The organism is Mesorhizobium sp. M2E.F.Ca.ET.219.01.1.1, assembly GCF_004016445.2.
Taxonomy (GTDB): Bacteria; Pseudomonadota; Alphaproteobacteria; order Rhizobiales; family Rhizobiaceae; genus Mesorhizobium.
In genome coordinates, this window is sequence record NZ_SADT02000002.1 from 286789 (window position 1) to 514694 (window position 227906).

Sequence of the window (227906 nt, forward strand, 5' to 3'; positions counted from 1 at the left end):
AAGCACTGGAAGTCGGTGCATTGCCGGCCATCGACATCGATGATCTGCAGATAGTCGCCCGCCTTGACGAAATAGGCTTCGGCGGTTGCCGATTTCACGCGCAGATCGAGCACCGGATCGGCGAGCGGATCGGCAAGCTGGCCTCTTGTCTTCAGCCGGATCGTGGCGCGGCGCACGATTACGGTCAGCGGCGTCGCCGTGTTGTGGCCGTCGACCAGCATCGGCCCGCCGGGCGCCGCTATCAGCAGCGCGCCGTCGCGCTGCACGGAAAAGCTCTGCTCGGTGCCGGCCGGCGTGGCGCCGCCGAACACGCGCACGCCTTTCGGTTGGTCGAGTTGCACCTTGCGGCGCTCGAGGCTGAGGCGCAGCGCCGAGAGGCTGTCGTCGCCCTCGGCGAGCAGCGCCTTGATGCCGGCCGCATTGCTGTTGGAACGCTCGCCGAAAATGCCGGGATCGGTGACGCCGGATTTGTCCCAGGCCAAAAGCTCGCAAGGCTGCCCGCCTTCGACATTGGTGACGCTGACGCTGTCGCCCGCCTCGACATTGATGAGCACCGCGCCATTGCCCTGCACGGTGTAGCGCTCCAGGCCCGGCGGCAGGCGGATCTCGCCAGGCCTCAGGATCAGGCTGGGCTTGGGCGGTCCGGACTGGAAGGCGGGGTAGGGCGACTGGCTCATCTCAAACCCTCCTCCGAGCGAGAAACAAGGTTGCCTGTGTGTAAAATTATTTTCGCTGAGAGAATAGCAGGGTGAGGGCGTTTGGCAAGGCTGCGGTGCCGTCATTGGTGCCGTCGCTCAGGCAGGTTCTTGCCGATCAACCTAATCCCGAACGTCGGCGCCGCCCCTCATCCGCCCTTCGGGCACCTTCTCCCCGTAAACGGGGCGAAGGACGCTGCCGCCTTCGATTTCGCCAATCACCAACGCTGCAGGTCGGAGTGCCGTCGTTGCGGCCAGCCCCTTCTCCCCGTCACTATACGGGGACAAGATGCCGGCAGGCAGATGAGGGGCAGCGCCGAGTTTCGCCGGTTGGACGCTAAAGATCCTCGGAATGGCCGATGGTCGCGCCATACTCGGCAGCGGAGTCTAGAATGGTATGCCAGAGGCTCTCGGCAAAAGTTGCGAACACCAAGAGATTGAACACAGCCTGGCCATTGCGATCATCACCGCGCCACAGCGTAACACTCGTGTGGTCCATCGACGTGGCAGCGGCCGCACCCACGCCGAACACATCGGGATGCAAATCGACCGACGACAGCTTGGCGAGCATCGCGCGGGCCTTGTCGCCGGAGATGCTGATCAGCGCCCGCGCATGGCTCTGGTCGGACAGCGAAGCCGAGCCGGCAAATACAGGCGCAAGAGCCGCCATTGTGTGCTTGCCACCCTTGGACAGCACAAGGAACTGGTCCGGTCCCGACCAGATCAGCGTCGCATCGGCCGTAGCGACAGTCTTGGGCGTTTCCGGCGCGGCAGCACCGAAGCGCGCCTGCGCGGCCTTCGCCGTCTCGCCGGCCTTGCCGCGCCGCGCCATCACCTGGATGAGGTCGAAATTGCGGATCTCGGTCAGCGCCACTCCGGCGTCACCCTGCACACCATAGGGGCCGGCGACCAGCGCGCGGTCGAGCGGGCTGCGGACGTCCCAGGAAAAATCAGCCACGCTGGCGCCCTCCATCCGGATCGTAGAAGACGGAATTGCAGAGCTCGACATCGTAGTCCTCTGAGCGCAGCGGGTCGTGCGCGCGCACGATCTCGCCGATCCGCTCGCGGCCGCGCTCGACGAGGCCGAGCCCGATCCACTGGTCGAGCACCGGCGAGAAGCAGACCGAGGTGACATAGCCTTGGTCGTTGTCGGGGCCGGGCGTCTCGCCCTTCGGAATGATGTGCGCGCCGGAGCGCAGGCGCCGTGCCTTGTCGGTCGGCTTGATGCCGACGACCACCTGCCGGTTCGGCGCGGTGAGCGCCTCGCGGCCCGCCATGACGCGGCCGATGAAATGCTTCTTGGTCGACATCATCTTGCCGAGGCCAAGATCGCCCGCAGTGGTGGTGCCGTTGAGCTCCGGTCCGGCGACATGGCCCTTTTCGATGCGCATCACGCCGAGCGCTTCGGTGCCGTAAGGCGTCACGCCGAATGGCTTGCCGGCGATCATCAGATTGCGTGCCATCGCCTCGCCGTAACGCGCCGGCACCGAAATCTCGAACGCCATCTCGCCGGAGAAGGAGATGCGGAACAGCCTTGCCTTCAGGCCGCCGCGCAGCTTGACCTCGCGCGCGCCCATGAACGGGAAGCCTTCGTTCGACAGGTCTTCGGACTCATCAACGATTTGTTGCAGCAGTTTCCGCGCACTCGGCCCGGCGATCGAGAACTGCGCCCACTGATCGGAAACCGACGTAAGCTGCACATCGAGCTCGGGGAACAGCACCTGCCGGCAGAACTCCAGATGCTGCATCACCAGCCCGGCCTTGGCCGTGGTGGTGGTGAGGAAATAATGGTCTTCGGCCAGACGCGAAGTCGTGCCGTCGTCATAGACGATGCCGTCCTCGCGCAGCATCAAGCCGTAGCGCGCCTTGCCGACGGCGAGGCTGGAGAAGGCGTTGATGTAGACGCGGTCGAGGAAGGCGCCGGCGTCGGGCCCGTGCACGTCGATCTTGCCGAGCGTCGAGACATCGCAGAAGCCGACGCCGCTGCGCACTGCCTTGACCTCGCGGGTCACCGATTCCAGCCAGTCCTTCTCTCCCGCGTGCGGATACCACTGCGCCCGCTTCCACAGGCCGGTGTCGACAAACACCGCGCCCTGTTCGGCGGCCCAATGATGCGACGGCGTCAGCCGTGTCGCATGGAAATTCTCGTCGCGGTGATGGCCGGCGAAAGCGCCGATGGCGACCGGCACATAGGGCGGCCGGTAGATCGTGGTGCCTGTCTCGGGGATCGACTTGCCGCTGACCGCCGCCATGATGGCGAGGCCGGCAACATTGGAGGTCTTGCCCTGGTCGGTCGCCATGCCGAGCGTCGTGTAGCGCTTCAGATGCTCGACCGATTGAAAACCCTCGCGCTGCGCCAATTCGACATCGGAAGCGGTGACGTCATGCTGCTGATCGACGAAGGCCTTGCCCTTGCCGGCGACATGCCAGAGCGGCGTCAGCGAAAACGCCTCGTCGTCGGCGACAGGCATGGAGCCGATATTGCCGCCGCGCCCGGCATCGCGTGCCGCGGCAGCGCCGGCTTCGAACCCTTCGCGCAGGCAGGCGCCGAGACCGAAAGCGCCGTTGGCGGCGCCCGCGGCGACCATGCCGGGCGGCGCGCCGTCCGGCACGAAGGCCGCGATGTCGTCGCGCCATTTCGGCCGGCCGCGATGGTAGGAGGTGAGCCCGACCGCCGGATTCCAGCCGCCGGAGACGGCAAGCCCGTCCGCCTCGACCTCGGCGCGCGCGCCGCCGGTCAGCGCGACGGAAATCTTGCGCACGCCGGTCTTGCCGCCATCGACAGCGGAGACCGAGCCGTGCAGCACCGGGAAGCCGCCCTTGCTGGCCAGCGAGCGATGCGCCGGCGAAACGTCCGGCCGGGCATCGATCACGGCCGCCACCTGCAGCCCTGCCGCGATCGCCGTTTCGGCCGTTCGCCAGCCATCCTCGTTGTTGGTGAAGAGCGCGATGCGTCTGGCCGGCGCAGCGGCGTAGCGGTTGATATAGCAGCGCATGGCCGATGCCATCATCACGCCCGGCGTGTCGTTGCCGGCAAAGACGATGGGACGCTCGATCGCGCCGGCGGCGACGACGCAGCGCTTGGCGACGATGCGCCACAGCCGCTGCCGCACCTGATGCTCCGGCGGCACCGGCACATGGTCGTTGACGCGCTCGATCGCGCCATAGGTGCCGCCGTCATAGACGCCGAACAAAGTCGTGCGCGTCATGATGCGTACATCCGGCAGCGCAGTCAGTTCGGCAACCGCGCGCGCAACCCATTCGGCGGCGGGCAGTCCGTCGATGGCGCCGCCATCGGCAAGCAGCCGCCCGCCCAGGACAAAGTCCTCCTCGCACAGGATGACGCGCGCGCCGCTACGGCCGGCGGCAAGGGCAGCCGCCAGACCAGCCGGCCCGGAACCCGCGATCACCACGTCGCAATGCGCCCAGGCCTTGTCATAGTGATCGGGATCGGAAACGCCTGCCGCGCGGCCGAGGCCGGCGGCGCGCCGAATCGCCGGCTCGTAGATCGCTTCCCAGAATTTCGCCGGCCACATGAAGGTCTTGTAGTAGAAGCCGGCGACGAAGATCGGCGCGAACAACTGGTTGACCGACATGACGTCGAAATTGAGCGACGGCCAGCGGTTCTGGCTGGCGGCTTCGAGGCCTTCATAGAGTTCGGCCGTGGTCGCCTTGGTGTTCGGCTCGCGCCGCGCGCCGCTGCGCAATTCGACCAGCGCGTTGGGCTCTTCCGAACCGGCGGTGAGGACGCCGCGCGGGCGGTGATATTTGAAGGAGCGGCCGACCAGCTTGACGCCGTTGGCAACCAGCGCGGAAGCCAGCGTGTCGCCCTGGAAGCCGAGCAGGGTCTTGCCGTCGAAGCGGAAGCTCAGCGACGTTGAGCGATCGATGACACCGCCGTTCGCCAGCCGGTGTGTTTGCGCGCCGGCGACCATCACGCACCAACCTTGGCGGCGCCGGCGCCCGCCGTCGGCTCGACGGCCGAAATCTCATGCGTCAGCGTGTTGCGCGTGACCTTCAGCCAGGCCCGGCAGCCGCCGCCATGGTACCAGTGCTCGCTCATCACGCCGGCGATGTTGTCGCGCAGATAGACGTAATCGTAGACGGCGTCCTCGCCGGCGTCGGCCGCGGGGCGCTGCGGCTTGGCGTCGCCGAGATAGGTGAACTCGCCGAGTTCGCGTTCGCCGCAGAAGGGACAGATTATACGCATGGCTGGGTCTTCAATGGAGGTTCGGTTGGGCGCCCTGGCCCTTCTCGTCGATCATGGCGCCGCGCTGGAAGCGGTCGAGGCGGAAGCGGGCAGCCTCCTTGTGCGACTCGTCGCGCGCCAGAAGATGAGCGAAGACGAGGCCTGAGCCCGGCGTTGCCTTGAAGCCGCCATAGCACCAGCCGGCATTGATATAGAGGCCGTCGACCGGGCTCTTGTCGATGATCGGCGTGCCGTCCATCGACATGTCCATGATGCCGCCCCACTGGCGCAGCAACCGCACGCGGCCGATCATCGGGATCAGCGCCATGCCACCTTCGCAGACATCCTCGACCACCGGCAGGTTGCCGCGCTGGGCATAGGAATTATAGCCGTCGATGTCGCCGCCGAAGACCAGCCCGCCCTTGTCCGACTGGCTCACATAGAAGTGCCCGGCGCCGAAGGTCATGACGCCGGGGATGAGCGGCTTGATCGCCTCGGAGACGAAGGCCTGCAGAACATGGCTCTCGATCGGCAGGCGCAAGCCGGCCATCGCCGCGACGCGCGAGGAAGAGCCGGCCACCGCCATGCCGACTTTACTGGCGCCTATCTTGCCGCGAGAGGTCTCGACGCCGGTCACCTTGCCGTTGGCGTCGCGCACGAAGCCGGTGACCTCGCAATTCTGGATGATGTCGACACCGAGCCCGCTCGCCGCATGCGCATAGCCCCAGACCACAGCGTCGTGGCGGGCCGTGCCGCCGCGGCGCTGCAGCAGCCCGCCCTGGATTGGAAAGCGCGCATTCTCGAAATTCAGGAATGGCAGCATTTTGCGCAGCGCCGCCTGGTCGAGCAGCTCGGCATCGATACCGTTGATGCGCATGGTGTTGCCGCGCCGGGCGAAGGCGTCGCGCTGCGCGTCGGAATGGTAGAGGTTGAGCACGCCGCGCTGGCTTACCATGGCGTTGTAGTTGAGGTCCTGCTCCATCCGCTCCCACAGCTTCATCGACAATTCGTAGAAGCGGGTATTGCCGGGCAGGCCGTAATTGGAGCGGATGATGGTGGTGTTGCGGCCGGCATTGCCGGAGCCGATCCAGCCTTTTTCGAGCACCGCGACGTTGCGGATGCCGAACTCGCTGGCGAGAAACCAGGCGGTGGCGAGCCCATGCCCGCCGCCGCCGATGATGATCACGTCGTAGCGATCCTTGGGTGCTGCGTCACGCCAGGTCGACTGCCAGTTCTTGTGGCCGGAGAGGGCGGCGCGAGCGAGCGAGAAGATCGAATATTTCATTGCGTCATTCCGAGGCCGCTCACCCGCAACGCTGGATGCTAGATATCCAGCGTGTGGTCGCGCTCCCACTGCGTGAAGTGCGAAGCATAGGAATTCCATTCCTGCTGCTTCAGCTTTAGATATGCCGACGAAAATTCCTCACCCAGCGCCGCCTTGAGCGATTTGTCGTTGTCGAATTCGCGCAGCGCGTCGAGCAGGTTGAGCGGCAGTTTCGGCGCGTCCGTGACGGTATGGCCGAACTGATACATGTCGATGTCGTAGCGCTTGCCGGGGTCGGCCTTGGAGCGGATGCCGTCGAGGCCGGCGGCGATGATGACGGCCTGCAGGAGGTAGGGGTTGGCGGCGCCGTCGGGCAGGCGCAGCTCGAAGCGCCCAGGTCCCGGCACGCGCACCATGTGGGTGCGGTTGTTGCCGGTCCAGGTCACCGTGTTCGGCGCCCAGGTCGCGCCGGATATAGTGCGCGGCGCGTTGATGCGCTTGTAGGAATTGACCGTCGGGTTGGTGATCGCGGCAAGCGCCGAGGCATGCTTCATGATGCCGCCGAGGAAGTTCCTGCCCTTGACGGAGAGGCCGAGCTCCTCCGAATTGTCGGCAAAGACATTGGTCTTGCCGGCCTCATCCCACACCGAGATATGCGCATGGCAGCCATTGCCGGTCAGGCCCTGGAAGGGCTTCGGCATGAACGTCGCGCGCAGGCCATGCTTTTCCGCGATCGACTTGACCATGAACTTGAAGAAGGAGTGCTTGTCGGCGGTCGCCAACGCGTGATCGAAGTTCCAGTTCATCTCGAACTGGCCGTTGGCGTCCTCGTGGTCGTTCTGGTATGGGCCCCAGCCAAGCGCCAGCATATGGTCGCAGATCTCGGCGATGACGTCGTAGCGGCGCATCACCGCCTGCTGGTCATAGCAGGGCTTTGAGGCTGTATCGTATTCGTCGGAGATCGCCTTGCCGTCGGGCGAGATCAGGAAGAACTCGGCCTCGACGCCGGTCTTGACATGCATGCCGTCGCGGGCGGCTTCATCGATCACCCGCTTCAGGGTGTTGCGCGGCGCCTGGTCGACGAGCTTGTCGTCCATCACGCAGGTGGCCGCCACCCAGGCGACCTCGGGCTTCCAGGGCAATTGGATGACCGAATCCGGATCCGGCACCGCCAGCATGTCCGGATGCGCCGGCGTGAGGTCGAGCCAGGTCGCGAAGCCGGCGAAGCCCGCGCCGTCCTTCTGCATGTCGGCGATCGCCTGCGCCGGCACCAGCTTGGCGCGTTGCCCGCTGAACAGGTCGGTGTAGGAGATCATGAAATATTTGACGCCGTTCTCCTTGGCGAATGCGGCGAGATCGTTCCCCATTATAGTTCCTCGCTTACGTGGTCTTGGAAGTTGTCCTAGAAGCCGTTCTTCCCGGGTATCCAGTTGGTGCCGGCCAAAGGCACGCCGGCCATAGCGGCGGCTTCGATCGAGAGCGCGACGAGATCCTCGGGCTCGAGATTGTGCAGGCTGTTCTTGCCGCAGGCGCGGGCAATCGTCTGCGCCTCCAGCGTCATCACCTTAAGATAATTCGCCAGCCGCCGTCCTGCCGCGATCGGGTCGACCCGCTTCATCAATTCGGGGTCCTGCGTGGTGATGCCGGCAGGGTCGCGGCCCTCGTGCCAGTCGTCATAGGCGCCGGCCGTGGTGCCCAGCGCATTGTACTCCGCCTCCCAGCGCGGATCATTGTCACCGAGCGCGACCAGCGCCGCCGTGCCGATCGACACCGCGTCGACGCCGAGCGCCAGCGCCTTGGCGACATCGGCGCCGTTGCGGATGCCGCCGGAGACGATGAGGTGCACCTTGCGGTGCATGCCGAGGTCCTGCAGCGCCTGCACCGCCGGCCTGATGCAGGCAAGCGTCGGCTGGCCGACATTCTCGATGAACACCTCCTGGGTAGCGGCCGTGCCGCCCTGCATGCCGTCGACCACGACGACGTCGGCGCCGGCCTTCACCGCGAGCGCGGTGTCATAATAGGGGCGGGCGCCGCCGACCTTGACGTAGATCGGCTTTTCCCAGTCGGTGATCTCGCGCAGCTCGAGGATCTTGATTTCGAGATCGTCGGGTCCTGTCCAGTCGGGATGGCGCGAGGCCGAGCGCTGGTCGATGCCCTTGGGCAGCGTGCGCATCTCGGCGACGCGGTCGGAGATCTTCTGTCCGAGCAGCATGCCGCCGCCGCCGGGCTTGGCGCCCTGGCCGACCACCACTTCGATGGCGTCGGCGCGGCGCAGGTCGCGCGGGTTCATGCCGTAGCGCGACGGCAGATACTGGTAGACCAGCGTCTTCGAATGGCCGCGCTCTTCCTCGGTCATGCCGCCGTCGCCGGTGGTGGTCGAGGTGCCGGAAAGTGTGGCGCCGCGCCCCAGGGCTTCCTTGGCCGGACCGGACAGCGAGCCGAAACTCATGCCGGCGATGGTGATCGGGATCTTCAGCTCGATCGGCTTCCTGGCGTGGCGTGAGCCGAGCACGACACTGGTGTCGCAGCGCTCGCGATAGCCCTCGAGCGGATAGCGCGAGATCGAGGCGCCGAGGAAAAGCAGGTCGTCGAAATGCGGCAGCTTGCGCTTGGCGCCGGCGCCGCGGATGTCATAGATGCCGGTCGCGGCCGCGCGGCGGATTTCGGAAAGCGTGTAGTCGTCGAAGGTCGCGGATTTGCGCGGCGTCGTCGGCGGGTTGCGGTAGGTCATCTTGCCTCAATACGCGTCGGCGTTATCGATGTTGAAATTGTAGAGTTTGCGGGCCGAGCCGTAGCGCTTGAACTCCGACGCCTTGACGCCGGTAACGCCGGCCTTGTCGAGCAGGCCCTGCACCAACTCCAAATGCTCCGGCCGCATCTCCTTGGCGATGCAGTCGGCGCCGAGGCTTTCGACCTTGCCGCGCACGAAGAGCCGCGCCTCGTAGATGGAATCGCCCAGCGCGTCGCCGGCATCGCCCAGCACCACGAGGTTGCCGGACTGCGCCATGAAGGCCGACATGTGGCCGATATTGCCGTGCACGACGATGTCGATGCCTTTCATCGAGATGCCGCAACGCGACGAGGCGTTGCCCTCGATGACCAGCAGGCCGCCGCGGCCGGTGGCGCCGGCATACTGGCTGGCGTCGCCCTTGATGACGATCGAGCCCGACATCATGTTCTCGCCGACGCCCGGGCCGGCCGAGCCATGCACGGTGATCGCGGCGCCGTCATTCATGCCGGCGCAGTAATAGCCGACGCTGCCGCGCACATCGATCGAGACCGGCTGGTCGACGCCGACGGCGACCGAATGGCTGCCCTTCGGATTGAGCACTTCCCAGGCGGTCTCGTTCGAGCCGGGCGTGAGCTTGTGCAGCGCCTGGTTCAATTCGCGCAGCGAATGCTGCGAGAGGTCGAAGACCCTCGCATGGCTCTGATCGCGCTCGGCTTTCGACATTGTGTTTGCCGGCATCGGCTCAGTGCTCCCAGAAGTAAACGGTTGCGGGCTCCGGCTCCCAGACCCGCGCATTGTCGATGCCGGGCAGCTTGGTGAGCGCGCGATATTCCGAGCCAAAGGCGACATACTGGTCGGTCTCGGCCATCACAGCCGGCTTGCAGGCGATCGGGTCGCGCACGACGCCGAAGCCGTTCTTGGTGCCGACCACGAAGGTGAAGAAGCCGTCGAGGTCGGAGAGCGTGCCCTCCAGCGCCTCGCCCAGATTCTTGCCATGCGCCATCCGGTTGGAGAGATAGGCGGCCGCCACCTCGGTGTCGTTCTCGGTCTCGAACTTCATGCCGTCGCGGATCAACTCGCGCCGCACATTGTTGTGGTTGGAGAGCGAGCCGTTATGCACCAGGCACTGATCGGCGCCGGTCGAGAAGGGATGCGCGCCCATCGTGGTGACCGCCGATTCCGTCGCCATGCGGGTGTGGCCGATGCCGTGCGTGCCGGTCATCGAGCGGACGTCGAAACGTTCGACGACGGCTTCCGGCAGGCCGACTTCCTTGTAGATCTCCACCGCCTCGCCCGCGCCCATGATGCGGATGTCGGGCCGCAGCGTCTGCAGCGCTTCGCGCGCGGCGTCGACCCTGTCCTGCGTGGTCCGGATGACGGCGTGGGTGGACTTGACCGCGACGCTCACCGGCGCGCCGATCGCCTTGGCGAGCTCGGCGTCGAGGCCGCGGAAATCGCGATCGGGCTTTGGCGACTGCACGGTGATCTTGGCCTCATTGCCGGTCGTGGCGCCATAGATGGCGATGCCGGCGCTGTCCGGTCCGCGGTCGCTGAGCGATACCAGCATCTCGGACAGCATCGCGCCGAGCTTCGGCTCCAGCGTCTTGTCCTTCAGGAAAAGTCCAACGATTCCGCACATGTCAGCCTCCGATGTTTCTGGCTCTCAAAATGATGTACCGAATGAGCTTGCTTAATTCAATGGTATGAAAGAAATTTTCCTGAGGTTATATGTTCGATGGCGCGTCGCCCTCGGCACTATCGCCGCCCGGACGCGCCTTGTGAACCCAAATCGCATGGCGGATGCGCGCGATCCTGTAGGCGTCGAGGATCGACAGCGCATAGATCAGGAAGCCGCCAGCATGCCGGCCGATGAAGCTGGCATCGGCCGGCGCCAGCTTGGTTGTTATCCAGCCAAGGATCACCATGAAGAACAGGAACTGCAGGCCGCGCGCCGGCACGCCGAGCATGACGTGGCCGCTTGCCGGCAAGACGGTCGCGGCGCCGAGCACGAGATAGGGATTCACGGGAGCAGGGGTGGCGGTTCCGTCGCTCATGCCGCCTGCCTTTCGCGCCGGTTGATGGCTTCGCGAAGGCCCGACGCCGCCTCGAGCAACCGTTCGATCAAGGCCGGATCGATCCCTGCGTCGCTGAACGCGGCCTGGCGGAACACGCCGTAGCGGGCACGCTCGGCCTCGGCGAGCAGCCAGACGATGCGCACGCCCTTTGGCGTGATCAGCAATTCCTTGGCGCGACCTTCGGCAAAAACCTCCGTATGCGCGGCGATCAGATCCTGCGGGAAGGCGACGCCCTTGCGGTCGGTGCGCAGCACAGCGTCGGCGGGAAAGCCGAGCACCTTCGGCAGCATGTGCGGCAGATGGTCGAAGTTGGAGAAGGTCGTCGCCGAATTCGGCCGCATCATCATGTCGAAAATGCCCGGCACCGCGACCGGCTCGGTTATCGAAACGCTGAGCCAGCGCGTCGGCAGCTTTCGCGTCGCCAGCGTGTCGACGATGGTGCGCATTTGGACTCGCTGGCCATTCCACGTGCCGGCCCAGGTGACGACGCCGGCCGTGCCGTCGGAAATGTCGGCGGCATCCGCAATGACGCTGCGAACATTTGCCAAATCGGCGGCCAAGGCCGCTTTCGCCCTGTCGCGGCTGGCGCGCGCGAGCCAGGCAATATGGGCGACGACGGCCAATGCCATCGCCCCGGTAACAAGTACTGAGGTCAGTTCAGACATTTCGACACGCCACGGCCCGCCGTCGACAGGCGGGCCTTCACTCCACTCAATAACCCTGCGGCTTCGGCCACGGCATCGAGAACTGATCGCCGCGCCGCACGAATTTGTAGCGGTAGAAGTGGAACCAGAGCGAGATCAGGAAATAGAACACCGTCATCGCGATCAGCTGCGAGCCGAAGCCGAGGAAGATGGCGAAGAACGTCACCATGCACAGGCAGAACAGCACGATCGCCGGCAGCGGGTGGAAGGGGTGCGTGTAGCCGCGGCGGATCGAGCCCAGCGGCCACTTCTTGCGGAACATCATGATGTTGATGCTCATGAAGGTGTATTGCAGCACGCCCGACAGGATCGAGAAGGTGATCGCCTGGTTGAGGTCGGCGATGAAGGCGAAGGCCAGCGCGATCGGCAGCAGGAACAGGATCGAGCGGTAGGGCGTGCGGTATTTCGGATGCACCGCCGAGAACCAGCTCGGCAGATAGCGGTCGCGGCCGAGTGAGAACCAGGCGCGCGCCGCGTCGTTGATGCAGCCATTGGCCGAGGCGAGCGCCGACAGCAACGTCGCGATGAACAGAAGATTTTCCAAGAGCGGGCTGCCGCTCAGCTTGCCGGCGTCCCACAGCGGATAATAGGTGATGCCGAGATACTCCCACGGCATCATCGAGGCGCAGACATACCAGGTCATCGCGGCGGCGATCAGAAGCGTGATCATGCCGGCCATCGTGCCGTAGGGCAGGGAGCGCGCCGGCGAGCGCACCTCCTCGGCCGCCTGCGTGGTGCCCTCGATGCCGAGATAATACCAGATGCCGAACTGGAAGGCGGCGATCACGCCGATCCAGCCGTAAGGCAGCGCGTTGCCGGGCGTGACCAGCTCGTTGAGTTTCAGCACCGCGCCTTGCGTCCATGGGCTGACCGAGAAGAACAGGATGACGATCGAGACATAGGCGATGGCAGTGATGACGAAGTTGACGTTCAGCGTCATCAGCACGCCGCGATAGTTGAGCCATGCCAGCACCACGATGGTGGCGGCGATGAAGGAATTGTGCGTCAATCCTTCGACGCCGGCCTTGGCGACGATCGTGTCGCCGAGCAGGATCGCGTCCGACACTTCGAGCATGGTGTAGGCGAAGACCAGGAACAGCGCGACGTTGAAGGCCATCAGCGGCCCGACGATGTGCTTGGCCTGCGCGTACTGGCCGCCTGCGGCGGCGACGGTGGACGTCACCTCCGAGTCGATCATGGCGACAGAGGTGTAGAGCAGTCCGACGATCCAGCAGACGATCAGCGCGGCAAGCGCGCCGCCTTTGTCGGCGGAGAAGTTCCAGCCGGTGAACTCGCCGACCAGCACGATGCCGACGCCGAGCGCCCAGACATGCGCCGGGCCGAGCACCCGAAGCAGCGAGACCCTGTCGCCGTGGATCGTCGTCGTTAGTCCCGTTTCAACCGCAGCCGTCATGTCAATCCCCGCTCAGATCCGGTGCTTTTCGGAAACGGCCTCAAGCTCGCCTTCGCGCGAGGAGGTCAGCATGTCCTCGGAATAGGTAGTGTCGACCTTGAACCAGTCGTAGAGCATCCACAGCGCCAGCACGGCCGAGATGCCCCAGCAAACATAAGACAGTCCCATCCACATGATGTTTTCCCCGGCCTCTTTGTCGTCGTCGAAGATCTATTTGTCGTCGAACTTCTCGTTGATGACCTCGCGATATTCCTTGTCGGAGGCCCGGAACAGGAAGACGAAATAGGCGATGAGCACGATCGCCATGATGATCAGCGTCGGCCAGTCGATGATGTAGTGGAAGTGGTTCTGGATCACGTCGTGCGCCGTCTCCGGCGTGTAGCCGAGCTTCTCCCAGATCGAGGCCATGGTCGCGTTCTGGCCGAGCGCGTCCCAGGTCTTGGCGTCGAGCGGGTCGATCGACTTCGCCGCCCCGGCAAGACCGAGCTTCAGCGGCAGCCAGAGCGCCACGAAGATAGCGACCACCACGACCGCGATGTCGAAGATCTGTCCAGCCTTGCTCTGCTGCGGCGGGGTATAGCGGGCCATGGTTTCTCCCCCTCAGGATTGACGGTTGCGGGCCGCGTCGGCGTTCTTGATGTCGAGCCCGTAGATGAAGTCCTTGTCCTCCTTGTAATGGTTGAGCATGGCAAGGATCGCGGCGGTGTTGAAGATCAGTACCGCCGCGGCCGCGACCGCCACCACGAGCTTGATCCCGCCGTCCGGGATATACGGCCATGTCATCAGGAGGACGAAGAGGATCGTTACCCACAGGCATACGATCAGGAGCACGGATCCACGCACGTCGGAGCGGTACAGCGCTTCGACGCGCTGCTGCAGGTCGGACATCGGTTTTCCCCTTCTGGCGACGTCCGGCCCCGAAATCGACCGGGCGTCCTCTCTTTCTAGAGAGTGAAATTTTTTTCATAAATTCCGACCGATCTTTGAAATTGTCAAGCCGGATTTACGCTCCGTAAAGCGTTTGTCCACGGGCAAGAAATTTGCCTGACAATGAAATTATTTGCTTCAAGGGGATTGCAGGGTCTCGCCGTTTGCGGTCAATATTCGGGCAAGCTCCGCCACCAAGCAGGAGCAGGGAACAGCAACCGCTTAAAGCGACCTAAAATTGCACGGAGGACGATCGGATGACGGCATCCTGGAGATTCTCGACCCTGGCGGATCGCCATCGCGCGCTCGGCTCGAAACTCGAGGACTGGAGCGGCATGGGCACCGCCTGGACCTACGACAAGGACGCCGACGAGGAATATATCGCGATCCGCACCAAGGCCGGGCTGATGGATGTCTCCGGCCTGAAGAAGGTGCACATCACCGGGCCGCACGCCTCGCATCTGATCGACCTCGCCACGACGCGCGACGTGGAAAAAATCTATCCCGGCAAGTCGGCCTATGCCTGCATGCTGAACGAGGCAGGTAAATTCACCGACGACTGCATCCTCTATCGCATCAGCCCCAACTCCTGGATGGTCGTGCACGGCTCCGGCACCGGCCATGAGGAGTTGCAGCGCGCTGCCATGGGGCGTGACGTGTCGCTGCGCTTCGACGACAATTTGCATGACCTGTCGCTGCAGGGCCCGACCGCTGTCGACTATCTCGCCAAGCATGTGCCGGGCATCCGCGACCTCAACTACTTCCATCATATGCACACGCAGCTCTTCGGCTTCCCGGTGATGATCTCGCGCACCGGCTACACCGGCGAGCGCGGCTACGAGATCTTTTGCCGCGGCCAGGACGCCGGAACGATCTGGGATCGGATTCTGGAGGAGGGCAAGAGCGCCGGCATCATCCCGTGCCGCTTCACCACGCTCGACATGCTGCGCGTCGAGAGCTACCTGCTGTTCTACCCCTACGACAATTCCCAGAAATATCCGTTCGAGAACGAAGGCCCCGGCGACACGCTGTGGGAGCTCGGCCTCGACTTCACCGTCAGCCCCGGCAAGACCGGCTTCCGCGGCGCCGAAGAACATTACCGGCTGAAGGGCAAGGAGCGCTTCAAGATCTATGGCGTGCTGCTCGACGGCAAGGAGCCGGCGGACGAAGGCGCGCCGGTCTACCGCGACGGCAAGAAGGTCGGCGTGGTGACCTGCGCGATGTATTCGCCGCTGGTCGAGAAATCGATGGGCATCGCCCGTCTCGACGTGGATTGCGCCGTCAAGGACACCAAGCTCGAGATCCGCAACAGGAGCGGCTCCATCAAGGCGACGGCGCAGCCCTTGCCGTTCGACGACCCGAAGAAGACCAAGCGCACCGCCAAGGGTTGAGGCAGCATCAACGGGGAGGGGATCTAGGGTACGAAGGACGAATGGCAGCCAAGACGATCATCAGCCGGCCCATTTACGGAACGCTCTCTCCGCAGCCGGGCAAGCATCATCTCTTCATCGCCGACGCCGAAGGCGCGCTGGCGATCATCGACATGGCCGGCAAGGCGCCGCCCGGCTTTTTCGAAGGCGCGGAAATCGTCTTCATTCCGGGTCCCGAGGGCAAGCATATCGCCGCGCTTGAGGCGCTGAAGCCGGCGCAACTCCACATCGCGCCGTCCTTCGCCAGCCTCTTGCCGCGGCTTAGGCAGACGCTGACCAACGCTCATATGGGCCTGCGGCTCTATCTTGCCGGTACCGAAGGGCTGATCGGCCAGGCCATGCAGGTAGCGCTCGAAGCCGGCATGGACCACACTTCCATGCAGACCGAGCATCGCGGCTCGCTGGCGCGCCGCATGCAATGCGTGCACTGCAAGGGCATCACCGAAAATGTGACTACGCAGCCGGCGCTCTGCGCGCATTGCGGCCTGCTGCTTCTGGTGCGCGATCACTATTCAAGGCGCCTCGCCGCCTTCCAGGGCGTGTGCATCAACGCCGAGGATCGCACGGAGAATCCTCCGATGGAGGAGGCCTTCCCATGAGCACTGGCACCACCAAGCTCGACGTCGTTGTCAGTGACGTCGTTCCGATCAACGATCTCGTCACGCGCTTCCATTTCCGCCGCCGCGACGGCGAGCTGCTGCCGACCTTTTCCGGCGGCGCTCATGTCGTGGTCGAGATGCGCGACGGCGACCGCACCAGGCTCAATCCCTATTCGCTGATGGGCTCGCCGCTCGACACGCGCGAATACACGATCTCGGTGCGCCGCGACGATGTCGGCCGCGGCGGCTCGCTGTTCATGCACCGGCAGGTCAAGCCCGGCCTGGAGATGGTGATCAGCTATCCGGTCAATTTGTTTTCGCTGGATCTCAGGGCGAAGAAGCACCTGATGCTGGCCGGCGGCATCGGCATCACGCCCTTCATGGCGCAGACCTCGCAGTTGGCGGGCGCCGGCGGCAATTTCGAATTGCACTACACCTGCCGCACCGCTTCGCTGGGCACCTATGCCGACGTCTTGCAGCAGCGCTACGGCAACCGCGTCAGGCTCTATCACGATGACCGCGAGGAGCGCATCGATCTCGACCGGCTCCTGTCCTCGCAGCCGCTCGGCACGCATCTCTATGTCTGCGGCCCGGCCGGCATGATCAACTGGGTGCGCGACCGCGCAGCTAGCCTCGGCTGGCCCTCGGAGACCGTGCATTTCGAGCATTTCGCGGCGCCCCAGCCCGGCGCGCCATTCGATGTGACCTTGGCCCTCAGCGACAAGACAATCCGCGTCGGCGAACAGCAGAGCCTGCTGGAAGCCATGGAAGCGGCCGGCGTCGACCCGCCTTATCTTTGCCGTGGCGGCGTCTGCGGCCAGTGCGAGACCAATGTGATCTCCTCTGACGGCAAGTTCATCCACAACGATCACTGGCTGAGCGAGGAAGACCACCGTTCCGGCTGCAAGATCATGCCTTGCGTCTCGCGCTTCGAGGGCAAGTCGCTGGTCCTGGAAAGATAGGAGGCGTCAATGGGCATCACCTTTCGCAAGGAAACGTTTCGCGACGACTACACCTTCAAGAACAGCCCGGAGCACATCAGGCGGTTTCCGTTCCCGTTCAACGAAGACGCCTACATGTACGCGGTCAACATCGAGCCGCATGTCGTCGGCCCGAAAGGCAGCGTGCTGGAAAACCTGATCGACGTCGACGAGCACTATGTCGCCGAGATGCAGGACCGCGCCTTGGTGCTGGCCGAGGATCCGCTGCGCTGCCAGTCGCTGCCGCATATGACGCTGGCGGGCTGGGATCTGCTTGAGCTTCTGATGGAGCAGCAGGCGCTCGGCTATCCCGAGCATTTCACGCTGGAGCGAAACGGCGACCGCTGGCGCTGGATCAACCGGCCGCTCGGCATCGACGACACCTTCACCTTCGGCGACACCTCGACGCTGCCCTACGGCCCGATGGAATACATCACCCGCCAGAGCCAGGGCGATTTTTGTATCCTCGACCAGCGCGACGGCAATCTGTGGATGGATGCCGGCATGGTCACCACCCAGGCCGACTGGTCGCTCGATTTCGACATCGGCATGAATTTCTTCGAGTGGCACGCGCCGGTTCCGCTGGCGCATGAGAAAGGAATTTTCACCCGCGCGCTGAAGTTTCTCACCAACATCCAGCAGGGCAAGCCGGCACGGCGCCTCAATTGGACGATGACCATCAATCCGCGCCTCGACACCAGCCCCGAGAATTATCACAAATGGGGCCCGGACCGCGCCACCGTCACGCCCGAAAATGTCGGCGACAAGGTGCATCTGCGCGTCGAACTGCAGAGCTTCTGGCGGCTGCCGCGCTCCAACGGCATCGTATTCCCGATCCGCTGCTACCTCATCAAGATGGACGAGCTGGTCACGCAGCCGAAATGGGCGCGCCGCCTGCACCGCGTCATCCGCGACCTTCCGGAAGAACTCGCGACTTACAAAGGCCTGATGCGGTATCGGCCGACGCTGGTGGAGTGGCTGTCCAAGCTGGATGACGGCAGCCCGACGTCACCGGGGTTTGGGCCGGATTGAAGACTTGGGTTCCTCGCCCCCGCAAAGCGGGGGAGAGGTGTCCGCGAAGCGGACGGAGAGGGGGCCTTCGTAGGGCGCTCCCCTCTCCGTCTCGGCTTCGCCGAGCCACCTCTCCCCACTATCGTGGGGCGAGGAACCAAGCGTGTCACCCAGCGCTGTTCTGCGGATAACAAATGATCGACAGATACCGCATCGGCAGTTGCGTCAGCTCTTCCGGCCCGTGCGGCGCGTCGGCGTCGAAGAACAGGCTGTCGCCCGGCTTCATCGGGTAGAGGTTGTTGCCGTGCCGGTACACGACCTCGCCTTCGAGCATGTAGAGGAACTCCATGCCCGCATGCTGGAAGGTCGGGAACACGTCCGAATTCTCGGTCAGCGTGATGAGATAGGGCTCGACGACGACGCCGCTGGTGTTGGCGCCGATATGTCCAAGCAGATTGTACTGGTGGCCGGCGCGCGTGCCGCGCCGCTCGACATCGACGCCTTCGCCGGCCTTGACGAAGACGGCGCTGTGTTCTTCCTCGAAGCGGCGGAAGAAGGCGGTCACCGGTACGCCCAGAGCCCGTGACAGCGCCTGCAGCGTCGTCAGCGACGGCGAGGTGATGCCGTTCTCGATCTTGGACAGCATGCCGAGCGAGATGTCGGTTGCCGCGGCGAGATCGGCGACGGTGATGCCGAGCTTCTTGCGGAACGCCCGCACCTCATGGCCGATCGCCACTTCGAGCACCTTCTCGCGTGTGTCGCGGATGGCATGCGGGTCCTGCGTCAGCGGGGTGCGGATCGTGCGCCCGTTCGGGCCAATGCCCTTCGACGATGGCTTGATCTTGACCGCCACGGGGCTCCGACCAAGTTTGGGATCGGAAGTCTTTTTCGTCATGTCGTCTCCCGTGAGAATCTGCTGATTATTTCACTCTAGGTGAACATATTCGTTGCCGATACAGGAGCGCAACGGGTGCGCCAAGCCCTTGTGGCGGATTAGGTCCGCTTTCTGCGGCACCTGTCCCCCGCGCTTCGCAGAAAGTTACCTCGGCCTCACGCAGTTTCGGCGCAAGGCCAGTTGACAGCACCGAAGGGCCAATTACTGTTACTCTCAGTGAAATTTGTTTCGCTGGGGAAATCAAAAAAGGAGGCCCGCAATGAAATCTCGTGTCGCCGTCATCGGAGCCGGACCGTCGGGCCTGGCCCAGTTGAGGGCCTTCAAGTCGGCCGCCGACAAGGGCGCCGAAATCCCGGAAATCGTGTGCTTCGAAAAACAGAGCGACTGGGGCGGGCTGTGGAACTACACCTGGCGCACCGGCCTCGACGAGCATGGCGACCCGGTGCACGGCTCCATGTACCGCTATCTGTGGTCGAACGGCCCTAAGGAATGCCTCGAATTCGCCGACTACACCTTCGAGGAGCATTTCGGCCGGCCGATCGCCTCCTATCCGCCGCGCGCCGTGCTGTGGGACTACATCAAGGGCCGGGTCGAGAAATCCGGAGTGCGCAAATGGGTGCGTTTCAACAGCCCGGTGCGCATGGTGACCTATTCCGACGAGACCAAGAAATTCACCGTCACCGCGCATGACCGCACCAACGACGTCACTTACTCGGAAGAGTTCGACAATGTCGTCGTCGCCTCAGGCCATTTCTCCGTGCCGAACGTGCCGTACTTCGAGGGCTTTTCCACCTTCAACGGCCGCATCCTGCACAGCCACGACTTCCGCGATGCGATGGAATTCAAGGGCAAGGACATCCTGATCATCGGCCGCTCCTATTCGGCCGAGGACATCGGTTCGCAATGCTACAAATACGGCGCCAAATCGATCACCTCCAGCTACCGTTCCAAGCCGATGGGTTTCAAATGGCCGGAGAACTGGAAAGAGGTGCCGCTGCTGCAAAAGGTCGTCGGCAAGACGGCGCATTTCAAGGACGGCACCACCAAGGATGTCGACGCCATCATCCTGTGCACCGGCTATCTGCATTCCTTCCCGTTCCTGACCGACGACCTCAAGCTCAAGACCGCCAACCGCATGTGGCCGCTCGATCTCTATGAGGGCGTCGTCTGGGAGAAGAATCCGAAACTGTTCTATATCGGCATGCAGGACCAGTTCTACACCTTCAACATGTTCGACGCGCAGGCCTGGTATGCGCGCGACGTCATCATGGGCCGCATCAAGCTGCCCTCGGCCGAGGCGATGGCCGAGCACAGCGCCAAGTGGCGGGCACGTGAGGAGACGCTGGAGGACGCCGAGCAGATGATCTGGTTCCAGGGCGACTACACCAAGGAGCTGATGGACCAGACCGATTATCCGGGCTTCGACGTCGAGGCGGTCAACCACACCTTCATGGAGTGGGAGCACCACAAGATGGAAAACATCATGACCTTCCGCGACAACGCGTACCGCTCGCTGATGACCGGCACCATGGCGCCGGTCCATCACACGCCGTGGCTGCAGGCGCTGGACGATTCGATGGAGAGCTATCTTGAGGTGAAGGGCGTCGCGGCGGAGTAGCGCGGCGCGCCTCCCCCCACATCCGTGAAATCAGCAAGGTGGGTGTCCCGCGGGACACCCCGCCAGTCTACCAGCACACGTAGCCGCCATCGACGATCAGGTCGAGGCCGGTCACGAAGCTTGACGCGCGGCTGGCCAGGAACACGGTCGGCCCGACCATTTCTTCCGGCGCCGCCATACGGCCCATCGGCGTGTCGCGCTTGAAGATCTTTATCTCCTCCGCGACCTCCCGCCGCTTGTTCATCGGCGTCAGCGTGTAGCCCGGGCTGACGACGTTGACGCGCAGGCCGCGGTCCGCCCACTCCATGGCGAGACTCTTCGACATGTGGATGACGGCGGCTTTCGAGGAATTGTAATGCGCCTGCGTCAGCCCGCGGTTGACGATGGTGCCGGACATCGAGGCGATGTTGATGATGGAGCCCGCGCGTCGAGGAAGCATGACGCGCGCTTCAGCCTGACAGGACAGAAACACGCCCGCGACATTGACCTCGTGGACCTTGCGCCATTTTTCCAGGGGCATGGTCTCGGCCGCTTCCGATCCGGCAATGCCGGCATTGTTGACGGCGACGGTCAACGCGCCGAGTTCGGCTTCGGCACGATCGATCGCCGTGGCCAGGTCAGTCTCGGACGTCACGCTGCCGGTCAGCGCCAACGCTTTGCGGCCAAGTGCCGTGATCCTGTGGGCGGTCTCTTCAAGTCCGCCTTTGGACGCATGGCCGAAACAGGCGACGTCGGCGCCGGCCTCGGCAAGCCCAATCGCGATCGCCTGACCAATGCCGCTGCCGGCGCCCGTCACCAGCGCCATGCCGCCGTCCAGTTTGAAAAGATCCATTGCGCCCTCCCTGATTGCCGGAAGGTATGCGCTGAATGACGCCTCGATCAAGCGGCCTAATGTGGCGGGGCTGGGGCTGAGATTCTCAGAAATATCCGTCCGACGCCGCCGTCGCTTCCTTGGGGATCTCCACGCCGTCGACCAGGATCTTGTCGACCAGCTCGTGGTGGAAGCAGACCAGCCCCTTGATGCGCTCGGCCTCATGCACCGGCTCGGGATAATACCAGACCAGGTTCTCGTGGCGCTTCTTCGGCGTCGTCACATGGTAGTAGTTGGAGATGCCCTTGTAAGGGCAGCGCGAGATGTAGCGGCTGGGCGCAAACATATCGAGGCGCGTGTCCGAGATCGGCAGGTAGTGCCGCACCGGATGTCCCGTCTCGAACAGGAACACGCCGCGTCGTGAATCGGCCACCTGCTCGCCGTCGAGGATCACCTGCACGCGGCGCGACGAGGGCAGGCAGTCGACGCGGCGGAACGGGTCGCGGGCATGGACGAAGATCTCCTCGTCCTCTTCATACCAATGGGTCATCTTCGGCCAGTAGAAGGAGATGTAGTCCTGGATCGGCGGGCAGCCCTTGACCGGATCGAGGTAGCGCCAGGCACCGTCCTCAACCAGCGTGATGCCGGTGTTGAGCGAATAATGCGTGGCGACGCCCTTGAACGGGTCTTCCGTCGTCGTGCGGCTCGGCAGCAGGAACTCCTCGCGCACGTCGCTCATCGGGAAGTAGTAGACCGGCAGGTGGTCGCTCTCCTGGAACACCAGCGCCTTGGTGGTGTCGGCCACGATCATCGGCCCGACCTGCACCCTTATCCGCTTGGGCGAGGGCATGGTGAAGGCGACATAGCCCGGCTCGAACTCATATTGCACGATGCTGTCGAGGATCGGGAAATGCGGCCCGCGGCCGCGCAGATGGGGCTTGCGAATGGTCGTCGTCCTTTTCTCGTCGTTTGCGGCCGGATTCTTTCGCGCAACCATGGTCATGACGCCACCGATACGCGATCGAGCAGCAGGCCGGCGGCGATCGGCGGCACGCCGCTGACAGTCTTGCGCACGGGCACCAGCAGGTCCGGGAAATAGCTGAAGATCACCGGCGTCTCGTCGAGCAGCAGCTTCTGGATGTCGGAAGCGGCCTTGCGCTGCGCATCGAGGTCGAGCGCCTTGAGGTAGCCGGTGACCAGCCCGTCATAGGTCGCGTTCTTGAAATGCGCCGCGTTCCACGGCCCGTCGCTGACCAGCGGGCTTTTCAGGAAGACGTTCGGCACGCTGCGATGCGCGTAATCGGTGATGCCGAGCGGGCTGTCCAGCCAATCCGACTGGCCGAACACCGCCTTGCCGTAATATTTGTCCTGATCCTCGATGTTGAGCGAGATGCGCGCCCCGATCTCCTTGGCGAAGTTCTGGAAAAGCTGCGCATAGCCGGGGATGTCGGAATAGCGCAGCGTCGTCAGCGTCATGTCGAAGCCGCCGCCAAGGCCGGCCGCTTCGATCAATTGCTTGGCCTTGGCGATGTCCTGCGTGCGCTGGGCAATCGATTTGTCGGTGACCGGGAAGGCGGGCGCGAACGGGCTGTCATTGCCGGTCGCCGCCATGCCGCGGCAGAGCCCGTCCACCAGTTGGGAACGGTCGATGCAGAGCGCCAGCGCCTGGCGCACGCGCTTGTCGGTGAAGGGCGCCATGTCGCAGCGCATGTGAAGCTGGCGATGCGCGGTGGACGCCACGCGCAGCACCTGGATGTCGGGGTTGCCCAGCACCACCTGGCTGACGTCGAGCGGGATAGCGTCGAGCACGTCGACCTCGCCCGCCTGCAGCGCGAGGATCCGTGGCTGCACATCGCCATAGAACTTGAATTCCAGCCGGTCGGGCAGCGCTTTCTCGCCCCAGTAATCGGCATTGCGCACGAAGGTCGCGCCGACCTTCGGCGTGTAGCTTTCGAGCCGGAACGGACCGGTGCCTTCGAAGGTCTTCTCGTAATCGCCCTTGTAGCTCGCCGGCAGGATGACGGCGTTGTAATTGTCGATCGACACCGAATAGGGGAAGCTGCCGTTCGGCGCGTCGAGATGGAATTCGACCGTGTGGTCGTCGACCTTGCGCGTACCGCCCTTCGACAGCAGGCCCTTGAACACCGAGAGAGCGTTGGACGGGCCGTTCGGATCCGCGAGGCGATCGAAGGTCGCCACCACGTCGTCGGCCTTGAAGTCCTCGCCATTGTGGAATTTCACGCCCTTGCGCAGCTTGAAGGTCCACACGCTGCCATCGGCATTGGGCGACCAGCTTTCGGCCAGCACCGGCTTCAGCGTCAGGTCGGGCTGTGTCACGCACAGGAATTCGGCCACCTGGAAGACCAGCTGATAGCTGCCGCTGTCATAGTAAGTGACCGGGTCGATGGCGCCGCCGGGCACGGCGATGCCGGCGCGCACCGTGCCGCCGGGCTTGCCCTCGGCGCGCGCTTGCGGAGCGCCCAGGCCAATCGCCGAAGCGATGCCGCCTAGGAAGGGCAGCGACAGGCCGAGCAAGCTGCCATGGCGCAGGAATTCGCGCCGGCCGATCCTGCCGGCGAGCAATTCGTCGATAGCGGAATTTTCGATTGCGCTGAGCTGCTTGCGAGCGGCGTCGATCGTCCTGAAATGCTTGGGCATGGCGGCATTCCTTGTTTTGTCGCGGGGGCTTTGGCATTTAGGCCATTGTTGACCGCGACCGGAAAGCGATATTTTTTGATCGAAGCCATCGGAGATTTCGATGGCGTTAGCTCAACGGCAGAGACCATGGATACCGAAAATCTGCGCAGTTTCCTGGAGGTCGCGGCGCATGGCAGCTTCACCGTCGCTGCCCATCGGCTGAACCTCGCCCAGTCGACCGTCAGCGCGCGCATTCGCGGCCTGGAGGAACAGCTGGGGCGAAAACTGTTCGTTCGCGACAGCGATGGCGTCACGCTGACGCCGGCCGGCCGGCAGTTCCTGCCGCATGCCTCGACGATCACCCGCACCTGGGAGCAGTCGCGCCAGGACATCGCCGTTCCCGATGGCTATGAGACGCTGCTCAGGCTGACCGCGCCCGCCTATCTCTGGGACAGCATCACCTCGCCCTGGATCGACTGGATGCGCGCGAAGCGGCCGAATGTGGCGCTGCGGCTGGAAGGCAGTTTCCCGGATCTGGCGATCGACCAGATCGCCGAAGGCCTGCTCGACATCTGCATCCTCTATCTGCCCAGGCCGCATCCGGGCATCGTCTATGAGACGTTGGCCGTCGACCAGGTGGTGCTCGTCCAGCATGCCGAGCAGCCCGGATCGTGGACCGACAACTACATCCTCATGGATTGGGGACTGGAGTTCCGCATCGAGCACGACCGCGCCTTTGCAGGCGTCGTGAAGCCCGCCATCTCGGCTGGGCTTGTGTTCATCGGCCTGCAACACGTCCTCTCGCGAAAGGCGGCCGCTTATTTGCCGCTCAGCGCGGTGAGCGCGCATATCGAGCGCGGCGAGCTGAAGCGCGTCGAAGATACGCCGGTGTTCCAGCGGCCGATCTACCTTGCCTATCCGGAGAACCCTGCCTCTTCCGATGCTCTCAACGTTGCCTTGACGGGCCTGCGCACGCTGGCCAGGAACCTGTCCAACGATCAGGCTTTCGCGGAGAGCGACCGCGCCTTCAGCATGGCGGGCGGGGCGGCGTTCTGATCACGCCGGCTCGACGGCTTTGGGCTTCTGCAGCCTTGCCAGTTCCGCGTAGGGAATGTGGCAGCGGATCGTGTGGCCCGGCTGGGCCTCGGCGAGTTCCGGCTCCTGCGTCTCGCAGATGGCGCCGATCTTGCGCGGGCATCTGGTGTGGAAGACGCAGCCCGTCGGCGGGTTGGCTGCGCTTGGGATTTCGCCGTCGAGGCGGATGCGCGAGCTCTCGGTGCGATCGAGCTTTGGAACCGCCGACAACAATGCTTCCGTATAGGGGTGATGCGGTCCGGAGAAGACTGCTTCCGATGGCCCGAACTCCATGATGCGGCCGAGATAGAGCACCGCGATCTTGTCGGAGAGATAGCGCACCACGCCGAGGTCGTGCGAGATGAAGATGTAGGAGACATCCTGCTTCGACTGCAGGTCGGCGAGCAGGTTGAGGATCGCCGCCTGAACAGAGACGTCGAGCGCCGAGGTCGGCTCGTCGCACACCACGATGCGCGGATCGCCGGCAAAGGCGCGCGCGATCGCCACGCGCTGCTTCAGCCCGCCCGAAAGCTGGCGCGGCTTGACCGCCAGATGCCGGTCTGTGAGCCGCACCGAACGGACGAGTTCTTCCAGTCGCGTGTCCAGCGTCTTGCCGGTGAGACCGCCCAGCCGCTTCAAGGCGCGGCTGAGGATATGCCGGATCGAATGCGAGCGGTTGAGCGCCGAGTCCGGATTCTGGAAGACGATCTGCACCGCCTTGACCTGGTCCTCCGAGCGGCTGGCAAGGCGTGGCGCCAGCTTCTTGCCTTCAAGCTCGATCGAACCGCCGTCGTCGGGCGGCACAAGGCCGAGCAGGAGCCTGGCGAAGGTCGTCTTGCCGCTGCCGGATTCGCCGACCAGCCCGAGCGTCTCGCCGGGCCTCAGGCTGACCGAGACATCCTTCACCGCCCTGAGCGGCCGGCCATGGCTGGCATAGGTCTTGTTCAGCCCTTCGACCTGCAGGACCGGCGGCGCTTGCCTCGGTGCGACGGCAGCGATCTCGGCGGGCGTAGCGCGCGGCAGCGACTGCGCCTTGTCGTGATAGTGACAGCGCGACAGCCGGCCGTCGCCGAGGTCGTAGAGCGGCGGCGGCTCGGCGCGGCAGCGTTCAGTGGCCAGCGCGCAGCGGTCGGCGAAGGCGCAGCCGACGATATCGGCGCCGATGCCGGGCAGGAAGCCGGGGATCGTGTCGAGCCGGCCCTGGTCCTTGCGCTGGCCGCCGCGCGGCAGGCAGCGCAGCAGCGCCACCGTGTAGGGATGGCGCGGATCGTTGAAGACTTGCCTGGTCGAGCCTTCCTCGACCAGCATGCCGGCATAGAGCACGCCGACGCGGTCGCACATGTTGGAGACGACGGCGAGGTTGTGGCTGATGAACAGGATCGAGGCCGACAGCTCGCGCCGCAACTGTCCGATCAGGTCGAGCACCTCGGCCTCGACGGTGGCGTCAAGGCCGGTCGTCGGCTCGTCGAGGATCAACATCGAGGGATCGTTGGCCAGCGCCATGGCGATCGCCACGCGCTGCTGCATGCCGCCGGAGAGCTGATGCGGATAGCGCTGCATGACACCAGCCGGATCGGAGATGCGCACGCGGTTCAGCATGGCGAGCGCCTTGTCTTCGGCCACCTGTCCGCTGATGCCGGCAAGCTCGAAAATCTCGGTCAGCTGGCGGCCGATGCGCAGCGACGGGTTGAGCGCCTTGCCGGGGTCCTGGTAGACCATCGACACGCTGTCCGCGCGGGCGCGTCTCAGCGCTTCGGCGTCGAGCTTCATCACATCCTTGCCGTCGAGCGCGATCGAGCCGCCGGTGATCGAGCCGTTGCGCGGCAGGTAGCGAACCACCGACAGCGCGACAGTGGATTTGCCGCAGCCGGATTCGCCGACCAGCCCGTAGGCCTCGCCGGCCTTGATGGTCAGGTTGACGTTGCGCAGCACCGCGCGGTCGCGGCGGCCGACGCGATAGGCGACCGAAAGATCCTTCAGTTCGAGCGCGTTGGCGGCTGGCTTGGGCTCAGTCATTGAACGCTCCATGCACGCCGTCGGCAACAAGGTTGACGCCGATCACCAGCGAGGCGATGGCCAAGGCATCGAACAGCACCGTCCACCAGAAGCCGCCGCCGATCATGCCGTAATTGGAGGAGATCGACAGGCCCCAGTCGGGTGAGGGCGGCTGGATGCCGAAGCCCATGAAGGAGAGCGTGGCCACCGCGAAAATGGCATAGCCCAGCCGCACCGTCGTCTCGACCAGGATCGGCGGGATGACGTTGGGCAGGATCTCGACGAACATCGTGTGCAGCGCGCCCTCGTGGCGCAGCTTTGCCGCGGCCACGTAGTCGAGCTCTCGCTCGGCCAGCACCGCAGAGCGCACCGTGCGCGCGATGATCGGCGCGAAGCTCAGGCCGATGACGACGATGACGGTGATCTTCGAGGTGCCGAGCGCAACGATGGCGAGCAGTGCGATGATGACCACCGGGATCGCCATGAAGGCTTCGAGCACGCGGCTGACGATGTCGTCGACGATGCCGCGGAAATAACCGATGACGAGGCCGAGCGCGGTGCCGGCGATGGTCGCCAGGATCGTGGCCAAAGGCGCCACCGTCAGGATGTCGCGCGAGCCGACGATGACGCGCGAGAAGACGTCGCGGCCGAGCTGGTCGGTGCCGAACCAGTGGTCGGCTGCCGGCGGTGTCAGCGAATTGATGATGTCGCTTTCCAGCGGATCGTAGGGCACGAAGTGCTGGCCGAACAGCGCGCAGACGACCCAGAACAACAGGATGAAAAGCCCGGTCAGGAAGGTGCCGGACCTGGAGAGCGAATGCAGCACCTCGCCCCAGGGGCTGCGCCGTGTGGCGTCGGGCGCGGAAGGTGCCGGCAGGCTGGCGGGCGTGTCTGTTGCGGTCATTGCTCTGCTCCCAGCCGGATGCGCGGATTGAGCACGGAATAGAGGAAATCTGCGACCAAGGTGGCCACCGCATAGACGATGCCGATGGTGAGGATCCCGGCTTCGAGCATCGGGAAATCCTTGCCTCGCGCGGCGGTGAAGATCAGCGAGCCGATGCCCTGGTAGCGGAACAGCGTCTCGATCACCACCAGGCCGCCGATGAGATAGCCGGTCTGGGTGGCGATCACCGTGATGGTCGGCAGCAGCGCGTTGCGCAGCACATGCCGCCAGATCACCGTTCGCCAGGGCAGGCCTTTCAGCACGGCGGTGCGCGTATAGTCGGAGTCGAGCGCCTCGATCATGCCGGAGCGCGCCATGCGCGCAATATAGCCGAACAGCACCAGAAACAGCGGCAGCGACGGCAGGATCAGGTAGTAGAGCTGGGTGAAGAAGCCGGCGCCTTTCGGCCAGGCGGCGGCGATCGGCAACCAGCGCAGCCACACCCCGAAGATCAGGATCAGGATGATGCCGGTGACGAATTCCGGCAGCACCGTCACCGACAGACCGCCGAGGCTGATGATGCGGTCGAGCGGCCGGTTGAGGTTCAGCGCCGCGATGACCCCGCCCAGGATGCCGATCGGCACCACAAGCACGAAGGCAACCAGCGCCAGTTTCATCGAATTGCCCAAGGCATCGATGACGAAGGGGGCGACCGGCGCGCGGAAAATATAGGACGTGCCCATGTCGCCATGGAGGAAGTTCCAGATCCAGGTGCCGTATTGGACGAGCAGTGGCCGGTCGACGCCGAGCGAGTGGTTGAGCGCATCGACGGCGCGCTGATCGGCGAACGGCCCCAATATGGCGCGCCCGACATTGCCCGGCAGCACCTGGCCGCCAAGGAAGACCATGACGCTGAGCAAAAACAGCGTGACGAGCGACAGAGCCAGGCGCCGGACTAGGAAGACGAGGATGGCGAATACTCCTATTGGAGCCGGCTCTCCGTGGAGAGCCGGCTGTCACGGAAAAGCTTATTCGCTCGTCAGGCCTTCGATGCCTTCTCGAGGAACAGCTGCGACATGGCGGTGGGCTGCACGCCGGTCACGCCTTTCGCCGTCGCCGTCAGGTAGTCGTAGAAATAGCCGAAGATCACAGGCGTTTCCTCGAGCAGCAGCTTCTGGATCTTGCCGGCGGTGGCCTTTTGCGCCTCGAGGTCGAGGGCCGCGATGTAGCTGGTCGCCAGCTGATCGTAGTCCTTGTTCTTGAAATGCGCGGCGTTCCAGGTGCCTTCGCTCTTCAGGGGGGCGGCGAGATAGACGTTCGGCACGCCGCGATGGCCGTAGTCGGTGATGCCCATCACGGAATCCAACCAGTTCGACTTGCCGAACACCGCATCGCCGTAATAGGCGCCCTGGTCGAGGATGTTGAGCTCGAGCTCGATGCCGATCTCCTTGACCCAGTTCTGGATGAGCTGGGCGTATTCCGGGATTTCCAGATAGCGCTCCGTGGTCAGCGTCATCTTGAAGCCCTGGGCGAGGCCGGCTGATTCCATCAGCTGCTTGGCCTGGGCGATATCCTGCTTGCGCTGCGGCACGCTGGTGTCGGTCGAGGGGTAGACGGCGGCAAACGGGCTGTCGTTGCCGAGCGCCGAGCGTCCCTTCATCAGGCCGGCGACGAGTTTCTCGCGGTCCAGGCAGAGCGCGATGGCGCGGCGCACGCGCGCGTCCTTCGTCGGGCCCTCGTCGCAGTGCATGTGCAGCTGCTGATGCGCGGATGATTTCAGGCTGATGATCTCGAAATTCGGATCGTTGAGGAGCGCAACGCCCGCCAGCACCGGCATCTGGTTGATGATGTCGATCTGGCCGCCCTGCAGCGCCAGGATCTGCGGCTGGATGTCGGTGAAGAAGGTGAACTCGGTGCGATCCGGCAGGGCCTTGTCGCCCCAATAGTCGTCGTTGCGCACGAAGGAGGCGCCGACCTTGGGCGTGTATTTTTCCAGCTTGAACGGACCGGTGCCGTCGAAGCTCTTCTCGTAGTCGCCCTTGTAGCTCGCCGGGATGATGACGGCGTTGTAGTTGTCCGACGACACCATGTAGGGGAAGTTGCCGTTCGCCGCGTCGAGATGGAATTCGACCGTGTAGTCGTCGACCTTCTTGGTGTTGCCCTTCTGCAGGATGCCGGTGAACACCGACAGCGCATTGGACGAGTTGGCCGGGTCGGCGAGCCGGTCGATGCTGGCCACCACGTCATCGGCCTTCATCTCGCCGCCCGAATGGAACTTGACGCCCTTGCGCAGCGTGAAGGTCCACACCGTGCCGTCGGCATTCGGCTTCCAGCTTTCCGCCAGCGCCGGCTTCAGCACCAGGTCCGGACCGTCGACGCAAAGGAACTCGGCCACTTGCTGCATGACGACAAGGCCGCCGGCATCGGCGATGGTGACGGGATCGATCGCCGCTGCCGGCACGCTGCTGCCAATGCGGATGGTGGCGCCGGGCGCGCCGGCGCGCGCGAGCGAGGGCGCCGCGCCGAAGCCGGCGGCCATGCCGATGCGGCCGAGCAGCGGCAGCGACAGGCCGAGCAGGCTGCCATGGCGCACGAATTCGCGGCGGCTGATGCGGCCGTCGATCAGGCCGTCAATGAGATGGTTTTCGAGTGGCGTGCGGCCGCGCCGCAGCAGATCGAGAATGCGATAATTCTTGCTCATGGGTCTGAGCCCTTTCCCCGTTGTTGTGGTTGGCGAGTGCCTTCAAATTGACCAGTGCCGTGGAGTTCTCCTGTTCCCGGCTCTCGTCAGTATCGGTCGACATACAGTAGCATGCGGTTCCGACCGGTCCATCCGCTGGTTGGGACGGAAAAGTCAGATTTTCTTGATGAATTGTCTGTCGGCCAGGCGACTTGAGGCCGCCCTTTTCTCGATAAGTCCTGCTAGCTTTTCGACATCCTCCTAATTCAGCGGCAGTCGGCGGTAGGTCCCAGGCTTTTCCGGGTCGTGATATTTGTTGCAGGGGCCATTTTCGACGAAATCGCGATGGCAGTCGGCAAGCCGTTCCTGCGACAGGCTGACCCCGAGGCCGTGGCCCTCGGGCACCCGCACGGTGTTGTTCTTCGGCGAAAACGGACCTTCCTCGATGATGTCCATCGGCTGCATGCGAAACAGCGACTGATTGGGCTCCCTGATCCAGCCGAGCGCGGCGCACAGATGCAGGTAGCAGGCGCTGCCGATGCCGGTGTCGCCGCTGTAGCACCAGTAATCGATGCCGGCATGCTCGCAGGCGCCGACAAAACGCAGCATGCGGTTGATGCCGCCATGCGCCGTCGGATTGCCGACGAAGGCGTCCGGCACCTTCAGCTCCATGGCGCGCGCGATGTCGATGTTGTGGGTCGAGAACGGGATCGAGGTGTGACGGCGCAATTCGCGCATCTCCTCGATCGTCGCCACCGGGTCCTCCCAATTGCGCACGCCGAGCTCTTCCAGCGGTCGCGCCAACTGCCTGGCGGTCGCCAGCGAATAGGCCTGGTTGGAATCGATGCGGATCATCGCGCCGTCGCCCAGCTTCTTGCGGATCAGCTCGACTATCTTCAGCGAGACCTTCGGATCCTGGGTCGAGAACTTGCCCTCGAAGAAGGTCGTGCCGTGGCGCTCGTGGAGTTCGACGCAATAGTCGGCGACTTCTTCCGCCGTCTTCTCGCCCTTCACCTTGGCGCCGTCGCCGCGCAGCGAGAAATAGTCGGTGAAGGGGATCTCCTTGCGCACCGCGCCACCGAGCAGTTGATAGAGCGGCTGCTTCCACGCCTTGCCGCGCAGGTCCCACAGTGCCATCTCGATGGCGCCGAAAGCCATGATGCGCGTGCGGTCGTTGATCGACTGCACGCCGCTCCAGAAGGGCAGGCAGGCTTCCTCGGCGCCGGCGATGTCGAAGGCGTCGCGGCCGGCGAGCCTCGGCGCCAGCACGTCGTTGATGACAGGGGCGGCACCCGGCGTCGGCGCCTCGCCGATGCCGACGAGCCCGTCCTCGGTCTCGACCTCGACGATGGTCGGCGAGAAGCCGTCGAGCTCGCCGAAGACCCAGACGTAAGGCGCTTCCAGCCGGTAGTTGATCGGGGTTGCCTTGAGGCGCCTGATCTTCATATCAGCCGATCTCGAAGAAGGGTTCGCCGAGCAGGCCGGGGTCCACGTCGATGCCGAGGCCGGGGCCGTCGGGAATGCCCATATGGCTGCCGCTTACCGGAGGTGCGTTGGTGGCCGTGCGCACCGTCACCCATTCGTGGAAGGCGATGGCATGCAGCCGGCGCTCCGCCGGCGTCGACAGCGACAGATGCGCCATGGCGGCGGTGTCGATCTCTGCGCCGCCCGTATCCTCGACCGTGATCATGAAGCCGAGATCGACGGCGACGTCGCGGATCAGCCGCGTCTGCGTCACACCGCCGAGCCGCGAGATCTTCAGTGTCAGGCCGTCGGCAGCACCTCGGCGGTGGATTTCCAGCATCTCGCCCAGCGAGGTGACGGACTCGTCCAACACCATCGGCTTGTCGAGCATGCGGCGCACCGACATGTTCTCATCCAGCGTCGTGCAGGGCTGCTCGAACGTGTAGTCGATGCCGCGCGTGGCATCGGCGAACTGGCGCGCCTGGTAGGGCGTCCAGCCAGCATTGGCGTCGCAGAAGATCACCGTGCCTTTCGGCACGGCGGCGGCAACCGTCGTCACCCGCTCGATGTCGTCATGCACATTGCCGCCGACCTTGACCTGCAGGCGGCGGCAGCCTTCGGCGATGATCCGCTTGGCCAAAGCCGCCATCTGGTCGAGCGTGCCGTGGGTGACGACCCGGTAGGTCTCCGCCATATCGCTTTCGCGGCCGCCGAGCATGGTCACCAATGGCACATCGGCCGCGCGGGCGGCGAGATCCCAGCACGCCATGTCGAGCGCGGACTTGATGTAGGGATGGCCCTTGAACACCGTGTCCATCAGCCGGCCGATGTGGGCCAGACCGCGCGGATCCTGGCCGATCAGATGCGGCGCGATTTCCGGCACGCCCGCGCGTGTTCCCGCCGGAAACGCGGCCGAGTAGAAATTGCCAAGCGGCGCCATCTCGCCCCAGCCGGTCAAGCCGCTGTCCGAGGTGATGGCGACGATCACCGCGTCGAAAGAGTCGGCGACGCGCCCCTTGGACATGCGGTAAGGCCCGTCCACGAAGGGCTGGACGACATAGTAGGCCTTGATGCTCTTGATCTTCACTTTGCTGTCCGTCTGTCAGTTCTTCGATGCGCGCTTTTCGAGGCCGCGCGCATAGGCAAGAAGCTCCTCGAAATCGAGGTCGATATGCTCGCGCGCATGGCGCTGGGCGGCGCGCATGTCGGCACCTTTGAGCAGCGCCACATAGGTTTCGTGCACGTCCTCGGCCGGCACCGGTTCGTTGCGTGCGCGCTGATGCAGGGCGAAATACATCTGCAGCCGGCTGGTCAGCCGCTGCCAGGTCTCCAGCAGCACCGAATTGTCGGCCCACTCGTAGATCAGCCCATGCAACTGAAGCGCGGTCTCGATCTGGCGCGTGGTGTCGAGCGCCCGCGTCGCCTGTTTCACCGCCTCGTGGCGGCGGTCCAACTCGTCGAAGAAGCGTGGGTCGCGCTGCGGCCAGGCAAGCTCGATGGCGAATTCATCGAGCACCTTGTTGAGCGAATAGGCATCGATGATGTCCTTGGCGGTGACGTCGATGACGAAAGTCCCGGCATAGGGAATGCTGGTCAGGATGCCTTCCTGCACCAGTTCGCGCATCGCCTCGCGCAGCGGCGCGCGGCTCACCCGCATCTGTTCCGAAATCCTGAGCTCGTTGAGCTTCTGCCCCGGTTCCAGCTGTCCGGTCAGGATGGCGCGCCTGAGCAGGGCGACGATCTCCGCCCTGCGCGTCGTATCCGCGATCGGACTGAAATCCAGCTTTGCCATAGGTCGACCCCCGGGAGGAATTTCTGCAAGACAAGCAGATTGTCGACAATCTAACAAGAGCTTATTTTTGACCGAGATCGGCAGATTGCGGAGACTGTTTCGAAATTCGCTCTGGCCAGTCATATGGTGGTGATTTCGAGAACCGGAGCGGAGCGGACATTTGGGTCCGTGAGCACCGGAAGCGCAGAAAGCGCCGCCAGATGGCCGCCGGAGTAGAATTTCCAAACAGTCTCAGGCGGCACGACCGTAGAAGCCGATCCGCTCCTCGTCGGTAAACATCACGCCCGGACGTTCATAGTAGGAGAACACCGCGATCATGCGCTCGCGATTGCCCTCGACCGTGGTGACGCGATGCGCGGTGTTCTTGCCGCGGAAGACGTTCAGCGTGCCGGCCTTGATGCGCAGGATTTTTGCTTCGGGGTCGCGCCCCTCGAGCAGCTTGGCGACACCGTCATAGTTCGGGTCGTCGTCCGAGCGCAGGTCGGTGCGGTATTCGAAATCGCCGCCGATCTCGGGCGCTTGCAGCAACAGCGTCGTGGTGAATTCCGAGCGGTCGAAATGCCAGTTGAGCGCTTCGCCGGCGCGGTAGCCCATGACATTGGCGCGGGCCAGCGGATCCTGCATGACATGCAATTGCGGCTTGTTCATCGTCGCCGCCAGGAACCGCACCAGCGGCGCGTATTCGTAGATCGAAAGGACGGTGCTGACCGGGATCTGGTCGGCGCAGACCGTATGGCTGATCGTCTCGACCTTGCGCAGTGCGGGGTGGTCCGGTGCGAGCTCCGGGATCGACGGCTTGAAGTAGATGTTGTGCATGCGCTTGTGGACATGCGAGCGCGTATCCATCACCGGCCGGATTTCGGCGACCGCCTTCTCGGCGATGCCGGGGCGCAGGAACCCTTCCAGGTTGAACATGCCGTTTGCCGCGAGCGCCGCCTTGGACTCGTCCACCAGGCGCTGCCACTCAAGGCTGCCCTCGCGGTTCAGCGGATAGCGGTCCAGGTCGAGAATGGTTTCGATCATTGCGTCCTCCAAAATCTGAGGACACTACACGCCAAGGAAAACTTTGCCGCAACGCGGAAAATTGTTAGGCTCGGCCAAGAAAAACTTTCGAGGATAGGCCGTGGAAAAGCTTCCGCCATTGAACGCGATGAGGGCTTTCGAGGTCGCGGCCCGTGCCGGTTCCTTCACGCTTGCCGCCACCGAACTCGGCGTGTCATCGGCCGCGGTCAGCCAGCAGATACGCAATCTGGAAGACTGGTTCGGCAAGCAGCTCTTTATGCGCAACGGCAACCGCATCGCGCTGACCGATGCCGGCCATGCCATCTATCCGCAGACGGCGCATGCACTGGGCGAGATCGCGGCTGTCGGCAGGCGCATGCTGGAAGGTGGCCTGCGCACGCGCCTTGTGGTCAGCGTGCCGTTCTCCCTGGCCGAGTTGTGGCTGGCGCCCAAGCTTGCCGTTCTGCTCGACGGCTTTCCGCGGATGGCGATCGATGTCCGCGTCGAGGACGATCCCGTCGACGTCGTGCGCCAGAACATCGATCTGCGCATCTCCTATGGCGATTATCACTATCCGGCGCTGAAGATGGTGCGGCTCGTTCACGACGAGGTGCTGCCGGTTGCGTCGCCCGGCTTCTGGCAGCGCCACGGGAACGGGTCGTCCGGCCTCGCCGATATGCATGAAAGCCATTTCATCCACACCAACTGGGGTCCCAACTACGCCTCGCATCCGAGCTGGGCGGACTGGTTCGCGGCCGCTGGGGGCGGCCGCGCGCCCGATCCATCGCATGGCCGCCGCGTCGGCCTCTCCAGCCTGGCGATCGGCGCGGCAAGGCTGGGGCTGGGGGTAGCTTTGGGACAGAAGGCGATGGCGAATGCGGATCTCGAGGCCGGCCGGTTGATCGCGCTGTCTTCCGTCTCCGTCCGCCTGGGTCAGCCCTATTGCGCCTTCATGCTGCCGGCCAAGGCGGAACGCGCCGACATTGCCGGCCTCGTCGAGTTGCTGGCGAGCAATCCCGGCAGGCCCCGCACGGAACCGGCATCGGGAGCCGTCTGACAACTCATAAAAAAACGGCGCCCTCGACGTGGGAGTCGAGGGCGCCGTCGGACCGGAAACTGATGGGGGTTATCAGCTGGCCGGTTTCGGTTGCGGCAAGGGAGAAACCGGCATTCCGGGTCCGATCTTCTGCAGATTGCCCGTGATCACCTGGTCGGTCTCTGAGATGCCGGAGGTCACGGAAATCAGGTCGCCATCGGTCGGCCCGAGCGACACCAGCTTCTGGTCGACTGTGTTGCCCTTGCCGATGACATAGAGGTACTTGCCGAGCTGGCTGGAGCCCAGCGCCACCTGCGGCACCATCAGCGTGTTGGGCTGCTCCTTCACATGCAGCCGCACCCGCACATATTGTCCCGGCAGCAGCGTGAACTTGGCGTTGCCGATCGTGGCGCGCGCCGTGATCGTGCCGGTCGAGTGGTCGATCGTGTTGTCGATGAAGGTCAGCTCCCCCTTCTGGCTCGGCACCGTATCGCCGGGCAACAGCACATCGACGGCGATCGGGCCGGCGGCCTTCGCCTGCTCGATCTGGACGAGGTCGGTCTCGCTCGGATTGAAGGTCACATAGATCGGGTCGAGCTGCACCAGCGTGTTGAGCACCGTGCCGGCGACGCTGACCAGCGTGCCGACCGAGGCCTGGTTGCGGCCGATGCGGCCCGGGAAGGGCGCTTTGATCTCGGCGTAACCGAGATTGAGCTCGGCCGTCCGCACCGCCGCCTGGTCGACGGCAAGGGCAGCCTGCGCCGAGCGCAGATTACTGGTGCGCTGGTCGAAGCTGTCCTTGTCGAGATAGCCGGCCTTGGCGAGGTCGGTGCCGCGGCCGAGATTGGACTTTGCATATTCGAGCGTCGCGGTATCGCGCTGCACCTGCGCCTTCGCCTGGTCGAGCGAGGCCTGATAGTCATCGGGCGCGATGCGGTAGAGCATGTCGCCCTGCTTCACGTCGCTGCCGTCGGCCGCGGTCTGCTCCTGCAGATAACCCGGCACGCGGGCCTGCAGCGTGATGCTGCGGATCGACTCCACCCGCGCGGCGTAGTCCAGATAGATCGGCAGCGTCTTCTTCACGACGTTCACCACCGGCACCGGCATGACGAAGGCCGCCGGCGCGGGCGCTGCGCCCGCCGTGCCGCCGCCGAGATAGCCCGGATTCAGCAGGTGGACGCTTGCCACCGAGATCGCGCCAAGCACAACGGCCGTTCCTAAAGCGATTTTCCATTTACGCATTTTGGTCTCCAATCCTATTCGGCCGCCTGCGAGCTATTCAGCCGCCTGGGCGAGCGGCTGAAGCGCCGGCTCCGCGGTCGGTTCGATTTCTTGCTGCTGAGGGGCGTCGTGGTGTCCCTTGGCTGGTTCCTTTTCGCCGCGCTCGCGCAGCTGTTCGATCACCGCGTAGAAGACTGGCACGAAGACCAGCGACAGGATGGTCGCCGCCACCATGCCGCCGAAGACGGTGGTGCCGATCGACTGCCGGCTGGCCGCACCCGCGCCCGTCGCGAACATCAGCGGCAGCACGCCGAGGATGAAGGCGAAGGCGGTCATCAGGATCGGCCGCAACCTGAGCCTCGCCGCTTCCATCGCCGCATCGACGATGGTCAGGCCTTCCTCGCGCCGTCGCCTTGCGAACTCGACGATCAGGATCGCGTTCTTGGCCGCCAGGCCGATCAGCATGACAAAGCCGATCTGCGAGTAGACGTCGATCTGCATGCCGCGCAGCAACAGCACGACGAAGGCGCCGAACAGAGCGAGCGGCACGGCGAGCAACACCATGAAGGGCATCGCCCAGCTTTCATACTGCGCCGCCAGGATCAGGAAGACGAACACGATCGCCAGCCCGAACACGACCGAGGCGATCGATCCGGCCTTGAGCTCCTGGAAGGTGATGCCGGTCCATTCGTAGCCGAAGTCGCGCGGCAGCACGTTCGCCGCCGCCCGCTCCATCGCCGCCACCGCCTGTCCGGACGAGAAGCCGGGGGCAGCACCGCCATTGATCAGGGCCGACGCATTGTTGTTGTAATGCGGCACGGTCTCCGGTCCGACGATCGGCACAAGCTTGCCCAACGTGTTCAGCGGCACCATGCCGCCCGACGCGTTGCGCACATAAAGCCTGGAGATGTCGGTCGCGTCGGCGCGCGCGTCCTTGTCCGCCTGGATGGTCACGCGGAAGGTGCGGCCGAACAGGTTGAAGTCGTTGACGTAGAGCGAGCCGAGATAGATCTGCAAGGTGTTGAAGACATCCGGCAGGTTGAGGCCGAGAAGCTTGGCCTTGTTGCGGTCGAGGTCGTAGTTGAACTGCGGCGTCGAGGTCGAGAAGGACGAGAACAGCTGCTGCGGGTTGAGCTCCGGCTGCTTGCGCGCCTCGGCGATCAACGCCTGCGTGACCTCGTTGAGCGCGGCGCTGCCGCGACCGGAGAGGTCCTCCACCTGGAACTCGAAGCCACCGGTGGTGCCGAGGCCCGGGATCGAGGGCGGGTCGAAGGACAGCGCGAACGCGTCCGGCATCTGCAGCAGCTTGCCACGCACCTGCTCGACCAGTTTCGACGCATTCTGGTCGGGACCGCGCTGGTCCCATGGCTTCAGAATGGCGAACTCCACCGCCGAATTGGACTGCGCGGCGCTGGTCAGGAAGTTGAGGCCGCTGATCGAGCCGACGATGTCGACGCCGGGCGTGTTCTGCAGGATGTCGCGCGCCTTCTGCGCCACCGCGTCGGTGCGCTCAAGCGAGGCGCCGTCCGGCAGCTGGATGACGACGAAGAAATAGCCCTGGTCCTCCACGGGGAGGAAGGTCGAAGGCAGTTTCTGCCAGACGAAATAGGTGGCGACGAGGCCGGCCGCGAACAGCCCAAGCATGATCCAGCGCAGCTTGATCAGGATGCGCACACCATGGGCATAGGCATGCGACAGCCAGTCGAAGCCGGCGTTGAACCAGCGGAACAGCACGAACTGCGTCTCGCCGCGATGGCGCAGGAACGCGGCGCTCAGGGCGGGCGACAGCGTCAGCGAGTTGAAGGCCGAGATGCCGACCGAGATCGCCACTGTCAGTGCGAACTGGTTGTAGAGCCGGCCGGAAACGCCGGGGATGAAGGCGACGGGGACGAACACCGCCATCAGCACCGCCGTGGTGGCGATGATCGGTCCCGTCACTTCGGCCATCGCCGCGCGCGTTGCGGCAAGCGGCTTGAGCCCGGCCTCCAGCTGTCGCTCGACATTCTCGACAACGACGATCGCGTCGTCGACGACGAGGCCGATCGCCAGCACCATGCCGAGCAGGGAGAGCATGTTGAGCGAGAAGCCCAGCATATACATGATCGCCAGCGTCGCGATCAGCGACACGGGGATGGCGATGGTCGGAATGATGGTCGTGCGCCAGCTCTGCAGGAAGATGAACACCACCGCCACGACCAGCACCAGCGCCTCGCCGAGCGTGATCAGCACGTCATGCATCGAGGCCGACACGAAGCGCGTCGTGTCGTAGTGCATGGCGTAGTGGACGCCCTTCGGGAAACGCTGCGACAGCTCCTGCATCTTGTCCTTGACCCGCTGCTGCAGGTCGAGAGCGTTGGAGCCGGGCATCTGGTAGACGGCGAGCACCACGGTCGGGTCCTTGCCGAAGAAGGCGGATGACGAATATTGCAGCGCGCCGAGCTCGATTCGCGCGACGTCGCGCAGCCTAACGAGCGAGCCGTTCTGCGAATTGGCGCGCACGACGATGTCGCCGAATTCCTTCGGGTCGCTCAGGCGGCCGACCGCGTTGACCTGCATCTCGAAGGCGGTGCCGGCGGGCGCCGGCGACTGGCCGATCTTGCCGGCCGCGACCTGCACGTTCTGTTCGGCGATGGCGTTCTGGACGTCGACGGCGGTGATGCCGAGATTGGCCAGTTTGTCCGGGTCGAGCCAGACGCGCATCGAATAGCGGCGCTCGCCGAAGATCTGCACGTCGCCGACGCCTGGCAGGCGCTTCAGCGGATCGACCACCTGCAGATAGGCGAGGTTGCTCAGCGCCACCGGATCGACCGAGCCGTCCGGCGAGGTGAGGTCGACGATCAGCACGAAATTGGGGTTCTGCTTCTTGATCGTCACACCGCCCTGATTGACGATTGCCGGCAGGGAGGATGCCGCTTGGCTGACGCGATTCTGCACATCGACCGCCGCCGTGCTCAGCGGGTAGCCGACGTCGAAGGTGATGGTGATGGTGGACGAGCCGTCATTCGAGCTCGTCGACGACATGTAGGTCATGCCTTGCACGCCGTTGATCTGCTGCTCCAGCGGCGTGGTGACCGTGTCGGCCACGACCTGCGCGCTGGCGCCCGGATAGTGGGCGCTGACCACGACCTGCGGCGGCGTGATGTCGGGGAACTGCGAGACCGGCAGAAGGAAATAAGCGATCGCGCCGGCGAGCACCATGATGATGGCGATCGCAGACGCAAAGATCGGACGGTGAACGAAGAAATTTACCATGATGCGGACGCCTCGCCGAAGGGTTTTGCGAAATGGCGCGTGCGCCGGGCCCGGCCGGAGCCGGAATCCGCCAGGAAGGATGGCAGGCCTTCCTCATCCGGCGCCTGTTCCGCCGCGCGCTGGCGCAGCATCCGCTCGAAGGCTTTGGGGTCGATCCCGTCCGCCTTCATCACCAGCCGGATCATCGGATCCCGGACGGCTTCGTCGATCGTCAGGTCTTTGCGCTTTTGCATAGGAGTGGCTCCTTGCCCGGTCCGTATCGGTTGATCACGGGCCGCTTTTTCTCTTTTTCACCGGCCGAAGCCGCATGACAGGCTGTTTTTTCGTCCTATCTCACTCTGGCAGGCTATCGGTGGGCCTTGTCGTTTGACGGGGAGTGATATAGGTGTTACCAGTAAGTAACATCTAAAAGTTACAGACCGGTAACACCCTAGTCAAGAGGTGGCGACGGTTTTTTTGGAAACGACGAAAGGAGAGCATGATGACTGACGGCGTTGCGGAGCGTTCCCGCCCCCGGGATCGGATCCTGGAGACGGCGCAGGACATGTTCCACAAGCACGGCATCAAGGGAGTTGGCGTCGACGCCATCACCGAGGCTGCCGGCACCAACAAGATGACGCTTTACCGTCACTTCGAATCCAAGGACGAGCTGGTGATCGAATGCCTGCGCGCCACGGCGGCGAAGGCTTCGAGGATATGGGACGAGTTCGAGGCCAGGCATCCCGGCGACAAGCTCGCCCAGTTGCATGCCTGGGTCCAGAAGGCTTCGGAATTGCTCAGCGTCGACAGTCGTGGCTGCGACATGGCCAATGCCGCCGTCGAGCTCACCGAGGCCGATCACCCGGCCAGGCGCGTCATCAAGGAGCTGAAGGAAGCCCAGCGCGAAAAGCTGGTTGCGCTTTGCCGCGATGCCGGCATCGGCCAGGCGGAACTGCTTGCTGACACGCTGTCGCTGCTGCTCGAAGGCGCCCGCGTCTCGATGCAGAGCGTCGGCGCCGAAGGTCCGAGCGCGCAATTCGTGCGCATGGCCGAGAGCCTGATCGCCTCGTTCCGGGCGCGCTGATCTCTTCGGATCGTCCTGATTCTGCTATGCTGTCCCGAAAACGGGCGCTAGACGATGGGTCAGGCAAGTTTTCCGGAGATGTATGAGCGCTGGCTCGTGGGGCCTCTGTTTCGCCCCTGGGCCGAAGTCACCTTCGAAGAGGTGAAGCTCTCTCCAGGCCATCGTGTGTTGGACGTCGCCTGCGGCACAGGAATAGTTGCCCGCGTTGCCAGGGAACAGCTCGGCGCCGCCGGATATGTCGTCGGCATCGACATCAACGCGGAAATGCTTGCCGTCGCGCGCACCGTGGCGCCAGACATAGATTGGCGCGTAGGCAATGCCGGTGCGCTGCCGCTCCGCGACGGAGAGCAGTTCGACGTGGTCGTCTGTCAGCAGGGGCTGCAGTTTTTTCCCGACAAGCCCGCCGCGGCGGCGCAGATGCGGCGGGCTTTGGCGCGGGGCGGCCGGCTGGCAGTTGCCACGTGGCGTCCCGATGAGGAAATCCCCTTCTTTCGCGATCTTCGCCGCGTCGCCGAGCGACTCCTCGGCCCAATCGTGGACCTGCGCCACAGCTTTGGGAATGCGGCGCTGATCGAGGCGCTGCTCCGCGACGCCGGCTTCCACGATGTGCGATCGAGGACAATATCGCGCAGGATACGCTTTGAGGACGGGGCACCCCTCCTGCGATTGAACACGATGGCGCTGGTCGGCATGAGTGCTGCCGGCAAGGCAATGGCCGATCACGAACGCAAGCGCGTCGTGGAGGACGTCGTGAGCGGGAGTGCGCCCGTGCTGCAGTCCTACGCCGATGGATCGGGAGTCGCTTTCGAACTCAGCTCCAATCTGGTGACGGCGAATGGTTAGAGCAATTCCAGGAAAATGTGAGCGGTTTTCCGTCCGGAGTTGCTTCAAATCAAAGAGATAGCGCGTACCTGGTCAGCATCAAGATGGACTGGCTTCGCTTCCGCCTTTGGCGCGCAAAGAAAAAGCCCGCTGCCGGGAGGAGGTGGCAGCGGGCTTGATTTCGAATACGGCACGGGAGGAGGTGTACCGCACTCAGCGTCGGCATCACATCTGGGAGGAGGAGACGGCCGACACCGAGATAGATACGGGGTGCCTAACGATTCGGCAATTGCGAAACGTGCATAGCTGCTGTGCAGAATTGCGGGATCAATTATCAGACAAATCCGCGAACTGGCCGTTCGGGACTGGTTGCAGGGCTACTGTACCGGCACGTTTTCCTTGAAGATCAGCCGCGGTTCGATGAATTTCTTCGTCAAATAGGGCGCCGATGAAACGATCGAGCCGAGCAGGCGGATCACCGACTGCTCGGCGATCAGCCGCGCATTCTGGTCGATGACGACATCGGCGAGATCGTCGACGAGATAGCGGCGTGTCTCCTTGGTCAGGTCGTGGCAGATGAAGACCGGCTTCCGGCGCGGCTTGGCCTCGAGCAGGGCCTTGGCGACGCCGGAGCGGCCGGCGCCGACGCAGTATATGCCGAGCAGGTCCGGTTCGTCGTGCAGCGCCTTGATCGTCGCGCGGTAACTGGCGTCCGGCTCGTCGTTGATCTCGACGGCGCTGGACACGGTGAGGCTGGGGAACTCTTCGCTCAGCACCGAGCGAAAACCCATCTCGCGCTCCTCATGGCCGCGATAGGAGCGTGAGCCGACCACCATCGCCAGATGCCCTGTACGGCCGCCGAGAAAGCGGCCCATCAGCAGCGCCGCCGTGCGGCCCGCAACGCGGTTGTCGATGCCGACATAGGCCGAGCGGGGCGCGGCCGGCACGTCTGAGACCAGCGTGACCAGCCTGATTCCGGCCTCGACCAGCTCGCGCAGGATGTTGCGTGTGCGCGGATGGTCGACGGCGATGACGCCGACGCCATTGGCCTTGAGCGACAGATTCTCCACCGCGCCCTGCAGCGCGCCGGGCGAAATGCCGGCAAGGTTGTGGATGCGGCAGGAGGCGACCAGGGGCAGGCGCGCCGCATAGTCTTCGATGTGGTGGGCAAGATCGGCCATGAAGGCGTTGGACCCGATCGGCAGGAAGAATTCGAGATGCGCCGGCTTCGACGGCAGCACGACCTGGTCGAGCGTCGGCAGATAGCCGAGCTGCTTGGCCGCTTCCATCACGCGCTGCCGGTTGGCCGCACTTGCGCCCGGGCGGTTGTTCAGCACCCGGTCGACGGTCGCGGTCGACAGGCCGCAGCTTCTGGCGATGTCGGCTACGGTGGCTTTCATGGGTCCAGTCATAGGATCGGATACGAGCCTGTGTCAGTCGAAATCAGCCATGCTGCTTTGGACCGTCGGCGATGGCGTCGCGGATTTCCTTGTCAGACATGCCAGTGATGACGCGCTCGACCTCGGCGACCGTCGTCTTCTTCGGATCGATGTCGTCGGCCACCACCTTGCCCCGCCGCATCACCACGATGCGGTCGACCACCTGGAAGACGTGATGGATGTTATGCGCGATGAAGATGCAGGAATGGCCGGAGTCGCGTGCGCTGCGCACGAAGCTCAGCACCCCTTGCGTCTCGGCGACGCCGAGATTGTTGGTCGGCTCGTCGAGGATGATGAGATCGCTGTCGAAATGCATGGCGCGCGCGATCGCGACCGCCTGCCGCTCGCCGCCCGACAGCGAGCCGATCGGCGTCGTCGGCGGGATGTTCTTGGTGATGCCGACTTGCCTGAGCAGATCGCGCGCCACCGCGTTCATCGCCTCCTGGTCCATGCGGTTCAGGAAGCGCGGCGGCTTGATCGGCTCGCGCCCGAGAAACAGGTTGCGCGCGATCGACAGCTGCGTGACGAGCGCCGAGTCCTGGTAGATCGTCTCGATGCCCTCAGCGATAGCGTCGCTGGTGCTGCGGAAATTGACCTTCTTGCCGCGCACGAAGATGTCGCCGCTGGTCAGCGGCACGGCGCCCGACAGCACCTTGATCAATGTCGACTTGCCGGCGCCGTTATCGCCGAGCAGGCCGACGATTTCCTTTTCATTGACGTGGAAATTGGCGTCCACCAGCGCCTGCACGCGCCCGTAGGACTTGCGGATACTCGTCATGCGGATCAGAGGCTCGGCCATCGTCTTAAGTCCCTGCCTGGTGCCGGCGTTCGAGCCACGAATGCAGCGCCATCATGCCGAGGATGATCGCGCCGATGAAGATGTTGTAGGCGAGCCCCGGGACGCCGATCAGCACGATGCCGTTGCGCATCACGCGCAGGATCAGGATGCCGAGCACGGTGCCGATGATGGTGCCGCGCCCGCCGGTCAGCGCCGTGCCGCCGATCACCACCATGGCGATGACCTCGAGCTCGTAGCCGGTGCCGCTGTTGGGGTTGGCCGCGGAGGTGCGCAGCGACGAGATCACGCCGGCCAGCGAGGCCATCAGCGCCGAGAGGATGAACAGGCCGACCTTGACGCGGTTGACGTTGACGCCGCGTGCGCGTGCCGCGTTGGGATTGCCGCCGGCGGCCTGGATCCAGTTGCCGGTGCGGCTCTGTGTCAGCACATAGCCGAGCACGATCGCAGCACCTATGAACCAGAACAACGAGGCATAGATGCGGAACGGCCCGACATAGAAATCGCCGACCAGGATGTTCGCCAGCCAGCTGCCTTCCGCGCTCCAGGTGCGCTGGGGGAAACCGTCGGTGACGAACAGCGCCGTGCCGCGCACGACCAAGAGCATGCCAAGCGTGACCAGGAAGGACGGGATCTTGAGCTGGGTGACGAACCAGCCATTCACCAGCCCGATCAGCGCGGCAACGATCAGCGCGATCAGCAGGCCCAACTCCAGTGAGGTGACGCCGCTGTTGAACAGCGTCCACATCAGCACCGGCGAGAAGCCGAACAGCGAGCCGACGGAAAGGTCGAATTCACCCGATGTCATCAGCAGCGTCATCGCCAGCGCGATCAGGCCGAGCTCGACGGTGAAGGCCAGGATGTTGGAGATGTTCTGCGGCGAGAGGAAGTCCGGATTGATAGCCCAGAACACGACCAACTCGACGACGAGCAGGACAAGGGGGCCGAATTCTGACCTGCCGATCAGGCGCTGGATGACGGAACGGTTTTCCACGAGATACCCGCGACATGATTGAAAACTGGCCGGATTACGTGCCGCGTATCGCGGCGGGCTCCGGCGGCGGTAGCATCCAGCGCCGCGCCTCAGGTGGAAAGCGCGGCGCTGGTCAATCGCGCGGGGACTTATTTGCCGGACAGGATCTTGTCGTAGACGCCGGCGGTGTCCTTCTCATAGAGCGCGCCGGTGATGACGTTGAAGCCCGGAGGAATGCCGCTGGCGGCCATGTTGGCCAGCGACAGCGCCACATAGCTGGTCGCCTGCGGGTCCTGCCACTGCGCGGCGTTGACATAGCCGTTCAGCACCTCCTGCGTGGTGTCGAGCGAGTTGCCCCAGCCGACGACCGGGATCTCGCCCGCCTTGACGCCGACCTGGTCGAACACCCGTTTGATCGAGCCGGTGACGAGGTCGCCGAGGCCGATGATCGCCTTCACCTTGCCCTTGTGAGCGGTGAGGTAGTCGGCCATGCGGCTGATCACCTCGGCCTGGTCGAGCGTGGCCTCGGTGATCTCATAGGTGATGCCGGCCGGCCCGAAGACGCTCTTGATGCCTTCCTCTTCCTGCACGCCATAGGTGGCGCCGGGAACCTCGACCGGCATCCAGACGAAGTCGCCTTTCTTCACCAGGCCCTTGTCGACCAGGTATTGCGCCCAATGCTTGCCGAAGGTGACGTTGTCGCCGCCGACATAGGCGTTGAAGTTCGCCTTCGGATCGGGCGTGTTGAAGTTGATGATCGGAATGTTGGCGGCGCGCGCTTCCTTGGCGAGCTCGATCAGGCTGCCCGGATCGGGGCTGGTGGTGACGATGCCGTCGGCCTTGGCCGAGATGGCGGCGCGGATCGCTTCCTGCTGCGAGGCAACATCGCCATTGTGGAACGACGTGTTGACCTTATTGCCGGTGTCGCTGGCCCATTGCTTGGCGCCGGCCAGGAAATAGGTCCAGACCGGGTCGGCCGGGCCGCCATGTGAAATCCAGTAGAACGTCTTGGCCTCAGCCATCGCCGGAATGGCGACGAGCGCGATCAAGCCAAGCACGAGCAGTCTTAGCCGCGAAAACATTCGATTTCCTCCCATGTTGAAACTCTCCTCCACATCAAGCGCGATGCGGCCTTGGACCGCACCTCCTGCCAGCGCCGAGCGGGACGTGTAGAGCATTCCCTTTTTCGGGCGATGGCAAGCCTCCATCGCCAATGGATGTTGGCACAGCTTCGCGCGCCATCAGCAATCCCATCAGATTGCATCAGCTGCGATGATTTTCGCGGGCAAGCGGCGCCATCGGCTCATCCGCCGCGCGGATTGACCTGCAGGCAATGCCCTATGGTGCGGCGTTAGATAAGGCCCGCTTTGGCCAGGTCGCGCATCAGGTGGCTGGCGCCGTAGGTCCAATGCGGACAATCCGGCGACAGGCGCACGCGGTTGGTGAGCGCGCCGAGCTTTTCCGACGAGATGGTGACGATGTCGCCGACCTTGTGGGTAAAACCCTTGCCCTTCTCGCCTCGGTCCTTCGACGGCACGAACATGGTGCCAAGATAGAGCGCCAGCCCGTCGGGATACTGGTGATGCGGCCCCATCGCCGCCTTGACCAGCTCTTCCGGCGAGCGGCTGATTTCCGCCATCGAGCTAGCGCCTTCCAGCGAGAAGCCGTCCTCGCCCTCGACGCTGAGCCGCACCGTGGCGCGCTTCACGTCGGCGATGGAAAACGTCTCGTCGAACAGCCGGATGAAAGGCCCGAGCGAGGCGGAAGCGTTGTTGTCCTTGGCCTTGCCGAGAAGCAGCGCCGAGCGTCCCTCGACATCGCGCAGATTGACATCGTTGCCGAGCGTGGCGCCGACGATGCGGCCCGAGCTGTCGGCGATCATGGCGATCTCGGGTTCCGGGTTGTTCCAGGTGGAGACGGGATGCAGCCCGACATCGGCGCCGAAGCCGACCGAGGCCATCGGCTGGCATTTGGTGAAGATCTCGGCGTCCGGGCCGATGCCCACTTCCAGATATTGCGACCAGGCGCCGCGCGAGATCAGCTTGGCCTTGATCTCCATCGCTTCCGGCGAACCGGGCTTGAGCTTCGACAAATCGTGGCCGATCAGTCCGGCGATATCGGCGCGAATGGCATCGGCCTTCTCCGCCGAGCCACGCGCTTGCTCCTCGATGACGCGCTCGAGCAGGCTGACGACGAAGGTGACGCCGGAGGCTTTGACCGCCTGCAGGTCGACGGGCGACAGCAAGATGGGTTTCTCCGCGTCACGCGTGGCCTCAAAACTGTTCGCCGCGATATCGGCGAGCGCGCCGATGGCCTTGCCCTTGGCCGAACGCAGATAGTCAGCCGGATCCTTCAGCTCGCAAAGGTCGCGCACCGTCGGCGCCGCGCTCGAGGTGATGTCGATGACCTCGCCGTTCCGCACCGTGACCACAAGCGGATGAGAAGCGGCGCTGGTCCTGGCGCGGCCGACGAAAAGTCCTTCGGCAGGCAGGCGGGTCGGATCGGTCATGGCATCATTCCTCTCGATTGTCGCGCGGCACTTTCCCCGGATTTAGCGCAAACGTCTATCCCGTCGATGCCAAGGTTTATGGGCCATGGCTGTGCTGTCACATAGCCAGGACTTGTCTGGCCTATCGAGCGCTCTTTCAAATTCATGAAACCGCCAATAGGATTTTCACGAGTTCCAGCGCCGAGGTGATCTTTGCCCGCAGCCTTCTCCGATCCGGTCTGGCGGAAACCCCAGACGGCGCCGGCGTTCCGGTCCGAACTGTCATCCGGCGGCACATTGGACGCGATCATCGTCGGCGGCGGCATCATGGGCCTGTCGACGGCCTTGCATGCGGCGCGCGCCGGTCTGTCGGTCCAGGTGCTGGACGCTGGCGCGATCGGGCAGGGCGCTTCCGGTCTCAATGGCGGTCAGGTCATTCCCGGCCTCAAATACGATCCGGAATGGCTGATTGAACATTTCGGCAAGGAGCGCGGTGAAGCCCTGGTCGAGTTCGCCGCCTCGACGGCCGATGCCGTGTTCGATGTGATCCGCAACGAGAAGCTGGCCGTGCCGTTCACGCGCGATGGCTGGATCCAGGCGGCGCACACCGAGACCGCCCTGAAGGCGGCCGCCAACCGCGATCGCCAATGGCGCTCGCGCGGCGCCGATGTCAGGCTGCTCGATCAGGCCGGGATCGCGGCGATGACTGGCGCCAGGGGCTATCTCGGCGGCTGGCTCGACCGCCGCGCCGGCGTCATCGATCCGCTGTCCTACACGCTCGAGCTGGCGCGCGTCGCCTCGGTTGCTGGCGCCAGGATCGCCGAGCAGCAGCGGGTGGTGAAGCTCGCCAAGGAGGCCGGCGTCTGGCGGGTTCGACAGAGAGCGGCATCGAATTGCAAGCGAAGTCGGTGGTGCTCGCCACCAATGCCTATACGGACGGCCTGTTGCCTGGCCTCGCGCAGACAATCGTGCCGCTCCATTCCTTCCAGATCGCCACCGCGCCGCTGCCGGCCGAGCTTGCCGCGAGCATCCTGCCCGGCGGGCAAGCGGTTTCCGATTCCCGTCGCATTCTTGTTTACTACCGCAAAAGCCCCGATGGCCGCATGGCGCTGCCCTCGAGCGCGGCCGACTGGGCGCATCTCGAACGCGCGCTCATCCGCCTCTATCCGGCGCTTGCCGGCATCGCCATCGAAAAGCGCTGGTTCGGCCGCGTCGCGCTGACGCCGGATCACCTGCCGCATCTGCATGAGCCGGAAAAGGGCCTGCTTGCAGTTGTGGGCTGTCAGGGCAGGGGCGTCGGCCTGATGAGCGCGCTAGGCAAACGTGTGGCGAGCTACCTTGCCGGCGGCGATACCAGGCAATTGCCGTTCCCGCTGTCGCCGATCCGGCCGATCCCGTTCCACGCCTTTCGCCAGGTCGGCGTTGCCGCCACCATCACCTGGTACCGGATGCTCGACACATTCGAACGTTGAGCCGAACGCGTGCAGCGCGCAAGCGATTCAGCTTGACAGTTTCATGAATATGAAAAATCATTAGGTGATTTCAGAATCCCGATGGGCAGTTCGATGTCGTCGACCATCGTTGCAACAAGGCCCTTGCCGGAAAACCGCATCTCGCCGGTGTTCCGCCTCGCCATGCTGCTGCCGGGAGGGCTGGTCACATTCTTCCTGATCCTCTTCGCGCTTGGGCTTGTGGTGCTCCTCGCCTTCAGGGGCAATGACGGCTCGCTGCTCGGCGTCGGCCTGACGGCGCAAAATTTCATTACCGTCGCCACCGACCCGCTCTACTGGACGGTCACGCTGCGCTCGCTGGTCATTGCCGGCCTGGTGACGCTCGCCACCGTCGTTACCGCCTATCCTGTCGCCTATTACCTCGCCTTCCATGCTGGCCGCCGCCGCAACCTTTTGCTTTTCCTGGTCACGCTGCCCTTCTGGACCAGCTACCTCTTGCGCGTCTTCGCCTGGAAGATCGTGCTTGCCTATAATGGCGTGCTGAACTCAGCCTTCATCGAAAGCGGCCTTTGGAAGGAACCGACGCTCGCCTTCCTCAACACACCGGCCGCCGTGGTGGTGACGCTCGCCCACGCCTACGCGCCCTTCGCCATCCTGCCGATCTATGTGGCGCTGGACACGATCCCGAAATCGCTGCTCGAAGCCGCCTCCGATCTCGGCGCGCGGCCCTTCACCAGCTTCCGCCGCGTCGTGCTGCCCAATTCCATGCCGGGCGTGCTGGCGGCCGCCCTCGTCGTCTTCGTGCCGACGGTCGGCGATTATGTCACGCCGGCCATGGTCGGCGGTCCGGCCAGCACCATGATCGGCACGCTGATCCAGTCGCAATTCGGCAAGGCCAATGACTGGCCGTTTGGTGCAGCGCTATCGGTCTGCGTCATGCTGGTCATTCTGTGCGTGGTGCTTCTCGCGCGCGGCGCCGACCGCAGGTTCGGCAGCCGCACATGAGCGCGCGGGCCAACACCAACACAGGCGGCGGCTGGCTCGGCCTTTACGTGCTTGCCTATCTCGTCTTCCTTTATTTGCCGGTGCTTTTGATCCCGCTGTTTTCCTTCAACAACTCCATCCAGGCGGCGTTTCCGCTGCAGGGTTTCACGCTGGATTGGTACCGCACGCTCTACGGCAATCCGGCGCTTTCCGGCGCCTTGGCCAACAGCCTGGTCATCGGCGTCATCGCGGCCTTCGGGGCGACGCTCTGCGGCATCACCGTTTCCTATATGGATCTCTATGGCCGTTCGCCGCTCGCCGCCACCATCGGTGCCATCGCCCGCCTGCCGATCCTGATCCCCGGCGTCATCGTCGGCATCTCGCTGCTGATCCTGGTCAACCTCATCGGTATCGGCCCGTCGCGCGTTTCCATCGTGCTCGGCCATATCCTCGTCGCGCTGCCGACGACCGTGGTGGTGATGCGCAGCCGCTTCGCCGCCATTCCGAAGACGATCCGCGAGGCCGCGCTCGACCTTGGCGCTTCCGACTGGACGACGTTCCGGCGTGTCATGCTGCCGCTGAGCGCGCCCGCCGTGCTGTCGGCCTTCATGCTTTCTTTCCTGATTTCCTTCGACGAGTTCATCGTCGTCTTCTTCCTAGCCGGCACCGAGCCGACGCTGCCGCTCTACATCTGGAGCCAGCTGCGCTTTCCACGCTCGCTGCCGACCGTGATGGCGCTGGGAACGGTGATCCTCACCCTATCCTTCATCATCGCCGGCACCGCCGAAATCCTGCGCCATCGCGGCCTCGGCGCCGCGCGCCGCAATCCAGCCTGAAGCACAACAAAGAAGAGGAGAACGAAAATGACTGTACACCTGAAATCGATAACCGGCCACAAGGCCCTGGCGGGTCTCGCGGCCCTCGCCATGGCGTTGTCGTCGACGGTCGCTTTTGCCGCCGACAAGCTGCAATATTTCACCTGGTCGGGCTATGAATTGCCCGACTTCAACAAGAGCTTCCTTGCCGCGCATCCGGACGGCGTCGAGGCGTCGATCTTCGGCGACGACGACGACGCCTTCACCAAGGTCAAGGCCGGCTTCCGTCCCGACATCGCCCATCCCTGCTACGACAAGGTGGCGCGCTGGAACAAGGAAGGCCTGCTGCAGCCGATCGACACCAAGCGCATCAAGAACTGGGACTCGATCTTCCCGGTGTTCAAGAACCTGCCCGACCTGCAGGCGGGCGACGGCAAGGTGTGGATGGTGCCGTGGGACTGGGGCAACACCTCGATCCTCTACCGCACCGATCTGGTGAAGAACCCGGAGGCGAGCTGGAATCTCCTGTGGGACAAGCAATATGCCGGCCGCATGGCGACCATCGACGCCGTGCACGACACGCCCATCGTCGCAGCGCTTCTGGCGGGCGTGAACCCCTTCGACATGACGACGGAGCAGATGGACAAGGTGGCGGCAAAACTGCGCGAGCAGCGGCCGCTATTATCGAGCTACACCACCGACATGACCTCAGTGGAGCAGGCGCTGGCGAGCGGCCAGTTGGTCGCCGCCATGACCTGGAACGCATCCGCCACTTCGCTCAAGAAACAGGGCGTGCCGGTCGAGTTCATGAAGCCGAAGGAAGGCATGCTCACCTGGGCCTGCGGTTTCGTCATGCTCAAGGACGCCAAGAACGTCGATCTCGCCTATGACTTCATCAACAGCCGGCTCGATGCCGACTCGGGCAAGTTCCTGATCCAGTCTTACGGCTATGGCAGCTCGCTCTCGACCGCTTTCGCCGGCGTGTCGAAGGACGAACTCGACAAGCTGCAGCTGCCAGCGGACCCGGAGGTGATGCTGAAGAGCACCATCTTCACCGGCCCGATGAAGCAGAATGACGATGTGGCCAAGATGTTCGAGAAAGTGAAGGCGGGCGGCTGAGCGCTCTTACCTTCTCCCCTTGTGGGGTGAGAAGCGGTCCGCGTCAGCGGACGAAAAGCCAATTGCTTGGCTTTTCGAGCTTCGAACGCCCTGAGCCTGCGAAGGGCCGGGCGGTGGATCGGCGCGCAGCGCCGAGACGGATGAGGGGTGTTGGACGGATCGCCGTCCTTGCCAAGCTGGAGTACCCCTCATCCGTCGCCTTCGGCGACACCTTCTCCCACAAGGGGAGAAGGGGGAGCCTGGCGGCGCTGCGCCGCGTCGGTGGAAAGACAACGAGGACCATTGCATGGACGTTCTTAACGAAGCGGCGACAAGGCCGAAGGACGATGCCGACATCCGCGTCGGCCGGCGCGTGCGGGCATTGCGCCTCGAGCGTAATCTCTCGCTTGCCGACCTGGCCGCCAAGGCCGGCATCTCCATCGGCGCGCTCAGCCAGATCGAGCGCGGCATGTCCTCGCTGCGCGTCAAGGTGATCTGGCCGCTGGCCGCCGCCCTCGACATCGAACCTTCGGCGCTGATCACGGACGGCAATGAGGCGGTGAACGACCTCTATTGCGTGCGCGCCGATAAGCGCCGCTCGATCCCGGTGAAATCCGAGGGCATCGCCAAGGCGCTGCTTTCCCCGCCGGCGGCGACGCTCACAGGCATGCTGGTCACGGTCGAGGCCGGTGGCGGCACGGCGGAAGCCTATGCCCATGCCGGCCACGAATTCGGCTTCGTCATGACCGGAGAGGTCGAACTGGTGGTGGATGCCACGACCTATGTGCTGAAAGCCGGCGACAGCTTCGCCTTCAAGAGCACGCTGCTGCATGCCTTCCGCAACCCCGGCGACGAGCGCTGCCAGATCCTCTGGGTCAACACGACAAAGCCGTCCGAGGTGCGCGATGGCGCCTGATGCGCTCGTAAGACTGCAGAAGGTTTCGAAGGTTTTCCCGGGTGGCGTGGTCGGCCTCGATGCCGTCGATCTCGATATCGCTCCGGGTGAGTTCCTGACACTGCTCGGCCCTTCCGGCTGCGGCAAGACGACGAGCTTGCGCGTCATCGCCGGCTTCGAGAGCCCGACCAGCGGCAATGTCCTTCTCGAAGGTCGCGACATCACGGGCTTGAGGCCCTTCGACCGTCCGGTCAACACCGTCTTCCAGGACTACGCGCTGTTCCCGCATATGGATGTCGCGGCCAATGTCGGCTTCGGCCTGTCGCTGCGGAAAATGTCCAGTGCCGAGCAGGCCAAACGGGTCCGCGACGCGCTCGACATGGTCGGCCTCGCCGACAAGCTGCGCGCCCGCGTCTCGGAACTCTCCGGCGGCCAGCGCCAGCGCGTCGCTTTGGCCCGCGCCATCGTCTGCGAGCCGCGCGTGCTGTTGCTCGACGAGCCGCTGTCGGCGCTCGACGCGCATCTGCGCGAGCAGATGCAGGTCGAATTGAAGCGGCTGCAATCGCGACTCGGCACCACTTTCGTGATGGTCACGCATGACCAGACCGAGGCGCTGTCGATCTCCGACCGCATCGTCGTCATGAACAAGGGCCGCATCGAGCAGATCGCCGCGCCGGCAACGCTCTACGATCGCCCCGCGACGCGCTTCGTGGCCTCCTTCATCGGCACGATGAACCTGTTGCAGTCGCGCTTCCTGGGCCGCGATGGCGAGCGGTTGCGCTTCGCCGTCGGCGAGCTGCCGCTGGAGGCAACCTCAGACAGTGGCGAGACGCCGACCGCCGGCGACACACGCACCATCGGCGTGCGCCCCGAAGATATTCTGGTTGCCAGCGAGGCTGCGGAAGGCACCGCGCCGGCCCGGGTCAGCGGCGTCGTCTTCCACGGCCGCACGCTGCGCCTGCATGCCGAGCTCGGGCAGGGGACCGCGATCGTCATAGACGCGCCGCGCCGCGCCGACGGCTCGCAGTTCGGCGTCGGCGACGTGGCGCATGTCAGCCTGCGCCGTGGCGCCAACTGCCCGATCCTTTCAAGCTAATGCGATCGGGCCTCACGAAGCCTTGGCGAAGAATCCCTGATAGTCGGACTTGGCCTGCAGCAGCCGCAGGATGTTCTCGCGTGAGGCGCGCACATGCGCGCGAGCGAGCTCGCCGGCCAGAGCGACGTCGCCGGCGCAGATCGCGTCGACGATGCCGGCATGCTCCTCGCGGGTGAGCTTCCATTCGCCCAGCCACAGAAGCTCCGCCCAGACATATTGCTGGCATTTGTCGAGGATGCCGCAGAGCATGCCGTAAAGCATCTCGTTGCCGCCGATTTCGGCGATCACTCGGTGCAGGTCGATGCCGACCTGCAGCTCCTCGAATTTCTCCCGCGTGCTGCGGTCCGGGATCGCCGCCAGCCGCTCGCATTCGGCAAGCATCTCGCGCAGTTTCGCCTTGTCGGCCGCGGTCGCGTTGGCTGCCGCCAGCTCGGTCGCGCGCCCGTCAAGCATTTCGCGGATTTCGAAGGCCTCGCGGAACATGGTGATGTTGAATTCGGCCACGACATAGCCTTGGCGCGGCCGCCCGATCACCAGGCCGTCCCGTTCGAGCCGATTGAAGGCCTCGCGCACAGGCGTGCGGCTCACTTTCAGGCGTTCGGCGATCTCGTTTTCCGTAACGCGACCGCCCGGCGGGATCTGGCCGGTGATGATCAACGCCTTCAGTTTCTCGAACACCGAGTCGCGCAGCGTGTTCTTTTTCTCCTTGCTCAAGCGTCCCGCCTCCAACGGTCAGTCATGGAATCGCAGTCTAGTGCCTTTTAGCGCCTGCTTGAACAGGCCCTTGTCGCGGCACGCGGCCGAACTGCGCTGCTTCTCCGCCGACAAAAATCCCGAAGCCCCATGTTGACATCAGCCTCCGGCGAATTACACTCAAAATTGTATACAAATTCGCATACCAAATCAACGATAACGGGAACACCGGTTGGAGAAGCGAAAATGACGAAGAGACTTTGCATTCATGGCCTGGCCATCGCCGGGCTGCTGGCATCGGCCACCGTTCCGGCGTCGGCCGCCGACACCATCACCGTGGCCTCATGGGGCGGCACATATCAGGAAGCGCAGACCAAGGCCTTCTTCGATCCAACGGCCAAGGAACTCGGCATCACCATCAAGCAGGACACCACCAACGGCCTCGATGACGTGCGCCTGCAGGTCACCGGCAATGCCGTCAAATGGGACATCACCGAGCTTGGCGCCGACGAATGCGCCCGCGGTTCCAAGGAAGGCCTGTTCGAGAAGCTCGACTACAACGTCATCGACAAGACCGGCATCAACCCCAAGCTCGTGCATGACGACTGGGTCGGCATTTCCTACACCTCCGTCGTGCTGATCTACCGCACCGACGTCTTCGGCGACAAAGGCCCGAAGACCTGGGCCGATTTCTGGGACGTGCAAAAATTCCCTGGACGCCGCGCTCTCTCCGGCAGCCAGGCGACGGAAACGCTGAGCGTCGCCGCTCTCGCCAAAGGCATTCCGATCGACAAGGTCTATCCGGTCGATATCGACGGCGCGCTGCAATCCGTCGACAAGGTCAAGGGCCATATCGATGCCTGGTGGACATCGGGCGCGCAGGCTATGCAGCTCGTCAAGGACGGCGAGGTCGACATGGCGAGCATCTGGAACGGCCGCGCCGGCACCCTGAAGAAGAGCGGCGCCCCGGTCAGCTTCTCCTTCGACCAGGGCGTGCTCACCGCCGACTGCATGGTCATCCCGAAGGGCTCGAAGAACAAGGACCTCGCCATGAAGGCGCTGGCCAAATTCGTCAGTCCTGACCTTCAGGCCAACCTGCCGCTCTATGTCGACAACGGCCCGGCCAACGAGAAGGCGTTCGAGACCGGCAAGATCCCGCCCGAGCGCATCAAGGACATCAACTCCTCGCCCGAGAACGTCAAGAAGCAGGTGCTGCAGGATCCCGCCTTCTGGCGCGACACCCTCGTCGAGGCGACGGAGAAATTCAACAACCTGATCCAGCAATGACGATCGTACTGGAGCGGCGTCCTCGCGGCGCCGCTCCGCATCGTTTCGCGAAAAATGATCCGGAGTTGAAGGAGATGCTCTTGTCTCTCGCGCAGTCCGCGCTGCCCATCGGCATAAGCGGTATCGAGAAGCGCTTCGGTGCTGTCTCCATCCTCAGCGATCTCAGCCTCGATGTCGCGGCGGGCGAATTCCTGACGCTGCTCGGGCCGTCCGGCTCGGGAAAGACAACGCTCTTGATGATCCTGGCCGGTTTTGTGCGGGCCAATGCGGGATCGATCAAGGTCGGCGGTGAGGAGATCATCACCATGCCGCCGCACAAGCGCAACATCGGCATGGTGTTCCAGAACTATGCGCTGTTCCCGCATATGAACGTCTTCCACAACATCGCCTTTCCGCTCAAGCAGCGCCGCGTGCCGGCCGCGGAAACGGCGGAACGCGTCGAGCGGGCATTGGACCTGGTGCAGTTGAAAGGCCTCGGCGAGCGGCGTGTCGACCAGCTCTCCGGCGGCCAGCGCCAGCGCGTGGCACTGGCCCGCGCCATCGTCTTCGAGCCGCGCATCGTCTTGATGGACGAGCCGCTGTCGGCGCTCGACAAAAGCCTGCGCGAGCACATGCAGATCGAATTACGCAACCTGCACCGAAGGCTCGGCATGACGACCGTCTACGTCACCCACGACCAGCGCGAGGCGATCACCATGTCGGACCGCATCGCCGTCATGAATGCCGGGCGCATCGAACAGATCGACCAGCCGGAAGTTCTTTACGCCAGGCCCCGGACCAAATTCGTTGCCGGTTTCATCGGCGAGTCCAACTTCGTTCCCGTCGAGAGCCGCAATGGCAGCGTCTGGTACGAGGACAGGAAGTTGCGGATGAACGATGCTGCACCATCCTCTGGCCGGCATCTGATGGTGGTGCGGCCGGAAAAGCTGCGCCTGGTGGCAGACGCCGACGAGACCGGCGGCGTCAATCTGCTGCCGGCGACCGTCGGCGACGTCATCTATCAGGGCGACAGCTTCGTCTGCTACGCGACGCTGAAGGATGGCCGGCAGGTGACGTTGCGCGACTATTGCCGCCCCGACGTCTTGGCGAAACTGCCGGCGCCGGGCGAGCCGATAACGCTCGGCATCGATGCCCAGGACGTCGTGCTGGTGGCAGACCAATGAGCCTTGCATCCGCCAGTCTCGATCATGCCTCCCACCGCGACGGGGTGATCAACGCCGATGCCTTGCGCGCCGACGCCCGACGGGAATCGCGCGGCATGTTCGCGCTGCTGTCGCCTGGGCTCTTCCTGGTCTTCGCCGTCATCATCGTGCCGATCGGCTGGCTGTTCTGGCTTTCCTTGTTCGATGAGAGCGGCCAGCTCAGCGCCGCCAATTACGCGCGTTTCTTCGACCAGGCGTCCTACATCAAGACCTTCGTCACCACCTTCAAGGTGGCCTTCACCGTCACCGGCGCCTGCGTGCTGCTCGGCTATCCGCTGGCCTATATGCTGTCGCAGCTGCCGCGCCGCGCCGCCTCCATCTGCCTGATCTTCGTCATCCTGCCGTTCTGGACCTCGGTGCTGGTGCGCACCTATGCCTGGCTGGTCATCCTGCAGCGCAAGGGGCTGGTCAACACGTGGCTGATGGATCTCGGCGTCATCTCCCAGCCGCTGCCGCTCGCCAACAATTTCGCCGGCGTGGTCATCGGCATGACCCACATCATGCTGCCCTTCCTGGTGCTGCCGCTCTACGCCTCGATGAAGACGATCGATGCCGATTGCCTGCGCGCCGGCATGAATCTCGGCGCGAGCCCCGCCGCCACCTTCCGGCAGATCTTCTTCCCGCTGTCGCTGCCGGGCCTGGCTTCGGGCTTGGTCATCGTCTTCGTGCTCTGCCTCGGCTTCTTCGTCACGCCGGCGCTGATGGGCGGCGGCAAGGTGATCATGTGGGCCATGCGCATGGAGCAGACCACCAGCCTTTATTCCAACTGGGGCGCGGGCGCGGCGCTTGGCGTCGTGCTGCTCGCCGTCACGCTGGCGCTGCTCGGCCTCTTCCACTGGCTGCTCGGCACCCGCGCCACCGGCGTCTGGAGTGAGCGATGAGCATGGAAAATGCCTTGCCGATCTCGCATGCGCAACGCCTCTGGCTCTACGCGCTGGGCGGCCTTGTCATGCTCTTCCTGATCGCCCCGTCGGTGATCATCGTCATCATGTCGTTCTCCGACTCGACGCTCTTAGAGTTCCCGCCGCGGGAATGGTCGCTGCGCTGGTATGAAAGCTATTTCGGCTCGCTCGAGTGGCGCGACGCCACTATAGTATCGGCCAAGGTGGCGGTGATGACGGCGATCGTAGCAACGCTGCTCGGCACCGCAGCCGCCTACGCCATCAACGCCCGCACGCTACGGCTGACCGGCGCCATCAACGCGCTGCTCACGGCGTCGCTAATCATCCCGGTCATCCTGATCGGCATCGGCACCTTCTTCCTCTATGCCCGCATCGGCCTCAACAACACGCTGACCGGACTCATCGTCGCGCATACCGTGCAGGCGCTGCCGCTGGTCGTGCTGACCGTGCTCTCGGGCTTGCGGTCCTATGATATGAACCAGGAGATGGTGGCGCGCAGCCTCGGCGCCGGCCGCTTCTCGGCCTTCTTCCAGGTGACGATGCCGCAGATACGCTTCTCGATCGTGTCGGGCGCGCTGTTTGCCTTCATCACCTCGTTCGACGAGGTGGTGGTGTCGCTGTTCATCTCCGGCGGCGAGACCACGACGCTGACGCGGCGCATGTTCAATGCGCTGCGCGACCAGATCGATCCGACGATCGCCGCCATTTCGACTTGCCTGATCGTGCTATCGATCGTCTTGTTGTCCGCTGCCCAGCTTTTCGGCCGCGGACGTTGATTCAAGGATACCTTAAACAGCATGCGTGACTTCCAGTTTCCCGGCCGCTCGCCGGTCCGCGCCACCGAGGCCATGGCCGCGACCTCGCATCCGCTCGCCACGCTTGCGGCCATCGACATGCTGCGCTCCGGCGGCAACGCCATGGATGCCGCGGTCTCCGCGGCCGCGGTGCAGGCCGTGGTCGAGCCGCAGTCGACCGGCATCGGCGGCGACTGCTTTGTGCTCTATTGCCCGAAGGGGCAGGGCGAGGTGATCGCCTTCAACGGCTCTGGTCGCGCACCCGCCGCCGCGACCGTCGACTGGTACAGAAACAAGGGATTCAGCGAACTGCCGCTGCATGGCCCGCACGCGGTCACCGTTCCAGGCGCCGTCGACGCCTGGTGCCGGCTGCTGGAAGACCACGGCCGCAAGGGCTTGGCCGACGCGCTCGCCCCGGCCATCCGTTACGCGGAAGAAGGCTATGTCGTGCACGACCGCGTCGCCTTCGACTGGCACGACCCCGAGACCGACCTGTCGGCGGACGAGGTTGCGACGCGCATCTTCCTGCCTGGCGGCAAGCCCCCCAAGGCGGGTGACATCCATCGCCAGCCGGAACTGGCGGAAACCTTGCGCATCATCGCCAGGAAAGGCCGCGCCGGCTTCTACGAAGGCGCGGTCGCGGACGATCTGGTCGGACGCCTTCGCGCGCTCGGCGGGCTGCACACGCTCGACGATTTCGCCGCCACCAGGGGCGATTACCGAACCCCGGTCAGCACCTCCTATCGCGGTCACGACATCCACCAGATGCCGCCGAACAACCAGGGCCTGACCGCGCTTCTGATGCTGAACGTGCTTTCGGGCTTCGACCTCGGCAAGCTCGATCCCGAGGGTGCCGAGCGTCTGCATCTGGAGATCGAGGCAGGGCGCCTCGCTTACCAGGATCGCGATGCGTTCTTCGCCGACCAGGATCACGTCGACGTGCCGGTCCAGGCGCTGCTTTCCAGCGCCTATGCCGACAGCTTGCGCGCCGCGATCGATCCCGAGCGCGCCATGACGCATCTGCCACGCCTCGATCTTCCGGGCAGCGATACGGTCTATATCAGCGTCGTCGACCGCGACCGCAACGCGGTGAGCTTCATCAACTCGACCTATTATTCCTTCGGCAGCGGCGTCGTCGGCCCGAAGACAGGCGTTGTGCTGCAGAACCGTGGTTCCAGTTTCCGCCTCGATCCGAAGCACCCGAATGCGATAGCCCCCGGCAAGCGGCCAATGCACACGATCATGCCCGGCATGATGACCAGGAACGGCCGCGCCGTGATGCCGTTCGGTGTGATGGGCGGCGGCTACCAGCCCTTCGGCCACGTGCATGTCGTGACCAACATGATCGACTTCGGCATGGACCCGCAGCAGGCGATTGACGCGGCGCGCGTCTTCTACAACCACGACGTCGTCGAGGCCGAGCGAAGCGTGCATCCCGATGCCGTCGAAGGCCTGCGCCAGCGTGGTCATCGTGTTGTGGAGCCCAATCACCCGTTGGGCGGCGGACAGGCGGTGCTCATCGATTGGGAAAAGGGCACGCTGACCGGCGCGTCCGATCCGCGCAAGGACGGGCTCGCGCTCGGATATTGAGCAACTGGACATCGGCCGATCGTTCGAAACATAGTCGAGAACCATGACTGGAACAGAAAAAATCGATCTCGCTTATCGCGTTGCCGCCGGCGCCGAAGATGCGCCGGCGATCCTGGCGCCCGACCGCGCAGCTCTTTCCCATGGCGGGCTGCGCCGGCTGATCCGCGATACCGTGGCGCGGCTCAATGCGCTGGGTATCGGCCGTGGCGATCGCGTCGCAATCGTCCTGCCGAATGGCCCGGAAATGGCGACGGCCTTCATCGCCGTGGCTGCGGCCGCCTCCACCGCTCCGCTCAATCCGGCCTACCGCGCCGACGAGCTCGATTTCTATCTGACCGATATCGGCGTCAAGGCGATCCTTGTCGGCAAGGACGAGCAGGGCCCTTCGGTCGAGGTTGCCAGACGCCTCGGCATCCCGGTGCTGCGCTTGGTCGTGCCCGAGAGCTCCCCGGCCGGTGTTTTCACGATCGAGGGCGAGCCGGTTGGATCACCGGTCTCGTCCGGCCTGGCCGAGGACGGCGACGTGGCGCTCCTTCTGCACACCTCCGGCACTACCTCGCGGCCGAAACTCGTGCCGCTGAGCCACGCCAATCTTGCCGCCTCGGCCAAGCATATAGGCGCCACGCTCGGCCTGACGCCGGCAGATCGCTGCCTCAACATCATGCCGTTGTTCCACATCCATGGCCTGATCGCGGCGGTGCTTTCCTCGCTCGCCGCCGGCGGCAGCGTCTTCTGCACGCCAGGCTTCAATGCGTTGCGTTTCTTCCAGTGGCTCTCCGAAGCCAAGCCCAGCTGGTATACAGCCGTGCCCACCATGCATCAGGCAATCCTGCCGCGCGCCGCTCGCAATCCCGAGCAACTGGCCGAGGCGAAATTGCGCTTCATCCGCTCGTCCTCGGCGTCATTGCCGGCGCAGGTCATGGCCGAGCTGGAGGCGACCTTCGGCTGTCCGGTGATCGAATCCTACGGCATGACCGAGGCCGCGCATCAGATGGCGTCCAATCGCCTGCCGCCCGGCCAGCGCAAGCCGGGCAGCGTCGGCGCGTCGGCCGGACCGGAAGTCGCCGTCATGGCGCCGGACGGGCGGTTGCTCAAAGCCGGCGAGATCGGCGAGATCGTCATTCGCGGCCCGAACGTCACCGCCGGCTATGAGAAGAACCCGGAGGCCAATGCCAGCGCCTTCGCCCATGGCTGGTTCCACACCGGCGACCAGGGCGTGCTCGACGAGGACAATTACCTGCGCGTCACCGGCCGGCTGAAGGAGATCATCAACCGCGGCGGCGAAAAGATCTCGCCGCTCGAGGTCGACGAGGTGCTGATGGATCATCCGGCGGTGGCGCAGGTCGTCACCTTCGCCATGCCGCATGACAAGCTCGGCGAAGAGGTGGCGTCCGCCGTCGTGCTGCGCGAAGGCCAGAGCGCCAGCGAGGCCGATATCCGTGGTTTTGCAGCGACGCGGCTCGCCGATTTCAAGGTGCCGCGCAGAGTCGTGATCCTGGACGAAATCCCGAAAGGCGCGACCGGCAAGCTGCAGCGCATCGGCCTCTCCGCGAAGCTCGGGCTCGGCTGATGCGCGTTACAGTCTTTGGCGCCGGCGCCATCGGTGGCTACCTCGCCGCCAAGCTGGCGATCGCCGGCTCGGTTGATCTGTCGATCGTGGCGCGGGGCGCGCATCTGGAGGCAATCAAGGCCGATGGGCTTCGCCTGGTCGAGGACGGCAACGAGACAGTCGCGCGGGTGAGGGCGGCTGCGCGCGCCGAGGACCTCGGCGTGCAGAACTATGTCGTGCTGGCGCTGAAGGCGCATTCGCTGGCGCCGGCCCTTGACCAGATAGCACCGCTGCTGGGCGAGGGGACAGCTGTCGTCACCATGCAGAACGGCGTGCCCTGGTGGTATTTCCACAAGGCGGGCGGCGCGCTCGAAGGCACCCGGCTCGATGCGGTCGATCCGGGCGGAGCGATCTGGGAGCGCATCGGGCCGGAGCGTGTGATCGGCTCCGTCGTCTATCCGGCCGTCGAGGTCGATGCGCCAGGCCTGATCCGCCATGTCGAAGGCACGCGCTTTTCGCTGGGCGAGCCTTCCGGCGAGAAGAGCGAGCGAGCCACCGCCTTGGCGCGCGAAATGGTCAAGGCCGGGCTGCAGGCGCCGGTGCGCGAGGACATCCGCTCGGAGATCTGGGTGAAGCTGTGGGGCAATCTCTCCTTCAATCCGATCTCGGCGCTGACCGGCAGCACGCTTGCGGCCATTGTCGCCGACGAAGCCACACGCGCCGTCGCCCGCGCCATGATGCTGGAAGCGCAGGCGATCGGCGAGCGTCTCGGCGTGCGCTTCCTCATCCCCGTCGATCGCCGTATCAAGGGCGCCGGCGATGTCGGCGAGCACAAGACCTCGATGCTGCAGGATCTCGAGCGCGGCCGCCCGATGGAGATCGACGCGCTGGTCACCTCGGTGCAGGAACTCGGCCGTCTGACCGGCCAGCCGACGCCGACCATCGACAGCGTGCTGGCGCTGGTGCGACGGCTGGCGATCGAGCGCGGGTGTTATTAGAGGAACGCCGGTCCTGAAGCTCCCTCACTCCGATAGCTCTAACTGCCACAATGAACAAAAACGGAACAAAAGGGTCTAGCTTGAATTGACTCCGCGAGGAACACTTTCCTATTTCGTAGGGCATGCCGGAGCCCAGCAGCAGATCCCGACGCGTCGTTCAGACACTGAGTCGAGCCCATGAAATCGGGCAGTTAATCCGCGTCCGGTGCATCAACTGCCACATTACCCATCACTACCTCCCCGGAGATCTCCTCAAGCTCATGGGGGACATTCCATTCTGGGACGTCGAGCGGCACATGCGGTGCGAGCGCTGCAAGCGGCGGGAGTTCGACGTGGACATTCTGCTGCCCAGCGCCGTCCAGGGCGTGAAGATACGCGTGAGGCGGCTCGTAGGGGTCCGTATGGTTCGGCGGGTGATCTGGCGAGACGAAAAAGATTGATAGACCATCTCCTCGCCGGGTCAGAGCCGGGTCAAAGTAATGACATTTGGTCACCCGCCGCATTCCCGGCATTTGGAAACTTGATCTGCGTGGCCGGCTTCTCGACAACCACCAAGGCGTCGTCGGGCGCTGTCCGCTGCATGTGCCGCGCTTCGGACCATGGGGCCGTGAGCCAGGTGTCCACCTCCTCGCGGGTGGTGAGGATCACCGGCATGGCCTTGTCGTGTATGGGCGCTATGAGGGCGTTCGGCTTGGTCGTAAGGAAGCCGTAAAGCTCGAAGTCTCCAGGCCCGTCCTTGACCCTGCGGACACCCTGCCAGCGCGTCCACATGCCAGCGAAGAAGAACAGGGGTCGGTCCCCGCTTCGCGCAAACCAGTAGTTCCGCTGTATGCCTGTCTCTGGGTCCTTGTCGTTGGGCGTGGGGCTCGGCTCCGCGAAGCTTGTGACGGGCACCACACAGCGGTTCTCCACGCCGACATATTGCTGCCAATGCCCATACTGCGGATTGCGGATGTTGGTGGTCCCGTAGTCCGCCTTGCCCTTCACCCGCTCTACCGGTGTAGGCATGCCCCAGAGCAGCTTGGCAAGCTCGCGTTGACCATCGGGGGCGTTACGGACCACTGCGCCGGGCATGTTGGGATAGACGTCTAGCGAGGGCTCAAGGTTGCCCATGATGTCCCGCATGGCGCGGGTCCACTCGCGAATGGCGTCCTGGCTGGTGGTGATGTTGTAGAGGTTGCACATGCCATAGGATGCCCCAGCGATCGCTCGCAATCCAGAAACAAAATATGACCGACGGACGCTGGCGAGAACTGGATCGTTAACCTCTCATGGCGCGGCATCGCCATCCTGACACGAATTGTCACCTGCGAAACGGCCCCGCAGTGGCAGGCGAACGATCGGTTCCTACTTGATGTCTGGTCCAACCCCTGGAGGGAATCATGAGCGCTGCCGACATTGCCAAGGATTTCACCGAACTGCTCAAACAGGGCGACAGCCACAGTGCCGCCGCGAAATACAATGCCGACGACATCGTCAGCTACGAGGCGATGGAAGGTCCGATGGCCGTCTGCAACGGCAAGGAGGCCGTCAAGCAGAAGAGCGAGTGGTGGGAAGCGAACCATGAGGTTCACGGTGGCTCGGTCGAGGGTCCCTATGTCAATGGCGACCAGTTCGCCTTGCGCTTCAGCTTCGACGTGACGCCCAAATCCACAGGCGAACGCGTCAAGATGGACGAGGTTGGCCTCTACACGGTCAAGAACGGCAAGATCAGCGAAGAGCGCTTCTACTACTGAGGCCGGATATTGCACGCGGCGGCCGGGCTCCGGCCGCTGCCCAGGCAAACCTCAAATCGTCTTCCCTTGGTCCGCAAGCTGGTCGGCTATTTTGCCCCAGCGGTCGAAAACCATAAAATGCGGGCCATTGCGAAACGCTGGCAAAGCGGGCAGGGCAGGCATAGGGTTTCGTCGGATTCGCAACCTCACCCGATAGAGGCCCGCCTTGACCATCACCATGTATGGCATCACCACCTGCGACACGATCAGGAAGGCGCGCGTCTGGCTGGAAAGCCACGGCGTGCCCTATCGTTTCCACGACTATCGGGCAGAGGGGATCGAAGCTGGCAAACTGAACGGCTGGGTCGGCAAGGTTGGTTGGGAAAAGCTGCTCAACAAGGGCAGCACGACTTTTCGCGAGCTGCCCGAGAAGGACAGGGAAGGACTCGACGAGAAGAAGGCGAAGAAGCTCATGCTCGCCAGGCCGACCATAATCAAGCGGCCGGTTCTGGAGGTGGGTGATCGGGTTTTGGTGGGGTTCAAGCCGGAGATTTATGCTGAGGCTGTCGGCGGAAAATAGGCTCGACTACTTAGGCCGCGTTCCTTCGCCCCCTCTCTGTCCTGCCGGACATCTCCCCCTCAAGGGGGGAGATTGGCAGCTTTGGCGACGGCGCTCGTCCGGCAACGTCTGCGAGTGGCAGCTTTGGCGAGGCGCTTGTCTTGCAACGTCGGCGATTGGCGAAAGCCGGCGTGATGGATGATCTCCCCCCTTGAGGGGGAGATGTCCGGCAGGACAGAGAGGGGGGCGAAGGAACGCGACGTCTCAATAACTATGCTTGGGCTCGCAAAAACTCCGCCAGCGCCACCGCATTGTTGTGCGCTTCGTCATGCGCGCTGTAGAGCAGCGTCACCTTGCCTTCGCGCAACAGGCCCCGCAGCTGCTCCACCGCGTCGCCATTCGAGTCAAGCTCCGCCCGATACCGCTTCCGAAACTCCGCCCAGCGCAGCGGCTCGTGCCCGAACCATTTGCGCAGATCGTCGCTCGGCGCGATCTCCTTCAGCCAGAGCGTTAGCGCGGCGTCCTTCTTGGCAATGCCGCGCGGCCAGATGCGGTCGACCAGCACTCGCTGGCCGTCGGCTTTCGCCGGCGGCTCATAGACACGCTTCACCGCAATGTCGAAGGCCATCACATCTCCACTGGCGAGGAGGTTATGCCCACTCGCCCTTGCGCATCACCGGCACGCGGCCGCCGTCCTTGGCGACACCGTCAATGTCGATCTTGTCGGAGCCGATCATCCAGTCGATGTGGATGAAGCTCTTGTTGCCGCCGCGCGCGGCGATCTCGTCCTGGCTGAGCGAGGCGCCGTTGACGAAGCACTTCGAATAGCACTGCCCGAGCGCGATATGGCAGGCGGCATTCTCGTCGAACAGCGTGTTGAAGAACAGCAGCCCGCTCTTCGAGATCGGCGAGGAATGCGGCACCAGCGCCACCTCGCCGAGGCGGCGCGCGCCCTCGTCGGTGTCGAGCACCTTCTTCAGCACGTCCTCGCCCTTCGAAGCCTTGGCCTCGACGATCCGGCCGCCTTCGAAGCGCACCGAGATCTCGTCGATCAGCGTGCCTTGGTAGGAGAGCGGCTTGGTCGAGGAGACGTGGCCCTCGACGCGCCTTGCATGGGGCGTGGTGAAGACTTCCTCGGTCGGGATGTTCGGATTGCAGATGACGCCGTTCTTCGCCGTCGAGGCGCCGCCCATCCATTCGTGACCATCCGCCAGGCCGACGGTGAGATCCGTGCCCGGTCCGGTGAAATGCAGCGCGTGGAAATGGTGCTCGTTCAGCCATTTCGTGCGTTCGGCCAAGGCGGCGTTGTGCGCCTTCCAGTTGCCGATCGGATCCTCGACGTCCACCCGGGAGGCCGAGAAGATCGCGTCCGCGAGCTTGGCCACCGCGACATCGTCGGTCTCGCCGGGAAACACCTGCTTTGCCCAGGCAAGCTCTGGGTAGGCCACGATGTTCCAGTTGATGTCGAAGCCGGTGATCTTCTCCAGCGCCGGCCGGTAGGCCATCGAGTTCGCCTTGTTGGCGCGCGCCACCTTGGCTGGATCCTGCGCGGAAAGCAGCGACGGATCATCGCCGCGCACCGCAAGCCGCGCCGCATTGTCGGAGAACGCCTTCGCCATGCCTTCATAGAGCCAGCCGGCGGCGCGGTCGAATCCGACATCGGCGCCGTAGCGGAAGCGCGCCAGTGTGATCTCGTCATCGTTGAAGATCGGCGTCACCAGCCCGGCGCCCGCCTTGTAGGCATGCTCGACGATGCGCCGCGTCAGCGGCAGCGCCGCGATCGAGGAGGTCAGCACCAGATCCTGTCCGGGCTGCAGCTGCAGCCCGACCTTGACGGCGACTTCCGCCAGCCTGTCGAGCTTCACCGGGTCGATGCTTGCCGAGACGCCGCGCGAATGTGTGGTCATGATCCTGCCTACCGTTATGTTGGGGTTCTCATCCTTACATAGACCGCTGCGGTTGGCCTTTCCACCGCGATCGACTGGGCCTGCTCTCAAGCATGACGGACCGCGTTATCGAAAAGTGCGCAGCTTTCATGCGGCGCTGTCGAGCGCCCGGAACTGCGCCATGGTCGCCTCGATCTCCTCGCGGATCCAGGCCTTGAAGTCGCGGACCTTGCGGCTTTCGCTCTTGGTGGTCGAGGTCACCAGCCAGTAGCCGAGCCCGCTCTCAGCCCTGATGCCGAAGGGCGCGACCAGTCTTCCGTCGGCCAGCGCGTCGGCGGTCAGCAACTGCCAGGCGAGCATCACGCCGTGGCCGGCGATCGCCGATTCCAGGCAAAGCATCGGATCGGTGAAGCGCGCGCCCTTCTGGAAGGTCACCGGCTCGACGCCGGCCGCCTCGAACCAGCTGTCCCAGCTGAACATCGCCCGCTCGTCGGTGATGGCGCAGGTCTGCGCCAGATCCTCGATCGAGTGCAGCCTGGCCGCGATCGATGGTGCGCAGACCGGAAACACTTCCTGGGCAAGCAGAAGCTCGGCGCGCCCGCCCGGCCATTCGCCGTCGCCAAGCCGGATGGCGATATCGATGTCGGAGCGGTCGAGATCGGCGATCCTGGCCGAGGCGTCGATGCGCAAAAGCACATTCGGATGCCGCGTGAAGTGTCGCGACAGCCGGGGCAGCAGCCATTTCGAGGCGAAGGCCGGCGCCACCGAGACGACCAGCGTGCACTCGTTGGCCTCGTCGGCCAGCGCCACGGCTTGCGCAAGTTCGCGGAAGCCGGCGCTCAGCCGTGCTGTGAAGGCGGCGCCGAACTCGGTCGGCACGAGCCCGCCCGGCGTGCGTTCGAACAGCGCCTGCCCCAGCTGCTTTTCGGTGCGCTTGACCTGCTGGCTGACGGCGCTGACCGAGACGTTCAGCTCCGCGGCTGCTGCCGCCAGCGATCCCAGCCGGGCGACGGTTTCCACGGCGCGCAGGCCGTTGAGATGGACGCGGTTCAGCATAGCCATTCAGTTTTTCTAAACTGCGCGGGCCGAAATCTCAATTGAAACACGGCGGCAAAAGCCAGAATTTGGCTGGACCAGCCTCAAGGCAGGAGCTTGTCCGATGAAGATTTTATCTTTGCTGAAAGGGTTTTCCGGCACCGAGGCGAGGCCGCGCGACGAGGAAGAAATCGCCCGCTGGGTCACCGATCCGCTGTCGCATCCCGTGCTCGACACCATGTCGGAGCGCGAGCTCGGCGACATGCCGTTCCGGCTGACCGCCGGCCGCACCGCATACGAAACGATGGGTGCGGCTGGCCGCTGAAGGTTGTTCGCCTATTCGGCGGCGCTGCCCCTCATCCGGCCGCTTCGCGGCCACCTTCTCCCCACGGGGGAGAAGAGGTGGCGCCGGCGCTGACAGGCTCCTCTCCCCGCCGGTGAGAGGTCAGCCGAGCGAAGCGGAGGCTGGGTGAGGGGGCGTCTACGTCCTGGCTGGCCCAACGCAAGCGCATTGTTTCGCGGGCGCACGCACTTATTGTGCGCCGCAATGAACGCCTCGCCATCTCCCTTGCGTCTCGCCTTTGCCGGCATGGTCGCGCTCGCCGTCGCCATGGGCATCGGCCGCTTCGTCTACACGCCGATCCTGCCCGGCATGATGGAGGCGTTGCATCTGACGCCGGCCGATGCCGGCTGGATCGCCTCCGCCAATTACCTTGGCTATCTCGTCGGTGCGCTGGCTGCCGCGGGCGGCTGGGCGCATGGCCGCGAGCGCATGCTGATGTTCGCCAGCCTCGCTGCCAGCGCCTTGCTTGCCGGTCTGATGGGTGTGAACGAGACGATGGCCGCCTTTCTCGTCATCCGTTTCCTCGCCGGCCTCGCCAGCGCTTTCGTCATGGTGTTCATGTCCTCGATCGTCTTCAGCCATCTCGCCGAAGCCGGCCGCGGCGATCTGCAGGCGCTGCATTTCGGCGGCGTCGGCCTGGGCATCGCGGCATCCTCGGCGCTGTTGGCGATCCTGGTCACCAAGCATGCCGACTGGAGCGCGGGCTGGCTCTGGTCGGGAGCGATCTCGCTGGCCGGCCTGCTTCTGGTCGCGCTGCTTGCCGGCTCCGCCAGGCCAGCCAATGGGGTTGCCGGCCGCGAGCCGGCGCTGCCCAGCGACAGGTCGTTGACCAAAATGATCGTCGCCTACGGGCTGTTCGGCTTCGGCTATGTGGTGACGGCGACGTTTCTGATCGCCATTGTCCGCCAAGGCGGCGGCAGCCGTGTCTTCGAGGCAAGCGTCTGGATGGTCGCCGGCCTCGCCGGCTTTCCGTCGACCTGGTTCTGGCAGAAGCTGGCCGGGCGGATCGGGCTCTATGCCGCCTATGCGGTCACCTGCCTGATCGAGGTGGTCGGCGTCACCGCCAGCGTCGTCGTCAAGGGCGCTGCCGGACCGCTGATCGCCGGCGTCCTGCTCGGCGGCACCTTCATCGCCATCACGGCGCTAGGCATACAGATTGGCAGGCAACTCGCGCCGCAGGCGCCGCGCCGTATCTTCGCATTGATGACGGCGGCCTTCGGTCTTGGCCAGATCGTCGGCCCGATCGCCGCTGGCCTGCTTGCCCAGGCGTCTGGCAATTATATCCTGGCTTCGATCATGGCGGCGGCGGCGCTGCTCGCCTCCGGGGTGATTGCCTGGGCGGCCGCGCCAAAATCGCCATGATTTGCGGCCTTGTTCGATGCCGGGCATCGGGCAGGGCATTTTCTTTCCCGCTAATGTGTGACCTTATGCCCGCCGAACAGCAACGCCGCTGATTTGCGGTCAGACCGAGGAAACCCGCCACAGTGTTCGTATCTTTCTTCCCGCAGCCGAAGCTTTTCTTCACCTCGGCCGCCCTCTGGAGCCTTGCGGCGATCCTGTTCTGGTTTTTCGGCGGCGAGCAACTGGGCGCCGTCTTCGGCCTGCCGCCGGCGGCGGCGGGCACGCCGCCCATCATCGGCATCGCGGTGCTGTGGTCGAAGCCGTTCCTGTGGTTCTACATCTACTTCGTCGCGTGCGTGGCGATCTTCTACGCCTTCTGGAGCTGGTACGCCCCGCACCCCTGGCAGAACTGGTCGATCCTGATGACCGCCGTCATCCTGTTCTTCATCTATTTCAACGTTCAGGTCTCGGTCGCGGTCAACAATTGGTATGGCCCGTTCTTCGACTACGTTCAGGGCTTGATGTCGGGCACAGGCAAATCGACTGACTCGGAATTTTACATAGGATTGGCCGATTTTTCCTGGCTGGCGCTGGTCGGTATGAACGTGCAGGTGGTCAATGCTTTCATCGTCAGCCACTGGATCTTCCGCTGGCGCACTGCGATGAACGATTACTTCATGGCCAACTGGGGACGGCTGCGCCACATCGAGGGCGCCTCGCAGCGTATCCAGGAAGACACGATGCGCTTCTCGCAGATCATGGAAGATCTCGGTTCGACCTTCGTCCAGTCGATCATGACTCTGATCGCCTTTCTGCCGGTCTTGATTCAGCTGCAGGCCCACATCACCGAATTGCCGATCGTCGGCGCGATCCCGCAGCCGCTGGTCGTTGCCGCCTTGGGCTGGTGTCTGTTCGGGACGATCTCCGTCATGGTGGCGGGTCTCAAGTTGCCCGGCCTGCAGTTCCGCAACCAGCGGGTCGAGGCAGCCTATCGCAAGGAGCTCGTCTACGGCGAAGATCACGCCGACCGGGCTCAGCCGGCGACGACGAGCCAATTATTCGCCAATGTCCGCCGCAATTATTTCAAGCTCTATTTCCACTACATCTATTTCAACGTCGTTCGTTACACCTACCTGCAGGCCGACAACATCTTCTCGTTGCTCATCCTTGGGCCCTCGCTGGTTGCGCATAAGATCACGTTCGGCGCCCTGAATCAGATATCGAACGCGTTCGGGAAGGTGACGAATTCGCTGCAATTCCTGCTGAATTCCTGGTCGACGATTGTCGAACTGCAGTCGGTGCACAAACGCTTGCGAGCCTTCGAAGCGACGCTGCAGGGCGAGCAATTACCGATTATCGATCAGCACTATCTGGAACGCGAGCAAGCTGGCATGCGTCCCGAAGATCAGCCGGTAAGCTAAGGCGCGGCCAGTCCATTCAGCCGCCCACGCTCGCTTGCGCCTGGCTGGCGCGCTGGCGTGCGACATAATCGCGGAAACTGATGCACTCGACTTGCGACATCACGCAGACCTCGCCGGCGAATCGCTCCAGCGCGTTCCAGTAGGCGCCGCCGTTCATCGGCGTGAAGTGGAAGCCGAGTTCCAGCGGCAGGCGCTTGCCGTCGTACTGGGCGTCGAAGGCGGCCCGGAATGGCTGATAGGCGCGCTCGGTGAACTCGCCCGCCATCGCCGGTTTCTCGGCGCCGTCTGAATGGCGGACATAGAGATTGTAGTCCATGGCGACCACCGGCTTCGCCTTCGGCCCCTCCGGGATCAGCGGCAGGGCGAAACGGGTTGTGCCGTTCCGGGTCGGCGGCAGCTCCGGGCCGTTCGAGACGCCGCTCGCGTCATATTGGAAGCCGGCCTCGGGCAGCGCTTCGTAAAGCGCCCTGTCGGTCGAAAGATAGGGCGCGCGGAAACCGGTCACGGCATGACGGGCGAAATCGCGCCAGTCGCCCGGTTCGGGGATGCCGTTGATCGCATAGGCATTCTCGAAAATGCGCCGGACGGAGGCGAATTCGGCCAGCCAGTCGGCCTTGCTCCAATCCTTGCCGTCGAAATGGCCGCAGGCATGGCTGCCGATGTCGTGGCCCTCGGCCGCGGCCAGCCGGACCTGCTCCAGCCGGTCCGCGACGTCCTGTTTCGAGGCGCCGAAGCCGACATTGGATTTGCCGGCGGCCTTGCCGGGGCCGGCATACTCCTGCCGCGTTTCCGGCGAGAGCAGAAAGACGCAGGACAGGAAATAAGTGAAATGCGCGCCGGTGCGCTTTGCCAGCGCCCGGCTTCGCTGCCATTGCGAGATCTCGCGGGCGGCGTCGAACGAGATCAGCACGACCTGCTTGGGGCTGGCCGGCGAAACGGCTGGCGGTTTCGGCGGATCGGCGAAGGCCGCATTGGCTGAGGCAAGCGAAGCAAGACTATATGCAAGGACGCGGTACGAACGAAGCATTGGCAACTTTCTGGCGGGCCCCCCCCTCCGGCTGTTCGGAAGCCGGCTATCGCGCAAATGTGGCGCGGATGCGTTCGGCAAGTCCTGTGGGTGCCCGGCATTCCCAGCCGATTTTCCGGCCCGCCCCCTTCCATGCCGACAAAATTTCGCTAAAACGCGGGCTCAACAAGAAGCGCCGCGAAGGTTTGTGGCCGCAATGGTTATTGATTGATGTCGGACGACAGTTTTATCCGCGAAGTGAACGAAGAGATTCGTCGCGAGCAGGCGCAGGCGCTGTGGGACCGTTTTGGCCCGGCCATTCTGGGCATCGCCATCCTGATCGTGCTGGGAACGGCGGCCGTCGTCGGCTACCGCTACTGGGACGAGACCCGCGCGAACCGCTCGGGCGACGCCTTCTCGGCGGCCCTCAAGCTCGCCAATGACGGCAAGAACGACGAGGCGATCGCCGCGCTCGACCAGCTGGAGAAGGACGGCTACGGCGCCTATCCGCTGCTCGCCCGCATGCGCGCGGCGACCGTCAAGGCCGACAAGGGCGACGTCGACGGCGCGGTCAAGGATTTCGACGACGTCGCGGCCGACAGCGCCATTCCTGCCGGCATCCGCGACATGGCGCGGCTGAGGGCAGCTCTGCTGCTCGTCGACCACGGCTCTTACGCCGATGTCTCCAGCCGGGTCGAGGCACTCACAGCCGACACCAATCCGCTGCGCCATTCGGCGCGCGAGGCGCTCGGCCTTGCCGCCTGGAAGGACGGCAAGTCGGCCGATGCGCTCAAACTGTTCGACCAGATCTCTTCGGATGACGGTGCCCCGCGCAATGTGCGCCAGCGGGCGCAGCTGATGTCCGAGCTGATCCGCGGGTCGGGCAACGCGTCGTGACCTCGGATGGGCTTCAAAGTCGCCATCATCGGCCGGCCTAACGTCGGCAAATCGACTCTTTTCAATCGGCTGGTCGGAAAGAAGCTGGCGCTTGTCGACGACACGCCGGGCGTCACGCGCGACCGCCGCGTCCACGCGGCGAAACTCTACGACCTGCATTTCGATGTCATCGACACTGCCGGTTTCGAGGATGCGGCCGCCTCGACGCTGCCCGGCCGCATGCGCCAGCAGACCGAGATCGCCATTCGCGAGGCCGACCTCATCTTCTTCACGGTCGACGCTAAATCCGGCCTGATGCCCGACGACCGCACCTTCGCCGACGTCGTGCGCAAATCCGGCAAGCCGGTGGTTCTCGTCGCCAACAAGGCCGAGGCGCGCGGCGCGCAAGGGGGAATGCTTGAGGCCTGGGAGCTCGGCCTCGGCGAACCGATTCCGGTCTCGGCCGAGCACGGCCAGGGCATGCCCGATCTGCGCGACGCGGTGGTCGAAGCACTTGGCGAAGAGCGTGTCTTCGGCGAGGACGACGAGGAAGACAGCGGCGAGATCGCCGCCAGCGAGGTGCTGATCGGCGAGGACATCGCCGACCCCGACGCCGAAGCACCCTATGACGACACCAAGCCGCTGCGCATCGCCGTCGTCGGCCGCCCGAACGCCGGCAAGTCGACGCTGATCAACGCGCTGATCGGCGAAGAGCGGCTGCTCACCGGTCCGGAAGCCGGCATCACCCGCGATTCGATCTCGGTCGACTGGGACTGGCGCGGCCGCCGCATCAAGCTCTTCGACACCGCCGGCATGCGGCGCAAGTCGAAGGTGCAGGAGAAGCTGGAAAAGCTCTCTGTGCAGGACGGCCTGCGCGCCATCCGCTTCGCCGAGATCGTCATCATCGTGCTCGACGCCACCATCCCCTTCGAGAAGCAGGACCTCCAGATCGCCGACCTCATCATCCGCGAGGGCAGGGCGCCGGTCATCGCCTTCAACAAATGGGACCTGATCGACAATCCGCAGGAGCTTTTGTCCGAGCTGCGCGAGAAGACCGAGCGGCTGCTGCCGCAAGTGCGCGGCATCCAGGCGGTGACGGTCTCGGCCGAGACCGGCCGCGGCCTCGACAAGCTGATGGAAAGCGTCATCAAGACGCATAAGGTCTGGAACAGCCGCGTCTCCACCGGCAAGCTCAACCGCTGGCTGGAAGGCATCCTTGCGCACCACCCGCCGCCCGCCGTCGCCGGCCGCCGGCTGAAGATCAAATATGTCACCCAGGCAAAAACCCGGCCGCCGGGTTTCGTCGTCTCCTGCTCGCGGCCGGACGCGATGCCGCAATCCTATGTCCGCTACCTGACCAACAGCCTGCGCGAGGCTTTCGACATGCCCGGCGTGCCGATCCGTATGGCGCTGCGCACCTCGGACAATCCGTTTGCTGGCAGGGCGAAGAAGCGGTGATCTGCGGGACGTGACGCCAACGCAGGTCCCTCGCCATCCGCGGGCGACCCGGTTGGGGATTGCGGCCACGCAGAGTGGGGTAAGCTGTGATCCTTCGCGCCCCCCTCTGTCCTGCCGGACATCTCCCCCACAAGGGGGGAGATCAGCAGCTTCAGCGCCTCGCTCCTCTTGCAACGTTGGCGATTGGCGAAGGCCGGCGCGACAGCCAATCTCCCCCCAAGTGGGGGAGATGTCCGGCAGGACAGAGGGGGGCGCTGTCCCGCCAGCGTTGCAAGGCTTTAAGCGACCTTTGGCAAGCTCTCCTTGGCTAGCGCTCCCTCCGGCAGCGTCTCCAGCGCCGCCTGCAAAAGAATCTCCGCCAGCCGCGCCGCCACCGGGTCGAGCTCGGCGTCCTTCTGGTGCAGATGCAGCGCCATCATCGGCAGGGCCGGAAGCCCCAGAACCCCCGGCGCGATCGCCCTGACATTGGCGGGCAGGCCGATATCGGTGCGGATCGTCAGGCCGAGGCCCGCCGCCACCGCCGCCCAGATGCCGCCGAGGCTGGGACTGGAGAAGGCCATGCGCCAGGGCATGCCGGCGCGGTCGAGCGTTTCGGTCGCGACCGTGCGCAACAGGCACGGCGCCTCGAACACCACCAGCGGCAGCGGCTCGCCATTGCGCGGACCGGCCTCGATCGGCTTGGCCGGACCAATCCAGCGCGCCTGCACGTCGGCGACATGCCGGCTGTAGGGCAGGGTGGTGCCGTCGTGCCAGGCGAGCGCGATGTCGAGATTGCCTGACAGGACACGCTCGGCCAGGTCGTGGCTGCGTCCTATCCGTGCCTCGATGCGGACCTTGGGATGCGCACGGGCGAAGCGGCCGAGCACCTCGGGCAGCACGGCCTCGCCGAAATCCTCCTGCAGGCCGAGCCGCACCCAGCCTTCCAGCTCGACGTCGCGGATGGCCGCAGCCGCCTCGTCATTGAGCTCGACCAGCCGCCGCGCATAGCTAAGCATCGTCTCGCCGGCCTCGGTCAGCGCCAGGCCGCGCCCCGCCTTGCGGAAGATCGGCGTATCCGCCTGATCTTCCAGCTTCTTCAATTGCGCGCTGACGGCCGACGTCGAGCGTCCCAGCCGCTCGGCCGCCTTGGCGAAGCTGCCCAGTTCCATGCCGGTGACGAAGGTTCTGAGGACATCGAGATCGAATGTGACACGGCGCATCGTATAATCCCGTTTTTCAGGATCGTTGATCAAAAACTTCCTGATTTTATGGATGAAGCTATGGCGCTACATCCCATCCGTCAAGCCGGGTAACCGGCGCCACGGGAATGAACTCATGTCCGCCATCGTCACCAGAAACGACTGCCAGCCACCCGCCGCCGATATTGCGGTCCGCCGCGCCTTCGGCCCCAATCATCGCTGGAAGGTGCTGGGCATCGGTGTCGCCGCCAATGCCGGCTTCTCCGCCACCTTCTCCGGCATTCCGGCAACCGCGGTGCTGATGCGCCAGGGCTATCATCTCGACAATGCCTCGCTCGGCCTGGCGCTCGGCCTCCTTGGTCTCGGCGTGGCGCTCAGCGAACTGCCCTGGGGCGTGCTCACCGACCGCTGGGGCGACCGCCGCGTGCTCCTGACCGGGCTCGGCGCAACGGCGGCATGGCTTCTCATCATGGCGCTGCTCGTCGTGCCGGCGAAAATGGCCGTTCCCGGCGTCACGCTGCTCTCGGCGAGCCTGCTTGTCGCCGGCCTGCTCGGAGGCAGCGTCAACGGCTCCAGCGGCCGCGCCATCATGGGTTGGTTCGGCGACGGCGAGCGCGGCTTCGCCATGAGCATAAGGCAGACGGCGGTGCCGCTGGGCGGCGGGCTTGGCGCGCTCGTCCTGCCTTCGCTGGCGCTGGCCTTGGGCTTCACCGCGGTCTTCGGCCTGCTTGCCGCCGTCTCCGCGCTCTCGGCCTGTTTTGCCTGGCGCTGGCTGCACGAGCCACCGGTGGAACACAGCGCTCACGCTGCCTCCGCGGCAAGCGGCCCGGCGCCTTTGCGCAACATCGAGGTCTGGCGCATTTCGAGCGCCATTGGGCTGCTTTGCTTCCCGCAGGTCGCGGTGCTGACCTTCGCCTCGGTCTTCCTGCACGACTTTGCCGGCATGGGCACCTTGGTGACCAGCGCCAGCCTCGCCGCCGTGCAGACCGGCGCCATGGTGATGCGCGTCTGGAGCGGCCGCTTCACCGACCACCACGGTAACCGCCGACCGTTCCTGAAAGTCTGCAGCGCGCTGAGCGCATTTGCCTTCCTGGTGCTGTGGCTGCTGGTGACCGGCGCCGCCGCAATCCCCGCGCTGCTGCCGCTGCTTCCATTGGCGGTCGTCATCGCCGGCATTTCCGTCTCGGCCTGGCACGGCGTTGCCTACACCGAGCTTGCCACGCTTGCCGGCGCCGGCCATGTCGGCACGGCGCTCAGCCTTGCCAACAGTTTTGTGTTCATCGGCTTCTGTCTGGTGCCGATCGCCATTCCGTGGATTCTGGTGCTCTTTGCCTGGCCCGGTGTGTGGCTGGCGGCCGCGATCTGCGCGGCGCTCGCCTGGCCGATCTTCCTGCGCCAGCCCTGATTCCTGGCGGCCTCTGCCGTGAAAACCGGAAGCCGGTTTGCCTCCAACATGAAAAGAACACGATCGATGTCGTTAACCCCGCATCAAGGTTAATGCATCATTTTGGCTCTCCGGGGTCAGTAGCGTTCTGGAGAGTTCCGTGCATCGACGCGTTTCATTGCGGCTTGCCGCCGCCGCCGTTGCGAAAAAACGTTCCTTCCTTTCTCCTTTGGTGCTCGGGCTCGGCATGTGGATCGGCTTTCCGTCGGTCGTCGCCTATCAGGATATGACCAGCCTGATCACCGGTCTGGAAACGCCCAGCGCCCGCTGGAATGCCTATATCGAGAAATCCGCCGCCGGCTCGGTGCATGCCGCCGAAATGCCGTTCATCGATTCCACCGCCACCGGCTCGATCTCCGGCTCCGGCGTCAATCTGCCAGGCGTGGGCACCGTCGCCTTCCGTGGCAAGGGCAACGCCACGGGCGCCACGCCCGATGAGGATCGTGTGGTGCGCGCCGACAAGAAAGGCCGCCTCGTTCAGGTCTCGCCCGTCGCGCCGCCCAAGAATTTCAGCGCCGGCTCGATTTTCGAGCGCACCTCCTCGCTGCTGCGTCCGAGCATGGACAGCGGCCTGAAGCTCACTTTCGCCAAGCCCGGTATCAAGGGCAAGGAAGTGCAGATCGCCCAGGCCTTCCATCTGCGCGAGGACAAGAGGCCGGATCCGGATCTGCCGGCTGCCCTTGTCGCTCTCGTCAACAATGACAAGCCGGACATCCTCGCCACGGCCTATGCCCAGTCGGCGCCCGACTACGCCAAGGCTTCGCCTTTCGAGGCGCTGCTGCAGGACGATCCGAACGACGGCCGCTTCATCCCGCCGATGGGCAAGGGCGACCATGCCTGGCTGCAGAACCCTCTGCCGGCGAGCGTCTTTTCCAAGCCCGAGCAGGCCTGCCTTGCCAACGGCATTTATTTCGAGGCGCGCAGCGAGCCCGTCCGCGGCCAGGCGGCGGTCGCCCAGGTGATCCTGAACCGCGTCCGCAACCCGGCCTATCCAAAGACGATCTGCGGCGTCGTCTACCAGAACGACGACTGGTTCAATCGCTGCCAGTTCTCCTTTGCCTGCGACGGCCGGAAGAAGACCATCACCGACCAGGCTTCCTATAAGACCGCCCAGGAGGTCGCCATGGCGGTGACCGCCGGCAAGATCTTCATTCCTGAGGTCGGCTCCTCGACGCATTACTACGCCAACTACGTCCATCCCGGCTGGGCGCGCGCCATGCAGCGCATGACCAGGATCGGCCTCCACATCTTCTACCGTACCTATGGCGGCGGCTGGAGCTGAGCCGTCGCGCGGCTTGAACTGGACCCGCCTAAACGACGCCTCCGGCAATGCTCCCGGCGGCCCGCCGCGCGTGCCGATCGGTGCGGCTTGTCGCCAGGATTCGCGCCGTCACCTCACGCGGGCGTGAAGGGCACGATGTCGCACCTCAATAAATCATTGTTTTAACAGCGAAAAATACATCGCATGGAAGTTCGGCCCGTGGCTTGACGGGCGCGGACCCTCTAACTATGTTGCCGGCGACTTTAGAAGCGGACGGACGGCAATCGTCTGCCCGGGCAGGGGGGTTGCGATGGCCAACAAAACCGGGCCAGACGGAACCGGAGAAACCGGCCGCGGCAGGCAGCCAGAAGCCACCATCCGCGACGACGAACTTGAGCGCCGCCGGCGCGATCTCGAAGCATCGCTCGCGACGAGACGCACGGACCGGCTCGAGGGGAAAGACGAAGCGAAAGCTGCGGCCGGTTACGGTCAGGCGCTGAAACTGTCCAGCGAGTTCATCGCCGGAGTGGTGGTTGGTGTCGGCTTGGGCTGGATCATCGATCGCCTGGCGGGAACCGCGCCTTGGGGTCTGATCGTGGGCCTGTTGCTTGGCTTTGGCGCCGGTATACTCAATGTCCTGCGTTCGGCGGGGCTTGCACCGGAGTTCGGTCAGGGCGGCAAGCCGCGCGAGCCGAAAGAATGAAGTGGGCGCCTCCGCGCGCTGAGGTGAACTTAAGAAGCCGGTTGTGGCTTTGACGGGGATTTAAAGTGGCTGCTGCTGACAAGGTCGATCCGATCCACCAGTTCCAGATCCATCCGATCATCCCGCTGCATATCGGCGGCTACGACGTTTCGTTCACCAACTCCTCTCTGTTCATGGTCATCACGATCGTGCTGGCGTCGGCCTTCCTCTATTGGAGCACGGCCAGCCGCGCCTTGATCCCGGGGCGCCTGCAGTCGGTCTCCGAAATGGCCTATGAATTCGTCGGCAACATGCTGCGCGATGCTGCCGGCAAGCAGGGCATGCAGTTCTTTCCGCTGGTGTTTTCGCTGTTCATGTTCGTGCTGGTCGCCAATCTGATCGGCTTGTTCCCCTATTTCTTTACCGTCACCAGCCACCTCATCGTCACCTTCACGCTGGCAATCCTGGTCATCGGCACCGTCGTCGTCTACGGCTTCGCCAAGCACGGCTTCGGCTTCCTCAAGCTGTTCGTGCCGCATGGCGTGCCGGGCTATCTGCTGCCGCTGGTGGTAGCGATCGAAGTCATTTCCTTCGTCTCGCGTCCTATCAGCCTCTCGGTTCGTCTTTTCGCCAACATGCTGGCCGGGCACATCACGCTGAAAGTGTTCTCTGGCTTTGTTGTCAGCCTCAGCGCGCTGGGCGCCGTCGGCATTGCCGGTTCGATCCTGCCTTTAGCCATGGCCGTCGCGCTGACCGCCCTTGAGCTGCTGGTCGCCTTCCTGCAGGCCTATGTCTTCGCGGTGCTGACCTGCATGTATCTGAACGACGCGCTGCACCCGAGCCACTGATCGATTTTCACCGGCGTCTTGGCGCCAGCATACCCAACGTACCAACTGCAACGAACAAGCAAACCACAGGAGTTTTGAAATGGACGCAACTGCAGCAGCTGCTATCGGCGCTGGTATCGCCTGCATCGGCATGGGCGGCGCGGGCATCGGCCTCGGCAACATCTTCGGCAGCTACCTCTCGGGCGCGCTCCGCAACCCGTCGGCTGCCGATGGCCAGTTCGGCCGCCTGATCTTCGGCTTTGCCGTGACCGAGGCTCTGGGCATCTTCTCGCTCCTCATCGCGCTGCTGCTGGTGTTCACCAAGTAAGAAGCGCGCTGACAAAAGGGGCCGCATGGTGCGGCCCCGTATGGACAGGGGAATGAGATGTTCGTGACATCTGCCTTTGCGCAAGAAACAGCGCCGGCCGCGGCCGAAGGCGATACGCATGCGGGCACCGCGGTGCCTACGCCGGAACATGAAGCGTTCCCGCCGTTCGACGCCAAGACCTTCCCCTCGCAGATCCTGTGGCTGGTCATCACCTTCGGGCTCTTCTACCTGTTCCTGAAGCGCGTTGTGATGCCGCGTCTTGGCGGCATCATAGATGTCCGCAACGACCGCATCACCCAGGACCTCGACCATGCCGCAAGGCTGAAGGGCGAGGCGGATGCCGCCGTTGCCGCCTATGAGCAGGAACTGGCGGAGGCCAAGGCCAACGCCAACAAGATCGGCCAGCAGGCAAGCGACGCCGCCAAGGCTGAAGCCGAAGGCACGCGCAAGAAGCTCGAAGCCGAGCTCGAGAAGAAGCTTGGCGAGGCCGAGGCGAGCATCGCCTCGATCAAGGCCAAGGCGATGAAGGAAGTCGGCACGATCGCCGAGGACACCACGTCGGCCATCGTCGAGGCGCTTGTCGGCGGCAAGGCCGACAAGTCCGAGATCGCGGCCGCGGTCAAATCCGCGAGCCGGTGAGGAGCGCATCATGACCGCTACGTCTCTTGCTACACTTTGGGCAACGATTGCCCTGATCATCTTCATCGGCGCCATCATCTATCTGAAGGTGCCGGGCATGCTCACCAAGTCGCTGGACGCCCGCGCGGCCAAGATCAGCAGCGAGCTTGAAGAGGCCCGCCGCCTGCGTGAGGAGGCCCAGCAGCTGCTCGGCCAGTACCAGCAGAAGCGCAAGGAAGCCGAGAAGGAGGCCGCCGACATCGTTGCCGCGGCCAAGCGCGAGGCTGAGTTGCTCGCCTCCGAGGCGCACAAGAAGACCGAGGACTATGTAGCCCGGCGCACCGCGCTTGCCGAGCAGAAGATCAGCCAGGCCGAGCGCGAGGCCGTCAGCGAAGTGCGCGCCAGCGCCGTCGACATCGCCGTCGAGGCCGCCCGCGCGCTGCTCGCCGCCAAGGTCGACGTGAAGGCCGGGGCGGATCTATTCAAGTCGGCGCTGGATGACGTGAAGGCCAAGTTGAACTGAGCTTATCGCTGTCACCAATCAGAAAGCCGCCTGGGCAACCCGGCGGCTTTTTTTGTTGTCGAAGGATCGCAGCAGTGCGTCGCAAGCCAAGCGGCTAACCTGGAGCGTTTCACCGTTTCACGGAAACGGTGAACCGCTCTATCCCTTTGTTTTTACGCAATTCCGGATGGAAAACCGCTCACACTTTTCCTGGAATTGATCTAACGCGTGCCGCCATTCCATCATGAATAGCCAGAGCCGCATGGCGGGCTACAGCGTGACGGAGAGTATGCTGCCGAGAGCGTTCATGACGAGCTCACGGCTATGCCGCACGTGCCGCAAGGCCGCATTCTCTGATGCCTTGGCATCCCCTGCCACGAGCGCGTCGATCAATTCCTCATGCTGTTGCCGTTGGAGCTCGTGGTCCAGCAGCAAGCGCTGCCGATCTTGGCTGGAGAACAATCCGATGTGAAGCAATCTCTGCATTTCATCGAGCAAGGACTCGATAACCCGAGCCATCCGCTCGTTTCCGGACGCCCGAGCGATCTCGACATGAAAGTCTCTGTTGTTCTTCAGGAATTGCAGATCGTCAGGCGTATCGTCCCGAAGGAATGGGCCGGCGCCCAGTGTACGAAGCGCCTTCTCATCGACACGCCCCGCGGCAGCGTATGCCGCGGCAGGTTCCAGCAGCATTCTAAGGTCGAAAACGTCGTTCGCAGTCCTGCCGCTGACCGGGGCAACGATGTAGCCGCGTCGGGGGATGGTGTTGACCAGCCCTTCCTGGCTAAGTCTCGACAAAGCTGAGCGTATAGGTGCAAGGCCGAGTCCGTAGTGGTTGGCCAATCCCGCTTCGGTGACTTCAGCTCCGGGCTTCAATCTGCACAGGATCACGTCGTTCTTGATAAGGTCGTAGGCCTCATCAGTCAGACGTCGCCGCGGCGGCAATGCGAAATTACCTTCTTCGTTCATCGTCCAACCGTGGCCAGTCGTAGCAGAGCGTACCGATCGAACACACTTGACACATTTGGTCGTTTCGCGCTACAAGAAATATCTGTGAAATGTTACAAAAATTTCAGTGTTGACCCTAGCTGCTCGATATGGTCGGAGCGATGGAAGACGTCCCGCTTGCCGGTTCGAAAAACGGCACGAATGATCGCAGTGTCGCGCCGATATCCGACGCCGATATCCTGTGCCGGCTCACCGCCACTGAGCTCACGAGCCTCTATCTGAAGCGAAAGGCCTCACCGGTTGAGGTCGTCCGATCCGTACTCGCCAGGGCGGCGAGCATCAATGAGCAGTTCAATGCCTTTGTCTTCCTGGACGATGAGGGAGCCATGGCCGCCGCCAAAGAATCCGAACGGAGATGGCTGAACGGCGCGGCGCTCGGTCCTCTCGACGGAATTCCAGCTACGATCAAGGATTTGATGACGGTCAAAGACTGGCCCACGCGCTTCGGCAGCACGGTTACAGCTGGCGAGTGTTCTCAAGCCGATGCTCCTTCTGTTGAAGCATTACGAGCGGTCGGCGCCGTGTTGATTGGAGCAACCACAACGCCAGAGTTCGGTTGGAAAGCTGTTACCGACAGCCCATTGTCTGGAGCGACGTCGAACCCGTGGGATCCGAAGTTGACATGCGGGGGATCGTCGGGAGGCGCATCTGTTGCCGCGCTCACCGGTTGCGGAAATCTGCATCTTGGCACAGACGGGGGCGGGTCGGTGCGAATACCTGCCGCTTTCACCGGGGTGGTCGGCCACAAGCCTAGTTTTGGCCGGGTGCCGTACTATCCGCCAAGCGCGTTCGGCACTCTCGGTCACATCGGGCCGATTGCTCGTACGGTCGAGGATGCTGCGCTGATGCTCGGCAGCATGACGGTCCGCGACCCACGGGACTGGAGCCAGCCTACAACGGAATTCGCATCCCCGGTGCTCGACCGGCGGAGGGAATGGCGGGGTTCGCGGATCGGCCTATGGTCAAAGCCGATCGTTGGCGAAGTCGATCCGGAAATCCTCGCCGCGGTGGTTCGGGTCGCCCACCTGCTGGAGGAGGCGGGTGCGGCGGTCGAACCGATCAGCCTGCCGGGTGGAGACGTATTGGCGACCTTCAACATCCTCTGGTTTGCCGGTGCGGCAAACAGGGTGTCCAAGATCGCCGACAAAGACCGACTGCAACTCGATCCGGGTTTGCTTCGTGCAGCGGAAATCGGCGGATGCTTCGCGGCGTCTGAGTATGCGCAAGCGCTATTGCACCGTTCGGTCTTCGGCGGCGAAATGGATCGGCTTCTCAAGACCTATGATTTCGTGATCTCGCCGACCGTGCCGGTCACAGCCTTTCCGCTTATGCACGATGTCCCGCCTGGATCTACTTACCAGGAATGGACCGAGTGGGCATGTTTCAATTTTCCCATAAACCTCAGCCAGCAGCCCGCATGTTCTGTGCCCATTGGCCTAACCACTGGCGGGCTTCCAATCGGATTTCAGATTGTCGGCGCAAGAGGAGCGGACGCGGACGTATTAGGCGCAGCCATGCAAGTGATGGAATTTGTGGGGAAGATAGACGGCTCTTCGTCATAAATGAGGGAGGAGAAAGATATGAATTCGAATACGATCACATGTATCGAAGATCTCCGGCAGCTTCACAGGAAGAGAGTTCCCAGGGCATTCTTCGACTACGCCGATCGCGGTTCGTATAGCGAGCAGACCTTGCGCGAGAATCGAACGGACTTCGAAAAGATCAAATTCCGGCAGCGTGTTCTGGTCGATGTATCCAGGAGGAACACGTCTACCGTGCTGCTGGGCGAGGCAATTTCAGTGCCGCTCGTTCTGGCGCCAGTCGGCTTGGGAGGGCTTCAATATGCCGACGGGGAAATTCACGCTTGTCGCGCTGCGCAGACGGCGGGCATTCCATACACGTTATCGATTATGTCGATCTGCTCGATGGAGGATGTCGCAGCCGCTGTCAAAAAACCCTTCTGGTTTCAACTGAGTTTGCTAAAGGACCGCGGCTTCGTCAGATCGCTCGTGGAACGCGCGATCGCCGTGAAATGCGACGCGATTGTCCTGACGGTGGACCTGCCGGTGCTGGCGCAACGACATGCCGACATCAAGAACGGCATGACGGTGCCGCCGAAGTGGACTTTCGGCAAGTTTGTCGACTTTGCGAGCAGGCCGGCATGGGTCGCCAGCGTGATGCGCGGCAAGAGGAAGACGTTCGGGAATCTCGTCGGACAATCCGGCAACCAAAAGATAGAATCGCTTGCCGCATGGATGAATGAGCAATTCGGCACGAGCCCGACGTTGAAAGACGTGGAGTGGGTTCGAAGCATATGGCCTGGAAAGTTGATCGTTAAGGGCATCGGCGACGCCAAGGATGCGCGTGACCTCGCGAAAATTGGGGTGCAAGGCCTGGTGGTTTCAAACCATGGCGGACGTCAACTTGACGGTGGCAGATCCACGATCTCGGTGCTGCCCGAAATTGCGGATGCGGTGGGCGCCGATTTGGAAGTTCTGGTAGATGGAGGGGTTCGCTCCGGCCAGGATGTGATGCGCGCGTTGGCTCTCGGGGCAAAGGCGTGCATGATCGGCAGGGCTTATGTTCACGGCCTGGGTGCCGCGGGCGAACAAGGAGTTGCCAAGGCCATCGATCTCATCCGCAAGGAATTCGACGTCACAATGGGCCTGACCGGAACCGTCCGGGTTGATGAAATAGATCGCCGAATACTCGCCTAGCTGTCTGCGTCGTACAACGAGCGGAGATCAGCAGTCGCCGTCACTCCAACCCGGCCAAGCTCTCTTCTTCCTCAACCGCTTCCGCCCCGCCCAGCCTGAACGGCGCGAACGAGGTCCGGTGCAGCCTTGCCACCGGGCCATGCGCCTCGATGGCGGTGCGGTGCCGGACTGTCGCATAGCCCATATGCACTTCGAAGCCGTAGTGTTCGTGATGGCCGCCGCAGCCGCACATCATGCGGTCGCGCATCACCTTGGCGACGATCGAGGCTGCGGCGATCGACTGCGAGCGCTGGTCGCCCTTGATCAGCGCCCGGCCTTCGCAGGCGAGGCCGGGCGGAACGTCGCGGCCGTCGGCCAGGGCGAGTTTCGGCTGCAGCGAGAGACCCGCGGCGGCGCGGCGCATCGCTTCGAGACTCGCTTTCAGGATGTTGCTGTTGTCGATGCCCTCGGCGCTGATCGAGGCCATCGAGACGCTGAGCGCCGAGCCGAGAATCTTGAGAAACAGCGCCTCTCGCTGCAAATGGGTCAGGCGCTTGGAATCGTCGAGGCCCTCAGGAATATTGGCGGGGTTGAGCACCACCGCCGCCGCCACCACCGGCCCGGCGAGCGGACCGCGGCCTGCCTCGTCCATGCCGGCGACCGGCCACAGCCCATCGGCCATCGCCTTCGTCTCGATCGAGAAGTCGGGCTTCTCGACCATTTCAAAGAGAAGCGGAGAATCGGAACGCGCGCGAGCCATGGTGCGGCGAGGTTCGCATCGGCTCCGATTCTCCGCAAGTCCCTCCGGGTCGGGTGGGGCGCCGGACCGGGAGGGCACCGTCTCACAGCCGGGGGACAGGGGCCGGACGGGATACTTCAAAAGGACTGCGCCTCCAGACGGAAAACGGCTTTGCCTGGAATTGCTTAGGGCCGGCCGTCAGGGCCGGCGCCGTCTTCAAAGCAGCATCAGCTGCTCGCCGGCGCCGGAGCCTGCGACGAATTGATCGATGCGAAGCTGTCGTCGTTCGGCATTGAGGCCGAGACGCTTGGCGGCGATCTCGAAGCGCCGGCCGATCTGCCAGGCATAGGGTCCGGCGCCTTTCATGCGCTTGCCCCATTCGGAATCATAATCCTTGCCGTCGCGCATCGAACGGATCAGCGACATCACATGCCGGTAGCGATCCGGATAATGCCGCAACAGCCAGTCCTTGAAGATTGGCGCCACTTCGAGCGGCAGGCGCAGGATGACGTAGCCTGCCTCGCGCGCCCCGGCGGCCCGCGCCGAATCGAGGATGCGCTCCATCTCCGGATCGTTGAGGCCGGGAATGATCGGCGCCACCATCACGGAGGCCGGGATGCCGGCGTCCGACAACTGCCTGATCGCCTCCAGCCGCTTCGTCGGGGTCGACGCGCGCGGCTCCATGGTTCTGGCCAGCATGCGGTCCATCGTCGTCACCGACAGCGCCACCTTGGCAAGGCCGCGCTCGGCCATGCGCGACAGGATGTCGATGTCGCGCGTCACCAGCGCCGACTTCGTCACGATGCCGACCGGGTGGCCACGCGCCTCCAGCACCTCGAGGATCTCGCGCATGATCCGGTACTGCTTCTCGATCGGCTGATAGGGATCGGTGTTGGTGCCGATGGCGATCGTGCGCGGCTGGTAACCCGGCTTCGACAATTCCCGGTCCAGCATGCGCGCCGCATCCGGCTTGGCGAACAGCTTCGATTCGAAATCCAGCCCCGGCGACAGACCCATGAAGGCATGCGTCGGCCGGGCGAAGCAGTAGACGCAGCCATGCTCGCAGCCGCGATAGGGATTGATCGAACGGTCGAAGGAAATATCCGGCGATTCGTTGCGGGTGATGATGGTGCGCGGCTTCTCGACCTGCACCTCGGTCTTGAAGGGCGGCAACTCTTCCAGCGAGTTCCACCCGTCGTCGAAGACATGCCGGCTGACCGGCTCGAAGCGGCCGGACGGGTTGATGCCGGCCGAGCGGCCGCGATTGCGGTCGGGCCGCACGCGCATGCCGCTCTGCTCGATCATCGCGTTTGCCATCTCGGCTCTGCCTGCTCCGAAAGCGGCAATGTCGGCGCGCACGATCTGTTCCATTTTCGCCCTCTCCCAGGGACTGTCGGCAGGCTGTCGAATCGCTCTGTTCATGAAACTATTCCTATTTTCTTGATGAGAACAAAGCAAGAACTTTTTCGGCTGGAAGCGTGAACTGGCGCAAGCCTCCGCTTTCCGCTATTCGGCTAGGCATGCTCAGCGTTCTCATTGAGACCCGGAACGACGAAGAGGGACTTGCCCGCACGCTCGCCTCGCTGGTCGGCGGCGCGGTCGAGGGCGTCGTGCGCGACGTCATCGTCTGCGATCAGGGCTCCACCGACCAGACGCACCGCGTTGCCGAGCATGCCGGCTGTCACTATGTGACCAGCGGCATCGGCGCCGGCATCGGCCAGGCCAAGGGCGACTGGCTGCTGCTTCTGGAACCCGGCGCCCGGCTCGCCGAAGGCTGGATCGACGAAGTCGTCGCCCACACGGCGAAGCAAACCATGCCGGCACGCTTTTCGCGTGCCCGCGCCGATCGCGCGCCTTTTCTGGCCCGCGTCTTTTCGGGCAACCGCGCGCTCGCCGAGGGTCTCGTCATCAGCAAGCGCCAGGCCTCCGCTCTGGCAAAGAGCGCGCGCGGTGCGGAGGCCCTGGCGCGCGGCCTGGCGACCAGGCGGTTGAACGCCGAAATCTGGGTCGCGCCGCCAAAGTGACGCCGGCATATCGGCTTGGATCGGTGGAGCGGTGAGGCGGGTTCACAGCCCCCGAACTTCCACCGGCATCCAGGCGCTGCGGCGCCTGGCCAGGCGTTGCTCCCGGTTCTCGGCATCGTAGCGGACCGGGATAGGCTTGCGGGAGAACAGCTCGCGATCGTCGAGCGCGTTGACGATAACGATCGCCCTGGCGTCTTCGCCTTCTCCGGCGACTGCCGCGACATAGACGCCGCACTCGCGGCAGACGAGATAGTCGGCTGTGCGCAGGCCGAAGCGATAGGTCTGCAGGCGTTCCCTGTCGGTGACCGAGATAGCCAGCCTGCCGTTCGGATCGGCGGCCGCGCGCGAGCCGTGCCGGGTGCAGAACGAGCACTGGCAGGCGCGGACTTCCAGTTCGGCCGGGTCGAGAGTGGTGGAGAAATTCAGGCGGATATTACCGCAATGGCAGCCGCCGCTGTGAACGCCCATGATGGATTGTCCCTTGTTCGCGCACACAAGGTACTTTGCCAGCGCCGGCTTCGAAATGGCGCCACAAAGCCGTCAGCGCCTTTCGGCCTGTAAAGTGGAGGCCGACCGGGTGCTTTGCCTATGCTTATGAGGCGGGCTCGCCGCCGCGCCTGAGATGCTCGTCCAGCCGCGGCATGATCTCGACGAAGTTGCAGGGCATGTGACGGTAGTCGAGCTGAGCCTTGATGATGCCGTCCCAGGCATCCTTGCAGGCGCCGGGTGAGCCCGGCAGCACGAAGACGAAGGTGGCGTTGACGACCCCGCCGGTCGCCCGGCTCTGGATCGTCGAGGTGCCGATCTTGTCGTAGGAGATGCGGTGGAAGACTTCCGAAAAGCCGTCCATGCGCTTTTCGAAGATCGGCTCCAGCGCTTCCGGTGTCACGTCGCGGCCGGTGAAGCCGGTGCCGCCGGTGGTGATGACGACATCGATCGTTTCGTCCTTCGACCAGCCGAGCACCTTGTCGCGGATCTTCTCGCGGTCGTCGGTCACGATGTCGCGCGCGGCAAGCACATGGCCGGCTTGCGTGATGCGGTCGGCCAGCGTCTGGCCGGATTTGTCGTCGGCGAGGCTGCGCGTGTCGGAGACGGTCAGCACCGCGATGCGCACCGGGATGAAAGGCCGGCTCTCGTCAAGCTTCGCCATCGCTCCCCTCCATGCTGCGGGTGGCGGCCACGAACCAGTCGGGGTGGCGCGCGCGGATCGCGATCGCCGCGCGCTTGGCGACGTTGCCGGTCTCGAACAGGCCAAAGCATGTGGCGCCGGAGCCCGACATGCGCGCGAAGGCGGCGTCAGCACGTTTGAGTGCGTTGAGCGCTTCGCCGATCGCTGGTTGGATCGATCGGGCAGGGGGCTCGAGATCGTTGCGGGTCGTCTCCAGCCAGTTGCGGATGGCGTGGAATTCGAGGCGCTTCGGCAGCGGCGGCAGCGGCGGCAGCGCCGCGTTGTCGCGGCTGGAGAGCGCCTTGAACACGTCCGGCGTCGAGACGGCAACGCCCGGATTGACCAGGACGAGGCCGAGCGCCGGGAACGCGGAGAGCGGCGACACCTCGTCGCCGATGCCGCGCGCGACCAGCGGCTTGCCCTTGAGGCACATCGGCAGGTCGGCGCCGAGCGAAAGCCCGATCCGGGCCAGCGAAGTGTCGTCGATATCGAGCTTCCAGATCCGCGCCAGGCCGTTGAGCGCGGCCGCCGCGTCGCTGGAGCCGCCGCCGACGCCCGAGGCGACCGGCAGGTTCTTTTCCAGCCTGATGGCGACGGGAGGCGTGCGCTGCGCGCCGACTTCCCGGCGCAGGGCATCGCGCGCCTTCACCACCAGATTGCCGTCGTCGAGCGGCAGGCCGGCGGCATATCGGCCGGATACGGAGAACTCGTCGTGCTCCGCCGGCTCGATCTCGAGCCGGTCGCCAAAGCGTGTGAAGACGGCAAGGCTGTCGATGAGATGATAGCCGTCGTCGCGCCGTCCGGTGACATGCAGCGCCAGGTTGATCTTGGCCGGCGCGAGCCACGTCCGGACCTCTGTGCCGGGCTCCAGGATGTCGGCTGCTGGCGAGATGGCTTCAGTCCTTGGCGAGACGATATTCGCCGGTCTTGGGATCCTTGACCAGCGTGCCCATCGTGCCGTTCGCCGCCTGTTTCTCGGTGCGCCGGATCTTGGCCGTCACGCGCTCGGCCTCGCGCACGAAAGCGCGGTAGCCGAAATAGGCGGCGGCACCGACAACAGCGAAGAAAACGATCTGCGGCATGTCCAAACTCCTCCCGCGTCCTCGCGGCAAGGCCGGCCGGATGGGCTCGGTCAAGCGATCATGCTATCCGCAATCATGGCTTTTTCAAAGCCCGAAGCGCGCCCACAGCGCGCGCTCTTCCGCCGCATCGAGGATGCCGCCGGCCGCGGCCTGCGCGATATCGGGCGCCGAGAAGCGCGAGCCGAACAGGCCGAAACGGCCAAACAGGCCGCGCGGCGCGGTGATCAGCTTGAGCTGCGTCTTGTCGCCGAAACGGGTCTTGAGCACGCTGCGCATGTCGCCCAGCGCATCGACAAGGCCGAGCTCGAGGCCTCGCTTGGCGGTCCAGAACAGGCCGGTGAACAGGTCCGGGTCGTCCTTCAGCTTGCTGCCGCGCCGCTCCTTGACGAGATCGATGAAAGTCTCGTGCACTTCAAGCTGGAGCGCCTTCAGCCGCTCGACGTCCTCCTTCTTCTCGGGCTTGAACGGATCGAGCACCGCCTTGTTCTGCCCGGCGGTGTGGACGCGCCGCTCGACGCCGATCTTCTTCATCAATTCGGGGAAGCCGAAGGAGGCCGAGACCACGCCGATCGAGCCGACGATCGAGGACGGGTCGGCGAAGATCTCGTCGCCGGCGACCGCGATCATGTAGCCGCCGGAAGCCGCCACATCCTCGACGAAGACCAGCACCTTCTTGTTCTTCTCCGCCGCCAGGTCGCGAATGCGCTTGAAGATCAGCCGCGACTGCACCGGCGAGCCGCCCGGCGAGTTGATCGAGATGGCGACCGCCGGCGCGTCGAAGCCGAACGCCTTTTCGATGAGGCCGGCCGTCGAGGCGAGCGACAGGCTCGGCCGGAACTGGCCGCCGCCGGCCATGATGGCGCCCTGCAGCCGGATGACCGGAATGGTGACGACTGTCGAGCGCCAGGATTTCGGCAGCAGGCGGTTGAAAAGGCGTTTCACGAACGGGTATCTCCGGACAAGATGCAAAGGAGCAGGGTAAGATCAGGCAAGTCGGTAATGTCTTTCGGGCGCGATGTCACCTTGCCTGCCATGTAGGCATTCGCCGCCTAACGGCAATGCCGCATCGCACGGCTGGGATCAATCGCCGAACAGCGATGCCAGGCCGTTGTTGATCATTTCCGTTCGCTCGCTCGGCGCGTTTCCGGATGGTCCGTGCAAGGCGAGTGGCGGGCGGATCGACAGTTTCCCGCGCGCGCCGAGCACCGCCCTGACGACGATGCGGATCGCCGCCGCGTCCGGACGCGGATGCACGCACAGCAATTCGGCATCGCCGAAGCGCCCCTCGATCGCAGCGAGGATGGCGACGAGCTGCTCGGGCCGGGCGATGACGGCCAGCCCGCCACGCGGCCTGGCGACGGCGGCGGCGCTCCTGATCCAGCGCTCGAACAGCCCGTCCTCGCCAACATGCGCCTGCCGGCGCAGCGCGTCGGGCGTCGAGCGGTCCTCGGCCGCGTTGAAAGGCGGGTTCATGATGACGAAGTCGAAGGAATTATTGGCGAGCCCGGCTTCAGCGCGCGTCCGGCCGGTCAGCGTCACGTCGGCCGTCAGCACGCAAGCGCGGTCGCCGAGATGCGCATTGCCGGGATGCGAAAGCGTGGCGGCGGCGAACCCGGCCATTTCGGCGGAGCGCTCGACGAGGACGGCCCGTGCCGCCGGGCAGCGCGACAGCACGGCAAGGGCGGCAGCGCCGGCGCCGGCGCCGAAATCGGCGAGCCGTCCGGAAAAGCCGGTCGGCAACGCGGCCGCCAGCATCATGGCGTCCGTGCCGGCGCGGTGGCCGCCCTGGCTAGGCTGCACCAGCCAGAAGCGGCCGCGATGGAAGGCATCGACCGTGTGCGCCGGCGTATCTGGGGCGGGGACGGTGGTGGTTGCCATTACTTCTGGCGGATCTCGTTTTCGATGCCGGCATCCTTGAGGATGCGGCGCGCCACGTCGGCCTTGTCGGCGTCGACCATGACACGCTTCTGCAAAAGGCCGATCGACCCTTCGAGCACGCTCATATTCTGGTCGGCGACGAAACAGGCGATGCCGGCGTCGCGCATCAGCGATTCGACAAAGGAGATCACGACGGCGTCGTTGGTGCGGACAAGCTCGATCATGGAACGAAAATCGCAGGTTGTGGCGTTCGTGTAAACGTGCGGGTGGACAAGAGCGTCGGCCAAGCCGCGCCAATTCGCCTCTTGCCGTGCCCGGTTGTACCGCCCTAGAGTCGACGCGGGATTAAGGGTACGCGTCAAATTGACGGGAGTTGTCGTGGTGGGTGTCGTTCTCAACATCGAAGGCAAGCGGGAACCCGCTTCCATCAAGGATCTGATCGATCTGACGGCCGCCGACATGGGACGCGTCAACGAGCTGATCCTGTCGAAGGCCGGCTCCGACGTCGAGATGATCCCGGAGATCGCCAACCACCTGATCTCTTCCGGCGGCAAGCGGCTCAGGCCCATGCTGACACTGGCCGCCGCGCAGATGTTCGGCTATTCGGGCGAAGGCCATGTCAAGCTCGCGACCGCGGTCGAGTTCATGCACACGGCGACGCTTTTGCATGACGACGTGGTCGACGAGAGCGCGCTGCGCCGCGGCAAGAAGACGGCGCGTATGATCTGGGGCAACCAGGCCAGCGTTCTGGTCGGCGATTTCCTGCTCGGCCAGGCGTTCCGCATGATGGTCGAGGTCGGTTCGCTGGAAGCGTTGGACATCCTGTCGGCCGCCGCCTCCATCATCGCCGAGGGCGAGGTGATGCAGCTTGCCGCCGCCAAGAACCTCGATACCACCGAGGACGAGCATTTCGCCGTCATCAAGGCCAAGACCGCGGCGCTGTTCTCGGCCGCGGCCGAGGTCGGGCCGGTGATCGCCCAGGCCTCGCGCACCGATCGCGCCGCGCTGCGCTCCTACGGCATGAATCTCGGCCTCGCCTTCCAGCTCATCGACGACGCGCTGGATTATGGCGGGTCGAGCAAGGATCTCGGCAAGAATGTCGGCGACGATTTCCGCGAGGGCAAGGTGACGCTGCCGGTGATCCTCGCCTACCGGCGCGGCACCAAGGCCGAGCGCAGCTTCTGGAAGCGCGCCATCGAGGAAAACGTTACCGACGATGCCGGGCTCGAAAAGGCGATCGGCCTGATGGCCCGCCATGGCGCCATCGCCGACACGATCGGTCGCGCGCGCCATTTCGGCGAGATCGCCCGCGATGCGCTGGCGCCGCTCGAAGCGACGCCGCAGAAGTCGGCGCTGATCGACGTCATCGATTTCTGCATCAGCCGCGTCAACTGAACCTGCTTGGCTCCCTGCGCCTGCCTGGCATCCGCCGGGCAGGGCGCCTGTGAATCCCGATCCGGCCGTCTCGACAAAGGGCGGCGCGGCAAATTATCTATAAAATATGGCCAGCACAGAAGACACGATCGCCGTCCGCATCAGCAAGGAGCTGGCGGCCCGCATCATTTCGGGCGCGATCGAGCCCGGATCGAGGCTGCGCCAGGACCATGTCGCCGAGGAGTTCAACACCAGCCATGTCCCGGTGCGCGAGGCTTTTCGCCGCCTTGAGGCGCAAGGGTTGGCGATCAGCGAGCCTAGGCGCGGCGTGCGCGTCGCCTCCTTCGATCTCAGCGAGGTCAGGGAAGTGGCCGAGATGCGCGCCGCGCTCGAAGTGCTGGCGTTGCGCCATGCCGCGCCGCATCTGACGGCGTCCATCCTCGACCAGGCCGAGGAAGCGACCAAGGCCGGCGACAAATCCCGTGACGTCCGCTCCTGGGAGGAGGCCAACCGCACCTTCCACCGGCTGATCCTGGCGCCCTGCAACATGCCGCGCCTGCTCTCCACCATCGACGACCTGCACGCGGCGAGCGCCCGGTTCCTCTTCGCGGCCTGGCGCTCGGAATGGGAAACCCGCACCGACCAGGACCACCGCGCGATCCTGAGCGCGCTGAGGCAAGGCAACACCGAATCGGCCGCCGCGACGCTCGGCCGCCACGTCCAATGGATCGGCCAGAAACCGGTCAAGACCGCCTCCGGCAGAACCCGCGACGCCTTCGCCATCGTGGGGTAGTGACGGGCGATTGGCAATTAGCCGAGGCCTCTCAACCTCGTCATTCCAGGGCGGAGCAAGGAGCGAAGCGACGCGCGCAGACCCTGGAATCCATGCCGTTACCTTCGCCGAAAAATAGAGGTGGTGCAGAACATAGCGCCGTTCTGCCGTCGTGACGCCCATAGGTTCCGGCATGGATCCTAGGGTCTTCGCTCCGCTTCGCTTCCGCTCCGCCCGTGGATGACGAACCTGCGGGCTTGCCATTGTCACGAAAATATGGATTCGATAATAGATCGAATAAAGAAATTATCTATAATTTCACACAAGCCAGGGAAGACACCGTGACCAACGCAGCCATTTCGACCCAAAAACCCTCCTTCAGCCCGCTCAAGCTGCACAGCCGTTCGCTCGCCTGGCAGATCGGCGCCGTCGTTCTTGGCTCGCTATTCCTGGCGCTGTCCTCCTACATCGAAGTGCCGATGGTGCCGGTTCCGGTGACCATGCAGACCTTCGCCGTCACGCTGGTCGGCGCGCTTTACGGCTGGCGCTTCGGCACGCTCACCATCGCCGCCTGGCTGGTTGAAGGCGCGGCAGGGTTTCCGGTGCTGGCCGGCGGAGCGGCCGGAATACAGCATTTCGTCGGCCCGACCGGCGGCTACCTCCTCGCCTTCCCGGTCGTCGGCGCCGTCGTCGGCTGGCTGGCCGAGCGCGGCTGGAACGGCAACCGCGTCCTGCTTGCCTTCGCCGCCATGCTCATCGGCAACCTGCTCTGCCTGGTTCTGGGCACAGCCTGGCTTGCGGTCATGATTGGCGCCGGGAAAGCCATCACCTTCGGCTTCCTGCCCTTCATCGTCGGCGGTCTGCTCAAGTCGGCGCTGGGCGCGGCGACGCTGAAGCTGGTTTCGGGCAATAGGCCGGCCGATTCCCGGTAGCAGCCGGGCGGATGATCGAACCCAGATGACTGTCAGGCTCCGCGCCCATCATCTGCTTTGCCTGCTGACCTATGTCGGCAAGGGCTACTCGCCGGCCTTCACCGCCAACTACAACGTGGTGGTGAAGCGCCTGGCCGGCGGCGAGGATATTTTGATCGTTTCCGGCCCGGACGACATCTGCGTCCCGCTGCTGAATGAGTCGGAGCCGCACTGCCTGGGCGAAAGCGCCGCCGGGCGGGACGCCGTCGCGGCGCAGGACGTCGCCGATCTCCTTGGCCGGCCGCTCCCGGCCGGCGCCAGGCTCGAGCTCAATACCTCGACGCTGGCGCGGATGCGCGAGGCCTTTTCATCCGGCCTGACGCGCAAGGCGTGCCCGGGCTGCGAGTGGTTCGAGCTGTGCGGCACGGTCGCGGCGGGCGGCTTTCGCGGAACACGCATTTAAGCGGATATGTCGAAATTCAGCCGCCGATCCCCATATTTTCGCTGACTGGCATCGTTTGTTAAGCGGGATGATTGGATTGTGATTCGCTTGCCGATTGAAGCCTGACCGCAAAAAGGCCATGCTTTGACCGGAAAAGTTCGAGTCTGTGGGGCGGTCCTCCAAGGGCGGGATCGCATCTGGCTGAAAGGGATACGATGCGGCAAGGACGTGCGCGCTGGCTGACGAGGCTGGCATTTTTGACCGGAGTGGCGCTTTGGGTGCTGCCGGTCCAGGCCAAGGAAGAAGCCAAACCGCTGCAGATCACGTCTTTCTCGGGCGCCTATCTTGCGGCCCATATCGCCGAAAGCGACAACGACCTCGACGACGCGATCGCCTATTACAAGCAGGCGCTGGCCTTTGCCCCCGACGACAAGGACCTGCAGCAGAGCCTGATGCTGGCGCTGGTCTCCCAGGGCCGTTTCGAGGAATCGCTGGTCTATGCCGACAAGCTGAAGGAAGTGCCCGATGTCGAGCGCTTCTCGCGCCTGGCGCTGGCGGTCGATTCCTTCCACAAGAAGGACTACACCAAGGCGCAGTACTGGCTGAAGCTGTCGCTCGAATCCGACCTCGACCGGTTGCTCTCCGGCGTCATGGACGGCTGGGCCAAGCAGGGTGCCGGCAATGCGTCCGAGGCCATGGATGCCATCGACAAGCTGCAAGGCCCCGATTGGTTCGGCCTGTTCAAGTCGTTCCACCGCGCGCTGATCGCCGATGCCGCCGGCCTGAACGACAAGGCCGATGCGATCTACGCCGCTACCTTGGCCGACACCGCGGCCGGCGGCTCCGCTCCCGAAACCTGGATGCGCAATGCCCAGGCCTATGCCTCCTTCCTCGCCCGCAAGGGCGACAAGTCGAAGGCTGAGGCGGTGTTGAACCAGGCCGAGGCCTTCGCCCCGGGCAAGCTCGAGATCACCACGCTGCGCGACCGCATCGCCAAGGGCGACAAGATCGAGCCGCTGGTCGCCGGCCCGGCCGACGGTGCGTCCGAAATCCTGCTCGACCTCGCCACCGCGCTCAATCGTGGTGGCGGCGAGCCTTTCGTGCGGCTCTATTTGCAATATGCGTTGGCGCTGAAGCCGGACAGCGACGCAGCGCTCGTGCAGCTTGCCGCCGTTGCCGAGCAACTGAAGGACGGCGAGGGCGCGGTCGCGCTCTACCGTCGCATTCCGGAATCCTCGCCGCTGAAAGAGCTTTCCGACCTGCAGATCGGCCTCAACCTTGCCGATCTCGACAAGCATGACGAGGCGATTTCCCATCTCAAGGCCTATCTCGACAAGCACCCGGACGACATGCGCGCATATCTGGCGCTTGGCGGCGTCTATGGCTCGAAGGAAGATTTCCGTTCGGCGGCCAATCTCTACGACAAGGCCGTCGAGCAGCTGAAGACGCCGACCGCCGCCAACTGGAACATCTTTTACCAGCGCGGCATCGCCTATGAGCGGCTGAAGGAATGGCCGAAGGCCGAACCCAATTTCCGCAAGGCGCTGGAGCTGCAGCCCGACCAGCCGCAGGTCATGAACTATCTCGGCTATTCCTGGGTCGACATGAACATGAACCTCAAGGAAGGCCTGGCGATGATCCAGAAGGCCGTGGATCTGCGGCCTAACGACGGCTACATCGTCGATTCGCTGGGTTGGGCCTATTTCCGCATGGGCCGCTTCGACGACGCCGTGCGCGAGATGGAGCGCGCCGTCTCGCTGAAGCCGGAAGATCCGGTCCTCAACGACCATCTGGGCGACGCCTACTGGCGCGTCGGCCGCAAGCTCGAGGCCACCTATCAGTGGACCCAGGCGCGCGACCTGAAGCCCGATCCGGATGTGCTCGCCACCCTGCAGCAGAAGCTGCTCAAGGGCCTTCCGCCGATCGAATCCAACACCGCGCAGGAAACCCCGAAGGTGAAGCCGGACCCGACGCCCGCGCCGAAGGGCTGAGTGTTGCGCTATTGATTTCTGGCGGGGCCCTTCGAGGCCCCGCGGCATTTCAGAACATCTTTCTATAGACGACGAATCCGGACTTCTCGCCGATGCGGTCGTAGAGCTGCATCGCCGTGTGGTTCGTCTCATGCGTTAGCCAGTAGACGCGGTTCGCGCCCGCTTGGCCAGCGCGCTCATAGACGCCTTCGATCAGCGCCCGACCGACGCCCTGGCCGCGCGCGGCCTGCGTGGTGAAGAGATCCTGCAAATAGCAGCTCGGCGCGATCGATGTCGTCGAGCGATGGTAGAGATAGTGGACGAGGCCGAGCAGGTTGCCCTCGCGCTCGGCCACCAGCGCATGCACCGGCTCATAGGCGTCGAAGAAACGCGACCAGGTCATCTGCGTGATCTCGCCGGCAAGCGCCGTCGGGCCGGAGCGCCCGTAAAACGCGTTGTAGCCGTCCCATAGCGGCAGCCACTGCTCGTAATCCTGCCTTGTGACGGGTCGAACGGCGAGTTGGCCGGACATGGCTGAACCTTGGTTGTTGTGAAGCTCGATAGAGCAAAGGATCAGGGCCGCGCGCCGGCAATGGGCCAGCCGGGCCCAAAGCGTTCAACCTCGCCGGATGTGGGGCGCCGCCTTGACGCTCGTCGGCTCGGCAACTAGGGAAGCGTCATCCTGCGCTTTCCGAGGCCGCCGTGACCATCGAGATCCCCGCTCATATGCATCCCAGCCGCTCCTTCCAGGGGCTGATCCTGACCTTGCACAATTACTGGGCAGACTATGGTTGCCTCATCCTGCAGCCTTACGACATGGAAGTCGGCGCCGGCACATTCCATCCGGCAACCACCTTGCGCGCGCTGGGTCCGCTGCGCTGGAACGCCGCCTACGTGCAGCCCTCGCGCCGGCCCAAGGACGGCCGCTATGGCGAGAACCCCAACCGCCTGCAGCATTATTACCAGTATCAGGTGATCCTGAAGCCCAATCCGCCGAACCTGCAGGAGCTCTATCTCGGCTCGCTGGAAGCGATCGGCGTCGATCCGCTGCTGCATGACATCCGCTTCGTCGAGGACGACTGGGAAAGCCCCACGCTTGGCGCCTGGGGGCTCGGCTGGGAGTGCTGGTGCGACGGCATGGAAGTCTCGCAGTTCACCTATTTCCAGCAGGTCTGCGGCATCGAATGCGCGCCGGTGGCGGGTGAACTGACCTACGGGCTGGAGCGGCTCGCCATGTATGTGCAGGGCGTCGACAATGTCTACGACCTGAACTTCAACGGCCGCGAGGGGGCCGAAAAGGTCACCTACGGCGATGTCTTCCTGCAGGCCGAGCAGGAATATTCGCGCCACAATTTCGAATTCGCCAACACCGCGATGCTGCTGAGGCACTTCGAGGACGCCGAGGCCGAGTGCAAGGCGCTGCTCGATGCCGGCACGCCGAAGCCGAGCGACAATCTGGCCATGCACCGCATGGTCTTCCCGGCCTACGACCAGTGCATCAAGGCAAGCCATGTCTTCAACCTGCTCGACGCGCGCGGCGTGATCTCGGTCACCGAGCGCCAGAGCTATATCCTGCGCGTGCGCAATCTGGCCAAGGGGTGCGGCGAGGCGTTCCTGAAGACGCGGGCGGGCGGGCTGGCGGCGGCTTAAGCTGCTGCGGTTTTCACGGTCTCGGCAGCGGCCGGCAACACGGTCTGCACCGTTGCGCCATCGATCGTGCGCATGGCCTGCCTCACACCCGGCATCGTGATCACGCCGTGCATCTGGGCGGCGAAGCAGGCGCTGAGCGCCAGGATCTGCAGGGTTCTCGATGCCGTCTTCATCGTCGTTCAGCCAATAGGTCTCTGCCTGAGCGTGTGTCGCTTCAGCGCTGCATTCGGTTCATGGGAAGGTCTGCTCCAAGGACGGGTGACTTCGCTGCGTCCCGACAGCGGGCTGAAAATTCCGCGAAATCGATTGAAAAAGGCGATCTGCTAGCGGGGTGACAGCGGGCGGCCGAGTTGCTATTTCCCGCCCATTCATTACGGCGCTGACGCGCCGGCCCTCCCCATCAAGGGGAGGGTGGGAGCCTAATCATGCCTGACCTGCTTTTAGAACTTCGCTCGGAAGAGATTCCCGCCCGCATGCAGCGCAAGGCTGCCAGCGACCTCAGGAAGATGCTGACAGACGGTCTGGTCGAGGCGGGTCTGACCTATGAGGCGGCCCGCGAATATTGGACGCCGCGGCGCCTTGCGCTCGACATCCGCGGCCTGACCGCGCGCTCGAAGGACATTCGTGAGGAGATCAAGGGTCCCTCGACCACGGCGCCCGAGCAGGCGGTGCAGGGCTTCCTGCGCAAGGCCGGCCTGTCATCGATCGCCGAGGCGCATGTCCATTCCGATCCGAAGAAAGGCGACTTCTACGTCGCCCATATCGCAAAGCCGGGCAGGGCGGCCGAAGAGATCATCGCCGAATTGGTGCCGGGCATCATCAAAAGCTTCCCCTGGCCGAAATCGATGCGCTGGGGGCCGGCCTCGGCGAAACCCGGCTCGCTGCGCTGGGTGCGGCCGCTCCAGTCCATCGTCTGCACCTTCGGCCCGGAGACCGAGGAGCCGGTCGTGGTCGATTTCGAGATCGACGGCATCGGCTCCGGCAACGTCACCTATGGCCACCGCTTCCATGCGCCAGGCCCCATCACCGTGCGCCGCTTCGACGACTATGTGGCGAAGCTCGAAGCGGCCAAGGTCGTGCTTGATGCCGACCGACGCAAGGAGATCATCCTGGCCGATGCCCGCAACATCGCCTTCGCCAACGGGCTCGATCTCGTCGAGGACGAGGGCTTGCTGGAGGAGGTTTCCGGCCTGGTCGAATGGCCGGTCGTGCTGATGGGCGAGTTCGAGCAGGATTTCCTCAGCATTCCGGCCGAGGTCATCCGCCTCACCATCCGCGCCAACCAGAAATGCTTCGTCACCCGGCCGCAAGGCGCGGGCGAGGATCTCTCGAACCGCTTCATCCTGGTCGCCAACATCGAGGCGACCGACGGCGGCAAGGAGATCGCCTACGGCAACGGCAAGGTGGTCAGGGCGCGCTTGTCCGACGCGCTCTATTTCTGGAAGACCGACCAGAGCGATCTGCCTGACCTCGACCAGCTCAAAGCGTCGGCGGAAAAGTTCGGCCTCGATTTGAAGAAGCCGCTCGACCAGCGCATGGCGCGGCTTGATCATCTCAATGTCACCTTCCATGCCAAGCTGGGCACGCAGGGGGAGCGCGTTGAGCGTATCAAGCGGCTGGCCGAGGAACTGGCGCCGGTCGTCGGCGCCGATAGGGTGCTCGTTGCCCGCGCGGCCGTGCTGGCCAAGGCGGACTTGCAGACCGAGGTGGTCGGCGAGTTTCCTGAATTGCAGGGCGCCATGGGTCGCAAATACGCGCTTCTGCAGGGCGAGGATGCATCCGTGGCCGCAGCCGCGGAGGAACACTATAAGCCGCAAGGCCCGTCCGACCGCGTGCCGACCGATCCGGTATCGGTAGCTGTTGCGCTTGCCGACAAGCTCGATACGTTGACCGGCTTCTGGGCGATCGATGAAAAGCCCACGGGCAGCAAGGACCCGTTCGCTTTGCGCCGAGCAGCACTCGGCGTCGTCAGGATCCTCATCGAGAACCGGATTCGTCTGGCGCTGACGTCCGTCTTCGCCAAGGCTTTTGCAAACTTCAAAGGCGGCGCGGATCAGTCGTTCGACCTCCTCGCCTTCTTCCACGATCGCCTGAAAGTCTATCTCCGCGACCAGGGGGCGCGGCACGATCTGATCGACGCCGTCATCACGCCGCAGTCCGACGACCTGCTGCAGATCGTGCGCCGCGTCGAGGCGCTGGGCTCCTTCCTCGATACCGAGGATGGCAAGGACCTGCTGGCCGGCACCAAGCGCGCGGCCAACATCCTGGCCGCAGAGGAGAAGAAGAAAACGCTCGTCGCGGAGACCGTTGAGCCGGCTCTGTTCCGCGAAGACGCGGAAAAGAAGCTCTATGCCGCGGTGAATCAGGCCGAGAAGGAAGCCGGCCAAGCGATTCAAAACGAAGATTTTTCCGCCGCCATGCTGGCGCTTAGCGTGTTGCGCGAACCGGTTGATTCATTCTTTGAGGGCGTTCTCGTGAATGATGAGGACCAGGCCGTGCGCGCCAACCGCCTGGCGCTGCTCGCCCGCATCCGCGCCGCCACCGACCAGGTCGCGGATTTTTCAAAAATCGTGGGCTGACGGCGCAGGAATCGCACCGTCGAGATCTACCCGCATCTGCTAGGATGCGGGTAGATCAGAACAATTCGGCGTCCGAAATTTAATCCGCCGGAGCCGGCTTACAGTCATACGGCGATTACCTCCGCGTGGGACAAAGATGCGTTCCCAAACCACGGAGGCATGCCATGAATTCCGTTGACGATATCGACCTGATTGAAGAGACCCCGGCCGCCGCCGAGGCCATCGGATCCGCTTCCGACGACATACTCGACCACGCCGCCGCCGCGGCGGTGGAAGCGGCCGACCTGTCTGAGGACGACGAGGACGAAGACGGCGACGAGGAAATCACTGCCTCAACCGACGATGAGTCGGATGATGAGGATGACGACGAAGACGAAGACGAAGAAGCCAAGGCCTCGGGCGACGAGGACGAAGACGACGCCGACGAGTCGGACGACGACGACAAGGAAGAAGCGGCCTGAGCCGCCTCCTGTCTGTGAAGAACGAAGGGGCGGCGCGTCGCGCACCGCCCCTTTTTCGTCAGGCTTGCCTCGTCAGTCTTCCAGGAAGATTGACGCCTCAATCTTCCACGATGCTGACCCGCACGCTGTCGGAATAGACATCCAACTCGATCAGCGGTTCGCCGTTGACGATGGCGCGCCTTGTGGCGCTGCTCATGGCGCCGCCGCGTTCCAGCATGCGCTGCAGGTCGACGCGCGAGCCGTCGCTGCGGAACCAGGGATCGCCCTGGTCGTCGCTGTCGCGCCGGTGGAATTTGTGCCAGTTGGCGCGGTCCTGTCTGACCATCTGCGCCGCGCTGCTCAGCGGATAGCCGTCGCTGGCGCGATGATCGCGATCGGAAATCCGCGCGACGTAAGAGCCGAGCATGTCGTCGGCCCGCGCCGAACCCGCGCCGAGTATCGTCGCCGCTACCAACCCGGCAACGGCCATCGCTTTCGAAACAGTCATGGAACCCCCTTTGAAATGCCAGTGCCATCGTGCCCGATCCCGATGACGGGAATCGGACAATGCCAAGCGCCTAGCACATCGAGGTGGTGTCCAGTGTGATTTACATCGCCTTGCCGACGCGCGGCAGCGGCTGGCCATTTGGCGGTTGCGCCTTTTGCTGCGCGCCGTCCGACGCATTGGCTGTCGCGGTCGGCTGGCTGCCGGCCTTGCTGTTGCCGTTGGCTGCCGACGCGGTGCCGTTCGCGGGCGTCGCCGGCGACGTGCCATTTGCCGGTGCGGCCGCGGTCGTGGTTGCCGGTGTTGCGGGCTTGGCCGACGCGGTCGCGGCGGGCGTCGCGAAGGCGCCGCCGACAATGCCGCCGCGGATGATCATCGGCGCCGACTGATGCCCGGACTTTTCGGGAATAGCCGCGACCTTTTCGTCGGTGACGGCGGGCATTGGGTCGCCGAACGCAATCACCGATGGCGCGGAGAGCGCCGACAGCTTGGCCGGATCGATCGCGTCCAGCCTGACCACCGAAGGCGTCGAGGTCGAGACGCCAAGCACGACGATCGACGACGCATGCGCCGCGCTGTTCATTGCCAGAAGGCCGATGCCGAACGCTCCGAGCAAACGCATTACAACAACTCCCCAGCCGGTAACCACCGGCCCGAACCTTAAGGCCGGCAGATTGAAGCCGGCTTGCGCGGAAACTTAACATTTTAGGGATTGATAAATCGCCAATGCCCGCCCTTGCCCGACGGAAGCCGTCGTATTACGGGACCGGCATGTTTGAGACTGGTGGCAAATTTGGCTGAGATATTGGCGGTTGGCGAGGCGCTTGAGCGGGCTTTGGCGTTGCTGCAAGCCGGCGACGTCGTCGCCATCCCGACCGAGACGGTTTACGGTCTGGCGGGCGATGCCACCAACGGCGTCGCCGTGGCGCGTATTTTCGAGGCCAAGGGCCGGCCGCGCTTCAACCCGCTGATCGCCCATGTCGCCGATCGCGCCATGGCAGACCGCATTGCTGTTTTCGATCCGCTATCTGCCAAGCTTGCGGAGGCCTTCTGGCCCGGTCCGCTGACGCTGGTCCTGCCGCACCGCGCCGACAGCGGCATCCATCCGTTGGTCACCGCCGGGCTGGACACGATCGCGCTGCGCATGCCGCGCGGGTTCGGCGGCGAGCTGATCGCGCGGCTTGGCCGGCCGCTCGCGGCTCCGAGCGCCAATTCCTCCGGCAGGATTTCCGGCACGACGGCGCAAGCGGTGGCCGCCGATCTCGGCGACAGGATCAAACTGGTCGTCGATGGCGGCGCGACGCCCGTCGGCCTGGAATCGACCATTCTCAAGGTCGAGGATGGCAAATTGCGGCTGCTAAGGCCAGGCGGCATCGGCGCCGAGGAGATCGAGGCGGTGGCCGGCGCGAAACTGATGCGCGGCGCTGCCGGCATCGAAGCGCCCGGCATGCTCGCCTCGCATTACGCGCCGGGCGCCGCGATGCGGCTCAATGTTCAACAGATCGTGAGGGGCGAGGCATTGCTTGCCTTCGGCCGCAGCCGCGCCGAGGGCTGGCAGGATGCGGCGGCTATACGCAATCTCTCCGAAGCCGGCGATCTGCGCGAGGCGGCCAGCAACCTCTTCGCCTTCATGCAGGCGCTGGACCGCAGCGGCGCCAGGATCATCGCTGTCGAGCCTATCCCGTTCGAGGGCCTGGGCGAGGCGATCAACGATCGGCTCGCGCGGGCCGCCGCACCGCGTGACAAGACCGGCTGAGCCTATCTCTTTGTTTTGATGCGATTCCGGGCGGAACCGCTTCGCACTTTTCCTGGAATTGCTCTAGGTTCTGACCCATGAACGATCAGCCCTTCGATCTCGACCCCGCCGTCATCGACCGCTTCGCGGCAATCGTCGGCGACAAATATGCGCTACGCGACCAGGCCGACATCGCCCCTTACATCACCGAACGACGCGGCCTCTGGCATGGCCGCACATCGCTGGTTCTGAGGCCAGGCAGCGTCGAGGAAGTGAGCCGCATCATGCGGCTCGCAACCGAGACCGGGACGCCGATCGTGCCGCAGAGCGGCAACACCGGCTTGGTCGGCGCCCAGGTGCCGGACAAATCCGGCCACGACATCGTGCTGTCGCTGTCGCGGCTGAACCGCATCCGCGAGATCGACGTCCTGTCGAACACGGTGACCGTCGAGGCAGGCGTCATCCTGCAGACGCTGCAGGAGGCTGCCGACGCCGCCGACCGGCTGTTTCCGCTGTCGCTCGCCGCGCAGGGCTCCTGCCAGATCGGCGGCAATCTCTCCTCCAATGCCGGCGGCACCGGCGTGCTTGCCTATGGCAATGCGCGTGAGCTCTGCCTCGGCGTCGAGGTGGTGCTGCCGACTGGCGAGGTGTTCGACGATTTGCGCAAATTGAAGAAGGACAACACCGGCTACGATCTGAAGAACCTCTTCGTCGGCGCCGAGGGCACGCTCGGCGTCATCACCGCCGCGGTCATGAAACTGTTCCCGAAACCGAAGGGCAGGGAGGTCGCCTTTGCCGGCCTGCCATCGTCCCCTAAGGACGCGCTTTCGCTGTTCACCTTGGCGATGGATAGGGCCGGCGCCTCGCTCACCGCTTTCGAATTGATCGCCAGAAGGCCTTATGATTTTACGTTGAAGCACGGGCAAGGCATCACCCGGCCGCTGGCCGACGACTGGCCCTGGTATGTGCTGATGCAGGTTTCGTCCGGACGCTCCGAAGAGGACGGCAAGGCGCTGATCGAGGAGATACTGTCAGCCGGCCTCGAGCAAGGCATAGTCGGTGACGCGGTGGTGTCGGCAAGCCTGGCCCAGGGCGACGCTTTCTGGAATTTCCGCGAGACGCTCCCTGAATGCCAGAAGCCCGAGGGCGCCTCGATCAAGCACGATATCTCCGTGCCGATCGCCTCGATCCCCGACTTCATCGAAAAGGCGGCCGGCGTGGTGGAAAGCGTCTGCCCCGGCGCGCGCGTGGTCTGCTTCGGCCACATGGGTGACGGCAATCTTCACTACAACATCTCGCGCCCCGTGGACTGGCAGGACGAGCCGTTCCTCGAGCTCTACCACCCGATGAACAAGGCCGTGCACGATGTCGTGCGCTCCTTCCACGGCTCGATCTCGGCCGAGCACGGCATCGGTCAGTTGAAGCGCGACGAGCTCGTCTCCACGGCGCCGCCGATGGCCATCGACCTGATGCGCCGCGTGAAGGCCGCCTTCGATCCGGCCGGCATCATGAACCCCGGTAAGGTTATCTGATCCTTCCCATATCTGGTGGGCGGTCGCATTCCGATAACCATCGGCTCCGATCAGCAAAATTTAACCGAACTTCTTAAGCGCGCCGGTAAGAAGCCAGCGCTAATGTTTCTTCCCATAACGAGGCCGGAAAAACCGGCCCTGAGAGAACCGGAAAACGGCCCTCAGGAGTAACAGGGAAGACATTCGATGAACACTGGATTGAAGCCAGTCTGGGCCGGGCGCAACATGCGCCTCGACCCGTTTCGCCTGCCGCAGATGGTGAGCTATGCCACCCGCGACGACTATGGCGATGTCACCTTCACCATCGACCAGCGCGGCGCCGTCATCCGCCGCATGCTGGAGATGAGCGGCGTGCCGGCGATCATCGCGCTGCCCGCCAAGGCGTTCCGCGGCGTCGCCGCCCGCGCCATGGAAGATCCGGACGGCAACGTCACGGTGACGCTCGAGCTCCTGCACAACGACCCGATGCTGTCGGTGCCGCTGCTGGTCGCCGACGATCTCGAGGATGTCGCCGCCGACTGGCGCGCCTGGGCTGACGCCTATCGCCTGCCGATGCTGCTGATCGAGGCCGACGGCATTGCCCGCACGCTGGAAGAATCGCTCGGCGCCGCCATCAAGGCGCGGACGCCGCAGGAGCGCCGCAAGGGCCGCGTCTCCACCACGCGCCGCCCGCGCTTCCTCGCCCGCCGCAAGGCCGGCAACCTGGGCCTGAGGCTCGTCATCGACGGCCAGGAGATTATCGCGAGGGAGTAGGCGTCGATGACAGCCTTCTTCTCCCCGTCACTATACGGGGAGAAGTGCCCGGCAGGGTGATGAGGGGCAGCGCCGACTTGGGCGTTTGGCCGCCTCATAACCCGATGACTCGCGACAGCGCTGCTGCGTATTTCATCTAACCTCCAAAGTCGGCGCCGCCCCTCATCCGGCTGCCGCCACCTTCTCCCCGTAGGACGGGGAGAAGGGAGAACTACACCAGCGGCTTCAACCATATCCACACTGACCCGCCGATCAGGCCGAGGAAGATCAGCCAACCGACCTGGTTGTTCGACTTGAACAGTTTCAGGCACTGATCCGGATTGTTGATGTCGAGCCGGATGATCTGGCGCGCCATATGCGCGCCGGCGGCGATCGGGCCGGCCAGCGCCACGATCGGCACCTGGGCCGAGGCGAAGGCGATGGCGAAGCAGATCAGCGCGCCGCCATAGAGCCCGGTGAGCCACATCTTGGTGTTGTCGCCGAACAGCCGCGCCGTCGAGCGCACGCCGACGATGGCGTCGTCTTCCTTGTCCTGATGCGCGTAGATCGTGTCGTAGCCGATCACCCACAGGATCGAGCCGATATAGAGCATGATGGCCGGGTCATCGAGGTCGCCGAACTCGACCGCCCAGCCCATCAGCGCGCCCCAGGAGAAGGCTAAGCCCAGCACGAATTGCGGCCAGTTGGTGATGCGCTTCATGAACGGATAGACGGCGACGATCGCCAGCGAGGCGATGCCGAGTGGAATGGCGAAGCTGTTGAACTGCAGCAGCACGGCGAGACCCACCAGCGCCTGGATGATGACGAAGATCCAGGCCTGGCGGCGGGTCACCTTGCCTGCCGGCAGCGGCCGCGAACGGGTGCGCTCGACCTGGTTGTCGATGTCCTCGTCGGCGAGGTCGTTATAGGTGCAGCCGGCGCCGCGCATGGCGACGGCGCCGATGAAGAACAAAAGCAGATACCAAGGCGCCGGAAGCAGCGTCAGCAACGGGTCGGTCGCGCGCGGATAGGCGCCCGCGGCGAGCGCCGCCGACCACCAGCAGGGCCACAAAAGCAGTTGCCAGCCGATCGGCCGGTCCCAGCGCGCCAGCTGCGCATAGGGCCACAGCCAGCGCGGCAGCACGCGGTAGACCCAATGTCCGCTCGGCGCATCGGCGACGCGGCCCTGGATCGCTTTCGACTGGACGGTTTCCATCACGCTGGAGTGGCAGCAGCAAGGGGCGCCGTCAAGCGGCCGCGTTGTCGCTCAAGTAGTGAAAACATCGTGACTGGCGAACCATGCCTTGGCGACCTCGATGAAGGCCACGGCCGCCTTCGACAGGCGCTGGCGCGTGTCATGGGTCAGGATGATGCGCTGCATCGGCAGCGCGTCGGAGAGTGGCTTGCAGACCAGCGGCAGTCCGTCATAGCTCCTATCGCCACGCGGCCTGGTGTAGCTGACCGCGATGCCGAAGCCGTTGGCCACCATCGACCGCTGCAGCTCGAACGAGCTCGTGGTCGCCCGGGCAATCGGCGACAGGCCGCGGCTGAGGAATAGGTCCAACATATGCTGCCAGCTATGCGGCTGGTCGGTGGTGATCAGCGGATAGAGCGCGAGCTCGGCCAGGCTGACGGCATGCTTGTCCGCCAGCACATGGCCGGCGGGCAGGAGCGCGTGCGGTCGCAATTCATGCAGGAGGATGCGCTTGAAATGCCCTGGCAGGCCAAGGTCGTAGGTAAGGCCGAGGTCGACGGCGCTGTCAGCCAGGCGCCGCCCCAGCGTCTCGAAGGTCTCGTCGCCGATGACGACGGTGACGGCCGGGCAGCGGTCTGCGAAGGCGCGCATCAGCGCCGGCGCGAAATAGGGCGCCAGGTCCTCGAAGCAGCCGAGCACCAGCTCGCCGCCGATATCGGCGTCGCGCGAACCGAGCGCCGCCAACTCGTCCGCCTCGCCCAGCACCTGCCTCGCCTTGGCGACGGCCCTGCGACCGAAGGAGGTCAGCGCGACGCCGCTGCCACGCTGACGCACGAACAGCTTCTGGCCGAGCGCGTCCTCGACATGGTCGATCGCCACCGAGATGGAAGGCTGCGACACGTTCAGCGCCTGGGCCGCCGCTGTCACGCTGCCATAGCGGGCCACGGCAACAAGATAGCGCAACTGCGTGAGGGTGAACTTCATAGGTAAAAGCTATAAGTGAGATGACAAGTTATTATTTTACGTGATGTGAGGCTCTTGCGATAGTCGGTCATCGAACAAGCAGGAGAGCACGATGGCCAGCCCGAAGATCGATGCCGCGACGATTGCCGACTACCAGCGCGACGGTGCCGTCTGCATCCGCGGCGCCTTCAAGGACTGGGTCGACGTCATCGCGGCTGGCATTGAACGCAATATGCAGGACCGCAGCGCCACGGCCTCCGACATCGCCGGCGGCAAGGGCAGCTTCTTCGACGATTACTGCAACTGGGAGCGCATCCCGGAATTCGTCAGGATCGTGCGGGAATCGCCGGCCGCTGAACTCGCCGCCGCCGTCATGCAGTCGCGCAGCGCCCAGTTCTTCCACGATCACGTCCTGGTCAAGGAGCCCGGCACGCAGAAGCCCACGCCCTGGCACCAGGACATTCCCTATTACTTCGTCGACGGCAGCCAGACGGTGAGCTTCTGGATCCCGATCGATCCGGTGAAGGAAGCGACGCTGCGGCTGATCGCCGGCTCGCACAAATGGGAAAAGATGGTGCTGCCGGTGCGCTGGCTGAACGACGCCAATTTCTATGCCGGCGAGGGCGACTACCGGCCGGTGCCCGATCCCGACAGCGACCCGTCGATGAAGGTGCTGGAATGGGAGATGGAGCCCGGCGACGCGATCCTGTTCGATTTCCGCACCGCGCATGGCGCGCGCGGCAATTTGACCTCGGCGAGGCGCCGGGCGCTGTCGCTGCGCTGGGTCGGCGACGACGCGCATTATGTCGAGCGCCCCGGCCGCACCTCGCCGCCCTATCCGGGCCACGACATGAAGCCCGGCCAGAAACTGCGCGAGGACTGGTTCCCGGTCATCTACCAGAGCTGAGTCGTTTTTTCAGACGAGGTGTGTTTCCCGCCACAGGGATTTTGACCGGTCGGCTATGTTTGCGCCACAAGCCTTGGAGACTGGCCGAACCGGTTCGGCCTCGTCATCCACGGGCGGAGCAAGGAGCGAAGCGACGAGCGCAGACCCGAGGATCCATGCCGTTACCTTCGCCAAGGCGTGCAACGGAGCAAAATTCTGCACCGCAGCGACGCTTCGAAGTCATGGCATGGATTCTATGGTCTGCGCCGCGTCGCTTCGCTCCTTGCTCCGCCATAGAATGACGAGGTTGGGGCGGCTTCGACAGTCCCCGGCGTTTGCGCTGCTTTCCCGTGCGCAATTGCCGCCAAAATGCCAAGACGCCTTGACCCGTCGCCCGCGGACCAATAGCGGGTTCCAAGCAGAGACGATCAGCAAGAGGTGGCCATGAATGTTCTTCTTCTCGGCTCGGGTGGCCGCGAACATGCGCTGGCCTGGAAGCTCTCCGCCTCGCCGCTGCTGACCAAGCTTTATGCCGCGCCCGGCAATCCGGGCATCGGCCGTGTCGCCGAACTGGTGAAGCTCGATGTCGCCGACCATTCCGCGGTCGCCGCCTTCTGCCAGGAAAAGAAGATCGACCTCGTCGTCGTCGGCCCGGAAGGGCCGCTGGTCGCCGGCATATCCGATGATCTGCGCGCCTGGGGCGTCCGCGTCTTCGGCCCCTCCAAGGCGGCGGCCCGGCTCGAGGGCTCGAAGGGCTTCACCAAGGATCTCTGCGCCAAGTTCAACATCCCCACCGCCGCCTATGGCCGCTTCGGCGATCTCGCTTCGGCCAAGGCCTATGTCGAGAAAGTCGGCGCGCCGATCGTCATCAAGGCCGACGGGCTCGCCGCCGGCAAGGGCGTCACCATCGCCATGACGCTGGACGAGGCGAACGCCGCGCTGGAGGCTTGTTTCGACGGCGCCTTCGGCGCGGCCGGCGCCGAGGTTGTGGTCGAGGAATATCTGACCGGCGAGGAGGCGAGCTTCTTTTGCCTGTGCGACGGCGCCACCGCGCTGCCCTTCGGCACCGCGCAGGACCACAAGCGCGTCGGCGACGGCGACACCGGGCCGAACACCGGCGGCATGGGCGCCTATTCGCCGGCCCCGGTGATGACGCCGGAAATGACCGAGCGCACCATGAGCGAGATCATCGAGCCGACCATGCGCGGCATGGCCGAACTCGGCGCGCCCTTCGCCGGCATCCTCTTCGCCGGCCTGATGATCACCGACCAGGGCCCGAAGCTGATCGAGTACAATACCCGCTTCGGCGATCCCGAATGCCAGGTGCTGATGATGCGGCTCAAGGACGACCTGCTCGTGCTGCTCAACTCCGCCGTCGACGGCCAGCTCGCGCATATGTCTATCCGCTGGAGCGACGCCGCGGCATTGACCGTGGTGATGGCGGCGCGCGGCTATCCCGGCACGCCGGAAAAGGGCTCCGTCATCCGCGGTCTCGACCAGGCGGAAGGCGAGGGCGTCCAGGTCTTCCATGCCGGCACCGCCATCAATGGCGGCGCGCTGGTCGCCAATGGCGGCCGCGTGCTCAACGTCACGGCAACCGGCAAGACCGTCGGCGAGGCGCAGGCCAAGGCCTATGCGGCGGTCGACCGTATCGACTGGCCGCAGGGCTTCTGCCGACGCGACATCGGCTGGCAGGCCGTGGCGCGCGAGAAGGCCGGCGGCTGACCCCCGGGGAAGAAAGGGGTACTCGTCGCTGCAGGTCCTTAGCGGTTTGGCGCGGGCATTTTTGCTAGCGATCCCTCAAAAGATACAAGTTGCCAAGGTAACCTGCGCCGACAGTGCCTGCGGCTACCGTGAACAAAAGCGCACCGGCAATCCAATAGATAGCTACTGCTAAACGGCGCTCCTGAAGCGATCCGCCTGCTCTGCGGATTGTTCGGCCGGCCAGCTTGAGAATTCCTACTGCAACGATAGCCGCGACCGCCAAAGGAAGGAGCGCCACGAGCATCTTCGCTGTTGGCGGATGATTGTATACGCCAATGATTGCTTCTCCGAACTGGAATAGAAAGACCGGTACGCCGGTGATTACGCCGCCAAGCGCAAAGTACATCGCCAAGCGCCAGGGCCAGTCTGCAAGCCATCGCTTTCCGTTCAGTTTTTGGACACGATAGTCGAGCGCCCCGAAAACTAGGCTGACAAGCACCCAGAAGGATCCGATCCACCAATTCATCCGGGTGTTCTATCGGCTTCCCGGTTAGCCTGAGATTAAGAGCTCGAAAATCTCGCAGTGGATAGTCAGGCAGCCTTGCTTCTCCCGCCCTTCCGGGCCCAGGCCGGCAGCCAGTCGCCATGCGCGGCGAGCAGGTCGTCGACCAGTGACCAGATCTGGTCGAGGTCGAGTTCGGCCGCGGTGTGCGGATCCATCATCGCTGCGTGGTAGATGTGCTCGCGGTTCTCGCTCATCAGTGCTCGCACCGTCAGTTCCTGCACGTTGATATTGGTGCGGATCAGCGCGGTCAGCTGCGGCGGCAGGTCCCCGATATAGGTCGGCTGGATTCCGGAAGCATCGACAAGGCACGGCACTTCCGCCGCGCAGTCGACGGGAAGCGAGGTGATGCAGCCATTGTTGCGGACATTGCCGTAGATCACCGACGGCTCGCCGGTCCACACCGAGTTCATGATCTCTGAGGCATATTCCCTCGACTGCGCCACCTCGATGCGGTCGGCCGAGCGATAGGCTTCCGCCTGGCCCTTCCAGCGCTCGATCTGCTCGATGCAGCGTTTTGGATATTCATCCAGCGGAATACCGTATTTCTCGATCAGGTCGGGACGGCCGTCCTTGATGAAATAGGGCGTGTATTCGGCGAAATGCTCCGAACTTTCGGTGACGAAATAGCCGAGCCGCGTCAGCATCTCGTAGCGCACCTTGTTCGGGCAGCGCGGATTCCAGCCCGGCTTCGGGGCACGGCCCTCGCGATAGGCGCGCACGAGATCGGGATAGAGGTCGCGATAGGAGCCGTCCGCCTGGCGATGCTCGAATTTGAGATAGAACGCCATATGGTTGATGCCGGCCGAGCGGTAGCGGATCTCCTCATAGGGAAGGTCGAGATCGTGCGCCAATTCCATCGCCGTGCCCTGCACCGAATGGCAGAGCCCGACCTGCTTGATCGTCGGGTATTTCTCGGCGATCGCCCAGGTGTTGATCGCCATCGGGTTGACATATTGCAGCATGATTGCCTCAGGGCAGACGGCGAGCATGTCCTCGCAGATCTTCCACAGATGCGGCACGGTTCTGAGGCCCCGCATGATGCCGCCGACGCCCAGCGTGTCAGCGATGGTCTGGCGCAGGCCGTATTTCTTCGGCACCTCGAAATCGGTGACGGTGCAGGGCTCGTAGCCGCCGATCTGGAAGGCGACGACGACGAAGTCGGCGCCTTTCAATGCCTTGCGTTGGTCCGAATAGGTCTCGGCATTCGCCTTGACGCCGAGCGTCGCGATCAGCTTGTTGACGACGACGGCGCTCTCTTCCAGGCGCTGCGGGTTGATGTCCATCAGCGCGATGGTCGCGCCCGACAGCGCGGGCCGCTGCAGCACGTCGCCGACGATGTTTTTCATGAACACCGTCGAGCCGGCGCCGATGAACGCGATCCTGGGATTTCTAGTCACTGTAAGCCTCCGGCAGTTTTCTACGCCACCTCGAAAGCGGCCCTGACGAGCCGTTCGGTGTAGGCGGTCTTGGGATTGGAAAGGACCTCGTCGACGGGTCCCTGTTCGACGATCCTGCCGTGCTGCATGACGATGACGCGGTGGCACAGCGCCCGCACCACCTTGAGGTCGTGCGAGATGAAGAGATAGCTCAAGCCCCGCTCGTCCTGCAGCTTGCGCAGCAGATCGATGATCTGCGCCTGGACGGAAAGGTCGAGCGCCGAAGTCGGTTCGTCGAGCAGGATGAATTCTGGTTCCAGCGCAATCGCCCGTGCGATCGCGATGCGCTGCCGCTGTCCGCCGGAGAACTCATGCGGGAAGCGGGACAGGATGTTGCCCGGCATTCCGGCGCTGGTGAGCGCCTCGCGCACCCGCTCGACCCGCTCGCGCCGTGTCGCGCCGAGCCTGTTGACGACCAGCCCTTCCTCGATGATCTGGCCGATCGTCATGCGCGGATTGAGCGAGGAGAACGGGTCCTGGAAAACGATCTGCATGCGCGAGCGCAGCGGCCGCATCTCTGCGCGCGAGAGCTTCTCAATCGGCTGGTCGTCGAAGCGGATTTCCCCGCGCTTGGCATCCTGCAATCTGAGCAGAGCCTGGCCGAAGGTCGTCTTGCCGGAGCCGGATTCGCCGACCAGCCCCAGCGTCTCGTGCCGGCAGAGTTTCAGGTCGAGATCGTCGACCGCGACCAGCTCGCGCCAGTCCGGTTTGAGGAAACTACCGTGGCGCAGCATGAAGCAGACACGCACGCCGTTCGCCTGGAGGATGGTGCCGCTGCCCTCCGGCAGCGGCTGCGGCCGGCCATGCGGTTCGGAAGCCAGCAGCCGCTGCGTGTAGGGATGCTGGGGATTGGCGAAGAGCCGCTCGGTGACGTTGTGCTCGCGCATCTCGCCATGCTGCATGACATAGACATAGTCGGAGAACTTGCGCACCACCGTGAGGTCGTGGGTGATCAGGATCACCGCCATCTTCAGCTCTTTCTGAAGATTGCGGATCAGGTTCAGGATCTGCGCCTGCACGGTGACGTCGAGCGCGGTGGTCGGCTCGTCGGCGATCAGTACGTCGGGGTCGTTGGCCAAAGCCATGGCGATCATGACGCGCTGGCGCTGGCCGCCGGAGAGCTGGTGCGGATACTGCTTGAGCCTTGCCTCCGGCTCGGGGATCTGGACATGCTTGAGGAGCTCCAGCGCTCGCGCCCAGGCCTCCCTGCGGCTCACCTTGCGATGCACCCGGATCGCTTCGACGATCTGGCTGCCGACCGTGTAGATCGGGTTGAGCGAGCTCATCGGCTCCTGGAAGATCATCGAGATGCGGTTGCCGCGCAGCTTGCGCCGGGCGGCCTCCGGGAATTTCAGGATATTCTGCCCGAGATAGTCCACGCTCGACCGTGGCGACACGGTCGCCCGCCGCGACAGCAACCCCATGACCGTGCGCGCGGTCACCGACTTGCCGGAACCGGATTCGCCGACGATGGCGATCGTCTCGCCGCGATAGAGCTGGAACGAGACGTCCTTCACCGCCTCGACGGTGCCGTGCTCCACCTTGAAGGCGACCTCGATGTTACGTGCATTGATGATCGGCTGTTCATGGCGCGCGGCGTGGTCGAGCCGGACGGCGGGTGCAAAGTCTTCTGCGAGCGCGATCGTCGTCATCCCGGCCACCTCAATACGGATCGACGGCATCGCGCAGGCCGTCGCCCAGCGCGTTGAAGGCAAAGACGGTGACCAGCACGAAGCCGACCGGCGAGAGGATCCACGGATAGGTGCCGATGACCGAATAGGTCGCCGTGTCCTGCAGCATCAGGCCCCAGGAGATCAGCGGCGGCTTCACGGCGAAGCCGAGGAAGCCGAGAAAGGCTTCGAGCAGCACGACGGTCGGGATGGCGATCGTCACCGCGACGATGACATGGCTCATCACATTGGGAAAAATGTGTTGCATGATGATGCGCCGGTCGGTGGCGCCCACCGCCATGGCGGCGCGCACATAGTCGATCCGCGCCAGCGCCAGCGTCTTGCCGCGCACCTCGCGCGACATCTGCGCCCAGCCGAGCGCCGACATGACGATGATGACGAAGCCGAGGAAGACGTTGGTCGGCGCGGTGACCGGGATCAGCGTCGTCAGCGCGAGATAAAGCGGCAGCTGCGGGAAGGCGAGCACCAGCTCGACGAAGCGCTGCATCCAGATGTCGAACTTGCCGCCGAAATAGCCGGAAACCATGCCGACGGTGGTGCCGATCAGCGTGATGATGAAGACCACCGTCAGCGCGATCATCAGCGAGACGCGCGAGCCGTGGATGGCGCGCGACAGCACGTCGCGGCCGAACTTGTCGGTGCCGAGGAAATGCACCGGCTGGCCGTCCATCGAGGCGAAGAAATGCCGGTCGGCCGGGATCAGCCCGAACAGCCTGTAGGGCGCGCCCTCGACGAGGAAGCCGAGCAGGCGCGGGTGGTCGTAGTCGGGACCGACGATCGGCTGGAAGGTGACGGGGTCGAGATCGGCCGAGTCGGCCAGCGCATAGATTCTCGGCCGGAAGGTGAAATTGCCGTCCTTGTCATGAAAGCTCGGCACCTGCGGTGGCGCGAAGGCCACGTCGGTCGCCTTCGGATCCGAGGGTGCGATGAAATCCGCGAACACCGCCATGACGAGCAGAAGCACGACCAGGATGAGCCCGGCCATGCCGGTCCAGGAGCGCTTCAGCCGGCGCCAGACCAGCGCGATATAGCTCTCATTGCCATGCGCCGGCTCGGCGATGGCCACGCCTTCGGCTGGCGGCGGCGGGGAGGGGTCGCGGGCCAGCATCTAGCGCTCCCCGAACTGGCGGATGCGCGGATCGAGCAGCACCAGCAGCATGTCGGCGATGATGTTGCCTACGATCAGCGTCGCCGACAGCACCATCATGAAGGTGGCGGTCACATAGACGTCGCCCACCGCCATCGAGCCGACGATGGCCGGGCCGACGGTCGGCAGCGCGAAGATGATCGCCGTCTCGATCTCGCCGGTGAGCATATAGGGCAGCACCACGCCCTGATACATCACCAGCGGATGCAGCGCGTTGGGCACAGCGTGCCGCATGACGACGGCACCGCCGGTCAGCCCCTTGGCCTTGGCCGTCTCGACATATTGCATGTTCAGCGTGTCGAGCAGGTTGCCGCGCATGACGCGCATGTTGTAGGCGAGGCCGCCGAAGGTCGCGATCGCCACAACCGGCCAGACATGCTTCACCAGGTCGACGAACTTCGCCCACGACCACGGCGCGCCGCCATATTGCGGCGAGAAGAACGAGCCGATCTCCGACACGTTGAACTGGAAGACCAGCAGATAGACGATGATCAGCGCCATCAGGAAGCGCGGCACCGTCATGCCGAGGAACGAGATCGCCGAAAGTGTCGAGTCTATCCAGCTATACTGCCTTGTCGCCGCCCATATGCCGAAGCTGATGCCGAGCACCGAGGCGAGCAGGTGGCAGACCAGCGCGAGCAGCAGCGTGCGCGGCAGGCGTTCACCCACCACGTCGGCCACCGGCTTGTTGTAGTAGAGGCTGTAGCCGAAATCGCCGCGCGTGATGATGCCGCCGATCCAGTTGAGATACTGGACGGGCAGCGGCTTATCGAGGCCATGCTCGACCCGGTAAGCCTGGGCCTGCGCGTCGGCTTCGGCATAGGAGGCGCCGCCCTGGTTGATCAGCTGCGATTTGATGTAGTCGGCATAGTCGCCCGGCGGCGCCTGGATGATGGCGAAGGTGACGAGGCTTAAGATTGCGAAAACCGGAATCGCCGAAGCGATGCGCATAAGCAGGAATCGCAGCATCGGATCGTCCGCCTTCTTGTCTGCCCGCCGCTCCCCTCGGGTGCGTTCGGAGATTTCGCTTGTCCGGCCGCACCGCGGCGCGGCCGGACGTCTCTCGGTCAGGGGAGGTAAGCTTAGTCCATCGGTCCCTTATCACCAGGCTTGCCGGGCAATTCCTTGGGGAACAACTCATACTTTGCCTGCTTGTCCGCCTTGACGAACACACGCTCGCGGATGATCGAGTCCTCGGCCCAGTTGAACATGAAGATCGGCGTGCCCTGCGGGATGTTGGAGAAGCGCTTGTTGATGATCAGCGCGCCCGGATATTCCGTCAGGCCGACATTGTAGACGTTCTCAGTCGAGATCTTCTGGAACTTTCGCATCAGCTCGGCGCGCTGGTCGTTGTCCTGTGTCGACACAAACTTGTTGACGATGTCGACGAGGTCCTTCTCGAAGGGCATCAGGTCGACCTGGCCGCTTTCCGGCGCGCGATGGTTCCAACTGGTCTTCGGCCCGACCGGCGCCAACTGCTCGGTGTTTTGAACCACGGAGGTGAGCTCGGTTTCGTTTCGCCGGATCAGCCAGTCGAAGCGGCCGGAATATTGCGTGGCATCGCGCTGCGTGCCGTTAAGCCCGTTGAGCACGACTCTGAGGCCGAGTTTCTCCATCTGCGCGACCACGCCTTCGGCAAGGCTCTTGTCGGTGGTGTAGTCGTTGTTGACCAGCATCACGATCTCGACGTCCTTGCCGCCGGCGGTGCCGGCCGGGAAGTTCACGATGCCGTCGCCGTCCGTATCCTTGAGACCGGCCTTGGCGAGCAATGCTTTCGCGCCTTCGAGATCGAACGGATAATAGACCGTCGACTTGCGGTCATAGAAGCTGGTGCCGGATGAGAAGCCGCCCGGATAGATGGCGGTGAACGGACCCTTGACCAGCGAGTCGCCCAGCGCCTTGCGGTCGAGCGCCATGGTGACCGCCTTGCGGAAATCCTCGTTGCGGTTCAGCTCGCGGATCGCCTGGCCGCGTTCGTCCGGGTTGCCCCAGCCATTGGCGGAGAAGTTCATACGCAGATTGTAGCCGATGAGGCGCGGGCCGAAGGCGAGGCGCGCCGGCGCGTTTTTGTCGGCCGCACGTTTCAGCGAGGCGACGAAATTCTCCGGCTGCTCGAGGTTGGAGAAGTCGCCCGATCCCGCCACCGCCTGGACATCGCGGTCGGCCCAGGTCGAGAGCTTGTACTGCAACTCGTTAAGATAGGGCAACTGGTTGCCCTTCTCGTCGACCTTCCAATAGTAGGGGTTGCGGCGCATGACGATAATGTCGTCCGGCCGGTATTCGACCGGCACCCAGGCGCCCATCACCGGCATGTTCATATATTCCGGCGGGAAGGCGTTCTTGAACTGGTCGTAGGTGTTCTTCGAATATTTCGGATGCTGCGGCTTGAGGATGTGCGACGGGCCGGGGCAGAAAGTGCCATAGGCCATGGCATAGAGATATTGCCGCGGGAATGCCTCCTTGAACGTCCACTCGACCGTGTAGTCGTCGATCTTCTTCAGCGTCGTGCCGACGCCGAAAGTTTCCGGGGTGGCGCCGTTGAGCGGCGAGACGTTCGGATCGACCACCTCGTCGTCCCAGTAGAACATCACGTCGTCGGCGTTGAAGGGCGCGCCGTCGGACCATTTGGCGCCTTCGATCAGATGCATGGTCAGCTTGTGGCCGTCGCTCGACCAGTCCCAGCTCTTGGCGAGGTTGGGCAGCGGCTCGGTATCCTTGGCCTCGACCTGGAACAGCGGCGCCGTGCGCGTCAGGCATTCGGAAAGCCCGATGTCGATGCCGCCCCAGCCTTGCGTCTGGCCGGCGCCGTAGTTCCAGCCTTCCGGCCGGCCGCCGATGACATGGCGCATCGTGTCGCCATAGACGCCGATGCCGTCCGGCATGTTCCCGGTCTTGAAGACCAGCGGCTCCTTCGGCAGCCTGTCCTTCACCGGCGGCAGCTTGCCGGTCTTGACGTATTTCTCCGTCACCCAGTCCGGCTCGTGATATTCGGGCAGCGCCTTGAACTCCAGGATGGAGTCGCGCGCCACATAATGGATCTTGCCTTCGGCCGGGAATGTCGCAGGCTGCGGCGGGATGGTCGGCTCGGAAGCGAAGGCGTTGAGTGCATGGACTGAAACGCCGAGCATCAGCCCGGCGGCAATGCCAGTTCTACGAAAAGTCCTCATAGTCTCCTCCCAGATGTTTGTGGACGTCTGCTGCCCGCCTCTTGTGAATTTCTTGCGGACCTTCCTCCTGCCGACCCGCCTGCTTGCCGACGATCTCAGCCGGCCTGTTTCAGCGCCGCCTTTTCGGCGCGCAATTCCTCGATCGAGCGCACGCTGCGGCGTGCGGCGCCCGCCCATTCGCGGGTCTTGACCTTGGATTTCGAAAGCCGCTCCTTTGCTGCCGGAACGGCGTGCGCATATTGCGGCAGCCATGCGGCTTCAGCGACCACCATCTCGTCCACCATTTGCCAGACCTCTTCCGGCGTCGACACGGCGCCGACCAGCGGATCGTGCAGCACGGCGAGTTTCAACAGGTCGATGTCGCCGGCGATCGCCGCATGCACCGACATGCGCTGCACGTTGATCGAGGCCATGCAGGTGGCCGCGCAGGCCTCCGGCAGCGTGATGCCAGCCGCCATGTTGATGCCGAAACGGTCGACGAAGCCGGGCGATTCGATAATCGCGTCCTGCGGCAGGTTGGTGATCACGCCGTTATTCTTGACGTTGAAGTGACCGCGATAGACGCGGTTCGTTTCCAGCGCCTCGAGGATATGGCTGGCATGCTCGTTGGAGCGTTTTGCCGGGTCGATCGGCTTCGACGCCGCTTCGAGGAATTGCGGATATTCGGTCTCGAACCAGTTGCGGGTCTCGGTCGAGTAGCGCAGGTAGCCGCCGGTCTCGCCATGAATCCAGTCGGACATGTCGATCCAGCGCGTGATCTCGTCGGGGCGCTTGCGGTACCAGGGGAGGTATTCGGACAGGTGGCCGTTGCTTTCGGTGGAGTAGACGCCGAAGCGCTTCAACACGTCGATCCTGAGCTTTTCCTGCTTCGAATAGACCGGGTGCGCCTCGAAGGCGGCGACCAGTTCGTCCTTGCCGATCGGCCGGCCGTTCAGCTTGAGCTCGATGAACCAGGTCTGGTGGTTGATGCCGGAGCAGACATAGTCGAGCTCCTTGGGCGACTTCGCGCCGAGCACCTGGGCGATCTGTTCGGCGCCGTGCTGCACGCCGTGGCAGAGGCCGACCGTGTCCACCTTGCCGTACTCGATCGCCGCCCAGGTGTTCATCGCCATCGGGTTGGCATAGTTGAGGAATTTCGCGCCGGTTGCGGCGACCTCGCGAATGTCTTTGCAGAAGTCCAGGATCACCGGAATGTTGCGCTGGCCGTAGAGGATGCCGCCGGCGCAGATCGTATCGCCGACGCATTGGTCGATGCCGTATTTGAGCGGAATGCGGATGTCGTCGGCATAGGCCTCCAGCCCACCGACGCGCACGCAGCTGATGATGTAGCGCGCGCCGTCCAGCGCCTCGCGGCGGTTCGTGGTCGCCGTAACTTTGGTCGGCAACTTGTTCGCCTCGACGATCCGGTCGAGGATCGCCTTGATCATGCCGAGATTGTGCTCGCTGAGGTCGGTCAGCGCGAATTCGATGTCCTGGAATTCAGGCACGCACAGAATGTCGGTGAACAGCTTCTTGGTGAATCCGACGCTGCCCGCGCCGATAATAGCGATTTTGAAGCTCATCACCTTCACCTCGATCCAACTGAATGCCAGGCAAGGAGCAGCAAAGGAGGATTTGAGCCACGCGCCATCGCGCATCAGCCACTCAAAGCCGGAAAATCCGGCTCTTTCTCCTCCCGCCCGCTCCTCGACCGCGGGTCTTTCGCGTTCTGAGAAGTTGGATTATGCCGTTATTGGCGGGCACCGCCAGAGAAGGATTATGCTTTCGAGGGTAATTTTGTGCTGCGTGACCTGATCGCCAATGGGGAGCTGATGCGGACGATTTCGCTGCCGCGCGGGCGCCAGCGGCTGCATGCCATGCCGACAAGCACCGGCTATGAGGTGCGCGAGGACGAAACCTACGACTGGGATGGAAGAAAGCGTGGCCAGACCCCGTTCACGGTGCTCCAGCATACAATCAGCGGCACCGGGCAGCTGCGCTACGAGAGCCGCAACTACCGCCTGCAGGCGAACGACACGCTGCTGGTCCTGGTGCCGCACAACCATCGCTACTGGCTGGCCAAGGGCGACCGCTGGGAATATTTCTGGATCTCGATGAATGGCGAGGAGGCGCTGCGCATCCACAAGTCGATCCTCAGCGTCTCCGGCCCGGTGTTCCGGCTGCAGCCGGCGACCGTCGATCACCTTGCCGATTGCAGCCTGCGGCTCATCAAGGGAGCGGCTTCGCCCGGCGCGGCGTCGGCGATCGCCTATGAGGCGGCGATGGCGCTCTACGACGACATCTTCGGCTCGCCCGCCTTCACGGAGAAGCAGAGCGCCATGCAGCCGGTCATCGACCACATCAACGCCAATCTCGACAAGCCGCTGCCGGTGGCGGAACTGGTGGAGATCAGCGGCCTCAGCCGCGCCCACTTCTCGCGCTGCTTCGCCGAGAGCGAAGGATTGCCGCCGGCGGAATTCGTGCTGCAGCAGCGCCTGCAGCGGGCGGCGAAGCTGCTCACCAAGGCCGATTTCCTGCCGGTCAAGGAGGTCGCGGTGCTGTGCGGGTTCGAGGACGCGAACTACTTCTCCAAGGTCTTTCGCCGCTGCTACGGCATCAACCCGACGCAGTTCCGCACCACCGGCATGTATGCCAGCCTCGGCAACCATCGCTGATGCTTGGGATTCAGTGCCGCCTGTGGTCGAGGGCGGTCGACGCGGTCTTGACCGGATCGGCGGCGGCAAAGGCCGCGTCGATCTGTTCGGGTGTGCGCTGCTCGGTCCGCTTCCAGGCGACATATTGCACGATGCCGAAGCTCGGCCGCCGCGGCACCGTCTTCACCACAGGCATGCGGAAGCCGTCGCGGAATTTCTCCCAGCGCGCGCCGAGCACCGCGACCAATTCCTCGACGGTCGGCGGCGTTGCCACATCGGCATAGGTGATGGTGACCTTGCCGGCGAGGGCTTTTTCGCGCGAGAGCGGCACCGGGATCGAGGCGAGATAGTCGGCCGGCACGTCGAGCAGTCCGCCAGAGGCCCATTGCCGGCGCAGATCATCGGCGCTCATCGGCGCAACGCTGACGTCGATGTCGTTGGGCGTGCCGGGCACGCGGTAGGGGCAGCGGAAACGGCCGCAATTCGCCTGCGCCGAGAATTGCCACAGCGCGTAGCCCTGCCAGTTGCCCATCGGGAAATGCACGTCGATGTCGGGCTTGTAGCGCGCATACCAGAGCGGCAGCCGCGACAGCAGGCGATACTGGTAACGGTTGTCGGCGATGTACTGGGCGGTCTTGCCGTTGACATAGAGCACCGGGAACCGGCCGACGCGGCGATGCACCTGGCGCACGAATTCCTCGGCGTCCTCCAGCGACATCCATTGCGTCGCATCGATGCCTTCGATGTCGAGGGCCATCAGCTCGTCCGGCGCCGGTTCGGCGAAATCGATGAAATTGTTGGCCTGCTCGACCGGGTTGCCGGGGCGGGCCAGGTGATACGCGCCCCATTTCAGGCCGAGCGCCTTGGCCACCACCTTGCGCGTCTGGAACAATTCGCGCGTCACCGCGTAGCGCTTCCACTGCGCCTTGCAGAGTTTGACGTCGGCCTCGGCGCCGAAGCAGAAATAGGGCGGCGGCAGCCCGTCGGACGCCTTGTTGATGAAGCCGGCGATGCGCTTGTCGGTGATAAGCTGCTGCCAGTCGATCGAATTGTATTCATAGGCGTCGATCACCAGCGGGCGGTCGGCATTCTTCCACGGCTCGGAGAAATCCGAGGCCTTTGCCGCCGTGCCCAGCACTATCGCCGCAGCGATCAGCGCCAGGCGGCGAAGAGGGCGCGCCGGCTTTTTCAATCAGGGTGTCCCCACTGACCAGGGAACGATCCTGAACCGCTATGGTTAAGGAAGTGCTTCACAACATCGGCTTGCTTCGGTCCGTTCCGGAACGTCAAAAAAGTATCGCTCGGGTGGACAAGCCGTGGTGGCAGGGGCTTCAATTGCCGCCTAAGCTTTCAATCGAGGCGGCCAGTTGGAAGAGACGGGCCCGCCTGACGAAGCGCAGCAACCGGTCACAAGACCGGACCCGCGCGGGGAGGAAAATGAACATGAATCCGGACCTGGAAGTCGTCCAGATCAGACAGGGAGAGTCGTTCAAGGCCTGGGCCCACGGCTATCCTTTCCGGACCGTGCGCTGGCACTTTCATCCCGAATACGAGCTGCATCTGGTCGTCGCCACCACCGGCCGCTATTTCGTTGGCGACTTCATCGGCGAGTTCGAGCCGGGCAATCTGGTGCTCACCGGGCCGAACCTGCCGCACAATTGGGTCAGCGACGTGCCGCCGGGCGAGACCGTGCCGCTGCGCGGCCGCGTCGTGCAGTTCTCCGAAGAATTCATCGCCAGCGCTTCAGCCGCCTTGCCCGAACTTGCCGCCTGCGCCGGCATCCTCGAGACCAGCCGCCGCGGCGCGCTGTTCTCGCCGGCGACGGCCGAGCTTGTGGCGCCTCTGCTGGCGGAACTGACCGAGGCGCAGGGCGTGCGTCGCCTGTCGCTGTTCATGGCCGTGCTCGATATATTGAACCGCGCCAGTGACGTCCGCACGCTGGCCAGCGCCGGCTATCTGCCCGACCCCTCCGGCTTCATGTCGGCAGGCATCAACCAGGCGCTCGCCTACATCAATTGCCACCTGACCGAGCCGTTCAGCGAAGGGACGCTGGCCGAGATCGCCGGGCGCAGCCCGAGCGCCTTCTCGCGCAGCTTCCGCCGCCACACCGGCATGGCGCTGGTGCAATATGTCAACCGGCTGCGCATCAACCTCGCCTGCCAGCTGTTGATGAGCGAGGCGCAGATGTCGATCACCGAGATCTGCTACGCCGCCGGCTACAACAACATCTCGAATTTCAACCGCCAGTTCTTGGCGCAGAAAGGCATGTCGCCTTCGCGCTTCAGGGCCTTGCTGGCTGAGAACATTAACGCGGAGATCGCCGCCTAACAGGGAGGAACCGGGAGGAGCCTAAAAGCATTCCGGTCCGAAGATCTTTCGTCCGGAATTGCATCGAACAAAGAAACACTCAGGGAAGGAAGACGCGGGGTGCAGCGCGCCCGGTGCTGGAGATCGTTTGTCCTGAAATCCAGCACTTCAGGAGGATGTTTGCGCGGCTTGCCGGGATCGGATCGATCCTCAGCCGCCGCCGATCATACTCCTTGCAACAGTTCGACATGCAGTCAAGGCCTGGCGCGTCGTCCACCGCGCAGGTCCTCGTGAAACCATTTCTCGAAACGGAGACATTCGAATGACCAGACATGCTTGGAAATCACGGTTTGCCTTAAAATCGACGATCGCGACCGTTTTCGCCGTCTCGCTGCTCGGCAGCACGGCGGCATTCGCCGACACGGTCACCGACGCCACGGTTGCCTTTCTGATGCCCGACCAGGCGTCGACCCGCTACGAGCAGCACGACTATCCGGGCTTCGTGGCCGAGATGAAGAAGCTCTGCCCCGGATGCAAGGTGATCTACCAGAACGCCGATGCGGATGCGGCGCGCCAGCAGCAGCAGTTCAATTCGGTAATCTCGCAAGGCGCCAAAGCGATCGTGCTCGATCCGGTCGATTCCACTGCCGCCGCCTCGCTGGTCAAGCTGGCCCAGAGCCAGGGCGTCAAGGTGATCGCTTACGACCGGCCCATTCCGACGGCGCCCGCCGATTTCTACGTGTCCTTCAACAATGAAGGCATCGGCAAGGCGATCGCGGATTCGCTGGTCGAGCATCTCAAGGCGCTCAAGGTCGACCCTGCCAATGGCGGCCTGCTGCAGATCAACGGCTCGCCGACCGACGCGGCCGCCGGTCTGATCAAGAAGGGCATCCACGAAGGCCTCGACAACAGCGGCTATCCGATTCTGGCCGAGTTCGACACGCCGGAATGGGCGCCGCCGAAGGCCCAGCAATGGGCGAGCGGCCAGATCACCCGCTTCGGCGCCAAGATCCTCGGCGTCGTCGCAGCCAATGACGGCACCGGCGGCGGCGCGATCGCTGCCTTCAAGGCGGCCGGCGTCGATCCGGTTCCGCCAGTGACCGGCAACGACGCGACCATCGCGGCGCTGCAACTGATCATCGCCGGCGACCAGTACAACACCATCTCCAAGCCGAGCGAGATCGTCGCGGCGGCCGCGGCCAACGTCGCCGTCAAGCTCTTGTCGGGCGAGACGCCGAAGGCCGAGATGACGCTCTATGACACGCCCTCGCAGCTCTTCACGCCGGCGGTGGTGACGCAGGAGAACCTCAAGGCCGAGATCATCGATAAGAAGATCAATACGGCCGCCGAGCTCTGCGTCGACCGCTATGCCGAAGGCTGCAAGAAGCTCGGCATCACCAACTGATCAAGTGGCATCCGGCCGCCCCGCGGCGGCCGGATGTCCAGGCAACAACTGTCAAGAAAGGCGGCGCATGAGCGAAAGTCCTGAAAGGTCGGCATCCGTCGGCGAGCTGGTGCTCAGCCTGCGCGGCATATCGAAGAATTTCGGCGCCGTCTCGGCGCTGACCGATATCGATTTCGACGTCCACGCCGGCGAGGTCGTTGCCTTGGTCGGCGACAACGGCGCCGGCAAGTCGACCCTGGTCAAGATCCTGGCCGGCGTGCATCAGCCGAGCTCGGGAACGATCAATTTCCGCGGCCGGCCGGTGACGCTGCCCGACCCGCGCGCAGCGCTGACGCTCGGCATCGCCACGGTGTTCCAGGACCTCGCGCTTTGCGAAAACCTCGATGTCGTCGCCAACATTTTCCTCGGCAACGAGATCAGCCCGCTGCGACTGGACGAGGTGGCGATGGAGATGCGCGCCTGGACGCTGCTCAACGAATTGTCGGCGCGCATTCCGAGCGTGCGCGAGGCGGTCGCCTCGCTGTCCGGCGGCCAGCGCCAGACGGTGGCGATCGCGCGCTCGCTGCTGCTCGAGCCGAAACTCATCCTGCTCGACGAGCCGACCGCCGCGCTCGGCGTCGCCCAGACGGCGGAAGTGCTCAACCTTATCGACCGCGTCCGCGCGCGCGGTCTCGGCGTCGTCATGATCAGCCACAACATGGAGGATGTCCGCGCCGTCGCCGACCGCATCGTCGTGCTGAGGCTCGGGCGCAACAACGGCGTCTTCGAGCCGGATGCCTCGAACCAGGATTTGGTGAGCGCCATCACCGGCGCGTCCAACAACGCGGTCTCGCGCCGCGCCGAGCGCCTGCGGGCGGAACGCGACCACAGCGCACAGGCGGGGGAGCAGCGCCCATGACGGAGCAAGGCAATTTGGCCCCACTGGCGCTTGACCGAGCCGACGCGCGCGTCAAGCATGAAGCCGGCATCGGCGGAGCGGTCCGCGCCTTCCTCGATCGGGTGCGCAGCGGCGATCTCGGCTCGCTGCCGGTCATCGTCGGCCTCGTGGTGATCTGGACGGTCTTCACCAGCCTCAACCCGGTGTTCGTTTCGAGCAGCAATCTGGTCAATCTCCTGTTCGATTGCTCGACCGTCGGCATCATTGCGCTCGGCATCGTCTGCGTGCTGATGGTCGGCGAGATCGACCTGTCCGTCGGCTCGATCAGCGGCTTCGCCTCGGCAATGGTCGGCACGCTGTGGGTCAACCAGGGCTGGCCGGTCGCGCTGGCGATCCTGGCCGCGCTGGCCTTCGGCGCCCTGATCGGCGCGCTCTATGCCTTGCTGTTCAACCGCCTCGGCATGCCGAGCTTCGTTTCAACGCTGGCCGGCCTGCTCGCTGTGCTGGGCATGCAGCTCTACATCCTCGGCTCCACCGGCTCGATCAACCTGCCCTACGGCTCCGCTTTGGTGGATTTCGGCCAGCTGATGGTGATGCCGAAATGGGTCTCGCACACGCTTGCCGCGATCCCGGGTTTGGCGATGCTGGTCAGCGGGCTTCGCACCTTCGCGCGCCGACGCGCGGCCAATCTGTCGACGCCGTCCGTGACCGGGCTCGTCCTGCGCGTCGCCGCCATAACGATCGGCCTCGAGCTGATCGTCGCCTACCTCAACCAGTCACGCGGTATCCCGTGGATGTTCGGTCTCTTCGTCGGCCTCGTCGTGGCGATGAACTATGCGCTGACCCGGACCAAATGGGGGCGCTCGATGACCGCCGTCGGCGGCAACCGCGAGGCGGCGCGGCGCGCCGGCATCAAGGTGCGCGCCATCTATCTCAGCGCCTTCGCGCTGTGCTCGCTGTTCGCCGCGCTGGGCGGCGTGCTTGCAGCCGCCAGGCTCGCTTCCGCCAGCCAGCAGGCCGGCACCGGCGACGTCAATTTGAACGCCATCGCGGCCGCGGTCATCGGCGGCACCAGCCTGTTCGGCGGCCGCGGCAGCGCCTATTCCGCGCTGCTCGGCATCATCGTCATCCAGTCGATCGCCAGCGGGCTGACGCTGCTCGATCTGTCCTCATCGCTTCGATACATGATCACCGGTGCCGTTCTGGCAATCGCCGTGATCGTCGACTCCCTCGCGCGCCGTTCCCGTGCCTCGCACGGCCGCGCCTGATCCGTTCAAACGAGAAGGGTACACATGGCTCAAGATCTTTCGGGAAAAGTCGCCGCGGTCACCGGCGCGGCATCGGGCATCGGCCTCGAATGCGCCAGGGCGATGCTTGCCGCCGGCGCCCGCGTCGTGCTGATCGACCGGGCCGAGGACCGGCTGAAGGAGGTCGTCGCCGAGCTCGGCGACGGCGCGATCCCGCTGGTGATCGACCTCACCACCCCCGCCAGCGTGGCGACCATGCTGCCCGGCATCCTCGACAAGGCTGGCCAGCTCGACATTTTCCACGCAAATGCCGGCTCCTATGTCGGCGGCGAGATCCTCAACGGTGATCCGGATGCCTGGGACCGCATGCTGAATCTCAACATCAACTCGGTATTCCGTTCGGTGCATGCGGTGCTGCCGCACATGGTCGGACGCAAGACTGGCGACATCATCGTCACCAGCTCGATCGCCGGGCTGGTGCCCGTCGTCTGGGAGCCGGTCTACACGGCCTCCAAGCACGCCATCCAGGCCTTCGTCCACACGCTGCGCCGGCAGGTCGCCAAGCACGGCCTGCGCGTCGGCGCTGTGGCGCCCGGCCCGGTGGTGACGGCGCTGATCAGCGATTGGCCGAAGCAGAAGCTCGAGGACGAGCTGGCGGCCGGCGGGCTGATGCAGCCTGTCGAGGTCGCGGAAGCCGTCCTGTTCATGCTGACGCGGCCGAGAAACATCACCATCCGGGATCTGGTGATCCTGCCGCAGAGCAACGACCTGTGATGAAGGAAGGGAGTAGGGCAGTAAGGCAGTAGGGCAGTAGGGCAGTATGTGAAGCACTATCGCCCTTGCGACCGACTGTTCACGACTGACAATCTCCTACTGCCCTACTGCCCTACTGCCCTACTGCCCTACTGCCCTACCTCTGAGGTTCCCCCATGCCTTCCCACTTCCTCGGCATCGATGTAGGCACCGGCAGCGCGCGCGCCGGCGTCTTTGACGAGCGCGGCGAGTTGCTCGCTTCAGCCAAGCGCGACATAGCGCTCTTCGTCGAGCCCGGCGAGATCGCCGAGCAGTCCAGTCGCGACATCTGGCAGGCGGTATGCGCCACCGTGCGCGAGGCGGTCGCGAAGGCGGGCGTCGATCCCCGGGAGATCGGCGGTATTGGCTTCGACGCGACCTGTTCCCTGGTGGTGGTCGGCGACGATGGCGAGCCGCTGCCCGTGGGCCGTTCCGGAGACAGCGATCGAAACATCATCGTCTGGATGGACCATCGCGCCCTCGACCAGACCAGGCGCATCAATGCCGGCCACCATTCCGTGCTAGACTATGTCGGGGGCGTCATCTCGCCTGAGATGGAAACGCCAAAGCTTTTGTGGCTGAAGGAGAACCTGCCCGCGACCTTCGCCAGTGCGAAGCATTTCTTGGACCTTGCCGATTACCTGACCTGGCGCGCCACCGGCAGCCTTGCCCGTTCGGTCTGCACGCTCGCCTGCAAATGGACCTATCTCGGCCATGAGCGGCGCTGGGACGACAGCTATTTTTATTCCGTCGGGCTCGGCGAGCTTGCGGATGAGGGATTTGCCCGCATCGGAACCGAAGCGGTCGACCCTGGCACCACGGTGGGTGGCGGCCTGACAGAAGCGGTCGCGGCCGAACTGGGGCTGGTCGCGGGCACGGTCGTCGCCGCCGGGCTGATCGACGCTCATGCCGGCGGTGTCGGCACCGTGGGTGCTGCCGGCGATGCCGGCACCATCACCTCGCGCATGGCCTATGTGCTGGGCACCTCGGCCTGCACCATGGCGAGCAGCCAAGGCCCGGCCTTCGTTCCGGGCGTATGGGGGCCCTATTACTCCGCCATGGTGCCTGGCTTATGGCTGAGCGAGGGCGGTCAGTCGGCGGCCGGCGCGGCCATCGATCTGCTGGTGCATTTCCACCCCGCCGCAGCCGAGGCTGCCACGCGCGCCGCGGGGGAAGGCAGATCGCTGGTCGATTGGCTGGCTGCGGCCGCCACGGCAAATTCGCCCGACCTTTCGGCCGCCGCCTCGCTTGCCGGAAGCATCCACGTCGTGCCAGAATTCCTCGGCAACCGTTCGCCCTTGGCCGACCCGGATGCGCGCGGCCTGATCGCCGGGCTCGGCACCGACCGCTCCATCGACAGCCTCGTCGGCCTCTACGTGGCCGGGCTTTGCGGCCTCGGCTACGGCGTCCGTCAGATCGTGGCGGCGATGGCGTCGTCGGGCCTTGGCGTCGACACCATCGTCATCAGCGGCGGCGCCGGGCAGTCGCCGCTGGTGCGCCAGCTCCTCGCCGACGCCGCCGGCCTGCCGGTCGCTGCCTCGCAATCGCCTGAACCGGTGCTGCTTGGCGCCGCGATGCTCGGAGCGGTGGCATCTGGCCGCTATCCCGATTTGTCGACAGCGATGCCTGCAATGTCACGGCTTGGCGAGGTTTTTACACCTGCGTCGGGCGACATCCGCGCTTGGCACGACAAGCGTTACGAAGCCTTCCTGGCGCTGCAGGCGGTAGGCCGCAGCATACGCTGAGGAATCGATCAGCGCCTAAACGGCGACGAAACCTCGAATGGACCGGGCGCCGGCTCCCGCTCCGCCCGTGGATGTCGACGTCAATGCAAAATCCGCGTGACAAAGTTTGACGTTTACGTAAAAAGAAGGTGCGAGGCCGACCCAAAGGTTGATGGCTTCGCTCCGGCTATGCGGTACGATTGGCTGGAACGCAGGAGGAGCAGACATGTATCGCGCACCGGTCGAGAATATCGCCTTCACGCTGAAGCACGTGGCGGGGCTGAAGCCGGCGCTGGATGCCGGCACCTTCGGCGATCTTGGCGAGGATATTGTCGACGCGATCCTGGCCGAAGCCGGCCGCTTCGCTAGCGAGGAGGTCGCTCCCCTCTACAAGATCGGCGACGAGCATGGCACGGTGCTGAAGGACGCGGCCGTCACCACGCCGCCCGGCTGGAAGGAGCTTTACCGGCGCTGGATCGAAGGCGGCTGGAATGCGCTGTCCGGGCCAGAGGAATTCGGCGGCCAGGGTCTGCCGACGATGCTCGGCGTCGCCGCACTCGAAATGTGGAACTCCGCCGCCATGGCTTTCGGCATTGGCCCGACTTTGACCATGGGTGCGGTCGAGGCGCTCGACAAGCACGCGTCGGCGGAACTCAAGGCCAAATATCTCGCAAAGCTCGTCTCCGGCGAGTGGATGGGTACGATGAACCTGACCGAGCCGCAGGCGGGCTCGGACCTCGCGGCTCTGCGCAGCCGCGCCGAGCCCGTCGGCGACGGCACCTACCGCATCTTCGGCCAGAAGATTTTCATCACCTATGGCGAGCATGATTTCACGGACAACATTGTGCATCTGGTGCTGGCGCGGTTGCCCGACGCGCCCGCCGGTACGCGCGGCATCTCGCTGTTTCTGGTGCCGAAGTTCTTCGTCAACGACGATGGCTCACTCGGCGCTCGCAACGACGTCTTCTGTTCCGGCCTAGAGCACAAGCTCGGTATCCATGCCTCGCCGACCTGCACCATGATCTATGGCGACGGTTTTCGGGGCGCGACGCCGGGCGCCATTGGCTGGCTGATCGGCGAGGAGAACAAGGGGCTGGCCTGCATGTTCACCATGATGAACAACGCCCGCTTGGCCGTCGGCATGCAGGGCGTGGCCGTCGCCGAGACCGCGACGCAGAAGGCGATCGCCTATGCCAATGAGCGCCGCCAGGGCAAGGCTTCCGCCTATTCGGGTTCCGGCATGGCGCCGATCGTGTATCACCCGGACGTGCAGCGCAATCTGCTGACCATGAAGGCGCTGACCCAGATCGCCCGCTCGATCAGCTATTCCTGCGCCCATGCGATCGACCGCGCGCGCGTCGGCGAGGGCGAGGCCGCGGCCAAATGGCACGACCGCGCCAGCCTGTTGACGCCGCTGGCGAAGGCCTTTTCGACCGATATCGGCGTCGAGGTCGCCTCGCTGGGCGTCCAGGTGCATGGCGGCATGGGCTTCATCGAGGAGACGGGCGCCGCCGCCCTTTATCGCGACGCCCGCATCGCGCCGATCTATGAAGGCACCAACGGCATCCAGGCGATCGATCTCGTCTCGAGAAAGCTGCCGCTCGGCGGCGGTGAGCACGTGCATTGCTACATCGGCGAGTTGAAAGCGGTGGCCGATGCCGTGCGCACCTCCAACATCGAAGGCTTCGGCCGCACCGCCGACAATCTCGACCGCGCGCTGGCCGATCTAGACGAGGCGACGCGCTTCCTGCAAAAACTGCTCGCCGACGGCAAGGCGGAAGCCGCGATGGCCGGCGCGACGCCCTATCTGCGCCTGATCTCGCTGGCCGCCGGCGGCGCCTATCTGGCGCAAGGCGGGCTGGCCGATCGCGGCCGCATCGCGCTTTGCCGCTTCTTCGCCGAAAATCTGCTCGGCGAGACGCGCGCCCTGAAGGAGCGCGTCACCGACGGCGCCGAAAGCCTCGCCGTCGCCGGCAAGGCTCTGATTTCTGCTTAAGCACCCCGATGCTCAAAGGACCAGCCGTGACAGATCATATCCTCGTCGAGCGCCAGGGCGCCGTGCAGATCATCCGCATCAACCGCCCAGACAAGAAGAACGCGCTGACGCGCGCCATGTACGCCAAAATGTCGGCGGCGCTCACCGAAGGCGATGCCGATCCGGCGGTCCGTGTGCATGTCTTCCTCGGCGTTCCAGGCGCCTTTTCCGCCGGCAACGACCTCGCCGATTTCCTGGTCATCGCCACCGGCGGCGAGGGCGGCGAGGAGGTGTGGGATTTCCTGATGGCGCTGGCCAGGGCGCAGAAGCCAATGGTGTCGGGCGTCGACGGCATCGCCGTCGGCATCGGCACCACGCTCAATCTGCATTGCGACCTGACCTTCGCCACGCCGCGCACGCTGTTCCGCACGCCCTTCGTCGATCTCGGCCTGGTGCCGGAGGCTGGCTCGAGCCTGATCGCGCCGCAACTTCTGGGACGGCAGGGCGCCTTCGCGCTACTGGGGCTCGGCGAGGGCTTTTCGGCCGAGCGCGCCAAGGCCACCGGCATGATCTATGAGGTGGTCGCCGAGGACACGCTGGAGAGCGCGGTGCTGGCCGCCGCCGACGGCATCGCCGCCAAGCCGCCGCAGGCGCTGAAGATCGCGCGCGACCTGATGCGCGAACCGCGCGAAGCGCTCATCGCCCGCATCAAGGTCGAAGCCGAGCATTTCCGCGAGCGCCTGACATCCGAAGAGGCCCGCGCCGCGCTGACCGCCTTCATGACGCGCAAGAAGAGCTGAACGCGTCGCCCACGCCCCTCAGGGATAAAGCCTGGTCTTGTCCCAGCCGCCGGCGGCATTGCGTGAAAACACGACACGGTCATGCAGGCGGAACGGCCGGTCGTGCCAGAACTCGATCGTCTGCGGCACGATACGGAAGCCCGACCAGTGTTTTGGCCGCGGGATCTCGCCGATCGCGTAGCGCGCCGTGTATTCGGCCACCGCCTTCTCCAGCGCGAAGCGGCTCTCCAGCGGCCGCGACTGTTTCGAGGCCCAGGCGCCGATGCGGCTGCCGCGCGGGCGCGTGGCGTAATAGGCGTCGGCCTCGGCGTCGCTGACGATCTCCACCGGCCCGCGCACGCGCACCTGGCGGCGCAGCGATTTCCAGTGGAAGCACATCGCCGCCTTCATGCTGCCAAGAATCTCGCGGCCCTTGGCGCTCTCGAAATTCGTGTAGAAGACAAACCCCTTTTCGTCGAACCCCTTGAGCAGCACCATCCGCACATCCGGCATGCCGTCGGCGTCGACGGTCGCCAGAGCGACGCCGTTGGGATCGTTGGGCTCGCTTTTGGTTGCGTCCTCCAGCCATGCGGCGAAGAGCCGGAACGGCTCCGCGGCTTCGGTGAAGTCACCTGTTGTTAACTCGGTTTCGTTCATAGTTTTCCAAATTTTTAACATTGCGGGAGGAGTTCGCCGATTGTCGCGTATCGCGCAAGCTTTTGACAGCGGGCAATGGAGCGTTATCGCTTCGGCCAGCGCCAAGGCTGCGCTGCTGACGTTGGCGCTTCCCCTTGCCGCCTGCGGCGCCGGCGGCTTCAGCTTGCAAAAGGCCGAGGTCGACCGCTCGATCATCACCTCCAGCGCGCAGTCCTCGCCAGCCGCCCCGGCAGTCTCCGACCAGGACTCAGACCAGACCACCATCGGCAACGCGGTTTCTTCCGCCGACATCAAGGAGCTTGGCGGCCAGACGGTGCCATGGGCTAATGCCGGCACCGGCTCGCGCGGCACGATCACAGAACTGGTCGAGCTGAAGGACGGCGGCCTGACCTGCCGCCGCTTCAGCGCCACGCGCGAGAGCTTCGACGGCGTCGCCCTTTACAAGGGCGAGCTGTGCCTCGCCGGCGCCGGCGGCTGGCGCATGCAGGAGTTCAAGGCGCTTTGATTTGGGCGCTTTGAGTTTCACGCGCTAATTGCCCTTGCGCCACTGGAATTTCTTCCTATGCGAGCGCATATAGGGGGCGACCACAAATCCAATCTCTAGCAGGCAGGAAGTATGCGCGACCCCTATGAGGTGCTGGGCGTTGCCAAGAACGCATCGGCCAAGGACATAAAATCGGCTTACCGCAAGCTCGCCAAGAAATATCATCCGGACCAGAATCCGAATGATCCCAAGGCGAAGGACCGTTTTGCCGCCGCCAACCAGGCTTACGAGATCGTCGGCGACGACAAGACGCGCGCCGCCTATGATCGCGGCGAGATCGACGCCGACGGCAAGCCGAAATTCCAGGGTTTCGAGGGTGCGGCCGGTGGCGACCCGTTCGCCGGGTTCCGCCGTCAACAGGGCCCGGGAGGCGCGCATTTCGAATTCCGCACCGGGCGCCCGGGCGGCGATCCGTTCGACGGCAACAGTGATATCTTCAGCCAGATCTTCGGCGATGCCTTTTCCGGCGCCCGCGGCGGCAGGGGCAGCGATCGTCGCCAGCCGGTGCAGGCGGCCGACCTCAACGTCACCATGGACATCAGCGTGGAGGAGGCCGCCACCGCCGATAAGGTGACGGCGATGTTCCCCGACGGCCGCAAGGTGGCGGTCAAGCTGCCCTCCTATGTCGAGGACGGCCAGACGATCCGCCTGAAAGGACAGGGCGAGCAGGGTCCGGGCCAGCCCGGCGACGCGCTGGTCAAGATCCATATCCGCCGCCACCCGCGCTACCGCATCGAGGGGCGCGACCTGCATGTCGATCTGCCCGTCGATCTGGCCGACGCCGTGCTCGGCGCCAAGGTGGCGGTCGAGACGCCGACCGGCAAGCTCGCGGTCAACGTGCCGGCATGGTCGAGCTCGGACAAGGTGCTGCGCCTCAAGGGCAGGGGCCTGCCGGAAAAAGCCGGCGGCCATGGCGATCTCTATGCCCATGTGCGGCTGATGCTGCCCGAAGGCGGCGATGCCGAGCTTGAGGCCCTGATGCGCCGCCAAAAAGGCTGATCGGCGGAATTTTGTTCCTGTTACAGTGTCTTTTGAGCGCTTGAAGGGGCTCTGTGCCTGTGCGATAGGGCTCTCCACAAAGCAGATATTCTTGCGGAGAGCTTGCACATGGCAGGTGGACAGGGCCTGATGGCCGGCAAGCGAGGCCTGATCCTAGGCGTCGCCAACAATCGGTCGATCGCTTTCGGCATCGCCAAGGCTTGTGTCGATCACGGCGCCGAAATCGCGCTGACCTATCAGGGCGAGGCCTTCAAGAAGCGCGTCGAGCCGCTCGCGGCAGAGCTCAACGCGCATGTCGCTGGACATTGCGACGTGACCGACCCGGAAAGCCTCGACGCGGTCTTTGCCGACATCGCCGAGCATTGGGGCAAGCTCGACTTCCTCGTCCATGCCATTGCCTTCTCCGACAAGGACGAGCTCACCGGCCGCTATGTCGAGACGACGCGCGACAATTTCCTGCGCACCATGGACATTTCGGTGTTTTCCTTCACCACCATCGCCAAGCGCGCCGAGCCGCTGATGACCGACGGCGGCTCGCTTTTGACGCTGACCTATTACGGCGCCGAGAAGGTGATGCCGCACTACAACGTCATGGGCGTCGCCAAGGCGGCGCTGGAAGCCAGCGTGCGCTATCTCGCCGTCGACCTCGGCGCCAAGAAGATCCGCGTCAACGCGATCTCGGCCGGGCCGATCAAGACGCTCGCTGCCTCCGGTATCGGCGATTTCCGCTACATCCTGAAGTGGAACGAGTATAATTCGCCGCTGAAGCAGACGGTGACGCAGGAAGAGGTCGGCGATTCCGGCGTCTATTTCCTGTCGGACCTGTCGCGCGGCGTGACCGGCGAGGTCCATCACGTCGATTCCGGCTACCACGTCGTCGGCATGAAGGCGGTCGACGCGCCGGATATCTCGACCGTCAAGGACTGATCCTTTCCGCCTATCCAGCGTCCAAGCAATTCCAGGAAAAGTGCGAAGCGGTTTTCCGTCCGGAATTGCTTGCAAAAGCAAATAGCGTCCGACCTCGGAAGACCTGATGTATCCGCTCGTCTACATCGCGCGCCACGGCCAGACCGAGTGGAATACCCAGCGTCGCCTGCAGGGTCAGGCCGACACCGACATCAATGAGCTTGGACGCCAGCAGGCGACTGCCAACGGACGGCGCCTGGCCGCGACGATCGGCAAAGGTGAGGATTTCGACTTTGTCACAAGTCCGATGCGGCGCACATGCGAAACCATGGAACTGATGCGCGCGGCAATGGGGCTCGACCCGCTCGCTTACCGGACGGAGCCGCGTCTGGTGGAATTGAGTTTCGGCGAATGGCAGGGTTTTACGTTTCGGGAGCTCGAGGCCCGGCATCCTGGATCCACGCATGGCCGCCGCGCCGCCAAATGGGATTTCCAGCCGCCCGGCGAGGGCGCGGAAAGCTACGAGATGCTGCTCGAACGGGTGAAGCCTTGGTTCGACGCGCTTGACCGGCAGACGGTGTGCGTCACCCATGGCGGCGTGATGCGCTGCCTTTTCCGCTTCGTCGAGGGCATATCCAAGAACGACGCGGCCGCCCTCGAGATCCCACAGGACCGCCTGCTCCGGCTGGAGGGCCGCAGCCTGGAGTGGCTGTAGTCCAGGTGCGGCCTGAAAGTCGTCATCCCTGGGCGTAGCGACGCGAAGCGGAGCGAAGACCCAAGGATCCATGTCGTGACCTCAGCCGAACACTAAAAACGGCGTAGAAAGGTCGTTCTGCACCGCTGCAAAGCTCTGACGTAACGGCATGGATTCCGGGGTCTGCGCGCGTCGCTGCGCTCCTTGCGTCGCCCTGGAATGACGAAGCTTTGGCGTCCCGGCCAGTTTCCAAACACCGACGGTGCGCGGTGGCCAGAACCTCGCGGCGCGGCGAATTCAGGTCAGGCCGAGCCGAAAATGGTGGGTTCCGAGAACCGGAGCGGAGCGCACTCTTCGTACGTGAACACCGGAAGCGCAGGAAGCCGCCATTTGCAGGCCGGCCTCACCTGAATTTAGTTCTGGTCGCTGTCGGGCAACTGCATATCCGTCACGACATTCTCGCCATTGCTCACGTCATAGGCGATGACGATGTCCATGCCCGGCTTCAGCGAGTCGACATCGGTTTCGGCGTTGAGCTTGTAGGCCTTTCCGTCGTCCAGCGTCAGCGTCAGCGTGTCCTTGTCGACCTTCTTGATCAGGCCTTCGGTCTGGCCGGCGAACGCGGCGGCGGTGGAAATCAGCAGCATGGTGCAGGCGGCGCCAATCAGGGTACGCATCGTCGTCCTCTTAGGTCATTGCGCCGGCTCGTCAGCGGCGGGTCCTCAACGGCGGATGGGAAGAGAGCAGAAACCAACCGAATGTGTCAAAACTAAATCCGCCACATCACAGTTTGATGCATCCGATCACCGTTTGACCACTGTGGAAAACGCCAATAGAAGGCAGCCGTAGCCGGTCTCGTCACCGGATAGGGCGTTTTTCATGTCGCACAACACATTCGGCCACCTTTTCCGCGTCACCACCTGGGGCGAAAGCCATGGCGCCGCGCTCGGCTGCGTTGTCGACGGCTGCCCGCCCGGCATCCGCTTCAGGCGCGAGGACATCCAGGCCGAGCTCGACCGCCGCCGCCCCGGACAGTCGCGCTTCGTCACCCAGCGCCGCGAGCCGGACGAGGTCAAGATCCTGTCCGGCTTCATCCTCGACGAGGACGGCGAGACGATGATCACCACCGGAACGCCGGTATCGATGCTGATCGAGAATGTCGACCAGCGTTCCAAGGATTATGGCGAGATCGCCCGCCAATACCGGCCAGGCCATGCCGACTATACCTATGACGTCAAATACGGCCTGCGCGATCATCGCGGCGGCGGCCGTTCGTCTGCACGCGAGACGGCGGCGCGGGTCGCGGCCGGCGCCCTGGCGCGCAGGGTTGTGCCCGGCATGACGGTGCGCGGCGCGCTGGTCTCGATGGGCGAAAAGTCCATCGATCGCGCCAACTGGAACTGGAATTTCGTCGGCGACGCCGAAAACCCGTTCTTCACCCCGGATCCGGCCTCGGTTCCGGTCTTCACCCAATATCTCGACGGCATCCGCAAGGCCGGCTCCTCGGTCGGCGCGGTGATCGAGATCGTCGCCGACGGCGTGCCGCCGGGTCTCGGCGCGCCGATCTACGCCAAGCTCGATCAGGATATTGCGTCCGGCCTGATGTCGATCAACGCCGTCAAGGGCGTCGAGATCGGCAACGGCTTCGAGGCGGCCCGCATCACCGGCGAACAGAACGCCGACGAGATGCGCATGGGCAATGACGGCAAGCCGGTGTTTTTGTCAAACAATGCCGGCGGCATATTGGGCGGCATCTCCACGGGACAGCCGATCGTCGCCCGCTTCGCCGTCAAGCCGACCTCGTCGATCCTGACGCCGCGCAAATCCATCGACAAGGATGGCAAGGATGTCGATGTGATGACCAAGGGCCGCCACGACCCGTGCGTCGGCATCCGCGCCGTGCCGATCGGCGAGGCCATGGTTGCCTGCGCGATCGCCGATCATTATCTGCGGCACAGAGGACAGACAGGGAAGGGAGTAGGGGAGTAAGGCAGTAGGGGAGTATGTTAACGCTTGCCCGGTGGCCAACTTTTTCCTTTTCCCTACTCCCTTACTGCCCTATTCCCCTACTCCCTTGCGAGCGAAGCGAGCGCCCATGCCTTACGACCAGAAGAAGATCGTCGAAGCGATCCGCGCCTTCGAGCGCGGCGAGATCGTTGTCGTTATGGACGATGACGGGCGCGAGAACGAGGGCGATCTGATCGTCGCCGCCGTGCATTGCACGCCGGAGAAGATGGCCTTCATCGTGCGCAACACCTCCGGCATCGTCTGCACGCCGATGCTGCGCGAGGATGCGAGACGGCTGAACCTCGCGCCGATGGTGGCGGACAATGACTCCGCCCACACCACCGCCTTCACCGTCAGCGTCGATTTCAAGCATGGCACCACGACAGGCATTTCCGCCGACGACCGCACGCTCACCGTGCGCAATCTCGCCAATGGCAATGTCGGCCCGTCGGATTTCGTGCGCCCCGGCCACATTTTCCCGCTGATCGCGCGCGAAGGCGGTGTCTTGATGCGCTCCGGTCATACCGAGGCCGCGGTCGATCTTTGCAAGCTTGCCGGCCTGCCGCCGGTCGGCGTCATCTCCGAGCTGGTCAATGACGACGGCACCGTCAAGCGCGGGCCGCAAGTGCAGGCTTTCGCCGAGGAGCATGGCCTGAAGCAGGTTTCGGTGGCCGACCTCATCGCCTACCGCCAGCGCAAGGAAACGCTGGTCCAGCGCGTCGCCTGTTCCGACATCGAAACGCCCGGCGGCAAGGCGCAAGCCTTCACCTACACGCTGCCATGGGATTCCATGCACCACCTGGCGGTGGTCTTCGGCGACATCCGCGACGGCGAGGAGGTGCCGGTGCGCCTGCATCCGGAGGATGTCGTGACCGACGTGTTCGGCACCAGCCACCGGCTCGACGGCATCATGAAGGCGATGGGCGAGCGCAGGCGCGGTGTTATCGTCTATCTGCGCGAAGGCTCGGTCGGCGTCGCCCACCAGGAGCGCAAGCGGCCGCTAAGCGGCGACCGCGAGGATCACGAAGAGGCCCGCCGCCGCGAGAACGAATGGCGCGAGATCGGCCTCGGCGCGCAGATCCTGAAGGATCTCGGCATCTCGTCGATCAACCTGATCGCTTCACGCGAGCGCCATTATGTCGGCCTCGAGGGCTTCGGCATCCACATCGCCAAGACCGAGATTATGTAGCTGGCTGACGCCTCCGCGACGTCGTCAACCATGGGCGGACCGACGCGATGGCCGAATACCGTCACTCCGCCGGCGCCACCGCTCGGCCTCTGTCCACATCGCAATCCGTCGCCAGCCGGCATTGCCCGGCTAGCACGGTCGCCAGCGCGATAGCACCCGCCGCCACGGAAACCCAGAACCCGTTCTGCGGACCGAAAGTGTCGACCATCCAGCCGGCGGCGAAGGAGCCCAGCGCCATGCCGATGCCGATGCCGGTCGTCACCCACGTGACGCCCTCGGTCAGCATGGCCGGCGGCACGTGGCGTTCGATCAGGCCGAAAGCGGTGATGAAGGTCGGCGAGATCGCGACGCCGCTGACGAAGACCGCTACCGCCAGCGTCGGCACCGTGTCGACGAAAAGCAGCGGCAGCGTGGTGAGCGCGATCACGGTGACCGCCACCGCCAATTGCCGCTGCAGCGGTGCCTTCAGGCTGAGCGCGCCGACGATGATGCCGAGCACGAAGGATCCCAGCGCATAGACGCCGATGACCAGGCTCGCCGCCTCGGGCTGGCCAAGCGCCTTGGTGATGGCGACCGTTGTCACTTCCGTGGTGGCGAAGGTCGCGCCGACGAAGATCAGCGCGAAGGTGATGATCTGCACCGGCCGCAGGCGGATCGCCGAACCGGTCGCGCCATGCTCGACCAGGCGGACAGGCGGCTCCGTCGAGCGCTGCAGCAGGAATGCAGCTGAGCCGAGCGCTAAAAGGAACGTGCTGACTACCATGCCGGCTTCGGGGAACAGCGCGGCGCTCAAGCCCACCGACAGCGAGGCGCCGGCGACATAAACCAGTTCGTCGGCCGCCGATTCGAAGGCGAAGGCGGTGTTCAACTCCGGCCGGTCGCGAAAAATCTCGGTCCAGCGCGCCCTGACCAGGGCAGGAACGCTGGGCACGGTGGCGGCAAGCAGCGCCGACCCGAACAAGGTCCAGGCCGGCCAGTGCTGATTGGCCGCCACGATCAACGTCGCGAAGGCAAGCACCGAGACAAGCGTCATGGGTGCCGCGATCGCCGTCTGGCCGCGCCGGTCCACCAGCCGCGACACCTGCGGCGAAAGGAAAGCATTGACCAGCGCGTAGGTGGCCGAGACCGCGCCGGCCAGCCAGTATTCGCCATGCGTCTGCGACAGCATCGCGACGATACCGATCGGCGCCATGGCGATCGGCAGGCGGGCGATGAAGGCGGCGGCGGCGAAGCCTTTCGTGCCGGGAGCCCGAAAGATGTCCGCATAGGGGTTTCGCATGATCCTGCTCCTCGACAAGGGTGTATACCACAACTACATACGTTGCGTATGAGTGTGAGATAGTTCATACGTTGCGTATGTCAATTGGCATACGAGGCGTATGCGAATAGGGCCAGGGCATGCACAGACCGCGCAGGGAGATGATCGCCGAGACGCGCGCCAAGCTGATCGCGGCCGCCCGCCATGCCTTCGGCACGATCGGCTATGCCGAGGCCTCGATGGACGATTTCACTGCCTCGGCCGGCCTGACGCGCGGCGCGCTCTACCATCATTTCGGCGACAAGAAGGGGCTGCTGCAGGCGGTGATCGCCGAGATCGACGGCGAGATGGCCTTGCGGGTGAACGAGGTGGCGTCGAAGGCGCCGACCCGCTGGCAGCATTTCGTCGACGAATGCACCACCTATATCGAGATGGCGCTGGAGCCGGAAATCCAGCGTATCATGTTCCGCGACGGCCCGGCTGTGCTCGGCGATCCGGCACAGTGGCCGAACGCCAACGCCTGCATCGCCTCGATGACCGGGCATCTGACCGCGTTGCAGGGGGAAGGGGTTGTCGTCGCCGATGTCGATCCCGAGACAGTTGCGCGGCTGATCAACGGCGCCAGCAGCCAGGCAGCGCAGCGCATCGCCAATTCTAAGGATCCCGAAGCCACCTCGAAGAAGGCGATTGCGGCCTTCAAGCAACTGCTCGAAGGCCTGCGCAAGAAGCCTTGAGGGCACGCTTGGGTAACCAAGCCACCACGTTGTGCACCGGTTTCGGGCCGGTGCAACCCTGCCGCGGTTGACAATAGCCGGGGCGAGCGCATCCTCCTGCGCCAACTCTTAGGGCGTGGAGAGTCGGGGCATGTGGGACTTCAGCATCGCCAGGTCGGTGTCCATCATGATGCGGACATGGCCGTTTATCGTCTTTCGCATGATCGTCTATTTCGGCATCACTGTCGCCTACATCATGGCGACCGGCACGGGTGCCAGCGTCGGCTACGGCGTCGGCCATATCTCGACCGATCCGGACGGCCCGATGTCCTTTGCGCTGTGGGGCGGCGTGGTCGGCTTCGGCGTCGTGTCGATCGCCGTCTACTGGATCCGCGAATACATCCTTTATGTGCTGAAAGCGGGTCACATCGCGGTCATGGTTCATCTGATCGACGGCCGCGATGTCCCCGACGGCCAGGGCCAGATCGCCTATGCCAAGGAAGTGGTCACCCAGCGCTTTGCCGAGGCCAACATCCTTTTCGTCGTCGACCAGCTGGTCAAGGGCGCCATCCGCGCCATCACAGGCCTGATCGGCGGCATCGCGGCCTTCCTGCCCATTCCCGGCCTGAGCGGTATTGTCAGCTTCATCAACACGGTCATCCGCCTGTCTCTGACCTATGTCGACGAGATCATCCTCGGCTACAACATCCGCATCAATTCGAACTCGCCCTTCGAAACGGCGCGGCAAGGCGTCGTGCTCTACGCGCAGAACGGCAAGCACATGGTCAAGAACGCCATCTGGCTGGCGGTGATCATGTGGGGCGTGTCCTTCGTTATCTTCCTGTTGATGCTGGCGCCCGCGGCCGCGATCCTGTGGGTCATGCCGGGACAGCTTGCCGGCTGGGCCTTCGTGCTGGCTATCGTCTTTGCCTGGGCCTTCAAGGCCGCCTTCATCGAGCCCTTCGCCATCGCATCGCTGATGCAGGTCTATTTCGAAACCATTGAAGGCCAGACGCCCAATCCCGAATGGGATCGCCGGCTGGCCGAGGCGTCGTCCAAATTCAGGGAACTGCGCGACAAGGCGCTGGGCTCCTTCGGCGGCGGCTCGCGCTGGGATACGCCCCGGGCCGCTTGATCAAGGCTTCGGAACGCCGCCGAGCTTTGCGATGGCTGATTTCAGCGGCGCCTCGCCTACGCCGCGAAACGTCTCGCTCATCACCAGCTCGGGCAGCGGCAGGCGCTTGCCCCAGCCATGCGCTTCGAGGTCCGGCTTCGGCGCGAATTCCGAGACGCGGCCGACGCACAGATAGGCGATTGGCGTGACATGCTCGGGGATCGACAGAAGCTGCTTCAGCGCCTCCGTCTCGATGATGCTCACCCAGCCGACGCCGACGCCCTCGGCGCGTGCCGCCAGCCAGAAATTCTGCACCGCGCAGACGGTGCTGTAGAGGTCCATCTCCGGATTGTGCCAGCGCCCGAGCGGCGAGTCCTTCGAGCGCCGCCGGTCGCAGGTGATGCAGAGGTTGAGCGCGCTTTCGCAGATGCCTTCGAGCTTCAGCTTGCGGTAGAGCGCCTGCCGCTCCGCCTCGATCGCCGGCAGCTCCTGCTCGCGCGCGGCGAGGAACAGGTCGCGCACTTGTCTGCGCCGCTCGGCATCGCGGATGACGATGAAGTTCCACGGCTGCATATAGCCGACCGACGGCGCATGATGCGCGGCGGTGAGAAGCCGCGCCAGCACACAGTCATCGAGATCGTCGGCCGTGAAATGGCTGCGCACGTCACGCCTGGTGAACATTGCCCGATAGACCGCGTCGCGCGCCAATTGGTCGAAGTCGTCGCCGCTCGCGGCGATCGCTGCTGCCGTCATCGCTTTTCCCTTTGCGACAAGCAGTCCCCCGCCTGACCAAGCGGAAGACCATGTCTGCCGGGCCGGTCTTCTGGCTCGGGATCGTCCCGCTCCGGCGCCTTCCCGTCTGACACAGTGGCGTTTGCCGGCGCGGTCCCCCTCACAGCGTTGGGCACGCCACGGAGTTCAACCGTGTTCCCGATTCTCCCGCGTCGCGGGCACCAGGCAGCGGAATGACCTTATCGCGAAGTTCGGCACCCGCCAATGGCGCGCACGACATGGGCTGGCGCAATTTCCCCAGCCATTCGGCTTTTCAAACATGGTCATTACGGCCGCGGGTGCCTAGATTAGGCGCCATGGCCACCCGTCTCTACACGCACCCGATCTTCCTCGAACACCTGACGCCGCCCGGCCATCCCGAGCGGCCCGACCGCCTGCGCGCCATCGAACGCGTGCTGGACGACGAGGCGTTCTCGGCGCTCGACCGCGTCAAGGCGCCGGAAGGCGACGAGAAAACCATCCTCTATGCGCATCCCGAGAACTTCGTCGAGCGCGTGCGCGCGGCGATCCCTCAGAGCGGCATCGTCTCGATCGATGCCGACACCAGCGCCAGCCCGAAAAGCTGGCAGGCCGCGGTGACGGCGATCGGCGCGGCCAACGCCGCCGTCGACGACGTCTTCGAGGGCCGCGCCTCAAATGTCTTCGTCGCCGCCCGTCCGCCCGGACATCACGCCGAAAAGACCACCGCGATGGGGTTCTGCCTGTTCAATACGGCGGCCATCGCCGCCCGCTACGCGCAGAAGAAGCACCAGGCCGAGCGCGTCGCCATCGTCGATTGGGACGTCCATCACGGCAACGGCACGCAGGACATCTTTTGGGACGACCCGTCGGTGCTCTATTGCTCGACGCATCAGATGCCGCTCTACCCAGGCACCGGGGCGAAGAGCGAGACCGGCGCCGGCAACATCGTCAACGCGCCGCTTGCGCCTCGGACCGGCAGCGACCTGTTCCGTGACGCTTTCCTGTCGCGCGTGCTGCCGTCCATTGATGCCTTCGCGCCGGATTTGATCATCATTTCCGCCGGCTTCGATGCGCACCACCGCGATCCGCTGGCCGAGATCAACCTGACCGAGGATGATTTCGACTGGGCGACCGGCCAATTGATGGAGCGCGCCGGCCGTCACAGCGGCAACAGGCTCGTCAGCCTGCTGGAAGGCGGCTACGATCTGCAGGGACTGGCATTTTCAGTCGCCGCCCATGTCGGGCGGCTGATGAAGGGATAGGGTATGGCAGTGGAAGGCAATGAGGACGTCAAGGCGATGAGCTTCGAGCAGGCGCTCGACGCGCTGGAGAAGATCGTCGACGATCTGGAGCGCGGCGACGTCCCGCTCGACCAGTCGATCAAGATCTATGAGCGCGGCGAGGCGCTGAAGGCACATTGCGACCGGCTCTTGAAGGCGGCCGAGGACAAGGTCGAGAAGATCAGGCTGTCGCGCGACGGCAAGCCGGTCGGAACGGAGCCGCTCGACGCGGAATAGTTTGGGCGGGCAGAGCAAGCAAGGTAAGGAGTTCAAGCCATGTGCCGCAACATCAAGACCCTGGCCAATTTCGAGCCGCCGGCGACCAATGACGAGGTGCATGACGCGGCGCTGCAATTCGTGCGCAAGCTGAGCGGCTCAACCAAGCCGTCCAAGCGCAACGAGCATGCTTTCCACCATGCCGTGGAGGCGATCGCCGCCATCGCGCGCGAATTGATCGATTCGCTCGAGACCAACCAGGAACCGCGCAACCGCGAGGAAGAGGCCGCCAAGGCGAAGGCCAGGTCGGCGCTGCGTTTCGCCTGAGGGAACATCATGAGCTTTTTTCCCGGAAACGACCCTGAACCCGGCGACGCCTTCGCCTGCGACCAGATCGAGCTGATGGTCATCCCCAACGCCAAGGACATCGGCGGCTTCGAGGTGCGCCGCGCCTTGCCGACGGCGAAACGCCGTCTGGTCGGGCCGTTCATCTTCTTCGACCGCATGGGCCCGGCGATCCTGCGCGCCGGCCATGCGCTCGACGTGCGTCCGCATCCGCATATCGGGCTTTCCACCGTCACCTATCTGTTCGACGGCAAGATCAGGCATCGCGACTCGCTCGGCACCGAGATGGTGATCGCGCCCGGCGACGTGAATTTGATGACCGCCGGGCGCGGCATCGTTCATTCCGAGCGCACGCCGGAGGAACTGCGCGGCGCGCCGATGTCGGTCTCCGGCCTGCAGACCTGGCTGGCGCTGCCGGACGGCAAGGAGGAGATTGCCCCGGTTTTCGCGAACACGTCGGTGGCCCGCTTGCCTGAGATCGATGCCGAAGGCGTCAGCGGCCGCGTCGTCATCGGCGAGTTCTCGGGTCTGCGCTCGCCGGTCGCGACCGCATCCGACACGCTTTACGCCGATCTGCGCCTGGCGGCGGACGCCAGCGTGAAGATCCCGGCCGATGCCGAGGAACGCGCCATCTACACGCTGGAAGGCGATGTCTCGATCGCCGGCGATGTTTTCCCCGCCGAGCGGCTCCTGGTGTTCAAGCCCGGCGAGGAGATCGTCGTCTCTTCCGAGCGCGGCGCGCATTTCATGCTGTTCGGCGGCGCTTCGCTGAGCTCCCAGCGCTACATCTGGTGGAATTTCGTCTCGTCCTCGAAGGAGCGCATCGAGCAGGCCAAGCAGGAATGGAAGACCGGCCGCTTCGATATCGTTCCTGGCGATGAGGAAGAGTTTATTCCGCTGCCCGAGAGCTAGGATCCTCTAGCCGCGCGTCACTGACGCGCATTTACATTCGCCCGGCGGCGGCCTATTCCGCGCATGATTATGGCGCAATTTGTTGGTAGCGCCTTGTTCGATCAATTGAGGCAGGACGCGCCCGAGTGAAGCCAGACACGCCGCTGCTCGACAAGGTCCGCATTCCCGCGGACCTGCGGAAGCTCGATGAGGGGGCACTGCCGCAGCTTGCCGCCGAACTGCGCGCCGAGCTCATCGACGCCGTCTCGCAGACCGGCGGCCACCTAGGCGCCGGCCTCGGCGTCGTCGAGCTGACGGTTGCCCTGCATTACGTCTTCAACACGCCTCAGGACCGGGTGATCTGGGACGTCGGCCACCAGGCCTACCCGCACAAGATCCTGACTGGCCGCCGCGACCGCATCCGCACGCTGCGCCAGGAAGGCGGTCTCTCCGGCTTCACCCGGCGCGCCGAGAGCGAATACGATCCGTTCGGTGCCGCGCACTCCTCGACCTCGATTTCCGCCGGCCTTGGCATGGCCATGGCGCGCGATCTGTCAGGCGGGCGCAACAATGTCATTTCCGTCATCGGCGACGGCTCGATGTCGGCCGGCATGGCCTTCGAGGCGCTGAACAATGCCGGCGCGCTGGATGCCCGCCTCATCGTCATCCTCAACGACAATGACATGTCGATCGCGCCGCCGACCGGCGCCATGAGCGCTTATCTGGCCAGGCTCGCCTCCGGCAAGGCCTATCTGGGCCTGCGCGATTTCGGCAAGAAGCTGACCTCCTATCTCGGCAAGCGCGCCGACCGCGCCATCACCCGCGCGGTCGAGCATGCGCGCGGCTACGTCACCGGCGGCACCTTGTTCGAGGAGCTCGGCTTCTATCACATCGGCCCGATCGACGGGCATAATCTCGAGCACCTGATCCCGGTGCTGAGGAATGTGCGCGACAACGGCAAGGGCCCGGTGCTGATCCATGTCGTGACCCAGAAGGGCAAGGGCTATGCGCCGGCCGAGGCCGCCGCCGACAAATACCACGGCGTCAACAAGTTCGACGTCATCACCGGCGCGCAGGCCAAGTCGCCGGCCAACGCGCCCGCCTACACCAAGGTCTTCGCCGAGAGCCTGATCCAGGAAGCGCGCCAGGACGAGCGTATCGTCGCCATCACCGCCGCCATGCCGAGCGGCACCGGCCTCGACCTGTTCGGCGAGGTGTTCCCGAAGCGGACCTTCGATGTCGGCATCGCCGAGCAGCATGCGGTCACCTTCGCCGCGGGGCTGGCCACCGAAGGCTACAAGCCGTTCGCCGCCATCTATTCGACCTTCCTGCAGCGTGCTTACGACCAGGTCGTCCATGATGTGGCGATCCAGAAGCTGCCGGTGCGTTTTCCCATCGATCGCGCCGGCTTCGTTGGCGCCGACGGCGCCACCCACTGCGGCGCCTTTGACACGACCTTTCTCGCGACGCTGCCGGGCTTCGTCGTCATGGCCGCGGCCGACGAGGCGGAGCTTCGCCATATGGTGTGCACGGCGGCGTCCTATGATGACGGTCCGATCGCCTTCCGCTATCCGCGCGGCAACGGCGTCGGCGTCGACATGCCGGAGCGCGGCTCGGTGCTCGAGATCGGCAAGGGCCGCATCCTCAAGGAAGGGACCAAGGTGGCGCTGCTTTCCTTCGGCACGCGGCTTCAGGATTGCCTCCTGGCCGCCGAGGAGCTCGGCGCCGCCGGCCTCTCCACCACCGTCGCCGACGCCCGCTTCGCCAAGCCGCTGGATGAGGATCTGGTCCGCCGGCTCGCCCGTTCGCATGAAGTGCTGGTGACCGTGGAGGAGGGCGCCATCGGCGGCTTCGCCAGCCAGGTCCTGCATTTCCTTGCCCATCAAGGCCTCTTGGAAAGCGGCCTCAAGGTGCGCCCGCTGGTCTTGCCGGACGTGTTCACCGACCACGCCAAGCCCGAAAAAATGTATGCCGATGCCGGCCTGGATTCTGCCGGCATCGTGCGCACGGTCTTCGCGACGCTCGGTCATGGCGTGCAGGCACAGCGCGCCTGAATCAGGACTTCAACACGCTGAATCGGTTTGCCGGCTTCCGGCCATAAGCTTTTGTTAACGCTCCCGTTTGGCGGTTCGCTTACCCTGTCTCTTGGCCGATTTTCAACGGCGCCCTGCTAAGACCTTGGTCCTGGGCAGGGGACTAAGAACCATGAAATCGTTTCTTTGCGGCGTGGGCTTGTTGGCGTCCATGATCGCACCGGTGGCAGCCGAAACGCGTTACGACCGCAATATCGAAAAGGCGGCGAGGGACATTGTCGCCGGCAAGATGGGCAACATCCGCGGCGGCTTCTCCTACAAGCAGAGGCCGCAGTTCGTTGTGCTGCCGGAAGTGACGATGCCGACGGAGCCGGCGCCAGTAGAGGCGCCGCGCAAGGAAGCCTCCGGCAACGATGGCTTGACGCCAGCCGTCGAACGTCGGGTCTCGCGAACCGTTTTCTAAAACCACATATCGCGCACGCAACGCCCGTCGCGCGGCAGGTCGTCAAACGTCTCGAGGCCGTCGAAATGGTCGATCGGCAGGTCGGCGACTTCCTCCGGCGGCGCCAGCCTGACATTGACGGCGATGCGCGTGCGACTGCTTTCGTCGGAGAGCATGCCGCGCCAGGCGAGCACGCAGGCGCAGGTCGGGCAGAACAGGATTTCCAGCGCGGGTTCGGCCACCTCGGCGCGCGTGTAGGACTTCAGCGGCCCGGCGAGCCGAATGCGTTCATCGGCATAATCATAAGCCCAGAGCGCGCCGTAGCGGCGGCAAAGCGTGCAATTGCAGGCGGTGATTCCACCCGGATCACCCTCCAGCGTCCAATGGGCCGCGCCGCAATGACAGGTCCCCTTCAGCATCGACACCTCCGATCGACAGCCCGCCGTGGCGGCATTCTGCAGCCTCTTGCGCGGTATTCAACCCATTGCGTTCGCGCCCGCCTTTCGCCAATGAAGGCCGATGAATTCCCCTTTGCCATCAAGCCAGCGCCAGCGGCTCGACGAATTGCTCGTCGGGCGCGGCCTGTTCGCCAGCCGATCTCGCGCCCGCGACGCGATCGAGCGCGGCACGGTCACGGTTGACGGCACCGTCGCGCGCAAGCCCGGCCAACCCGTCGCGGCGGATTGTGTCGTCGCCATCGACGATCCTGCCCAGGCCTATGTGTCGCGCGCGGCATTGAAGCTGATCGCCGGCCTCGACCGTTTCGGCCTCTATCCTGCCGGCAGCGAGGCGCTCGATGTCGGCGCCTCGACCGGCGGCTTCACCCAGGTGCTGCTCGAGCGCGGCGCGGCCCACGTCACGGCGATCGATGTCGGCCACGGCCAGATGCACCCCGACATTGCCGCTGATCCGCGCGTCACCGCAATCGAAGGGTTGAACGCCCGCGATCTGACGGCGGCCGATCTCGGCGGCCGCGTTCCGGATTTCCTGGTTTGCGACGTCTCCTTCATCTCGCTGAAGCTGGCGCTGCCGCCCGCGCTGGAATTGGCGGGCGAGGGCGCCAAGGCGATCCTTCTGGTCAAGCCGCAATTCGAGGCCGGGCGCGAGGCGATCGGCAGGGGAGGGTTGCTCAGGGAGCCTGAAGACGCTGAGCGCGTTGCTGTCGGCTTGCGCGACTGGCTCGCCGGCTTCCCCGGTTGGCGGGTCCTCGGGCTGCATCCGTCGCCGATCGAAGGCGGCGACGGCAACCGCGAGTTCCTGCTGGCCGCCATCAAGGACGCGGGACCATTGCGATGAGCACACGCTTCACCATAGCCAGGCTGGGCTCGCAGGGCGACGGCATCGCCAACGCCGAGGGCGGGGAGGTGTTCATTCCGTTCACGCTGCCCGGCGAGACGGTCACCGCCGCGCGCCAGAAGGACCGCGCCGCGCTGATGTCGGTGCTGGAAGCCTCGCCGCTCAGGACCGACCCGACCTGCCGCCATTTCACCGAATGCGGCGGTTGCGCGCTCCAGCATTACGAGGCCGAAGCTTACCGCCAATGGAAGCGCGAGAGGGTCGTGCAGGCGCTGAAGGCCAAGGGCATCGCTTGCGACATCGCCGCGCTGGTGCCTTGCGCGCCGCACAGCCGCCGTCGCGTCACTTTCAGCGCCAGGCGCACCGAGGCCGGCATTCTGCTCGGCTTCGTTCGCGCCTTGTCGTCGGAGATCATCCCGATCGAGGAATGCCCGATCTCACTTCCGGCGATCGTCTCGGCGCTCGACAGGTTGCGCGCCCTGGCTGGCTTGGTCTGCGCCACGTCGAAAGCCTTTCATATGACGGTGACCGTCACTGCTTCCGGCCTCGACATTGCCGTCCATGAGGCCGGCAAGCTTGGCGACCACCAGCGACGCATTGCCTCCAACTTCGTCATGGCCGAGGGCCTTGCGCGGCTTTCCGTCGACGGCGAGATCATTGTCGAGCCGAAGAAGCCGGTGGTGCAGTTCGGCCCGGTCGCCGTCGCCGTGCCGCCTGGCGCCTTCCTGCAGGCGACGGAAGCCGCCGAGCAGGCGATGGCCGGCCTCGTCGGCCAGCATCTGTCGCGAGCCAGGAAGGTCGCGGATCTGTTTGCCGGTTGTGGCAGCTTCGCCCTGCGGCTTGGCGCGAAGTCCGAGGTCCATGCCGTCGAAGGCGAAGCCGCGGCACTCGCCGCGCTCGACCGCGCTTACCGCTTCGCCACCGGCCTGAAGCGGGTGACCGCCGAACGCCGCGACCTGTTCCGCCGGCCGCTGACCTTCAAGGAGTTGAACGCCTTCGACGGCCTGGTCTTCGACCCGCCGCGCGCCGGCGCCGAGGAACAGTCGAAGCAGATCGCCCGTTCCGACGTGCCGCTGGTCGCAGCCGTCTCCTGCAATCCTGTGACGCTCGCGCGCGATCTGCGCATCCTTATCGACGGCGGCTATGCGTTGAAGAGTGTCACGCCGATCGATCAGTTCCTGTGGTCGTCGCATGTCGAGGCCGTGGCGCTTTTGGAGAGGCCGAAGCGGCGCCGATAGCCGAAGCAACTTCGATCACATTTTGTTGAAGTCGCCGCTTGCGCGCGGGCCGCCGGAGTCGCGCCGCAAAGCCGCCTCTTTGCGCCGATCTATTCGCAATCGCTGGGGGAAGAGGAAGGGCCCTGTCAGCGTTGGTTGCTTTATCCAGGGTGGCCTGAAATGCGCACGCTCCAGAAACTCCTCGCTTCGCTTGTCCTCATCATCCTCGCGGCCGGTTCGGCGACCGGCGCGTTGGCCCAGGGGGAAAAACGCCTCGCCTTCGTCATCGGCAATGCCGCCTATCCATCGGGCGAACTGGCAACGCCGGCCAACGATGCCGGACTGATCGCGCAGACCTTGCAGGCGGCCGGCGTCGACGTCGTCGGCGCCCGCGATGTCGACCAGGAATCGTTGCGCGGCGCCTATCGCGATTTCCTGGCCAAGGTTTCGGACGCCGGTCCCGACGCGGTCGTCTTCGTCTACCTGGCCGGCCATGGCGCGCAGTTCGAGGGCGAGAACTACTTCCTGCCGGTCGACGCCAAGATCGCCAATCCGGCCGACGTGCCGATCCAGGCGGTGCGGGTTTCCGACCTCACGAGGCCGCTCGCCGCCTTGCCGAACAAGGTCAACATCGTCGTGCTCGACGCGGCGCGGCCGAATGATTTTCCCGAGTCGGACCAGCCGCTGGCCGGCGGTCTCGCGTTGGTCGATCCCGACCCGAACATGCTGATCGCCTTCAACGCCGCGCCGGGCACGGCGGCTCCGGAAGGCAAAGGGCCGTACGGGGCCTACGCCCAGGCGCTCGCCGAGATGATGCGCGATGGCGGCCTTTCGCTCGAGGATGTGTTCGACCGCACCCGCCTGCGCGTCAACGAGGTCACGCAAGGCGCGCAGGTGCCGTGGGACGCCTCGAAAATCGACGCGCCCTTCGTTTTCTTCGACCGCGCGCCGGATGCGCCGCCACCGCAGGTTTCCGAAGCGGAATCCCAGGCCGACCGCACCAGGGAGATCCGCGATTTCGACGCCCATGACGCCTATGTCGCGGCCCTCGACCGCGACACGATGCGCGGCTACGAGGATTTCCTCGTCGCCTATCCGCACGATCCGATGGCCAAGCGCGTGCGCGCCATCATCGCGGCGCGGCGCGAGGCGATCACCTGGCGTCAGACCTGGATGCGCGACACGCCCGAGGCCTACTGGTCTTACCTCGAGCGCTATCCGCACGGGCCGCACGCCTGGGACGCGCGCCGCCGGCTCGAGCATTTCGACGCCGAGCTTGAGCCGCCGCCGAGCTTCTCCATCATCGTCTATGACGTGCCGCCGCCACCGCCGGAGGAAATCATCTATGTCGAGCGTCCGGTGCTCTATTTCGACGATCCAGATTTCGATTTCGATCCGCCGCCGCCGGTCGCGGTGATCTTCCTGCCGCCGCCGCCGCCGGAATTCATCGTGCTGCCGCCACCACGCCCGCCGGTCGAGGTTTTTGTTCTGCCGGTGCCGGTCTTCGTGCCGTTCCCAAGGTGGATCAACCCGCCGCATGACATCGTGCCCCCGCCGGACAACATCATCTTCAACAACATCCACAACACCACGATCATCAACAACACGGTGATCAACGAGAACAACCAGGCGGGGCAGGGCGGTGGCTTGACCACCGGCCAGAAGCTGACCGCCGGCGCGGCCGGGCTGGGCGCCGCCGCCTTGGCCACCAAGGTGGCGCTGCCGCCGCTGCTGCAGAAGAAGGCCGTGCTTCAGCAAGGCAAGCAGCCCGGCCTGGTGGCGCCCCTGGAAAAGCCCTTGTCGAAGAAACTTGCGACCGAGCATGCCTTGCCGGGAGCCAACGGCAAGACGCTGCCGCTGGTGAACGGCAAGCCGCTGCCCCTCGCCAAAGGCAAGACGGTTCCGCTCGCGAATGGCAAGACGGTTCCGCTCCCGAACGGCAAGCCGCTCCCGCTCGTCAACGGCAAGCCGGCAGCGGCGGACAGCCGCCTGAAAACGCTCGGCAAGCAGGGCGAAGTCGCCACCGGTCAGGGCACCGAGGTGCAGACCGGCAAGGGCAAATTCCGCAAGCTGCCTGCCGTCAACGGCGTGCCTGCCACAAATAAGCCGACGGTGCAGGACAAGCTTGGGAACAACAACCCGACGAGCCTGTCCGACCAGAATGGCGGCAAACCGAAGCGGCTCACGCGCAAGGACCTTGCCGGCGAGACCCTCGTTCCAAACGGGCAGGGCACAGTCTTCGGCAACGACAAGGGCAAGAAGTTACGCAAGCTGGGCGGTGAACCGGCCGGCGGCGAGGTCGATGTCCAGCGCAATTTCAAGGTCAACAAACCGAACGCGCAGGTGCTGTCCAAGCAGGAAAAGCCCGAATTCCATGCGCAGCCGAAGTTCCAGGTCCAGCCGCAGGAGAAGCGTCTGGTGCAGCAGCCCAAGCCGCAGCCGCAGCAGGGAAACAAGAAGCCGAGCTGCGGTCTTCCGGGCGAGCCGCCCTGCAAGCAATAGGCTTGCCGCAGGCGGGACGGCAGCTTTTCAATTGATGGGCCGGGCTTCCCGGCTCATCAATCCGCGGATCGGGCGGTCGTGGGGCCGCAGCGTGTCAATCCGCCGGAGACTGGCCGAGCATACGGTTAAGCAATGTCGGCTATGAACTCGGCGTCAGTCGTTTCGCCGTGCCGCCGCGCTGGTTGAGCGAAACCCAGATGTTCGGGTTCTGCTGCGACTGCCGCTTCAGGAAATAATAGCCGGTCGCGTTCCAGGGCCGGATTTCGTCGACCAGATTGTCCAGCACGAGATCGCCCTTGTCGGTCTTCACCGTCAGGATGGTATGGCCCTCGCCGCTCAGGTCGCGCACCACCGTCATCAACAGCGCCTGCCGGGGGAAGCCTGCCTCCTGGAGAAGCTTGCGCTTGTAGAGCGCGTAGATCTTGCAGTCGCCCTTGCCGTCCGTCGGATAGTCCCAGTGGTCCATCATCGTGCCCCAGTGGTCGTAGTTGCTCACGGGCTTGATGGAGCGGTTGGCCTTCTGGTTGACCCGCTGGAGGGTACGCATGTTCTGCGCGGTCAGCTTGACGCTCGCGGCAGGCAAAGCGTGCACCTTGCACTCCTTCGGCCGGCGATGACAGAAATCGAGCCAGCCATAAGGAACGCTGGTGCTTGCGCCGACCGTGGCGGAACTGGCGGCAGGTCGTGTCGACGTTAGCTTGAACAGCAACGACTGCGCCGCTGCAGGGCTGACACAGAACGATGAAACACCAATCAACGAAACAAGGCCAAACAGGAAGGAAGAGGTCGGGACGCAAGGGGATCGCTTCACTGCCAACACCACCGCAACGAGGAGACTGGCGACAGGCTAATGCGCAAACGCCGGCCCGGCCAATTAAACAATTAATAATGTCCTAACACGATTGTGTTCACTTCAAGGAGCGAGCAGGCGCCCACGGCCGGAAAGCGCAATGGTCAGCCTTTGCCGGACAGAATGCGCTCGACGAAGGCCGGCACGACCTCTGTGGCCGGTCCCTCGATCTGCTCGTCGAAACGCGAGGCCCAGCCGGCGCATTTCAGGTTGAGCTCGACCGTCAAGGCGCCGGCGGCACGCGCCTCCTCCACGAAACCCGCCGCTGGATAGACACTGCCGCTGGTGCCGATCGCCGCGAAGAGGTCGCAGCCGGTCAACGCATCACCGATCTCTTCCATGCGATAGGGCATCTCGCCGAACCAGACGACGTCCGGCCGCAATCCAGCACCACAGGCCGGGCACTGCGATTGGACAGTTATGTCGTCGACCCATGCGCTGCTTTCGCCACAGCCAAGGCAAAGCGCGCGCCCGAGTTCCCCATGCATGTGGATCAGACTGCGCGAGCCGGCGCGCTCATGCAGGTCATCGATGTTCTGCGTGACGACCAGCACCTTGCCCGGCAGCGCCTGTTCGAGCTTGGCCAGCGCCGCATGCGCGGCATTGGGCTTGACCGCGCCCACCTGGCGCCGCCGCATGTTGTAAAAATCCTGGACCTTCGCGGGGTCGCGGGCAAAGCCCTGCGGCGTGGCGACATCCTCGAGGTTGAATTTAGCCCAGACGCCGTCGGGATCGCGGAATGTCGCGACACCCGATTCCGCCGAAATGCCGGCGCCCGTCAGGATGACGATCTTGGAAATGGCCGAGGTCCCTGAATTGCGAACCCGCTGTTTTCGCGGGCGATGATACCGGAATGCTCCGGTGCCTCAAACCCTGGTGCCGCCCACCGTCATCTGGTTCATCCTGAGATGCGGTTGGCCGACGCCCACCGGCACGCCCTGTCCGGCCTTGCCGCACATGCCGATGCCGTTGTCGAGCTTCATGTCGTTGCCGATAATGCTGACGCGGTGCATGGCGTCCGGACCGTTGCCGATCAGCATCGCGCCCTTGATCGGCTGCGTCACCTTGCCGTTCTCGATCATGTAGGCCTCGGTGCAGCCGAACACGAATTTGCCCGATGTGATGTCGACCTGGCCGCCGCCGAAGGAGACGGCGTAGATGCCGTTCTTGACTGAGGCGATGATCTCTTCCGGCTCCATGTCGCCGGCGGTCATGTAGGTGTTGGTCATGCGCGGCATCGGTTGGTGGGCATAGCCCTCGCGCCTTCCGTTGCCGGTCGCCTTCATGCCCATCAGCCGGGCGTTCTGGCGGTCCTGCATATAGCCGACCAGCTTGCCGTCCTCGATCAGGACGTTGCGCGCCGAAGGCGTTCCTTCGTCATCGACGGTGAGGGAGCCGCGCCGCTCGGGGATGGTGCCGTCGTCGACCACCGTGACGCCCTTCGCCGCCACTTGTTGGCCCATCAGGCCGGCGAAGGCCGATGTCTTCTTGCGGTTGAAGTCGCCCTCGAGCCCGTGGCCGACCGCCTCGTGCAGCATCACGCCCGGCCAGCCGCTGGACAGCACGATGTCGAACGTTCCGGCGGGCGCTGGAACCGCCTCGAGATTGACCAGCGCTTGCCGCAGAGCCTCGCTTGCCGCATGCTTCCAGCTTTCCTCGCTGACGAACTCGCCGAAGCTCTTGCGCCCGCCCATCCCGTAGGAGCCGCTCTCCTGCCGGTCGCCGCTGCCGACCACGACCGATACGTTGATCCGGACCAGCGGGCGGATGTCGCGCACGATCTGGCCGTCCCCGCGCACGATCTCGACATGCTGCCAGGAGGCGGCAAGCGAGGCCGTCACCTGGCGCACGCGCGGGTCCTTCGCGCGCAGCCAGCCGTCGATCTCCTGCAACAGCTTGGCCTTGGCCTCGAAGGACGGCGAGGGGATGGGGTTCTCGTCGCCATAGAGATGGCGGTTGGTGCGGGCCGGCGCGCCGGCAAGCGTGCCGGAATAGCCGCCCTTGACCGCCGAGACGGCATCGGCCGCGCGCAGCAGCGAGGCTTCGGAAAGATCGCTCGAATGCGCATAGCCGGTGGCCTCGCCGGCTACGGCGCGCAGGCCGAACCCCTGGTCGGTGTTGAAATTGGCCGTCTTCAGCCGGCCATTGTCGAACATCAGCGCCTCGCTCTCGCTGTATTCGAGGAACAGCTCGCCATCGTCGGCGCCCTTGATGGTCTCGGTGACGATCTCCTTGACGCGATCGTCGGAAATATCGAATTGGCCGATCAGGCTGTTCATGGCAAATCCATTCGTGGGAACAAAATCGTGCAACGGATGTAGGCGCGAAGCTGCCGTCGCACAATCGCCAACGAGAATGAAGCCGGCGATTGCGACGCCGTCACTTGCCGTTGACGAAGTCCTTGATGTTGCCGGCCATCGCGTTCCAGTTGGAGAACTGCTCCTCCAGATTGGCCTTGGTGATGCCGCCGGCGAAGCTGACATCCATCTTGAAATTCGAGCCGCCGCCCGAATAGGCCTTCACCCAGCGGTACTTTGCGTTCCAGGCATTGGCCTGGTCGGCGGTCAGCGGATCGGTGTAGCCGGTCGAGAACTGCAGCGACCTGCAGTTCTCGTGGTCTTCGCAGCCATAGAAATAGATCACGTATTTGACGCCTTCGACGCGGCCGGAAATCATCGGGTCGCCATTGTCGTCCTTGTCCATCCTGGCCGAGCCGAAGCCCTTGGCGATACCGAGGACTGTCGCTGGGTCTGGCTGCTGGAGGACGTCGGCATCCTGCGCCCGTGCTGCCGAAACCGCGCCGGCCAACACCAGACCGGCAATGGAAATGGACAGCGACGCGCGCATAGAACCTCCTGGCCGCCAAACGCGCATTCGCCACCGACCTCGGCGTCGGAAGCGGCGCATGGGCAAGAAGATCAAGGTAGGGCGGCGAAGCCTTCCGCAAAGCCCTTGAGGTCGACGGGAATGCCGATGCCCTCTTCCGGGGTCTGGAAGACGATGAAGGTGGCCGAGGTGCCGCTCTTCAACGTGTCGAGCAGCGGCTTTTCGAGGATCACCTCGGCATAGCAGCCGTCCTGGAAGCAGCGCACGAAATAGGCGCGGCCGATATCTTTGCCGTCGACATTGAGACCGAGGCCGTTGGGCAGCAGAACGCCGAGCGGCGCCAGCACGCGCAGGATCTCGGCCTTGTTGTCGGCGGTGCGCAGCACCACGACCGAAAGCCCCATTTCAGGACGATCCTCGGCGACGACGTTCTGCATCATCACGCATTGCTCGGAGGTCGCTCCCGCCGGCGTATCGCAGATGATCGACCATGCGCCATGCGTCGACTTCACCGTGCCGCTGGGCGGCGTGGCGTTGTTCGGCGCGGCGGCGGCGCCAACGGCTATGCCGACGCCGAGCAAGGCGACGGCAAGAACGACCTTCGCCAAGGTTCTCGAAAGCCAGGAAGTCATGACGGCTCCATTGCGAATCACGGCACTTTAAGCTGCGCCCGGGCCAAGTAAAGGACGAGACCGTCGCCGGTGCGCCCCGATACCGGCAATTGCGTGCTTTTCCAAAGCAAATTCGCCCGAATTGGGGCCGTTGCGCATATAGCGTGGCGAGCGCCGAACACGGCCTTCGTGTTGCGCGCAAAAATGCCGCACGGTTTCCTCCGCTCCTTTCTTGCGGAGGGAAAAAGAGTATGGTTTGAACCACCCAGGGACAGACCGGGATTCCCAATCCCGGTATCGTCCGTTATTGGTGCGACAAGATCGCGGGAAGCGGGAGACGAGAGGGCGATGAGGAAATTCCTGGCAAGCGCTAAATTCTTGGCAGGTACGGCAGCTTCGGCCGTGCTCTTCTCCGGTGCCGCGGCCCGTGCCGACCAGCCGCGGGCGTGGGAGGTGTCCTTCCAGGAGCCAGCGACCGACATGATGCGGCAGATCGAGCGCTTCGGGAACTACACGATGTGGTTCATCGTCCCGATCACCGTTCTCGTGCTGGTGCTTCTGCTGGCTTGCATCGTCAGGTTCCGCGCCAGCGCCAATCCGGTGCCGTCAAAGACCAGCCACAACACGCTGATCGAGGTGATCTGGACGGTCGGGCCGGTGATCGTGCTCCTGCTCATCGCCATTCCCTCCTTCCAGCTGCTCACCGCGCAGTACACGCCGCCGGAAGAAGCCAAGCTCACCGTCAAGGCGACCGGCAACCAGTGGAACTGGGATTACGAGTATCAGGTCGACAAGACCTTCTCGTTCAACTCGGCGGTTCTGCAGGATGGCGACCGTGCCAAGGCCGGCAAGGAGGATCGCAACCTCTATCCGCGCCTGCTCGCCGTCGACAACGAGCTGGTCGTGCCGGTCAACACCACGACCCGGATGCTGATCACCGCGACCGACGTCATCCACTCCTTCGCGGTGCCGTCCTTCGGCATCAAGATGGACGCCGTTCCCGGCCGCACCAACGAGACCTGGTTCAAGGCGGAGAAGGAAGGCCTCTATTACGGCCAGTGCTCGCAGCTCTGCGGCAAGGACCACGCTTTCATGCCGATCGCGGTCCGCGTCGTTTCCGATGCGCAGTTCAAGACCTGGCTCGAGACGGCCAAGACCGACGTGCCTGCCGCCAACAAGGCGCTGATGGCCGAGATCGATGGTACCAACAAGGTAGCGGCCGCCGGCAACTGATGCCGCGGGTTAGCAAGATTTAGGGAACGGAGCGGAACATGGCAGAGGCTGCAGCTCACGATCACGACGACCACAGGCCGCATGGCTGGGTCCGCTGGGTCTACTCGACCAATCATAAGGACATCGGCACGCTCTACCTGATCTTCGCGATCATGGCCGGCATCATCGGCGGCGCGCTCTCGGTCGCCATCCGCATGGAGCTGCAGGAGCCGGGCATCCAGATCTTCAGCGGTCTGGCGCAGATGGTCTATGGCATGCAGGGCGACGCCGCCATCGACGGCGGCAAGAGCATGTACAACGCCTTCGGCGCCGCGCACGGCCTGATCATGATCTTCTTCATGGTCATGCCGGCCCTGATCGGCGGCTTTGCCAACTGGATGGTGCCGATCATGATCGGTGCGCCGGACATGGCTTTCCCGCGCATGAACAACATCTCCTTCTGGCTGCTGCCTCCGGCCTTCATCCTGCTGCTCTCCTCGATGTTCGTGCCGAGCGCCCCGGGTGCCTTCGGCGTCGGCGGCGGCTGGACGATCTACCCGCCGCTCTCGACGTCCGGTCAGCCCGGGCCCGCGATGGATCTGGCGATCCTGTCGATCCACATCGCCGGCGCGTCCTCGATCCTCGGCGCCATCAACTTCATCACCACCATCTTCAACATGCGCGCTCCCGGCATGACGCTGCACAAGATGCCGCTGTTTGCCTGGGCCGTGCTGATCACCGCCTTCCTGCTGCTCTTGTCGCTGCCGGTCCTGGCTGGCGGCATCACCATGCTGCTCACGGACCGCAACTTCGGCACCGCCTTCTTCGTGCCGGATCAGGGCGGTGACCCGCTGCTCTTCCAGCACCTGTTCTGGTTCTTCGGCCATCCCGAAGTGTACATCCTGATCCTGCCGGGCTTCGGCATCATCAGCCACATCGTCTCGACCTTCTCGAAGAAGCCTGTTTTCGGTTATCTCGGCATGGCCTACGCCATGGTCGCGATCGGCGCCGTCGGCTTCATCGTCTGGGCGCACCACATGTACACGACCGGCCTGTCGCTCGACACGCAGCGTTACTTCGTGTTCGCCACCATGGTCATCGCGGTGCCGACCGGCGTGAAGATCTTCTCCTGGATCGCAACCATGTGGGGCGGCTCGATCTCCTTCAAGCCGCCGATGCTGTGGGCGCTGGGCTTCATCTTCCTGTTCACCATCGGTGGCGTCACCGGCGTTCAGCTGGCCAATGCCGGCCTCGACCGCTCGCTGCATGACACCTATTTCGTGATCGCCCACTTCCACTACGTGCTGTCGCTGGGCGCGGTGTTCGCCATCTTCGCCGGCTGGTACTACTGGTTCCCGAAGATGACCGGCTACATGTACTCGCCGGTGATCGCCAACACCCACTTCTGGGTCACCTTCGTCGGCGTCAACCTGATCTTCTTCCCGCAGCACTTCCTCGGCCTCGCCGGCATGCCGCGCCGCACCGTCGACTATCCGGACGCGTTCGCCGGCTGGAACATGGTGTCGTCCTATGGCTCCTACATCGCGGCCGTCGGTGTCGCGATCTTCCTCTATGGCGTGTTCGAGGCCTTCCAGAAGAAGCGCGTCGCGGGCGCCAATCCGTGGGGCGAGGGTGCCACCACGCTCGAATGGCAGCTGCCTTCGCCGCCGCCGTTCCACCAGTGGGAACAGCTGCCGAAGATCAAGTAGGCGGCGCTACCGACGCATACGAGGGCGCCGGCTTGTCCGGCGGTCTTGGCCAACGGAATGATGGACTTTAAGTACGCATGGCCCTTGCCGGAAACAGATTGACGGAGGAAGCGGGCTTTCGCATGTCGGAAGCGACCGCGGGCGATTTCTTCGCCCTGTTGAAGCCGCGCGTCATGTCGCTGGTCGTCTTCACGGCCTTTGTCGGCCTTGTCGCGGCCCCGGTCACCATCAATCCGCTGCTGGCTATGATCGCCATCCTGGCTATCGCCATAGGCGCGGGCGCTTCCGGAGCGCTCAACATGTGGTACGACGCCGACATCGACGCCGTGATGACGAGGACCGCCGGTCGCCCGGTGCCGGCCGGCCGCGTCACGCCGGGTGAAGCGTTGACCTTCGGCCTGGTGCTGTCGGTGCTGTCGGTGATGACGCTCGGCGTGCTGGTCAACTGGCTGTCGGCATCGCTTCTTGCCTTCACCATCTTCTTCTACGCCGTCGTCTACACCATGTGGCTGAAGCGCTGGACGCCGCAGAACATCGTCATCGGCGGCGCTGCCGGCGCCATTCCGCCGGTGATCGGCTGGGCCGCCGTGACCGGCTCGGTCAGCCTGCAAAGCGTGATCCTGTTCCTGATCATCTTCCTGTGGACGCCGCCGCATTTCTGGGCGCTGGCGCTGTTCAAGTCCGACGACTACGCCCGCGCCGGCATCCCGATGATGCCGAACGTCGCCGGCCATGCCTCGACCCGCCGGCAGATCTTTGCCTATGCGCTGATCCTGGCGCCGGTCGGCGTTCTGCCCTGGGCGCTGGGATACACCACGGCCGGCTATGGCGTCGTCTCGGCCGTTCTCGGCGCGGGCTTCGTCTGGTATGCCTGGAAAGTGCTTGGCATGGCCGACGACGATCGCGCGATGAAGCCGGCCAAGGCGCTGTTCGGCTACTCGCTGCTTTACCTCTTCGCCATCTTCGCCGCCTATCTCGTCGACTGTGTGGTCGGGCGCGCCCTCATGATGGGAGGAGCATGACCGTGGCCGACAAGAAGCTCGAACTGGTCACGTTGACGGAACGCCAGCAGAAGGCGCGCCGCAACCGGTCCATCGCCATCGCTGTCGCGCTGGCGGCATTGGTCGTCATCTTCTACGCCGCCACCATCGTGCGCTTCGGCCACCAGGGCGCCAGCCTCACCGGCTCGGGCCTGTTGGGAGGCGGCTGATGGGGGGAGAGCTGAGCAAGTCCCGCAAGCTGAACAACGGCATCGTCGCCGCCGTCTGCCTTGCCTTTTTCACCGGCATGGTCGGCATGGCCTACGCTGCCGTGCCGCTCTACAAGATGTTCTGCCAGGTCACCGGCTATGGCGGCACCACGCAGCGTGCCGAGAAGCAATATGCCGGCCGCGTGCTCGACCGCGACATCACCATCCGTTTCGATGCCAATACCAACGGCATTCCGTGGCAGTTCGAGCCTGTGGCCCGCTCGGTGACGATCAAGATAGGCGAGACGACGCAGGCGCATTACAGCGCCACCAACAAGTTCGACCGCCCCATCACCGGCCGCGCTTCGTTCAACGTGCAGCCGGAAATGGCCGGCGCCTACTTCAACAAGGTGGAGTGCTTCTGCTTCACCGACACGACGCTGAAGCCTGGTGAGACACTGGACATGCCGGTCGTGTTCTATGTCGATCCAGACATCGTCAACGTGCCGGAACTCAAGGACTTGAAGACCATCACCCTGTCCTACACGATGTTCCCGGTCGAAAAGAAACAGCCGGTCGCCTCGTCGGCTCCGGCCGCTGGCAGCAGCACCAACAAAGTTCCAGATTCCGAAGCAAGCCTCGGGGGTTGATATGGCAGACGCGCACGCAAAACCACACCACGACTACCATCTCGTCAACCCGAGCCCCTGGCCATTCCTGGGTTCGGTCGGCGCACTGGTCACCGCCATCGGCGGCGTCTGCCTGATGCAGTATCTGAAGGGCGGCAACTTCCCGGTCTTCGGTCACAACATCGCCAATCCGTGGCTGTTCTTCATCGGCATGATCATCGTGCTCTACACGATGTTCGCCTGGTGGTCGGACACCATCAAGGAAGCGCATGAGGGCTACCACACGCGCGTCGTGTCGCTGCATCTGCGCTACGGCATGATCATGTTCATCGCCTCCGAGGTGATGTTCTTCGTCGCCTGGTTCTGGGCCTTCTTCGACGCCAGCCTGTTCCCCGGCGAGGCAAACCAGTATGCTCGCACCGCCTTCACCGGCGGCGTTTGGCCGCCGAAGGGCATGGAGGTCCTCGACCCCTTCCACCTGCCGCTCTACAACACCATCATCCTGCTGCTGTCGGGCACGACCGTGACCTGGGCGCATCACGCGCTGCTGCATGGCGACCGCAAGGGCCTGATCAACGGCCTTGTGCTGACCGTCGGTCTCGGCATGCTGTTCACCATGGTGCAGGCCTACGAGTACATGCACGCGCCCTTCGCGTTCAAGGAATCGATCTACGGCGCCACCTTCTTCATGGCGACCGGCTTCCACGGCTTCCACGTCATCATCGGCACCATCTTCTTGGCTGTCTGCCTGGTGCGCGCGATAAGGGGCGACTTCACGCCCAAGCAGCATTTCGGCTTCGAGGCGGCCGCCTGGTATTGGCACTTCGTCGACGTGGTCTGGCTGTTCCTGTTCAGCGCGGTCTATGTCTGGGCTTCGAACGGCGCGCTGATCGAAGGCCACTGATAAAAAGGCAATTCCGGGAAAAGCGTAGCGGCTTTTGCGGAATTTGCTTGGAGCAACGGGCGGCCGCGGCGACGTGGCCGCCTTATCTTTTCAAGCGAAAGGGTCTACGGTGCCGGCATGAGCGAAGACAAGGCGATCTGGCCGCCCATCGACCCGATCTCGGCGGGCCTGCATGGCCGCTGCCCGCGCTGCGGCGAAGGCAAGCTGTTCTCGGGTTTCCTCACCGTCGGCAAGCGCTGCTACAATTGCGGGCTCGACTATTCCTTCGCCGATGCCGGCGACGGGCCGGCGGTGTTCGTCATTCTGATCATCGGCTTCCTCGTCGTCGGCCTCGCGCTCTGGATGGAGGTGACGTTCAGCCCGCCGCTCTGGCTGCACTTCATCTTATGGATACCGCTGGCGCTGGTGCTCTGCCTGACGGCGCTGCGCCTGATCAAGGGCGTGCTGATCACCTTGCAGTACTCGAAGAAAGCCTCCGAGGGCAGGCTGGAATCCCACGAATGACCGAGGCGACCGGTTCGGCGGCCGGCCGTTCGCGGCCGCGCTCGGCGTTGCTCATCGGCCTCGGCCTTGTCCTGTTCGCCATCCTGATCGGGCTCGGCACCTGGCAGGTCCAGCGCCTGCACTGGAAGGAAGACCTGCTCGCGACCATCGACAAGCGGACTCATTCCGCGCCGTTGCCGCTGGCCGACGTCGAGAAGCTATTCGCGGCTTCCCACGATGTCGATTACACCCCGGTGACGGTGACAGGCACCTTCCTGCACCAGGGCGAGCGGCATTTCTTTTCGACCTGGGAAGGCGACAGCGGCTTCAATATCTACACGCCCCTCCTGCTCGAGGACGGCCGCTTCGTGCTCGTCAACCGCGGCTTCGTCCCCTACGATCTCAAGGATCCGGCCAGGCGCCAACAGGGCGAGATCGCCGGCAAGGTGACACTGACCGGGCTTGCCCGCAACCCGCTGCCGGGAAAACCGTCGATAATGCTTCCCGACAATGATGTCGCCAAGAACATCTTCTACTGGAAAGACCGCGACGTCATGGCCGCCACAGCCGGATTGCCGGCAGGCTTCGTGCTGGTGCCGTTCTTCATCGATGCCGACAAGACGCCGAATCCCGGCGGCTTGCCGGTCGGAGGCGTCACCATCATCGACCTGCCCAACAATCACCTGCAATATGCGGTCACCTGGTATGGCTTGGCTGCGGCTCTCGCCGCCGTGCTGATCCTGAGGCTGCGCCGCCCGGCAAAGGAAGCGTGAAGCCCGCGCTCTTGACAGGGCAGGGGTGCACGCCTCATTTCGCCTGAAGCAATTCCAGGAAAAGTGTGAGCGGTTTTCCGTCCGGAATTGCGTCAAAACAAAGAGATAGTTTCCGACTTAATCGGCCAGAATTCATGATTGAGAAAAAGCCTCCGCTGACGATCAGGCTCTGCCAGCCGCGCGGCTTCTGCGCCGGCGTCGACCGCGCCATCCAGATCGTCGTGCTGGCGCTGAAGAAATACGGCGCGCCGGTCTATGTCCGCCACGAGATCGTGCACAACCGCTACGTCGTCGAAGGGCTGCAGAGCCTCGGTGCCGTGTTCATCGAGGAACTCTCCGAGATCCCGCCGGAGCATCGCCAGTCGCCGGTGGTCTTTTCGGCTCATGGCGTGCCGAAATCGGTGCCGGCCGATGCCGAGGCGCGCAATCTCTTCTACCTCGACGCCACCTGCCCGCTCGTCTCCAAGGTGCACAAGCAGGCGATGCGCCACCAGCGGCTCGGCCGCCATGTGCTTCTGATCGGCCACGCCGGGCACCCGGAGGTGATCGGCACCATGGGCCAATTGCCGGAAGGCGCCGTGACCCTGATCGAGACCGAGGCCGACGCCGCGCGCTTCGTGCCGGTCGATGCGTCGGCGCTGGGCTTCGTCACCCAGACGACCTTGTCGGTCGAGGACACCGCCGGCATCATCCGGGCGCTCCAGGAGCGGTTTCCCGAACTGCACGCGGCTGCGGCCGAATCGATCTGCTACGCCACCACCAACCGCCAGGAAGCGGTCAAGGAGACGGCCGCCGGCGCCGATCTCTTCCTCATCGTCGGCGCGCCCAATTCGTCCAATTCGCGCCGCCTTGTCGAAGTGGCGGAGCGCGCGGGCGCCACCATGTCGCTTCTCGTGCAGCGCGCCGCCGAGATTCCGTGGGATGAGATCGCCGGGATCAGGACGCTCGGCCTGTCGGCCGGCGCCTCGGCGCCGGAGATCATCGTCGACGAGATCATCGACGCGTTCCGGCAGCGCTTCGACGTCACCATCGATCTGGCGATAACGGCCACCGAAACGGAGGATTTTCCGGTGATGCGGGTACTGCGCGATGTCGAACTGACGGCGGCCGACATGGCCTTCGTCAATGGAGCGGCGTGAAAGCGGATGGCCGTCTACACCGACGTCAACGAAGGCGAGTTGACCGCATTCCTCAAAGCCTATCCGGTGGGGGAATTGCTCTCCTACAAGGGCATCGCCGAGGGCACCGAGAATTCCAATTTCCTGGTTCACGCCTCGACCGGTTCCTACATCCTGACGCTCTACGAGAAGCGCGTCGACAAGGCCGACCTGCCGTTCTTCCTTGGCCTGATGGGCCATCTCGCCAGGAAGGGAATTTCCTGCCCGCTGCCGGTCACCGCGCATGACGGCACCGTCATCGGCACGCTCGCTGGCCGTCCGGCCGTCATCATCACCTTCCTCGAAGGCCTGTCGCTCAGGCGGCCGGCCGCCGCGCATTGCGCGGAAGTGGGCAAGGCGCTCGCCAGCCTCCATATCGCCGGCCAGGATTTTCAGATGAGAAGGCCGAACGCGCTGGCGATCGATGGCTGGCGCAAGCTATGGGCGGCCTCGCGCGACCGCGCCGACGAGGTGGAGCCGGGCCTGGCCGCGGAGGTCGATGCCGATTTAGCCGATTTCGAGCGCAACTGGCCGACCGACCTGCCGCAGGGCATCATTCACGCCGATCTGTTCCCGGACAATGTATTCTTTCTCGGCGAGAAGCTGTCCGGGCTGATCGACTTCTATTTCGCCTGCGACGATCTCTACGCCTACGACGTCGCCACCTGCCTCAACGCCTGGTGCTTCGAGAAGGATTTTTCCTTCAACCTGACCAAGGGGACGGCGCTGCTCGCCGGCTATCAGTCGGTGCGACCGCTTGGAAGCGACGAGAAGGCGGCTATGCCGATGCTGGCGCGCGGCTCGGCGCTGCGCTTCATGCTGACCCGGCTCTATGACTGGTTGACCATTCCGGATGGCGGGCTGGTGATGAAGCGTGACCCGACCGAATATATCCGCCGCATGCGCTTCCACCGCGCGATCAGGTCGCCATCCGAATACGGGCTGACATGAACAAAAAGATCGAGATCTTCACCGACGGCGCCTGCTCAGGCAATCCCGGGCCGGGGGGCTGGGGCGCCGTGCTGCGCTACAACGGCGTCACCAAGGAACTGTCCGGCGGCGAGGCCGAGACCACCAACAACCGCATGGAACTGCTCGCCGCCATCACGGCGCTCAATGCGCTGAAGGAGCCTTGCACGGTCGACCTCTACACCGACAGCAAATACGTCATGGACGGCATCTCCAAATGGATCCATGGTTGGAAGAAGAACGGCTGGAAGACCGGCGACAGGAAGCCGGTGAAGAATGGCGAGCTCTGGCAGGCACTCGACGAGGCCAACCGGCGCCACAAGGTCACCTGGAACTGGGTCAAGGGCCATGCCGGCCATCCGGAAAACGAACGCGCCGACGAACTGGCCCGGCAAGGCATGGCGCCATTCAAGCCGAAGCTTGCAAGGCCTGCGCCGGTCGTGGCCGCGCCACAGAAAGCCGCTCCAACCGGCAAACGCGCGCCCCGGCGCTCTACACAGAGCTACTGAGGATGCGCGCACCGTTGCCAGGTAGAGGCGAACTGAATCAAAAAGATTTGCGCCGGCTGCAGCGGCTCTGGGACGAGGGCAAGGCGAGCGGGAAACCAGAGCCTTTGGATTTTCACGTCCTCCGAAAGGAGGCTCGGAGGAAGTTGGCGGCAGCGGCGCGGAACGCCTGTTAGCTCGTGAGCGGGAGCCGCCTGTTTTAACGACCTATCGAATCAGCAGTGCCGTCGAGAACATGCCGAGCGCGAACACCGTGTGCGCCACGAGGTTGAGCGCGCGCACTTTCGTTGGATTGGGCAGTTTTGATGCCGCCCAGCCGGCGCCCATGCCCGGCGCCAGCAGGAACCAGCCAGCTCCGACGGTGACGATGCCGAGGATGAAGGCCGGCAGGAAGGTCGGCGCCGCCAGCCAGCCGGCGCCGACGAGCACCACCAGGATCACGCCGTAGACGATGCCGACGAGGTAGTGGAATGCCCAGCCAAGCGCTTTTTCATGCGCATAGGGCGCGGCCTTGCCGATATCGTCGTGGAAAACCCGCTGCGGGAGATGCCGGACCCAGCGTCCGACCATGCCCCAGTTGGGCAAGGGCTGGCCGATCGCCTTGTTGAGAATGACCGCCCAGATATCCATGAACACCGTGGCGCCGATGCCGATCGCCACCGCGCGCCAGGCGATGTCGAGCATCAGAGCTGCTCGATGATTTTCGCCGCGCCGCTCTCGTCAACGCCCGGCTTGGTTTCAACATTGAGCGCCACGACCTTGCCGTCGTCGACGATCATTGAGAAGCGCTTCGAGCGCAGGCCCATTCCGGCCGCGGAAAGATCGTTGTCGAGCCCGACCGACTTGGCGAAATCGCCGCTGCCGTCGGCGAGGTAGAGGATCTTGCCTTCGCCGCCGGTGAAGTGCGCCCAGGCGCCCATGACGTGGACGTCGTTGACCGAAACCACGGCGATGGTGTCGACGCCGCGCGCCAGGATCGCGTCATGGTTCTCCAGATAGCCGGGCAAATGGTTGTTGCTGCAGGTCGGCGTGAAGGCGCCGGGAACGCCGAAAAGCACCACCTTCTTGCCGGCGAAAATCTCGTCGCCGGTAACCTGCTTCACGCCGTCAGCGGTCATCATCTTGAAGGTCGATGCGGGCAGTTTTTCGCCAACCGAAATGGTCATGGGTTCCTCGCTTGCGAGATGGGGAAGATCGATGCCTTCGATATCGGACCGGACAGCTTCCCGCAACCGTTGCGCTAATGCTGGATCAAGGGAAAGGCAGCAACCCGTCGACCGAACCCTCGGCGCTGGTCAGCGTGTAATACAGCCCGCCATCGCTCGGCGTGGCCGATGGCCGGTCGAGGATCGGCACGGTGAAGACGAGCTTGCCGTCCTTCTCGCTGCGCACCGGCGCGCCGAACATGTAGTCGCGCTCGCCGGCGATGAAGAAGTCGACGGATTCCGGATCCCCGGGCGACTGCGCCTGGACGACAAGGGTCTCGTGGTCGCCGGGCAGCACGTTGATGCCGAAATCGGGCCGGGCCGGGGAGGGCAGCGTCGCAAGCGCGGTTTTGACCAATGCGGCGTCGGTCGCGTTGTCCGGATCGGACGCGGGATCGACGCTGAGCCGGGTCTGCACCGGAATGCAGATCGTCTCGCAGATGCCGAGGAAGACATGGGCGTCGATGGTCGCTGGTTGGCCGGGCGAGGACACCGTGAAGGTCACCGGCAGCGAAACGGGACGATCATAGCCGGCCCATTTTCCGTAGCCGTCGTCATGACGCTGCGGCGGCGGGAAAGACAATTGCGCGTCGGCGATGTTGGTGCTGCCGGATATGTCGAGCTGCGGGGGCACGCCGGCATCGCCCGGATCGCGCCAATAGGTCTTCCAGCCCGGCTTCAGCGCGATGTCGAGCACGCCGCGGATCTTGCCGGCCTCATCGGGCTTGCCGGTAGTCACCAGCCGGACCTTGCCGCCCTCCGAATTGTACCAGATCGAGGAAGAGGCCTCGGCCGGGAGGCTTGCAGCCCACCCCAAAACGACGCCGAGAACCAGTATCTTCATGTATCGCATGGCGGTGATTTGACCGTCCGTTCTTGGCCGCGCAATGGCCTCATCGCTCTCCCGGTATCATATTTGCGTGACATCGGGGACTGACACCATCTTTTCGGCGCAGCCGAAACGCGTTACGCTCAACCCATGGACTTGCTGCGCCACAAGAAGCCGGCCGCCGGACGCGGTTTCCTCGACGACCAGTTCCTGATTGCCATGCCTGGCATGAAGGACGACCGTTTCGCGCGCTCGGTCATCTATATCTGCGCCCATAGCGACGAGGGCGCGATGGGGCTGATCATCAACCAGACGCAGCAGATGCTGTTTCCGGATCTGCTGGTACAACTCGGCATCATGAACGAGCAGGAAGCGATCCGACTGCCGGCCCATACGCGCGATTTCGTCGTGCGCAATGGCGGGCCAGTGGACCGCAGCCGCGGTTTCGTGCTGCATTCCGGCGACTATCGCGTGGAATCCTCGCTCAACGTTTCCGACGATATCTGTCTGACCGCGACCGTCGACATCCTGCGCGCCATCTCCACCGGGCGCGGCCCCCGACATGCGCTGATGGCGCTCGGCTATTCCGGCTGGGGCGCCGGCCAGCTCGAGACTGAGATCGCCGAGAATGGCTGGCTCACCTGTCCGGCGACGCAGGAACTTCTGTTCGACGCCGATATCGAGCGCAAATACGATCGTATCCTGGCCTCGATCGGCATCGACCTCGCCCATCTGAGCGCCGCCGCCGGCCACGCGTGACGCTCGCGACTAGCGCGAACGCCCGCGACGTCGTCATCCTAGGGCGAAGCAGGAGCGTAGCTCCGTCGCGAAGACCCTAGGATCCATTCCGTTACATCGACCGTAGGTGCAGCGGCGCAGAATTCCGCACCGTTTTCAACGCCTTAGCGTCACGGCATGGATCCTAGGGTCTGCGCGCGTCGCTTCGCTCCTTGCTCCGCCCTAGGATGACGAACTGAGAGGGCGCCAGTCGCCGAAGCGGCCTCTAAGCCTGGGTCAGCGGATACTGCTCCCTTAGCGTCTTCAGCACCTGGTCGCCGGGCATCGGCGCGCCGAACATGAAGCTCTGGACATATTCGCAGCCCATCTGGCGCAGCTCTAGCGCATCGCTTTCGTCCGAGATGCCTTCGGCCACGACCGACAGCCCCAGCTCATGCGCCATGTTGACCATGGATTTGAGCAGCACGGCCCGCTTAGGCGTGGCGTCGTCGACAAAACTCTTGTCGATCTTGATCGTGTCGAAGGGGAAGCGCGTCAGATAGGAGAGCGAGGAATAGCCGGTGCCGAAATCGTCGAGCGACAGCCCGATGCCGAGCTGCTTCAGCTTGGTCAGCACATGCGCGGTCTGTTCCGGGTTGTCCATCACCAGGGATTCGGTGAGCTCGAGCCGGAAGCAGCGCGGCTTCAGATTGGCCCGTGCGATGACGGAGCGGACGTCGCTCACCAGATCGCGGCGGATGAGCTGGCGGCTCGACAGGTTGACCGACACCGACAGTGGCGCGTCGCCGATCTGCTTCTGCCAGCCCGCGAGGTCCTCGGCCGCCTGCTGCATGGCGAACAGGCCGAGCTGCACGATCAGCCCGCAATTCTCGGCCACCGGGATGAAGTCTCCCGGCGGGATCATGCCGCGGCGCGGGTGGTCCCACCGCAGCAGCGCCTCGAAGCCGGCGACGCTGCCGTCCTCCAGCCGCACGATCGGCTGGTAGGCAAGCGTGAACTCGCGCCGCTCGATGGCGCGGCGGAGGTCGGATTCGAACTGCAGGCGGTCAGTGCCGACGGTGCGGAAGGCAGGCCGGAACGGCTCGATGCGATCGCCGCCGAAGCGCTTGGCCTGGTGCATGGCAAGCTCGGCGTCCTTGACCATGTCCTCGGCGGAAGTCTGCGCCGTCGTCCAGGTGATCAGGCCGATCGAGGCGGTGAGCACGATCTCGCGCTTGGCGAAGGTGATCGGATTGTTGATCGCGTGCTTGATGGCATCTGCCATGGCCGCGATGCGGGCAGGGTCCTGCTCGGAAAGCAGCATCAGCGCGAACTGGTCGCCGGCAAAGCGCGACAGCGAATCCTTCGGCTTCAACAGCCGGTGCAGCCGGCGCGCGACGGTGAGCAGAATGGTGTCGCCGGCGGAAATGCCAAGGCCGTCATTGACCTGCTTGAAGCGGTCGATGTCGATGATGAAGACCGTCGGGCGCACCTTGTCCTCGGTGCGGGCGATCGAGATGATCGCCTCCAGCCGGTTCATGAACAATTCGCGGTTGGGCAGGCCGGTGAGGTTGTCGTGCACGGCGTCGTGCAGCAGCCTTTCCTCGGATTTCTTCTGCTCGGTGACGTCGACCATGGTGCCGACGCAGCGGATCACCTCGCCGTCGGAGCCTATCACCGGGCGGGCGCGCAGCGAGAACCAGTGATAGTGGCCGTCGGCGCCGCGCAGGCGGAAATTCTGCGCCACCTTGCCGCGGCGGTGCTCCAGCACCACGTCGAGCGTGGTGCGGAAGGTGTCGCGATCATCGGCATGCAGCACCGGCAGCCAGTTGCGGGCGGCACCGCCAAGGCTGTTTGGCGCAAGGCCGAGCTGCAGGCTGATATCCGGCTTGGTCACCACGCGGTCGCGCAGCACGTCCCAGTCCCAGACGATGTCGCCCGAACCCGCGACCGCAAGCGCCTGGCGCTCGAGGTCGGAGAACAGGCCCTGATGCGCCCCGCTGCCGGCAAAGGCATGCTGCATGACGGTGAAGCCGATGAGCAGGATGATCAGGATTAGCCCGCCGCCCAGCGCCGGCTGCGCGATGTCGTTGTCCAGCATGCCGGTGATCGCCATCCACGACCCGCATAGCCAGAGCAGCACCATCACCCAACTCGGCACCAGCATGATGGCCCGGTCATAGCCGCGAACGCCGAGGAAGATGATGAGGCCGAGGCCGGTGAGCGCGGTGGCGGCGAAGGAGATGCGGGCGATGCCGGCGGCGACCGCGGGATCGACGATGGCGACGCCCGCGATCAGAAGCAGGCCGAGGATCCAGACCAGCGCGCCGTAGCTGAAATGGCCATGCCACCGGTTGAGGTTGAGATAGGCGAACAGGAACACCACGAAGGTTCCGGCAAGCGCCACCTCCGTGCCGGCTCGCCATATCTGCTCGTTGCCGGGCGATATTTCGATGATCTTGTTGAGGAAGCCGAAGTCGACGCAGATATAGGCCAGCACCGCCCAGGCGAGCGCCGCGGTCGCCGGAAACATCGAGGTTCCCTTGACCACGAACAAGATCGTCAGGAACAGCGCCAGAAGGCCCGAGATGCCGATCACGATGCCGCGGAACAGCGTGTAGGAATTGACCGAGTCCTTGTAGGAATCCGGGTCCCAGAGATAGACCTGCGGCAGTTTCGGCGAGGCGAGCTCGGCGATGAAGGTCACCACCGTTCCGGGGTTCAGCGTCACGCGGAACACGTCGGCGTCGGGGCTTGTCTGCCGGTCGAGCGCGAAGCCCTCGCTGGGCGTGATCGCGGCGATGCGCGTCGAGCCGAGGTCGGGCCAGAAGATGCCGGAGTTCACCAGGCGGAAATGCGGCGCGACGATCAGCCGGTCGAGCTGCTGGTCGGTGGTGTTGGCCAGCGCGAAGACGGCCCAGTCGCCGCTCGAACGGGCGTCATTGGCCTCCACCTCAATGCGCCGCACGATGCCGTCGGGGCCTGGCGCGGTCGAGACCTGGAAGTTCTCGCCCTGGTTCCGGTAGATTTGCACGGCGCCGGAAAGGTCCAGCGCCTTGTCGTCGCGCGCGATCTTGATCGGCTCGACGGCGAAAGCCGGCATGGCCGCAAAAAACGTGACGACGACCGCCAGGATAAGGGCGAACAGCGACGCTAATCGCGAAAAATTCGTCACATTCAGCCCTTCGTTCCATCACCCGGCGGGTCGTCCGCGATCCGGGCGTAGAGGTAGTGATCCTGCCAGATGCCGTTGATCCTGAGATAGGATCGGAGAAGTCCTTCGCGCCGGAATCCGGCTTTTTCAAGCACGCGGATCGACCGGGCGTTTTCGGGAATACAGGCAGCCTCGATCCGGTGCAACCTCAGCGTATCGAAGGCGAAGCGCGACACCAGCTTGACCGCCTCGGTCATCAGGCCGCGGCTGCCGAAACGTTCGCCGATCCAGTAGCCGATATGGCCGCTCTGCGCGACACCGTGGCGGATGTTGCCGAGCGTGATGCCGCCGGCAAGCTTGCCGCTCGACTTTTCGAAGATGAAGAAGGCGATTGCCGTGCCCTGCGCGTAATCCTCGCGGTAGCGGCTGATGCGCAGCCGCCAGGCGGTGCGGTCGAGCTCGTCGGGCTGCCAGCGCGGCTCCCAGGGCTCGAGGAAGGCGCGGCTTTCGCCGCGCACAGTCGACCATTCGCGATAGTCGTTGGTCAGCGGCACGCGCAGCATGACCTTTTCGCCCTTCAGCGCCGGCAGGTCGCGGCGAAAGAAAGGGAGCGCGAACACGGCTCTGGAACGGAGGCTAGACGGCGAGCCGGCGGGCCGTCGTCTGCGGACCCGCAAGCGATTCGAGGATCGCCTCGTAGGGCGCAAGCGTGCCCACGGGGCCGACCGCGGTCAGCGTCGGCTTGGTCGAGAACAGCCGCGAGGAGAGATCGGTCAGCCGCTCGACGGTCAGCGCCGAAAGGCGCTCCATCAATTCCTCCTTGGCGATCGGCCGGCCAAACAGGAGCAACTGCCTGGCGATCTGAGATGCGCGGCTGGCCGGGCTTTCGGCCGACATGATGAGGCCGGCGCGATATTGCGCGCGCGCCCGGTCGAGCTCTTCCTGCTGGATGCTCTGGCCGGCCTTCTGCAATTCGTCGATGATCACCGGCACCAGCTTGGCGATGTCGCTCTGTCCGGTCGCTGCATGCACGCCGAAGATGCCGGTGTCGGAAAAACCCCAGTGGAAGGCATAGACCGAGTAGCAGAGGCCGCGCTTCTCGCGCACTTCCTGGAACAGCCTGGACGACATGCCGCCGCCCAGGATCATCGACAGCACCTGCGAGGCGTAGAAGTCGCGCACATGATAGGCGCGGCCCTCGAAGCCGAGCACGATCTGCGCATCCATCAGGTCGCGGTCCTCGCGGAAGTCACCGCCGACATATTGCGCGTATTGCGGGATATTGCCCGCCGCCTTGGCGCGGAAGCCGCCGAGTTTCTTCTCGACTTCGCGCACGAAATTGTCGTGCTTGATGTCGCCGGCCGCCACGAGGACCATGCGCTCGGCGTCGTATTGCCGCTCGATGAAGTCGTGCAACTGGCTGGAGGTGAAGGATTTGACCGTCTCCGGCGTGCCCAGGATCGAGCGGCCGATGGTCTGATGCCGGAAGGCGGTTTCGGTGAAGCGGTCGAAGACGATGTCGTCGGGCGTGTCGTGCGCGGCGCCGATCTCCTGCAGGATCACATGCTGCTCGCGCTCCAGCTCGTCGGGATCGAATTCGGATTCCTGCAGGATGTCGGCCAGGATATCGACCGCCAGCGGCACGTCGTCGGAAAGCACCCTGGCATAGTAGGAGGTCGTCTCGACGCTGGTGGCGGCGTTGATCTCGCCGCCGACATTCTCGATTTCCGAGGCGATCTCGAAGGCGCTGCGGCGCTTCGTGCCCTTGAACGCCATGTGCTCGAGCAGATGGGCCATGCCATGCTCTTCGTCGCGCTCGTTGCGGGCGCCGGACTTCACCCAGGCCCCTAGGGCAACCGATTCGATGCTTGGAAGGGTTTCGGTGGCGACTGTCAGGCCGTTCGACAGACGGCTTACCTCAACACCCATATGGCAAGTACTCCCTAACGCGCCGCCCGCGAGTGGCGGTTCACGTAATCTTCCACCATTTTCAAGTCGGATGGAAGTATCGTGTATTTTTCGTCGGCTGTCATCAAGCCGCCTAGCCATGCGGGCAGGGCAGGGGTGACGCCGGTCGCTGCCTCGACCGCGGCCGGGAATTTCGCCGGATGCGCGGTGCCGAGCACCAGCATGGGCACCGGACCGGAAGCGTGGGATGCGGCGACATGAACGGCGGCGGCCGTGTGCGGATCGAGCAGGTAGTTGCTTTTCTCGAGCGTCGCGCGGATGGTGGCCGCGACCTCGTCCACCGTGGCGCGGTCGGCGTCGAACTCGGCGCGGATGCGCTTAAGTTCGCCTTCCTCGATGGTGAAGGCGCCCGACTGCTTCAGCCCGTTCATGTAGCGGCGCACCGTTTCGGCGTCGCGGCCAGCCGCCTCGAACAGCAGCCGCTCGAAATTCGACGACACCTGGATGTCCATCGACGGCGAGGTTGTGGCGAACACGCCCCTGGTGCGGTATTCGCCGCTCGCCAATGTGCGCGCCAGGATGTCGTTGTCGTTGGTGGCGATGATCAGCCGCTCGATCGGCAGGCCCATGCGCTTGGCGGCATAACCGGCGAAGATGTCGCCGAAATTGCCGGTCGGCACGGTGAAGGAAACCGGCCGGTCCGGCGCGCCGAGCGACAGAGCGGACGAGAAATAATAGACGATCTGAGCCATGATGCGGGCCCAGTTGATCGAATTGACGCCCGACAGCGACACCCTGTCGCGGAAAGCGTGGTCGTTGAACATATCCTTCACCAGGCCCTGGCAGTCGTCAAAATTGCCTTCGACCGACAGCGCGTGGACGTTTGCCGCGCTCGACGTCGTCATCTGGCGCTGCTGCACCGGCGAGACCTTGCCGTGCGGGAAAAGGATGAAGATGTCGGTGCGGTCGCGGCCGGCGAAGGCGTCGATCGCAGCGCCCCCGGTGTCGCCGGAGGTGGCGCCGACGATCGTCGCGTGCTGTCCGCGTTCGGCGAGCACATGGTCCATCAGCCGCGCCAGCAACTGCATCGCCACGTCCTTGAAGGCCAGCGTCGGGCCGTGGAACAGCTCGAGGATGAAGGTATTCTTGCCGGTCTGCACCAGCGGGCAGACGGCCTCATGCCGGAACGTGGCGTAGGCCTCGCGCACCAGCCGCTCGAAGACGGGCGCCGCGATCTCGCCGCCGAGGAATGGCGTCAAGACGCGGATGGCAAGGTCGGGATAGGCAAGCCCGCGCATGGCGCGGATGTCGGCGACCGAAAACCGCGGCCATTCGCTGGGCACGTAAAGCCCGCCGTCGCGCGCCAAGCCGGCCAGCACAGCGTCTGAAAATCCAAGCGCGGGCGCATCGCCGCGGGTACTCACATATTGCATCGTCAATGGCCCATTGCTGCCGGTCGCGTCATCCACGGCAATTGGTTAATTTTCCGAGCCGGCTCAGTCGCATTTTTGCCGCGCCGTTGCTATACGTCACCGGCTTTGTGAGAGGGAAGTGCAGCTTCATGGCGTTTTATTCGGTCAACCGTCGCTTTGTCGCGGGTCTGGCGCTCACCGGCTTTATGCTTGCCGCCGCCGGCTGCCAATCGAGCGACAATGGCATATTGAACCTCGGCATCGGCAAGAAGCCCGATCCGACGGCTCCGATACCGCCGCCGGACCCCAAGATACTCGCCAGCCAGCTGCGCGCCTACTGCCCCAAGGTGACGCTGCGCGACGGCACTGCCTTCTTCAACACCTATGCCAAGGGCACGGCGGCGAAGCCCAAGAAAAAGAAGGCTGACGCCGCGGCCGATGCCGAAGCCGCGGCAGCCGCCGCGGCCGCGCAGACCGGACCCAACGGTCAGCCGGTCGATCCCGATCACGATCCGGCCAAGATCATCTACCAGGCCTCGATCTCCGATGTGACGCGCGACTGCACGCACGCCAACGGTCAGCTGTCGATGAAGATTGCCGTTGCCGGCAAGGTCGTGCCGGGTCCGCTGTTCGCGCCCGGCACCGTCACCATGCCGATCCGCATTGCGGTTCAGCATGGCAACGACGTGCTCTATTCGCAGCTCCATCAATACCAGGTGCAGGTCACCGATCCCTCGGCCGCAACCCAATTCGTCTTCACCGACGCCAATGTCGTGGTGCCGGAGCCGAGTGCGACCGATTACCAGGCCTATGCCGGCTATGACGAGAACACGCCGGCCGCCCCGGCGGACAAGTCGAAAGGCAAGAGGAAGAAGCGCGCTGCCACGACGAACTGATCGGTCCGCAAACGCGTAACGGATCTGGGAAGGCGCTTATGCGTCTTCCGACCACTCGGACAGCGCGGCGAGCGTGCCGTTCAGCTCCGCCCAGCGCCGGATGACCGTTTCGGCGCCGGCCTCGGTCAGCGCGTCGGCATGGCCCGGATAGCTGTGCCCGGCGCCGGTGAAGCCGATGACGCGCATGCCGGCCGCCCTGGCGCCGGCGATGCCGTGCACGGAATCCTCGATGACGAAGGTGTTCTTCGGGTTCGCGCGGAGCTTCTCTGCGGCGTAGAGGAAGACGTCCGGCGCCGGCTTGGTCTTCTTGCTGGGGATGTCCAGCCCCGAAAAGATACGGCCGGCGAAGAACGGCAGCAGCCGCACCTTCTCCAGCATGGATTGGACCCGCTCGGTGCTTGAGTTGGAGCAGACGGCGCGTGGCACGGTGACGGCCGCGACCGCCTCGCGGGCGCCGTCGATGATGCGCACGTCGCTGCGCAGCTTGCGGTCGACCAGTTCCTCGGCGCGGTCGATCAGCGAGGCCTGGAACGGAATGTGCGACTTCTCCTCGAGCCGCAGCATGATGTCCTTGAAGGTCAGTCCCGCATAGGTCTCGAAAATCTCCTCCGCCGAGATCTCGAATCCGGCCGATGTCAGAAGCTCGGCCTCAACGCGTGCGGCGACGATTTCGGAATCGACGAGCACGCCGTCGCAATCGAAGATGACAAGATCTGGCTGGGGCATGGCAATCCGGGTCGTTGGGGGAAAGGCCTGTCGGCTCAAGTGGCGCGGCATACACCAACGGGCCGGCCTGCGCAAACCGCGTGAGCCCGCGGCGGGCCTTCACCGAATGTTTACGCTGATCGGTAACCATAACAGCCAGTAAACCGTAACGCGTTTGTTTGGGTGATTTGATGTCCGCCGTGCGTCTTGTCGACGAGCTTTCCCACGCCCCTCTTCAGTCCGAATGGCTGGACACGATCCTGAAGGGCGATTGCGTCGCTGCGCTGGACCGGTTGCCGGAAAAGTCGGTCGACATCATCTTCGCCGACCCGCCCTACAATCTGCAGCTCGACGGCGACCTGCACCGGCCCGACCAGTCCAAGGTCGACGCCGTCGACGATGACTGGGACCAGTTCGAGAGCTTTGAAGCCTATGACGCCTTCACCCGCGCCTGGCTGCTTGCGGCGCGCCGCGTGCTGAAGCCCAGCGGCACCATCTGGGTTATTGGCTCCTACCACAACATTTTTCGCGTCGGCGCCCGCATGCAGGATCTCGGCTTCTGGATCCTCAACGACATCGTCTGGCGCAAGACCAACCCGATGCCGAATTTCCGCGGCCGCCGTTTCCAGAACGCGCATGAGACGATGATCTGGGCCTCGCGCGACCAGAAGGCCAAGGGCTACACCTTCAACTATGAAGCGCTGAAGGCCTCGAACGACGATCTGCAGATGCGTTCCGACTGGCTGTTCCCGATCTGCACAGGCGGCGAGCGCCTGAAGGACGAGAACGGCAACAAGCTGCATCCGACGCAGAAGCCGGAAGCGCTGCTTGCCCGTATCATGATGGCCTCGACCAAGCCCGGCGACGTCGTGCTCGATCCCTTCTTCGGTTCCGGCACCACCGGCGCCGTCGCCAAGCGCCTCGGCCGCCATTTCGTCGGCATCGAGCGCGAGCAGGCCTATATCGACGCCGCCAACGAGCGCATCGCGGCTGTCCGTCCCCTGGAAGACGCCGATCTCACCGTGCTTTCCGGCAAGCGCGCCGAGCCGCGCGTCGCCTTCATCAGCCTGATCGACAACGGCCTGGTGGCGCCCGGCGCCACGCTCTACGACGCCAAGAAGCGCTGGGCGGCGAAAGTGCGCGCCGACGGCACGCTGGCGATCGGCGACAGCGCCGGCTCGATCCACAAGATCGGCGCCGAGGTGCAGGGGCTGGACGCCTGCAACGGCTGGACCTTCTGGCACTATGAGCGCTCAGGCGGCCTCACCCCGATCGACGAGTTGCGCCGCATCGCCCGTCTCGGCATGGAACGGGCAGGGGCCTGAATCAACACTTCAACGGATCGCCGCAAGCGATTCAGTTCAGGCCCTAATTCCGAACTGCTCAAGGTCTGCTTTAAGCGTGCCGGCGTCGGTGAACAGCACCGCCTGCCAGCCGGCGGCCCTGGCGCCGTCGACATTCTTCTGGCTGTCGTCGATGAACAGCGATGCCGCTGGCTCGAGGCCGAACGAAGCGACGTGATGGTCGTAGATGGCGCGGTCCGGCTTGATCAGGCCGATGTCGCCGGAGACGGTGACGCCGCGCGGCTTTTCCAGGAACGGGAAACGGGCGCGGGCCTCGCGGAACGTGTCCGAGGCCCAGTTGGTGAGCAGCGTGACGTCGCGGCCGTCCTCGATCAGGCCTTCCAGCAGCGCGACGCTGTCTTCATAGGCGTGCGGCGCCATCTCGTGCCAGTGGCGGCGGAAGTTACGGATGTTCTCGGCATGGCCGGGATGCTCGGCGATCAGCAGCGCCTCCGCCTCTTCCCAGGTGCGGCCGCGGTCCTGCTCGAGATTCCAGGCGCTGGTGCAGACATTGTCGAAGAACCATTTCCGCTCCCCGGCATCGGGGATCAGGCGGCTGAACGGGATGTCGGGATCGTAGTGGACCAGCACCTTGCCGATGTCGAACACGATGTGGCGGATTTCGGTCATGCGGGCCTCTTTGCACTGTGCGACGGTTTCTTCGTCGCGCCCGGTATCGCTGCTTCGATTGCCTTTTTCATGACAGTCGGCAGCGCTTCCCCGGAAATTTCATGGGCCAGCGACCAGAAATACCCCGACGGTGCATCGCCTGTGACCAGGGCATGGAAGACATCGAGCTCCAGCGCGAAATGGGTGAAGACATGGCCTATCTGCCCGGCGCGCCGCCAGTCGGCCGGAAAGGGCGCGGCCTCGGCCGTCGTGGCACCGTCGACCCGCGCCGTCCAGCCCGTGGTCGGCACCTCGGTCATGCCGCCGAGCAAGCCCTTCTCGGGTCGCTTGCGCAGCAGGATGGCGCCGTCGGCGCGCTCGGCGACGAAGGCCGCACCCTTGCGCAACGGCTTGTCGTCCTTCGGCAGGCGGACCGGGAAGCGTTCCGGATCGCCGCTGAGGATGGCGCTGCAATCCGCGCGCACCGGGCAGAGCATGCAGCGCGGCCGCTTCGGCGTGCAGATCGTCGCGCCGAGATCCATCATCGCCTGGGCGAAATCGCCGGGCCGCGTTTGCGGCACCAGTTGCTCGACCAGCGCGCGGATTTCGGGCTTGGCTTCGCTTAGCGGGGTTTCGATCGAGTAGAGCCGGGTCATGACCCGTTCGACATTGCCGTCGACGACCGCCGCCGGCTGGTCGAAGGCGATCGCCGCGATCGCCGCCGCGGTGTAGGCGCCGATGCCGGGCAATTCGCGCAGGCCCGCCTCGGTGTCGGGAAAGCGGCCGCCTCGCCGCGCCACGAGATCGGCGCAGGCCTTCAGATTGCGCGCCCTGGAATAGTAGCCTAGCCCCGCCCAGGCCTTCATCACGTCTTCGGCGGGCGCCGCCGCCAGCGCCTCGACCGTCGGCCATTTCTCGACAAAATTGCGGAAATAAGCCTTCACCGCCTCGACCGTGGTCTGCTGCAGCATCACCTCGGACAGCCACACGCGATAAGGATCGGCCCTCACGCCGCGCGCAAACGCGCCTGGCGTCACGCGCCAGGGCAGGTCGCGATGATGCGCGTCGTACCAGGCAAGCAGGCGCGATGCGATATCCAAGGATCCAGCCGCGCTGGTATCCGATCCAGCTTTGCTGGTATCTGCGGATCCGATATCGCCGGGTGCGGCCTGTTGTGATGCCTTGCGGGTCTGGTCTAGCGGTGCCATTGATCGGATGAATTGGGGACTGGAGAACGCACATGGCAGGGAAAAGGGCCTTCGGCAATCCCGTTCCGGTGAGCGATCTCGCGACCGAGATACTCGATCCGGTGCTGAAGAAGCGCGCCGGCATCTCGATCGGGCTGGTGCAGTCCTGGGAGGAGATCGCCGGCCCGCGCCTGGCCACTCATTCCCGCCCGGAAAAAATCCAGTGGCCCCGCCGGCTGCACGAGGACGACCCGTTCGAGCCGGCGACGCTGATCATCGCCTGCGAGGGCATGGCGGCGCTGCACCTGCAGCACGAGGCCGGCGAGGTCATCAACCGCGTCAACGCCTTCCTGGGCTTCAACGCCATCGGCCGCATCAAGATCCTGCAGAAACCGGTGCTTTCGCAAAAGGCGCGGCCGAAGCCCGCGCCGCGCCCCTTGACCGAGGCCGAGAAGGCGAAACTTTCGCATCTGGTCGGCAAGATCGAGGATGACGGCCTGCGCGCTTCGCTGGAGCGGCTTGGCGCCACAATTTTGGGTGAAAGGAAGCCCAAAGGGTCGTAAGAAGCGTCACGAATGCGTCACCAATCTCGCGCATTCGTGATGCTCAAGATCAAGTTTCACGATTGGATTGGGGATCGCGATGCCTTAATTCGCGCCAACTCTCGCCTTTTCTAGCCCTTGCATTGCAAAATCCAACCGATATCAGGTGATTCGCATGAACCGTGCCCCGTTTGGCAAGACCTTGTCCCGCAGAAACCTTCTGACCGCGCTGGCCGCCGTTCCCGCGGTGGCGCTGCTCGCCGCGTGCAGCGACTCGGGCGAGGATGCCAAGGCCGCCGATGTGAAGCCTGCCGACCCGTCGACGCCTGCCAAGCCGGCCGCGACGCCGGCCGCCGTCCAGGTGCCGGAGGCACAGGGCACGGTCGATATGGCGGAACTGCTGAAGCCCGGCGCGCTGCCCGAAAAGCATCTCGGCAAGGACGACGCCAAGGTCACCATCGTCGAATACGCCTCAATGACCTGCCCGCATTGCGCGCATTTCGCAATGACCACCTTCCCGGAGTTGAAGACCAAGTATATCGACACCGGCAAGGTCCGTTACATCCTGCGCGAATTCCCGTTCGACCCGAGCGCCGAGGCCGGCTTCATGCTGGCGCGTTGCTCCAAGGACAACTACTTCGCCATGGTCGACGTGCTGTTCAAGCAGCAGCCGAGCTGGGTCGGCGTCAACAACACCAAGGAAGCGCTGCTGCAGATTTCCAAGCTGGCCGGTTTTACACAGGAGTCCTTTGAGTCCTGCTTGACGGACCAGAAACTTCTGGACGATGTGAGAGCAGTCCAGAAACGCGGAGCGGACGAGTTCAAGGTCGACTCGACGCCGACCTTCTTCATCAACGGAAAGACCTACAAAGGGGCGATGTCGATTGAGGAAATGTCGGCCATCATCGACCCTCTGCTCTGACATCCAGGCCGCGCCGAAGCGGTCCGGCTTTGGCGCCATGGTCTGTAGTGTAGGGCGGCGCGAATGAAATTTTCGCGCCTTCGCCTCCTCGGTTTCAAATCCTTCGTCGAGCCCGGCGAGTTCGTCATCGAACGCGGGCTGACCGGCATTGTCGGGCCGAACGGCTGCGGCAAGTCGAACCTCGTCGAAGCCTTGCGCTGGGTGATGGGCGAAAGCTCCTACAAGAACATGCGCGCGTCCGGCATGGACGACGTGATCTTCTCCGGCTCCGGCGCGCGTCCGGCGCGTAACACCGCCGAAGTCACGCTTTTCCTCGATAACACCGACCGCACCGCGCCCGCCGCCTTCAACGACGCTGACGAGTTGCAGGTGTCGCGCCGCATCGAGCGCGAGGCCGGCTCGCTCTACCGCATCAACGGCAAGGAAGCCCGCGCCAAGGACGTGCAGCTTCTGTTCGCCGACCAGTCGACAGGCGCCCGTTCGCCCTCCATGGTCGGCCAGGGCCGCATCGGCGAGCTGATCCAGGCAAAGCCGCAGGCCCGCCGCGCGCTGCTGGAAGAGGCGGCCGGCATTTCCGGCCTTCACACGCGCCGGCACGAGGCGGAGTTGAGGCTGAAGGCGGCCGAGCAGAACCTTGAGCGTCTGGACGATGTCGTCGGCGAGCTGGAAGGCCAGATTGAGAGCCTGAAGCGCCAGGCGCGTCAGGCCTCGCGCTTCAAGAACCTGTCGGCCGATATCCGCAAGGCCGAAGCGACCCTGCTGCATCTGCGCTGGACGCTGGCAAAGACCCAGGAAGGCGAGGCGCGCTCCGCGCTTGCCGTCGCCACCACGCTGGTCGGCGATCGCGCCGCGGCCCAGATGGCCGCCGCCAGGGAGCAGGGCATCGCTGCGCACCGGCTGCCCGACCTGCGCGACGCCGAGGCCGCGGCAGCAGCGGCCTTCCAGCGCCTGTCGATCGCCAAGACGCAGATCGAGGAGGAAGCCGGCCGCATCCGCGCCCGCCAGACCGAGCTCGAACGCCGGCTGCAGCAGCTCGACGCCGACATCGCCCGCGAGGAGCGGATGGTGCGCGACAATGCCGCTATCCTCGAGCGCCTGCGCGCCGAGGAGGCCGAACTCAACTCGGACAATGCAGGCGCCGCCGAACGCGAAGCGACCACACGCGCCGCTTTCGAGCAGGCGGGTGCTACTCTGTCGCAGAGCGAAGCGAAACTTGCCGCGCTGACCGCCGAACGCGCCGAGGCGGCGGCCTCGCGCCACCAGATCGAGCGCACGCTGCGCGAGACCGCCGAGCGCCGCGACCGCTTCGCCCGTCAGCTCGCCGAGGTCGACCGCGAGCTTTCCGACATCGTCGCGCGCATTTCCGGCCTGCCCGATCCGGCCGAGAAGCGGCTGCTGGTCGAGGACGCGCTGGCCCGGCTGGAAGAGAGCGAGGCCGGCGCGATCGCCGCCGAGCAGGCGGTCGCCGAGGCCCGGGCCACCGAGAGCGCCGCAAGGCCGCCGCTGCAGGATGCCAGGGCGGAACTGGCGCGCATCGAGACCGAAGCGCGCACGCTGGCGAAGATCCTCAACGCCACCAGCGGCGGGGATCTCTTCCCCTCGGTGCTTGAGCAGATCAGCGTCGAGCGCGGCTACGAGACGGCGCTTGGCGCAGCCCTTGGCGAGGACCTCGACGTGCCGCTTGACCGCAGCGCCCCGGTGCATTGGGGCGAAAGCGCGATGCAGCCGGGCGACGCGTCACTGCCCGAGGGCGTGAAGAGCCTGGCAAGCGTGGTGCATGCGCCGGCGCAGCTCGCCCGCCGACTGGCGCAGATCGGCATCGTCGACGCCGCCGACGGCCGCCGGCTCCAAGCGCTTCTGGCTCCCGGCCAGAGATTGGTCAGCCGCGATGGCGCGCTGTGGCGTTGGGACGGCCTGACCGCGAGCGCCGACGCGCCGACCGCCGCCGCGCTGCGGCTGGCGCAGAAGAACCGCCTGGCCGAGCTCGATGCCGAAGCCGTGCAGGCGACGCGCGTCGTGCGCGAGGCGGAGGAGGCGCTGGCGCGCGCCGAACAGGCGATGCGCCAGGCAAACGAGGCCGAGCGCAATGCGCGGCAGGCCGGCCGCGACGCCCAGCATGCGTTGGATGCCGCCCGCAATGCGCTGGCCGAGGCCGAGAAGGCCGGCGGCGAGCTGGTGAGCCGCCGCGTTGCCTTGGAAGACGCCCGCGCGCGCATCGTCGAAAGCTATGAGGAGACGCAGGCTGCCTTCCTCGAAGCCGAGGAGATGCTGAAGGACGCGCCCGATCTCGGCGATCTTCAGCTGCAGCTCGAACAGGCTTCGGCCAATGTCACGCGCGATCGCGCCACGCTTGCCGACGCGCGCGCCGTGCATGAGGGGCTGCGCCGCGAGGCCGAGGCGCGCATGCGCCGGCTCGACGCCATCGGCGCCGAGCGCAGGAACTGGGTGGAGCGTGCCGAAAACGCCTCGACGCAGATCGCCGCGCTTGGCGAGCGCAAGGCGGAGGCCGAAGCCGAGCGCGAGCGGCTGGCGGATGCGCCGGACGAGATCGACGCCAAGCGCCGCGCTTTGCTGACGCAGCTTTCCGAGGCGGAGGCGCTGCGCCAGACGGCGAACGACCGCCTGCAGGAGGCGGAAAACAAGCAGGCCGAGCTCGACAAGGCGGCCACCGCCGCGATCCAGTCGCTTGCCGAGGCGCGCGAGACACGCGTGCGCGCCGAGGAGCGGCTCACCGCGGCGGACGAGCGCCGCGCCGAGGTCGAGGCGCGCATCCAGGAAGCTCTGAACACGCCGCCGCATCTGGTCATCCAGCATACCGGGCTCAAAGCCGACGATCCGATGCCCGACATGGCCGAGATCGAGCGCCAGCTCGACCGGCTGAAGATCGAGCGCGAGCGGCTCGGCGCCGTCAATCTGCGCGCCGAGGAAGAGCAGAAGGAATTGTCGGAGCGGCTGGAGACCATCGTTTCCGAGCGCGAGGACATCATCGAGGCGATCAGGAAACTGCGCCAGGCGATCCAAAGCCTCAACCGCGAGGGCCGTGAACGGCTGCTCTCGGCCTTCGAGGTCGTCAACGGCCATTTCCAGCGGCTGTTCTCGCATCTGTTCGGCGGCGGCACGGCCGAGCTGCAATTGATCGAGTCGGAGGACCCGCTGGAAGCGGGGCTGGAAATCCTCGCCCGTCCGCCGGGCAAGAAGCCGCAGACCATGACGCTGCTCTCCGGCGGCGAGCAGGCGCTGACGGCGATGTCGCTGATCTTCGCCGTCTTCCTCACCAATCCGGCGCCGATCTGCGTGCTCGACGAAGTCGACGCACCGCTGGATGACCACAATGTCGAGCGTTTCTGCAACCTGATGGACGAGATGTCGAAGACCACCGAGACCCGCTTCGTCATCATCACCCACAATCCGATCACCATGGCGCGCATGGACCGGCTGTTCGGCGTCACTATGGCCGAGCAGGGCGTCAGCCAGCTTGTGTCGGTCGACCTGCAGGCCGCCGAAGCGATGCGCGAGGCGAGCTGAGCTGGATTTCTAGTGCCTGTTCGCTGGATCAACCCGGCGGCGTTCACGGCGCGTTGCAATCCGGCGACTACAGACGCTGCCGGTCGCCATAGACATTGCGATCGATAGCCTGTCAGTCCGGTTCCCGGACAAGCTCGCTGAAAGCATTAAAATCAAGAAAACGTGTCCTGTGCCGGCCGCGACTTATGCCGTGTGCCAGATGGCGTCACTGGTAGCGTCCGTCACCAGTAAGGGAGGTCCATCATGAGAAAAAAAGCGGTGCGATATTGGTTGGAATTTCAGATGATATGTGATTTCTGTTGAGCGCATAGTTTCTCAATTAGCTGCATCGGGAATTATTTGAATTTTCTCCATCTTGTCGATCCAAGAGAAATGTGGTCGTGATGTTCGAAGCCGATCAAGAAAAGAAATTCTACTATTCGAGCGCCAAGCTCATAAGGCCACTCGTCGTATTCGCTATGATGTTCGGAATAGGGATTCTCAGCCTCTTTGTTCAGCACCCACCGCCCCTACTTGTCCTTAGTACATGGATTTGCTTGATTGCCGGCGGTTTGCTGGGCACGATGACGTTGCGTCAGCTCCTGACGCGAGCACCTGCGCTGGTGCTTTCGCCGCAAGGTGTGAAAGTCCGCTACCTAAGCGACACCGTACCTTGGAGCGCGATAACGAAGCTTTCTGAAGTGTCCACCAAGAACGCCGTCATTCTGAGGCTGGCCGTCGACCCTGCCTACGCCCAGAGCGTGCCGCGGCCATGGTATACATTGCAGCGGGGCGGCAAGTTGTCTCTCGGCGTCGCGATCAGCCAGATCGACACTGCCGGCACGGATATTGCTCAACTTTGCCGTAGCTACATGGCGGCGCACCCAAAAGCGCTCGATACGATGGAGGAACAAGCTGGCCGCAGTCTGCCGTCGTCTGCCACGCAGCCATTTGCTTCGTATGGGCTTATCGTCCTGCTGGCGGTCATCTATTGCGCTGAACTGGCCTTTGCCGTCGACTCCAACCAGGGTGGATCGCCCTCGACGCAAACCCTGATCGCGCTTGGCGGCATGTTCGGATCTTCGATCTGGGCCGGCCAGTGGTGGCGACTGGTCACGGCCACATTGATGCACGCCAGCCTCGCGCATCTTCTCGGCAACAGCTTTGCGCTTTGGCGCGCAGGGGTTTTGTTGGAGGGGTTGGTCGGCCGCCTGTGGTTCCTGGCGCTTTTTGCGCTATGCGCGGTGGGCGGTGAAGTCGCTTCGCTCTTCGTGACCCCGGCCAACACTGTAGGTGTTGGCGCGTCAGGCGGCATAGTCGGGCTTTTTGCTACGGCAATCGTGTTCAGCTTTCATTTCCGCTCCAGCGCGGAGCGCACTCTCATGCAAACGCGCGCGCTTTCGATTCTCGTTCCGGCAGTGCTGCCGCTTTTTGCCGGCCCCGATAACGGCCTGAGGATCGACTATTCCGCCCATATCGGCGGCGCCGTCGTGGGCGCGGTGCTTGCCCTGGCGCTGATGTTATTTTGGTCTCGCGACCAGGGCCGCCCACGCTACACTCGCGCCGCAGGAGCTGTTGCCGGCATTTTCGCCTTGATAGCGGTTGGTGCGCTCGTCCCGATCACCCGAACCTATGCCGCCTATCAGGAAGAGAGCGGCTTTGCGGCGTTCTTCGATGGTCGCTACGCCGATGCCGTTCGGCTGTTCGGAGAGCAGAGCGAGCTACCGGATGTGCCGGTCGCTTATTACGATCTGTGGCGTATCATGGCGATGGCATATGCAAAGGACCCGAGGCTGCAAGCGCAAGCGCAGCAAGCGCAAGCCAAACTCGCGCCTGAGACCTGGCCCTATCCGATCTTCGACCTGTTTACCGGCAAGCTGTCTCCAGAAGCCTTGCAAATGAAGGCCGCCGGCAATGATCAACTGTGCGAGGCCACTTTTTACAGTGCCGAGGAAAATCTGATCGAAGGGCATATCGAAATCGCAAAGCCATTGTTGAAGAATGCGTTGTCGATATGCCCGAAGACGTTTTTCGAGTTTGGCGGCGCACAGTTGGAATTGAGACGGCTGCGCGAAGACAGCGCCGGCTCTTGAATCCACATTTATCGTGCGGCGCCTATTCGCTCGCTTTAGACCGACCTACTTCTCAGGCGCCGTCGCCGGCGCAGTATATCTGCGCCGCACGGCATCGATCACCAGCTTGCGGCTCTCCTCGGCCGACAATGTCTTATCCTTCTCCGCCTCTGCCGTCTCGCGGGCAAGCTCCTTATCCCGGATCTGCTGGCGGAACCATTTGGAATAATCGCCAGCGCGCAGGTGATATTCCCAGGTCTTGTCGTCGATGCCTTCCGCCATCTGCGCGAAGATGATGAGATTGTGGGCTCTGAGGTTCATCGTCTTCTTTGGTCCGGTGAAATAGAAGCTGCCCGCCTCGTCGAGCTCGCCTTCGGCATATTTGCGGCTGTGCCGCTTCAGCGACTGGCTGGGCTCGATGGCCTTGACCGTGAACGGCTTCTTGCCGTCATGCGGCCGCCAGAACAGCACGCGGTCGCCCTTGGGCAGAGGAATGTCCTTCGGCGCCTTCAGCCCGGTTTCCGTGCAAAAAGTCATGATCACGCCCTTTGCCTTAGGCCCGAGCGCGATCACCGCCGTCACCAGACGCAGGGCGTCGGTGGAAATCGCTTCGGGATGGACGGTGATCAGCACCGTGCCGGGCAGCTCGATCGAAAGCACGGATCGCGTATCCGCGCGCCGCTTGGGCATCAAATGATGCGCCTCATCGATGATCAGCCAATGCGGCCTTGCGGTCCGGTAGCGGACATTGCCGAGGCCAGGCAGCAGTTCGGCGAAGAAACCGGGACGCTCATCGACCTTCAGCGCCAGGCCATTGACCACGACATTGTTTTGCGGCTTCTCGAGCAGTTCCAGCAATTGCTCCTTGTTCGGCGCGGTCGAGCCATTGCCGAGCGGCACCGCGCCCTTCAGCCCGTCATAGTCGCCTTCGGGATCGAAGATGCAGAACTGCAGCCCCTTCTCGACCAACCGCTCGGTGAGCGCCGTGGCCAGGGTCGATTTGCCGATGCCCGAGCTGCCGGCAATCAGCACCGTCTCTGTCGGCGACAGGTAAATCTCCTTGCCGCGCGAATTCCCGAGCAGCACACCGCGCGAGCGCTTCCTGGCAATCAGGTGGTCGTGCTTGATCAGCTTGCGGATCAGTTCCTCGACGCCCTTGCCGCGCGCCTCCTTGGCGAGGAGGTCGGCGGTTTCCTTGACAGCGGGCAATGCGTTGGCCACCGCGACGCTGCAGCCCGAGGCCCTGAGGAAAGCGTGGTCGTTCTCGGCATCGCCGACGCCCACGACGTTATGCGGCGACAGCTTCAGGTCTTCGAGCGCCGCCGCCAGTCCGGTCGCCTTGTTGATGCCGGAAGGCAGGATCATCACCGCGCCCTTGTTGAAGATGATCTCCAGCTCGAGTCCAAGCTTCTTGATGACGTCGAGCACGGTGGCCTGGTGCGGCTCCCAGGTGGCGACGATCGAGCGGCCGACCGAGAGCGGCTTCACGCCGCGCTTCTTCAGCCTGTCGACCAGTTCAGCGGAAGGCGAGGGCGAGATCGCGCGCTCTTCCTCGCTCGCCGGCGTGTAGATGAGCGCGCCGTTCTCGGCCACGACCTTGTCGAACAGGGAAAGTTCGGGAAACACCTCCTTGAGATCGGGCAGCTCGCGCCCGGTGACCAGGATCAGCTTGCGTCCGGATTTCTTCAGCTTCTCCAGCGCCGAGATCGTGCTCGCGGTGACCAGCCCGTCATGCGCCAGCGTGCCGTCATAATCGGTGGCCAGAGCCATGAAATACATCGGTTGAGCCTCTCCGCTGGCTGTCGTGCCCGGTCCGTCTGGAATGAACAACGCCTGTCGGCGGAAAAGGTTTTAGTTGGCGCCCTGCGGAGTGCCTCGCCGCGCGGACAGGCGAAGATAGTCGGCGGCGCCATCCTGTCGGCTGCAATTCCGAGCCGCAATTGTGCGGAAATGCGCCAAATGTGACGGCGTCGTCACCGTGGCTCGAGTGTCAGCTGATGTGGTAAGGTTGATTGTCGGCGAGGAGGAGAGGTACAGAAACAATGACTGTGAGACGAACCAGAGCTTACGTCACATCCGGCTTGGTTCTAGCGGTGTGCATTGTAGTTCCTTGGCAGAACGCCACTGCCGCTCAAAATTGCGACTCAGCCGCGACACCCGGCGTCAATTGGCAGGACTGTGACAAAAAGCTTCTCATCCTTAAAGGACAGGACCTGAGCGGGGCGAACCTGATCAGCGTTGATTTCACTTCGACCGACCTCAGGAACAGCAATCTCCTTGCGGCAAATTTTGAGAAGGCAACGCTTGTGCGTGCTTCCCTAGCTGACTCGACCGCCAAAGGCGCCCGGTTCGACAAAATCGAGGCCTACAGGACCGACTTCAGCCATATGGACGCGCAGGGCGCCGTGTTTACGAGCGCCGAAGTGCAGCGCTCGAATTTCGAGGACGCCAATCTGACGAATGTTGATTTCACAAAGGCGGAATTGGGGCGAGCGCAGTTCCATGACGCCGACATCAGTGGCAGCCGCTTTTCGTTTGCCAATCTCGCGCGGGCGGACTTCCGAGGAGCGACGTTCACCAAGCCGATAGACTTTGACCGCGCCTTTCTCTTTCTGACCCGTATCGAGGGCCTAGATCTTTCCAAATCGGCGGGCCTGTCCCAATGGCAGCTCAACATGGCTTGCGGAGACGCCCGGACCGAGTTGCCTTCTGGCTTGACCAGGCCTGAAGGTTGGCCCTGTCAATTCCAGGAGGAATAGTTGTCGGCAAGCGAACCGCGGTAATGCTGCACCCGACAGGGTCCCAGGACATCTGCTTAGCGGAACTAGAGCAATTCCAAGAGCGGTTTTCCGTCCGCAATTTGCGTACAAACAAAGAGAAAGCGGTTCGCCGTTTCCGTGAACCGGTGAAACGCTCTAGAGACCAAGATGATGACGACATGCGTGATCCCCAGGCCTATGTCGAAACCTTGCCGGAACGGGTTGCGCAAGCCCCCGCCAGGCGAGTGCGGTCAAGGTAGCCCATGTCGTCCGCCTACATGGTCAAGGTCGAAAATGGCGGTGGCTGGGGCGCCAGGATTCGAACCTGGGAATGTCGGTACCAAAAACCGATGCCTTACCACTTGGCGACGCCCCAGCAGGCGGGGCATGCCCGCTTGCGCGCGGCCTTATAGGACGGGTCGGAGCAAAGCTCAATGCCGGAAGACCAACTAAAATCGGCAGCGACGCGGGCCGCGAATCCGGCCAGTTCACCCTATCGCCGGCAGTAGAGCGCAAGCCGCACGCCGCGCGGCGGCTTGGCAGTAGCGCCGGCAGGGCAGCGGTTCAGCTCAGGCTCTCGGGAAGCAGGCGATGCATCCCTGCCTACGCTTGGGCCACGCGCGCGCGGCAATCGTCCAGAACGGCAGCGAGCGTCTCTTCGAAAGAATATCGGGGGGCCCAGCCAAGCAGGGTCCTGGCGCGGGTCGCATCGCCGACGATGCAGGGCAGGTCACTTGGCCGCATCCGCAAGGGATCCTGCTCGGTGACGATCTTGACGCTGCTACGGGCCAGCAGCAGGTCGAGAATGTCGCCCATCCGCCAGGAAAGGCCGGATGCAACATTGAAGATTGTGTTCGGCGCAAGATCGCGGCTGCGCAGGACCGCGCGCGCATAGGCATCGGCGATGTCGCGCGCGTCCAGGAAATCGCGCCTTGCGTCGAGATTGCCGACGCGGATGACCGGCGCAGCCAGGCCTGCTTCGATGCGCGCAATCTGCATGGCGAAGGCCGGCACCGCGAATGCCCCGGTCTGGCCTGGTCCCGTATGGTTGAAGGGACGCATCCGAACGCATTTCAACCCCCGGTATGACAGCGCGCCGAGCGCGAGGTCGGCCGCGGCCTTGGTCGCGGCGTAATCGTCGATCGGGGCAAGCAGCGTGCTTTCGTCGAGCGGTTGCCCGGTCTTTGCGCTTTCGCCATAGACCAGACCCGATCCGACATGGATCAGCCAGGCCTCCGGCGCCTTGTCGAGGACGGCATTGGCCACGTTGAGCGCGCCGTCCACGTGGATGCGCCAGGTGTTCTGGGGATCCGCCTGAGCGGCGTCGAGGGCCGCGAGCGCCGCCAGGTGGACGACATGCGTTGGCCGGTGGCGGGCAATGGCGTCCTTGACGGCGGCCGGGTCCGTCACGTCCAGTTCGTCGACCTCGCCGAAAACGGGATGCGGACCGCCATATTTGGAGGTCGCGGCAATGGCAATGTCGTCGCCGCAAACGCTGCGCAGCGCATCGCAGACATAAGGGCCGACAAAACCGTTGGCACCGGTCAGGAAAACGCGCACGGGCGCTTCACGAGCCATGACGGACCGTCCGCATGCGGATGCGTGTCGGAACGCGGTGCATCAAGTCATCGGCCCGTAAAAGCAAGAGTTTCCTTTCAACGCCTTGCCGCCGCGTGGCGCGCGAGATCGGCGTCCACCATTTCGCGGATCATCTCTTCCAGGGAGATCGTCGCTTCCCATCCGAGCTTCGCCTTTGCCTTAGCCGGATTGCCGAGCAGGATTTCGACTTCCGCCGGCCTGAACAGGTCGGGGTCGATGACAAGATGGTCGTCCATCTCAAGTCCCACATGCTCGAAGGCGATGCGGCACATGTCGCGCACCGTCGTCGTCCGGCCGGTGGCGACCACATAATCGTCGGGCCGATCCTGCTGCAGCATCAGCCACATGGCGCGGACATAATCCCTGGAGTGGCCCCAGTCGCGCCTGGCGTCGATGTTGCCCAGGCGCAAATCCCTCGCCAGCCCCATCTTGATGCGCGCGACGGCGTCGGTGACTTTGCGTGTCACGAATTCGATGCCGCGAAGCGGCGATTCGTGATTGAACAGGATGCCGCTCGAAGCGTGCAGGCCGAAGCTCTCGCGATAATTGACGGTGATCCAGTGGCCGAAGGCCTTGGCCACCGCATAGGGCGAGCGGGGATGGAAAGGCGTGGTCTCCGACTGCATCGGCTCCTGGATAAGGCCGTACATCTCCGACGACGAAGCCTGGTAGAAACGCGCCCCGGGCATTTCAAGACGCAGCGCCTCCAGCACATTGGTGACGCCGATGCCGGTGACGTTGCTCGTCAGGATAGGCTGCTGCCAGGACGATTTGACGAAAGACTGCGCGGCAAGGTTGTAGACCTCGTCCGGCCTTACGTCGCGCATGGTTCGGGTCAGGCCCGACAGGTCCGTGATGTCGCCATCCACGATCCGCACGTCGTTGTCGATGCCCAGCCATTTCAGCCGCATCGTGTTGACGTCGGCTGTGCTCGACCGTCTCGCCAGGCCGTGGACCTCATAACCCTTCGAAAGCAGGAGCTCGGCCAGATAGGCGCCGTCCTGCCCGGTAATGCCGGTTATCAATGCTGTCTTTGTCATCAATCAATGGTCTTGGTGATCGAGCGAGATGCGGGGCGCAAGTCCCCATCGTTGCTGGATTAGGCGCTCCAAGCCTGCGGCAACCGCCGGCACCGCTGTCATTATACGGCCTGGGCCTTATCCGCCAGTGCGGCGTCGCGCGCCCGTTGCAGCGTCATAGCCACGATTTCGGTCGCCCTGTGATGGCTGGCGGCCTCGGCGTAGCAGCGAAATTCGGGAGCGTTGCCGGAAGGCCGCAGATGGATAATCTCGCCGCTGGTCATTCGCGCCCTGAGACCGTCGGTCTCGTCTATGTCCGCCACCATGCCGAAGGGCGCCAGGAACCGCTGCAACGCGTCGCGATCGGCAAGCTTGCGCATCAGGCCGCGCGATGTCTCGACCGGGAAGTTCTCGAGCCGCTCACTGGCGCAGACCGGAAGATTCCAGGTTTCACGCAGGCTGGAGAGCGTTTTGCCGGCCGATGCCATCGTGCCCAGCACGGCCAGGATCGGCAAGAATGAATCCCGCGTCGGCAGCGCCGACAATATTCCGCCGTTCACCAAGCAGTCGGATCCCAGCAGAACCCCGCCATTGGCTTCGAAGCCGACGACGATGCCGCCTGCCTGCCGCGCGGCGTTCATTCCCTCTATGACGAAAGGGGACCCGACCTTCGTTCTCCTGACGCTGAACCCGAAAGCCTCGGATATGCCGGAGTTGGAGGTGACCGGCGTCACCACGACATCGGCCTTGAGGAAGAGCGCCGTGGCCAGCCCGATCAGGTCACCGCGGAACAACTCGCCATTCTCATCAATGACAAGGGGGCGGTCGGCATCGGCATCGGCCGAGACCACCGCGTCGAATTTGAACTCGCGCACCCAGTCCTGCACCTTCGCCATCGTTTCCTGGCCGACGGCCTCGGTGTCGACAGGCACGAAAGTGTCTGATTTGCCGACGGGGATCACATCGGCGCCGAAGGATCGCAGGACCTCGACCAGCAGCTCCGCCGCAACCGTGCTGTGCTGGTAGACGCCGAGCCTCATTCCCGAAAGAGCGCCAGCGGGCAGAATTGCCTCGACACGATCTCGAAAGGCCGCGAGCGCCTGTTCATGGCCGGCCTGCCGGTCCCCATATGCCGGCGGCCATGGATATTGATCCGACAGCTCAGCGACAGAAAGGGTGATCGCGGCCTCGTCCGCCTTGTCGATCTCGCCCTTCGGTCCATAGAACTTGATGCCGTTGCGGTCGGCAGGGATATGTGAGCCGGTCACCATCAGCGCCGCGGCGTCGTGCCGGCGGGCATAGAATGCAAGCGCCGGTGTGGGGATCGGACCGCAATCGACCGGCTGGAAACCGGATGCGGCCAGCGCCGCCATGCAGTCCTGCGCGATTGCCGGGCTGCTGTCGCGCAAGTCCCGACCCACGAAGACCTTGCCTTGCTGATATCCAGTCGACCGCAAGCGCCGGGCGAAGCCCTCAGTGTAAAGTCCGCTTGGCCTTCCGACCAATTCGGAAGCCAGACCTCGAACGCCGCTTGACCCGAATTTCATCAGCCTGCTTTTGCTGTTGGAAGATCGCCGCTGTTTGTTGGAGTGAGCCGAGCCTGGCTGTCAACAGCAAAAAAACCTCGAAATCCGCGTCTTTTCTAATATCCCCACACCGCCAGTTCGTTGCCTGCCGGATCGGTGAAATGAAACCGCCTGCCGCCGGGGAAGGAAAAGATCGGCTTGACGATGGTCCCCCCGGCGCTCTCGACCGCGTCCAGCGTTTCCTCGAGGTTTTCGGAGTAGAGCACGGGCAGCGGTTTGGCCGGCGCTTCCCCAGCATCAGCCTGGAAACCGCCGTCGAGCCCTTCGGCGAAAGCGGAATAGGTCGGGCCGTAGTCGGTGAACGACCATGAAAAGGCGGCGCTGTAGAAGGATTTGACGCTGTCCAGCGTGCCGCCCGTTGCCGGCAGCTCGAGATAGTCGAGTTTTCCGTTGAGTTTCATCACGCTACTCCACTATGTTCCTGTTATGTTCTATAACGTGCCATAACCTCCGGCAAGTCTTTTTGACGCAGCTTTTGCTTAATCGATTGTAGTGCCTGCGAGCGCCGGCCGGTGCCTTGCCTTTCGCACTGCAGCATCCTATCGCTCGGGCAGGGGAAGGCGGGGAACCGGGCCACGGTCCGGAGGTTTCTATCTTCCACGAACTGGAGGGCAAGCATGACCAAGTGGGTTTACACCTTCGGCGACGGCGCCGCCGAAGGCCGTGCCGGCGACCGCAATCTTCTCGGTGGCAAGGGGGCCAATCTGGCCGAGATGTGCAGCCTCGGGCTGCCGGTGCCGCCGGGCTTCACCATCACCACGGAAGTCTGCAACGCCTATTATGCCAATGGCCGCACCTATCCGGCCGCGCTTGAAGAGAGCGTGCTGTCGGCGCTCGACCACATCGGCGCGCTCACCGGCCGCCGGTTCGGCGATCCGTCGAAGCTGCTTCTGGTCTCCGTGCGCTCCGGCGCCCGGGCGTCGATGCCCGGCATGATGGACACGGTGCTCAATCTCGGCCTCAACGACGAGACGGTCGAGGCCCTGGCCGCCGATTCCGGTGATGCCCGCTTCGCCTATGACAGCTACCGCCGCTTCATCCAGATGTATTCCGACGTGGTCATGGGCCTCGATCACGAAGTGTTCGAGGAAATCCTCGAGGACCAGAAGGCGAGCCTCGGCCACGAGCTCGACACCGAGCTGACGGCCGCGGAATGGCAGGGCGTCATTTCGCTCTACAAGGCCAAGGTCGAGGAAGAGCTCGGCAAGCCGTTCCCGCAGGATCCCCACGAGCAGCTCTGGGGGGCGATCGGCGCCGTGTTCTCGAGCTGGATGAACAGCCGCGCCATCACTTATCGCCGCCTGCACGACATCCCGGAGAGCTGGGGCACGGCGGTCAATGTCCAGGCCATGGTGTTCGGCAATATGGGCGACACCTCCGCGACCGGCGTCGCCTTCACCCGCAATCCCTCGACCGGTGACAGGCAGCTCTATGGCGAATTCCTGGTCAACGCCCAGGGCGAGGACGTGGTGGCCGGCATCCGCACGCCGCAGAACATCACCGAGGCGGCGCGCATCGCCGCCGGCTCCGACAAGCCGTCGCTGCAGAAGCTGATGCCCGACGCCTTCCAGGCCTTCGTCGACATCTCCGACCGGCTGGAAAAGCACTACCGCGACATGCAGGACCTCGAATTCACCATCGAGCGCGGCAAATTGTGGATGCTGCAGACCCGCTCCGGCAAGCGCACCGCCAAGGCGGCGCTGAAGATCGCCGTTGAGATGGCTCGGGATGGCCTGATCACCAAGGAGGAGGCGGTCGCTCGCATCGATCCGGCCTCGCTCGACCAGCTCCTGCACCCGACCATCGATCCGAAGGCGGCGCGCGACGTGATCGGCATGGGCCTGCCGGCCTCGCCCGGCGCGGCCACGGGCGAGATCGTCTTCTCGTCCGCCGACGCCGAGGATGCCAGGGCTCAGGGACGCAAGGCGATCCTGGTGCGCATCGAGACCAGCCCGGAGGACATCCACGGCATGCATGCCGCCGAAGGCATTCTCACCACGCGCGGCGGCATGACCAGCCACGCCGCGGTGGTGGCGCGCGGCATGGGCAAGCCCTGCGTGTCGGGCGCCGGTTCGCTGCGTGTCGACTACAAGGCCGGCACGCTGGTCTCGATGGGGCAGACCTTCCGCAAGGGCGACATCATCACCATCGATGGCGGCAACGGCCAGGTGCTCAAAGGGGCGGTCGCCATGCTGCAGCCGGAGCTGTCCGGCGATTTCGCCGCCATCATGGAATGGGCGGACGCGGCGCGCCGCATGAAGGTGCGCACCAATGCCGAGACGCCGCTCGACGCGCGCATGGCGCGCTCCTTCGGTGCAGAGGGCATCGGCCTTTGCCGCACCGAGCACATGTTCTTCGACGGCGCCCGCATCGTTGCCATGCGCGAGATGATCCTGGCCGACACCGAAAAGGACAGGCGCGCGGCGCTCGATAAGCTCCTGCCGATGCAGCGCTCGGACTTCCTCGAGCTGTTCGAGATCATGGCCGGCCTGCCGGTGACGATCCGCCTGCTCGACCCGCCGCTGCATGAATTCCTGCCCAAGACCGAGGCCGAGCTCGCCGAGGTCGCTTCGGCGATGAACGTCTCGGCCGACAAGCTGAGGCAGCGCACAGAGGCGCTGCACGAGTTCAACCCGATGCTCGGCCATCGCGGCTGCCGGCTTGCTGTCTCCTATCCGGAGATCGCCGAGATGCAGGCGCGCGCCATCTTCGAGGCAGCCGTCGAGGCCGGACGCAAGGCCGGCGCGCTGGTGGTGCCGGAAATCATGGTGCCGCTGGTGGGACTGGTGAAGGAGCTGGAATACGTCAAGGCGCGCATCGACGCGGTGGCGCAAAGCGTCATGCAGGAGACCGGCACCAAGATCGATTACCTCACCGGCACGATGATCGAATTGCCGCGCGCGGCGATCCGCGCCCATGTCATTGCCGAAGCGGCCGAATTCTTCTCCTTCGGCACCAACGACCTCACCCAGACGACCTTCGGCATCTCGCGCGACGACGCGGCGTCCTTCCTCGAAACCTACCGGCAAAAGGGCATCATCGAGCAGGATCCGTTCGTGTCGCTCGATGTCGATGGCGTCGGCGAGCTGGTGCGGATCGCCGCTGAAAAGGGCAAGGCGACCCGCCCCGGCATCAAGCTCGGTATCTGCGGCGAGCACGGCGGCGATCCGGCTTCGATCCGCTTCTGCGAGGACGTCGGGCTCGATTATGTGTCGTGCTCGCCTTACCGTGTGCCGATCGCCAGGCTGGCGGCCGCGCAGGCGGCCGTGGCGGCGGCGAAGGGTGCTGCAAAGCGCGCCTGAGGGCCATTCCGCGGAGCGGCAGCCCAAGGGACCTTACGGTTTTGTATGGAATGTCACACGAACGTGCGTGTGACTGCCCTGAATCTCGACACCGTTTCGAGGGAGTTTCCGACACCGAACTTTTTGGTGTCAGAAACCCATGTTGCAGATTGCTCCCACTGCTTTCCGGTCGATCCTTATCCTGCAGACCAAATTCATCGGCGACATCGTGCTTGCCTCGGCGCTGGCGAACAACCTGCAGCTCGCATATCCAGGCGTAAGCATCGCGTTTCTTTGTGAAACGCATTTGGCCGGCTTCCTGACGGCTCACGGCATTGCCGCCGAGGCCATCCCTCTCAGCCGTGCCAGGATGCGTGGCACGCCGTTCGAGCGCGGACGCGAGCTCTTCCGCGTGGTGCGGGAATTGCGGCGGCGTCGCTTCGATATGACCATCGACATCACCGACTCGAAAACCTCGCGCTTCATTTCCGGACTGGTCAATGCTCCGGTCCGGATCGGCTATTCTCCGACGCAGCGGCCTCTGCGCTGGCACGAACGCCAGCCCGCCAATATCAGGATGAAGCCCTTCGGATTTGGCAAAAAACACTTTCTCTACCGCTATCTGTCTCCGCTGGAGGCGCTCGGCGTCGACCTGCGCGTCAAGGCGCCGGCCATTCGACCGCTGCCTTTCGAGACGACCCGCGTCCTGGCTTTGCTGGCCCGGCATCGCATCCTCCCAAACGCCTTTGTCGCGGTTCATGCCGGAGCAAGTTTCGCCGGGCGCCGCTGGCAGCCGGAGCGCTTTGCCGAGGCAATCGACAGGATTGCCGGCGAGACAGGCTTGCGTGTGGTCCTGGTCGGCGGCCCGGACGAAAGCGAGGCGACCGACAGGATCCTGGCCGCGGCGAAGACGCCTGTCGTCAATCTGGTGGGCGCGCTGCGGCTGGAAACCCTGCTTGCGCTGCTCAAGGAGGCGCGGCTGTTTCTCGGCAACGAAAGCGGGCCGATGCATATGGCGGCCGCGGCCGGTACGCCGGTTGTCGGCCTGTTCGGCCTGACCAGTCCGGTCCGCTGGGCGCCGGTCGGCGTTCCGAGCATCTCGCTCAGACCATCCGTGCCCTGTGATTGCGTCGGCGGCGACCTGTGCCGCCGGACCGATCCGAGCAAGGCCTGCTGCGTCTGGCGCCTTGAGGTCGATCCGGTGGTCGACGCGGTGCTGGAGCTCCTGGCGCGCACCGAGATGGTCCTGGAAGCCGCGGTCTGATATCGGCGGGAGATCTGGTGTCGTCCGTCGGCTGCATTGCAAAGCAACGAAATAGAGGCTGACCACTTCCATGAAATCGTGAAGTGCTCAGCCGGGTGCGAGTCAACTCTGGTCCACGACCTTGTCGTCTTGTATATGAGGGCCACGTGAAACATGCGCGTGGCGGCCCCGGATGTCGACGTCTCAACCCAGTTCTGGTGGCCGGACACAGATATTGCAGGGCCCCTTCGCAGGCGTCCGCTCGATCCTGATTCTGCAAACGAAATACATCGGCGATCTTGTTCTTGCCTCGACGCTGGCGAAGAATCTGCGGATCGCCTATCCGGAGGCCAGAATTGTCTTCCTGTGCGAGGCTCGCTTCGCAGGCTTCCTGACTGCGCACGGGATCGCCGATGAGACCGTCGCTTTCAAGCGCTCGAGCGCGCGTGGCACGGTATTGCAGCGCGGCCTGGAACTCTACCAGGTGTTGCGAAAGCTGCGTCGGTTGGCCTGCGATATGACCATCGACCTGACCGATTCAAGGACGACGCACTTCGTCGCCATGGTCGTCAACGCCAGGATCCGGGTGGGCTATTTTCCGACCGAGCGGCGATTGCGCCGATTTGAGCGCCAATCCGCCAACGTCCGGGCCAAGCCCTTCGGCTATGGCGAGAGGCATTTTCTCTATCGTTATCTTTCCCCGCTCGAGGCGCTTGGGGTGGATCTGCGCGTGCGGTTTCCCTCGATCGAGCCGCTGCCGTCGGAAACGGCGCGGGTCCTGACGTTGCTGGACAGCTTCGGTCTTCGGCGCAAAGCCTTTCTGGTCGTGCATGCCGGAGCAAGCTTCGCGGGGCGCCGATGGCAGCCCGAACGCTTCGCCGCGGTCATCGACATGATTTCCAGCGAAACCGGTCTCTCCGTCGTCCTGGTCGGCGGTCCCGACGAAACCGAGGCGAACGACCAGATCATGGCCGCGGTCAAGACGCCGGTCATCAACCTCGTAGGAGCGCTATCGCTCGAAACGCTGATAGCGCTGCTCAAGGAGGCGCGGCTCTTCCTCGGCAACGAAAGCGGCCCGATGCATATGGCGGCCGCAGCCGGCACGCCGGTCGTCGGCCTATATGGCCTGACCAACCCGATCGCATGGGGGCCGGTCGGTGTGCCCAATATCGCACTGCGGCCATCCATGCCTTGCCAGTGCGTGGCCGCCGACATGTGCCACCGGACCAATCCAGGCAAGGCATTTTGCGTCTGGCGCCTGGAAGTGGATGCGGTCGCCGATGCCGTGCGCGAGCTTCTGGCGCGGACGGAGACGGCCCCGCAAACCGCGATGTAGGGCCAAGCAACTTTTCGCGACTGCCGCTGTTTGCGCTGTTTGCCGTCCCGATTTTCGCCTAGATGCCCGTCTTGTTGAGGCGAGTTTTGTTTGCGCGGCACGGCGACGGCCGAAAGCGCCGGTTTGGAATGGATGATGGGTATGCTTCGAAACACTCTTTGTGCGCTGGCGTTGTCGGTGTTCGGGACGTCGCCCGGCAATGCAGCCACGCTGGTCGAGCCGACACTGCATCTGAAGCCGCAAGCCGCGGAAGGGGGCGGGCGAGTCGCCCTCACGCTCGATGCTTGCGGGGGAAAGACCGACACCCGAATTCTTTCGGCACTTGTCGACAACCGCATACCGGCGACCATCTTCGTTACCGGCATCTGGCTCAAGCGCAATGCCGCGGCCGTCGAGATCATGCGAGCCCATCCTGATCTGTTCGAATTGGAAAACCATGGCGGCCGCCACATTCCGGCGGTCGATATGCCGCGCAAGATTTACGGCATAAGCAGCGCCGGCAGCCCCGACGCTGTGCAGGCCGAGGTTGAATCCGGCGCCGCAGCACTCGCCAGCGCGGGTGGGCCGGCGCCCAAATGGTTTCGCGGCGCCACGGCGGAATACAGCCCATCGGCGATCGCCATGATCCGCAAGCTGGGCTTCAAGATCGCCGGCTTCTCGGTCAATGGCGACGGCGGCTCACTGCTCGGCGCCAAGGAAACGGCACGCCGCATCGGCGCCGCCAAGGACGGCGATGTCATCATCGCCCACATCAACCAGCCGACGCATGCGGCCGGCGAGGGCGTGGTTCAGGGGCTGTTGGCCTTGAAGAAGAAAGGCATGACCTTCGTGCGCCTGGACGATGCCGACGGGGTAGGCAACGACGGCACCACCGAGTGATCGGTGGCCACCTCAGCCGGGCTCAGCTTCGACCGTCACTTTGCTCGTGTAGAACGCGCCGTGATTGCGGATCTCGGTCATCTCGTCGAACGGTTGCTCGTAAGCCCACATCGCGTTCGTGCCGGCTTCGCCGGCCGCCTGGACGCTCCAGTAGCTGGCATCGCCCTTGTACGGGCAATGCGTCGAGTGCTCGGTGCCGGCCAGCTTGCTGAAATCGATGTCGTCGAACGGGATGTAGAAGGCGGCCGGATAGGGCGGCTCCGAAAGCACCTTTGCCCGGGTCGACCGGGCGATGACGGTGTCGCCCGCGCGTACGGTAACGGTGCCGCTATAGGGTTCGATGGTGATCACCTTGTCCGGATTGCGCTGGAAGCCGGGGGCAGGATTGGCGAGCTTGTCCATGAATGGTCTCCTTGGGGAAGACTTAGATGTGTCGGCCAAGCGCGTCGCGCAAGCGCTCGCCACGCGCAACGTCATCACCATTCATTGAAGTCTGTTTCCAGCCGTCAGGCGGCTGTCTTGAAGGCGTCCATGAGGCCGGCATAGGCGGCGGCAATGCCGGCCACCGGATTGGTGCTTCTTGCCGCGGTTTCGACCTTGAGCGCGCCCCCGCTGGTCGGCAGCGTCAGCAGCAGGAACTGGCGGTTTCCCGCATCGCCGATGCAGGCGGCGGCGACATGCTCGCCGTTCTCGCCGTTTTCAACGCGCATCTTGAACAGCAGCGTTCCGCCGACAGCCTCCAGTGCCCCGCCGACGACTTCGGCAAACTCATCTTCGGAAACGGTTTTGATGTCCGGCGTCAGATCGTCCAGACTTTCGGCAAGCGTGCTTTCGAGGGTTTTTTCGTCGAGCTGCGCGTCCATGCGAACCACTCCATTCGCCAATCTCACCCAGCCCGTTAACGAAACTTAACGGCGAGGATGGCCGGATTATGGCGGTTTTCCCGGTTCTTCGATCCGTCCACTGGCTTCGACTTATGGCGGCTGGACAAACCGCCGGTTCCTTCCACAATGCGTGAAACAAACGACGCGAATGCGCAAAAGGGGAGGAATAGATGCTCGGATTGATGCAGGAATGGCCGCTGCTTTGCCATAAGCTGATCGACCACGCCGAACGCCAGCACGGCAGCCGGGAGGTCGTGTCGCGTTCGATCGAAGGTCCGATCGTGCGCACGACCTTCGCCGAAATCCATCACCGGTCGCTCAAGGTGGCACAGCGGCTGGAGCGTGACGGCTTCAGGCTTGGCGATCGCATCGCGACCCTTGCCTGGAACACGGCCCGCCATATCGAGGCCTGGTACGGCATCATGGGCATCGGCGCGATCTACCACACGCTCAACCCGAGGCTTTTTCCCGAGCAGATCGCCTGGATCATGAACAATGCCGGGAATAAGGCGATCTTCGTTGATCTCACCTTCGTGCCGATCCTGGAAAAGATCGCCGGCGCGGTCCGGTCGCTGCGGCGGGTGATCGTGCTGACCGACCGGGCGCATATGCCGCAAACCTCGCTGGCGAATGCCGTCGCCTACGAGGAATGGCTGGCCGAGGCCGACGGCGACTTCGCCTGGAAGACCTTCGACGAGAACACCGCCGCTGGCATGTGCTACACTTCGGGCACGACGGGCGACCCGAAGGGCGTGCTTTACAGCCACCGCTCCAATGTCCTTCACGCCATGATCGCCGCCATGCCCGACGCCATGGGCCTATCCAGTAGGGATGTGATCCTGCCTGTCGTGCCGATGTTCCACGCCAATGCCTGGGGGCTCGGCCAGAGCGGACCGATGATCGGCGCCAAGCTGGTGATGCCCGGCTGCAAGATGGACGGCGCTTCGATCTACGAACTGCTCGACACGGAAAAGGTGACGTTCAGCGCCGCCGTGCCGACCGTCTGGATGATGCTGCTGCAACATCTGGAGGAGACCGGCAAGAAGCTGCCTCATCTGAAGAAGGTGGTCATCGGCGGTTCGTCCTGCCCGCGCGCCATCACCGCCAAGTTCCAGGACAATTACGATGTCCAGGTGGTGCATGCCTGGGGCATGACGGAGATGTCGCCGCTCGGCACGCTCTGCACGCTGAAGCCGCAATATGAGACGCTGACCGGCGAGGCCCGGCTCGATGTCCAGGGCAAGCAGGGGTTTCCGCCCTTCGGCGTCGAGATGAAGGTGACCGACGACGACGGCAACGCGCTGCCCTGGGACAGCAAGACCTTCGGGCATCTCAAAGTGCGTGGCCCGGCGGTGGCCCGCGCCTATTATGGCGGCGCCGGCGCCGAGCAGTTCGATGCCGATGGCTGGTTCGACACCGGCGATGTCGCCCATATCGATGCCAGCGGCTACATGCAGATCACCGACCGAGCCAAGGACGTCATCAAGTCCGGCGGCGAATGGATATCGACCATCGACCTGGAGAATCTCGCCGTCAGCCACCCCGACGTGGCGGAGGCGGCGGCGATCGGCATCCCGCATTCCAAATGGGGTGAGCGGCCCTTGCTGGTCGTCGTGCGCAAGCCCGGCCGGGAGCCAAGCAAGGGCGATATCCTCACCTTCATGAGCGGCAAGGTGGCGAAGTGGTGGATGCCCGACGACGTCGCCTTCGTCGGCGAAATTCCGCACACCGCCACCGGCAAGATCCAGAAGACCAGCCTGCGCGACCAGTTCAAGGATTACCGCCTGCCGACGGATTGACGAAAATGTTCGATCTTTCGGCTTCAAGCCGGCGCCAAAAACCGGTAACTCTCGGCCCGGGCTGGGACGATACGGCAAAGAATGGCATCTATTCCTGAACGGCAGACGTCGAGGGCGGCCGGCTGGTCGCGGCGGATCGGGGCATTTTCCCTTGTCCTTTTGCTTACCGCCGTCGCCGGTTACCGGCTCGGATTTGTCGAGACGCCACCATTCCTGTGGGTTCTTGCGGTCGTCGCGCTGCTGGCGGCGCTCGCCCTGTTGCTGGCAGGTCTCGGCCTGTCGAGGGTCTGGAGTTTCGGCGATCGCGGCGGACGCGATCTCAGCGTCGGTGCGCTGCTGGCGGTTCTGGTGCTCGCACCCTATGGCGTCGCGGTCTACTGGGCGACGATCTATCCGCCGTTGCGCGACATCTCGACCGATCTCGACGACCCGCCGGTTCTGGATACAAGCGACCGGACGAGCGACATGAACGAGCTGTCGCCGCCGACCCCGGGCGAACAGAGCCTGCAGGCCGACGCCTATCCGCTGGTCAGCGGCCACAGCTACAATTTGCCTTTCGAAACCGTCGTCGACGCTGTCGAAACCGTGCTCGACCGCCGCGACTGGCAGCTGACGGCGCCTTATCCCGACATCAACGGGCAGAGCGAGGCGACGATCAATGCGCTGGCCAAGGGCTTCGTGCTGGGACTGCCGGCCGACGTCGCCATCCGCGTCACCGACGATGGCGAGCAGGTCATTGTCGACATGCGCTCGGCTTCGCGCTACGGCCGCTACGACCTCGGCGACAACGCCGCCCGCATCACGGATTTCCTCGGCGAACTCGACCAGGAAGTCGCCGGGCAGGTCGGCGCGGCGCCGGCCGAGTGATCAGCCGGCCGGACTGAAAATGCCGTCGATCGCCGGGTCGCCTTCGGTGGCGATAAGGCCGCGCGCGACCAGATCCTCGAGATGAGCGAGCACCGACAGCCCAGCGGCGCCGTGCAGCCGGGGGTCGGTGTCGCGATAGATCGCCGCGACCATCTCACTGATCGTCCGGTCGCCGGCGCGGATGCGTTCCAGGATCGCCCTTTCACGCATCTTGCGATGCGTCTTCAGGCCGCGCATGAACCTTTGCGGCGCGGTCACGGGTCCGCCATGGCCCGGCAGCAGCAAGCGATCCTCGCGCGCAAGAAGCTTGTCGAGGGAGCCCATGTAATCGGCCATGGCTCCGTCGGGCGGCGCGACGATCGAAGTCGACCAGGCCATGACATGGTCGGCCGAAAACAGGGTTCCTGCACCCTCGAGGGCAAAGACGGCGTGGTTGGCGGTGTGGCCGGGCGTCAGCACGGTGCGGATTGCCCAGCCGTCGCCCTCGGTCAGCGCATTGTCGGCCAGCGCGACATCGGGAACGAAGGCCAGGTCGGCGCTGGCGTCGAGCGGATTGACCTCGCCGATGCGCAAGGGCCGCGCCGGCCGGTGCGGGCCTTCGGCAAGCGTCGGCGCGCCGGTGCGCTCCTTCAGGCGCGCCGCGAGGGGCGAATGGTCGCGATGGGTGTGGCTGACGAAGATGTGGCTGACCGGCCGGCCAGCGATCGCCGTAAGCAGCGTTTCGAGATGTGCGTCATCTTCCGGACCAGGATCAATCACCGCCAGCGTGTCGCGGCCGACGAGATAGCTGTTGGTGCCGTGGAAGGTGAACGGGCTCGGATTTCCGGCGGTGATGCGCAGCACGTCCGGCGCAACCGTGACCGCCCGGCCATAGGTCGGGTCGAAGCTGGTATCGAACTCAAGCGCCATGCCGGATTCCTTTGCAATGCGGCAAAATGATTGCCGCCCGATACAGAAGCCAATATAGGAAAATCAATGCGTGTCGCCCAAAAGTGCGTAGCGGTTTTGGGAGAACGACATGCATCAAGACAAATTTTTGAAGCGCGTCGCCTGAATCCGTTCTGCGCGACGCGCTTTAAAGCCAGCAAATCAGCCACCCAATGAATCAGCCAGAATGAGGAAGACCATGGCAATTGCAACCACGATGCGTCCGCTCGTTTCTCTCACTCTGCCGGAGCGGGGCGCCGCGCGGCTCGCGACCCAGCTCTTCCTGGCGCTTGCCGGAACCCTGCTGCTCACGCTTTCGGCCAAGACCAAAGTGGTGCTCGGCCCGGTCGACATTTCGCTGCAGACGCTCGCCGTGCTGCTGATCGCCTCGGCCTTCGGCCTGCGCCTCGCCGTCGCGACGCTGCTTCTCTACCTCGCCGAAGGCGCGTTTGGCTTGCCGGTCTTCCAGGGCACGCCGGAAAAGGGCATCGGCATCGCCTATATGCTGGGCTCGACGGGAGGTTATCTCGCCGGCTTCGTGGTCATGGCGGCGATCGCCGGCTGGGCCGCGGATCGCGGCTGGGACCGCAGTCCGTTCAAGCTGTTCGGCGCCATGCTGACTGCCGAGGTCGTCATGATGGCCATGGGCTTTGCCTGGCTGGCAATGCTCATCGGGCCGGAAAAGTCCTGGCAGTTCGGCGTCCTGCCGTTCATTGCCGGCGACCTGATCAAGGTGGCTTTGGCGGCCAGCCTCGTGCCGGCGGTATGGACATTGCTCAAGCGCGGCTGATCGCGATCGACGAAAGAAGGGCCGGCGGGCGACAGGCGCCCGCCGGCCCTTTTTCATGGCGCGGTCGGATTTCGCTCGAAACCACCGCATGTCCGATGATAGAAATCGGTGAAGTAAGGTCGGCAAGCAGTCAAAGCCGAGATTGACAAGCCAGTGCCCAAAACCTAAGCACGGGCAACTTGGCATCGAGGCGGGGGCCGCGGTAGTTCAAGGAGAGCTTGTTGAAAGGAATTATCCTTGCGGGCGGCAGCGGAACACGTCTTTATCCGCTTACATTAGCTGTATCTAAGCAAATACTGCCGATCTACGACAAGCCGATGATATATTACCCGTTGAGCGTGCTGATGCTCGCCGGAATCCGCCAGATCCTGGTCATTTCAACTCCACGCGACTTGCCGGTCTTCCAGGCTTTGCTGGGCGACGGTTCCGAATTCGGCCTGGAGCTCTCCTATGCCGAGCAGCCGCAGCCCAACGGTCTCGCCGAAGCCTTCATCATCGGCCGCGACTTCATCGGCAAGGACAGCGTGTCGATGATTCTCGGCGACAACATCTATTTCGGCGGCGGCCTGTCGCAGCTCTGCCGCGAGGCGGCGACGCGCGACGGCGGCGCCTCCGTCTTCGCCTATTATGTCGACGATCCCGAGCGTTATGGCGTGGTCTCCTTCGACAAGGTCACCGGCAAGGCTCTGACGATCGAGGAGAAGCCGCAAAAGCCGAAGTCCAACTGGGCCGTGACCGGTCTTTATTTCTATGACAACAAAGTGGTCGACATTGCTTCGACCATCCGCCCTTCGGCGCGCGGCGAACTCGAGATCACGGCGGTCAACAATGTCTATCTCGAGCGTGGCGAGCTGCATGTCCACCGCCTCGGCCGCGGCTATGCCTGGCTGGATACCGGCACGCATGACAGCCTGCTCGAGGCATCGTCCTTCGTGCGCACCATCGAGCATCGCCAGGGCATCAAGATCTCATGCCCCGAGGAGATTGCGCTGGAGCAGCACTGGATCAGCGCCGACAAGGTTCTGGATCGCGCCGCGCGGCTCGGCAAGAACGAATATGCCGCCTATCTGCGCCGGCGGGTGGCCGATCTGATGGAGGAGCGGGGTGCTTGAGGTCAGGCCGCTCGGGCTCGACGGCGTGCTGGAGATCGTGCCGAAGCGGCATGGCGACGCGCGCGGCTTTTTCAGCGAGACCTGGAATGCCCAACGCTTCGCCGAGGCGGGCATCGATCTCGATTTCGTGCAGGACAATCATTCCTATTCCGCCGCGGCCGGCGTGCTGCGCGGGCTGCATTACCAGCTGCCGCCGCGCGCGCAAGCCAAGCTCCTGCGCGTCGTCAGGGGCAGCGTCTTCGATGTCGCGGTCGACATCCGCCGCGCCTCGCCGACTTTCGGCAAATGGGTGGGGCTGGAAGTGTCGGCGCAGAAGGGCAACCAGATCCTCGTGCCGAAGGGGTTCGCGCACGGCTTCGTCACGCTCGTGCCGGACACGGAGGTGATCTACAAGGTGACCGATACCTATTCGCCCGCACATGACCGGTCGATCCGTTTCGACGACCCGGCGATCGGCATTGAGTGGCCGGCGCTTGCCGGCGGATTCCAGCTTTCGGACAAGGACCAAAAGGCGCCAACGCTCGCCAAGGCGGAGGTGTTTGAGTCCGCGGAGGGGGTGGCATGAATTTCCTGGTCACCGGCGGCGCCGGTTTCATCGGCTCGGCCGTATGCCGGCACCTGTGCGCCAATCCGGCCTACCGCGTCACCAATCTCGACAAGCTCACCTATGCCGGCAACCTCGCGTCGCTGCGGCCGATCGAGAACGCGCATAATTACCGTTTCGAGCAGGCCGACATCTGCGACGAGCGCGCGGTTCTGGACATATTGCGCCGCGACGATATCGACATCGTCATGAACCTCGCCGCCGAAAGCCATGTCGACCGCTCGATCGACGGCCCCGGCGCCTTCATCGAGACCAACATCGTCGGCACCTACCGCATCCTCAATGCGGCGCTGGAATACTGGCGCGGGCTGCCGCAGGCTCGCCAGGGCCGTTTCCGCTTCCACCATATCTCGACCGACGAGGTCTTTGGCGATCTTCCTTTCGACGGCGGCATGTTCGTCGAGGAGACGCCTTATGCGCCGTCCTCGCCCTATTCGGCCTCGAAGGCGGCGTCCGACCATCTGGTGCGGGCCTGGCACGAGACCTACGGCCTGCCGGTGGTGCTTTCCAACTGCTCGAACAATTACGGCCCCTACCATTTCCCTGAAAAGCTGATCCCGCTGGTCATCCTCAACGCGCTCGACGAGAAGCCGCTGCCGGTCTACGGCGCCGGCGCCAATGTGCGCGACTGGCTGTTCGTCGAGGATCACGCGCGGGCCCTCGAGCTGGTGGCCACCAAGGGGCGGCCGGGCGAGAGCTACAATGTCGGCGGCAATTCCGAGCGCACCAATCTCACCGTTGTCGAGACGATCTGCGATCTGCTCGACGCCAGGCGCCCGCGCACAGGCGGCAAGCGCTATCGCGAGCTGATCACCTTCGTCAGCGACCGCCCCGGCCATGACCGCCGCTATGCGATCGACGCCTCCAAGATCGCGCGCGATCTTGGCTGGGCGCCACGGGAGAATTTCGACAGCGGCCTGGCAAGGACAGTCGACTGGTATCTCGACAACAAATGGTGGTGGGGGCCGATCCGCGAGCAGCGTTACGCCGGAGAGCGGCTGGGCCATGGTGCGGCGGCAAACAGCCAAAACAGTCCGGTCGCAAGCAACCCCACCGGTACAGTGGCCGGAAGCTGGAAGGTGCCGACGTGAGGCTTGCCGTCACCGGACGCGAAGGCCAGGTTGCCGCAAGCCTGGTCGAGGCGGCGCAGGATCGCGACGACGTGGAAGTCGTCGCCGTCGGCCGCCCGGCGCTCGACCTGGCGCGGCCCGACACGGTGTTCGCGGCGCTTGAAGCGGCAAGGCCGGACATCGTCGTTTCCGCCGCCGCCTACACCGCCGTCGATCAGGCCGAGGACGAGCAGGGCCTGGCCTTCGCGGTGAACGCCGTCGGCGCCGGCAAGGTGGCGGAAGCGGCGGCAAGGCTCGGCGTTCCGGTCATCCATCTGTCGACCGACTATGTCTTCGACGGCACCAAGGACGGCGCCTATGTCGAGACAGACGCCACCGCCCCGCTCGGCGTCTACGGCGGCTCCAAGCTCGCCGGCGAAGATGCGGTGGCCGCCGCCAACCCGCGCCACCTCATCCTGCGCACCGCCTGGGTCTACAGCCCCTTCGGCAGGAACTTCGTCAAGACGATGCTGCGGCTGGCCGCCGACCGCGACGAGATCGCCGTCGTCGCCGACCAGTGGGGCAATCCGACCTCGGCGCTCGACATCGCCGACGCGATCCTGCACGCGGCGGCGAGGCTGCGAGACGACAGGAATTTCGCGGCCTTCGGCGTCTATCACCTGGCGGGCGAGGGCGACACCAACTGGAGCGGCTTTGCCCGTCACATCCTGGATACAAGCAAGGCTTTGGGCGGGCCGCACGCGAGCGTGCGCGACATCGCCACGGCGGATTATCCGACCAGGGCCAGGCGCCCGGCCAACTCGCGGCTGTCGAGCGCGAGGTTTGCAAGTGCGTTCGGATGGCAGGCGCCGCATTGGCGGGATGCGGTGGGGAGGGTGGTGCGCCGGCTAGGAGGGGCATCAAGCCCAAAGAACGCTGCCGAGGCCTCGGGGGCTCTCTGAAGGAATTATGATGATCTCAGACACGTCAATGCTGTGGTTTCGCCTCGCACAGTTCGACATAAGACTTCGCTATCGGAACTCGACCTTCGGCCCCCTTTGGATCACCTTGAATACGGCGATATTCGCGGCGTCGGTCGGCTTCCTGTACGCGGTTCTGCTCAACCAGCCGATAAAAGAATATCTACATCATCTGGCGACGAGCATAGTTCTTTGGCAATTCCTGTCGGCAACTGTAGTTGAGGGTGCTGAGAGTGTGATCAACGCCAATGATCTTATTTTGAATACAAAAATGTCACCCGCGTCATGCGTATTTAGGTGTGTCACGAAGAATTTCATAATACTTCTCCACAATCTGATTGTTGTAGCGGTAACCATGGTTATAGCTTATCCGAACGTTGGGTTGAATTTTCCAATGTTTTTTATCGGTGTAGGATTTCTGATAATTCACGCGACTTGGATATCATTTATTGTTGCGGTTGTTTCGGCTAGGTTCAGGGATGTGCCGTTGATCACGGCGTCGGCTATGCAATTGCTGTTCATCTTGTCGCCGATCCTTTGGGCTTCAAAGGTCCTGCCTTCCGGATCATTGTTCTTGGTCCTGAATCCGGTCTCCTACATGATCGATGCAGCGCGCACGCCGGTCCTGAATGGCGGCACGGACTACACGAGCGTGCTGGTTTCCGCCGCAATAGCTTTGTTGGGAAGCCTCGCTGCACACGCGCTTTACCGCAGGACGCAGCATCGAATCCCCTACTGGCTCTGAACCTTGAAGCCAGCAGTCAAATTGGAGTCCAATGTCACAGCCTTCGATCCAACTCACTGACGTCTCCGTTCGAATCCCGATCTGGTCCGTCCCGGCCAATCGTTCGCTCAAGCAGGCAGCGCTCAGATTTACGACCGGCGGTCGGCTCTTGGCGGGTGACTCCGGTCGGTTCGAGGTGGCTGCACTCGACGGTGTTTCGCTTGACCTTCAGCCCGGCACGCGATTGGGCCTGTGTGGACACAATGGTGCCGGTAAGACGACGTTGCTGCGAGTTCTGGCCGGTATTCTGAAGCCCACGAGCGGGACTGCCGCGATAAAAGGAGATACGGCCGTTTTGATTAAGCCGTCGATGGGTTTGTCGCCTGAGCTTACTGGGCGAGAGTTTATTCGGCTTCAGAGTCTCATGGCTGGAATATCGCCAAAGGACGTAGAGCGGCAGATCGACTCGATCATCGATTTTTCGGAACTCGGGGACTTTATCGATCTCCCGGTCCGGACATACTCAGCGGGCATGCAAACGCGATTGTCATTTTCAGCTGTTACCGCCTACCCCACGGATATCGTGCTCTTGGACGAAGGATTGGGGACCGGTGACGAATCCTTTCAGAAAAAAGCACGCGAGCGAATGGACCACTGGCTCAACAATGCGGCAATCATTGTTTTGGCATCTCATTCCGACGCCTTGATTCGGTCAATGTGCCACACGGCGGTGTATCTCGAAAAAGGTCGAATCATGAGAGAGGAGATTTTCAGCTAATGCGTCGACGGCTAACAGCGGCGCTTGCCGGCACCGGATCTCGGTTGTTCGGGCACCAGGAGTTGAAGCAGTCCTATCACAAGGTCTTCGATCCGAATGTCCAACTCCAGAGCTACAAGAGTCGGCTTGCCTACCTTTGCCTCTCTGCGGCTCACCGCTTCGGACTCCTTGCCGATCTGCAGTCCTCCTATCTCGCGGGTCTCCCGCTGGTTCCTGCAATCGCGCCTCCGAACCACATTTATGACCGCGATTTCCTCAATCTACGACTGAACCGCGTCTACGATTTGCCGGACGTCGAAATTGATGAGCGTCGGCCGCAGACGATTAACGTTCTCGTTCCAGCTTTCGATTTTAAATCGCTCTCCGCAGGTTTTTTCGGCGTCTTCCAGATGGCGCTTTTCCTGCGCAAGACTGGCGTGAACGTTCGTCTTGTACTGTTTGATAATTTCTACTTCAACATTTCAGAATTTAGGGAGAAAATTCTGAAGTATCCCAGCATGGAAAAGATTTTTGATGAGTTGGAGGTCGAATATATCGGCGAGAGGCGGGCGCCGTTTCGTATCTCAAGATACGACTACGCTGTCGCAACCGTTTGGTATTCTGCCTATTTTGCAAATAAGATACGCTCGCTTACTGATAACGACAGATTTATATATTTGATACAAGATTATGAAACGTTGTTCTATCCTGCAAACAGCTTGCACGCGATTGCGGATAGAACCTATGAGATGGACTATCACGCGATTTTCTCAAGTGAAAGCCTGATGACATTTTTTGTTAAGAACGATATCGGTGGCATAAAGTCCCGCAATATGTCTTATACATTCTTTAACAACGCCTGTTCGGCTAACCTATTAGCAAAGGAAATATTCATTCAGCGTAATCGCTCGAAAGAAAAGAAGAAGATTGTCTTCTATTCTCGACCGGTCGTGGATCGGAATATGTTTGAACTGACGGCGTTGGCGCTGTCGACGGCATTCAGATCGGGAATATTCGACCCCGAAGAGTGGGATTGCGTTGGCATGGGCCTTGGCGAGGGGGTTGTAGAACTGCTTCCGGGCGTTCGTTCGGTTTCGCTGCCCAGAATGGATTTAAGCACCTACATCGAGGAGGTGGCTAGCTTTGACATCTGCCTTACCCTGATGGCTTCACCACACCCGAGCATGATTCCAATGGATTTGGCCGCGTCGGGCTGCGTTGTCGTGACGAACACGTTCAAGACAAAGACCGAGGACTATCTGCAAGGCCTGAGCCGAAATATAATCCCAGCGGCACCGGGGTTGGATGAGATCGTTGCGGCATTGGAGCTGGCAAAGCTCAAAAGCGAGAACCTGGAAGAGCGTTATCGATTCGCAAAGGCCATGAAATATCCCCGCAGCTGGGACCAGTCACTCGGTGCCAGACACCTTGATTTTTTCAAACGTCGCGTGAGCGTTCGGCAAACTAGAACCTAGGCGGCGAAAGAGGAACGGCTTAACGTCGATCTTTGTCGGGTAGGCGCTGCACTGCTAAGGCAGTGCGCAAACGTTAGAAACGATAAAATGGCTACATCACACAGGGCGATCAGGATCGAGACGCCCGGCGCCCAAAGAACCTTGATCGTGGTTGGTTGCGGGCGAGGTGGGACCAGCCTGGTTGCCGGTGCGGCTAGTATACTAGGTGTGCCGATGGGGGCGCCGGAAGATTCCATAAATCACGAGGATGTGGAAATTGTCAACTTGGCCCAAGGTCGGGATTTTGATGGCAACCTGATCGATTTTCCGCCAGATGCAATTTCGGAAAGACTGACGAGGCTGGTTCAGGCAAGAAATGAGACGCATGATCTCTGGGGTTGGAAGGATCCTTCCGCTGATCTGTATCTCGACACTATAGCGCATGTCTTGAGAAACCCATTCGTATTGTTTGTCAACCGTGACATGGCGGCGATTGCGAAGTCGGAACTTAACCAGATGCAGGGTTCGATTGAACAGGGCTATGAAATGGCCCTTCTTAGGTTTGGCAGGTATTGGGCGTTGCTGCAGCGGATGCAATGGCCAACGCTCCTCGTCAGCTATGAACGCGCGGCATTGGATCCCGAAGCGCTTCTGTGTGAGATCGCAGACTTTATAGGGCTCGAGCCTCCGACCAAAAAGCAACGTGATATGGTCAGGAAATTTGGCACTGAGCGAGGTTATCGGCAAATTGAACAGCAGCGGCGCTCCACGTAGACACGTTCTTTAGTGTGATCCGTGGCTTACATTTGGTAGCGTTGCTACGCTGTGGCGCTCAGTGAGCATTGGTCGTTGGCCATCTGTACTTGGTAGAGCCGTTTGCTAGGCCCTGATTGCCGACTCTGGTAATTGCGCTTCATTGAGTGCATGGCGCTTAAGACCGGAACTTGGATATTGGGGAGGTCCAGAGGGTGGTGCGGCTATACAATCTCGACGGGTTGCGCGGCTTTTCGGCAATGCTTGTAGTTTTCGGCCATCTCTTCAACCAACTGGGCGTACTTGGGGGTATTTTCGGAGATGGTGGCGCGCAGGTTGGCGTTCAAATATTCTTTGCGCTATCCGGATTTCTTATGGGATTTCTATATCTTAGATTTCACATTCGAAAATTGGCGGCGATCGATTTTCTCAGGCGGCGCACGGCCCGCGTCTTTCCGATGTATGTGGCTGTGGTGCTCGCGTCATACTTGTCATTGTCCTATGCCGGCCACCCCATATTTTACGCAGTGAATTCCTCAAACCTCGTGGAACATCTGCTGTTCGTCAAAGGCGTCAGTGTCCTGTGGACCGTCCCGGTCGAAGTTCACTTTTATTTGATATTTATATTCATCTGGCTGGTGTTCTCGGTGAACAGGGCCATTGGAATCATATCGTTGGCTGCGATGATCCCGGTGCTTTTGTTCATACCTGACCCTTTGGCGATTCGGCCCTCCCAACTGTCATTCTTCCTGATAGGGATCATGGCCTCGCTCGTTCCGCCTTTTCGTTCCAATACCGCTTTCGCACTAGCAGTTTGCGCGATTTTTGTCGCGATGCCAGCCGTCTCGAAGACGTTGGGCATCACCGTTTTCGAGTTCTGGCGATCGCCGCTGAACGTCGCGGCAACCGGTACCCTATTATACACCTCGATAAACGCCCCGCTGGCAAAACTGACGTTCGGCAGCCTGCCTGCACGTTACATCGGGCAGATTTCATTTTCGGTCTATCTGTTGCATTGGCCGATAATGGCCGCAATTACCACCCATACCGATGTCGACGACAACGGGCCGTTGTACGTCTTCACGGTTGTGGTTCTGACTTTGCTGATTTCCAGCCTAACTTACTTTTCCATAGAGGCGCCCGCCCGCCGCTGGATAACCGGAAGGAACGGATGGGTTCGAAACGATTTGGCCTCCGCAACTGCTGTTGCCGATTTGTGAATCTCAGGAGTCTTTAGTGCATCGCCTGGACCAACTCAGACGGAATCTCGACAAAGAAGCGATGGTCGGCGTTGAGATCGGTCCTTTTTTCAGCCCGGTTGCGCCAAAGGCAGAGGGGTGGAAAACGACCGTCATAGACTACAAAGATGGTGACGCCCTTCGCAAGGCTGCACGAAACCACCCCGAGCGGACCATTCGTAGCAAGGTCGGTGCAATCGAGGATGTCGATATCGTCTGGGATGGCCGGCCACTCGACAAGGTGGCGCTGAAAAGGAATCCCGGAGGATACGACTTTGTCATTGCCAGCCACGTTATCGAACACACTCCAGACATCCTGGGATTCCTGCAGCAGTGCTCGCGCCTTCTAAAGTCCGATGGGATCATCTCGCTCGCCGTTCCTGATATGCGGAAGTGCTTTGACCTACTGAAGTCGCCGACGAGCATTCGCGAGATCCTTACCGCTCATCGAGAGCGCCGTATCAGGCATACCCCCGAAGCACTGTTTGAAGCCCGTGCGTGGGCAACGACCCGAGACGCCAAAGGGGCATGGGTTGCTGGAAACCACTTGCCGATTGATTTTGCTGATTCATTTTCCAAGGCCCTGCGAAAATACAAAGCCGACGCCAGGCAGATCCATAAAGTTAGACCCTATGTTGATGCGCATACGTGGTTTTTTACGCCAGCGTCGTTTGAGCTTGCCATCATGGAACTGAATCAGATGGGGCTTCTTCCTCTCAAGATCGCCTGGCTGGAAGAAAACCAAGGTTCTGAATTCATTGTTCAAATGAGACACGCCGATCGCATTGATGCGATGTCGCCAGACAAATTCAACGCAGAAAGGATAAGACTGGCACTCAAGCACTATGCCGAGTTCGACAGCGAGGTCGGGCCAAGCTACCGGGAGATAACTCCGGCGCCCGAGCCAGAACGAGTGATTGTCGAAGTTCCGGTAGAAGTAAGGGTTGAAGTTCCTGTAGAAGTAAGAGTTGAAGTGCCGGTCGAGGTGTTTGTGCCGGTGGACCCTCCTCCAGAGCCGACTGTCGAACTAGCGAAGCGGTTGGCTTTTCGTATTCGCCGAAAGATGCTGTCGCTTGTGGGGCTGGCGTAAACAGAGATCGCCTGCAAGCCATCTTTCCGTGCTCGTTGTGTAGAGCGCTACATAGCGCTCAGGACAACAATGACTCACATAGTTCCCTCTCCCGCGACGAACATATGGCAACGTACCACGTTTCAATGGAGCCGAAGTCAAACCGGGCCAATGCAAGTTTCCAAGTTTAATGAAGGTGAAGTTCTCCAAAAAACCCCTAGCCCTCCCGCTCGCTCCGCGCTAAGGCGATAACCGGGTGACGTGGTTGGGGATTTGCAATCCAGAGTGGCGGCGGGCGATGTTTTGTCCTACGCCGTTCTGATAGCATGTGCTCACGCCTGGAGTTCAGTGCCACCCAATGACCGCATACGTAGAAGCCGTATCGGAACTCAGACCAAGGATGCGGCGCGCCATCATCATGATCCAGGACCTCGTCATGGTCCTGGTGGCGGTGGCTCTCAGCTTGATCCTATCGCAGTCGCGGCTTTCCTTTGCCGCCTTCTCCGCCGGCGGGCTGGCCTGTTGGGCGCTTATCGTGCTTACCGCCCATCTGTTGTTTCGCTCCTGCGGCCTCTACAACACCGTCTGGCGCTTTGCCTCCACGCCCGACTTCTTCAACATCCTCAAGGGCTGCGGCAGCCTCACGGTGGTCCTTTACCTGGCCTCGCTTGCCTTCCGCTTCTTCTTCCAGCCGGTCGCCGGCCTCAACGAACGCCAGTTCATCGTCTTCTTCCTGGTCTCCTTCACCATCATTTCGGCGCCTAGGCTTTACTATCGCTTTCTCCGCGACGGCGCGTCCTGGCGCATCCTGCGCCGCGCTCCGGGCGACGCACCGGTCAAGCAGGCGCTGTTCATCGGCCGGCTGAGCGAGGCGGACGTGATCGTCCGCTTCACCCGCACGGCCCAGCCGGCCGAGTATGCCATCGCCGGCATCATGGCGACCGAGATGGACGCGCCGCTCGGCACGCGGATCCAGGGCGTTCCGGTCGTGGCGCTCAGGCCGCGCCTGGTCGAGGTGCTGGAGGACTATGTCAAGGGCACGGAAAACCTCGACCTCCTGATCTTCGGCAAGGGGGTCGAGCGCGAGATCGAGGACTATGCCGAGCTGGTGCGTATCGCGCGCCACAGCGGCATCGCCGTGGTCCAGTTTTCCGGCCTGTCGGAACTGGGGCAGGGCGGCAGGCTGGTTCTCGATGCCGTGGAGATGGAAACCATCATGCGCCGTTCGGCGGTCGCCACCGACACCACGCGCATCGGCGCCTTCGTCGGCGGCAAACGGGTGATGGTCACCGGCGGCGCCGGCTCGATTGGCCGCGTGCTTGTCAAGCGCGCGCTGGAGCTTGGCGCCGAGGCGGTGCTGGTGGCCGACAATTCCGAATTCGGCATTTTCCAGCTCGATCAGCTGATCGACGACAAGGACCGCGACCGGCTGACCAGCCGCATCGTGGACGTCACCGACCGGCCTCACATGATGCGTCTCGTCAGCGAGTTCAAACCCTCGATCCTCTTTCATGCAGCGGCGCTGAAGCACGTGCCGCTGCTGGAAGAGAACTGGGAAGCGGCGATCGAGACGAATGTCTTCGGCACGCTCGCCTGCGCCGAGATCGCCGCCGAGTGCGGGGTGCCGCAGTTCCTGCTGATTTCCAGCGACAAGGCCGTCGACCCGACTTCCGTGCTCGGCGTCACCAAGCGCGCGGCCGAGCAGATCGTCTCCTCGTTGCATGAAACTCATGCCGCGCCATCGCCCTTGCATGCCGCGAACGGTCATCGGGCCGACGCCTCGAGCGTGCATCGTTCCGGCACCAAGTTCATTGCCGTGCGCTTCGGCAATGTCTTCGGCTCCAATGGCTCGGTGGCGACCATCTTCCAGGCGCAGATCGAGGCCGGCGGGCCGGTCACCATCACCGACCGGCGCATGACCCGCTATTTCATGACCGTGGCCGAGGCGGTCGATCTCGTCATCATGTCGGCCGCCGATGCCGAGCAGCGCCAGGGCAAGGACGACTACGCCATCTACATGCTCGACATGGGCAAGCCCGTGCCGATCCTCGAAGTTGCCGAGACCATGATCCGCATGGCCGGCAAAAGCCCCTACACAGACATTCCGATCCGCTTCACCGGCATCAGGCCCGGCGAGAAGCTGCATGAGACGCTGCATGGCGAGAATGAAGAGGTCGTCAAGCTCGACACTGCCAAGATCTTCGGCCTCAGGAGCGACGTCGTGCAATGGCAAAGGATCGAGGCCGCGCTGCCGGCGCTGGTGGCCGCGATGCACGATCGGGACAAGGCCGCGGCGCTTGCCGTCCTGGCCGGGTTCAACCAGGCCGAGGAAGACGTCGGCGCGCGCGGGCAGGCGGTGCCGAAAACGGCCGTTCAGATCGGTTAGACCAGTGCCGCCCGCCCGAAATCGGCAGTTGAAGCCTGTTCCAATGCCCCCGCGGGTTCAGAGACCGTGACCGCAAAAGATCAGCGTGTGGCCGTTCTCATGGGTACCAGGGATGGCGCGGCATTCATCGGCGAGCAATTGGAATCCCTTTTCGCGCAGTCCTGGCCTGCGGTCGATCTGTGGGTTTCCGACGATGGCTCGACGGACGCCACGGTCGCGATCGTCGAGGCTTGGCGATCCCGCTGGAACAAGGGCTCCCTTACGCTGGTGGATGGCCCGCGAAAGGGCTTCGCCGCCAATTTCCGCTCGATGATCATCGATCCGCGCATCGATGCCGATTACTATGCCTTTTGCGACCAGGACGATGTCTGGGAGCCGGATCGGCTGGAGAGCGCCATCCGCTGGATGGAGGGAGAGGATATCGACATGCCGCTCCTGTTCTGCTCGCGCACGGCAACCATTTCGCAGACCGGCATCCCAGCCGGCTATTCGCCGCTGTTTCGCCGCCCACCGTCTTTCCGCAACGCGCTGGTGCAATCCATCGCCGGCGGCAACACCATGCTTTTCAACCGCAAGGCGCGCGACCTCCTGGCGAAAGCATCGGCAAGGACCGACTTCGTCAGCCATGACTGGTGGGCCTATCTCATCGTCACCGCCGCCGGCGGCAAGGTCCGTTACGAGCCGCGGCCGCTGGTCCGGTACCGCCAGCACGAGGCAAACCTGGTCGGCGCCAACGTCTCGTGGAAGGCAAGGCTTTCACGGCTCGGACGGCTGTTTCAGGGCCAGTTCGCCACCTGGACCGACAGCAATCTCAGGGGCCTTGCCGTCAACCGCGACCTCATCGCGCGCGATGCTGCGCTTTGCCTGCGCCTGTTCATCAGGGCGCGCAGGGGCAGCACCTTCAGGCGCTTCAGCCTGCTCGGCAAAAGCGGCGTCTATCGGCAGACCCTCATGGGAACGCTGGGGCTCTACCTCGCTTTCCTTTCGCGCCGGATCTAAAACGTGACGGCAAAGCGCGCTTTTGATCTGGCTGTTGGGGCGGTGATGCTGGCGGCGACGTCGCCGATCGTGCTGGTCGCGATGCTGGCGATCCGGGCGACGTCGCCGGGCCCGGCCATCTTTTCGCAAATCCGCGTCGGGCGGGATGGCGCGCTCTTTTCCTGCCGCAAGCTGCGTACGATGCGTCGCGACACCCCCTCCTTGCCTACCCACCAGGCGCCGGCCAATTCGGTCACCGCGGTAGGCAAGGTGCTGCGCGTAACCAAGATCGATGAGTTGCCGCAGCTCTGGAACGTGCTCAAGGGCGAGATGAGCCTCGTGGGACCGCGTCCGTGCCTGCCGACGCAGACGGAACTGATCGAGCGGCGCAAGCAACTGGGCGTGCTCGCAGCACTTCCGGGCATAACCGGTTTGGCGCAGATCAAGGGGATCGACATGTCGGATCCGAGACGCTGCGCCGAGACCGACGCGGCCTACGTCCAGGCCGCCACTGTTCGCCTCGACCTCACGATATTGCTGGGCACGTTCTACCGCGCATAGGGCGTTTCGCGGAAACGGTAATCCTGGTCTGGCGCAATTCCGGGCGGAAACCGCCTGCGCTGGAACTGCCCTAACCGGCCTGCCGCGCCAGGTCCTCAAGCCGGCCGAGCGCGTCGGTCTCCGGCATCCAGCCTTCCGAGGCCAGCAGCGACGGATCGCAGATCTGCGTGGCCATCAAAGCCTGCCACGACGTCTGTCGGCCACTGAGCGTCGCCAGCAGCCGGAACGGCCAGGCCGGCATGGGGAGCAGTCGGGCTGGCCGGCCGTATCCGCGCCGGAATGCGGCGATGATTTCAGACAGCGCAACCGGCGAGGCATCGGCCAGGACATAGGTCGGGCGCGGCGGCGTCGGACGGGCCAGGAGATGCGTCACGGCGCCAGCCACCGCGTCATGCGAGACCAGCGAACGAACCGCGGTCAAAGCGGCTGCGGGCAGCGGCAGGCCGGTGGCGGCGAGACGCATCAGCCCGCGCAGATTAACCTTCATGCCTTCGCCATAGACCGGCGGCAGCCGCAGCGCCGTCGCGCCGACGTGTCCGGCGGTCGCAAAAGCCTCCAGCATTGCGTTCTCGCCTTCGCGCTTGGAGCGCCCGTAGGCGCATTGCGGGGCAGGGGGCGTGGCCTCGTCGATCATGCCGCTGAAATCGGCTCCCACGACGGCACGGATCGAGGAGAGGTAGATGAAGCGCCCTTCGGCGCGCTTGGCGGCCGCCTGGGCGAGCCGTCCTGTCAGTGTCGCGTTGACGGCCCGCAGGTCGGCCTCGCCGGCGCCGCGATCATTGTTGAGCGCCGCGCAGTGGACGACATGCGTCACATCCGGCATCAGCGCGAGAAAGGCTTCCTGTGGCGCATCGGCGCCGGGCAAGGCGACGGCATCATCCGCGCCCGCAAGGCGTTGCGGCAGGCGGGAGGCGATCCGCAAGTCAAACCCGGCCTCGCGCAACCGGCTGGCGATCCGTTGTCCAACGAACCCTGTCGCGCCGGTGACCAGGACCTTCATGGTTGCGGGCTGGCGTCCGGCGACATGGCGGGCGCGCTTTTCCCGATTGGCGCCACCGTCCGCCCGGACGCAAGGTAGGTTCCCGAAACCAGGAACACCATCAGCGTCGCGTCGAGGATATCGTGGCCGATGAGGATACCGGTCATTCCGGCGATGAGATAGGTGATGACCGCGACAAGGATCACCGTCGCGCCGAACCGCTCCAGCGGATCCGCGCTGAAACGCAGCGTCCTTGCCGCATTCCAAGCGGCAACGATGAAGATCGACGCCAGGGCCAGCGCTCCCAGCAGTCCGGCCTGGACCAGCGCCGTCAGGAAGCCATTGTGGAAATGACTGAGGGTCTCCTGCAAGCCGAACCGGTCCTGAAGCGCTTGATTCATCAGCGCCCGGCTGGCCGAGATACCATGGCCGAAAATCGGCATCTCGCGAAAAGCGTTGACGCCGATTTCCCACATCGCCACGCGCAGACCCAGCGCCGTCGAATGGTCGCCATTGGCGTTCAGCGCATCCCAATCGCTTACCAGGAAGTCAGTTCGATCCAGGATCACGCGATAGCCGATGGCGGCGATCACAACGGCGGCCACCAGGCCAATTGCCAGGAACCGCGCCACGCTGGCGCCGGCGAACCGGCGGCGATTGATGAGAAGGACGACGATGCCGGCAATCGGCACGGCCACCCAGATCATGCGCGAGCCCGAATAGATGATTGCCACGCTTCCGGCGGTCGCCGCCAGGGCCAGCAGCTTCCAGCGCGTCTCGATGCCCGACAGGGCGCCGGCGAGGCATAGCATGACGGCAAGGCAGGTGACGGTTGCGAAGACGATCGCGTTTCCGGCGCCGCCCTCGGCCCTTATGCCCAGCCAGTGATACTGGACGATGGCGATCGCCAATGCGCCGAAACAGGCCGCGGCGCTTGCCAGAATGGCGATGCGTGCCAGCGTGGTCTTCTCGGTGATGCTCCAGGTCGAGTAGGAGGTGGGGAAGAGCAGGAAGGTGATCAGCGGCAGGAAGAGCCGCAGATCTGCCGCCAGCGTGCCGTTGACGAGCGAAGCAAGCACCATGGTCGCGCAATAGGCATAGATCGCCATCGTCAAGGCGAGCATCGGCCGGTCGATGTTGAAGCGCCGCCGCTTCGCGGCCAGCAGCATTACCGACCACACACCGCCGGCATTGAAGGCGATGCTGACCAGCGAACCGAGCACCGGCGGCGAAAAAAAGCAGATGATCGAAAAATAGAAATTGATCTGTGCGGGCGAGAGGTGACGCCGGAGCGTTGTAAACGGGTTCAAATGCTTGCTTCGCAATTTCCAGGTTGCGCCCGGATCCGTGACGCCAGCCGATGGCCGGCTGGACCGACTCCGTTTGCCGCGCCTTGCCCGTTCCCCGAGCCCGTATAGCCGCTGGCGCCGTTCCGCGATAGGCCGGTTATGATGTTCCGACAGAAATCCTTGGTTCGTAACAGCTGACATCTTCGGAACTTACGGTCCTTTTCCCACTGCCGCTTCGAACGCCTTGGCAGGATTTTCCGCTTTCCCGGCCTCACTTGGAAAATTCGTTCCCTAATCATCGCGCGTCCGGCGCGTCCTGCATTGTTATGAACAGCGCCGATCTGTTAGAACGCCCGCACGAAACAGTTTGTCAGAAGTGAAATTTGCGCCCGGGCGGCATGGAATTGCGCCCGCAATGCAAGATTTCCGCCCGACGGCACGAGAGAACGCTCGACAGTCCATGAATATCGCGCTCACGCATCTGCAGCGGCTCGAGGCCGAGTCCATCCACATCTTCCGCGAGGTCGCGGCCTCTTTCTCCAAGCCGGTGATGCTCTATTCCGTCGGCAAGGATTCCTCAGTGCTGATACATCTGGCGATGAAGGCCTTCTATCCCGCCAAGCCGCCTTTTCCTTTCCTGCATGTCGACACCACCTGGAAGTTTCGCGAGATGATCGCGTTTCGCGACCAGATGGCGCAGAAGCTCGGCTTCGACCTGCTCGTCCATGTCAACGAAGACGGTGTTCGCGACGGCATCAACCCCTTCGACCATGGCTCCAACACCCACACCCATGTGATGAAGACGGTGGCGCTGCGCCAGGCGCTCGACAAATACGGCTTCGATGCCGCTTTCGGCGGCGCCCGCCGCGACGAGGAGAAGTCGCGCGCCAAGGAGCGCATCTTCTCCTTCCGCAACGCGCAGCATTCCTGGGACCCCAAGAACCAGCGGCCGGAAATGTGGAAGATCTTCAACACCCGCATCGCGCCGGGCGAATCGATCCGTGTCTTCCCGCTGTCGAACTGGACCGAGCTCGACATCTGGCAATACATCCTGCAGGAGAACATCCCGATCGTACCGCTGTATTTCGCCAAGGAGCGGCCGGTGGTGGAGCGCGACGGCATGCTGATCCTGAAGGATGATGACCGTATGCAGTTGCGCCCTGGCGAGACGATCGAGAACCGTCTGGTGCGCTTCCGAACATTGGGCTGCTATCCGCTGACCGGCGCCATCGAATCGGACGCCGATACGCTGGAGGCCATCGTCGGCGAGATGCTGACCGCCCGCACCTCCGAGCGCCAGGGCCGCCTCATCGACCGCGACGAGGCGGGCTCGATGGAAAAGAAGAAGCGCGAGGGTTATTTCTGATAATGCGCCACATCATGGCCAAAAGCCTCGCCCCGACCGATTCCATCCGCGACTACATGGCCGCGCAGGAGAAGAAGTCGCTACTGCGCTTCCTCACCTGCGGTTCCGTCGATGACGGCAAGTCCACGCTCATCGGCCGCCTGCTCTCCGACACCAAGCAGATCTTCGAGGACCAGCTTGCCGCGCTGGAGAAGGATTCGCGCAAGCACGGCACTACCGGCGACGACATCGACTTCGCGCTGCTGGTCGACGGGCTGGAAGCCGAGCGCGAGCAGGGCATCACCATCGACGTCGCCTACCGTTTCTTCGCCACGCCGAAGCGCAAGTTCATCGTCGCCGATACGCCTGGGCATGAGCAGTACACGCGCAACATGGCGACCGGCGCTTCGACCGCCGACCTCGCCATCGTGCTGATCGATGCGCGCCAGGGCGTGCTGCGCCAGACCCGGCGTCATTCGATCATCGCCTCGCTGCTCGGCATCCGTCACATCGTGCTGGCGGTCAACAAGATCGACCTTATCAACTTCGACAAGGCTGCGTTTGACCAGATCGTCGCCGATTATGGCGAGTTCGCAAAAGAGCTAGGCTTCGTCAGCGTCGTGCCGATCCCTATGTCGGCGCGTTTCGGCGACAACGTCACCAGCCGCTCGGAGCGCACGCCCTGGTATTCCGGCCCGTCGCTCATCGAGCATCTCGAAACCGTGTCGGTCGACGAGGCGGTGGTCGAACTGCCGTTCCGCTTCCCGGTTCAGTATGTGAACCGTCCGAACCTCGATTTTCGCGGCTTCGCCGGCACCATCGCCTCGGGCACCGTTTCGCAAGGCGAGGAGGTCGTCGTTGCCAAATCCGGCAAGGCCTCCCGGGTCAAGCGCATCGTCGCGCAGGGCGGCGATCTCGATCGGGCGGTCGCAGGCCAGGCGATCACGCTGGTCCTCGAGGATGAGGTCGAGGTGTCGCGCGGCAACATGCTGGTGTCGCCGGCAGCTAGACCGCAGGTCGCCGACCAGTTCGCCGCCAACATCGTCTGGTTCGACGAGCAGGCGCTGCTGCCCGGCCGTTCCTACATCCTGCGCACCGAGACCGACCAGGTCAGCGCCACGGTCACCGAGCTGAAATACCGCGTCAACGTCAACGATTTCGCGCATGAGGCGGCGAAGTCGCTCGACCTCAACGAGGTCGGCGTCTGCAATCTCTCGACGCGGGCGCCGATCGCCTTCGATCCCTTTGCCGAGAACCGCACCACCGGTGCCTTCATCCTGATCGACCGCATCACCAACGCCACCGTCGGCGCCGGCATGATCCTGCATTCGCTGCGCCGTGCCGAAAACATCCACTGGCAGTCGCTCGATGTCGGAAAGCGCGGCCGTTCCGACCTGAAGAACCAGCGCCCGGCGGTGTTCTGGTTCACCGGGCTCTCCGGTTCCGGCAAGTCGACCATCGCTAACCTCTTCGAGAAGAAGCTGTTCGCGTCCGGCCGCCACACCTACATCCTCGACGGCGACAATGTCCGCCACGGGCTGAACCGCGATCTCGGCTTCACCGACGCGGACCGCGTCGAAAACATCCGCCGCGTCGCCGAGGTGGCCAAGCTGATGGCCGATGCCGGGCTGATCGTCATCGTCTCCTTCATCTCGCCCTTTGCCGCGGAGCGGCGCGTGGCCCGCGAGCTGATGGCCGAGGGCGAGTTCGTCGAGGTGTTCGTCGACACCCCGTTCGAGGAATGCGCGCGCCGTGATCCGAAGGGGCTTTATGCGCGCGCCTTGAGCGGCGAGATCAAGAATTTCACCGGTGTCGATTCTCCCTATGAGGCGCCGGAGAATCCCGAAATCCACCTCAAGACGCTCGGCCGGAGCCCGCAGGAGATGGCGGAAGCCCTGGAGCAGTGGCTGACCGAGCGCGACATTGCCGAAGAGCAGTATGACAATGGCGGCGGTATCTGACGACGAGGCCATGCTGGGCGTTTTCGAGCGACTGGCGCTGGAAGCGGGGCGCGAGGTCATGCGCGTCTTCCACGAAGGCTGCGCCGTCGACAGCAAGGCCGACTCCTCGCCGGTGACGGAAGCCGATCGCGAAAGCGAGAAGATCATTCTCGCCGGCCTGCGAGCCGCCTATCCGGATATCCATTGCGTGGCCGAGGAAGAGGTGGCAGCCGGCATCGCCACGCCCGACCTCGAAGGCGCCTTCTTCCTGATCGATCCGCTCGACGGCACCAAGGAATTCGTCAACCGGCGCACC

General features: G+C 64.1%; 215 protein-coding genes, 1 tRNA gene, 1 pseudogene and 1 riboswitch (2 of these 218 only partly in view). Of the genes and pseudogenes, 120 read left to right on the top strand and 97 right to left on the bottom strand.

What is annotated here, in order from left to right; genetic code table 11:
* The 15 genes from EN862_RS11755 to EN862_RS11830 form a co-directional block, all read right to left on the bottom strand.
* A protein-coding gene (locus tag EN862_RS11755; RefSeq protein ID WP_127866954.1) for an aminomethyltransferase family protein crosses the window boundary here: on the bottom strand, positions 1–677 show its start. Its footprint begins 1693 nt before the window's first position; 677 of the gene's 2370 nt are visible here — the first part of the coding sequence; it begins with the start codon at positions 675–677; its stop codon lies beyond the left edge, outside the window.
* A 355-nt stretch (positions 678–1032) separates the two neighbouring features.
* Positions 1033–1653, bottom strand: a complete 621-nt coding sequence (locus EN862_RS11765; protein WP_127866956.1) for a sarcosine oxidase subunit gamma family protein — start codon at positions 1651–1653, stop codon at positions 1033–1035.
* Complete coding sequence (locus EN862_RS11770) at positions 1646–4630, bottom strand: sarcosine oxidase subunit alpha (RefSeq protein ID WP_127867276.1); 2985 nt, start codon at positions 4628–4630, stop codon at positions 1646–1648. Before EN862_RS11770 ends, EN862_RS11765 begins: the two co-directional genes overlap by 8 nt.
* A complete protein-coding gene (locus EN862_RS11775; RefSeq protein WP_127866957.1) occupies positions 4630–4905 on the bottom strand; it encodes a sarcosine oxidase subunit delta in 276 nt (91 codons plus the stop codon). The genes EN862_RS11770 and EN862_RS11775 overlap by 1 nt, the downstream gene beginning before the upstream one ends.
* Before the next feature lie 10 nt (positions 4906–4915).
* Positions 4916–6169 carry a sarcosine oxidase subunit beta family protein gene (locus tag EN862_RS11780; RefSeq protein WP_127866958.1) on the bottom strand — a complete coding sequence of 418 codons (1254 nt, stop codon included), beginning with the start codon at positions 6167–6169 and terminating at the stop codon, positions 4916–4918.
* A 38-nt stretch (positions 6170–6207) separates the two neighbouring features.
* A complete protein-coding gene (gene glnT, locus EN862_RS11785) occupies positions 6208–7515 on the bottom strand; it encodes a type III glutamate--ammonia ligase (protein WP_127866959.1) in 1308 nt (435 codons plus the stop codon).
* A gap of 35 nt (positions 7516–7550) precedes the next feature.
* Positions 7551–8879: an FMN-binding glutamate synthase family protein gene (locus EN862_RS11790; protein WP_127866960.1), complete on the bottom strand. Its 1329-nt coding sequence runs from the start codon at positions 8877–8879 to the stop codon at positions 7551–7553.
* Positions 8880–8885: 6 nt separating this feature from the next.
* Complete coding sequence (locus EN862_RS11795; RefSeq protein ID WP_189401723.1) at positions 8886–9617, bottom strand: GXGXG domain-containing protein; 732 nt, start codon at positions 9615–9617, stop codon at positions 8886–8888.
* Between the two features lie 4 nt (positions 9618–9621).
* Positions 9622–10518, bottom strand: coding sequence for a glutamine amidotransferase family protein (locus tag EN862_RS11800; RefSeq protein WP_127866961.1), 897 nt, complete (start codon positions 10516–10518; stop codon positions 9622–9624).
* An 85-nt stretch (positions 10519–10603) separates the two neighbouring features.
* On the bottom strand, positions 10604–10933 hold the full coding sequence (locus tag EN862_RS11805) for a hypothetical protein (RefSeq protein WP_127866962.1): 330 nt from the start codon (positions 10931–10933) through the stop codon (positions 10604–10606).
* Positions 10930–11619, bottom strand: coding sequence for a hypothetical protein (locus tag EN862_RS11810; RefSeq protein WP_189401725.1), 690 nt, complete (start codon positions 11617–11619; stop codon positions 10930–10932). The genes EN862_RS11805 and EN862_RS11810 overlap by 4 nt, the downstream gene beginning before the upstream one ends.
* A gap of 46 nt (positions 11620–11665) precedes the next feature.
* On the bottom strand, positions 11666–13072 hold the full coding sequence (locus EN862_RS11815) for an amino acid permease (RefSeq protein WP_127866963.1): 1407 nt from the start codon (positions 13070–13072) through the stop codon (positions 11666–11668).
* Between the two features lie 12 nt (positions 13073–13084).
* Positions 13085–13246: a hypothetical protein gene (locus EN862_RS11820; protein ID WP_112126006.1), complete on the bottom strand. Its 162-nt coding sequence runs from the start codon at positions 13244–13246 to the stop codon at positions 13085–13087.
* Positions 13247–13282: 36 nt separating this feature from the next.
* Complete coding sequence (locus tag EN862_RS11825) at positions 13283–13660, bottom strand: hypothetical protein (protein ID WP_095818837.1); 378 nt, start codon at positions 13658–13660, stop codon at positions 13283–13285.
* 12 nt (positions 13661–13672) lie between these two features.
* Positions 13673–13960, bottom strand: coding sequence for a hypothetical protein (locus tag EN862_RS11830; RefSeq protein ID WP_095818836.1), 288 nt, complete (start codon positions 13958–13960; stop codon positions 13673–13675).
* A 296-nt stretch (positions 13961–14256) separates the two neighbouring features.
* Between EN862_RS11830 and EN862_RS11835 the strand changes: the two genes are divergently transcribed.
* Genes EN862_RS11835 through EN862_RS11850 form a run of 4 tightly spaced genes read left to right on the top strand, consistent with a single transcriptional unit; the run spans position 14257 to position 18040 of the window.
* Positions 14257–15390 carry an aminomethyltransferase family protein gene (locus EN862_RS11835; RefSeq protein ID WP_127866964.1) on the top strand — a complete coding sequence of 378 codons (1134 nt, stop codon included), beginning with the start codon at positions 14257–14259 and terminating at the stop codon, positions 15388–15390.
* A gap of 41 nt (positions 15391–15431) precedes the next feature.
* On the top strand, positions 15432–16028 hold the full coding sequence (locus EN862_RS11840; protein ID WP_127866965.1) for a dimethylamine monooxygenase subunit DmmA family protein: 597 nt from the start codon (positions 15432–15434) through the stop codon (positions 16026–16028).
* Positions 16025–16990, top strand: coding sequence for a PDR/VanB family oxidoreductase (locus tag EN862_RS11845; RefSeq protein ID WP_127866966.1), 966 nt, complete (start codon positions 16025–16027; stop codon positions 16988–16990). The genes EN862_RS11840 and EN862_RS11845 overlap by 4 nt, the downstream gene beginning before the upstream one ends.
* A gap of 9 nt (positions 16991–16999) precedes the next feature.
* The gene (locus EN862_RS11850) at positions 17000–18040 is read left to right on the top strand and encodes a DUF3445 domain-containing protein (protein WP_127866967.1); all 1041 of its coding nucleotides are present in this window, start codon (positions 17000–17002) and stop codon (positions 18038–18040) included.
* 145 nt (positions 18041–18185) lie between these two features.
* Here the strand turns inward: EN862_RS11850 and EN862_RS11855 are convergent, their stop codons facing one another.
* A complete protein-coding gene (locus EN862_RS11855; RefSeq protein ID WP_127866968.1) occupies positions 18186–18914 on the bottom strand; it encodes an XRE family transcriptional regulator in 729 nt (242 codons plus the stop codon).
* A 259-nt stretch (positions 18915–19173) separates the two neighbouring features.
* Between EN862_RS11855 and EN862_RS11860 the strand changes: the two genes are divergently transcribed.
* Positions 19174–20532 carry an NAD(P)/FAD-dependent oxidoreductase gene (locus EN862_RS11860; protein WP_127866969.1) on the top strand — a complete coding sequence of 453 codons (1359 nt, stop codon included), beginning with the start codon at positions 19174–19176 and terminating at the stop codon, positions 20530–20532.
* A gap of 67 nt (positions 20533–20599) precedes the next feature.
* Here EN862_RS11860 and EN862_RS11865 read toward each other — a convergent pair whose 3' ends face one another.
* The 3 genes from EN862_RS11865 to EN862_RS11875 all read right to left on the bottom strand — a co-directional run bounded on the left by EN862_RS11865 (position 20600) and on the right by EN862_RS11875 (position 24001).
* The gene (locus EN862_RS11865; RefSeq protein ID WP_127866970.1) at positions 20600–21364 is read right to left on the bottom strand and encodes an SDR family oxidoreductase; all 765 of its coding nucleotides are present in this window, start codon (positions 21362–21364) and stop codon (positions 20600–20602) included.
* A gap of 85 nt (positions 21365–21449) precedes the next feature.
* Complete coding sequence (locus tag EN862_RS11870) at positions 21450–22340, bottom strand: DUF427 domain-containing protein (protein ID WP_127866971.1); 891 nt, start codon at positions 22338–22340, stop codon at positions 21450–21452.
* Between the two features lie 2 nt (positions 22341–22342).
* The gene (locus EN862_RS11875) at positions 22343–24001 is read right to left on the bottom strand and encodes an ABC transporter substrate-binding protein (protein ID WP_127866972.1); all 1659 of its coding nucleotides are present in this window, start codon (positions 23999–24001) and stop codon (positions 22343–22345) included.
* 126 nt (positions 24002–24127) lie between these two features.
* Here EN862_RS11875 and EN862_RS11880 point away from each other — a divergent pair, with 126 nt between their 5' ends.
* A complete protein-coding gene (locus tag EN862_RS11880) occupies positions 24128–25036 on the top strand; it encodes a LysR family transcriptional regulator (RefSeq protein WP_127866973.1) in 909 nt (302 codons plus the stop codon).
* On the opposite strand, the gene EN862_RS11885 is transcribed toward EN862_RS11880, so the two are convergent.
* The 8 genes from EN862_RS11885 to EN862_RS11920 all read right to left on the bottom strand — a co-directional run bounded on the left by EN862_RS11885 (position 25037) and on the right by EN862_RS11920 (position 34891).
* Complete coding sequence (locus EN862_RS11885; protein WP_127866974.1) at positions 25037–27070, bottom strand: ABC transporter ATP-binding protein; 2034 nt, start codon at positions 27068–27070, stop codon at positions 25037–25039.
* The gene (locus EN862_RS11890; protein WP_127866975.1) at positions 27063–27953 is read right to left on the bottom strand and encodes an ABC transporter permease; all 891 of its coding nucleotides are present in this window, start codon (positions 27951–27953) and stop codon (positions 27063–27065) included. Before EN862_RS11890 ends, EN862_RS11885 begins: the two co-directional genes overlap by 8 nt.
* Entirely contained in the window at positions 27950–28903 is a 954-nt protein-coding gene (locus tag EN862_RS11895) for an ABC transporter permease (RefSeq protein ID WP_095818823.1), read from the bottom strand. The genes EN862_RS11890 and EN862_RS11895 overlap by 4 nt, the downstream gene beginning before the upstream one ends.
* 68 nt (positions 28904–28971) lie before the next feature.
* A complete protein-coding gene (locus EN862_RS11900) occupies positions 28972–30633 on the bottom strand; it encodes an ABC transporter substrate-binding protein (protein WP_127866976.1) in 1662 nt (553 codons plus the stop codon).
* 240 nt (positions 30634–30873) lie between these two features.
* The gene (locus EN862_RS11905) at positions 30874–32058 is read right to left on the bottom strand and encodes a mandelate racemase/muconate lactonizing enzyme family protein (protein ID WP_127866977.1); all 1185 of its coding nucleotides are present in this window, start codon (positions 32056–32058) and stop codon (positions 30874–30876) included.
* A gap of 1 nt (position 32059) precedes the next feature.
* Positions 32060–33163, bottom strand: a complete 1104-nt coding sequence (locus EN862_RS11910; RefSeq protein WP_127866978.1) for a mandelate racemase/muconate lactonizing enzyme family protein — start codon at positions 33161–33163, stop codon at positions 32060–32062.
* Between the two features lie 15 nt (positions 33164–33178).
* Complete coding sequence (locus EN862_RS11915; RefSeq protein WP_127866979.1) at positions 33179–33868, bottom strand: GntR family transcriptional regulator; 690 nt, start codon at positions 33866–33868, stop codon at positions 33179–33181.
* A 231-nt stretch (positions 33869–34099) separates the two neighbouring features.
* Entirely contained in the window at positions 34100–34891 is a 792-nt protein-coding gene (locus EN862_RS11920) for a 2OG-Fe(II) oxygenase (RefSeq protein ID WP_245519560.1), read from the bottom strand.
* 100 nt (positions 34892–34991) lie between these two features.
* On the opposite strand from EN862_RS11920, the gene EN862_RS11925 reads away from it, so the two are divergent.
* Entirely contained in the window at positions 34992–35927 is a 936-nt protein-coding gene (locus EN862_RS11925) for a LysR substrate-binding domain-containing protein (protein ID WP_127866980.1), read from the top strand.
* A gap of 72 nt (positions 35928–35999) precedes the next feature.
* Here the strand turns inward: EN862_RS11925 and EN862_RS11930 are convergent, their stop codons facing one another.
* From EN862_RS11930 to EN862_RS11940, 3 genes are read right to left on the bottom strand one after another with little or no spacing between them, the layout of a single operon-like run.
* Positions 36000–37148, bottom strand: coding sequence for an efflux RND transporter periplasmic adaptor subunit (locus EN862_RS11930; RefSeq protein ID WP_127866981.1), 1149 nt, complete (start codon positions 37146–37148; stop codon positions 36000–36002).
* A gap of 33 nt (positions 37149–37181) precedes the next feature.
* Positions 37182–40379, bottom strand: a complete 3198-nt coding sequence (locus EN862_RS11935; protein ID WP_127866982.1) for a multidrug efflux RND transporter permease subunit — start codon at positions 40377–40379, stop codon at positions 37182–37184.
* Complete coding sequence (locus EN862_RS11940; RefSeq protein ID WP_127866983.1) at positions 40373–40612, bottom strand: hypothetical protein; 240 nt, start codon at positions 40610–40612, stop codon at positions 40373–40375. Before EN862_RS11940 ends, EN862_RS11935 begins: the two co-directional genes overlap by 7 nt.
* Positions 40613–40860: 248 nt before the next feature.
* On the opposite strand from EN862_RS11940, the gene EN862_RS11945 reads away from it, so the two are divergent.
* Positions 40861–41442, top strand: a complete 582-nt coding sequence (locus tag EN862_RS11945; protein ID WP_127230506.1) for a TetR/AcrR family transcriptional regulator — start codon at positions 40861–40863, stop codon at positions 41440–41442.
* 54 nt (positions 41443–41496) lie between these two features.
* Positions 41497–42285 (top strand): methyltransferase domain-containing protein, encoded by a 789-nt coding sequence (locus EN862_RS11950; RefSeq protein WP_127866984.1) that lies wholly within the window; start codon positions 41497–41499, stop codon positions 42283–42285.
* 356 nt (positions 42286–42641) lie between these two features.
* Here EN862_RS11950 and EN862_RS11960 read toward each other — a convergent pair whose 3' ends face one another.
* From EN862_RS11960 to EN862_RS11980, 5 genes are all read right to left on the bottom strand, one after another.
* Positions 42642–43664, bottom strand: a complete 1023-nt coding sequence (locus EN862_RS11960; protein WP_127866985.1) for a LacI family DNA-binding transcriptional regulator — start codon at positions 43662–43664, stop codon at positions 42642–42644.
* 43 nt (positions 43665–43707) lie between these two features.
* Positions 43708–44502, bottom strand: a complete 795-nt coding sequence (locus EN862_RS11965) for an ATP-binding cassette domain-containing protein (RefSeq protein WP_127866986.1) — start codon at positions 44500–44502, stop codon at positions 43708–43710.
* A gap of 4 nt (positions 44503–44506) precedes the next feature.
* A complete protein-coding gene (locus tag EN862_RS11970) occupies positions 44507–45493 on the bottom strand; it encodes an ABC transporter permease (RefSeq protein WP_127866987.1) in 987 nt (328 codons plus the stop codon).
* Between the two features lie 128 nt (positions 45494–45621).
* Positions 45622–46554, bottom strand: coding sequence for a substrate-binding domain-containing protein (locus tag EN862_RS11975; protein ID WP_127867280.1), 933 nt, complete (start codon positions 46552–46554; stop codon positions 45622–45624).
* A 269-nt stretch (positions 46555–46823) separates the two neighbouring features.
* Positions 46824–47981, bottom strand: coding sequence for a fumarylacetoacetate hydrolase family protein (locus EN862_RS11980; protein ID WP_127866988.1), 1158 nt, complete (start codon positions 47979–47981; stop codon positions 46824–46826).
* Between the two features lie 306 nt (positions 47982–48287).
* Here EN862_RS11980 and EN862_RS11985 point away from each other — a divergent pair.
* The 6 genes and pseudogenes from EN862_RS11985 to EN862_RS12010 all read left to right on the top strand — a co-directional run bounded on the left by EN862_RS11985 (position 48288) and on the right by EN862_RS12010 (position 54299).
* A pseudogene (locus EN862_RS11985) lies at positions 48288–49432 on the top strand (FAD-binding oxidoreductase).
* A gap of 93 nt (positions 49433–49525) precedes the next feature.
* Positions 49526–50416, top strand: a complete 891-nt coding sequence (locus tag EN862_RS11990; RefSeq protein ID WP_127866989.1) for an ABC transporter permease — start codon at positions 49526–49528, stop codon at positions 50414–50416.
* The gene (locus tag EN862_RS11995) at positions 50413–51231 is read left to right on the top strand and encodes an ABC transporter permease (RefSeq protein WP_127866990.1); all 819 of its coding nucleotides are present in this window, start codon (positions 50413–50415) and stop codon (positions 51229–51231) included. The genes EN862_RS11990 and EN862_RS11995 overlap by 4 nt, the downstream gene beginning before the upstream one ends.
* A 27-nt stretch (positions 51232–51258) precedes the next feature.
* The gene (locus tag EN862_RS12000) at positions 51259–52329 is read left to right on the top strand and encodes an ABC transporter substrate-binding protein (RefSeq protein WP_127866991.1); all 1071 of its coding nucleotides are present in this window, start codon (positions 51259–51261) and stop codon (positions 52327–52329) included.
* A 286-nt stretch (positions 52330–52615) separates the two neighbouring features.
* The gene (locus EN862_RS12005; RefSeq protein WP_127866992.1) at positions 52616–53224 is read left to right on the top strand and encodes a cupin domain-containing protein; all 609 of its coding nucleotides are present in this window, start codon (positions 52616–52618) and stop codon (positions 53222–53224) included.
* Positions 53214–54299, top strand: coding sequence for an ABC transporter ATP-binding protein (locus EN862_RS12010; protein ID WP_127866993.1), 1086 nt, complete (start codon positions 53214–53216; stop codon positions 54297–54299). The genes EN862_RS12005 and EN862_RS12010 overlap by 11 nt, the downstream gene beginning before the upstream one ends.
* A 12-nt stretch (positions 54300–54311) precedes the next feature.
* Here the strand turns inward: EN862_RS12010 and EN862_RS12015 are convergent, their stop codons facing one another.
* Entirely contained in the window at positions 54312–55013 is a 702-nt protein-coding gene (locus tag EN862_RS12015) for a GntR family transcriptional regulator (RefSeq protein WP_189401731.1), read from the bottom strand.
* A 225-nt stretch (positions 55014–55238) separates the two neighbouring features.
* Here EN862_RS12015 and EN862_RS12020 point away from each other — a divergent pair, with 225 nt between their 5' ends.
* From EN862_RS12020 to EN862_RS12050, 7 genes are all read left to right on the top strand, one after another.
* Complete coding sequence (locus EN862_RS12020; protein ID WP_127866995.1) at positions 55239–56279, top strand: ABC transporter substrate-binding protein; 1041 nt, start codon at positions 55239–55241, stop codon at positions 56277–56279.
* A gap of 80 nt (positions 56280–56359) precedes the next feature.
* The gene (locus EN862_RS12025; RefSeq protein WP_127866996.1) at positions 56360–57442 is read left to right on the top strand and encodes an ABC transporter ATP-binding protein; all 1083 of its coding nucleotides are present in this window, start codon (positions 56360–56362) and stop codon (positions 57440–57442) included.
* Positions 57439–58362, top strand: a complete 924-nt coding sequence (locus EN862_RS12030; RefSeq protein WP_127866997.1) for an ABC transporter permease — start codon at positions 57439–57441, stop codon at positions 58360–58362. Before EN862_RS12025 ends, EN862_RS12030 begins: the two co-directional genes overlap by 4 nt.
* Positions 58359–59159 carry an ABC transporter permease gene (locus tag EN862_RS12035; protein WP_127866998.1) on the top strand — a complete coding sequence of 267 codons (801 nt, stop codon included), beginning with the start codon at positions 58359–58361 and terminating at the stop codon, positions 59157–59159. Before EN862_RS12030 ends, EN862_RS12035 begins: the two co-directional genes overlap by 4 nt.
* Before the next feature lie 21 nt (positions 59160–59180).
* Positions 59181–60767 carry a gamma-glutamyltransferase gene (ggt, locus tag EN862_RS12040; RefSeq protein ID WP_127866999.1) on the top strand — a complete coding sequence of 529 codons (1587 nt, stop codon included), beginning with the start codon at positions 59181–59183 and terminating at the stop codon, positions 60765–60767.
* A 43-nt stretch (positions 60768–60810) separates the two neighbouring features.
* On the top strand, positions 60811–62337 hold the full coding sequence (locus EN862_RS12045; RefSeq protein ID WP_127867000.1) for an acyl--CoA ligase: 1527 nt from the start codon (positions 60811–60813) through the stop codon (positions 62335–62337).
* Positions 62337–63314: a 2-dehydropantoate 2-reductase gene (locus EN862_RS12050; RefSeq protein ID WP_127867001.1), complete on the top strand. Its 978-nt coding sequence runs from the start codon at positions 62337–62339 to the stop codon at positions 63312–63314. Before EN862_RS12045 ends, EN862_RS12050 begins: the two co-directional genes overlap by 1 nt.
* Positions 63315–63785: 471 nt before the next feature.
* On the opposite strand, the gene EN862_RS12060 is transcribed toward EN862_RS12050, so the two are convergent.
* Complete coding sequence (locus tag EN862_RS12060; protein WP_127867003.1) at positions 63786–64499, bottom strand: SOS response-associated peptidase; 714 nt, start codon at positions 64497–64499, stop codon at positions 63786–63788.
* A 197-nt stretch (positions 64500–64696) separates the two neighbouring features.
* Between EN862_RS12060 and EN862_RS12065 the strand changes: the two genes are divergently transcribed.
* Together EN862_RS12065 and EN862_RS12070 are read left to right on the top strand one after the other, a co-directional pair.
* Positions 64697–65050: a SnoaL-like domain-containing protein gene (locus EN862_RS12065; RefSeq protein ID WP_127867004.1), complete on the top strand. Its 354-nt coding sequence runs from the start codon at positions 64697–64699 to the stop codon at positions 65048–65050.
* A gap of 205 nt (positions 65051–65255) precedes the next feature.
* Entirely contained in the window at positions 65256–65609 is a 354-nt protein-coding gene (locus EN862_RS12070; RefSeq protein WP_127867005.1) for an ArsC family reductase, read from the top strand.
* A 250-nt stretch (positions 65610–65859) separates the two neighbouring features.
* Here EN862_RS12070 and EN862_RS12080 read toward each other — a convergent pair whose 3' ends face one another.
* The 3 genes from EN862_RS12080 to EN862_RS12090 form a co-directional block, all read right to left on the bottom strand.
* Positions 65860–66216: a DUF488 domain-containing protein gene (locus EN862_RS12080; protein ID WP_127867006.1), complete on the bottom strand. Its 357-nt coding sequence runs from the start codon at positions 66214–66216 to the stop codon at positions 65860–65862.
* Positions 66217–66238: 22 nt separating this feature from the next.
* Complete coding sequence (locus EN862_RS12085; protein WP_127867007.1) at positions 66239–67495, bottom strand: aminopeptidase; 1257 nt, start codon at positions 67493–67495, stop codon at positions 66239–66241.
* A 126-nt stretch (positions 67496–67621) separates the two neighbouring features.
* Positions 67622–68536, bottom strand: a complete 915-nt coding sequence (locus EN862_RS12090; protein ID WP_127867008.1) for a LysR substrate-binding domain-containing protein — start codon at positions 68534–68536, stop codon at positions 67622–67624.
* Between the two features lie 97 nt (positions 68537–68633).
* On the opposite strand from EN862_RS12090, the gene EN862_RS12095 reads away from it, so the two are divergent.
* From EN862_RS12095 to sbmA, 3 genes are all read left to right on the top strand, one after another.
* On the top strand, positions 68634–68834 hold the full coding sequence (locus EN862_RS12095) for a hypothetical protein (protein WP_127867009.1): 201 nt from the start codon (positions 68634–68636) through the stop codon (positions 68832–68834).
* Between the two features lie 222 nt (positions 68835–69056).
* On the top strand, positions 69057–70214 hold the full coding sequence (locus EN862_RS12100) for a YbfB/YjiJ family MFS transporter (RefSeq protein WP_245519561.1): 1158 nt from the start codon (positions 69057–69059) through the stop codon (positions 70212–70214).
* A 122-nt stretch (positions 70215–70336) separates the two neighbouring features.
* A complete protein-coding gene (gene sbmA, locus EN862_RS12105) occupies positions 70337–71614 on the top strand; it encodes a peptide antibiotic transporter SbmA (RefSeq protein ID WP_127867010.1) in 1278 nt (425 codons plus the stop codon).
* 16 nt (positions 71615–71630) lie between these two features.
* Here the strand turns inward: sbmA and EN862_RS12110 are convergent, their stop codons facing one another.
* Positions 71631–72641, bottom strand: a complete 1011-nt coding sequence (locus EN862_RS12110; protein WP_127867011.1) for a polysaccharide deacetylase family protein — start codon at positions 72639–72641, stop codon at positions 71631–71633.
* Positions 72642–72851: 210 nt separating this feature from the next.
* Here EN862_RS12110 and EN862_RS12115 point away from each other — a divergent pair, with 210 nt between their 5' ends.
* The gene (locus EN862_RS12115) at positions 72852–73517 is read left to right on the top strand and encodes a tetratricopeptide repeat protein (RefSeq protein WP_127867012.1); all 666 of its coding nucleotides are present in this window, start codon (positions 72852–72854) and stop codon (positions 73515–73517) included.
* Between the two features lie 6 nt (positions 73518–73523).
* Positions 73524–74954 carry a ribosome biogenesis GTPase Der gene (der, locus tag EN862_RS12120; RefSeq protein ID WP_127867013.1) on the top strand — a complete coding sequence of 477 codons (1431 nt, stop codon included), beginning with the start codon at positions 73524–73526 and terminating at the stop codon, positions 74952–74954.
* A gap of 278 nt (positions 74955–75232) precedes the next feature.
* On the opposite strand, the gene EN862_RS12130 is transcribed toward der, so the two are convergent.
* The gene (locus EN862_RS12130; RefSeq protein ID WP_127867014.1) at positions 75233–76153 is read right to left on the bottom strand and encodes a LysR substrate-binding domain-containing protein; all 921 of its coding nucleotides are present in this window, start codon (positions 76151–76153) and stop codon (positions 75233–75235) included.
* A 115-nt stretch (positions 76154–76268) separates the two neighbouring features.
* Between EN862_RS12130 and EN862_RS12135 the strand changes: the two genes are divergently transcribed.
* From EN862_RS12135 to EN862_RS12165, 7 genes are all read left to right on the top strand, one after another.
* Positions 76269–77537, top strand: coding sequence for an MFS transporter (locus EN862_RS12135; protein ID WP_127867015.1), 1269 nt, complete (start codon positions 76269–76271; stop codon positions 77535–77537).
* A gap of 139 nt (positions 77538–77676) precedes the next feature.
* Positions 77677–78858, top strand: coding sequence for a cell wall hydrolase (locus tag EN862_RS12140; RefSeq protein WP_127867016.1), 1182 nt, complete (start codon positions 77677–77679; stop codon positions 78856–78858).
* A gap of 289 nt (positions 78859–79147) precedes the next feature.
* Positions 79148–79540 (top strand): AtpZ/AtpI family protein, encoded by a 393-nt coding sequence (locus EN862_RS12145; RefSeq protein WP_042641414.1) that lies wholly within the window; start codon positions 79148–79150, stop codon positions 79538–79540.
* 65 nt (positions 79541–79605) lie between these two features.
* Positions 79606–80367, top strand: a complete 762-nt coding sequence (locus EN862_RS12150; protein ID WP_127867017.1) for a F0F1 ATP synthase subunit A — start codon at positions 79606–79608, stop codon at positions 80365–80367.
* A gap of 79 nt (positions 80368–80446) precedes the next feature.
* Positions 80447–80674 carry a F0F1 ATP synthase subunit C gene (locus EN862_RS12155; protein ID WP_095816382.1) on the top strand — a complete coding sequence of 76 codons (228 nt, stop codon included), beginning with the start codon at positions 80447–80449 and terminating at the stop codon, positions 80672–80674.
* A 57-nt stretch (positions 80675–80731) separates the two neighbouring features.
* The gene (locus EN862_RS12160; protein ID WP_127867018.1) at positions 80732–81313 is read left to right on the top strand and encodes a F0F1 ATP synthase subunit B; all 582 of its coding nucleotides are present in this window, start codon (positions 80732–80734) and stop codon (positions 81311–81313) included.
* A 10-nt stretch (positions 81314–81323) separates the two neighbouring features.
* Positions 81324–81815 (top strand): F0F1 ATP synthase subunit B, encoded by a 492-nt coding sequence (locus EN862_RS12165; RefSeq protein WP_127867019.1) that lies wholly within the window; start codon positions 81324–81326, stop codon positions 81813–81815.
* Positions 81816–82064: 249 nt separating this feature from the next.
* On the opposite strand, the gene EN862_RS12170 is transcribed toward EN862_RS12165, so the two are convergent.
* The gene (locus EN862_RS12170; protein WP_127867020.1) at positions 82065–82763 is read right to left on the bottom strand and encodes a GntR family transcriptional regulator; all 699 of its coding nucleotides are present in this window, start codon (positions 82761–82763) and stop codon (positions 82065–82067) included.
* A gap of 140 nt (positions 82764–82903) precedes the next feature.
* On the opposite strand from EN862_RS12170, the gene EN862_RS12175 reads away from it, so the two are divergent.
* Both EN862_RS12175 and EN862_RS12180 read left to right on the top strand, forming a co-directional pair.
* On the top strand, positions 82904–84364 hold the full coding sequence (locus EN862_RS12175) for an amidase (protein WP_127867021.1): 1461 nt from the start codon (positions 82904–82906) through the stop codon (positions 84362–84364).
* Between the two features lie 18 nt (positions 84365–84382).
* A complete protein-coding gene (locus tag EN862_RS12180) occupies positions 84383–85519 on the top strand; it encodes an alpha-hydroxy acid oxidase (RefSeq protein ID WP_127867022.1) in 1137 nt (378 codons plus the stop codon).
* Between the two features lie 40 nt (positions 85520–85559).
* Here EN862_RS12180 and EN862_RS12185 read toward each other — a convergent pair whose 3' ends face one another.
* Together EN862_RS12185 and EN862_RS12190 are read right to left on the bottom strand one after the other, a co-directional pair.
* On the bottom strand, positions 85560–86258 hold the full coding sequence (locus EN862_RS12185) for a ribonuclease HII (RefSeq protein WP_127867023.1): 699 nt from the start codon (positions 86256–86258) through the stop codon (positions 85560–85562).
* Positions 86259–86453: 195 nt separating this feature from the next.
* The gene (locus EN862_RS12190; RefSeq protein ID WP_127867024.1) at positions 86454–87608 is read right to left on the bottom strand and encodes a PA0069 family radical SAM protein; all 1155 of its coding nucleotides are present in this window, start codon (positions 87606–87608) and stop codon (positions 86454–86456) included.
* Between the two features lie 149 nt (positions 87609–87757).
* On the opposite strand from EN862_RS12190, the gene EN862_RS12195 reads away from it, so the two are divergent.
* Complete coding sequence (locus EN862_RS12195; protein WP_127867025.1) at positions 87758–88261, top strand: glycosyltransferase; 504 nt, start codon at positions 87758–87760, stop codon at positions 88259–88261.
* A 42-nt stretch (positions 88262–88303) separates the two neighbouring features.
* Here the strand turns inward: EN862_RS12195 and EN862_RS12200 are convergent, their stop codons facing one another.
* The 7 genes from EN862_RS12200 to EN862_RS12230 form a co-directional block, all read right to left on the bottom strand.
* Entirely contained in the window at positions 88304–88729 is a 426-nt protein-coding gene (locus tag EN862_RS12200; RefSeq protein ID WP_127867026.1) for an aldehyde-activating protein, read from the bottom strand.
* A 124-nt stretch (positions 88730–88853) separates the two neighbouring features.
* The gene (gene moaB, locus EN862_RS12205) at positions 88854–89411 is read right to left on the bottom strand and encodes a molybdenum cofactor biosynthesis protein B (protein WP_127867027.1); all 558 of its coding nucleotides are present in this window, start codon (positions 89409–89411) and stop codon (positions 88854–88856) included.
* A complete protein-coding gene (locus tag EN862_RS12210) occupies positions 89398–90300 on the bottom strand; it encodes a 4-(cytidine 5'-diphospho)-2-C-methyl-D-erythritol kinase (RefSeq protein WP_127867028.1) in 903 nt (300 codons plus the stop codon). The genes moaB and EN862_RS12210 overlap by 14 nt, the downstream gene beginning before the upstream one ends.
* Before the next feature lie 25 nt (positions 90301–90325).
* Complete coding sequence (locus tag EN862_RS12215; protein ID WP_095816374.1) at positions 90326–90511, bottom strand: hypothetical protein; 186 nt, start codon at positions 90509–90511, stop codon at positions 90326–90328.
* Positions 90512–90595: 84 nt separating this feature from the next.
* The gene (locus tag EN862_RS12220) at positions 90596–91453 is read right to left on the bottom strand and encodes a S49 family peptidase (protein ID WP_127867029.1); all 858 of its coding nucleotides are present in this window, start codon (positions 91451–91453) and stop codon (positions 90596–90598) included.
* A 138-nt stretch (positions 91454–91591) separates the two neighbouring features.
* Positions 91592–92389, bottom strand: a complete 798-nt coding sequence (locus tag EN862_RS12225; protein ID WP_127867030.1) for a methyltransferase — start codon at positions 92387–92389, stop codon at positions 91592–91594.
* Positions 92389–92613, bottom strand: a complete 225-nt coding sequence (locus EN862_RS12230) for a DUF2007 domain-containing protein (protein WP_040991013.1) — start codon at positions 92611–92613, stop codon at positions 92389–92391. The genes EN862_RS12225 and EN862_RS12230 overlap by 1 nt, the downstream gene beginning before the upstream one ends.
* A 157-nt stretch (positions 92614–92770) precedes the next feature.
* Between EN862_RS12230 and EN862_RS12235 the strand changes: the two genes are divergently transcribed.
* The 5 genes from EN862_RS12235 to EN862_RS12255 all read left to right on the top strand — a co-directional run bounded on the left by EN862_RS12235 (position 92771) and on the right by EN862_RS12255 (position 97879).
* Positions 92771–93784 (top strand): polyprenyl synthetase family protein, encoded by a 1014-nt coding sequence (locus EN862_RS12235; RefSeq protein ID WP_095816371.1) that lies wholly within the window; start codon positions 92771–92773, stop codon positions 93782–93784.
* Between the two features lie 106 nt (positions 93785–93890).
* Complete coding sequence (locus EN862_RS12240; RefSeq protein ID WP_127867031.1) at positions 93891–94556, top strand: GntR family transcriptional regulator; 666 nt, start codon at positions 93891–93893, stop codon at positions 94554–94556.
* Between the two features lie 320 nt (positions 94557–94876).
* Positions 94877–95467 (top strand): biotin transporter BioY, encoded by a 591-nt coding sequence (locus EN862_RS12245; protein WP_127867032.1) that lies wholly within the window; start codon positions 94877–94879, stop codon positions 95465–95467.
* Positions 95468–95492: 25 nt separating this feature from the next.
* Complete coding sequence (locus EN862_RS12250) at positions 95493–95909, top strand: DUF1284 domain-containing protein (RefSeq protein WP_127867033.1); 417 nt, start codon at positions 95493–95495, stop codon at positions 95907–95909.
* Between the two features lie 194 nt (positions 95910–96103).
* Entirely contained in the window at positions 96104–97879 is a 1776-nt protein-coding gene (locus EN862_RS12255; RefSeq protein ID WP_127867034.1) for a tetratricopeptide repeat protein, read from the top strand.
* Positions 97880–97928: 49 nt separating this feature from the next.
* Here the strand turns inward: EN862_RS12255 and EN862_RS12260 are convergent, their stop codons facing one another.
* Positions 97929–98390: a GNAT family N-acetyltransferase gene (locus EN862_RS12260; RefSeq protein WP_127867035.1), complete on the bottom strand. Its 462-nt coding sequence runs from the start codon at positions 98388–98390 to the stop codon at positions 97929–97931.
* Between the two features lie 194 nt (positions 98391–98584).
* On the opposite strand from EN862_RS12260, the gene EN862_RS12265 reads away from it, so the two are divergent.
* Positions 98585–99508: a glycine--tRNA ligase subunit alpha gene (locus tag EN862_RS12265; RefSeq protein ID WP_189401800.1), complete on the top strand. Its 924-nt coding sequence runs from the start codon at positions 98585–98587 to the stop codon at positions 99506–99508.
* Here the strand turns inward: EN862_RS12265 and EN862_RS36105 are convergent.
* Entirely contained in the window at positions 99505–99681 is a 177-nt protein-coding gene (locus EN862_RS36105) for a hypothetical protein (RefSeq protein ID WP_189401735.1), read from the bottom strand. The genes EN862_RS12265 and EN862_RS36105 overlap by 4 nt on opposite strands.
* Before the next feature lie 252 nt (positions 99682–99933).
* On the opposite strand from EN862_RS36105, the gene glyS reads away from it, so the two are divergent.
* Together glyS and EN862_RS36110 are read left to right on the top strand one after the other, a co-directional pair.
* Positions 99934–102087 carry a glycine--tRNA ligase subunit beta gene (gene glyS / locus EN862_RS12270; protein WP_127867037.1) on the top strand — a complete coding sequence of 718 codons (2154 nt, stop codon included), beginning with the start codon at positions 99934–99936 and terminating at the stop codon, positions 102085–102087.
* A 164-nt stretch (positions 102088–102251) separates the two neighbouring features.
* Positions 102252–102548: an ATPase gene (locus EN862_RS36110; RefSeq protein WP_189401737.1), complete on the top strand. Its 297-nt coding sequence runs from the start codon at positions 102252–102254 to the stop codon at positions 102546–102548.
* 97 nt (positions 102549–102645) lie between these two features.
* Here EN862_RS36110 and EN862_RS12280 read toward each other — a convergent pair whose 3' ends face one another.
* Together EN862_RS12280 and EN862_RS12285 are read right to left on the bottom strand one after the other, a co-directional pair.
* The gene (locus EN862_RS12280; protein WP_127867038.1) at positions 102646–103035 is read right to left on the bottom strand and encodes a hypothetical protein; all 390 of its coding nucleotides are present in this window, start codon (positions 103033–103035) and stop codon (positions 102646–102648) included.
* Positions 103036–103135: 100 nt separating this feature from the next.
* Positions 103136–103654 carry a hypothetical protein gene (locus EN862_RS12285; protein WP_189401739.1) on the bottom strand — a complete coding sequence of 173 codons (519 nt, stop codon included), beginning with the start codon at positions 103652–103654 and terminating at the stop codon, positions 103136–103138.
* A gap of 171 nt (positions 103655–103825) precedes the next feature.
* On the opposite strand from EN862_RS12285, the gene EN862_RS12290 reads away from it, so the two are divergent.
* The 3 genes from EN862_RS12290 to EN862_RS12300 all read left to right on the top strand — a co-directional run bounded on the left by EN862_RS12290 (position 103826) and on the right by EN862_RS12300 (position 107052).
* Positions 103826–104788: an L-threonylcarbamoyladenylate synthase gene (locus EN862_RS12290; RefSeq protein WP_127867039.1), complete on the top strand. Its 963-nt coding sequence runs from the start codon at positions 103826–103828 to the stop codon at positions 104786–104788.
* Between the two features lie 77 nt (positions 104789–104865).
* Positions 104866–106299 carry an FAD-binding oxidoreductase gene (locus EN862_RS12295; protein WP_127867040.1) on the top strand — a complete coding sequence of 478 codons (1434 nt, stop codon included), beginning with the start codon at positions 104866–104868 and terminating at the stop codon, positions 106297–106299.
* Between the two features lie 186 nt (positions 106300–106485).
* The gene (locus tag EN862_RS12300) at positions 106486–107052 is read left to right on the top strand and encodes a DUF6101 family protein (RefSeq protein WP_112125927.1); all 567 of its coding nucleotides are present in this window, start codon (positions 106486–106488) and stop codon (positions 107050–107052) included.
* A 211-nt stretch (positions 107053–107263) separates the two neighbouring features.
* On the opposite strand, the gene ubiA is transcribed toward EN862_RS12300, so the two are convergent.
* Both ubiA and EN862_RS12310 read right to left on the bottom strand, forming a co-directional pair.
* Positions 107264–108247, bottom strand: coding sequence for a 4-hydroxybenzoate octaprenyltransferase (ubiA, locus tag EN862_RS12305; RefSeq protein WP_127867282.1), 984 nt, complete (start codon positions 108245–108247; stop codon positions 107264–107266).
* A 51-nt stretch (positions 108248–108298) separates the two neighbouring features.
* The gene (locus EN862_RS12310) at positions 108299–109210 is read right to left on the bottom strand and encodes a LysR family transcriptional regulator (RefSeq protein WP_127867041.1); all 912 of its coding nucleotides are present in this window, start codon (positions 109208–109210) and stop codon (positions 108299–108301) included.
* A gap of 91 nt (positions 109211–109301) precedes the next feature.
* On the opposite strand from EN862_RS12310, the gene EN862_RS12315 reads away from it, so the two are divergent.
* On the top strand, positions 109302–110096 hold the full coding sequence (locus EN862_RS12315; RefSeq protein WP_127867042.1) for a phytanoyl-CoA dioxygenase family protein: 795 nt from the start codon (positions 109302–109304) through the stop codon (positions 110094–110096).
* 423 nt (positions 110097–110519) lie between these two features.
* Positions 110520–111800: a phosphoribosylamine--glycine ligase gene (purD, locus tag EN862_RS12320; protein ID WP_127867043.1), complete on the top strand. Its 1281-nt coding sequence runs from the start codon at positions 110520–110522 to the stop codon at positions 111798–111800.
* A 64-nt stretch (positions 111801–111864) separates the two neighbouring features.
* Here the strand turns inward: purD and EN862_RS12325 are convergent, their stop codons facing one another.
* From EN862_RS12325 to EN862_RS12355, 7 genes are all read right to left on the bottom strand, one after another.
* A complete protein-coding gene (locus tag EN862_RS12325; protein ID WP_127867044.1) occupies positions 111865–112305 on the bottom strand; it encodes a hypothetical protein in 441 nt (146 codons plus the stop codon).
* Positions 112306–112370: 65 nt separating this feature from the next.
* Entirely contained in the window at positions 112371–113741 is a 1371-nt protein-coding gene (locus EN862_RS12330; protein ID WP_127867045.1) for an alpha-glucosidase/alpha-galactosidase, read from the bottom strand.
* Positions 113742–113761: 20 nt separating this feature from the next.
* Positions 113762–115432 (bottom strand): ABC transporter ATP-binding protein, encoded by a 1671-nt coding sequence (locus EN862_RS12335; protein ID WP_127867046.1) that lies wholly within the window; start codon positions 115430–115432, stop codon positions 113762–113764.
* A 10-nt stretch (positions 115433–115442) separates the two neighbouring features.
* Positions 115443–116579 (bottom strand): ABC transporter permease, encoded by a 1137-nt coding sequence (locus EN862_RS12340; RefSeq protein WP_127867047.1) that lies wholly within the window; start codon positions 116577–116579, stop codon positions 115443–115445.
* Complete coding sequence (locus EN862_RS12345) at positions 116580–117587, bottom strand: ABC transporter permease (RefSeq protein ID WP_127867048.1); 1008 nt, start codon at positions 117585–117587, stop codon at positions 116580–116582.
* Positions 117588–117700: 113 nt separating this feature from the next.
* A complete protein-coding gene (locus tag EN862_RS12350) occupies positions 117701–119785 on the bottom strand; it encodes an ABC transporter substrate-binding protein (protein WP_127867049.1) in 2085 nt (694 codons plus the stop codon).
* A 95-nt stretch (positions 119786–119880) separates the two neighbouring features.
* The gene (locus tag EN862_RS12355; RefSeq protein WP_127867050.1) at positions 119881–121347 is read right to left on the bottom strand and encodes an alpha-glucosidase/alpha-galactosidase; all 1467 of its coding nucleotides are present in this window, start codon (positions 121345–121347) and stop codon (positions 119881–119883) included.
* A 249-nt stretch (positions 121348–121596) separates the two neighbouring features.
* On the opposite strand from EN862_RS12355, the gene EN862_RS12360 reads away from it, so the two are divergent.
* Complete coding sequence (locus EN862_RS12360) at positions 121597–122439, top strand: AraC family transcriptional regulator (protein WP_127867283.1); 843 nt, start codon at positions 121597–121599, stop codon at positions 122437–122439.
* A 10-nt stretch (positions 122440–122449) separates the two neighbouring features.
* On the opposite strand, the gene EN862_RS12365 is transcribed toward EN862_RS12360, so the two are convergent.
* On the bottom strand, positions 122450–123610 hold the full coding sequence (locus tag EN862_RS12365) for a glycoside hydrolase family 25 protein (RefSeq protein ID WP_127867051.1): 1161 nt from the start codon (positions 123608–123610) through the stop codon (positions 122450–122452).
* A 251-nt stretch (positions 123611–123861) separates the two neighbouring features.
* Here EN862_RS12365 and EN862_RS12370 point away from each other — a divergent pair, with 251 nt between their 5' ends.
* The 8 genes from EN862_RS12370 to EN862_RS12405 all read left to right on the top strand — a co-directional run bounded on the left by EN862_RS12370 (position 123862) and on the right by EN862_RS12405 (position 133545).
* On the top strand, positions 123862–124746 hold the full coding sequence (locus tag EN862_RS12370; RefSeq protein ID WP_127867284.1) for an AraC family transcriptional regulator: 885 nt from the start codon (positions 123862–123864) through the stop codon (positions 124744–124746).
* A 301-nt stretch (positions 124747–125047) separates the two neighbouring features.
* On the top strand, positions 125048–126130 hold the full coding sequence (locus tag EN862_RS12375) for a sugar ABC transporter substrate-binding protein (protein ID WP_127867052.1): 1083 nt from the start codon (positions 125048–125050) through the stop codon (positions 126128–126130).
* A gap of 67 nt (positions 126131–126197) precedes the next feature.
* Complete coding sequence (locus tag EN862_RS12380) at positions 126198–127028, top strand: ATP-binding cassette domain-containing protein (RefSeq protein ID WP_127867053.1); 831 nt, start codon at positions 126198–126200, stop codon at positions 127026–127028.
* A complete protein-coding gene (locus EN862_RS12385; RefSeq protein ID WP_127867054.1) occupies positions 127025–128275 on the top strand; it encodes a sugar ABC transporter permease in 1251 nt (416 codons plus the stop codon). The genes EN862_RS12380 and EN862_RS12385 overlap by 4 nt, the downstream gene beginning before the upstream one ends.
* 24 nt (positions 128276–128299) lie before the next feature.
* Positions 128300–129028 carry an SDR family oxidoreductase gene (locus EN862_RS12390; RefSeq protein ID WP_127867055.1) on the top strand — a complete coding sequence of 243 codons (729 nt, stop codon included), beginning with the start codon at positions 128300–128302 and terminating at the stop codon, positions 129026–129028.
* A gap of 155 nt (positions 129029–129183) precedes the next feature.
* A complete protein-coding gene (locus tag EN862_RS12395; protein WP_127867056.1) occupies positions 129184–130791 on the top strand; it encodes an FGGY-family carbohydrate kinase in 1608 nt (535 codons plus the stop codon).
* 205 nt (positions 130792–130996) lie between these two features.
* Positions 130997–132766 (top strand): acyl-CoA dehydrogenase family protein, encoded by a 1770-nt coding sequence (locus EN862_RS12400; RefSeq protein WP_127867057.1) that lies wholly within the window; start codon positions 130997–130999, stop codon positions 132764–132766.
* 26 nt (positions 132767–132792) lie between these two features.
* Complete coding sequence (locus EN862_RS12405; RefSeq protein WP_127867058.1) at positions 132793–133545, top strand: crotonase/enoyl-CoA hydratase family protein; 753 nt, start codon at positions 132793–132795, stop codon at positions 133543–133545.
* A gap of 18 nt (positions 133546–133563) precedes the next feature.
* Here EN862_RS12405 and pdxH read toward each other — a convergent pair whose 3' ends face one another.
* A complete protein-coding gene (gene pdxH / locus EN862_RS12410) occupies positions 133564–134181 on the bottom strand; it encodes a pyridoxamine 5'-phosphate oxidase (protein ID WP_127867059.1) in 618 nt (205 codons plus the stop codon).
* Between the two features lie 40 nt (positions 134182–134221).
* Between pdxH and EN862_RS12415 the strand changes: the two genes are divergently transcribed.
* The 4 genes from EN862_RS12415 to EN862_RS12430 all read left to right on the top strand — a co-directional run bounded on the left by EN862_RS12415 (position 134222) and on the right by EN862_RS12430 (position 137345).
* A complete protein-coding gene (locus EN862_RS12415) occupies positions 134222–134686 on the top strand; it encodes an RT0821/Lpp0805 family surface protein (protein ID WP_127867060.1) in 465 nt (154 codons plus the stop codon).
* 111 nt (positions 134687–134797) lie between these two features.
* Complete coding sequence (locus EN862_RS12420; protein WP_127867061.1) at positions 134798–135724, top strand: J domain-containing protein; 927 nt, start codon at positions 134798–134800, stop codon at positions 135722–135724.
* A gap of 108 nt (positions 135725–135832) precedes the next feature.
* Positions 135833–136651, top strand: a complete 819-nt coding sequence (fabI, locus tag EN862_RS12425) for an enoyl-ACP reductase FabI (protein WP_126078577.1) — start codon at positions 135833–135835, stop codon at positions 136649–136651.
* Positions 136652–136757: 106 nt separating this feature from the next.
* A complete protein-coding gene (locus EN862_RS12430) occupies positions 136758–137345 on the top strand; it encodes a histidine phosphatase family protein (RefSeq protein WP_127867062.1) in 588 nt (195 codons plus the stop codon).
* A 392-nt stretch (positions 137346–137737) separates the two neighbouring features.
* Here EN862_RS12430 and EN862_RS12435 read toward each other — a convergent pair whose 3' ends face one another.
* Positions 137738–138001 (bottom strand): DUF1344 domain-containing protein, encoded by a 264-nt coding sequence (locus EN862_RS12435; RefSeq protein ID WP_127867063.1) that lies wholly within the window; start codon positions 137999–138001, stop codon positions 137738–137740.
* 202 nt (positions 138002–138203) lie between these two features.
* Here EN862_RS12435 and aroC point away from each other — a divergent pair, with 202 nt between their 5' ends.
* Positions 138204–139313 carry a chorismate synthase gene (aroC, locus tag EN862_RS12440; RefSeq protein WP_127867064.1) on the top strand — a complete coding sequence of 370 codons (1110 nt, stop codon included), beginning with the start codon at positions 138204–138206 and terminating at the stop codon, positions 139311–139313.
* A 106-nt stretch (positions 139314–139419) separates the two neighbouring features.
* Positions 139420–140520: a 3,4-dihydroxy-2-butanone-4-phosphate synthase gene (ribB, locus tag EN862_RS12445; protein ID WP_127867065.1), complete on the top strand. Its 1101-nt coding sequence runs from the start codon at positions 139420–139422 to the stop codon at positions 140518–140520.
* A gap of 61 nt (positions 140521–140581) precedes the next feature.
* Here ribB and EN862_RS12450 read toward each other — a convergent pair whose 3' ends face one another.
* Positions 140582–141799 (bottom strand): MFS transporter, encoded by a 1218-nt coding sequence (locus tag EN862_RS12450; RefSeq protein ID WP_127867066.1) that lies wholly within the window; start codon positions 141797–141799, stop codon positions 140582–140584.
* Positions 141800–141918: 119 nt separating this feature from the next.
* Between EN862_RS12450 and EN862_RS12455 the strand changes: the two genes are divergently transcribed.
* Entirely contained in the window at positions 141919–142512 is a 594-nt protein-coding gene (locus EN862_RS12455) for a TetR/AcrR family transcriptional regulator (RefSeq protein WP_127867067.1), read from the top strand.
* Positions 142513–142642: 130 nt separating this feature from the next.
* Positions 142643–143626, top strand: coding sequence for a hypothetical protein (locus EN862_RS12460; RefSeq protein ID WP_127867068.1), 984 nt, complete (start codon positions 142643–142645; stop codon positions 143624–143626).
* Here EN862_RS12460 and bluB read toward each other — a convergent pair whose 3' ends face one another.
* The gene (gene bluB / locus EN862_RS12465; RefSeq protein WP_127867069.1) at positions 143627–144358 is read right to left on the bottom strand and encodes a 5,6-dimethylbenzimidazole synthase; all 732 of its coding nucleotides are present in this window, start codon (positions 144356–144358) and stop codon (positions 143627–143629) included. It lies immediately after the preceding gene.
* Between the two features lie 42 nt (positions 144359–144400).
* Positions 144401–144578: riboswitch (cobalamin riboswitch) on the bottom strand.
* A 115-nt stretch (positions 144579–144693) separates the two neighbouring features.
* On the opposite strand from bluB, the gene EN862_RS12470 reads away from it, so the two are divergent.
* The 6 genes from EN862_RS12470 (at position 144694) to EN862_RS12495 (ending at position 149586) form a co-directional block, all read left to right on the top strand.
* Positions 144694–145620 carry a histone deacetylase family protein gene (locus EN862_RS12470; protein WP_127867070.1) on the top strand — a complete coding sequence of 309 codons (927 nt, stop codon included), beginning with the start codon at positions 144694–144696 and terminating at the stop codon, positions 145618–145620.
* A 3-nt stretch (positions 145621–145623) separates the two neighbouring features.
* Complete coding sequence (locus EN862_RS12475) at positions 145624–145875, top strand: exodeoxyribonuclease VII small subunit (protein ID WP_027164646.1); 252 nt, start codon at positions 145624–145626, stop codon at positions 145873–145875.
* Positions 145876–145914: 39 nt separating this feature from the next.
* A complete protein-coding gene (locus tag EN862_RS12480; RefSeq protein WP_127282518.1) occupies positions 145915–146181 on the top strand; it encodes a DUF2277 domain-containing protein in 267 nt (88 codons plus the stop codon).
* Positions 146182–146190: 9 nt separating this feature from the next.
* Positions 146191–147111, top strand: coding sequence for a pirin family protein (locus EN862_RS12485; protein ID WP_127867071.1), 921 nt, complete (start codon positions 146191–146193; stop codon positions 147109–147111).
* Between the two features lie 125 nt (positions 147112–147236).
* Positions 147237–149144: a 1-deoxy-D-xylulose-5-phosphate synthase gene (dxs, locus tag EN862_RS12490; protein WP_127867072.1), complete on the top strand. Its 1908-nt coding sequence runs from the start codon at positions 147237–147239 to the stop codon at positions 149142–149144.
* 151 nt (positions 149145–149295) lie between these two features.
* A complete protein-coding gene (locus tag EN862_RS12495; protein ID WP_127867073.1) occupies positions 149296–149586 on the top strand; it encodes a hypothetical protein in 291 nt (96 codons plus the stop codon).
* On the opposite strand, the gene EN862_RS12500 is transcribed toward EN862_RS12495, so the two are convergent.
* Positions 149583–149984, bottom strand: coding sequence for a GFA family protein (locus EN862_RS12500; protein ID WP_127867074.1), 402 nt, complete (start codon positions 149982–149984; stop codon positions 149583–149585). The genes EN862_RS12495 and EN862_RS12500 overlap by 4 nt on opposite strands.
* Before the next feature lie 100 nt (positions 149985–150084).
* Here EN862_RS12500 and EN862_RS12505 point away from each other — a divergent pair, with 100 nt between their 5' ends.
* The 3 genes from EN862_RS12505 to EN862_RS12515 all read left to right on the top strand — a co-directional run bounded on the left by EN862_RS12505 (position 150085) and on the right by EN862_RS12515 (position 154580).
* Positions 150085–150861: a TlyA family RNA methyltransferase gene (locus EN862_RS12505; RefSeq protein ID WP_127867075.1), complete on the top strand. Its 777-nt coding sequence runs from the start codon at positions 150085–150087 to the stop codon at positions 150859–150861.
* Positions 150858–152099 carry a class I SAM-dependent RNA methyltransferase gene (locus tag EN862_RS12510; protein ID WP_127867076.1) on the top strand — a complete coding sequence of 414 codons (1242 nt, stop codon included), beginning with the start codon at positions 150858–150860 and terminating at the stop codon, positions 152097–152099. Before EN862_RS12505 ends, EN862_RS12510 begins: the two co-directional genes overlap by 4 nt.
* A gap of 159 nt (positions 152100–152258) precedes the next feature.
* The gene (locus EN862_RS12515) at positions 152259–154580 is read left to right on the top strand and encodes a caspase domain-containing protein (protein WP_127867077.1); all 2322 of its coding nucleotides are present in this window, start codon (positions 152259–152261) and stop codon (positions 154578–154580) included.
* Between the two features lie 139 nt (positions 154581–154719).
* Here the strand turns inward: EN862_RS12515 and EN862_RS12520 are convergent, their stop codons facing one another.
* The 5 genes from EN862_RS12520 to EN862_RS12540 form a co-directional block, all read right to left on the bottom strand.
* On the bottom strand, positions 154720–155403 hold the full coding sequence (locus EN862_RS12520) for a transglutaminase-like cysteine peptidase (protein ID WP_348632073.1): 684 nt from the start codon (positions 155401–155403) through the stop codon (positions 154720–154722).
* Positions 155404–155534: 131 nt separating this feature from the next.
* Positions 155535–156230, bottom strand: a complete 696-nt coding sequence (locus tag EN862_RS12525; protein ID WP_127867078.1) for an NAD-dependent deacylase — start codon at positions 156228–156230, stop codon at positions 155535–155537.
* Positions 156231–156296: 66 nt separating this feature from the next.
* A complete protein-coding gene (tldD, locus tag EN862_RS12530; RefSeq protein WP_127867079.1) occupies positions 156297–157709 on the bottom strand; it encodes a metalloprotease TldD in 1413 nt (470 codons plus the stop codon).
* A 100-nt stretch (positions 157710–157809) separates the two neighbouring features.
* Complete coding sequence (locus tag EN862_RS12535; RefSeq protein ID WP_189401748.1) at positions 157810–158277, bottom strand: YbjN domain-containing protein; 468 nt, start codon at positions 158275–158277, stop codon at positions 157810–157812.
* Between the two features lie 71 nt (positions 158278–158348).
* Complete coding sequence (locus EN862_RS12540) at positions 158349–158888, bottom strand: invasion associated locus B family protein (protein ID WP_095816318.1); 540 nt, start codon at positions 158886–158888, stop codon at positions 158349–158351.
* Positions 158889–159215: 327 nt separating this feature from the next.
* Between EN862_RS12540 and coxB the strand changes: the two genes are divergently transcribed.
* From coxB to rnhA, 11 genes are all read left to right on the top strand, one after another.
* A complete protein-coding gene (coxB, locus tag EN862_RS12545; protein WP_127867081.1) occupies positions 159216–160100 on the top strand; it encodes a cytochrome c oxidase subunit II in 885 nt (294 codons plus the stop codon).
* A 38-nt stretch (positions 160101–160138) separates the two neighbouring features.
* A complete protein-coding gene (gene ctaD, locus EN862_RS12550) occupies positions 160139–161788 on the top strand; it encodes a cytochrome c oxidase subunit I (protein ID WP_127867082.1) in 1650 nt (549 codons plus the stop codon).
* A 77-nt stretch (positions 161789–161865) separates the two neighbouring features.
* Entirely contained in the window at positions 161866–162810 is a 945-nt protein-coding gene (locus EN862_RS12555) for a heme o synthase (protein WP_127867083.1), read from the top strand.
* Positions 162807–162998 carry a hypothetical protein gene (locus EN862_RS12560; RefSeq protein ID WP_112125881.1) on the top strand — a complete coding sequence of 64 codons (192 nt, stop codon included), beginning with the start codon at positions 162807–162809 and terminating at the stop codon, positions 162996–162998. The genes EN862_RS12555 and EN862_RS12560 overlap by 4 nt, the downstream gene beginning before the upstream one ends.
* On the top strand, positions 162998–163627 hold the full coding sequence (locus EN862_RS12565) for a cytochrome c oxidase assembly protein (protein WP_127867084.1): 630 nt from the start codon (positions 162998–163000) through the stop codon (positions 163625–163627). Before EN862_RS12560 ends, EN862_RS12565 begins: the two co-directional genes overlap by 1 nt.
* A 1-nt stretch (position 163628) precedes the next feature.
* Positions 163629–164510 (top strand): cytochrome c oxidase subunit 3, encoded by an 882-nt coding sequence (locus EN862_RS12570; RefSeq protein ID WP_127867085.1) that lies wholly within the window; start codon positions 163629–163631, stop codon positions 164508–164510.
* Between the two features lie 117 nt (positions 164511–164627).
* The gene (locus EN862_RS12575; protein ID WP_112125877.1) at positions 164628–165014 is read left to right on the top strand and encodes a DUF983 domain-containing protein; all 387 of its coding nucleotides are present in this window, start codon (positions 164628–164630) and stop codon (positions 165012–165014) included.
* A complete protein-coding gene (locus tag EN862_RS12580) occupies positions 165011–165766 on the top strand; it encodes an SURF1 family protein (protein WP_189401751.1) in 756 nt (251 codons plus the stop codon). The genes EN862_RS12575 and EN862_RS12580 overlap by 4 nt, the downstream gene beginning before the upstream one ends.
* Positions 165767–165900: 134 nt before the next feature.
* Positions 165901–166905, top strand: coding sequence for a 4-hydroxy-3-methylbut-2-enyl diphosphate reductase (gene ispH / locus EN862_RS12585; protein WP_042641772.1), 1005 nt, complete (start codon positions 165901–165903; stop codon positions 166903–166905).
* Between the two features lie 6 nt (positions 166906–166911).
* Positions 166912–167874 (top strand): homoserine kinase, encoded by a 963-nt coding sequence (locus EN862_RS12590; protein WP_127867086.1) that lies wholly within the window; start codon positions 166912–166914, stop codon positions 167872–167874.
* On the top strand, positions 167871–168401 hold the full coding sequence (gene rnhA / locus EN862_RS12595; protein ID WP_127867087.1) for a ribonuclease HI: 531 nt from the start codon (positions 167871–167873) through the stop codon (positions 168399–168401). Before EN862_RS12590 ends, rnhA begins: the two co-directional genes overlap by 4 nt.
* Positions 168402–168605: 204 nt before the next feature.
* Here the strand turns inward: rnhA and EN862_RS12600 are convergent, their stop codons facing one another.
* The 3 genes from EN862_RS12600 to EN862_RS12610 all read right to left on the bottom strand — a co-directional run bounded on the left by EN862_RS12600 (position 168606) and on the right by EN862_RS12610 (position 170456).
* Entirely contained in the window at positions 168606–169082 is a 477-nt protein-coding gene (locus EN862_RS12600; RefSeq protein ID WP_127867088.1) for a DUF2938 domain-containing protein, read from the bottom strand.
* On the bottom strand, positions 169082–169564 hold the full coding sequence (locus EN862_RS12605; RefSeq protein ID WP_127867089.1) for a peroxiredoxin: 483 nt from the start codon (positions 169562–169564) through the stop codon (positions 169082–169084). Before EN862_RS12605 ends, EN862_RS12600 begins: the two co-directional genes overlap by 1 nt.
* 85 nt (positions 169565–169649) lie before the next feature.
* Entirely contained in the window at positions 169650–170456 is an 807-nt protein-coding gene (locus EN862_RS12610) for a protein-disulfide reductase DsbD domain-containing protein (RefSeq protein ID WP_127867090.1), read from the bottom strand.
* Positions 170457–170582: 126 nt separating this feature from the next.
* On the opposite strand from EN862_RS12610, the gene EN862_RS12615 reads away from it, so the two are divergent.
* Complete coding sequence (locus EN862_RS12615) at positions 170583–171191, top strand: YqgE/AlgH family protein (RefSeq protein ID WP_127867091.1); 609 nt, start codon at positions 170583–170585, stop codon at positions 171189–171191.
* A gap of 244 nt (positions 171192–171435) precedes the next feature.
* Here the strand turns inward: EN862_RS12615 and EN862_RS12620 are convergent, their stop codons facing one another.
* The 4 genes from EN862_RS12620 to thrC are packed head-to-tail and all read right to left on the bottom strand — an operon-like array spanning position 171436 to position 177644.
* Positions 171436–174324: an EAL domain-containing protein gene (locus EN862_RS12620; protein ID WP_127867092.1), complete on the bottom strand. Its 2889-nt coding sequence runs from the start codon at positions 174322–174324 to the stop codon at positions 171436–171438.
* Positions 174325–174326: 2 nt separating this feature from the next.
* A complete protein-coding gene (locus EN862_RS12625) occupies positions 174327–174923 on the bottom strand; it encodes a GNAT family protein (RefSeq protein WP_127867093.1) in 597 nt (198 codons plus the stop codon).
* 16 nt (positions 174924–174939) lie between these two features.
* On the bottom strand, positions 174940–176232 hold the full coding sequence (locus EN862_RS12630) for a pitrilysin family protein (protein ID WP_127867094.1): 1293 nt from the start codon (positions 176230–176232) through the stop codon (positions 174940–174942).
* A 14-nt stretch (positions 176233–176246) separates the two neighbouring features.
* Positions 176247–177644 (bottom strand): threonine synthase, encoded by a 1398-nt coding sequence (gene thrC, locus EN862_RS12635; RefSeq protein ID WP_127867095.1) that lies wholly within the window; start codon positions 177642–177644, stop codon positions 176247–176249.
* A gap of 128 nt (positions 177645–177772) precedes the next feature.
* Between thrC and EN862_RS12640 the strand changes: the two genes are divergently transcribed.
* Positions 177773–178519, top strand: a complete 747-nt coding sequence (locus tag EN862_RS12640; protein ID WP_127867096.1) for a hypothetical protein — start codon at positions 177773–177775, stop codon at positions 178517–178519.
* A gap of 36 nt (positions 178520–178555) precedes the next feature.
* On the opposite strand, the gene EN862_RS12645 is transcribed toward EN862_RS12640, so the two are convergent.
* Positions 178556–179245, bottom strand: coding sequence for an HAD family phosphatase (locus EN862_RS12645; protein ID WP_127867097.1), 690 nt, complete (start codon positions 179243–179245; stop codon positions 178556–178558).
* 170 nt (positions 179246–179415) lie between these two features.
* Between EN862_RS12645 and EN862_RS12650 the strand changes: the two genes are divergently transcribed.
* Positions 179416–180549, top strand: a complete 1134-nt coding sequence (locus EN862_RS12650; protein WP_127867098.1) for a site-specific DNA-methyltransferase — start codon at positions 179416–179418, stop codon at positions 180547–180549.
* Positions 180550–180585: 36 nt separating this feature from the next.
* On the opposite strand, the gene EN862_RS12655 is transcribed toward EN862_RS12650, so the two are convergent.
* Together EN862_RS12655 and mutY are read right to left on the bottom strand one after the other, a co-directional pair.
* Positions 180586–181197 (bottom strand): HAD family phosphatase, encoded by a 612-nt coding sequence (locus EN862_RS12655; RefSeq protein WP_127867099.1) that lies wholly within the window; start codon positions 181195–181197, stop codon positions 180586–180588.
* Positions 181194–182384, bottom strand: a complete 1191-nt coding sequence (gene mutY / locus EN862_RS12660) for an A/G-specific adenine glycosylase (protein ID WP_127867100.1) — start codon at positions 182382–182384, stop codon at positions 181194–181196. Before mutY ends, EN862_RS12655 begins: the two co-directional genes overlap by 4 nt.
* A gap of 32 nt (positions 182385–182416) precedes the next feature.
* Here mutY and EN862_RS12665 point away from each other — a divergent pair, with 32 nt between their 5' ends.
* The 4 genes from EN862_RS12665 (at position 182417) to EN862_RS12680 (ending at position 189424) form a co-directional block, all read left to right on the top strand.
* Complete coding sequence (locus EN862_RS12665; protein ID WP_127867101.1) at positions 182417–182926, top strand: DUF721 domain-containing protein; 510 nt, start codon at positions 182417–182419, stop codon at positions 182924–182926.
* A 154-nt stretch (positions 182927–183080) separates the two neighbouring features.
* Positions 183081–183827 carry a DsbA family protein gene (locus EN862_RS12670; RefSeq protein WP_127867102.1) on the top strand — a complete coding sequence of 249 codons (747 nt, stop codon included), beginning with the start codon at positions 183081–183083 and terminating at the stop codon, positions 183825–183827.
* 63 nt (positions 183828–183890) lie between these two features.
* On the top strand, positions 183891–187352 hold the full coding sequence (gene smc / locus EN862_RS12675) for a chromosome segregation protein SMC (protein WP_127867103.1): 3462 nt from the start codon (positions 183891–183893) through the stop codon (positions 187350–187352).
* Between the two features lie 383 nt (positions 187353–187735).
* Positions 187736–189424, top strand: coding sequence for a rhomboid family intramembrane serine protease (locus EN862_RS12680; protein ID WP_127867104.1), 1689 nt, complete (start codon positions 187736–187738; stop codon positions 189422–189424).
* A gap of 45 nt (positions 189425–189469) precedes the next feature.
* Here EN862_RS12680 and EN862_RS12685 read toward each other — a convergent pair whose 3' ends face one another.
* Positions 189470–191182, bottom strand: coding sequence for an HAD family hydrolase (locus tag EN862_RS12685; protein ID WP_127867105.1), 1713 nt, complete (start codon positions 191180–191182; stop codon positions 189470–189472).
* 263 nt (positions 191183–191445) lie between these two features.
* Between EN862_RS12685 and EN862_RS12690 the strand changes: the two genes are divergently transcribed.
* Entirely contained in the window at positions 191446–192162 is a 717-nt protein-coding gene (locus EN862_RS12690; RefSeq protein ID WP_127867106.1) for a pentapeptide repeat-containing protein, read from the top strand.
* 301 nt (positions 192163–192463) lie between these two features.
* Here the strand turns inward: EN862_RS12690 and EN862_RS12695 are convergent.
* The 5 genes from EN862_RS12695 to EN862_RS12715 form a co-directional block, all read right to left on the bottom strand.
* Positions 192464–192538 (bottom strand) — tRNA-Gln (locus EN862_RS12695).
* Positions 192539–192765: 227 nt separating this feature from the next.
* On the bottom strand, positions 192766–193740 hold the full coding sequence (locus EN862_RS12700; protein WP_127867107.1) for a GDP-mannose 4,6-dehydratase: 975 nt from the start codon (positions 193738–193740) through the stop codon (positions 192766–192768).
* Between the two features lie 77 nt (positions 193741–193817).
* A complete protein-coding gene (gene gmd / locus EN862_RS12705) occupies positions 193818–194801 on the bottom strand; it encodes a GDP-mannose 4,6-dehydratase (RefSeq protein ID WP_127867108.1) in 984 nt (327 codons plus the stop codon).
* 101 nt (positions 194802–194902) lie between these two features.
* Positions 194903–196327 (bottom strand): phosphomannomutase, encoded by a 1425-nt coding sequence (locus tag EN862_RS12710; RefSeq protein ID WP_127867109.1) that lies wholly within the window; start codon positions 196325–196327, stop codon positions 194903–194905.
* 95 nt (positions 196328–196422) lie between these two features.
* A complete protein-coding gene (locus tag EN862_RS12715; protein ID WP_112125853.1) occupies positions 196423–196767 on the bottom strand; it encodes a VOC family protein in 345 nt (114 codons plus the stop codon).
* Between the two features lie 216 nt (positions 196768–196983).
* On the opposite strand from EN862_RS12715, the gene ppdK reads away from it, so the two are divergent.
* The 4 genes from ppdK (at position 196984) to EN862_RS12735 (ending at position 203105) form a co-directional block, all read left to right on the top strand.
* Positions 196984–199668 (top strand): pyruvate, phosphate dikinase, encoded by a 2685-nt coding sequence (ppdK, locus tag EN862_RS12720; RefSeq protein WP_127867110.1) that lies wholly within the window; start codon positions 196984–196986, stop codon positions 199666–199668.
* A 139-nt stretch (positions 199669–199807) separates the two neighbouring features.
* Positions 199808–200911: a glycosyltransferase family 9 protein gene (locus tag EN862_RS12725; RefSeq protein WP_127867111.1), complete on the top strand. Its 1104-nt coding sequence runs from the start codon at positions 199808–199810 to the stop codon at positions 200909–200911.
* Positions 200912–201125: 214 nt separating this feature from the next.
* Positions 201126–202226, top strand: a complete 1101-nt coding sequence (locus EN862_RS12730) for a glycosyltransferase family 9 protein (protein ID WP_245519562.1) — start codon at positions 201126–201128, stop codon at positions 202224–202226.
* A gap of 135 nt (positions 202227–202361) precedes the next feature.
* Positions 202362–203105, top strand: coding sequence for a polysaccharide deacetylase family protein (locus tag EN862_RS12735; protein ID WP_127867288.1), 744 nt, complete (start codon positions 202362–202364; stop codon positions 203103–203105).
* A 12-nt stretch (positions 203106–203117) separates the two neighbouring features.
* Here EN862_RS12735 and EN862_RS12740 read toward each other — a convergent pair whose 3' ends face one another.
* Both EN862_RS12740 and EN862_RS12745 read right to left on the bottom strand, forming a co-directional pair.
* Positions 203118–203507, bottom strand: a complete 390-nt coding sequence (locus EN862_RS12740) for a DUF427 domain-containing protein (protein WP_127867112.1) — start codon at positions 203505–203507, stop codon at positions 203118–203120.
* 104 nt (positions 203508–203611) lie between these two features.
* Positions 203612–203968: a hypothetical protein gene (locus EN862_RS12745; RefSeq protein WP_095816282.1), complete on the bottom strand. Its 357-nt coding sequence runs from the start codon at positions 203966–203968 to the stop codon at positions 203612–203614.
* Between the two features lie 191 nt (positions 203969–204159).
* On the opposite strand from EN862_RS12745, the gene EN862_RS12750 reads away from it, so the two are divergent.
* Both EN862_RS12750 and EN862_RS12755 read left to right on the top strand, forming a co-directional pair.
* Positions 204160–205788 carry a fatty-acid--CoA ligase gene (locus tag EN862_RS12750; protein ID WP_127867113.1) on the top strand — a complete coding sequence of 543 codons (1629 nt, stop codon included), beginning with the start codon at positions 204160–204162 and terminating at the stop codon, positions 205786–205788.
* A gap of 81 nt (positions 205789–205869) precedes the next feature.
* Positions 205870–206655, top strand: coding sequence for a DUF1499 domain-containing protein (locus tag EN862_RS12755; RefSeq protein ID WP_127867114.1), 786 nt, complete (start codon positions 205870–205872; stop codon positions 206653–206655).
* Here EN862_RS12755 and EN862_RS12760 read toward each other — a convergent pair whose 3' ends face one another.
* Positions 206656–207564, bottom strand: coding sequence for an MBL fold metallo-hydrolase (locus EN862_RS12760; RefSeq protein ID WP_127867115.1), 909 nt, complete (start codon positions 207562–207564; stop codon positions 206656–206658).
* Between the two features lie 217 nt (positions 207565–207781).
* Between EN862_RS12760 and EN862_RS12765 the strand changes: the two genes are divergently transcribed.
* The 14 genes from EN862_RS12765 to EN862_RS12830 all read left to right on the top strand — a co-directional run bounded on the left by EN862_RS12765 (position 207782) and on the right by EN862_RS12830 (position 222037).
* A complete protein-coding gene (locus tag EN862_RS12765) occupies positions 207782–208372 on the top strand; it encodes a biotin transporter BioY (protein WP_127867116.1) in 591 nt (196 codons plus the stop codon).
* Between the two features lie 221 nt (positions 208373–208593).
* A complete protein-coding gene (gene rfbA, locus EN862_RS12770) occupies positions 208594–209484 on the top strand; it encodes a glucose-1-phosphate thymidylyltransferase RfbA (RefSeq protein WP_127867117.1) in 891 nt (296 codons plus the stop codon).
* Positions 209477–210049 (top strand): dTDP-4-dehydrorhamnose 3,5-epimerase, encoded by a 573-nt coding sequence (gene rfbC, locus EN862_RS12775; RefSeq protein ID WP_127867118.1) that lies wholly within the window; start codon positions 209477–209479, stop codon positions 210047–210049. Before rfbA ends, rfbC begins: the two co-directional genes overlap by 8 nt.
* On the top strand, positions 210046–211179 hold the full coding sequence (rfbB, locus tag EN862_RS12780) for a dTDP-glucose 4,6-dehydratase (RefSeq protein WP_189401758.1): 1134 nt from the start codon (positions 210046–210048) through the stop codon (positions 211177–211179). The genes rfbC and rfbB overlap by 4 nt, the downstream gene beginning before the upstream one ends.
* Positions 211176–212099 carry a dTDP-4-dehydrorhamnose reductase gene (rfbD, locus tag EN862_RS12785; RefSeq protein ID WP_127867119.1) on the top strand — a complete coding sequence of 308 codons (924 nt, stop codon included), beginning with the start codon at positions 211176–211178 and terminating at the stop codon, positions 212097–212099. Before rfbB ends, rfbD begins: the two co-directional genes overlap by 4 nt.
* A gap of 10 nt (positions 212100–212109) precedes the next feature.
* The gene (locus EN862_RS12790) at positions 212110–212862 is read left to right on the top strand and encodes an ABC transporter permease (RefSeq protein ID WP_210235661.1); all 753 of its coding nucleotides are present in this window, start codon (positions 212110–212112) and stop codon (positions 212860–212862) included.
* A gap of 31 nt (positions 212863–212893) precedes the next feature.
* Positions 212894–213619 carry an ATP-binding cassette domain-containing protein gene (locus tag EN862_RS12795; protein WP_127867121.1) on the top strand — a complete coding sequence of 242 codons (726 nt, stop codon included), beginning with the start codon at positions 212894–212896 and terminating at the stop codon, positions 213617–213619.
* Positions 213619–215073, top strand: coding sequence for a hypothetical protein (locus EN862_RS12800; RefSeq protein ID WP_127867122.1), 1455 nt, complete (start codon positions 213619–213621; stop codon positions 215071–215073). The genes EN862_RS12795 and EN862_RS12800 overlap by 1 nt, the downstream gene beginning before the upstream one ends.
* 87 nt (positions 215074–215160) lie before the next feature.
* Entirely contained in the window at positions 215161–215826 is a 666-nt protein-coding gene (locus tag EN862_RS12805) for a hypothetical protein (RefSeq protein ID WP_127867123.1), read from the top strand.
* 170 nt (positions 215827–215996) lie between these two features.
* Positions 215997–217025 (top strand): acyltransferase, encoded by a 1029-nt coding sequence (locus EN862_RS12810; protein WP_128192802.1) that lies wholly within the window; start codon positions 215997–215999, stop codon positions 217023–217025.
* 16 nt (positions 217026–217041) lie between these two features.
* Positions 217042–218133, top strand: coding sequence for a class I SAM-dependent methyltransferase (locus EN862_RS12815; RefSeq protein WP_127867125.1), 1092 nt, complete (start codon positions 217042–217044; stop codon positions 218131–218133).
* Positions 218134–218470: 337 nt separating this feature from the next.
* Entirely contained in the window at positions 218471–220498 is a 2028-nt protein-coding gene (locus EN862_RS12820; protein WP_189401761.1) for a nucleoside-diphosphate sugar epimerase/dehydratase, read from the top strand.
* Between the two features lie 87 nt (positions 220499–220585).
* Positions 220586–221497 carry a glycosyltransferase family 2 protein gene (locus EN862_RS12825; protein ID WP_281035855.1) on the top strand — a complete coding sequence of 304 codons (912 nt, stop codon included), beginning with the start codon at positions 220586–220588 and terminating at the stop codon, positions 221495–221497.
* 3 nt (positions 221498–221500) lie between these two features.
* Positions 221501–222037, top strand: coding sequence for a sugar transferase (locus tag EN862_RS12830; protein ID WP_281035846.1), 537 nt, complete (start codon positions 221501–221503; stop codon positions 222035–222037).
* A 70-nt stretch (positions 222038–222107) separates the two neighbouring features.
* On the opposite strand, the gene EN862_RS12835 is transcribed toward EN862_RS12830, so the two are convergent.
* Both EN862_RS12835 and EN862_RS12840 read right to left on the bottom strand, forming a co-directional pair.
* Complete coding sequence (locus EN862_RS12835) at positions 222108–223037, bottom strand: NAD-dependent epimerase/dehydratase family protein (protein ID WP_127867127.1); 930 nt, start codon at positions 223035–223037, stop codon at positions 222108–222110.
* Positions 223034–224326, bottom strand: a complete 1293-nt coding sequence (locus EN862_RS12840; protein WP_127867128.1) for an O-antigen ligase family protein — start codon at positions 224324–224326, stop codon at positions 223034–223036. The genes EN862_RS12835 and EN862_RS12840 overlap by 4 nt, the downstream gene beginning before the upstream one ends.
* A gap of 439 nt (positions 224327–224765) precedes the next feature.
* Between EN862_RS12840 and cysD the strand changes: the two genes are divergently transcribed.
* The 3 genes in view from cysD to cysQ are tightly spaced (at most 10 nt apart) and all read left to right on the top strand, a layout consistent with a single transcriptional unit that may run on beyond the window.
* Positions 224766–225671 carry a sulfate adenylyltransferase subunit CysD gene (gene cysD, locus EN862_RS12845; protein WP_245519564.1) on the top strand — a complete coding sequence of 302 codons (906 nt, stop codon included), beginning with the start codon at positions 224766–224768 and terminating at the stop codon, positions 225669–225671.
* Between the two features lie 2 nt (positions 225672–225673).
* The gene (cysN, locus tag EN862_RS12850) at positions 225674–227611 is read left to right on the top strand and encodes a sulfate adenylyltransferase subunit CysN (RefSeq protein ID WP_127867130.1); all 1938 of its coding nucleotides are present in this window, start codon (positions 225674–225676) and stop codon (positions 227609–227611) included.
* A 10-nt stretch (positions 227612–227621) separates the two neighbouring features.
* Positions 227622–227906, top strand: partial view of a 3'(2'),5'-bisphosphate nucleotidase CysQ gene (gene cysQ, locus EN862_RS12855; RefSeq protein ID WP_189401803.1) — the start only. It continues 498 nt past the right edge of the window; 285 of the gene's 783 nt are visible here — the first part of the coding sequence; it begins with the start codon at positions 227622–227624; its stop codon lies beyond the right edge, outside the window.

Bases quoted from the DNA above. Each gene is read 5' to 3' on its own strand.
- EN862_RS12115 (WP_127867012.1), top strand. From the start codon at position 72,852: ATGTCGGACGACAGTTTTATCCGCGAAGTGAACGAAGAGATTCGTCGC.
- EN862_RS12670 (WP_127867102.1), top strand. From the start codon at position 183,081: ATGAACCGTGCCCCGTTTGGCAAGACCTTGTCCCGCAGAAACCTTCTG.
- EN862_RS12030 (WP_127866997.1), top strand. From the start codon at position 57,439: ATGAGCCTTGCATCCGCCAGTCTCGATCATGCCTCCCACCGCGACGGG.
- EN862_RS12470 (WP_127867070.1), top strand. From the start codon at position 144,694: ATGGCCACCCGTCTCTACACGCACCCGATCTTCCTCGAACACCTGACG.
- EN862_RS12790 (WP_210235661.1), top strand. From the start codon at position 212,110: ATGATCTCAGACACGTCAATGCTGTGGTTTCGCCTCGCACAGTTCGAC.
- EN862_RS12640 (WP_127867096.1), top strand. From the start codon at position 177,773: ATGGCGTTTTATTCGGTCAACCGTCGCTTTGTCGCGGGTCTGGCGCTC.
- EN862_RS12250 (WP_127867033.1), top strand. From the start codon at position 95,493: ATGACTGTCAGGCTCCGCGCCCATCATCTGCTTTGCCTGCTGACCTAT.
- EN862_RS11825 (WP_095818837.1), bottom strand. From the start codon at position 13,660: ATGGCCCGCTATACCCCGCCGCAGCAGAGCAAGGCTGGACAGATCTTC.
- EN862_RS12650 (WP_127867098.1), top strand. From the start codon at position 179,416: ATGTCCGCCGTGCGTCTTGTCGACGAGCTTTCCCACGCCCCTCTTCAG.
- EN862_RS12715 (WP_112125853.1), bottom strand. From the start codon at position 196,767: ATGAAACTCAACGGAAAACTCGACTATCTCGAGCTGCCGGCAACGGGC.
- fabI (WP_126078577.1), top strand. From the start codon at position 135,833: ATGGCAGGTGGACAGGGCCTGATGGCCGGCAAGCGAGGCCTGATCCTA.
- gmd (WP_127867108.1), bottom strand. From the start codon at position 194,801: ATGACAAAGACAGCATTGATAACCGGCATTACCGGGCAGGACGGCGCC.
- EN862_RS12630 (WP_127867094.1), bottom strand. From the start codon at position 176,232: ATGGGTGTTGAGGTAAGCCGTCTGTCGAACGGCCTGACAGTCGCCACC.
- EN862_RS12255 (WP_127867034.1), top strand. From the start codon at position 96,104: ATGCGGCAAGGACGTGCGCGCTGGCTGACGAGGCTGGCATTTTTGACC.
- EN862_RS12385 (WP_127867054.1), top strand. From the start codon at position 127,025: ATGACGGAGCAAGGCAATTTGGCCCCACTGGCGCTTGACCGAGCCGAC.
- EN862_RS12645 (WP_127867097.1), bottom strand. From the start codon at position 179,245: ATGCCCCAGCCAGATCTTGTCATCTTCGATTGCGACGGCGTGCTCGTC.
- ribB (WP_127867065.1), top strand. From the start codon at position 139,420: ATGCCTTACGACCAGAAGAAGATCGTCGAAGCGATCCGCGCCTTCGAG.
- EN862_RS12090 (WP_127867008.1), bottom strand. From the start codon at position 68,536: ATGGCTATGCTGAACCGCGTCCATCTCAACGGCCTGCGCGCCGTGGAA.
- EN862_RS12110 (WP_127867011.1), bottom strand. From the start codon at position 72,641: ATGCTTCGTTCGTACCGCGTCCTTGCATATAGTCTTGCTTCGCTTGCC.
- EN862_RS12460 (WP_127867068.1), top strand. From the start codon at position 142,643: ATGTGGGACTTCAGCATCGCCAGGTCGGTGTCCATCATGATGCGGACA.
- EN862_RS11790 (WP_127866960.1), bottom strand. From the start codon at position 8,879: ATGACCTACCGCAACCCGCCGACGACGCCGCGCAAATCCGCGACCTTC.
- EN862_RS12485 (WP_127867071.1), top strand. From the start codon at position 146,191: ATGAGCTTTTTTCCCGGAAACGACCCTGAACCCGGCGACGCCTTCGCC.
- EN862_RS11865 (WP_127866970.1), bottom strand. From the start codon at position 21,364: ATGGATCTTTTCAAACTGGACGGCGGCATGGCGCTGGTGACGGGCGCC.
- EN862_RS12740 (WP_127867112.1), bottom strand. From the start codon at position 203,507: ATGGACAAGCTCGCCAATCCTGCCCCCGGCTTCCAGCGCAATCCGGAC.
- EN862_RS12575 (WP_112125877.1), top strand. From the start codon at position 164,628: ATGAGCGAAGACAAGGCGATCTGGCCGCCCATCGACCCGATCTCGGCG.
- EN862_RS12360 (WP_127867283.1), top strand. From the start codon at position 121,597: ATGCGGACGATTTCGCTGCCGCGCGGGCGCCAGCGGCTGCATGCCATG.
- cysD (WP_245519564.1), top strand. From the start codon at position 224,766: ATGAATATCGCGCTCACGCATCTGCAGCGGCTCGAGGCCGAGTCCATC.
- EN862_RS12565 (WP_127867084.1), top strand. From the start codon at position 162,998: ATGGGGGGAGAGCTGAGCAAGTCCCGCAAGCTGAACAACGGCATCGTC.
- EN862_RS11850 (WP_127866967.1), top strand. From the start codon at position 17,000: ATGGGCATCACCTTTCGCAAGGAAACGTTTCGCGACGACTACACCTTC.
- EN862_RS12430 (WP_127867062.1), top strand. From the start codon at position 136,758: ATGTATCCGCTCGTCTACATCGCGCGCCACGGCCAGACCGAGTGGAAT.
- EN862_RS12400 (WP_127867057.1), top strand. From the start codon at position 130,997: ATGTATCGCGCACCGGTCGAGAATATCGCCTTCACGCTGAAGCACGTG.
- purD (WP_127867043.1), top strand. From the start codon at position 110,520: ATGAATGTTCTTCTTCTCGGCTCGGGTGGCCGCGAACATGCGCTGGCC.
- EN862_RS12605 (WP_127867089.1), bottom strand. From the start codon at position 169,564: ATGACCATTTCGGTTGGCGAAAAACTGCCCGCATCGACCTTCAAGATG.
- EN862_RS12310 (WP_127867041.1), bottom strand. From the start codon at position 109,210: ATGAAGTTCACCCTCACGCAGTTGCGCTATCTTGTTGCCGTGGCCCGC.
- EN862_RS12345 (WP_127867048.1), bottom strand. From the start codon at position 117,587: ATGCTGCGATTCCTGCTTATGCGCATCGCTTCGGCGATTCCGGTTTTC.
- moaB (WP_127867027.1), bottom strand. From the start codon at position 89,411: ATGGCGAAGCTTGACGAGAGCCGGCCTTTCATCCCGGTGCGCATCGCG.
- EN862_RS12800 (WP_127867122.1), top strand. From the start codon at position 213,619: ATGCGTCGACGGCTAACAGCGGCGCTTGCCGGCACCGGATCTCGGTTG.
- EN862_RS11945 (WP_127230506.1), top strand. From the start codon at position 40,861: ATGACTGACGGCGTTGCGGAGCGTTCCCGCCCCCGGGATCGGATCCTG.
- EN862_RS12185 (WP_127867023.1), bottom strand. From the start codon at position 86,258: ATGGCTCGCGCGCGTTCCGATTCTCCGCTTCTCTTTGAAATGGTCGAG.
- rfbB (WP_189401758.1), top strand. From the start codon at position 210,046: ATGAATTTCCTGGTCACCGGCGGCGCCGGTTTCATCGGCTCGGCCGTA.
- EN862_RS12170 (WP_127867020.1), bottom strand. From the start codon at position 82,763: ATGAACGAAGAAGGTAATTTCGCATTGCCGCCGCGGCGACGTCTGACT.
- EN862_RS12325 (WP_127867044.1), bottom strand. From the start codon at position 112,305: ATGAATTGGTGGATCGGATCCTTCTGGGTGCTTGTCAGCCTAGTTTTC.
- EN862_RS12280 (WP_127867038.1), bottom strand. From the start codon at position 103,035: ATGACTGTTTCGAAAGCGATGGCCGTTGCCGGGTTGGTAGCGGCGACG.
- EN862_RS12690 (WP_127867106.1), top strand. From the start codon at position 191,446: ATGACTGTGAGACGAACCAGAGCTTACGTCACATCCGGCTTGGTTCTA.
- EN862_RS12805 (WP_127867123.1), top strand. From the start codon at position 215,161: ATGGCTACATCACACAGGGCGATCAGGATCGAGACGCCCGGCGCCCAA.
- EN862_RS12570 (WP_127867085.1), top strand. From the start codon at position 163,629: ATGGCAGACGCGCACGCAAAACCACACCACGACTACCATCTCGTCAAC.
- EN862_RS11880 (WP_127866973.1), top strand. From the start codon at position 24,128: ATGGATACCGAAAATCTGCGCAGTTTCCTGGAGGTCGCGGCGCATGGC.
- EN862_RS12340 (WP_127867047.1), bottom strand. From the start codon at position 116,579: ATGCTGGCCCGCGACCCCTCCCCGCCGCCGCCAGCCGAAGGCGTGGCC.
- EN862_RS11890 (WP_127866975.1), bottom strand. From the start codon at position 27,953: ATGACCGCAACAGACACGCCCGCCAGCCTGCCGGCACCTTCCGCGCCC.
- EN862_RS11775 (WP_127866957.1), bottom strand. From the start codon at position 4,905: ATGCGTATAATCTGTCCCTTCTGCGGCGAACGCGAACTCGGCGAGTTC.
- EN862_RS12665 (WP_127867101.1), top strand. From the start codon at position 182,417: ATGGCAGGGAAAAGGGCCTTCGGCAATCCCGTTCCGGTGAGCGATCTC.
- EN862_RS12335 (WP_127867046.1), bottom strand. From the start codon at position 115,432: ATGACGACGATCGCGCTCGCAGAAGACTTTGCACCCGCCGTCCGGCTC.
- EN862_RS12285 (WP_189401739.1), bottom strand. From the start codon at position 103,654: ATGCGTTTGCTCGGAGCGTTCGGCATCGGCCTTCTGGCAATGAACAGC.
- EN862_RS11885 (WP_127866974.1), bottom strand. From the start codon at position 27,070: ATGACTGAGCCCAAGCCAGCCGCCAACGCGCTCGAACTGAAGGATCTT.
- EN862_RS12560 (WP_112125881.1), top strand. From the start codon at position 162,807: ATGACCGTGGCCGACAAGAAGCTCGAACTGGTCACGTTGACGGAACGC.
- EN862_RS12510 (WP_127867076.1), top strand. From the start codon at position 150,858: ATGAGCACACGCTTCACCATAGCCAGGCTGGGCTCGCAGGGCGACGGC.
- EN862_RS11805 (WP_127866962.1), bottom strand. From the start codon at position 10,933: ATGAGCGACGGAACCGCCACCCCTGCTCCCGTGAATCCCTATCTCGTG.
- EN862_RS12145 (WP_042641414.1), top strand. From the start codon at position 79,148: ATGGCCAACAAAACCGGGCCAGACGGAACCGGAGAAACCGGCCGCGGC.
- EN862_RS12395 (WP_127867056.1), top strand. From the start codon at position 129,184: ATGCCTTCCCACTTCCTCGGCATCGATGTAGGCACCGGCAGCGCGCGC.
- EN862_RS12215 (WP_095816374.1), bottom strand. From the start codon at position 90,511: ATGCCGCAGATCGTTTTCTTCGCTGTTGTCGGTGCCGCCGCCTATTTC.
- EN862_RS11950 (WP_127866984.1), top strand. From the start codon at position 41,497: ATGGGTCAGGCAAGTTTTCCGGAGATGTATGAGCGCTGGCTCGTGGGG.
- EN862_RS12190 (WP_127867024.1), bottom strand. From the start codon at position 87,608: ATGGAACAGATCGTGCGCGCCGACATTGCCGCTTTCGGAGCAGGCAGA.
- glnT (WP_127866959.1), bottom strand. From the start codon at position 7,515: ATGGGGAACGATCTCGCCGCATTCGCCAAGGAGAACGGCGTCAAATAT.
- EN862_RS12580 (WP_189401751.1), top strand. From the start codon at position 165,011: ATGACCGAGGCGACCGGTTCGGCGGCCGGCCGTTCGCGGCCGCGCTCG.
- EN862_RS12035 (WP_127866998.1), top strand. From the start codon at position 58,359: ATGAGCATGGAAAATGCCTTGCCGATCTCGCATGCGCAACGCCTCTGG.
- EN862_RS12225 (WP_127867030.1), bottom strand. From the start codon at position 92,389: ATGGCAACCACCACCGTCCCCGCCCCAGATACGCCGGCGCACACGGTC.
- EN862_RS12495 (WP_127867073.1), top strand. From the start codon at position 149,296: ATGAAATCGTTTCTTTGCGGCGTGGGCTTGTTGGCGTCCATGATCGCA.
- EN862_RS12540 (WP_095816318.1), bottom strand. From the start codon at position 158,888: ATGACTTCCTGGCTTTCGAGAACCTTGGCGAAGGTCGTTCTTGCCGTC.
- EN862_RS12600 (WP_127867088.1), bottom strand. From the start codon at position 169,082: ATGCTCGACATCGCCTGGCGCGCGGTGGCGATCGGCATCGGCGCCACG.
- EN862_RS12700 (WP_127867107.1), bottom strand. From the start codon at position 193,740: ATGGCTCGTGAAGCGCCCGTGCGCGTTTTCCTGACCGGTGCCAACGGT.
- EN862_RS11835 (WP_127866964.1), top strand. From the start codon at position 14,257: ATGACGGCATCCTGGAGATTCTCGACCCTGGCGGATCGCCATCGCGCG.
- EN862_RS11810 (WP_189401725.1), bottom strand. From the start codon at position 11,619: ATGTCTGAACTGACCTCAGTACTTGTTACCGGGGCGATGGCATTGGCC.
- pdxH (WP_127867059.1), bottom strand. From the start codon at position 134,181: ATGAACGAAACCGAGTTAACAACAGGTGACTTCACCGAAGCCGCGGAG.
- EN862_RS12020 (WP_127866995.1), top strand. From the start codon at position 55,239: ATGACGAAGAGACTTTGCATTCATGGCCTGGCCATCGCCGGGCTGCTG.
- smc (WP_127867103.1), top strand. From the start codon at position 183,891: ATGAAATTTTCGCGCCTTCGCCTCCTCGGTTTCAAATCCTTCGTCGAG.
- EN862_RS12095 (WP_127867009.1), top strand. From the start codon at position 68,634: ATGAAGATTTTATCTTTGCTGAAAGGGTTTTCCGGCACCGAGGCGAGG.
- EN862_RS11845 (WP_127866966.1), top strand. From the start codon at position 16,025: ATGAGCACTGGCACCACCAAGCTCGACGTCGTTGTCAGTGACGTCGTT.
- EN862_RS11800 (WP_127866961.1), bottom strand. From the start codon at position 10,518: ATGTGCGGAATCGTTGGACTTTTCCTGAAGGACAAGACGCTGGAGCCG.
- EN862_RS12135 (WP_127867015.1), top strand. From the start codon at position 76,269: ATGTCCGCCATCGTCACCAGAAACGACTGCCAGCCACCCGCCGCCGAT.
- EN862_RS12795 (WP_127867121.1), top strand. From the start codon at position 212,894: ATGTCACAGCCTTCGATCCAACTCACTGACGTCTCCGTTCGAATCCCG.
- EN862_RS12350 (WP_127867049.1), bottom strand. From the start codon at position 119,785: ATGAGGACTTTTCGTAGAACTGGCATTGCCGCCGGGCTGATGCTCGGC.
- EN862_RS12435 (WP_127867063.1), bottom strand. From the start codon at position 138,001: ATGCGTACCCTGATTGGCGCCGCCTGCACCATGCTGCTGATTTCCACC.
- EN862_RS12380 (WP_127867053.1), top strand. From the start codon at position 126,198: ATGAGCGAAAGTCCTGAAAGGTCGGCATCCGTCGGCGAGCTGGTGCTC.
- EN862_RS12165 (WP_127867019.1), top strand. From the start codon at position 81,324: ATGACCGCTACGTCTCTTGCTACACTTTGGGCAACGATTGCCCTGATC.
- EN862_RS12050 (WP_127867001.1), top strand. From the start codon at position 62,337: ATGCGCGTTACAGTCTTTGGCGCCGGCGCCATCGGTGGCTACCTCGCC.
- EN862_RS12230 (WP_040991013.1), bottom strand. From the start codon at position 92,613: ATGATCGAGCTTGTCCGCACCAACGACGCCGTCGTGATCTCCTTTGTC.
- EN862_RS12260 (WP_127867035.1), bottom strand. From the start codon at position 98,390: ATGTCCGGCCAACTCGCCGTTCGACCCGTCACAAGGCAGGATTACGAG.
- EN862_RS12480 (WP_127282518.1), top strand. From the start codon at position 145,915: ATGTGCCGCAACATCAAGACCCTGGCCAATTTCGAGCCGCCGGCGACC.
- EN862_RS11930 (WP_127866981.1), bottom strand. From the start codon at position 37,148: ATGCGTAAATGGAAAATCGCTTTAGGAACGGCCGTTGTGCTTGGCGCG.
- thrC (WP_127867095.1), bottom strand. From the start codon at position 177,644: ATGCAATATGTGAGTACCCGCGGCGATGCGCCCGCGCTTGGATTTTCA.
- EN862_RS12535 (WP_189401748.1), bottom strand. From the start codon at position 158,277: ATGCGCGCGTCGCTGTCCATTTCCATTGCCGGTCTGGTGTTGGCCGGC.
- EN862_RS12755 (WP_127867114.1), top strand. From the start codon at position 205,870: ATGGCATCTATTCCTGAACGGCAGACGTCGAGGGCGGCCGGCTGGTCG.
- ppdK (WP_127867110.1), top strand. From the start codon at position 196,984: ATGACCAAGTGGGTTTACACCTTCGGCGACGGCGCCGCCGAAGGCCGT.
- ispH (WP_042641772.1), top strand. From the start codon at position 165,901: ATGATTGAGAAAAAGCCTCCGCTGACGATCAGGCTCTGCCAGCCGCGC.
- EN862_RS12295 (WP_127867040.1), top strand. From the start codon at position 104,866: ATGAACGATCAGCCCTTCGATCTCGACCCCGCCGTCATCGACCGCTTC.
- EN862_RS11795 (WP_189401723.1), bottom strand. From the start codon at position 9,617: ATGCCGGCAAACACAATGTCGAAAGCCGAGCGCGATCAGAGCCATGCG.
- EN862_RS12735 (WP_127867288.1), top strand. From the start codon at position 202,362: ATGGGTATGCTTCGAAACACTCTTTGTGCGCTGGCGTTGTCGGTGTTC.
- EN862_RS12455 (WP_127867067.1), top strand. From the start codon at position 141,919: ATGCACAGACCGCGCAGGGAGATGATCGCCGAGACGCGCGCCAAGCTG.
- EN862_RS12680 (WP_127867104.1), top strand. From the start codon at position 187,736: ATGTTCGAAGCCGATCAAGAAAAGAAATTCTACTATTCGAGCGCCAAG.
- EN862_RS11830 (WP_095818836.1), bottom strand. From the start codon at position 13,960: ATGTCCGACCTGCAGCAGCGCGTCGAAGCGCTGTACCGCTCCGACGTG.
- EN862_RS12300 (WP_112125927.1), top strand. From the start codon at position 106,486: ATGAACACTGGATTGAAGCCAGTCTGGGCCGGGCGCAACATGCGCCTC.
- EN862_RS11875 (WP_127866972.1), bottom strand. From the start codon at position 24,001: ATGCCCAAGCATTTCAGGACGATCGACGCCGCTCGCAAGCAGCTCAGC.
- EN862_RS12195 (WP_127867025.1), top strand. From the start codon at position 87,758: ATGCTCAGCGTTCTCATTGAGACCCGGAACGACGAAGAGGGACTTGCC.
- EN862_RS12655 (WP_127867099.1), bottom strand. From the start codon at position 181,197: ATGACCGAAATCCGCCACATCGTGTTCGACATCGGCAAGGTGCTGGTC.
- EN862_RS11780 (WP_127866958.1), bottom strand. From the start codon at position 6,169: ATGAAATATTCGATCTTCTCGCTCGCTCGCGCCGCCCTCTCCGGCCAC.
- EN862_RS12610 (WP_127867090.1), bottom strand. From the start codon at position 170,456: ATGCGATACATGAAGATACTGGTTCTCGGCGTCGTTTTGGGGTGGGCT.
- EN862_RS12475 (WP_027164646.1), top strand. From the start codon at position 145,624: ATGGCAGTGGAAGGCAATGAGGACGTCAAGGCGATGAGCTTCGAGCAG.
- EN862_RS11935 (WP_127866982.1), bottom strand. From the start codon at position 40,379: ATGGTAAATTTCTTCGTTCACCGTCCGATCTTTGCGTCTGCGATCGCC.
- EN862_RS12725 (WP_127867111.1), top strand. From the start codon at position 199,808: ATGTTGCAGATTGCTCCCACTGCTTTCCGGTCGATCCTTATCCTGCAG.
- EN862_RS12590 (WP_127867086.1), top strand. From the start codon at position 166,912: ATGGCCGTCTACACCGACGTCAACGAAGGCGAGTTGACCGCATTCCTC.
- EN862_RS12265 (WP_189401800.1), top strand. From the start codon at position 98,585: ATGCATCCCAGCCGCTCCTTCCAGGGGCTGATCCTGACCTTGCACAAT.
- EN862_RS12000 (WP_127866991.1), top strand. From the start codon at position 51,259: ATGACTGTACACCTGAAATCGATAACCGGCCACAAGGCCCTGGCGGGT.
- EN862_RS36110 (WP_189401737.1), top strand. From the start codon at position 102,252: ATGAATTCCGTTGACGATATCGACCTGATTGAAGAGACCCCGGCCGCC.
- EN862_RS36105 (WP_189401735.1), bottom strand. From the start codon at position 99,681: ATGAAGACGGCATCGAGAACCCTGCAGATCCTGGCGCTCAGCGCCTGC.
- EN862_RS11900 (WP_127866976.1), bottom strand. From the start codon at position 30,633: ATGAGCAAGAATTATCGCATTCTCGATCTGCTGCGGCGCGGCCGCACG.
- EN862_RS12315 (WP_127867042.1), top strand. From the start codon at position 109,302: ATGGCCAGCCCGAAGATCGATGCCGCGACGATTGCCGACTACCAGCGC.
- EN862_RS12060 (WP_127867003.1), bottom strand. From the start codon at position 64,499: ATGTGCAACCTCTACAACATCACCACCAGCCAGGACGCCATTCGCGAG.
- EN862_RS12010 (WP_127866993.1), top strand. From the start codon at position 53,214: ATGGCGCCTGATGCGCTCGTAAGACTGCAGAAGGTTTCGAAGGTTTTC.
- tldD (WP_127867079.1), bottom strand. From the start codon at position 157,709: ATGAACAGCCTGATCGGCCAATTCGATATTTCCGACGATCGCGTCAAG.
- ctaD (WP_127867082.1), top strand. From the start codon at position 160,139: ATGGCAGAGGCTGCAGCTCACGATCACGACGACCACAGGCCGCATGGC.
- EN862_RS12100 (WP_245519561.1), top strand. From the start codon at position 69,057: ATGAACGCCTCGCCATCTCCCTTGCGTCTCGCCTTTGCCGGCATGGTC.
- EN862_RS12505 (WP_127867075.1), top strand. From the start codon at position 150,085: ATGAATTCCCCTTTGCCATCAAGCCAGCGCCAGCGGCTCGACGAATTG.
- mutY (WP_127867100.1), bottom strand. From the start codon at position 182,384: ATGGCACCGCTAGACCAGACCCGCAAGGCATCACAACAGGCCGCACCC.
- EN862_RS11960 (WP_127866985.1), bottom strand. From the start codon at position 43,664: ATGAAAGCCACCGTAGCCGACATCGCCAGAAGCTGCGGCCTGTCGACC.
- EN862_RS12750 (WP_127867113.1), top strand. From the start codon at position 204,160: ATGCTCGGATTGATGCAGGAATGGCCGCTGCTTTGCCATAAGCTGATC.
- EN862_RS12375 (WP_127867052.1), top strand. From the start codon at position 125,048: ATGACCAGACATGCTTGGAAATCACGGTTTGCCTTAAAATCGACGATC.
- EN862_RS11940 (WP_127866983.1), bottom strand. From the start codon at position 40,612: ATGCAAAAGCGCAAAGACCTGACGATCGACGAAGCCGTCCGGGATCCG.
- EN862_RS12390 (WP_127867055.1), top strand. From the start codon at position 128,300: ATGGCTCAAGATCTTTCGGGAAAAGTCGCCGCGGTCACCGGCGCGGCA.
- EN862_RS12555 (WP_127867083.1), top strand. From the start codon at position 161,866: ATGGCCCTTGCCGGAAACAGATTGACGGAGGAAGCGGGCTTTCGCATG.
- EN862_RS12685 (WP_127867105.1), bottom strand. From the start codon at position 191,182: ATGTATTTCATGGCTCTGGCCACCGATTATGACGGCACGCTGGCGCAT.
- EN862_RS12180 (WP_127867022.1), top strand. From the start codon at position 84,383: ATGAATTCGAATACGATCACATGTATCGAAGATCTCCGGCAGCTTCAC.
- EN862_RS12045 (WP_127867000.1), top strand. From the start codon at position 60,811: ATGACTGGAACAGAAAAAATCGATCTCGCTTATCGCGTTGCCGCCGGC.
- EN862_RS12355 (WP_127867050.1), bottom strand. From the start codon at position 121,347: ATGAGCTTCAAAATCGCTATTATCGGCGCGGGCAGCGTCGGATTCACC.
- cysN (WP_127867130.1), top strand. From the start codon at position 225,674: ATGCGCCACATCATGGCCAAAAGCCTCGCCCCGACCGATTCCATCCGC.
- EN862_RS12745 (WP_095816282.1), bottom strand. From the start codon at position 203,968: ATGGACGCGCAGCTCGACGAAAAAACCCTCGAAAGCACGCTTGCCGAA.
- rnhA (WP_127867087.1), top strand. From the start codon at position 167,871: ATGAACAAAAAGATCGAGATCTTCACCGACGGCGCCTGCTCAGGCAAT.
- EN862_RS11770 (WP_127867276.1), bottom strand. From the start codon at position 4,630: ATGGTCGCCGGCGCGCAAACACACCGGCTGGCGAACGGCGGTGTCATC.
- EN862_RS12005 (WP_127866992.1), top strand. From the start codon at position 52,616: ATGGACGTTCTTAACGAAGCGGCGACAAGGCCGAAGGACGATGCCGAC.
- EN862_RS12240 (WP_127867031.1), top strand. From the start codon at position 93,891: ATGGCCAGCACAGAAGACACGATCGCCGTCCGCATCAGCAAGGAGCTG.
- EN862_RS12160 (WP_127867018.1), top strand. From the start codon at position 80,732: ATGTTCGTGACATCTGCCTTTGCGCAAGAAACAGCGCCGGCCGCGGCC.
- coxB (WP_127867081.1), top strand. From the start codon at position 159,216: ATGAGGAAATTCCTGGCAAGCGCTAAATTCTTGGCAGGTACGGCAGCT.
- EN862_RS12515 (WP_127867077.1), top strand. From the start codon at position 152,259: ATGCGCACGCTCCAGAAACTCCTCGCTTCGCTTGTCCTCATCATCCTC.
- EN862_RS12820 (WP_189401761.1), top strand. From the start codon at position 218,471: ATGACCGCATACGTAGAAGCCGTATCGGAACTCAGACCAAGGATGCGG.
- EN862_RS11860 (WP_127866969.1), top strand. From the start codon at position 19,174: ATGAAATCTCGTGTCGCCGTCATCGGAGCCGGACCGTCGGGCCTGGCC.
- EN862_RS12450 (WP_127867066.1), bottom strand. From the start codon at position 141,799: ATGCGAAACCCCTATGCGGACATCTTTCGGGCTCCCGGCACGAAAGGC.
- EN862_RS12370 (WP_127867284.1), top strand. From the start codon at position 123,862: ATGAATCCGGACCTGGAAGTCGTCCAGATCAGACAGGGAGAGTCGTTC.
- EN862_RS12155 (WP_095816382.1), top strand. From the start codon at position 80,447: ATGGACGCAACTGCAGCAGCTGCTATCGGCGCTGGTATCGCCTGCATC.
- EN862_RS11915 (WP_127866979.1), bottom strand. From the start codon at position 33,868: ATGGCAAAGCTGGATTTCAGTCCGATCGCGGATACGACGCGCAGGGCG.
- EN862_RS12835 (WP_127867127.1), bottom strand. From the start codon at position 223,037: ATGAAGGTCCTGGTCACCGGCGCGACAGGGTTCGTTGGACAACGGATC.
- bluB (WP_127867069.1), bottom strand. From the start codon at position 144,358: ATGACGGCAGCAGCGATCGCCGCGAGCGGCGACGACTTCGACCAATTG.
- EN862_RS11920 (WP_245519560.1), bottom strand. From the start codon at position 34,891: ATGATCGAAACCATTCTCGACCTGGACCGCTATCCGCTGAACCGCGAG.
- EN862_RS12765 (WP_127867116.1), top strand. From the start codon at position 207,782: ATGGCAATTGCAACCACGATGCGTCCGCTCGTTTCTCTCACTCTGCCG.
- EN862_RS12175 (WP_127867021.1), top strand. From the start codon at position 82,904: ATGGAAGACGTCCCGCTTGCCGGTTCGAAAAACGGCACGAATGATCGC.
- EN862_RS11995 (WP_127866990.1), top strand. From the start codon at position 50,413: ATGAGCGCGCGGGCCAACACCAACACAGGCGGCGGCTGGCTCGGCCTT.
- EN862_RS11905 (WP_127866977.1), bottom strand. From the start codon at position 32,058: ATGAAGATCAGGCGCCTCAAGGCAACCCCGATCAACTACCGGCTGGAA.
- EN862_RS12420 (WP_127867061.1), top strand. From the start codon at position 134,798: ATGCGCGACCCCTATGAGGTGCTGGGCGTTGCCAAGAACGCATCGGCC.
- ggt (WP_127866999.1), top strand. From the start codon at position 59,181: ATGCGTGACTTCCAGTTTCCCGGCCGCTCGCCGGTCCGCGCCACCGAG.
- EN862_RS11855 (WP_127866968.1), bottom strand. From the start codon at position 18,914: ATGACGAAAAAGACTTCCGATCCCAAACTTGGTCGGAGCCCCGTGGCG.
- EN862_RS11815 (WP_127866963.1), bottom strand. From the start codon at position 13,072: ATGACGGCTGCGGTTGAAACGGGACTAACGACGACGATCCACGGCGAC.
- EN862_RS11990 (WP_127866989.1), top strand. From the start codon at position 49,526: ATGTCGTCGACCATCGTTGCAACAAGGCCCTTGCCGGAAAACCGCATC.
- EN862_RS11840 (WP_127866965.1), top strand. From the start codon at position 15,432: ATGGCAGCCAAGACGATCATCAGCCGGCCCATTTACGGAACGCTCTCT.
- glyS (WP_127867037.1), top strand. From the start codon at position 99,934: ATGCCTGACCTGCTTTTAGAACTTCGCTCGGAAGAGATTCCCGCCCGC.
- EN862_RS11980 (WP_127866988.1), bottom strand. From the start codon at position 47,981: ATGACCGATCCGACCCGCCTGCCTGCCGAAGGACTTTTCGTCGGCCGC.
- EN862_RS11965 (WP_127866986.1), bottom strand. From the start codon at position 44,502: ATGGCCGAGCCTCTGATCCGCATGACGAGTATCCGCAAGTCCTACGGG.
- EN862_RS11820 (WP_112126006.1), bottom strand. From the start codon at position 13,246: ATGTGGATGGGACTGTCTTATGTTTGCTGGGGCATCTCGGCCGTGCTG.
- EN862_RS12760 (WP_127867115.1), bottom strand. From the start codon at position 207,564: ATGGCGCTTGAGTTCGATACCAGCTTCGACCCGACCTATGGCCGGGCG.
- aroC (WP_127867064.1), top strand. From the start codon at position 138,204: ATGTCGCACAACACATTCGGCCACCTTTTCCGCGTCACCACCTGGGGC.
- EN862_RS12080 (WP_127867006.1), bottom strand. From the start codon at position 66,216: ATGGCCTTCGACATTGCGGTGAAGCGTGTCTATGAGCCGCCGGCGAAA.
- EN862_RS12130 (WP_127867014.1), bottom strand. From the start codon at position 76,153: ATGCGCCGTGTCACATTCGATCTCGATGTCCTCAGAACCTTCGTCACC.
- EN862_RS12710 (WP_127867109.1), bottom strand. From the start codon at position 196,327: ATGAAATTCGGGTCAAGCGGCGTTCGAGGTCTGGCTTCCGAATTGGTC.
- ubiA (WP_127867282.1), bottom strand. From the start codon at position 108,247: ATGGAAACCGTCCAGTCGAAAGCGATCCAGGGCCGCGTCGCCGATGCG.
- EN862_RS12500 (WP_127867074.1), bottom strand. From the start codon at position 149,984: ATGCTGAAGGGGACCTGTCATTGCGGCGCGGCCCATTGGACGCTGGAG.
- EN862_RS12085 (WP_127867007.1), bottom strand. From the start codon at position 67,495: ATGACCACACATTCGCGCGGCGTCTCGGCAAGCATCGACCCGGTGAAG.
- EN862_RS11870 (WP_127866971.1), bottom strand. From the start codon at position 22,340: ATGGTTGCGCGAAAGAATCCGGCCGCAAACGACGAGAAAAGGACGACG.
- EN862_RS11975 (WP_127867280.1), bottom strand. From the start codon at position 46,554: ATGTTTTCGCGGCTAAGACTGCTCGTGCTTGGCTTGATCGCGCTCGTC.
- der (WP_127867013.1), top strand. From the start codon at position 73,524: ATGGGCTTCAAAGTCGCCATCATCGGCCGGCCTAACGTCGGCAAATCG.
- EN862_RS12615 (WP_127867091.1), top strand. From the start codon at position 170,583: ATGGACTTGCTGCGCCACAAGAAGCCGGCCGCCGGACGCGGTTTCCTC.
- EN862_RS12065 (WP_127867004.1), top strand. From the start codon at position 64,697: ATGAGCGCTGCCGACATTGCCAAGGATTTCACCGAACTGCTCAAACAG.
- EN862_RS12200 (WP_127867026.1), bottom strand. From the start codon at position 88,729: ATGGGCGTTCACAGCGGCGGCTGCCATTGCGGTAATATCCGCCTGAAT.